Below are 200000 nucleotides of genomic sequence, written 5' to 3'. Positions count from 1 at the left end.
GTGTGTCCCCCCCGGGGGGGGCCCGCGCCTGGGGGCCGGGGCCGGGCGGGTGGGGGGGCCGGGGGGGGGGCCCGGGGGGGGCGGGCGGGGGGGGGGGTTGCGGGGGCGCCCCCGGCCCCCCCCCCCCCCCGCCGTCCGCCCCGGCACGTGGCCGGGCCTCGTGCCGCTACCGGGCCGAGGACCGGGTCCGGATCAGCAGCCACAGGAAGTACGGCGTGCCGATGACCGCCGTGAGCAGGCCCGCGCCGAGCTGGGCCGGGGCGATCACCGTCCGGCCCACCATGTCCGCCGTACCGACCAGCACCGCGCCCAGCAGTACCGCCACCGGCACCACCCGTACGTGCCGGCGGCCCACCAGCGCACGCGCCGCGTGCGGGGCGACCAGGCCGACGAAGGCGATGGTGCCGGTCACGGCGACGGCCGCCGCGCTCAGCAGGACGCCCAGCGCCAGGAAGCCGAGGCGCGCCCCGGGCACGCCCAGTCCCAGCAGCCGCGGGGTGTCCCCGTCGAGCGAGACGAGGTCGAGTTCGGTGCGCCGGGCGAGGGCCACGGCGACGCCCACCGCGAGGACGACGGCGAGCGGCAGCAGGTCGGGCAGCGTCCGCCCGTACGTCGAACCGGACAGCCAGGTCAGCGCCTTGGTGGCGTTGAACGGGTCGGTGAGGACGATGAGCAGGCTGATCAGGGCGGCGCTCGCGGTGGCGACGCCCATGCCGACCAGCACCAGGCGGTTCTGCCGGAAGCCGCCGCGCGCCGACAGCCCGAAGACGAGCGCGGAGGCGACGGCGGCGCCCGCGAAAGCGGCGGCGGCGAGGCCCGTCGGCCCGGCCTCGGGCGCGGTCGTCACCAGGACCACCGCGCCCAGCGCGGCGCCGCCGGAGACGCCCATGACGCCCGGTTCGGCCAGCGGGTTGCGGGTCACCGCCTGGACCAGCGTGCCGGCCAGGGCGAGGGCGGCGCCCGCGAGGAGGGCGGCGAGCACCCGTGGCACCCGGGTGTCGAGGACGAAGGAGACGACCCGGCCGGCTCGGCCCTGCGCCCAGTTCAGGACGTCGCCGAGCAGCAGCTTGGAGTCGCCGAGCAGTACGGATGCGACCGTCACGGCGATCAGCGCCGCCACCAGCGTCCCGGCCACCGTCAAAAAGACGGTCCGGCTGCGGATGTGCAGCCGGTCGGGCGGGGCGGCGGCGCCGGTGTCCCGGCCGCGGGTCGCCAGCACCACCAGGAAGACGGCGCCGACCAGGCTCGTGACCACGCCGGTCGGCACGGCCACCGCCACGTCGGCCGGCACCAGCGCCCGCAGCGCGACGTCCGAGCCGAGGACCAGGACCGCGCCGGTGAGCGCGGACCGCGTCACGTTCGCGCGCGTCCGGGAGAGGCCGCGGTAGCGGCGCGCCAGCAGGCGGACGACGGCCGGGGCACTCAGCCCGACGAAGCCGATCGGCCCGGCGAGGGTGACGGCCGTGGCGGACAGCAGCGCGGCCAGGACGACGGCGGTGACCCGGGTGGCGCGCACGGAGACGCCCAGTCCCCGCGCGGCGTCGTCGCCGAGCGCCAGGGCGTCGACCCGGCGGGCGACGAGCAGCAGCCCGGCCAGTCCGGCGACGGCGAGCGGCAGCATCCACAGCACCCCGCCGAAACCGTTCTGCGCGATGCTGCCCTGGTTCCAGGCGTACAGCCCCTCCGTCTGCTCGGGGAACAGCAGCAGCAGTCCCTCCGTGACGGAGCTGAGGCCGAGGGTCAGCGCGCTGCCGGCCAGTACCAGCCGTACGGTTCCGGCGCCGAGACCGGACAGTCCGAGGACGAGGGCCGCGGCCGCCAGGCCGCCGACGAAGGCGACGCCGGAGGAGGCGAGCAGCGGCAGGGAGACGCCGGTCGCGGCGACCAGCCCGAGGGAGAAGTAGGAACCGGCGTTGACCGCGAGGGTGTCCGGCGCGGCGAGCACATTGCGGCTGACGGCCTGGAGGGCGGCGCCCGCCATGCCGAGCACCGCGCCGACCAGGAGCCCGGCGGCCATCCGCGGCAGCCGGGAAGCGACGACGACGGAGGCGTCCGCCGCGTCGGCCTGTCCGGTGAGCGCCTTCCACACCTCCGCGGCGCCGACGCCGGAGGTGCCTTGTGCGATGTCGACGAGGGCGAGGGCGGCGATCAGCAGGACGAGCACAGCCGTCACCGCCGCCGCGCCGCCTTTCCGGGACGCCGCCGTGGCGGGGGCAGGGGGAGCGGTGGTGGTGACGGCCATGATGTCTACGCGCGCCTCGCCGTCACTTCTTCAGCGCGGCGACGACGGAGTCCACGTACGACTCCATCGACGCGGTGCCGCCGAACATCCACACACCGTCGGGCAGCCGGTGCACCTTGCCCGCCTTCACGAACGGGAGCGACTTCCAGACCGCGTTGTCGGCGAGCGCCCCGGTGAACGGGTTGCTGGTCTTGTCGTCGTCGCTGCCGATGTACGCGAACTGCACGTCACCGAGCTTGGTCAGCCCTTCGACGTCGGTGGTGCCGAGCCCGTAGGCCGGGTCGCCCTTCATGGTCCAGGGGTTCCTCAGCCCGAGCTTCTCGTTCACCGCGCCGACCAGCGAACCGCCGGTGTACGGCCGGATGGTGACCTGGCTGCCGTCCACGTAGCCGTCGGCGAAGGCGAACGCGGTGCCCTTGCGCCCGGCCTTCTCCAGTTCCTGCCGGCCCGCCGTGAGCTTCGCCTCGAAGCCCTTCTTCAGCTTGCCGGCCTGCTCCGTGGTGCCGGTGGCCCGGGCGATCAGGTCCAGGTCCCGCGTCATCTGCCCGATCGGGTCGGTGGCGTCGGCGGACTTCAGGTCCAGCACCGGGGCGATCTTCCGTAGCTGGGTGAGGGCGGCCTTGGGCAGGTCGCTGGTGGCGACGATGAGGTCGGGCGCGAGCGAGGCGACGGTGTCCATGCTCGGCTCGCCGCGGGTGCCGATGTCCTTCGGCTCGTTCTTCAGCGGCATGGCCTTGTCCCAGGACTTGTATCCCTTGACGTCGGCGATGCCGACCGGTGCGACACCGAGCGCCACCAGGTGCTCGACGACGTTCCACTCGGTCCCGACGACCTTCTTGGCGGGCCCGTCCAGCTCCACCTTCGTCCCGGAGGCGCCGGTGAGGGTGAGGTGTCCTGCGGTCTTCTTCGCCTGGTCGGCGGCGGGCTCGGTGGTGCCGCACGCCCCCAGGGTGAGCGCGGCGGCGGTGGCCGCCGCGACGGTGAGGAGGAGTCGTCTCATGAGGTGGCACCGAGCCTTTCACTGTGCGCGTCGTGCGCGTTGTGCTTCTTGTTCCGTGTCGTGTCGCCGTGCGGCGGCCGCCGGGTGTGGTGCCGGCCGATCGCGCGGGTGCGCAGCCGTCCGGTCGACGGGTCGGTGGAGACCTCGATCCGGATGCCGTAGGTGTCCGTCAGCCGCTGTGGGGTGAGGACGTCCTCGGGCGTTCCGTCGGCGGTCACCCGGCCGGACCGGAGCAGCACGATCCGGTCGGCCACGGCGGCCGCCTGGTCCAGGTCGTGCAGCACCACACCGACGGCGATCCCGTGGTCGTCCGCCAAGTCCCGGATCAGGTCCAGGAGTTCCACCTGGTACCGCAGGTCGAGGTAGGTCGTCGGCTCGTCCAGCAGGAGTACGCCGGTGTCCTGCGCGAGGCAGCCCGCGAGCCACACCCGTTGCAACTGGCCGCCGGAGAGGTGCTCGGCACCGCGCTCGGCCAGGTCGGCGACCCCGGTCAGACGGAGCGCCCGCTCCACCGCCGCGGGCCCGTCCGGGTCGGCCCGGCCCCAGCGCCCCCGGTACGGGTAGCGCCCGAACTCCACGACGTCCCGGACGGTCAGCCCGCTGGGTGTGGGCCGCCCTTGGGGCAGCAGCGCCACCCGCCGCGAGAACGCGCGGGGGGAGAGCGCGAATCCGTCCGTCTCCTCGCCGAGGGTCAGTGCCGCGTTCCGCGCCCGCTGCAACCGTGCCACGGTCCGCAGCAGCGTCGACTTGCCGCTGCCGTTGGGGCCGACCAGTACGGTCACCTGCCCCGGCGAGAGCCGCAGGGACGCGTCGTGCACGACGTCGACACCGTCGTACGCCACGGTGATGTCCGTGGCGGTCAGGGTGTGGCCGCGGGACTGCGCGGCCTGGGGGAGTTCTTCACCGGCCTTCACGCAGAGAAGGTTAGCCTAACCTAATTTTTGGCCGAATTCGGGTGGTTCGGGGGTGATGTCCGCCTGTTCTGGACGGCCGGGCGCGCATGACCGCGCGGCGGGGATGTACTAGAGTTATCTCGACATCGAGATATCTGCCGGGAGGCGTACCGCTGCCGCGCTAGTAAGGCTTGCCTAACTTAGCCTTACCTTAGCTGATCGGCAAGGATCTGTGACGGCAGGATTGCGGTGGTACGCGCGAATCATGCATTGAAGGAGACTGTCGTGTCGGCGAACAGCTTCGACGCCCGCAGCACGCTGCGCGTGGGCGACGAGTCGTACGAGATCTTCAGGCTGGACAAGGTCGAGGGCTCCGCCCGCCTTCCCTACAGCCTGAAGGTGCTGCTGGAGAACCTGCTCCGCACCGAGGACGGCGCGAACATCACCGCCGACCACATCCGTGCGCTGGGCGGCTGGGACTCCCAGGCGCAGCCCAGCCAGGAGATCCAGTTCACGCCGGCCCGCGTGATCATGCAGGACTTCACCGGTGTGCCGTGCGTCGTGGACCTCGCGACGATGCGTGAGGCCGTCAAGGAGCTCGGCGGCGATCCGGCCAAGATCAACCCGCTGGCCCCGGCCGAGCTGGTCATCGACCACTCGGTCATCGCCGACAAGTTCGGCACCGCCAACGCCTTCCAGCAGAACGTGGAGCTGGAGTACGGCCGCAACAAGGAGCGCTACCAGTTCCTGCGCTGGGGCCAGACCGCCTTCGACGAGTTCAAGGTCGTCCCACCCGGCACCGGCATCGTCCACCAGGTCAACATCGAGCACCTGGCCCGTACGGTCATGATCCGCAATGGTCAGGCCTACCCCGACACCCTCGTCGGCACCGACTCGCACACCACCATGGTCAACGGCCTGGGCGTGCTGGGCTGGGGCGTCGGCGGCATCGAGGCCGAGGCCGCGATGCTGGGCCAGCCGGTCTCCATGCTCATCCCGCGCGTCGTCGGCTTCAAGCTGACCGGTGAGCTCAAGCCCGGCACCACCGCCACCGACCTGGTGCTGACCATCACCGAGATGCTGCGCAAGCACGGCGTCGTCGGCAAGTTCGTCGAGTTCTACGGCGAGGGCGTCGCCGCCACCTCGCTGGCCAACCGCGCCACCATCGGCAACATGTCGCCGGAGTTCGGCTCCACCGCCGCGATCTTCCCGATCGACGACGAGACGCTGAACTACCTCAAGCTGACCGGCCGCTCCGAGCAGCAGGTCGCCCTGGTCGAGGCGTACGCCAAGGAGCAGGGTCTGTGGCTGGACCCGGCCGCCGAGCCGGACTTCTCCGAGAAGCTGGAGCTGGACCTGTCGACGGTCGTCCCGTCGATCGCCGGCCCGAAGCGCCCGCAGGACCGCATCATCCTGGCCGAGGCCGCCCAGCAGTTCGCGCAGGACGTGCGCAACTACGTCAGCGAGGCGGACCTGGACGAGGCGGGCAAGGAGTCCTTCCCGGCCTCCGACGCCCCGGCGGTCTCCAACGGCACGCCGACCAAGCCGACCCTGGTCACCGCCGCCGACGGCTCGACCTACGAGATCGACCACGGCGCCGTCACCGTCGCCGCGATCACCTCCTGCACCAACACCTCGAACCCCTACGTCATGGTCGCCGCCGCGCTGGTGGCCAAGAAGGCGGTCGAGAAGGGCCTGTCCCGCAAGCCCTGGGTCAAGACCACCCTCGCCCCCGGCTCGAAGGTCGTCACCGACTACTTCGACAAGGCGAACCTGACGCCCTACCTGGACAAGCTGGGCTTCAACCTGGTCGGCTACGGCTGCACCACCTGCATCGGCAACTCCGGTCCGCTGGACGAGGAGATCTCGAAGGCGATCAACGAGGCCGACCTCGCGGTCACCTCGGTGCTCTCCGGCAACCGCAACTTCGAGGGCCGGATCAACCCCGACGTCAAGATGAACTACCTGGCGTCCCCGCCGCTGGTCGTCGCGTACGCCATCGCCGGCTCCATGAAGGTGGACATCACCACCGAGGCGCTCGGCACCGACCAGGACGGCAACCCGGTCTACCTCAAGGACATCTGGCCCTCCGAGGCCGAGGTCAACGACGTCGTGGCCAACGCCATCGGCGAGGACATGTTCTCCAAGTCGTACGAGGACGTCTTCGCGGGCGACGCCCAGTGGCAGGCGCTGCCGATCCCCACCGGCAACACCTTCGAGTGGGACCCGCAGTCCACCTACGTCCGCAAGCCCCCGTACTTCGAGGGCATGACGATGGAGACCAGCCCGGTCTCCGACGTCCAGGGCGCCCGCGTCCTGGCCAAGCTGGGCGACTCGGTCACCACCGACCACATCTCCCCGGCCGGTGCGATCAAGGCCGACACCCCGGCCGGCCAGTACCTCACGGAGCACGGCGTCGAGCGCCGCGACTTCAACTCCTACGGCTCGCGCCGCGGTAACCACGAGGTCATGATCCGCGGCACGTTCGCCAACATCCGCCTGCGCAACCAGATCGCGCCGGGCACCGAGGGCGGCTTCACGCGTGACTTCACGCAGGAGGACGGCCCGGTCTCCTTCATCTACGACGCGTCGCAGAACTACCAGGCGGCCGGCATCCCGCTGGTCATCCTGGCCGGCAAGGAGTACGGCTCCGGCTCGTCCCGCGACTGGGCCGCCAAGGGCACCGCGCTGCTCGGCGTCAAGGCCGTCATCGCCGAGTCCTACGAGCGGATCCACCGCTCGAACCTCATCGGCATGGGCGTACTGCCGCTCCAGTTCCCGGAGGGCGCCTCGGCGCAGTCGCTGGGCCTGACCGGCGAGGAGACCTTCGACATCACCGGCGTCACCGCGCTGAACGACGGCGGCATCCCGGAGACCGTCAAGGTCAAGGCAGGCGATGTCGAGTTCGACGCCAAGGTGCGCATCGACACCCCCGGCGAGGCGGACTACTACCGCAACGGCGGCATCATGCAGTACGTGCTGCGCTCGCTGATCCGCAAGTAAGCAGCACGCCTGCCGCGTACGCGCGCGGGTGACGCGACCAGGGCCGCACCCTCGACCGGGGTGCGGCCCTCGTCGTATCTCTGCGGCGTCGCCCGGCTGCCTCCGAGCGCCGGAAACAGCGGTGCGGCGCGCCCCGGAGGGACGCGCCGCACCACCACCTCACCGGCGGGCGGCCGGGGCGACAGGAGTCTCCCGGCTGCCGGTGTCCTTACGGACTAGAACATCCAGCTGTAGATGTTGTAGCCAAAACCGAGCTGCTTGCGCGGCGCGAAGGGAGCCGACGCGTTGCCGGTGCCCTTGTACAGCCACAGCTTGCCGTCGTTGCCACGGGCGAGCAGGTCCGCCTGGCCGTCGATGTCCACGTCACCGGTGGACACCAGGGCGTTGTACGCGTTCCAGCCCGCACCGATCTTGACGCGGGGAGAGAAGGGCGCCTTGTAGTTGCCGGTGCCCTTGTAGAGCCACAGCACACCGGAGGAGTCCCGGGCCACGATGTCGGCCCTGCCGTCGCCGGTCAGGTCGCCCTTGCCGGAGATCTGGGTGTAGCCACCCCACCCGGCGCCGACCTTGACGCGCGGGTCGACCTTGCCGTTGTCGTAGCCGAGGTAGAGCCACAGCACGCCCGAGTTGTCGCGGGCGAGGATGTCGTACGCGGCGCCGCCGCCCAGGTTGCCCGGCGACAGGACCTTGTCGTAGATGTTCCAGCCGCTGCCGATCGTCCGGGCCTCGTCCTCGGTCTGGGCGTCGGAGTAGTACAGGTTGCCGGCGTAGTCCCAGGCCCAGAGGCCGTCACCCCGGCTGTCGCCGTTGTGGTCGACCGGGGCCGCGGCCTTGAGCAGGTCCCAGTCGGCTCCGGCGAACAGACGCTCGTCGAGACCGCCGGTGCCGTTCGGGTCGTAGTGGTACAGGAAACCGGAAGAGCGCTCGATGCCGAAGAGGCCGAAGACCGGCGCGTCCTGGGCCTGCACACGGGCCGAGGCACGGGCCTTCGGTGCCGTCTGCGTCACTGCGCCGATGTCGAGCTTCTTGACCGGGGCCGGGACCGGCGCCGGCGTGTCCGCCACCGCGGCTGAGGCACTGGTGCCGACCAGGGCGGCGGCGACCGCCGCGACAGCCAGACGCGTCAGGGCGCGTCCGCGCTTACGGCCGGGAAGTTTGGCCACGTAATTCTCCATTTGCCATGTGATGAGACGCGACGCACCCACATGAGGTGCGTCGCGGGATCCTCAGGATCTTTGCACAAGCCCTTCACATGTCAACTGGTTTGCGGCTGGTCTGATGAATTAGTCCGTTAAGTCCGTTTGTCTGGCCCGATGAGCTCAACTTCCGCAAGTCTGGCGCGGCTTGACGGAATCAGACGGTAATCGGTGTAGGTGCCGGGCGCTCCGACCGTGAATACTCGGGTTTGCCGGTCCGCGGTGAATGACTCGGCCGTCCGCCGGTCGACGGTCCGCCACTTCCCGTGCCGGTCCCGGCCCTCCAGCACCCAGGAGGCGGGCGCGTCCGCCCGCGCCGCCGAGGTGAGGGTGTACGAGGTCACCCGCGCCGCCGACGGGAGGGACACCGGGAGCGTCGTGAAGGACGTGGCGGTGTCCGACGTGTCGTCCAGGAGCGGGCTGCCGCCGGGCACGGTCAGGTCGCCGTCCGGTGCGGGCACCCGGTCGTCGCGGGTGACGGACGACGGCGCCGCGTTCTTGCCGGTGCCCCAGGAGGACGGGCGCGGGCCCATCGCGAATTCCAGGGTGCCGCCGCGGGCGAGCAGGGCGTGCGGCAGTGCGGTGGAGTGCCACGGCTTTCCGTTGACCCGCAGACCCTGTACGTACACATTGCGGTCGCTGTTGCGCGGTGCCTTGACGACCAGGTCGCGGCCGTTCTCCAGGTGGAGGGTGGCCTTGGTGAACAGCGGCGAGCCGACCGCGTATTCGGGCGACCCCATCACCAGCGGATAGAACCCGAGCGCGCTGAAGACGTACCAGGCGGACATCTCACCGTTGTCCTCGTCGCCCGGATATCCCTGGCCGATCTCGCTGCCGAGGTAGAGCCGGGAGAGGACGTCACGGACCTTTTCCTGCGCCTTCCACGGCTGTCCGGCGGCGTCGTAGGCGTACGCGATGTGATGCGACGGCTGGTTGCTGTGTCCGTACATGCCCATGCGGGTGTCCCGGGCCTCGGTCATCTCGTGGATGACGTTGTTGTACGAGCCGGCGAATTCCTTCGCCGCGGTCTCCGGGGTGGCGAAGTAGGCGTCCAGCTTCTCGGCCAGGCCCGCCCGGCCGCCGTACAGGTTGGCCAGGCCACGGGTGTCCTGGGGGGCGGCGAAGGCGAAGGTCCAGGCGTTGGTCTCGGTGTAGTCGTGGCCCCAGACGCGCGGGTCGAACCGGTCGGGCGGCAGCCGCCAGTTCCCGGCCGCGTCCTTGCCCTGGAAGAATCCGACCTCGCTGTCGAAGTGCTTGACGTAGTTGCGGGCGCGGTTGAGGAAGTAGGCGGATTCCTCCTTGTACCGCGGCTTCTTCGTCCTCTCGTACAGCGCCTGTCCCATACGGGCGATGCCGTAATCGTTGAGATATCCCTCCAGGGCCCAGGACATGCCTTCCTTGATGTCCGTGCTCGTGTAACCGCGGAAGGGCGAGGTGGTCATGCCCTTACGGCCGACACCGGGGCTGGGCGGGGCGACGGTGGCGTTCTTCACCGCCGCGTCGTAGGCGGCGACGGCGTCGAACCGCACGCCTTTCGCGTACGCGTCGGCGAATGCGACGTCCGAGCTGGTACCGGTCATCAGATCCGCGTAACCGGGCGAGGACCAGCGGGAGATCCAGCCGCCGTCCTTGTACTGCTGGACGAATCCGTCGACCATTTTCCCCGCCTGCTCCGGCGTGAGCAGGGAATAGGCGGGCCAGGTGGTGCGGTAGGTGTCCCAGAAGCCGTTGTTGACGTACACCTCACCGTCGACGATCTTCGCCCCGGTGTGTGTCGGGGTGTCCGGACCGGTCCGCGGCGAGAACGGGCTCGCGTACCGGGTGCGCGCGCCCACCTGCTCGTACCCGGAGTTGGGGTAGAGGTAGAGCCGGTAGAGGTTGGAGTAGAGGGTGACGAGGCGGTCCCGGCTCGCGCCCTCGACCTCGATGCGCCCGAGGATGCCGTCCCACTGGGCGCGGGCGCGGTCCCGGACCCGCTCGAAGGAGTCGCTCGCCGGAATCTCCCGCTCCAGGTTCGCGCGCGCCTGGTCGACGCCGATCAGGGAGGTGGCGATGCGCAGCGTGACCGTCCGGTCCGCGCCGGGCCGCAGCTTCAGGTAGCCGGTGACGTCCGGGCCTCCGCCGCCGCTCAGCTTGCCGCCCGCGGTGACCGGCGCGTCGAGCACGCCGTACACGAACAGCCGGGTGGCGCCGGTGGACAGGTTGCTCCGGACGTCCGAGAAGCCGGTGACGACGCCACGCGCGGCGTCGAGGGTGAGCCCGCCGTTGTTGTTGACGTTGTCGAAGATCAGGTTCGCGTCGTCGCCGGGGAAGGTGAAGCGCATCAGCGCGGCGTGATCGGTCGGGGCGATGTCCGCCTTGAGGCCGTTGTCGAAGGTGACGCCGTAATGGTGCGGCGTCGCGGTCTCGTTGCTGTGGTGGAAGGGCAGGGCGCGGGCGGTGCGTCCGGCGTCCGGCGTGCCCGCGGCGGTGGACGGCATGACCTGGAACGTCTGCCGGTCGCCCATCCAGGGGCTGGGTTCGTGGCTGGCGGCGAACGCCTGGAGGGTGGGGAGGTTGTCGGCGTTGTTCTTCCGCGCGTACTCGTACAGCCAGTCCGTGGAGCCGGCGTTGGTCACCGGCGTCCAGAAGTTGAAGCCGTGCGGCACGGCGGTGGCGGGGAAGGTGTTGCCGCGCGAGAAGCTGCCGCTGGAATTCGTGCCGCGGGTGGTCGCCACGTAGTCGGAGAGGTGGGCGGGCGGCTTCTGCCGGGCCTCGGGGCCGAGCGTGATGTCGTCCACCCAGCCGCGGAAGACCGGCGTGGTCTTCGGCGCGGCGGGCGCGTCGTACGCGACCAGGATGCGGTCGACGGTCTTGCCCGCCGCCACCTCGCCGATGCGTGACTGGCGGTGGTTCCACTGGTTGACGTAGAGCGTCCTGGCGTCGGCCTGGCCGCGCGGGGTCAGCGGGGCGCCGTTCTGGTCGGTGGCGCGCAGCTCGCTGAGGTAGGTGCCGTCGGTGAAGGCCAGGTCGAGCGCGACGTGGGTCGCGGGGTAGCCCAGGTCGGTGGCGGCCATCTCGGGGAAGACCTGGTACGAGAGGGAGGTCGCGCGGGTGACGGGCACGTCGACGTCGAAGACCTTGTTGTACGAGTGGCCGCGGCCGGCCGCGGTGTGCGTCCCCGCGTACCGCAGGGCCCGCAGCCCGCTGAAGCCCGCGTTCGCCCTGGCGGTGGGGGAGGCGGTGGGGCCCGAGTCGGGGTGGCTGCTCATCCCGGTGCCCGGGCCGCTTTCCGGGCCGACCCCGGAGGTCTTCGCGGTGCCGTCCGGACCGGTCTCGACGGTGTCCCGCCAGTCCGGCAGCGGATCACCGGCCTCGAAGGAGGAGCTGAACGCCCGGGGGGCCGGGGGCTTTTGGGGCGGGGCCGCGACGGCGGGGGAGTAGGCCGTCAGGGCGAGCAGGGCCGCGGCCGCGAGGGCGACGGGGCGGGCCGTGCCGGGCAGGGGTCTGTGCCGGTGTCTGAGCCGCACGCGCGTACCTCTCGACGGAGTTGGCATTCCAACGAAGGTGACATCGTTGTCAGCTACATAATGCAGAGATAAGTAAGGTGGGTGGGGCCTTTGTTGTCAAGGGTGGCCCTGCGCGCGGCGGCCGGAAGTCCGTGGCGGAAGCGGTGCATACCGGCGAGGTCTCAACTCGGGAAAGATGGCGGCCCGAACTTGCTTACGATCTTGCCGAGTTGACGTGAAGTGGACTATACCTGTCGGCGTCCGAGCGTCTGTGCGAACGACGTCCCGGACCCGGGAGGACCTGCGAGGCAGCACAAGAAATCGGCCCCGCACATCCCTAGCGCGCCCGGTGCACATCCCGTACAACTCAGCTTCATCTGACCCGCGGTGCCGGGGTGGCTCCGGTACACCGCCTGAGTCCTGAAGAAGGCGAGGACTTGCGCATGGGATCCACCTCGAATTTCAGCCGTCGCGACCTGATCAAGCGGGCCGCGGCGCTCGGAATCGTCACCGTACCGGCCATGAGCGCGCTGTCGGCGTGTGCCAGCAGTGGCGGTGGGGGCGGCGAGAAGGTCGAAAAGGGGGAGAAGTCCGCCAAGAATCCGCTGGCGGTCAATGACAGCGCCGCCCTCGACGTCGTCATCTTCGACGGCGGATTCGGCGACAAGTACGCCAAGGACGCCCAGGCCGAATACATCGTCGCCTTCCCGAAGACCAAGGGCAAGGTCAAGCTCACCTCCACCCAGAAGATCCAGTCCACGCTCCAGCCGCGTTTCAACGGAGGCAACCCGCCGGATCTCGTGGACAACTCCGGCGCCGAACAGATGGACTTCGGCACGCTGGTCTCCAAGAACCAGCTCGCCGACCTCACGCCGCTGCTCGACGCCCCGTCGGCGGACGACCCGGACAAGAAGGTGCGTGACACCCTGCGCCCCGGCGTGGTCGAGATGGGGCAGTTCGGCGGCAAGGAAACCTGGATCCTGTACTACGCGTACACGGTCTACGGTCTCTGGTATTCCAGGACCAACCTCCAGAAGGTGGCCGACGCCGAATACCCCGAGACGTGGGACGAGATGCTCGCCGTGTGCGAGAAGGCGAAGAAGAAGGGTGTGGCCGGCTGGGTCTACCCGGGCAAGTACCCCTACTACCTCCCCTTCAGCCTGTACCCCTTCATCGCCAAGATCGGCGGCACGGAGGTGCTGCGGAAGATCGACAACCTGGAGCCGAACGCCTGGAAGGACCCGGCGGTCAAGGCGGCCTTCGACGCGTACTACGAGCTGTACAAGAAGGGGTACGTCCTCAAGGGCTCGCCCGGCCTGGACCACCTTCAGGCGGGGAAGGCGTGGGCCGAGGGCAGCGCCCTCTTCATTCCCAACGGCTCATGGGTCGAGAACGAGTCGGCCAAGCAGATCGAGAAGAACCCGGATTTCCAGCTCGCGGTCGGCCCCCCGTCCAGCCTCTCCGGCTCGGACAAGATGCCGTTCGGCACGATCTGGGCCTCCGGCGGCGAACCGTTCATCGTGCCCAAGCAGGCCAAGAACGCCCCCGGCGGCATGGAGATGCTGCGCATCATGCTCAGCAAGAAGTCCTCGCAGAACTTCATCAAGCAGGTCTCCTCGCTCACCTCGCTCAACGGCGGCACGGAAGGCCTGACCCTGCCCCCGGGCCTGGACTCGGCGCAGCAGGTCCTGCGGAAGGCCGGCCGGAACATCGTCAACCCGCGGATCCAGGACTGGTACGTGGCCCTGCAGAAGGAGAAGATCGGCGTCGGCGCGCTGGGCGAGATGATGGCGGGCCGGATGACTCCCGACGAAGCGATCAACAAGATCCAGAAGTACGCGGACGAGACGCGCGACGACAGCAGCGTCAAGAAGTACAAGCGCTGACCGGTGCATCTCACGCGTCACCAGCGGTGGCCTTTACGGCAGTCGCGGGGAAAGAACGGGATCGGTAGTCATGCAGCACGGTAAATACCGCTTCATAGCCGGGTTCTTGGTCCTCCCCCTGGCGATATACGCGATCTTCGTGATATCGCCGTTCGTGCAGGCGATCTACTACTCCTTCACGGACTGGACCGGCCTCAGCTCGGACATGAAAATGGTCGGGTTCGACAACTACACGCGCCTCTTCAAGGACAGCGTCTTCTGGGCCTCGGTGGGAAACAGCGTGGCGCTGTTGCTGCTGCTGCCGGTGGTGACGATCTCGCTCGGGCTCTTCTTCGCCTTCATGCTCAACGTCGGTGGCCGCCGCAGGAAGAAGGCGGTCATCGGCGGCGTACGCGGATCCGGCACGTACAAGATTCTCTATTTCTTCCCGCAGGTGCTGTCGGTCCCGATCGTCGCCCTGCTCTTCCAGTTCGCCTACAACCCGGAGAGCGGCGCGCTGAACGCCTTCTTCCAGGCCGTCGGGCTGGACGACGTGCAGCCCAACTGGCTGGGCGACCCGCAGCTCGCGCTCTGGTGCATCATGGGCGCGATGATCTGGGCCAACGTCGGCTTCTACGTCGTACTCTTCTCGGCCGGCATGAGTTCCATACCGAAGGACTTCTACGAGGCCGCGCTGCTGGACGGCGCCAACCGGATCAACACGTTCTTCAGAATCACCCTGCCGCTGCTCTGGGACACGGTGCAGACCGGCTGGATCTACATGGGCATCCTGGCCCTGGACGTGTCGGCCTTCGCCTTCGTGCAGATCATGAGCGTCGGGCCCGGCGGCCCGGACTATTCCACCGAGGTGCTGCCGCTGTACGTCTACCAGAAGACCTTCCGCGACGGTCAGGCCGGTTACGCCACCTCGATCGGCGTCGCCCTGCTGATAGTGACCCTGATCTTCTCGGCCATCGTCATGCGGCTGGGCCGGCGTGAGCGACTGGAGTTCTGATGAGCGTGCAGACCAAGACCCCGGCCGCGACGGGCCGGAGCGGCGAAAGGGGCAACGGCGAGGGTGGCGGGGGCCGGGTCCTGAACGTCTTCTCGCACGGCGTCCTGGTCATCTGGGGCCTGCTGGTGACCATGCCGCTGCTGTGGGCGGTGGTCAGCTCCTTCAAGGACGACGGGGAGATCTTCGGCTCGCCCTGGGGGCTGCCGTCGGCGCTGCACTTCGACAACTGGTCGCGCGCCTGGGACAAGGCCAACATGGGCCAGTACTTCTTCAACTCGCTGATCGTGGTGGGCGGTTCGCTGATCGGGACCATGCTGCTGGGGGCGATGGCGGCGTACGTGCTGGCCCGGTTCGACTTCCCGGGCAACCGCTTCATCTACTTCCTTTTCGTGGGCGGGATGGGCTTCCCGGTCATCCTCGCGCTGGTCCCGCTGTTCTTCGTCATGAAGAACATGGCCCTGCTGGACACCTACCACGGCCTGATCCTGGTCTACGTCGCGTACTCCCTGCCGTTCACCGTCTTCTTCCTCAGCGGGTTCTTCAAGACACTGCCGTCATCGGTGGCGGAGGCCGCGCTGATCGACGGCGCGTCCCACACGCGGACGTTCTTCCAGGTCATGCTGCCGATGGCCAAGCCGGGCCTGATCAGCGTCGGCATCTTCAACTTCCTGGGGCAGTGGAACCAGTACCTGCTGCCGACGGTGCTGAACGTCGGCGACCCGGACAAGAAGGTGCTCACCCAGGGCCTGGTCGCGCTGGCGGTCAGCCAGGGGTACAAGGGCGACTGGTCCGGTCTGTTCGCCGGCCTGACCATCGCCATGCTGCCGGTGCTCGGCGCGTACATCATCTTCCAGCGGCAGGTGGTGGCGGGGCTGACGGCGGGCGCCCTGAAGTAGCTCCGTGAGCCGGTGCGCGAGCCGGTGCGAGCCGCGCACCGCCGCGCCGTGCACCCGTACGGCGCGGCGGCCCCCGCCCCGCCGTCCCGCGGGCCCGGGGGCCGTCGTGGTCTCCGGGGACGGCCGGATTCGGCCACAGGCCCGGCGCACCCGGTCGAGGACTTGACGGAACCGGACCCGGGCACGTCAGCTTAGATTCACATGTTGGAGACAAGCCGGGTCTCGTCGACGTGGCCCGGCCGGCGGCCGGTCGTCGTGCCGGGCGCTACAGGCGGGAGTGGATGAGTCGATGGAGACTCCGGGTTCGCAGTCCTCGCTGCACCGGGCCAATCTGGAGCGGGTCGTACGCGCGGTGCGCATGGCGGGTTCGCTCACCCAGGCGGAGATCGCCCGGAGCACGGGCCTGTCGGCGGCCACCGTCTCCAACATCGTTCGGGAACTGAAGGACGCCGGGACCGTCGACGTCACCCCGACCTCGGCCGGCGGCCGCCGGGCCCGCAGCGTCTCGCTCTCCGGCGACGCCGGGATCGTCGTGGGCGTCGACTTCGGCCACTCGCACCTGCGGGTCGCGGTCGGCAACCTCGCCCATCAGGTGCTCGCCGAGGAGACCGAGCCGATCGACGTGGACGCCTCCGCCGCGGAGGGCTTCGACCGGGCCGAGCGCCTGGTCAACCGGCTGGTCGAAGCGACCGGCGTCGGCCCGGGCAAGGTCATCGGCGTCGGCCTCGGCGTCCCGGGCCCCATCGACGTGGAGTCCGGCACGCTCGGCTCGACCGCCATCCTGCCGGGCTGGAGCGGTACGAACCCGGGCGAGGAGCTGTCCGGCCGGCTGGGCGTCGGCGTGTACGTCGACAACGACGCCAACCTCGGCGCGCTCGGCGAACTGGTCTGGGGCAGCGGGCGCGGCGCCGCCGACCTGGCGTACATCAAGGTCGCCAGCGGCGTCGGCGCGGGCCTGGTCATCAGCGGGCAGATCTACCGGGGGCCGGGCGGCACCGCGGGCGAGATCGGGCACATCACGCTGGACGAGTCCGGGCCGGTCTGCCGCTGCGGCAACCGCGGCTGCCTGGAGACCTTCACCGCCGCCCGGTACGTGCTCCCGCTGCTCCAGCCCAGTCACGGCCCCGACCTGACCATGGCGGAGGTGGTCCGGCTGGCCCGGGAGGGCGACCCGGGCTGCCGCCGGGTGATCGGGGACGTGGGGCGGCACATCGGCAGCGGGGTGGCCAATCTGTGCAATCTGCTCAACCCGAGCCGGGTGGTGCTCGGCGGCGACCTCGCGGAGGCCGGGGAGCTGGTGCTCGGGCCGATAAGGGAGTCGGTGTCGCGGTACGCGATTCCCAGCGCGGCGCGGCAGTTGGGGATCGTGCCGGGGACGCTCGGCGGCCGGGCCGAGGTGCTCGGCGCGCTGGCTCTGGTGCTGAGCGAGATGGGCGACTCGACGCTGCTGGACGGCACGCTGTCCGCCGAGGGGACCGCGCAGCCGGGCGGGCGGCCGGCCCCCGGTGTGCCCGGCGTCGCCGCCGGCCGGCCCGGCGACGGCACCGGTACCTCTGCCATTGCCTGACGTATACGGGGCACGCTGCCGTATACGGGGCACGCTGAGTTCACACAGCTAACGCATGGCACCGTTGTCATCTCGTTAAGTATTTACTCCTTGACGGTCTGCTAGCGGCCGAGTTGACTTCCAGCCACCTCGGCCGCAACGACGCGGCCTCGTCAGGGAGGTTTCACCGTGAACTCGCACCTGCGTCGTGCTGCCGTGGCCGCGGCCGCCGTCTCGATGGCCGTCGGACTCGCCGCCTGCGGCTCCGCCAAGGAGGCCGGCGGCGACTCGGACGCCAAGAAGGACAAGAAGGGGCCGCTGACCATCGGCCTCCTGCTGCCCGAGAACCAGACCGCGCGGTACGAGCGGTTCGACAAGCCGCTGATCGAGAAGAAGATCCGCGAGCTGGCGGGCAAGGACACCGAGATCCTCTACGACAACGCCAAGCAGGACCCCGCCGTCCAGCAGCAGCAGGTCGACACGATGATCACCAAGAAGGTCGACGCGCTGATCCTGGACGCCGTGGACGCCAAGTCCATCGCCGCCTCGGTCAAGAAGGCGAACGACAAGGGCATCCCCGTCGTCGCCTACGACCGGCTGGCCGAGGGCCCGATCAAGGCGTACACCTCCGTGGACAACGAGCGGGTCGGCCGGATCCAGGGCGAGTCGCTGCTGAAGGAGCTGGGTGACAAGGTCGACCAGGGCGAGATCGTCATGATGAACGGGTCGATCACCGACCCGAACGCCAAGATGTACAAGGACGGCGCGCACTCCGTGCTCGACGGGAAGGTCAAGATCGGCAAGGAGTACGACACCAAGGAGTGGAAGCCGGAGAACGCCAACGAGAACATGAAGGGCGCCATCTCCTCGCTCGGCAAGGACAGGATCATCGGCGTCTACTCCGCCAACGACGGCATGGCGGGCGGCATCATCACCGCCCTCAAGAGCGCCGGATTCACCAAGCTGCCGCCGGTCACCGGCCAGGACGCCGAACTCTCCGCGGTCCAGCGCATCCTCGGCGACGAGCAGTTCATGAGCGTCTACAAGCCGTACAAGCCGGAGGCCGACGCCGCCGCCTCGATGGCCGTCGCGCTCGCCCAGGGCAAGAAGCTGGACTCGATCGCCAAGACCACCGTCGACAGCGCCACCGAGAAGAAGGTGCCGGCCGTCATCGTGACGCCCTTCGCGCTCACCAAGGCTGATATCGCGAAGTATGTCGGCCAGGAGGGCTTCTTCACCAAGGCCGAGATCTGCACCGCCAAGTTCCGGTCCGCCTGCGCCCAGGCCGGCCTGAAGTAAGCCTGCCGTCCGCCCGGCCCCGCCGCCCGCAGGCCGGCGCGTGGGCCGGACGGCGCATCCCCGCCGGTCAGGCGGCGAAGGAGATGATTCACGTGTCCGCTACGCCCGTGCTGGCGTTGCGCGGGGTCTCCAAGCGGTTCGGTGCCGTACAGGCGCTCACCGATGTCGAACTGGAGATCCACCCCGGCGAGGTCGTCGCCCTGGTCGGCGACAACGGCGCCGGCAAGTCCACCCTCGTCAAGGCGATCGCCGGTGTCGGACCCGCCGACGACGGCGTCATCGAGTGGGAGGGCCGGCCGGTCACCGTCGACCGGCCGCACACCGCCCAGGAACTGGGCATCGCGACCGTCTACCAGGACCTCGCGCTCTGCGACAACCTCGACGTCGTCGGCAACCTCTTCCTCGGCCGCGAGATCGTGCGCGCCGGGGTGCTGGACGAGGTCGAGATGGAACGCCGCGCCCGCGAGCTGCTCGCCACCCTCGCCATCCGCATCCCGAGCGTCCGCATCCCCATCGCCTCGCTCTCGGGCGGCCAGCGGCAGACCGTCGCCATCGCCCGCTCGCTGCTCGGCGAGCCCAAGGTCGTCATCCTCGACGAGCCCACCGCGGCGCTGGGCGTGGAACAGACCGCCCAGGTCCTCGACCTCGTGGAACGGCTGCGCGAACGCGGTCTCGGCACCATCCTCATCAGCCACAACATGGCCGACGTCAAGGCCGTCGCCGACCGGGTCGCGGTGCTGCGGCTGGGCCGGAACAACGGCACGTTCGACGTCCGCAGCACCAGTCAGGAAGAGATCATCTCCGCCATCACCGGCGCCACGGACAATGCCGTGACCCGGCGCAAGGCCCGCACCGCGGAGGCCAAGAAGTGACCACCAACCTCTCCAGGGCCGGCGACGAGCCGGTCGACGCGGCGCCCGCGGCCGAGGGTGCCGTCACCGCCGTGGACCCGCGGCTGCTCGTACGCCAGCAGGGCTTCAAGGGCTACCTCGACGAGTTCCGGCGCAAGACGCGCAGCGGGGAGCTGGGTTCGCTGCCGGTCGTCGTCGGTCTCGTCGTCATCGGCATCGTCTTCCAGCTCCAGGACGCGGCCTTCCTCGGCGCCGAGAACCTCTCGAACCTGTTCGTGACGGCGGCCGGCACCGGGCTGATCGCGGTCGGCATCGTCTTCGTGCTGATCCTCGGCGAGATCGACCTGTCCGTCGGCTCGGTCAGCGGCCTGGCCGCCGCGGTCTTCGCCGTCCTCACCATCAACAACGGCATGCCCGAAGGGCTCGCCCTGCTCCTCGCCGTCCTCACCGGCACCGTGGCCGGCGCCCTGCACGGCTTCTTCTTCGCCCGCATCGGCGTGCCCGCCTTCGTCGTCACCCTCGCCGGGCTGCTCGGCTGGAACGGCCTGATGCTCCAGGTGCTCGGCTCCAACGGCACCATCAACCTGGACGACAGCGGCCTCGTCGCGAAGCTGACCAACTACTACTTCACCGACGTGGCCGCCGCGTACGGCCTGGCGACGGTCGCCGTCCTCGCCTTCCTCGGCCTCTCCCTCCTGGAGTCGCGCCGTCGCGAGGCCGCGGGCGTCCCGAGCAGGCCGCTGAGCGAGACCGTGCTGCGTACGGTGGTCCTCGCCGTCCCCGTCTACCTGGTGGCGTGGCTGCTGAACCAGTACAAGGGCCTGCCGCTCGCGGTCGTCATCTTCCTCGGCGTCGTGGTCGTCCTCGACTTCGTGCTGCGGCGCACCCGGTACGGGCGCCAGATCTTCGCCCTCGGCGGCAGCGTCGAGGCGGCCCGCCGCGCGGGCATCAACGTGGCGTTCATCCGGATCTCGGTCTTCTCGCTGGCCGGCACGATGGCCGCCGTCGGCGGTATGTTCCTGGCCTCCCAGATCAATGCCGCGAACCAGTCCTCGGGCGCGGGCAGCCTCCTGATGAACGCGATCGCCGCCGCCGTCATCGGCGGTACGAGCCTGTTCGGCGGCCGCGGCAAGACCTGGTCGGCCCTGCTGGGCGTCCTGGTCATCCAGTCCATCGCCTCCGGCATGGCGCTGCTGGGCATCGCCTCGGCCGTCCAGTTCATGATCACCGGGGCCGTCCTGCTGGCGGCCGTCGTCATCGACTCCGTCTCCCGCAAGACGCAGAAGACCGCCGGCCGGGCGTAGCGGACCGCCGGCCGGGCGCGTAACCGCGCCGCGGGACTCGGTGGGCCGGTAGCCGAACAACGCGAAAAAGGGCGCAAGGGTTGCCTCGAAGGAGGAAAAGGCGGCCCGTGCACCATGAAAGTCCCGAAATTGTCGCTGGCTTCATGCTTTTCGGTCACATCGGGAAAATCGGGGGCGGGTGCCCATAGAGTAGTCCTGCCGGGGCTCGGACCGCAGGTCCGAGCCCCGGCGGTGACATGACCGGATTCCCACGTCGCGACGGCGGGTGGAATCACCACCTGCCAGGGGGGAACGAAGTTGAATCGCGCGCGCCAGATGACCGCTGTGCTGGGGGCCGTAGCCGTGTCCCTCGCGGTGAGTTCGTGCGGTATGACGACGAGCGAGGAAAGCAAGACCGAGAAACGGGACTTCGCGTATTCGGGCAAGAAGCTCTCCATCAGGGCCGCCAATTCATCGGTGCGGCTGAAAGCCGGTGACAGTGACGGGACGGTCCGCGTGCAGCGGACGCTGAAGGGCAAGGCCGGGGACGCGGACAATTCCGAGTGGTCACTGGAGGGATCGACGCTGACCCTGCGGACGGACTGCCACGGCATCTCCCTGTCCTGCGAGGCGGCGTACACGGTGTCCGTGCCGAAGGGCGCGGCCGTCGAGGTCACCAGCACCGCCGGGCCGGTCAGCGCCACAGGGCTCGGGGAGCCGCTGGAGCTGCACGTCAAGGATGCCTCGGCGGAGGTGGAGAAGATCTCCGGGAAGCTGGGGATGACCGTCTCCGGCGGCAATGTCACGGCGACGGACCTCACGTCCGGGGAGTTCTCCGCGACGACGACCAACGGGCGGGTGAAGGCCACGTTCGCGGCGGCACCGCGGGCGGTCACCGCGTCGGCCGGCAACGGCAACGTGAACGTCACCCTCCCGAAGGGCGGCGAGACGTACCGGGTGACGGCGAAGGCGACCAACGGCCAGAGCCACTCGGCGGTGCCGGACACCAAGGGCAGTGACCGCAAACTGGAGCTGAAGAGCCAGAACGGCAGTGTCCGGGTGGACCGGGCGGAGTAGGTGCCGGTCCGGCCGCCGCCGGGCGCGGCCCGGACCGGTGCCGGACCGAGACGGACAGGACGAGGGCGGGCCCCGCCGGCAGACAGCCGGCGGGGCCCGCCCTCGTACGGCTTCCGGGTCAGCGGGGGCCGGGAGCGTCCTCGGCGGGCTGCGCGGCGTCGGGCGCGGCGAAGCTGCGCAGCGTCGGGTTGAGTGTGACGGTGACCGCCAGTACGGCGATACCGAGCGTGGACAGCAGGATCGCCCAGCGGGCGCCCGCGACCTCCATCAGCAGACCGCCGATCATGGGTCCGAGCGCCGCCGAGACGCCCGCGACCAGTCCGATGACGCCGCTCAGCCGGCCGCGCAGCCGGTCCGGGGTGGTCAGCAGTTGGTAGGTGCTGATCGCCGTGTTGGCGGTCGGCGCGAGGAAGGCGATGCCCGCCAGCACCAGGCCCATGACGATGCCGTTGCCGGTGACCAGGGTGACCGGGGCCAGGGCCGCCATCACCCAGAACGTCAGGGCCACCGACACCCGCGGCCCGCACCGTGCGTACAGGCGGGGCGCGACCAGCGCGCCGAGCAGGCCGCCCGCGCCGAACATGGCGGCCATCACGCCGATCTGCGCCGCGGGCACGCCGCCCTGCTGGGCCACCACGATGATGACCAGATACAGGACCTGGAACAGGAAGTTCACCGCGATCGCGCACAGCGCGGTCACCCGGATCAGCCGGTGGCCCCACACCCACTTCAGGCCCTCCAGCGTCTCCCGCCGGAAGTTCGCGGGCGGCGCCCCCTCCTCCCGGCGGGCCGGCTTCGGCAGCCGGACGAAGAGCAGCAGGCAGAACGACACGACATGGGTCAGCGCGTCCGCCACGAACGGCAGGACCCGCTTCACCCCGAACAGCGCGCCGCTGAGCGAGGTGCCGACGAGGTTGCCGATCGAGTTGCGGGCATGGTTCATCGAGACCGCGGTCGCCAACTGGTCCGGTGGCACCACGTGCGGCAGCGACGCCTCCTCCGCGGGGTCGAACAGGGCGCTGCACACGCCGAGCACGGCGGCGACCGCGGCCATGTGCCAGACCGCCACCGTGTCGGTCCAGATCATCCAGACGAGCCAGACCAGCGCCACCGTACGGACGGCTTCGCAGGCCAGCATCACCGCCTTGCGGTTCCACCGGTCCACCAGCGTGCCGGCCGGCAGCCCGGCGGCCAGTTGGGCTGCGGCGTTGACGCCCTGCACCAGGCCCGCGGTGCCGGGGGACCCGGTCACCGCCAGCACCAGCAGCGGGAAGGCCATGGTGGAGGCGTTGAAGCCGACCTCGGTCAGCGAGCGGCTGACCCACAGGATGTTGTAGTCGCGGTTGCGCCACAGGGGCTTGGACCTGCGGGGCGGCTCCTGCCGGTCCGGCAGGAGCTGCGGCGAGGGGGTCGTGGTCATCTAGCGGTCGCTCCGCTTCCGGGCCGTGACGGCCGCGCAGTGTCCGGCGACACCGCGCAGCGCGTCCTCGAAGGACTGGGCCAGCTTCTGCACCGTGCCCGGGTCGAAGACATTGGTGGAGAAGTGCCAGGTGAATTCCAGCCGCCCGTCGACGGCGCTGCCCACCACCTCCAGGAGGTGGGTGGCCTGCTCGGCCGGGCTCTGGTCCTGGCCGATCGCGCCGTGCTGGGTGTGGACGGGGCCGCGCGGCCCGCCCGCGGCGGCCGCCGCCGACGTGCTCTCGTACTGGCCGAGGTAGTTGAAGACGGTCTCGGCCTCCTTGAGCGCGCCGAGCGCGGCGCCCGGCGAGCCCTCGGGAGCGAGGTGGCGCAGCGCGCCGTACGCCAGGCCGTTGTCCCGGACCGCGCGCAGGTCGCGGCGGACCGACTTCATCAGCCGCGGCCAGTCGGGCCCGTCGCCGGGTGTGGCGTGGTCCGCCGGGACGGTGAGCGCCACCGGGTGGACGCTGGTGAACCAGCCGACCGTACGGGAGAGGTCGACCCCGTCGAACACCTCCTCCCGGCCGTGGCTCTCCACGTCGATGACGACGCGTTCCCGGCCCGTCCAGCCGGCCAGCGCCTGCGCGAGCGCGCCGAGCAGCACCTCGCCGATGCGGGTGCGGAACACGGTGGGGGCCGACCGCAGCAGCAGGGCGGTCTCCGCCTCGCCCACCGAGGTGGTGGCGGTCGCCGCGGTGTCGGCGGAGTTGGGTCCGGGGCCGTCGACGGGCAGCGGTTCGGCGGCGCGCAGCACCTCGCTCCAGTGCTCCGCCTCGTGGTCGAAGCCGCCGTCGGCGGTGTGCTCGTTCAGCCGCCGCGACCACTCCTGGAAGGACGTGGTGCGGGCGCCCAGCGCGATGGGCTCGCCACGGACCGCCTGCCGGTAGCCGCGCTCCAGGTCGTCCAGCAGGATGCGCCAGGAGACCGCGTCGACGACGAGGTGGTGCACGGTGAGGAACAGCCGGCCGCGGGTGCCCGGCGCGCCGGTGAACAGGACGCCCTTGATCAGGGGGCCGTGGGCCAGGTCGAAGCTCTCCTGCACCTCGACCGCGACGCGTTCGACGGCCTGCGGCTGATCGTCGGGGGCGACGCCGGACAGGTCCCGGCGGGCGAGGAGTTCGTGCTCCGGGACCGGCTCCGGGGGCGCGGTCTCCTGGTGCCAGCCCGCCGTGTCGCGGGTGTAGCGCATCCGCAGCGCGTCGTGGTGCTCGGGCAGCGCGGCGAGCGCGGCGGCCAGCGCCTGCTCGTCCACGTCCGCGACGAGTTCCAGCAGCGTCGACTGGTTGAAGTGGTGCGGGTGCACGCGGGTGTCGAAGAACCAGTGCTGGGAGGGGGTGAGCGGCACCGGGCCGACGACCGGCCCGGCGTCGCCCGCCGGTTGCGCGCCGTCCTCGTCCAGGACCACCACGGTGGCCAATTCGGCGACGGACTGGTGCAGGAAGAGGTCCTTGGCGCTCATGCGCAGGCCGGCCTCCCGGGCCCGGGAGACGGCCTGGATGCTCAGGATGGAGTCGCCGCCGATGTCGAAGAACCGGTCGGTGGCGCCCACCCGTTCCAGGCCGAGCACGTCGGCCCAGATCCCGGCGAGGACCCGCTCCACCTCGGTGGCGGGCTCCACGTAGCGCTGCTCGCCGGCCGCCTGGAAGTCCGGCGCGGGCAGCGCCGTGCGGTCCACCTTGCCGTTGGGGCTCAGCGGCAGCGCGTCGAGCACCGTGTACGCGGCCGGGACCATGTAGGCGGGCAGGGCGGCGGCGAGGTGGGAGCGCAGCTCCGTCGCGTCCAGCGGCGCGCCGCCGTCCGTACGGGGCACCGCGTACGCCACCAGTCGCTTGTGGCCGTTCTCCGAGGCGGTGGCGGTCACCGCCGCCTCCGCGACCCGCGGGTGGCTCAGCAGCGCGGCCTCGACCTCGGCGAGTTCGATGCGGAAGCCGCGGATCTTGACCAGGTTGTCGTCGCGGCGGACGAACTCCAGGGTGCCGTCCGGCCGCCGGCGTACCACGTCGCCGGTCCGGTAGAGCCGCTCGCCCGGGGCGCCGAACGGCGAGGCGACGAAGCGCTCCGCGGTCAGGTCGGGGCGGGCGAGGTAGCCCCGGCCCAGGCCGGTGCCGGCGATGTACAGCTCACCGGGGCAGCCGAGGGGCACCGGCCGCAGCAGGCGGTCCAGTACGTGCAGTTGCACGCCCGCCATCGGTCCGCCGATGGGCAGGCTCTCGGCGCCGCCGCGGTCGCTGCCCTGGAAGAGGGTGGCGACCAGGGTCGTCTCGCTGGGCCCGTAGATGTTGAAGAAGTCGCCGCGCGCGGACCAGGCTTCGGCCAGCTCGACCGGGCAGGTGTCGCCGGCGGCGCCCACCGCCCGCAGGTCGGGCAGGGTGGCCGGGTCGAGGGCGGACAGCAGCGCGGGCGGCGTCATCAGCACCGTCGCGCGTTGCCCGCGGATCTCGTCGGCCAGGTCGCCCGCCTCCTCCGACTGGGTCAGGCAGAGGGCGGCCCCGGACAGCAGGGTGACGAAGATGTCCGACACGCCGCCGTCGAAGCTGAACGACAGGTGTTGCAGCAGCCGGTCGCCGGGGCCCATCCGGAAGCGGTCGACGAAGTCGTCCACCAGGTGGCACAGCGACCGGTGGGCGATCATCACGCCCTTGGGCCGGCCGGTGGAGCCCGAGGTGTAGACGACGTACGCGAGGTTGTCCGGCCCGCCGGTGGCGGGCGGCGCGGTGACCGGGTGCCGGGAGATCTCCGGCAGGTCCCGGTCCAGGCAGACGATCTCGGCGCCGGTCGGCGGGAGCTGGCCGAGCAGCGCCTCCTGGGTCAGCAGGACGGGCGCGGCGGTCTGCTCGAACATCATCGTCAGCCGGTCGGCCGGGTAGTCCGGGTCCAGCGGTACGTAGGCGCCGCCGGCCTTGACCGCGGCCAGCGCGGCGACGGCGATCTCCGGGGCGCGGCGGGCGCAGACCCCCACCAGGACGTCGGGGCCGACACCCCGCTCGGTCAGGTGGTGCGCCAACTGGTTGGCCCGGGCGTCGAGCTGCGCGTACGTCAGCACCTCGGCGCCGTCGACCACGGCGGGTGCGTCGGGGGTGCGGCGCACCTGCTCGGCGAAGACCGCGTCGGCCCGGAGCAGGGATGGCTGCGGGCGTGCGGTGTCGTTCCACCGCGCGAGCCGGTCCCGCTCGTCCGCGGGCAGCGAGCCGATGGCCGCCAGCGGCCGGGCCGGTGCCTCCGCCAGGGCCGCCATCAGCGCCTGGAGGTGGTCGGCCATCCGCCGGGCGGTGCCGGCGTCGAACAGGTCGGTGTTGTACTGGAGGCCGCCGGCGAGCCCGCCGTCCACCTCCTCGAACTGGAGCGTCAGGTCGTAGGTGGCGCTGGTCGCGGGCAGCGCGAACTCCTCGATGCGCAGCCCCGACAGGGCCGGGGGCGCGGCCGGGGTGTTCTGGAGCACGACCATCGCCTGGAAGAGCGGCGAGCGGCTGGGGTCGCGTTCCGGGGCCAGTGCCTCCACGAGCCGTTCGAAGGGCACGTCCTGGTGGGCGAACCCGTCCACGACGGTCGTGCGCACCCGGCCGAGGAAGTCGGTGAAGCTCTCGCGTTCGTCGATGCGGGACCGCACCACCAGCGTGTTGACGAAGAAGCCGACCAGCGGCTCCAGTTCGACCCGGTCACGGCCCGAGGTCACGGTGCCCACCGCGATGTCGTCCTGGTCGCTGAAGCGGGCGAGAAGAACCTGGCAGGCGGCGACGAGCGCCATGAACAGGGTGGCGTCCTGGCCGGTCGCCAGTTCCTTGAAGCGCTCGGTGACCCGCTCGGGGATGCGGAAGTCGAGGATCGCGCCGTTCGTGGTGCGCACCGCGGGCCTGCGGCGGTCGGTGGGCAGTTCCAGCGGCGGTACGTCCGCCAGCTGATCCCGCCAGTAGGCGAGCTGCCGTTCGCTCTCCCCGGAGTCGTCCGAGGCGCGCTGCCAGGCCGCGAAGTCGGCGTACTGCACGGTGAGGTCGGGCAGGTCGGCGCGGTCGCCGCGCAACCGTGCCCGGTACATCGCCTCCAGGTCGCGGGTGATGACCGAGGCCGACCAGCCGTCGGTGACGATGTGGTGCAAACACAGGGCCAGTACGTGGTCGTCCTCGCCCAGGCGCACCAGGACGGCGCGCAGCAGCGGGCCGCGCCGCAGGTCGAAGGGGGTCGCCGTCTGCTCGCGCAGCAGGTGGTCGAGTGCGGCGTCCCGCTCGTCCGCGGGCAGCGGGGCGAGGTCGGTCAGCGGCAGCGGTACCGGCGCGGCCGGGCGGATGATCTGTACGCCCTTGCCGTCGACGGTGTCGAAGACGGTCCGCAGCGACTCGTGCCGCTCGACGAGGTCGGCCAAGGCCCGGCGCAGGGCCTCGGTGTCCAGCGGCCCGCGCAGCCGCAGGCCGGTCGGGGAGAGGTACTCGGTCCCGCCGGGCTCGTAGGCGTCCATGAACCACAGACGCTGCTGGGCGAAGGAGAGCGGCAGCGCGCCGGCGCGGTCCGCCACCGGTATCCGGTCGGCGGCGTCGGGCCCGGTGCCGCCGGAGACGGCGGCGGCCAGCCCGGCGACGGTGGGCGTGGTGAACATCGCCCGCGGCGACAGGCCGGTGCCGAAGGCCGCGCGCAGCCGGGAGGTGATCTGGATGCTGAGGATCGAGTCGCCGCCGAGTTCGAAGAAGTTGTCGTGCACGCCGACCCGCTCCAGGCCGAGTGTGCTCGCCCAGACGGCGGCGATCCGCTCCTCCGTGGCGTCGCGCGGTGCCACGTGCTCGGCGGACAGGTCCGCGTGGCCCTCGGGCGCCGGCAGCGCCTTGCGGTCCACCTTGCCGCTGGGGGTGTACGGCAGCGCCTCCAGGGTCGTGAACCGGGCCGGGACCATGTGGTCCGGCAGGTCGGCGAGGAGGGCTTCGCGCAGTGCGGCGCCGGTGACCTGGCCGGCTCCGGACGCGGGTACGACGTGGCCGACCAGCAGGGTGCGGCCGTGGTCGCGGTGCACGGTGACGGCGGCGTCGCGTACGGCGGGCAGGGCCGACAGGGCCGCCTCGACCTCGCCGAGCTCCACCCGGAACCCGCGGATCTTGACCTGGTCGTCGGCCCGGCCCAGGAACTCCAGGTTGCCGTCCGCGCGGAAGCGCACCCGGTCACCGGTGCGGTACAGCCGGGCGCCGGGGGTGAACGGGTCGGCGACGAAGCGCTGGGCGGTCAGCTCCGGCCTGCCCCAGTAGCCGCGGCTCACCCCGTCGCCGCCGACGAAGAGTTCACCGCCGACGCCCACGGGCACCGGGCGCAGGTCGTCGTCGAGGACGTACACCCGGGTGTTGGCCAGCGGGCGGCCGACGGGGACGAACGCGCCGGCGCCGAGCACGTCGGGGGCGGGGGTGAGCACCGTGGCGTCGATGGTCACCTCGGTCGAGCCGTAGGCGTTGACGACCAGGGTGTCCGGGTGGAGGTGGTCCAGCAGCCGCAGGCAGTCGTCGGAGCGCCAGCCTTCGGAGCCGACGGACAGCAGCTTCAGCCGCGGCAGCCGGGTGCCGCGCAGGGCGACCTCGGAGACCAGCGCGTTGGCCAGGGTCGGTACCAGTTCCAGGGCGTCGCCACCGGTGCGCTCGATGAGTTCGAGCAGCCGGGGCGGGTCGGTGACGACGTCGGCCGGGCAGATCGTCAGGGAGCCGCCGAAGGGCAGCGACCGCAGCATGTCGGCGAAGAACAGGTCGACGGACAGGCTGGTGACCGAGACGAAGTTCAGCCGCAGCTCGGAGAGCCGGTAGCGGTCCTCCCAGGCGTCCAGGATGTAGCAGAGCTGGCGGTGCTCGACCATGACGCCCTTGGGGCGGCCGGTGGAGCCCGAGGTGTAGATGACGTATGCCAGGTCGGCGGGGCCGGCCCCGGATTCCGGCGCGGCCGGCGGATAGCTGCCGACCGGTGGCAGGTCCGTGTCCAGGCACACGGTGCGGGGGCCGCCCGTGTGCTCGCCCGCGCGCCAGTCGGTGGCGCGTGCGGACTGGGTGAGCAGGACCGGGAGGCCGGAGTCCTCGGCCATGAGGGCGAGGCGGTCGGCCGGGTATTCGGGGTCCAGCGGTACGTAGGCACCGCCCGCCTTGAGGATGCCGAGGACGCCGGTGGCCATGTCGGTGCCGCGGTCGACGTTCAGGCCGACCAGGACGCCGGGCTTGACGCCCAGGGTGCGCAGGTGGTGGGCGAGGTGGTTGGCGCGCTCCTCCAGTTCGCGGAAGGTGAGGGTCACTTCCCGGTGGCGGACGGCCGGCGCGTCGGGTGTGCGCGCGGCCTGCTCGGAGAACAGTTCGTGCACAGGACGGTCGGCGGGGCGCTCGCGTACGGTGCCGGTGCCCGCGCGCAGCAGTTCCGCGCGTTGCTGTCCGGTCAGCCACGGCAGGCGGGACAGCGGCCGGTCCGGGTCGGCGGCCGTCTCGGTGAGGAGCACTTCCAGCTGTCCGGCCATCCGCGTGACGGTGGCGGCGTCGAAGAGCTGCGGGTCGTAGGCCAGCTCGAAGCGGAGCCGGTCGTCGCGGTGGGCGCTGAGGCTGAGCGGGAAGGTGTTGGTGTCCAGGGCGTCGACGCCGCGGATGCGCAGGCCGTGCACGGCCGCGCCACCGTCCTGGAGGGGGTAGTTCTCGAAGACGACGATGCTGTCGAAGAGGCTGGTGCCGGCCGGGACGTCGCTCCAGGTCTGGAGCCGGTTCAGGCCCGCGTACTCGTAGGGCCGGGCCTCCAGCTGCTCGGCCTGGAGCTTTTGCAGCCACTGTGCGAGGGGCTGGTGGGGCGTCATCCGGGCACGGACCGGCACGGTGTTGATGAACAGGCCGACCATGGACTCCACACCGGGCAGCTCGGCGGGGCGGCCGGAGACCGTCGCGCCGAACATGACGTCCCGCGATCCGCTGTGGCGGGCCAGCAGCAGCGCCCACGCGCCCTGGATCAAGGTGTTCAGGGTCAGCCGGTGGTCCCTGGCCACCTGGGCCAGCTCTTCGGTCAGGCCGGTGGACAGCGCGAAGTTCACCGGGGTGGAGGACTGGGCGCGGTGCGCCTCGGCCGGCTGCCGGTCGTAGGGCAGCGGGGTGGGCGCGTCGAAACCGGAGAGGGCGGCGCGCCAGTGCGCCTCGGCCGCGTCGGCGTCCTGTTCCGCCAGCCAGGCCACGTACTCGCCGAAGGGGCGGGAGGTTTCCGGCTGTACGGTCCGTCCCGAGGTCGCGGCCGCGTACTCCTCGCCGACGGCGGAGAAGACGGCGGCCGTGCTCCAGCCGTCCAGCAGCAGGTGGCTCGATGTCCACACCAGGCGGACGGTGTCGTCGGTGATACGGATGACGGTCAGCCGCATCAGCGGGGGCACGGCGAGGTCGAGCCCGAGCGCGCTGTCCGCCGCCAGCAGCTCGTGCAGAAGGACGTCCTGCTCGGCCTCCGGACGGTCCCGCCAGTCGTGGCTCCCGACCGGGACGCGCACCTCGCGGTGGACGACCTGTACGGGTTCGGCGAGCCCTTCCCAGACGATGGCGGTGCGCAGCGCGGGGGTGCGGTCCACCACCCGTTGCCAGGCGGCGGCCAGTGCGTCGGGGTCGTGCACGCCCTCCAGCAGCAGGGCGAGCTGGTTGAAGTACGACTGGGAGGCGGGGTCCATCAGCCGGTGGAAGAGCATTCCGTGCTGCATGGGGGTGAGCGGGTAGATGTCCTCGACGCCGCGGCCGTCGCCGACCAGCGTGTCGACCTCGTCCTGGGTCAGGCGCGCGAGCGGGAAGTCGGACGGGGTGCAGCCGCCGGAGGCGGGCTCCAGGCAGTGGTCGACGAGCTCTTCCAGGGCGGTGACCAGGGCGTCCGCCAGCTGCCGTACGGTCTGCTCGTCGTGCACGTCCGAGGAGTAGAACCAGGTGAGGCCGAGCGTGCCGTCCTCCACCACGCCGACCACGTCCAGCAGGTGGGGGCGCAGCTCGTCGGCGGCCGGCGCGTCGGCCAGGCCGTCCAGACGGGCGCGGACCAGACCGCCGTCCTCGGCGGCCGCGTCGAAGCGGCCGTGGTAGTTGAAGGACACCTGCGGCGCGGGGTCCTGGAGCAGGCAGCGGGCCGGAGCACCGTCCGCCGAGAGCCGGCGCAGCGCGTCGTAGCCGAGGCCGTTGCCGGGCACCGCGCGCAGCTGTTCCTTGACCGAGGTGATCGTCTCGCGCCAGCCGTCGCCGTCGCCGGTCCGTACGGCGACCGGGTACAGGGTGGTGAACCAGCCGACGGTACGGGACAGGTCGGTGCCCTCGATCAGCTCCTCGCGGCCGTGGCCTTCCATGGCGAGGACGATCCGCTCGCTGCCCGCCCAGCGGTTCAGGACCGTGCCGACGGCGCTCAGCAGCAGGTCGTTGACGCGCGTGCGGTAGACCGGGGGCACCCGGCGCAGCAGCGCGTCGGTGCGGTCGCGGTCCAGGGCGGCGCTGACGCTGCGTACCGACCCGGCGGTGTTGGCTCCGTCGTGGTCCACCGGGAGGCTGCCGTCGCCGTCCTGGAACACGTCGCGCCAGTGGGCGAGTTCGCCGTCGAGGTGCCCGGCGCGTACGTGGTCGTGCAGGAGGCCTGCCCAGGTTCCGAAGGGGGTGCCGGCCGGTTCGAGGTCGAGGGGCCGGCCGGCGCGGGCCTGTTCGTAGGCCCGTTCCAGGTCTTCCAGGAGGATGCGCCAGGACACGCCGTCCACCGCCATGTGGTGCGCGGACAGGAACAACTGCCGGCCCGCCGTGCCGCCCTCGTCGAAGAGGAGTGCGCCGAACACCGGGCCGTTCTCCAGGCTCAGTCCTGCGCGCAGCGCGTCGGCGGCCTCCTGCCGGGCGGCTTCCCGGCGCGCGCCGGGGACCTGCGACAGGTCGACGCTGCGGAAGACCTCGGTGGTCTCCGCCGCGGCGCAGTCCTGCGTCCAGCGGTCGCCGTCGCGGGTGAACCGGGCCCGCAGCATGGGGTGGTGGGCCACCAGCGCCTCGACGGCGGTACGCAGCGCGGCGGTGTCGGCGGCCGGGTCGAGGGCGACGTACAGGGACATGGTCAGGCGGTCCGGGCCGACGCGGTAGGTGTCGAAGAACCAGTCCTGGACGGGGGTCAGCGGCGCGGGTCCGGCCGGCGCGTGCGCGGGCGCGGCGGGTGCCGCTGCACCGTCGGCGGAGGCGATGTGCTGCGCCAGCCGGGCGACGGTCTGGTGCAGGAAGACGTCCTTCGAGGTGAGCCGCAGTCCGGCCCGGCGGGCCCGGGAGACGGTCTGGATGCTGAGGATGGAGTCGCCGCCGAGGTCGAAGAAGTTGTCGTGGACACCGACGCGTGCCACCCCCAGCAGGTCCGCCCACAGCTCGGCCAGGATCTCCTCGACGGCATCGCGCGGCGCGGCGTACTCGGAGGAGTCAGCGGTCGAGGGGGCGGGCAGCGCCTTGTGGTCGAGCTTTCCGTTGGGGGTCAGCGGCAGGGCGTCGAGGACGACGACGGCGGCCGGGACCATGTACTCGGGCAGCGAGACGGCGGTGTGCTCCCGGATGTCCTGCGGGGCCGGGGTGGTTCCGTCGGCGGGCACGACGTAGCCGATCAGCCGCGGGTGGCCGGCCGTGTCCTCGCGCACGGTGACGGCGGCCCGGACCACCTGCGGGTGCCGGTGCAGCGCGGACTCGATCTCGCCGAGTTCGATGCGGTAGCCGCGGATCTTGACCTGGTCGTCGGTGCGGCCGAGGAATTCGAGCTGTCCGTCCGGGCGGCGGCGGGCGAGGTCGCCGGTGCGGTACATGCGGGCGCCGGGCGGCCCGTAGGGGTCGGCGACGAAGCGTTCGGCGGTCAGGCCGGGGCGTCGTACGTAGCCGCGGGCCAGTCCGGCTCCGGCCACGTACAGCTCACCCGGTACGCCGGTGGGCACCGGCCGCAGGCTCGCGTCCAGGAGGTGGATCCGCGCGTTGGGGCGCGGGCGGCCGATCGGGACGGCGCCGGGGGCCAGGACGTCGCCCGGCTCGATGCGGTACTCCATGCAGCCGACGGTCGCCTCGGTCGGGCCGTACTCGTTGACGACGGTGGTGCCCGGGTGCAGCTCGCGCCACCGGTCCAGGTTCTCGCCCAGGAGCTGTTCGCCGCCGATGACCAGTTCACCGGTGGGCTGGAGGGGCCGCGGGGTGGTCGCCAGCAAGGTGAGGTGGGACGGGGTGGCCTTGAGCAGCGAGCAGGACTCCGAGGCCGGCGGCGGCTGTTCTTCGCTGTCCTCCAGGGTGCTGATGAGGACGCGGCCGCCGCTGATCAGTGGGGTGTAGAGGGCGGTGACGGTGAGGTCGAAGGTGACGGGGGAGTGGAGTACGGCGGTGCCGGATGCTCCGGGGTAGGCGGCGGCGGCCCAGGCGACGTAGTCGGCGAAGGAGCGGTGTTCGATGACGACGCCCTTGGGGCGGCCGGTGGAGCCGGAGGTGTAGATGACGTAGGCCGGGTGGGCCGGGTCGAGCGGGGTGGTGCGTTCGTCGTCGCGCACCGGCCCGCACGCCAGGTCCCCTCCCAGGCCCTGGACGCCCGCGCCGTCCAGGAGCGTGCGCGCCGTGCCGGCGGGCAGCGCGGCGTACGCGGCGGAGTCCGCGAGTACCAGGCTGGGCGCGGCGTCGTCGAGGACGTACGCGATGCGCTCCGCCGGGTGGGCCGGGTCGACCGGCACGTAGGCGCCGCCGGTCTTCAGGACACCGAGCAGCGTGACGACCAGGTCGGTCCCCGGGGAGGCGGCGACGGCCACCAGGTGCTCGGGGCCGATGTCGCGGGCGATCAGGGCCCGCGCCACCCGGTTGGAGCGCTCGTCCAGCTCCCGGTAGGTGAGCGTGTCCGAGCCGCTGACCAGGGCGGTCGCGCGCGGGGTGCGGGCGGCCTGGTCGTCCAGGAGCTGGACGACGGTGGCGGCGCCGACGGTGAAGTCCGCCCCGGCGGCGGCCCGCAGCAGCGCGGCGTGTTCCGCGTCGTCCAGCCACGGCAGGTCGCGCACCGGCCGCCGCGGCGCCTGCGCCACACCGGCCAGCAGGGTCCGCAGGTGTCCGGCCATCCGGTCGATGCCCGCGGCGTCCCAGAGGTCGGTGGCGTACTCGATCGAGCAGGTCAGGCCGCCGTCCGCCGTCCGGCCGCCCCGCGCGTCCTGGAACTCGACGGTCAGGTCGAAGTTGGCGGAGGTACGGGGGACCTGGTAGGCCGCGACCTGGAGTCCGGGCAGCTCGGGCAGCCGCTCCGTCCCGCTCTGGAGCACCACCAGCGTCTGGAACAGCGGCGTACGGCTGGGGTCGCGCTCCGGGCGCAGTGCCTCCACCAGACGGTCGAAGGGCACCTCGTCGTTGGCGAAGGCGTCCAGCACGGTGTCCTTGACCCCGGCCAGGAAGTCCGTGAACACGGCGTCGTCGTCCACGGTCGAGCGCAGCACCACCGTGTTCACGAAGAAGCCGGCCATGCGGGTGAGTTCGGGCCGGTTGCGGCCGGAGGTGACGGTGCCCACGGCGACGTCCCGCTGCCCCGCGTAGCGGGCGAACAGCACCTGGCAGGCGGCCACCAGCACGGTGTAGAGCGTGGTGTCCTGGGCGCGGGCCAGCTCCCGCAGGCCGGCGGCGACGTCCGCCGGGAGGCTGAAGTCGTGCACGGCTCCGGCGCCCGAGCGCACCGGGGGCCGGGGGTGGTCGCCGGGCAGGTCGAGCGGGGTGAGACCGGCGAGCTGTCCACGCCAGTAACCCAGGTGCTCCGCCAGCCACTCGGGGGTCATCCGGTTGCGCTGCCAGGAGGCGAAGTCCGCGTACTGAAGGGCCGGTTCGGGCAGCGTGGCGGTGCTGCCGGAGCGGCGGGCCGCGTAGAGCGTCCCCAGCTCTTCGAGGAGGACGCCGGTGGACCAGCCGTCGGTGACGATGTGGTGGGCGCACAGCAGCAGGACGTGCTCGTCCGGTGCCACCCGTACCAGGGCGGGCCGGAACAGCGGCCCGGTCCGCAGGTCGAAGGGCTGGTCGACCTGCGCGCGGGCGACGGCGTCCAGCAGGCCGGGGGCCGCGTCCGCGCCGGCCTGCTCCACCAGGTCGATCAGCGGGAGCGGCACGTCGTACGGCGCCCGTACCGTCTGCACGGGGTCGTCGTCCACCCGGTCGAAGGTGGTGCGCAGCGCCTCGTGGCGGGCCACCAGGTCGTTGAGCGCACCGGTCAGGGCGGCGATGTCGAGCGGGCCGGTCAGCCGCAGCCCGGCGGCGGAGTTGTACTCCGTGGAGCCCGGCTCCAGCTCGTCCAGCAGCCAGAGTCTGCGCTGGGCGGCGGAGAGGGGCAGCGGCGCGCCGTCCCGGGGGACGGCCGGTATCTCCGCCGCCTTGCGGGCGCCGCCCGCGAGACGGCGGCGCAGCTGTTCCTGAAGATGTGCGGGCAGGGCGGCTATGCGGTCGTTACGCGGGTCCGGGGCGTTCACTTGGTGTCTCTCCGTGGAAGTCGTAAGGCTCAGGTGCGGGCGGCGTCGGCGGGGCTCAGGGAGCCGGTGGCCCGTCGCCCTCGAAGTCCGCCAGGGCGGCCTGCTCCAGCTCGGCGAGGATGCGGTCCTCGACGACCAGGGCGAGCTGGGCCACGGTGGGCGCGGTCAGCACGTCGCGCGGGGACAGGTCGAGACCGAACGCGACCTTCATCCGCAGCACCGTCTGGATGCTGAGGATGGAGTCGCCGCCCAGGTCGAAGAAGTTGTCGTGGATGCCGACGCGTTCGACGCCCAGCAGGTCGGCCCAGAGGTCGGCGAGCGCCTCCTCGGTGGGCGTCCCCGGGGGGACGTGGTCCTCGGCGTCCTGCGCCGCCTGCGGCTCGGGGAGCGCCGCCCGGTCGAGCTTTCCGTTGGGGGTCAGCGGCAGGGCGTCGAGGACGACGACGGCGGCCGGGACCATGTAGCCGGGCAGCGAGACGGCGGTGTGCTCGCGCAGTTCCCGCGGGTCCGGCTGCCGGCCCTCGGCGGGCACCACGTAACCGGTCAGACGGCTGTGGCCGGACCCGCCGTCGCCGCCGGTGGCGATCACCGCCGCCTCGGCGACCAGCGGGTGGGACAGCAGCGCGGACTCGATCTCGCCGAGTTCGATGCGGTAGCCGCGGATCTTGACCTGGTCGTCGGTGCGGCCGAGGAACTCCAGGTGCCCGTCCGGCCGCCACCGGGCGAGGTCGCCGGTGCGGTACATCCGGGAGCCGGGCGGCCCGTAGGGGTCGGCGACGAAGCGTTCGGCGGTCAGGCCGGGGCGTCGTACGTAGCCGCGGGCCAGTCCGGCTCCGGCCACGTACAGCTCGCCCCGTACGCCGGCGGGCACCGGCCGCAGGCCCGCGTCCAGGACGTGCAGGAGGGTGTTGTCGCGGGCCCGGCCGACCGGCACCGGACCGGGCTCGGCCTGCTCGCCGGGCTCGATGCGGTACTCCATGCAGCCGACGGTCGCCTCGGTCGGACCGTACTCGTTGATCACGGTGACGTCCGGGTGCGTCCGGCGCCACTGTTCGAGCACTTCGCCGAGCAACTGCTCGCCTCCCACCACGAGTTGACCGGTGGTGAGCAGGTCGTCCGCGAGGGTGCCCAGCAGCGCCAGGTGCGAGGGCGTCACCTTCAGCAGGGAACAGTCGCGCGCCGCGCCGGGCAGGGCGGCCGTGTCCTCCAGGGTGCTGATGAGGACGCGGCCGCCGCTGATCAGTGGGGTGTAGAGGGCGGTGACGGTGAGGTCGAAGGTGACGGGGGAGTGGAGTACGGCGGTGCCGGATGCTCCGGGGTAGGCGTCGGCGGCCCAGGCGACGTAGTCGGCGAAGGAGCGGTGTTCGATGACGACGCCCTTGGGGCGGCCGGTGGAGCCGGAGGTGTAGATGACGTAGGCCGGGTGGGCCGGGTCGAGCGGGGTGGTGCGTTCGTCGTCGCGCACCGGCCCGCACGCCAGGTCCCCTCCCAGGCCCTGGACGCCCGCTCCGTCCAGGAGCAGCCGCCGGGCGGCCGGGACCACCGCCTGCGACGTGGAGTCGGCGAGCACCAGCGCGGGCGCCGCGTCGTCGAGGACGTGGGCGATGCGCTCCGCCGGGTGGGCCGGGTCGACCGGCACGTACGCGGCACCCGCCTTGAGCACGCCCAGCAGCCCGGTCACCAGATCCACCGAAGGCTCGGCGGCCACCGCCACCAGGTCCTCGGGGCCGATGCCGCGGGCGATCAGCGCGCGTGCCAGCCGGTTGGACCGCTCGTCCAGCTCCCGGTAGGTGACGCGCTGCGAGCCGTTGAGGAGGGCGACGCCTTCGGGGGTACGGGCCACCTGCTCGCCCAGCATCCGCAGCACCGTGCCGGTACCGGCGTCGCGCACCGGGCCGGTGCCGGCGTCCAACAGGGCCTGGCGCTCGTCGGGCGCCAGCCACGGCAGCTCGCGCAGCGTCCGCCCCGGGCCCGCCACCGCCCCGGCCAGGATCTCCCGCAGCCGGCCGGTCAGCGTCCGTACCGACTCCTCGTCGAACAGGGCCGGGTCGAAGGCGAAGCCGAACCGCAGCCGTTCACCGGGGTAGACCGTCACGGCGAGCGGGTAGTTGGTCGTCTCGACCTCGGCGTACAGGTCGCGCAGCCGCAGCCCGTGGGCGCTGCCCGCCTCCTCGTCGATCGGGTAGTTCTCGAAGATGACGATGCTCTCGAACAGGGCGCTGCCGCTCGGCACCTCGGCGGTGGCCTGCACGCGGGCCAGCGGCAGGTGGTCGTGGGCGCGGGACTCGGCCTGTGCGGCCTGGAGCCCGGCGAGCCAGGACACCAGCGGGGCGCCGTCGTCGATGCCTACGCGTACCGGCAGCGTGTTGATGAAGATCCCGTGGATGGCCTCGGACCCGGCCAGCTCGGCCGGGCGGCCGGAGACGGTGGCGCCGAACACGATGTCCCGCTCCCCGCTGTGGCGCGCCAGCAGCAGCGCCCAGGCGCCCTGTACCAGGGAGTTGAGCGTCAGCCGGTGCTCTCTGGCCAGCGCGTTCAGCCCGGCGGTCAGCTCCGGCGTCAGCTCCAGACCCACCCGGCCGGAGGAGCGGCTGTGGTGCGGGCCGGTGGGCTGCCGGTCGTAGGGCAGCGCGGTGGGAGCGGCGAAGCCCCGCAGCGCGTCGCGCCAGAACTCCTCGGCGGCCCGGGTGTCCTGGTCCGCGAGCCAGGCCACGTGGTCGCGGAACGGCGGACGGAACGGCAGCGCCGGTTCCGCCGCGCCGCCGTCGGCGTCCGCGCGCCGCAGCGCGCCGTAGCACGCGAACACGTCGGACAGCACCTGGAAAGCGCTCCAGCCGTCCAGCAGCAGGTGGTGGAAGGTCCACAGCACCTGCACCGCGTCGCCGGGCAGCGCGGCGAGGGTCACCCGCATCAGCGGGGCGCACGACAGGTCCAGACCCGCCGCCTGGTCCCGCTCGAACAGCTCGTCCAGCGCGGCGCGCCGCGCTGCGTCCTGCTCCGCGTTCCGTGTCAGGCCGCGCCAGTCGAGGTGGTCGACCGGCAGCGACACCGTACGGTGCACGGCCTGCAGCGGTTCGTCGAGCCCGTCGCGGAGCACGCTGGTGCGCAGGACCGGCGTACGGTCGACGACCTGCTGCCAGGCCTGGCCGAGCAGCCGCGGATCGGTCACGCCGTCCAGCACGAAGGAGACCTGCTCCACGTACAGCGGCCGGTCCGGCTCGGTCATGCTGTGGAAGAGCATCCCGCTCTGCATCGGCGTCAGCGGGTAGAGGTCCTCGACGGCGCGGCCGTCGCCGGCCACCCGGTCGAGGGTCGCCTGGTCGAGTCCGGCCAGCGGGAAGTCGGAAGGGGTGACGCCGCCGGCGGCCGGGTCGGCGCAGTGCCGCAGGATGTCCCGCAGGGCCTCGGCGGTCTGTTCCGCCAGCCCCTCGACGGTCTCCCTGTCGTGCACGTCGGCGGAGTAGTACCAGGTCATCGACAGTTGACCGGACTCCACGCGGCTGACCGCGTCCAGCAGGTGCGGCCGCCGCTCCCCGGGGTGCCCGGTGAGCTGGACCCCATCACCCCCGGGACGCAGCAGCGAGCCGGCCGCCGCGCCGGTGTCGAACCGGCCGAGGTAGTTGAAGCTGATCTGCGGCACGGCCCGGCCCGGCTGCCCCAGGGGCGCGTCCGGCCCGGCGAGGTGACGCAGCGCGCCGTATCCCAGGCCGCGGCCCGGTACGGCCCGCAGCTGCTCCTTGACGGATTTGAGCGTGGTGGCCCAGTCCGCGGCGGGATCGACGGTCAGCGCGACCGGGTAGATGCTGGTGAACCAGCCGACGGTACGCGTCAGGTCGATGTCGTCGAAGAGTTCCTCGCGGCCGTGGCCTTCCAGGTCGACGAGGGTGCGCGGACTGCCCGTCCATCGGGCGAGCACCCGGCCGTAAGCGCTGAGCAGGACGTCGTCGACGCGGGTGCGGTAGACCGCGGGGACCTGCTGGAGCAGGGCGCGGGTCTCCTCCGTGCTCAGCCGGACGGTCACGGTACGGGTGGAGGCGACGGTGTTGGGCCCCTCGCCGTCCACGGGCAGTGCCCCGGCGTCGACGGGGCCGCCGTCCGCCGCGGTGACCGCGTTCCAGTGGCCGGCCTCCGCCGCGAAGCCGCCGTCGGCGGTGTGCCGCGACAGCCGCAGCGCCCACTCGCGGAACGAGGAGGTGCCCGGCCCCAGGTCGACGGCCCGGCCGGCCGCGGCCTGCCGGTAACCGGTGTCGAGGTCTTCGGCGAGGACCCGCCAGGACACGCCGTCCACGGCCAAGTGGTGCGCGCTGAGCAGGAGTTGCGGAGGCCGTGCGGCGCCGCGCTCGACGAGGACCGCGGTGAACTTGCGGTCCTCCTCCAAACGGAACCTGGCCTCCGGCCCCTCGACCCAGGCACGTACCGCCGCGTCCTGCTCCGGCCCGTCCACACCGGACAGGTCGATGCTGCGCAGCACCGTGTCGTCCGCGTGCGCCGGTGCGGTGAACTGGTGCCACTGCCCGTCGACGCGGGTGAAGCGGCTGCGCAGCGCGTCGTGCTGCCGGGGCAGCGCGGCGACGGCGGCCGCCAGCGCGGCGCGGTCGGCTGCCGGGTCCAGATCGAGGACCACGTACTGGTCGAAGTGTTCCGGCCCCGCTCGGTGGTGGTCGAAGAACCAGTGCTGTACGGGGGTCAGCGGGACGTCACCGGTGGCCGCGGCCCGGGGCCGCGCCTCCTTCCCGGCGGCGCCGTGGGTGACCGCGGCGGCGGCCAGCGAGGCGACGGTCTGCCGCAGGAAGACGTCCTTGGAGTGCACGGTCAGGCCGGCGGCACGGGCCCGGGAGATGACCTGCATGCTGAGGATGGAGTCGCCGCCCAGCTCGAAGAAGTTGTCTTCGGCGCCGACCTTCTCCACACCCAGGACGTCCGCCCAGATTCCGGCGAGGGTCTCCTCGACGGGTCCGCGCGGTGCGACGTACTGCCGCGTGCCCGCCGAGGTGTTCCAGTCGGGCGCGGGCAGGGCGCGGCGGTCGAGCTTGCCGGCCGGGGTGAGGGGGAGACGGCCGACGGTGACGAAGGCGCTGGGGACCATGTGGGCCGGCAGGGACTGTCCGAGGAAGTCGCGCAGTACGGCGGCTTCCGGGGCGTCGGCGCCGGGGGCGGTGACGGTGTAGGCGACCAGCCGCTTGGGGCCGTTCTCCACCTGGACGGCGACGACGGCGGCGGCCGTGAGGGCGGGGTGGGCGAGCAGTGCGGTGCGGACTTCGCCGGGTTCGATGCGGAAGCCGCGGATCTTGACCTGGTCGTCGATGCGGCCGAGGTACTCCAGCGCTCCCGAGGGCAGGGCGCGGGCCAGGTCGCCGGTGCGGTAGAGGCGCTCGCCGGAGGCGAACGGCGCCGCGGCGAAGCGCTCGGCGGTCAGGTCGGGCCGCCCCAGGTACCCGGACGCGAGACCCGCGCCACCGATCCACAGTTCACCGGGGATGCCCGGCGCGACCGGCAGCATCCGCTCGTCCAGGATGTGCACGCTGGTGTGCGCGATCGGGCGTCCGATCGGCACCGAGGGGCGCCGGACGTCCTCCGCGGTGATGCGGTGGGTGGTGGCGAAGACCATGCTCTCGACCGGCCCGTAGCCGTTGACCAGGCGCAGCGCGGGGTATTCGGCCAGTACGCGGGCCACGTGCGCCGGCGAGGCGGCCTCGCCGCCGGTGATGACCTGTTCGACGGAGCCCAGGGCCGCCGGGTACTCGTCGACCATGACGTTGAACAGGCTGGCGGACAGCCACAGAGTGGTGACCTGGTGCTCGGCCACCAGCTCGGAGATCACCTCGGGGTCGGGCGTCGAGCCCGGGTGCAGGACGCAGGTGGCGCCGTGCAGCAGGGCGCCCCACAGCTCCAGCGCGAAGGCGTCCCAGGACATCGGGGCACTCTGCAGCCAGACGTGCCGCGGACCGAACTCGGCGAAGTCCTGGCCGCGTACGACGCGTACCGCCGCCCGGTGGGGTGAGACCACGCCCTTGGGACGGCCGGTGGAGCCGGAGGTGAACATCACGCAGGCCGCGTCCGACGGGCTCGTCACGCACGGCAGGTCGTGGGCGTCCAGCGTCTCCAGCTTCGGCCGGTCGCCGTCGAGCGACACCACCTCGGCCGGCCCGTCCGGCAGCCGTGCGGCCCGCGCGTCGTCACTGACCACGACGCGTGCCCCGGTCTCGGCCAGCAGGTCCGCCAGCCGCCCGTCGGGGAACGCCGGGTCCAGCAGCGCGTACGCCGCACCGGACTTGAGCACCGCCAGCAGCGCCACGATGAGGCCGGTACCGCGTTCCAGACACACCGCCACCACCGCGCCCGGCCCGGCGCCGCGCGCCGTCAGCAGCCGGGCCAGCCGGTTGGCCTGCTCGTTCAGCTCCCGGTACGAGACCCGCGCCCCGTCGTACACCAAGGCCGTCGCGTCCGGCACCGCCGCCGCCCGCTCCTGGAACACCTCGTGCAGGCACTGGCCCAGCGCGCCGTCCTCGGCGCGGTCACCGGCAGCCGCCGCGGTGCCGTGTTCCTCCGTGGCGACCGAGAGCGGCAGTTCACCCATCGGCCGGTGCGGTGCCCGCACCACGCCCTCGAAGAGGGTGCGCAGGTAGCCACCCATGGTCTCGACCGTGGCGGCGTCGAACAGGTCGGTGCTGTACTCGATGACACAGTCCAGCGCGTCGCCCTGCGGCCAGAACTCGATGAACAGGTCGAAGCGCGAGGAGTAGCGGGGCAGGTCGTAGCCGGTGATCCGCAGCCCGCCGGCGTCCGGCAGCTCCGGCTGCCCCTGCTGGAGCGCCACCACCACCTGGACCAGCGGGTTGCGGCTGAGGTCACGCTCGGGGGCCACCGCCTCGACCACCCGGTCGAACGGCACGTCCTCGGCGTCGAACGCCTCCAGCACCGTCGTGCGCACCTCGCCGAGGAAGCCCGCGAAGTCCCGGGCGGGGTCCACCTGGGAGCGCAGTACGAGGGTGTTCACGAAGAAGCCGACCAGCGGCTCCAGTTCGGGGCGGGAACGCCCCGACGACGCCGTGCCGACCGCCACGTCCCGCTCACCGCTGTAGCGCGACAGCAGGAGCTGCACGCCCGCGGCCAGCGTCATGAACAGTGTGGCGCCGTGCTCCCTGCCCAGCTCCCGCAGGGCCGTGACCAGCGGGGCGGGCAGCGCGAAGCGGTGTGCCGCGCCGCCCGTCGCGCGGACGGCGGCACGGCTGCGGTCGGCGGGCAGCCGCAGCGGGGTGAGGCCGTCGAGACGGCGCTTCCAGTAGGCGAGCTGGTCGTCGAACGCCGGGCCCGACAGGCGGTCGCGCTGCCACACCGAGAAGTCGGCGTACTGCGCGGGCAGGGCGGGCAGCACGGCGTCCACGGACTCCGCGCCGTCGTGCGCTGCCGCGTAGAGCGACGCCAGTTCCTCGGCGAGGATCCGCATGGACCAGCCGTCGGTGACGATGTGGTGCAGGGTGAGGACCAGCAGGTGCTCCCCGTCGGTCAGCCGGATCAGCAGGGCCCGCCACGGCGGGCCCTGGCGCAGGTCGAACGGGAGCCCGGCGTCCGCGCGCAGCAGCAGGTCCAGCTCCGCCCGCCGCCCGTCCGTTCCCGCTCCTTCGGCGCCCGGCGCCTCCGCACCGGTCAGCGACACGGTACGCAGCGGCGGTTCCAACGTGGTGTGCACGTACTGCACGCCACGCCCGTCGACGGCGTCGAAGGTGGTGCGCAGCGACTCGTGGCGGGTGGCCAGCGCCCCCAGGGCACGGCTCAGCGCCGCCGCGTCCAGCGGCCCGGCCAGCCGCAGTCCTAGGGAAGTGTTGTACTCGACCGCGCCGTGCTCGAACTCGTAGAGGAACCAGAGGCGTTGCTGGGCGTACGACAGCGGCAGCGCGCCCTCGCGATGTGTCGCCGGGATCGGCGCGTGCGCGGTGCCGTCGTTGGTGCGCCCGCCGTCGGCCGTGTCCAGCGTCCGGGCGAGGTCTGCCACGGTGGGCGCGCCGAACAGCACCCGGTGCGGCACCGGGACGCCGAGTTCGGCCCGGACGCGGGAGACGATCCGCATGCTCAGGATGGAGTCGCCGCCCAGCGCGAAGAAGTCGTCCTCGACGCCGACCCGCCGCACGCCCAGGACGTCGGCCCAGATGCGCGCGATCGTGCTCTCCAGGGGAGTGCGCGGAGCCACGTGGGCGGCGGTCTGCGCGTTCCAGTCGGGCGCGGGCAGGGCGCGGCGGTCGAGCTTGCCGGCCGGGGTGAGCGGCAGCCGGTCGAGGGTGACGAAGGCGCTGGGGACCAGGTGTTCCGGCAGCGCGCCGCCGAGGAACACGCGGAGTTCGGCGGGCCGCGGCGCCTCGGCACCGGGCGCGGCGACGAGGTGGGCCACCAACTGCCAGGCGCCCTGTTCGCGTCGTACGGCGGTGACGGCGGCCGAAGCGACGGCCGGGTGGGCGAGCAGCGCGGAGCGCACCTCGCCCGGCTCGACGCGGAAGCCGCGGATCTTGACCTGGTCGTCGGCGCGGCCGGCGAATTCCAGCGCACCCGAGGGGAGGACGCGGGCCAGGTCGCCGGTGCGGTAGAGGCGCTCGCCGGGGGCGCAGGGGGCGGCGACGAAGCGTTCGGCGGTCAGGTCGGGCCGCCCGAGGTAGCCCAGCGCGAGGCCGTCCCCGCCGATCCACACCTCGCCCGTCGTGCCGGCCGGCACCGGGCGCAGCCGCTCGTCCAGGACGTGCACGGTGGTGTGGGCGAGGGCCGTACCGATCGGTACCGTCGGCCCGTGCAGATCCTCCTCCGTGACCCGGTGGGAGGTGGCGAAGACCATGCTCTCCACCGGACCGTAGCCGTGGATCAGCGCCACGCCGGGGTGGGCCTTCAGCAGCCGGGCCATGTGCTGCGGCGAGGCCGCCTCGCCGCCGGTCATCACCTCGCGTACCGCGCCCAGGGCGTCCGGGTACTCGTCCACCATGAGGTTGAACAGGCTGGTCGACAGGAAGCAGGTGGTGACCCGGTGCTCGGCGATCAGCTCGGTGATCACCTCGGGGTCGGGCGCCGAGCCGGGGTGCAGGACGCAGGTGGCGCCGTGCAGCAGGGCGCCCCACAGCTCCAGCGCGAAGGCGTCCCAGGACATCGGGGCGGCCTGCAGCCAGACCCGGTCCGGCCCGAAGGCCACGAGGTCCTGCCCGAAGAAGACGCGTACGGCGGCCCGGTGCGGCGCGACGACGCCCTTGGGGCGGCCGGTGGAGCCGGAGGTGAACATCACGCAGGCCGCGTCCAGCGGACCCGCGGTACGCGGCAGGTCGTCCGCCGTCCGCGCCGCCACCGCGGCCCGGTCGCCGTCGAGCGACACCACCTCGGCCGCGCCGTGCGGCAGCCGCCCGGCCCGCGCGTCGTCGCTGACCACGAGCCGCGCACCCGTCTCACCGAGGAGGTCCGCCAGCCGCCGGTCCGGGAACGCCGGGTCCAGCAACGCGTACGCGGCGCCCGTCTTCAGCACCGCCAGCAGCGCCACCACCAGCTCGGGGCCGCGCTCCAGGCAGACCGCGACCACCGCGCCCGGCTCCGCGCCCCGCGTCACCAGCAGCCGGGCCAGCCGGTTGGCCCGCGCGTTCAGCTCCCGGTACGTGACCCGCACCCCGCCGAAGACCAACGCCGTCGCGTCCGGCACCAGCGCCGCCCGCTCCTGGAACAGCTCGTGCAGACAACGGTCGGTGGGGGAGGCGCCGGCGGGGTCCTGCGAGGACCCGGCTGCCACGGCGATCGGTCGCAGGGATGCCGTACCGCGTTCCATGTTCCCTCTTCCGGGTTCGGTGCGGGGGCATGCCGCCCAGGGGGCGCGGGCATGCCGCCGGTGAAAAAAATTGCACAAGTCGGATGCGGGCCAGGGCTTCGGTGCCCTGCCCGTCGGATGCCGCCGCGCCCGTGGCCGTACGGGCGCGGCGGCCGGCCGGTGACCGGCCGGTGTCAGACGCGCTGGGCGCGCCGGCCGGTGACCTGGATCTGGTCGATGCCGCCGGTGGCGGGGTTCCGCAGGAAGCGGCCGAGGTAGACCATGCCGCCCTCGGCGAACTCCCGGAGGGTGAACTCCAGCCCCTCGTGGACGGTGATCCGGGCGAACGGTTCGCCGTCCAGCCGCAGCGTCAGCTCGTCCCCGTTCCCGTCCGCGCCGCCCGGGCCGACCAGGTATTCGGTCTCCCCGTTGACGTACCGGCCCAGGCAGCCGGGCGGCGCCGGGATCTTCTCCCGCGGGTCGCGGAAGGCGGAGTACGAGTAGCTGGCCACGTCCAGACCGAGCTGTCGCAGGTCCGCCAGCAGGCTCTCCCACATGGCCATGCCGGTGTGGGCGTTGGTGGTCAGCGCGACGACGGTGCCGCCCGCCGGATCGACGCGCAGGTGGCAGGAGGTGCCGTCGGCGGTGCCGTCGTGGCCGGTCCAGTGGGTGCCGTCGTCGGCACGGTACAGCGACAGGCCCAGCCCCCAGCCGTCGGCGAGCCCGAACGGCTCGGCCCCGGGCACACCGGCGCGCATTCCGGCCAGGGCGTCGGCGTCCAGCAGCCCCGGCACGCCGTCCGCGTCGTCGGTGTGCAGCAGGCCGAAGGCCAGCAGGTCCAGGGCGCTGAGGGCGAGCGCCCCGGCCGGCGCCTCGATGGCGGGCAGGGTCTGGCGGACCGGCACCGCGCGGGCCGGCGCGGTACGGGCCGCGTGTCCGGAGACGTACGGCCGTGCCGAAGGGCCCGCGATGTAGGCAGGTTCGATGTCCAGCGGGTCCAGCAGGAAGCTCTCCAGCGCCTCGCGCCAGTCCATCCGTACGGCCTGTTCGGCGAGCATGCCGATGACGGTGTAGCCGACGTTGGAGTAGGAGAACGAGGAGCCGAACGTGTCGATGGGCGCCATCCGGGCGCAGTCGGCGAGATAGCCGCGGCGGGTGGCGCCGGCCAGGCTGTCGGAATCGCGGCCCGGCGGCAGCCCGCCACTGTGGCTGAGCAACTGGCGCAGTGTCGTGGCGGCGCCGAAGCGGGCGTCCGGCGCGCGCAGTTCGGTGAGCACCTCGGCCACCGGCGCGTCGAGGTCCAGGTCGCCCTCGTCGACCAGCAGCATGGCCAGCGCGGCGGTGAACGCCTTGGTGATGGAACCGACCGGGAACTTGGCGTCCCCGGTCACCGGCACCGTGCCCGCCGCGTCCTGTTCGCCGAACACGAAGGAACGGGTCTCGCCCTTGTGGTGCAGGGCGAACTGCCCGCCCGGAACACCGTGTTCGCGTGCGAGCGCGGGCAGGCGCCCGGACAGCTCTTCCACGTTCATGAAATCCCCCTACAGGCGTCGGCGGCACACCCTTACGGTGGCGCCGCCTCGGCCTGCTTTCCCTGTACTGGTCCCGCGGCCCACCGGCCGGGCCCGCCTGCCGGGCAGGACGGTCCGGCCCCGGAACGCGTACTGCGTCCGACGGGCCTGCGTGGACACCATCCCCCCGGGTGGGCCCGGCGCGCCACCTTCGTAAGCTGTCGCGAAATCAACCGGGTCACGGCACCGCCGGCGGAAAGTCGGCACCGGGCGGGGCGGGGGCGGGGATCACTCGTCGCGCAGGTACGCCAGGACCGCGAGCACCCGGCGGTTGCCGTCGTCGGGGGAGAGCCCCAGCTTGGCGAAGATGTTGCCGATGTGTTTGGCCACCGCCCCGTCGCTGATGTTCAGGGCGTCCCGCACCATCGCGTTGGAGTAGCCGTGGGCCATCAGCCCGAGCACCTCCTGCTCGCGGGCGGACAGCAGCTGGTACTGGTGGCGCTGGTCGCGCTCCATCAGTATGTGCTGGACAACCTGGGGGTCGATCACCATGGCTCCTGCGGCGACACGTTCGACTGCCTGGGCGAATTCGCTGAGTTCACCGATCCGGTCCTTGAGCAGGTAGCCCAGGCCGGCCCGGCTCTGGCGGTGCGGCGTTCTGCTGGGGGTGAAGAGCTCCTTGGCGTACGCGTTCGCGACGTACTGGGACAGCACCAGGACCGGCAGGTCCGGGTAGCTCTTGCGCAGCTCCGTCGTGGCACGCAGTCCGTCGTCCCCGTGCCCCGGCGGCATCCGTACGTCGGTGACGACGATGTCCGGGGAGCACTCCCGTACCGCTGTGATCAGGGAATCGGCGTCCCCGACCGCCCGGACCACCTGGTGGCCGAACTTGTGCAGCAGCTCGACGATCCCTTCACGGACGAGCGCCGAGTCCTCGGCTAGGACGATACGGAGTGACTGTGCTGGCACGGAATCTCCAGGCTGAGGGCGGTGGGACCGCCAGAGGGGCTGGACAGCACCAGTCTTCCATCGACCACCGCGACCCGGTCGGCCAAGCCCTCCAGCCCGCCGCCCTCGCGCAGTTCGGCACCCCCGACGCCGTTGTCGGTGACCGTGACGGACAGCCCGTCCCGGGTCAGCCGGCCGTACACCGTGGCGGACGTGGCACCGCTGTGCTTGACGACGTTGGTGAGTGCCTCGCTGATGAAGAAGTAGGCGGTCGCCTCGATCTGCGTGGGCAGCCGCCCGGCCAGCTCCACGTCCACGTCCACCGGCACCCGGCAGCGTACCGCGACCTCGGACACCGCCGCGGCGATGCCGTGGTCGGTGAGGACCTGCGGATGGATGCCGCGGACCAGGTCGCGCAGTTCGTCCAGCGCCTGCTTCGCCTCTCCCCGGGCCCGGGATATCAGCTCGCCGGCCCGGCCGGTCTTCGCGTCCGCGCCGCCGAACTCCATCTCGGCCAGCCCCAGTGTCATGACCAGCGCCACCAGACGCTGCTGCGCCCCGTCGTGCAGATCCCGCTCGATACGCCGCCGCTCGGCCTGGAAGGCGTCGGCCATCCGGGCCCGTGAACGGGTCAGTTCCACGACCCGGTCGGTCTGCCCGCTCTCCTTGGGCGCCAGCATCAGCCGCACGAACCAGCCCTGCGCGGCGGCCGCCGCCCCCAGGACATAAGCGGCGACCGGCAGGACGGCGATCCCGAGGCCGGTGAGCAGCAGCGCCTCCGGCTGCCCGGAGGTGACCGCCACCTCGACCGGGAAGACGATCAGTACGACCAGTGAGCCCGCCAGGGTCAGCAGGGCCAGGTCCACGACGGAGAGCAGCACCGCGAACACCATGGCGAAGCCGAACTCCCGCCAGGTCGCGCTCTCCTGCAACCGGGTGGTCAGCCACGGCCACAGTCCCGGCCGCGCGACGGCACGGTGCGGACTGGCCGGTCGTTCGGTGTGCGGCCCCTCCAGCAGCCGCAGCCTGCGCCGCTCCAGCGCGGCCAGCGGGATACCCAGGAGGACGGAGCCCGCCAGGATCACCAGTCCGATCCCCGCCACCGACAGCAGCAGCCCGCACACCACCACACCTCCCAGCACGATCAGCGAGAGAAGTCCGAGCAGACCGGAGGTGGCGAGGTAGCCGAGCGCACGCCACGGCGCGGCGGAGGTGAGGAAGCTGACCGGGTTCCGGGTCACGGCCCGCCAGATGGGAGAGGAGCTCATTCGGACCACAGTAAGGCTCCGCCGGGGACCGGTGGGCCCGCGGTCGCGGGCCCACCGGCGCGGGCCGGCGCCGGGACAGGACGGCGCCGGCGGGAGGCCGGCCCGGCAGGTTCCACGCGGGGGTCGTGGGCTGCCGGACCGGCTGGTCAAGAGGGGACGGGCGGCTCATCCCACGCCCGTCAGCACCGGTTCCTGCGTGCTGGGCGCCTCGTCCTCCTCGGCGGCACGGCCGGAGGAGCGGAGCTGGAGCAGGGTGGGTACGAGGGTGGCGAGCATGGCGACGAGCAGGCAGCCGGCCAGCACCGAGCCCATCTCCAGCCACGGCACCGGGAATTCGGCGCCTTCACCGGACTCGGACAGCGCCCGGCTCATCCCGATCATCGTCACCCCGTCCGCGAGGACGCCCAGCACCCCGCCGACGGCCACCACGGTCAGCGTCTCCCACACGACGGTGCGCAGCACCTGCCCGCGGGTCGCGCCGATCTTGCGCATCAGCGTGATGCCCTCGGCCCGCTCCCCGGCCGCCATGACCAGGGTGTTGGCGATGGCGATACCGGTGTAGAGCATCGCCATGCCCAGCAGCACCAGGACCAGGATGCGGCCCTCTTCCTGCGTGGCGGAGGCGCGCTCGGCCAGCCAGCTGTCCCGGTCCTGCGCGGTCGCGCCGTACCCGTCCGCGACCTTCTGGGCGGCGGCCGTCGCGGCGGCGTGGCCGGCACCCGGCTCCAGGGACAGGTAGACGGCGTTCGTCATCGTGTCGGGCGCGTGCCGGGCCAGCGTGTCCTGCGGGAACAGCACCGGGGGCAGCCCCGCCGACGAGCTGAGCACCGCGGCGACCTTCACCCGGACCTTGGTGGTGTCGGCGAGGTAGACGTCGACCTCTTCACCCGTCCGCCAGCCCAACTGCCCGGCCACCAGTTTCGTCACCGCCACGGTGTCGCCGCGCAGATCGCCCAGCGACCCCTTGACCGGGTCCAGCCGCAGAGCGCCGGACAGGTTCTTCGGGTCCACCGCGCCGATGCCGCTCGACATCACGTAACTGGAGCCGACGAGGAAACCGCTGGTCTCGGAGACCGGCGAGGCGGCCCGGACACCGGGGGCCGAGGACAGTTCGCGCACCGCGGCGGAGGGCAGACCCGCCCCGCCCCCGGAGGCGACCACCACGTCGGCCTTCAGGTGCTTGCGCGCGTCGGCGACGGTGGTCGCCGAACTCGCGTTGGTGACGCCGATGATGGATCCGGCGACGGCCACCGTGACGAGGATGGGGGCGGCGGCCGAGGCGGTCCTGCGCACCGCGGCGCGGGCGTTGTCGCCGGCCAGCGAGCCGGTGATGTGGGTGACCGCGGCCAGCGGGAAGGTCGCCAGCCGGACCAGCGGCGGCACGAGCAGCGGCGAGAAGGCCACCATCGTCACGACCAGGATCTCGGTCAGCACCAGCGAGATCACCACGGCACCGTCGCTGCCCGCCTGGGGCAGCATGACCAGCAGGAGCAGCGACATGCCCAGGAACACCGAGCCGGTGATCCAGCGGCCGGTCGTCATCACCCGGGTCTCCACCGCGGAGTCCCGCATGGTCTCGGCCGGGCGGACCTTCGCGGCCCGGCGGGAGGCGGCGAACACCCCGAGCAGCGCCACGCCGAGTCCCACGAAGAAGCTGATCAGCAGGATCAGCGGGGACGCGGGGACCTCGAAGTCCTTGGGCGCCATGCCGAAGGAGGACAGCACCGAGGCGAGCAACTGGCCGCCGGCGACCCCGATGCCGCAGCCCGCGGCCGAGGCGACGACGCCCAGCACCGCCGACTCCGCCATGATCATGCGGCGTACCTGGGGCGGAGCGGCGCCGATGGTGCGCAGCAGGGCCAGTTCCCGGCGCCGCTGGGCGATGGCGAAGGCGAAGGTGCCCGACACCACGAAGATCGACACGAAGCCGGCGATCACCGCCATGACGGCGAGCAGGGTGGCGACGTCACCGAGCGCCGCGGCGCGCGAGGCGGCGGTCAGGTCACCGCCCTTGGCGGCGCCGGTCCCGGCCTTGAGGGACTTGTCCGGGAGTACGGCCTTGATCCGGCCGGCCAGCTCGGTGGCCGACGTACCCGGCTCGGCGAGCACGGCCACCGCGTCGGCACGGTCCGGGGCCGCCGACAGCCGCTGCGCGGTGGCGTCGGAGAAGAAGACGGTGGCCTCACCGGGCACCCCGCCCTTGCCGGGCGGGGCCGCGACCCCGGCGACGGTCATCTCCCGCCGGCCCTGCGGGGTCACCACGGGGACCTTGTCGCCGACGGCAGCGCCGGCGCGCTTCGCCAGCGAGGCGGCGAGCACGACCTGGTCGTCGCCGGCGGGCGCGCGGCCCTCGGTGAGACGGAACGGGGTGAGCTGGGCACTGGACCAGCCGTGGCCGACCGGGCGGTCGGCTGTGTCCCCGGCGTCCCCGGCCACCACCTGGGCGGGCAGCGAGCGGTCGATGACGGCCTGCCGTACCCCGGGCACCCCGCGGACCGCTTCGGCGGTCCGCCGCGCGTGGTCCAGGCGGTGCGGGGAGGTGGCGGTCTGGCGCTGGTCGTACGCGCCGCCGCCGGAGCCGAAGTCGACCGTGAAGGACTGGCCGGCCCGGACCACGACGGCCGCGGCGTCGTAACGCCCGGGGCTGCTGGGCTTCGAGGAGCCCCGGGTGGCGTCGAGGACCTGACCGGTACTGGCGATCAGCGCGACACCGAGCGCCAGCGCGATGAAGGTGCCGGCGAACAGCGCCCATCTGGTGCGCAGGGTGGAAAGAGCGATGGACAGCATCCGTCAGCCACCCAGCCGTGCCATGTGCTCGCTCACCGCGGCCACCGTCGGAGCCATCAGTTCGCCGTGCACCGCACCGTCGGACAGGAAGAGCACCCGGTCCGCCCAGGAGGCGGCGACCGGATCGTGGGTGACCATGACCACCGTCTGCCCCGCGTGGTCCACCACGGACCGCAGCAGGCCCAGCACCTCACGGCTGGTGTTGGTGTCCAGGGCACCGGTCGGCTCGTCGGCGAACAGCACGTCGGGCTGGCTGATCAGGGCGCGGGCGATGGCCACCCGCTGCTGCTGGCCGCCGGACATCTCGGCCGGCCGGTGGCCGCCCCGGTCGCCGAGGCCCACCTGCTGGAGCGCGGTGTCCACCTGTGCGCGGGTCGGGCGCTGCCCGGCCAGCCGCATCGGCAGGGCCACGTTCTTACGGGCGTTCAGCGACGGCATGAGGTTGAAGGACTGGAAGACGAAACCGATCCGCTCCCGGCGCAGCCTGGTCAGCTCCGTCTCGGACAGCGCGCTGATGTCGGTGGTGCCGATGAACACCCGGCCCGAGGTGGGGCGGTCCAGGCCCGCCGCGCACTGGAGCAAGGTGCTCTTGCCCGAGCCCGAAGGACCCATCACCGCGGTGAACGACCCGCGGCCGAAGGCACAGTGCACACCGCGCAGGGCGGGAACCTTGCTGTTGCCGCGGCCGTACAGCCTGGCCACCGCGCTGAGTGTCACGGCCTGCTCGACGCCGACTCCGGTGACGGGCACTTCTCCTCCTCGGCCTTGGGGTCCGTGCACGGTCGTGTCCACGGCGTGCCGCCAGTCAACCGGTGCGGGGCCGGGGTGCGCACGGGCGCCACATCCCGTCTTCCGGGTGGAGAAAACTCCACCCGGCCGTACCGGGGACACGTTCCGCTCCCGGTTTCCGCGCCCGGCCGGGAACACGGCCGGACAGCCGCGCGGACAGCGCGGACGGACCCGGGCGAAGCAGTCGCGGATGCTCGGAAGGACCTGCTTCTTTTCGCGTCAGCTTACAGAGGTGGCGCCCCGGTCGGTGGCGCACGACAGTAAGCAACTGGAAGCAGCGGCCGGGTGGGTAACGGGACCGACCGGCCGGCCGCTGCGACAGCGCGGACGAATTCGCGAACCTTCACAGAGAACGGGGGACATGGCCAGCATGAGCGGCACAATCACCGGGGACACCACCGGGAACACCACCGACTACAAAAAGTCTGCGGAGCTGTTCAATTCGACCATCGCCACCTGGGCGGTGAGCGCGGCCTGGGACATCGGAATCTTCGAGGTACTGGACGGCGCCGACGCCTTCGACATTCCCGCGTACGCGGCGGAGAAGAAGCTGCACGAGCCCTCGCTGCGGGCGACGGTCCGCGCGCTCACGTACGCGGAGGTGGTGGAGGTCGACGGCGACCGCGTCACCCGCGGCGCGACCTTCGGGGAATTCTCCCGGTCGAAGGGCCTTTTCCAGTGGCTGACGAAGGGATACGGCTCGCTCTTCCAGCGCATGGGCGAGGTGACGTACACCGCGGGACGCAGTGGCGACTTCATCCGACGGAACTCCACCGCGGTGAGCATCGCCTGCCGCGACGTGAACGAGGTCTTCATGGACGAGGCGTTCTTCGGCGCCCTCGACGGTCTGGAGTTCTCGGTCGCCGCCGACCTCGGCTGCGGCAGTGGCGAGCGGCTGGTGCAGCTCGCCAAGCGTGACCCGTCGGTGCGCTGCGTCGGCATCGACATCGCCAAGGGCGCCATCGAGGTCGGCGAGAAGGCACTGGCCGAGAACGGCATGCAGCACCGGGTGAAGCTGATCCAGGGCGACGCCCGAAAGCTCAGCCAGTACCCGGAGTTCGCGGACGTCGAGCTGATGACGTCCTACCTCATGGGACACGACTTCTGGCCGCGAGAGGACTGTGTGGCGCTGCTGCGCAGCATCCGCACCGAACTCCCGAACCTCAAGTATTTCCTGCTGTGCGACACCCACCGGGACACCACGAATCCGGTGACCGAACTCCCCGTGTTCACCCTGGGATTCGAGACCGCACACGCGCTGATGGGTCAGTACATCCCCACCCACGCGGAATGGGAGTCGGTCTTCGAAGAGGCCGGCTGGAAGTGCACCAAGCAGCATGTGTACAGCACGCCTTCGAGCACCGTCATCTTCCAGCTGGAGCCGGTTTCCGCCTGACCGGGAAACGGCAGAGTGAAGAGGATGGAATGTAGTGCCGCACACCACTGAAACCGCCACGCCGCTGCACCGGCTGGCACTGAACGAAACGCCGTACCCGCCGCTGCCCGAGGTACGGAAGGCCCTGGCGGATTCCGTCGCCGAAATCAACCGCTATCCGCAGTTCTACGCGGACGACCTGATGGAGGTCATCGCCGCGTGGCGCGGGGTCTCCGTCGATTCCGTGATGGTCGGCAGCGGCTCGGTCGGCGTGGCCCTGCAGACCCTGCAGGCGTACATCCAGGAACCCGGTGACCAGGTCCTGTACGCCTGGCGGGCGTTCGACGCGTACCCGATCATCGCCGACATGGCGGGCGCGGAGCGCGTCGAGGTGCCGCTGACCCCCGACGGTGAGCAGGACCTGCCGCGGATGCGGGCGGCGGTGACCGACCGGACCCGCGTGGTGATCCTGTGCAACCCGCACAACCCGACCGGCACCGTGATCGGGCGCCAGGCCCTGGACGACTTCCTGACGTCGCTGCCGCAGGACGTGCTGGTGATCCTCGACGAGGCGTACACCGAGTTCGCCTGCGACGCCGACGACCTGCCGCAGGGACTGGACCTGCTGCGCGCGGGACACCACGTGCTGAGCCTGCGCACCTTCTCCAAGGCGTACGGCCTCGCCGGGCTGCGCATCGGCTACGGCCTCGCCGCACCCGAGGTCGTCAAGCGGGTACGGGCCATGTCCGTGCCGTACAGCATCAGCGAACTGGCCCACACGGCCGTCGCGGCCTCCATCGGAGCCGAGGCGGACCTGGACCGGCGGATCACCGAGATCAGCACCGAACGCGCCCGCGTACAGGCCGGGTTGCGCGCCCAGGGGTGGCGGGTCCTGGAGAGCCGGGCGAACTTCGTCTGGCTGGACGAGCCGGAGCGCGCCGCGTCGTTCCACGCGGCCTGCGCGGACCGGGGCGTACAGGTGCGCCTGTACCCCGACGAGGGCATCCGGCTGACGATCGGCACCGCCGAGTCCAACGACCTGGTGCTGGCCGCCGCCCGGCAGGCCGCCGCGGGCTGACCGCGCTCCGCCCCACCCGGCGCCGACCGGCGCCCCCTTTTCGCCCGCGCGGACGACGCTCCCGGCGGGCCGTTATCCGGAAGGAACCACCATGGCCAACCCGTTCGAGGACGCGGACGGCAGCTACCTGGTACTGGTCAACGACGAGGGACAGCACTCCCTGTGGCCGGACTTCATCGAGGTCCCCGCGGGCTGGGAGACCGTCCACGGCAAGGACAGCCGGGCGGCGTGCCTCGCCTACATCAACGCCCACTGGACCGACATGCGGCCCGCGAGCCTGGTGCGGCAGCCGGCGGCCTGAACCGCCGCGTTCGGGCCCTCCGCAGGACTGGAGAAGCAAAAAGTGCACAAGCTGGTGTTGACCGCCGAGGAGCGGGAGAACATCGACGCCCTCATCGACGGCATCGTCGCCACCGACGAGAACTGGGACCCGATGGCGGCCATGGACCACGCCGCCGAGGCGGCGCCGTCGCTGCCGCTGCGCCTGCGCGCGTTCCTGGCACAGGCGCGCGCCGAGGAGTCGGACGTCACCGTCGTGTCCGGTCTCCCGATCCATCCCGGCCTTCCCCCCACGCCGAGCGGGTGGGACCTCGCCGCGAAGTCCGGTGCGGGCCACCGTGAGGAAGTGGCCCTGCTGCTGTGCGGCACCGCGCTGGGCGATCCCTTCGGCTGGGAGAGTCAGCAGGACGGGCGCATCGTCCACGACGTCTGCCCGGCGCCCGGCATGGAGTCCTCGCTGACCAGCGCCAGCAGCGCCAAGACGCTGTCGCTGCACACCGAGGACGTCTTCCACCCGTGCCGCGCGGACTACGTCTCGCTGCTTTGCTTGCGCAATCCTGACGCGGTGGGGACCACGGTCACCCGGGTCAGTTCCCTGGATTTCCCGGAATCCCTGCGCAACACGTTGCGGGAGCCCAGATTCCGCTTTTACCCGGACGACTCCCACACCGGGACTTCACTCGCCGGAAACGCGGACGACGAGGTCGGCGGCACAGCCGCCGGAATGACCGGGCCGGTACTTTTCGGGCCCGAGCACGCGCCGTATCTGCGGTTCGACATCGACTTCATGTCGGGAGAGGACGCAGAGGCCGCCGAAGCCGTCATTGCCACTCAGGAAATCCTGAGCAATGCGGCGGGCCGGGTCGCTCTCGAACCCGGTGACGCAGTATTCATCGACAATTATCAGGTGGTACACGGACGGGAACCCTTTGCCGCCCGCTACGACGGAAAGGACCGCTGGCTGAAGCGCCTCAACATCAGCCGGGACATCCGCCGGCTGTACACGCACAGCGCGAGCCGCTCCCGGATCATTCCCGCCTGAGCGGCGCACACGAGGAAACCGCCGGCGGTACACCGTGCCGCCGGCGGTCGTGGTCGGCTGTCACCGGCAGAGCGCCGGCTCGGGCAGCAGGCCGCTCAGCCAGTCGTCGGCCGGGTCGTCCAGTCCGGTGACGCCCCGGTCGCGCAGCAGTGCCCGCCCCAGGGGAGTGAGTTCGTGCCGGGCGGTGTTGCGGTCGCGGTGGGTGGCGATCAGGCCGGCGCCGCGCAGCACCGCCGTGTGCTGGCTGGCGCCCGGGCCCGAGATGCCCAGCCAGCGGGCCAGTTCCCCCGTGGTGCGGCTGACGACCAGGGCCTCCAGCACGCTGGCCCGGGTGGCGCCGACCAGTGCCGCGAGGGCGTGCCCCTCCTCCTCGGGCTCCGACCAGAACGTCTCCGGGTCGGGTATCGGGCCGGTCGAGAGCAGCAACTGCCGCTGCCCCTGCGGCTCGGCCAGATCCAGCAGGTGCCCCTGCCGCGGCGGCAGGAAGAGGGACGGGACCAGCAGCAGCCCCCGCCCGTCGAGCTTGATGTCCTCGTCCCGTTCGTGCGGCAGCTCCAGCACCGGCGTCGACCAGCGGCCGCCGCCCTGCAGACTGGACAGCAGGTGCTCGACACCGCCGACGGCCAGCGTCCGTTCCAGCGAAGCCTGTTCGGCCTGGACGCGGCCGCGGATACGTGACCAGTACGGCGCCACCGCGACCCGCCAGAACTCGTGGACGGCGTCCGCCAGCCGCTCCACCGTCTCCCCGATGCGCACCAGCGCGATCCGGACCTCCTGAGCCTTCCCCTGGAGCAGCCGCAGCAGCGCGCCGGGGGACGGGAACAAGCGGGACAGCTTTTTGAGCAGCGGCAGATTCCTGCCCAGCTTCGGAAAGACTTTCAGCTGCCATTCGGTCAGTCCCGCCGCTCCGGGACCCGACAGCGACCGCAGTGCGAAAAACGTTTCTACATGCGGCGCGACGGTGGTGCTCACGCGCAGCCTTAACAGGTCGTTCAGTGTGCAGTGGATGCGCTGCGAGGAGACACCGGAAAAACGTCTGCTGGGATTCATAGGAATCGACTCTGCCTCCTGCACCTGCGCGCCGAGGTCGGTCGATCCGCCTGGCGACGCAAGTACCCAAGGGGCTGCCCTGGGGAGGTCACCGCGTGAATGCATTGACTTACGCATAGAAGTGTGTTCCGTCGCCCCGTCCGGAACCCCCCGTTACAGATGACTGTCCGCAGGCTAACTGATACGGATGGGGTAGCGCTACCTCTACCCCCGCGAATGCCCTGTCAAATTTGCAAAACGGAACTTTGCCGATATTTCCCGTGCCGACCCGCCCTCATGGGTGGCAACTGTGGCAACTGCGACACCCTGCGGCGTTCCGGGCGGGTGGCGCGAGGCGGTCGGCGCACACCCGGATGGCGCAGTGGCGGCCGTTCCGTAAGTGACGGTCGGAAGGGCGGGGCCCGGCGGTCGCCGCGCCCTTCGGTCTCCAGGGTGCGGCGAGGGTGACGGCGGGCTGTCCGGGCGGGCCCGAGAGCGGCGTCAGGCCGCCGGCCGCCCCCGTTCGCGGGGTCGCATACGCGCCTGAGGGCAGGTTTTCGGTCGAAGGTCACGACCGCCGGGGGAGCAGAGCCGCAAAACGGCCATCCGCGTGACATACATCGCACGGCCCGTTCTCCGCCGTCGCAAGCGGAACATTAGACTCGGCGGATCGGCAAGCTCGACCAGCCAGAGCCAGCTACAACCAGGCGAATCTGCACGAAGCAGCACGAATCGCTCGAACCAGCTCGACAGCAAGGAGGCACGGGTGGCGCTGCTGACCCGCATCAAGGGACCGCGCGATCTGGACCGACTCGGACCGGAGCAGCTGGAGAAGCTGGCGGGGGAGATCCGTACCTTCCTCGTCGACGCCGTCTCCAAGACCGGCGGGCACCTCGGCCCCAACCTCGGCGTGGTCGAGCTGACCATCGCCCTGCACCGGGTCTTCGAGTCCCCGAAGGACAAGGTGCTGTGGGACACCGGGCACCAGTCCTACGTCCACAAGCTGCTCACCGGCCGGCAGGACTTCTCGAAGCTGAAGATGAAGGGCGGCCTGTCCGGCTACCCCTCGCAGGCCGAGTCCGAGCACGACGTCATCGAGAACAGCCACGCCTCCACCGTGCTGGGCTGGGCCGACGGCCTGGCCAAGGCCAACGAGGTACTGCGCAAAAACGATCATGTCGTCGCGGTGATCGGGGACGGCGCGCTGACCGGCGGCATGGCCTGGGAGGCGCTGAACAACATCGCGACGGCCAAGGACCGCCCCCTGGTCATCGTCGTCAACGACAACGAGCGCTCCTACGCGCCGACCATCGGCGGCCTCGCCAACCACCTCGCCACCCTGCGCACCACCGACGGCTACGAGCGCTTCCTCGCCCGCGGCAAGGACCTGCTGGAGCGCACCCCGGTCGTCGGCCGGCCGCTGTACGAGACCCTGCACGGCGCCAAGAAGGGCCTGAAGGACTTCATCGCGCCGCAGGGCATGTTCGAGGACCTGGGACTGAAGTACGTCGGGCCGATCGACGGCCACGACATCGAGGCCCTGGAGTCGGCGCTGCAGCGCGCCAAGCGCTTCGGCGGCCCGGTCATCGTGCACTGCCTCACCGAGAAGGGCCGCGGCTACCAGCCCGCCCTCCAGGACGAGGCGGACCGCTTCCACGCCGTCGGCAAGATCCACCCCGACACGGGCCTGCCCATCGCCTCCTCCGGCGCCGACTGGACCTCCGTCTTCGGCGAGGAGATGGTCGAGCTCGGCCGCGAGCGCTCCGACATCGTCGCGATCACGGCCGCCATGCTGCAGCCGGTCGGCCTGGACAAGTTCGCCAAGGCGTTCCCGGACCGGGTCTACGACGTCGGCATCGCCGAGCAGCACGGCGCCGTCTCCGCCGCGGGCCTGGCCACCGGCGGCCTGCACCCGGTCTTCGCGGTCTACGCCACCTTCCTCAACCGCGCCTTCGACCAGGTCCTGATGGACGTGGCGCTGCACAAGTGCGGCGTCACCTTCGTCCTGGACCGGGCCGGTGTCACCGGCACCGACGGCGCGTCGCACAACGGCATGTGGGACATGTCGATCCTCCAGGTCGTGCCCGGCCTGCGGATCGCGGCCCCGCGCGACGCCGAGCAGGTCCGCGCCCAGCTGCGCGAGGCCGTCGACGTGGACGACGCCCCGACCGTCGTGCGCTACTCCAAGGGCGCGGTCGGCCCGGCCGTGCAGGCCGTGGGCCGGGTGGGCGGCATGGACGTGCTGCGCGAGCCCGGCGAGGGCGTCGAGCGGCCCGACGTGCTGCTGGTGTCGGTGGGCGCGCTGGCACCGATGTGCCTGGAGATCGCCGATCTGCTCGACAAGCAGGGCATCTCGACGACGGTGGTGGACCCGCGCTGGGTCAAGCCGGTCGACGCGGCGCTGCCGGGCCTCGCCGACGCGCACCGCGTCGTGGTCACGGTCGAGGACAACAGCCGTTCGGGCGGTGTCGGCTCCGCCGTCGCGCAGGCGCTGCGGGACGCGGGCGTGGACGTGCCGCTGCGGGACTTCGGTATCCCGGAGCGGTTCCTCGACCACGCCTCGCGCAAGGAGATCCTGGCCGAGATCGGGCTCACCGCGCCGGACATCGCCCGGCAGGTGACCGGCCTCGTCTCCAAGATCGACGGCCGTTACGAGGACACGGACCGGTCCGTGGACTCGGCGGAGTCGGTGGCCGCCGCGGACGGCGCCGGGCGGGCGGAGGCCGCCCGCGACTGACGGCGGCCGACGCCGACGGCAGAAGGAACCGGCCGGGCCGGTTCCTTCTGTGGGGGATGTGCGCGCGTCCCGTGGACATGCCGGCACGATCGTCTGACCGCTCGTACCGGCGGTTCACACCGGACGCATACATGCCGCCCAAGGCGGCACAAACCCGGCGCGCAACTCTGCACAAACATCGCTGAACGGTCATACGATGGGCTGGTGGGCCACCCGAACGGGTGCAACCACCGGCCCGTCGGCATATCCACCCGTCCGTACCATCGGGTGAATCCCCGCCGCGTGCAGGCCCGCCGCACCGTACTCGTCCCGACCATTGCGCAGACTCGGGCAGTTCACGAGTCGCGACGGTTGTCCAGGCGGAGGTTGGCCCATGAGCAGCACACAACGGGGCACGGGAAGCGGACCGGAGCACGGCGGCGGCACGGACCCCGTCCGGGGACGCCGCGGCGGCCTGTTCCGGACCAAGACGGTCGAGGAGTCGATCCGGGACACCGAGGAGCCGGAGCACGCGCTCAAGAAGTCCCTCTCCGCCCTCGACCTGACGGTCTTCGGCGTCGGTGTGGTCATCGGCACCGGCATCTTCGTCCTCACCGGAAAGATCGCCAAGGAGACGGCGGGACCGGCCGTCGCCCTCTCCTTCGTCGCCGCCGGCCTGGTCTGCGCCCTGGCCGCGCTCTGCTACGCGGAGTTCGCCTCGACCGTGCCGGTCGCCGGCTCCGCGTACACCTTCTCCTACGCCTCCCTCGGCGAGCTGCCCGCCTGGATCATCGGCTGGGACCTGGTGCTGGAGCTGGCGCTGGGCTGCGCGGTGGTCGCCGTCGGCTGGTCCGGCTACGTCCGCTCGCTGCTGGACACCGCCGGGATCCACCTGCCGCAGGGACTGTCCGGCACGCACGAGGGCGCCTTCGGGTTCGACCTGCTCGCGTGCGTCCTGGTCCTCGTCCTGACGGCGATCCTCGTCGTCGGGATGAAGCTGTCGTCCCGCGTGACCTCGGTGATCGTCGGTATCAAGGTCACCGTCGTCCTGCTCGTCATCATCGCGGGCGCCTTCTTCGTCACCGGCGCCAACTACGACCCGTTCATCCCGCCGAGCCGGGCCACCGAGGGCAGCGACGGCCTCGCGGCGCCGCTGTCGCAGCTCGTCTTCGGCTTCACTCCGGCCGACTTCGGCGTGATGGGCGTCTTCGCGGCCGCCGCGGTCGTCTTCTTCGCCTTCATCGGCTTCGACATCGTCGCCACCGCCGCCGAGGAGACCCGCCTGCCGCAGCGCGACGTACCGCGCGGCATCCTCGGCTCGCTCGCCATCTGCACGGTGCTGTACGTCGCCGTGTCGATCGTCGTCACCGGGATGCAGAAGTACAGCGAACTGTCCACGGACGCCCCGCTCGCCGACGCGTTCAAGGCCGTCGGGCACCCGTTCTGGGCCGGACTGATCAGCTTCGGCGCCGCCGTCGGCCTGACCTCGGTCTGCATGATCCTGCTGCTCGGCCAGAGCCGGGTCTTCTTCGCGATGAGCCGCGACGGCCTGCTGCCGAAGCTGTTCTCGCAGGTCCACCCGCGCTTCGGCACCCCGTACCGCTCGACCGTCGCGCTGGGCGTCGTGGTCGCCGTCGTCGCCGGTTTCACCTCGATCGACGAACTCGCCGAACTGGTCAACATCGGCACCCTGTTCGCCTTCGTCGTGGTCGCGCTCGGCGTCGTCATCCTGCGCCGCTCCCGCCCCGACCTGCCCCGTTCCTTCCGCACGCCGCTGGTGCCCTTCGTCCCGGCCCTGTCGGTCCTGGCCTCGCTGTGGCTGATGTTCAACCTGCCCGCGGAGACCTGGCTGCGGTTCGGGGTGTGGATGCTGCTCGGCTTCGTCGTGTACTTCGCGTACGGGCGCGGCCACAGCCGGATGAACCGCCGGACCGACGGACGTACGGGGCGGACTACCGGCGAGGGGAACGCGGCCGGCGGTCCGGCGGAGCCCGGGCAGGGGAGCTGAGCGAGCGCGGCCACCGGAGCGCTCATGGTGTCCAACTGGGCACGGGAGCAAGGGAAAACCTTTGCCGCGAGACGTGGCCCCGGCCTACGCTGCCCGGATGCCCGAAACCACCACGCCGCCCCGGCCCGCCGCCCCCGTACGCCGCTCCGCCCGCGTCCTGCTCCTCGGCACGGACGACAGTCTGCTGCTCTTCCGCGGCCACCTGGACCCCGCCCGCCCGGACGCCGGACACTGCTGGTTCACCCCCGGCGGCAGCGTGGACGACGGGGAGTCGCTGCGCGAGGCGGCGGCGCGGGAGCTGGCGGAGGAGACCGGCCTGCGGGTGGCGCCCGAGGTGCTGGGGCCGCTGGTCGCCCGTACCTCCGGATACGCCGAACTGCCCTGGGCGAGCGGCGTGTTCGAGGACGTCTTCTTCCTGCACCGCGTCGCTCCGTACCCGGTCGACACCAGCGGCTTCAAGGAACACGAGCACGCCTCCGTCACGGGCCACCGCTGGTGGCCCGTGGACGAACTGGCGACGACGGCCGAGACCGTCTTCCCGTACGGGCTGCCGCCGCTGCTCGCGGATCTGCGCGACGGCCGGACGCCGTCCGTACCCGTACAACTGCCCTGGCACCACTGAGAACAGCGGTACCAGGGCAGCCGGTGAAGCGGACGTTCCGCCTTACGCCGGTACGCTCGCCACGCCCGGGGCCAGGAACTTCTTGCCGTTGACGCGCTCCGAGACACCCGCGCGGTCCAGGTACGGCGTGATGCCGCCCAGGTGGAAGGGCCAGCCGGCGCCGGTGATCAGGCACAGGTCGATGTCCTGCGCCTCGGCGACGACACCCTCGTCCAGCATCAGGCCGATCTCCTGCGCCACGGCGTCCAGGACGCGGTCCCGCACCTGCTCCTCGGTCAGCACCGAGTCGCCCTGCTTGAGCAGCGCCTTGACCTCCGGGTCCAGCTCCGGCTTGCCGGAGTCGTACACGTAGAAGCCGCGCTTGCCGGCCTTGACCACGGCGGCCAGGTTCGGCGAGACGGTGAAGCGCTCCGGGAAGGCGCCGTGCAGCGTCTCGGAGACGTGCAGGCCGATCGCCGGGCCGACCAGCTCCAGCAGCACCAGCGGCGACATCGGCAGACCGAGCGGCTCGACGGCCTTCTCGGCGGTCTCGACGGGGGTGCCCTCGTCGATGACGTTCTGGATCTCGCCCATGAAGCGGGTCAGGATGCGGTTGACCACGAACGCCGGGGCGTCCTTGACCAGCACGGCCGTCTTCTTCAGCGACTTGGCGACGGAGAAGGCGGTGGCCAGCGACGCGTCGTCGGTCTGCTCGGCGCGCACGATCTCCAGCAGCGGCAGGATCGCGACCGGGTTGAAGAAGTGGAAGCCCACGACCCGCTCGGGGTGCTTGAGCTTGGACGCCATCTCGGTGACCGACAGTGAGGAGGTGTTGGTGGCGAGCACGGCGTGCTCCGGCACGACCGCCTCGACCTCGGCGAACACCTGCTGCTTGACGCCCATCTCCTCGAAGACGGCCTCGATGACGAAGTCCGCGTCGCCGAACGCGGTGGCCTTGTCGAGGTGGCCGCTGACCAGCCCCTTGAGGCGGTTGGCCTTGTCCTGGTTGACGCGGCCCTTCAGGAGCAGCTTGTCGATCTCGCCGTGGACGTACTCCACGCCCTTGTCGATCCGCGCCTGGTCGATGTCGGTGAGGACCACCGGCACCTCCAGGCGGCGCGCGAACAGCAGCGCCAGTTGCGAGGCCATCAGGCCCGCGCCGACCACGCCCACCTTGGTCACCGGGCGGGCGAGGGACTTGTCCGGGGCACCGGCCGGGCGCTTCGCGCGCTTCTGCACCAGGTTGAACGAGTAGATGCCGCTGCGCAGCTCGCCGCCCATGATCAGGTCGGCGAGGGCCTGGTCTTCCGCGTCGAAGCCCTGGCGCAGGTCGCCGTTCTTGGCCGCCGCGATGATGTCCAGCGCGCGGTACGCGGCCGGAGCGGCGCCGTGCACCTTGCTGTCCGCGATGCCCTTGCCGCGCTGTACGGCCTGGTCCCACGCCTCGCCGCGGTCGACGTCGGCCCGTACGACCTCGGTGTCGCCCTTGAGGACCGAGGCGGTCCACAGCAGTGACTGCTCCAGGAAGTCCGCGCCCTCGAAGATCGCGTCGGCGATGCCCAGGTCGTAGACCTGCTCACCCTTGAGCTGCTTGTTCTGGTTGAGCGAGTTCTCGATGATCACCGAGACCGCGCGGTCGGCGCCGATCAGGTTCGGCAGCAGGACGCAGCCGCCCCAGCCGGGCACCAGGCCGAGGAAGACCTCGGGCAGCGAGAAGGCGGGCAGCGCCTTGGAGACGGTGCGGTACGTGCAGTGCAGACCGACCTCGACGCCGCCGCCCATCGCGGCGCCGTTGTAGTACGCGAAGGTCGGCACGGCCAGGCCGGACAGCCGCTTGAAGACGTCGTGGCCGCCCTTGCCGATGGCCAGCGCGTCCTCGTGCCGCTTGAGCAGCTCGACGCCCTTGAGGTCGGCGCCGACGGCGAAGATGAACGGCTTGCCGGTGATGCCGACACCGACGATCTTGTTGTCCGCGGCCTCCGCCTCGACCTGGTCGAGCGCCGCGTTCAGGTTCGCCAGCGACTGCGGGCCGAAGGTGGTCGGCTTGGTGTGGTCCAGGCCGTTGTCCAGCGTGATCAGCGCGAAGGCGCCGGCGCCCGGCAGCTCCAGGTGCCGTACGTGCGCCTGGGTGACGACCTCGTCCGGGAACAGCTCGGCCGCGCCCTTCAGCAACTCGGTGGTGGTGGTCACTTGCCTGCTCCCTCGAAGTGCGGGTTCTCCCAGATGACCGTGCCGCCCATGCCGAAGCCGACGCACATGGTCGTGATGCCGTAGCGGACCTGCGGCTGCTCCTCGAACTGCCGCGCGAGCTGCGTCATCAGCCGCACGCCGGACGAGGCGAGGGGGTGACCGTAGGCGATCGCGCCGCCGTACTGGTTGACGCGCGGGTCGTCGTCCGCGATGCCGTAGTGGTCCAGCAGCGACAGGACCTGGACGGCGAACGCCTCGTTGATCTCGAAGAGACCGATGTCGTCGATGGTCAGGCCCGCCTTGGCGAGGGCCTTCTCGGTCGCCGGGACCGGGCCGATGCCCATGACCTCGGGCTCGACGCCCGCGAAGGCGTAGTCCACCAGGCGCATCTTGACCGGCAGGCCCAGCTCGCGGGCCACGTCCTCGGCGGCGATCAGCGAGGCGGTGGCGCCGTCGTTCAGACCGGCCGCGTTGCCCGCGGTGACCCGGCCGTGCGGGCGGAACGGCGTCTTGAGGCCCGCCAGGTTCTCCAGCGTGGTGCCGGGCCGCATCGGCTCGTCGGCGGTGACCAGGCCCCAGCCGGTCTCGCCGGCCTCCGCGTTGGTGCGGCGCACCGAGATCGGCACCAGGTCGGCCTGGATCTTGCCGTCGGCGTACGCCTTGGCGGCCTTCTCCTGGCTGCGCACGGCGTACTCGTCGGCGCGCTGCTTGGTGAGGTGCGGCAGGCGGTCGTGCAGGTTCTCCGCCGTCATGCCCATGAAGAGGGCCGACTGGTCGACCAGCTTCTCGCTGACGAAGCGCGGGTTGGGGTCGACGCCCTCGCCCATGGGGTGGCGGCCCATGTGCTCGACGCCGCCGGCCACGGCGATGTCGTACGCACCGAAGGAGACGCCGCCGGCGATGCTCGTCACGGCGGTCATGGCGCCGGCGCACATCCGGTCCACGGAGAAGCCGGGGACGGACTGCGGGAGGCCGGCCAGGATGCCGGCGGTACGGCCCAGGGTCAGGCCCTGGTCGCCGATCTGGGTGGTGGCGGCGAGGGCGACCTCGTCGATCCGGGCCGGGTCGAGGTCCGGGTTGCGGCGCAGCAGCTCCCGGATGCACTTGACGACCAGGTCGTCGGCGCGGGTCTCGTGGTAGATGCCCTTCGGGCCCGCCTTGCCGAACGGGGTGCGGACGCCGTCGACGAAGACGACGTCCCTAGCGGTACGAGGCACGTTGGCTCTCCTCCAGGTGCGGGATGGCACTGCTGCGGGCGCGCCCGGAGGCGCGTCACGTCCCTCATGCTACTTGCGGGTAACCGGGCTGCCCAGCCCCTCCGGGGTAAGCGGCGAAGGTCACAATGTCGACTTCGCCGACGGGGGCCGGGCGCGGGCGGGGCGCCCCCGGTGCGTGAGCGAACGGCGGCCGGGCACTCGGGGTGGTGAGGTGGGCCGGGTGCGCGGTGTCGGGGGGCAAGAGGAACATCACGGACCTATCGTGCCCCTATGGATGCGGATGGGAGCGGTGGTATGACCAAGCGTGTTCGAGGTGCCGGGGCTGTGTGCGCCGTCGCGGCGGCGGGGGCGCTGCTGGCCGGATGCGGGGACGACGGCGGGGGAGGCGGGAAGGAGAGCTCGCCCTCGGCATCGGCCACGGCCACGGCGCCGTCGCCGTCGGACGGGGAGTCTTCCGGGGCCTCGGGGCAGATGACCGAGGATCAGCGTTCCCGCAAGGCGCTCGTCCCCGAGGCCAAGGTCTCGTACGACAAGGCACTGAAGGCCGCGACGGAGGCCGTGGCGGATTCGAAGCCGGTGTCGGTGGAGTTGAAGCGGGGAGCCGGCGGCAAGCCCGAGTGGCACGCGAAGGTGGCGGCCTCGGACGGTACGGAGAGCACCGTACGGGTCGACGCGGTGACCGGTGAGGCGGACAAGCCGCAGACCAAGAACGAGGACGCCGACGACAAGAAGGAACTGGCGGACCGGCTCGACCGGGCCCGCGTCACGGCGCAGCAGGCGGCGGACACGGCGACCGGGAAGAAGAGCGGCACGGTCACGGCCGTGGAGCTGGACACCAACGACCAGAAGAAGGAGATCTGGTCGGTGGACGTGGTGACCAGGAACGACTGGAACAAGACCACGTACGACGTGGACGCGGCCAACCGGAAGGTCCTGCGCGAGCACGTCGACCGGGACTGAGCCGAGAGGATGCCGACCGGGACTGAGCCGGCGGGGCACGTCGACCGGGACTGAGCCGGCGGGGGCGGGCCGGGGTTCCCGGTCCGCCCCCGGAGGATCAGGCTCCGGTGGTGTGCAGGGCCTCGGTGAGGATCGGGGCGACCTGTTCGATCTGCCAGGGACGGGCGCCGTGGCCGGCCAGGACGGCGGCCACTGTCTCCTCGGCGGCATCGGCGGGCGGCTCCCAGCACAGGCGCCGCACCGTGTCGGGGGTGATCAGGTTCTCCTGCGGGAGGTTCAGCTCCTCGGCGAGCGCGGTCACCGCGGCGCGGGCGGCGGAGAGCCGGGCCGCGGCGGCCGGGTCCTTGTCGGCCCACGAGCGGGGCGGCGGGGGACCGTTCAGCGGCTGGCCGGGCTGCGGCAGCTCGCTGTCCGGCAGGGCGCGGGCGCGGTCCACGGCGGCCTGCCACTGTTCGAGCTGGCGGCGGCCCATCCGGTGTCCGAAGCCGTTGAGCGCGGCGAGCGCGTGCGCGTTGGGCGGCAGGTTCAGCGCCGCCTCGATGATCGCGGCGTCGCCGAGCACCTTGCCCGGTGAGACGTCGCGCCGCTGGGCGACCTGGTCCCGGGCGGTCCACAGTTCCCGTACGACGGCCATCTGCCGGCGGCGGCGCACCTTGTGCATGCCGGACGTACGGCGCCAGGGGTCCTTGCGGGGCGGTGCCGGGGGAGCGGCGGCGATGGCCGCGAACTCCTGGTGCGCCCACTCCAGCTTGCCCTGCCGGTCCAGCTCCTCCTCCAGGGCGTCGCGGAGGTCCACCAGCAGTTCGACGTCGAGTGCGGCGTAGCGCAGCCAGGGCTCCGGCAGCGGGCGGGTGGACCAGTCCACCGCGGAGTGGCCCTTCTCCAGGGCGTAGCCGAGGACGTTCTCCACCATCGCGCCGAGGCCGACCCGGGCGAAGCCCGCGAGGCGCCCGGCCAGCTCGGTGTCGAAGAGCCGGGCGGGGATCATGCCTATGTCGCGCAGACACGGCAGGTCCTGGGTGGCGGCGTGCAGGACCCACTCGGCGTCGGCGACGGCGTCGCCCAGCGCCGAGAGGTCGGGGCAGCCGACCGGGTCGATCAGTACGCTGCCCGCGCCTTCGCGGCGCAGTTGTACGAGGTAGGCGCGCTGGCCGTAGCGGTAGCCGGAGGCCCGCTCGGCGTCCACCGCCACCGGACCCGTGCCGGCCGCGAAGGCCGACACGACTTCGGCAAGTTCCTCGGCCGTCGCCGTCACGGCGGGGGTGCCCTCGCGCGGTTCCAGTAGAGGGACCGGCGCCGGGCGGGTGTCCGGAGGGGAGTCTCCGGTTGTTCGCAGTGTCGAGTCTTCTGCGGTCTTTTGGGCGTCGGTCACCAGGCAAGGGTATCTGTGTATGCACGGCGCCCGCCGAGGGAACGTTCCCTCGACGGGCGTGACGGCGGGTTCGGGGTCGGGAGTCAGTGGATGATGCCGGTGCGCAGGGCGACGGCGACCATGCCGGCCCGGTCGCCGGTGCCCAGCTTGCGGGCGATGCGGGCGAGGTGGCTCTTGACGGTCAGTGCCGACAGGCCCATCGAGACGCCGATGGCCTTGTTGGACTGGCCCTCCGCAACCAGTCGCAGCACCTCGACCTCACGGCCGGACAGTTCGCGGTAGCCGCCCGGGTGGCCGGGGGCGCCCGGGGGGCGGCGGTGCATCCGGGCGGCGTTGGCGCCGATGGGTGCGGCACCGGGGCGGCCCGGCAGGCCGAGGTTGGTGCGGGTGCCGGTGACGACGTATCCCTTGACGCCGCCGGCCAGGGCGTTGCGTACGGCGCCGATGTCGTCGGCGGCGGAGAGGGCGAGGCCGTTGGGCCACCCCGCGGCCCGGGTCTCGGACAGCAGGGTCAGGCCGGAGCCGTCGGGCAGGTGGACGTCGGCAACGCAGATGTCGCGCGGGCTGCCGACGCGGGGACGGGCCTCCGCGATGGACGACGCCTCGATCACGTCACGCACGCCGAGCGCCCACAGGTGGCGGGTGACGGTGGAGCGGACGCGAGGGTCGGCCACGACGACCATGGCCGTCGGCTTGTTCGGGCGGTAGGCGACCAGGCTCGAAGGTTGCTCGAGGAGAACTGACACCGGGCCTCCTGGGGGGAGTGGCGGGACGGATGCCGACATGTGGGGGCGAGTCGGAATGCTCCGTCTTTGAAGGGTCACTGACCTCTTCGGCACCAAACCGGGTCGACTTTAGAGTTTGATCTCAACTGAGTTGGTTCATTTCGGTCAAATCGGTCGCTTGATCGACTTTGGAGTGACCTGGCGGCGGAAGGTTGCCGTGAAGGCGTTCGAGCGTCGCGGAGCAGGCCGGGACCTGCCACCCGGTCGGGCCGGGCGGCACGGGGTGCGGACGGCCGCGCGCGCTCCCCGGCGCAACAACGCGCCGGGCGGTCCACGCTCCGCCGTATCCACGAGCGGAGGTATCCACGTCCCGCCGGAGTCACGAGCGGGGCGACATCCACGCGCCGGCGCAACGGCGCGCCGGGCGCGTCAGCGCGCCTGCGGCCCCCGGCGCTGCGGCAGCGGTACGACCCCGCCGCGCGGTGACGGCTCGGGAGCCACCGGCGGCAGCCCCGCCACCTGGCACAGCAGGTCGCACCACGCGCAGAGGTGGGCCGCGAGGTCCGGCACACCGCCCTGCCCCTCCTCCGGGGTCCACGAGGCACGCATCTCGATCTGGGTCGCCGGTGCCCGCTCCGCGAGCCCGCCGAAGTAGTGCGAACTGGCACGGGTGACCGTGCCGCTGGGCTCCCCGTACCGCACGCCACGGGCGTCCAGCGCCCCGGTCAGCCAGGACCAGGACACCTCCGGCAGCAGCGGGTCGGAGCCCATCTCCGGCTCCAGCTCGGCGCGCGCCAGCGTCACCACGCGGAAGGTGCCCTGCCAGGCGTCGTGCCCGGCCGGGTCGTGCAGCAGCACCAGTCTGCCGTCGGCGAGGTCGGTGTCCTCCCCCTCCGGGCCGGTGCCCGGCTCGACGACCGCTGCCTCCAGCGCGTACGCGTAGGGCGCGAGGCGCTTGGGCGCGGGCGTCGGCTCGATCTCGATCTCGGGACGCAGCCGTGCCGCGCGGAGCGCCTCGACCGCCTGACGGAAGGGGATGGGGACATTGTCCGCGCTGTCCGTGAGGTGTTCGTGAGCCGCAGCCATGCCCGGAAGGTTAGGCGGAAGGAGCCGCTCGGTGAGGGAGGACACCCGGTGCGCGCGTCGCCCATTCGGAGGCGCCCTCGCGCGCGTGCGAAGATTTGGTGCGTGAGCGCCAACGACCGCCCGACGGGCCAGCAGCAGACCGCTACGTACGACTCGGCCTTCCTCAGGGCCTGCCGGCGGGAGCCGGTGCCGCACACGCCGGTGTGGTTCATGCGCCAGGCCGGGCGGTCGCTGCCCGAGTACCGCAAGGTCCGCGAGGGCACCGCGATGCTGGAATCCTGCATGATGCCGGAGCTGGTCACCGAGATCACCCTCCAGCCGGTCCGCCGGCACGGCGTCGACGCGGCGATCTACTTCAGCGACATCGTCGTGCCCCTGAAGGCCATCGGCATCGACCTGGACATCAAGCCGGGCGTCGGCCCGGTCGTCGAGCGGCCGATCCGTACGCGTGCCGACCTGGAGCGGCTGCGCCCGCTGGAGCCCGAGGACGTCACGTACGTCGCGGAGGCGGTGCGGATGCTGGTGGGCGAGCTGGGTGCCACCCCCCTCATCGGATTCGCGGGCGCGCCCTTCACCCTCGCCAGCTACCTCGTCGAGGGCGGTCCGTCCCGCAACCACGAGCACACCAAGGCGATGATGTACGGCGACCCGCAGCTCTGGGCCGACCTGCTCGACCGCCTGGCGGGCATCACCTCCGCCTTCCTGAAGGTGCAGATCGAGGCGGGCGCGAGCGCCGTGCAGCTCTTCGACTCCTGGGTGGGCGCGCTGGCCCCCGCCGACTACCGCCGCTCCGTCATGCCCGCCTCCGCGAAGGTCTTCGAGGCGGTGTCCGGGTACGGCGTCCCGCGCATCCACTTCGGCGTCGGCACCGGTGAGCTGCTGGGCCTGATGGGCGAGGCGGGTGCGGACGTGGTGGGCGTCGACTGGCGGGTGCCGCTGGACGAGGCGGCCCGCCGGGTCGGCCCCGGCAAGGCGCTCCAGGGCAACATCGACCCGGCGGTGCTGTTCGCGCCGCGCGAGGCCGTGGCGGGCAAGGCCCGCGAGGTGCTGGACGCCGCCGCCGGCCTGGAGGGCCACATCTTCAACCTGGGCCACGGCGTGCTGCCGAACACCGACCCGGCCGCGCTGACCCGCCTCGTCGAGTACGTCCACGAGCAGACGGCGCGCTGACCTGACGGGCGGGCCGCCGGTGGGCGGCCCGCCGTACCGTCAGCCGCCCGCCTCGCGGACCGCGGCGGCCGCCTTGCGCGCGGCGACCAGGACCGGGTCCCACACGGGGGAGAACGGCGGCGCGTAGCCGAGGTCGAGCGCGGTCATCTCCTCGACCGTCAGCCGTGCCGTGAGCGCCACCGCCGCCACGTCCACGCGCTTGCCCGCGCCCTCCCGGCCGACGATCTGGACGCCGAGGAGGCGCCCGGTACGCCGTTCGGCCATCATCTTCACGCGCATCGGGCGGGCGTTCGGGTAGTAGCCGGCGCGGCTGGTCGAGTCGATGGTGACGGTCACGTACTGCAGGCCGACCGACTTGGCCTGCTCCTCCAGCAGCCCGGTGCGGGCGATCTCCAGGTCGCAGACCTTGGAGACGGCGGTACCGACGACGCCGGGGAAGGTCGCGTAGTCACCGGCCACGTTCGAGCCGATGATCTGGCCGTGCTTGTTGGCGTGGGTGCCCAGCGCGATGTGCCGGGTCCGGCCGAGGACCAGGTCCAGCACCTCCACGCAGTCCCCGCCGGCCCACAGGTTGTCGTGGCCGCGCACCCGCATCGACAGGTCGGTGAGCAGCCCGCCCGTGTCGCCGAGCGGCAGCCCGGCCTGCTCGGCCAGGGTGGTCTCGGGCCGTACGCCCAGGCCCAGCACGACCACGTCGGCCGGGAACTCGCCGTCGTCCTCGGTGGTCACCGCGCAGGCCCGCCCGGAGCCGTCGGTGCGGACGCCGGTGACGGCCGCGCCGCGCACCGTCTCGATGCCCAGCCCGCACATCGCCTCGTGGACCAGTTCGCCCATGTCGGGGTCGAGGGTGGACATCGGCTGGGCGCCGCGGTCCAGGACGGTGACGTCGTAGCCGCGGGTGACCAGCGCCTCGGCCATCTCGACGCCGATGTAGCCCGCGCCGACGACGACCGCCTTGGTGCCCTCGGTGGCCTGGAGGGTGTCCAGCAGCGCCTGCCCGTCGTCCAGGGTCTGCACACCGTGCACGCCGGGCGCGTCGATGCCCGGCAGGGGCGGGCGCAGCGGCCGCGCGCCGGTGGCGATCACCAGCTTGTCGTAGCCGGTCCAGGTCTCGGTGCCGCCCCCGTCCAGGTCGCGGGTGCGGACCCGGCCGCGGTCCAGGTCCAGTTCGGTGACCTCGGTCCGCATCCGCAGGTCGATGTCGCGTTCGCGGTGCTTCTCCGGCGTCCGGGCGATCAGGCCGTCCGGGCCGTCGACCGTCCCGCCGACCCAGTACGGGATGCCGCAGGCGGAGTACGAGGCGAAGTGGCCCCGTTCGAACGCGACGATCTCCAGTTCGCCGGGCTTCTTCAGCCGCCGGGCCTGGGACGCGGCGGACATGCCCGTCGCGTCGCCGCCGATGACCACCAGCCGTTCCGCCATCGCGGAGGCTCCCTTCGTCGTGTGCCGGTACCTGTCCGTACCGGTTGCCCGTGTCGGCCGTTCCTACGACCTGCGGTCCCTACGACCGGCGGTCCGTACGGCCGTGCGCCCGCCCGTCGTCCGGACGGCCGATCCGCCCGTACGGCGCAGATTACGGGTCAGAACGGGTAGCCGGCCGGGGCGGCGCGGACCGTGGTCCAGCGGGTCTCGGTGAAGGCGTCGAGGTTGGCCGTGCCGCCGAAGTGGGCGCCGGTGCCGGAGTCGGCGAAGCCGCCCATCGGCGCGACCGGCTCGTCGTTGACCGTCTGGTCGTTGATGTGCAGCAGGCCGGTCGGTATGCGGTCGGCCAGCTCCAGGGCGCGCGCGGTGTCGCGGGTGACGACGCCGAGCGCCAGCCCGTACCGCGTGTCGTTCGCCAGGGCCACGGCCTCGTCGGCGGTGTGGAACTTGTGTACGGGCGCGACCGGCCCGAAGACCTCCTCGGCGTAGGCGGGCGCGCGGTCGTCCACGTCGGCCAGGACGGTGGGCCGGTAGAACAGGTCGCGGTGGGTGCCGCCGGCCGCGAGCCGGGCGCCCGCCGCCGTGCTCGCCTCGACCAGGCCGTGCACCCGGTCCCGCTGTCCACCGTCGATGAGCGGCCCGAGCTGGACCTTTTCGCGATACGGGTCGCCGACGGCGAGCGCGTCGGCCGTGGCCGCCAGCCGCTCGACGTACGCGTCGTACAGGGAGGCGTGCACGAGGTGGCGGCCCGAGGACATGCAGATCTGGCCCTGGTGGAAGAAGGAGGCCCAGGCGGCGGCGGACATCGCGGCGTCCAGGTCCGCGTCCTCCAGGACCAGGAAGGCGCTGTTGCCGCCCAGCTCCAGGTGGGCCCGCTTGAGGTGCCGGGCGGCGAGCGCGCCGACGCTGCGGCCCGCCTGCGTGGAGCCGGTGAAGGAGATCACCCGGACGTGCCGGTCGCCGACCAGGGCCTGCCCGGCCTCGCTGCCGCCCGGCAGCACGTGCAGCAGCCCTTCGGGCAGTCCGGCCGCCGCGAAGACCGCCGCCACGGCGTGGCCGCCGCACACCGCGGTGCGCGGGTCGGGCTTGAGGACGACCGCGTTGCCGAGGGCCAGGGCCGGGGCGACGGAGCGCATCGCGAGCACGAGCGGGACGTTGAACGGCGCGATGACGCCGACGACACCGGCCGGCACCCGGGTCGTGTACGAGTGGCGGGGCGCGGCGGAGGGCAGCACCTGGCCCAGGGGGTGGTGGGCGAGCGCGGCGGCCTCGTAGCACTCCTCGGCGGCGGTCCGTATCTCGAACCCGGCCTTGCCGGGGACGCTGCCGGCCTCCCGGACGATCCATTCGGACAGTTCCGCGGCGTGCCGGGTGATCAGGTCCCCGGCCCGGCGCAGCACCGCGGCGCGCTCCGTGTACGGCGTACGGGCCCAGGCGCGCTGGGCGGCCGCGGCCTCGGCGGCGGCGCTCGCCACGTCGGCGGGGGCGGCGAGGGAGAAGGCGGCCAGGGCCTCGCCGGTCGCCGGTTCGACCGCGGTGGTCGTGCCGCCGTGCAGCGGGGGCAGGTGTTCCAGGTCGAGCAGGGGCATCGCGCGCGGCCTCCGGTCGGAACGGTTGAGGAATGAACCAGTTCGGTTCATCCTCCCGCATCGGTGATCAGCGGGGGCGGCGGGGCCGCGCCGTCCACGTCCGGGCCGCGCCGTCCATGTCCGGGCCGTCTCGTCCATACCCGGGCCGTGCCGCCCGGTCCCGCTGCCCGCGGCCGGCCCGATGTACGCGGTGCGAGTCCGGCCGGGCCCGGCCCGCGGCCGGCCCGAACCCCGCGTTCCCTGACTCGCGTCCCCTTACTCGCGTTCCAGTACGAGCGCCAGGCCCTGCCCCACGCCGATGCACAGCGCCGCCAGGCCCGTACCGGAGCCGCGCGCGGCGAGCTGGTGGGCGACCGCGCCGGCCAGCCGGGCACCGGACGCGCCCAGCGGGTGCCCGATGGCGAGGGCGCCGCCGCGCGGGTTGACCACGTCCGGGTCGAGTCCGGGCCACTGGGCGAGGCAGCCCAGTGCCTGGGCCGCGAACGCCTCGTTCAGCTCGAAGGCGGCCAGGTCGGTGATGTCGCGCCCCGCCTTGTCCAGGGCCCGCCGTACGGCCTCCACCGGGCCCAGCCCGAACAGCTCCGGCTCGATGCCGGTCACCGCGCTCGCGCCGATGCGGGCGAGCGGCTCCCGGCCGGTGGCCCGCAGCCCTTCCTCGTCGACGAGGAGGAGGGCCGCGGCGCCGTCGTTGAGCGGGGAGGCGTTGCCCGCCGTGACCGTGCCGCCCTCCTTGCGGAAGGCCGGGCGGAGCTTGGCCAGCGCTTCCACGGAAGTCGAGGTGCGGATCGATTCGTCCTGCGCCAGGTCCACGTCCGGCAGCGGTACGACTTCGGCGTCGTAGGCGCCCTCCTCCCAGGCGCGCGCTGCCTTGCGATGGCTGTCGAGCGCGAAGGCGTCCTGCTGCTCGCGTCCGATGCCGTACTTGTCGGCGATCAGCTCGGCGCCCTCGCCCAGCGAGACCGTCCACTCGGGCGCCATCCGCGGATTGACCATCCGCCAGCCCAGCGTCGAGGAGAACATCTCCTGGTGACCGGCGGGAAAGGCCCGTTCGGGCTTCTGGAAGACGTACGGCGCGCGGCTCATCGACTCCACGCCGCCCGCGAGCACGATGTGCGCGTCTCCCAGGGCGATGGAGCGGGCGGCCTGGATGACGGCCTCCAGGCCGGAGCCGCACAGGCGGTTGACCGTCACGCCGGGTACGGAGGTGGGGAGCCCGGACAGCAGCACGGCCATCCGCGCCACGTTGCGGTTGTCCTCGCCCGCCCCGTTGGCGTCGCCGAACACGACGTCGTCGATGCGGGCCGGGTCGAGGTCCGGGGTGCGCTCCACGAGGGCCTTGACGACGTGGGCGGCGAGGTCGTCGGGGCGGGTGCCCGCGAGGGCGCCGCCGTACTTGCCGACCGGGGTCCGTACGGCGTCGACGATGTAGACGTCCCGGGCGCCCCACGCGCCTCGTGTGTCCCGTGCACCCTGCTCGGTCATCCGGCCCTGTCCTCGCTGTCCGCCCGAAGCTGTCCGCCCGAAGATCGGCGCTGTCGTCCCGAGTCTTTGCCCGCCGCCCGCGGCTGTCAACGGTCCCCCGGTCCGTCACCCTCCCGTGCGGTCTCCGCGGAACTCTCCCGTGCGGTTCCCGTGGAGTCCTCACGCGCGGCAACCTTCGGCGACCGCGTACGCCGCGACAGCCGCCCCCGCACCACCCGTCCCCGCAGCACCCGCCACAGCACGTACACCAGTGCCCCCGCCGCGAGGAACGGCAGCGACGCGCCGACCGCCACCAGAAGCCGCCGCACCCCCGCCGTGAAGGCGTCCCAGCCGCCGCTGAGCGCGTCCCCGAAGGAGGTCCCCTCGTCGTCCGCCGCCGCGTCCGGTTCGTGCAGCACCAGCGACACCGTCGCCATGCCGGTCTGCTCCTGGAGCGACTTCAGGCGTGCCTGGAGGGATTCCAGTTCCGACTGGCGGCGGCTGAGTTCGGACTCCAGCGTGACGATGTCGCCGATCGAGGTGGCCGTGTCCATCAGCGCCCGCACCCGTGCCACGCTGGCCTGCTGCGTCTTGATGCGGCTGCCGGTGTCCACCACCTGATCGGTGACGTCCTTCGCCGAGACCTGGCGCTTCTTGAGGGTGCCCAGCCGGGAGAGCCGGTCCAGCAGCCCGTCGTACGCCTCGGGCGGTACCCGCAGCTCCACCCGGGAGCGTTCCCGCCCTTCGCCGTCCCGGTCGGTGGACTCGTCCCCGACGTAGCCGCCGACACCCCTGGCCGCCGTACGGGCCTTGGCCAACGCTTCCGGTACGTCCTCGGCCTCGACGGTCAGCGACGCCGTACGGATGATCTGCGCCGTCGCGACCGGCGCGGGCTTCCCGGTGCCGCTGCCCGTACCGGCCTTCCCGCCGGCCGACTCCGCGGCGCCCGGCGCCTTGGGCCCGACCATGCCCTGCTCGCCCCGCGCGGCCCCGGTGTCGCTCCGCTCCGCGCTCGCCTGCCCGGTCTTGTCCTGCTGCCCGGCCGCCCCGCATCCGGCGACCCCGAGGGACGCCACGAGCAGCGCTGCCGCGGCCGCCCGCCGTGTCCCGTACGACCTGACCGCTGTGCCCATGTCCCGTACCCCCGAAGTGGTGTGCCGCTGTTGCCACTTCGACGTGGCGGGGGAGCCGCGGGTTGCCGTCCGTGCGTCGCGATGCGGTCACGGTCCGGACGCCGGACGCACTCTGAGAGAGTGGGGGCATGAGCACAGCGCACACCAGTACGGGCCGCACGTCCGGAAGTCATGTCGTCGTCATCGGTGGGGGCATCTCGGGGCTGGCAGCGGCCCACCGACTGCTGGACGGCGGGGCCCGGGTGACCGTGCTGGAAGCGTCCGGCCGGCTCGGCGGCAAGCTGCGCGCCGGAGAGATCGCGGGGGTGCCGGTCGACCTCGGCGCCGAGTCGATGCTGGCCAGGCGTCCGGAGGCGGTGGACCTGGCACGCGCCGTGGGCCTCGGCGACCGCCTGCAGCCGCCCACGACCGCCACCGCCGCCCTGTGGACGCGCGGCGCGCTGCGGCCGATGCCCAAGGGGCACGTGATGGGCGTACCGGGCGACCTGGACCTGCTGGCGGCCTCCGGGGTGATCTCCCCCGAGGGCATGGCCCGGATCGCCGAGGACGAGGCGCTGGAGCGCACGGAGGTCGGCGCGGACGTGGCGGTCGGCGAGTACGTCGCCGCCCGGCTGGGCCGCGAGGTCGTCGACCGGCTCGTCGAACCGCTGCTCGGCGGTGTGTACGCGGGCGACGCGTACCGCATCTCGATGCGCGCCGCCGTCCCCCAGCTCTTCGAGGCCGCCCGCGCCGAGCGCTCGCTGATCGAGGGCGTACGGGGCATCCAGGCGCGGACGGCGGCGCGCGCCGCCGGATCCGACCAGGTGCCGGCACCGGTCTTCATGGGCATCGACGGCGGTGTGGGCACGCTGCCGGGCGCCGTCGCCGACGCGGTACGGGCCGCCGGCGGCGAGATCCGTACGCACGCCCCGGTACGGGAGCTGCGGCGCACCGCCGAGGGCTGGCGCGTCGTCCTGGACGGCGGCGCAGGACCGGCGGCGCTGGACGCGGACGCCGTGGTCCTGGCGGCACCGGCGCCCGCCGCCGCCCGGCTGCTGGCCGCCGAGGCACCGGCCGCCGCCACCGAGCTGTCCGCCGTCGAGTACGCCTCCATGGCCCTGGTGACCATGGCCTTCCGCCGCGCGGACGTCGAGGCGGCGCTGACCGGCAGCGGCTTCCTCGTGCCGCCGGTCGACGGCCGCACGATCAAGGCGTCCACCTTCGCCGGCAACAAGTGGGGCTGGATCGCCGACGGCGACCCGGACCTGTTCGTGCTGCGCACCTCCGTCGGGCGGTACGGCGACGAGGCCGACCTGGCGCGGGACGACGCCGACCTGGTGGAGCTGTCGCTGCGCGACCTGGGCGAGGCCGTCGGGCTGGCCGCCCGGCCCGTCGCGCAGCGGGTCACCCGCTGGGACGGCGGGCTGCCGCAGTACCCCGTCGGCCACCTGGAGCGCGTCGCCCGTGTCCGGGCCGAGACCGGCAAGCTGCCCGGACTGCGGGTGTGCGGCGCGCTCTACGACGGCGTCGGCATTCCGGCCTGCATCGCCTCCGCGCGCACGGCCGCGGACGACATCTTGGACACCCTGCCGCGAGCCGCCACGACGGGCGAGTGAGAATGGGACCCATGACTGACGCTTCCGCCCCCGCCAACCCCACCGGGGCCGCTCCCGAGAAGACCCCGAACGCCGGCAAGAAGGCGAAGGACCTGAACGAGGTCATCCGCTACACGCTCTGGTCGGTGTTCAAGCTGCGCGACGCGCTGCCCGAGGACCGCACCGGGTACGCCGACGAGGTCGAGACGCTGTTCGCGCAGCTCGCCGCCAAGGACGTCGTCGTGCGCGGCACGTACGACGTGTCCGGCCTGCGGGCCGACGCCGACGTGATGATCTGGTGGCACTCGGAGAGCTCCGACGCGCTCCAGGAGGCGTACAACCTCTTCCGCCGCACCAAGCTGGGGCGCGCGCTGGAGCCGGTCTGGTCGAACATGGCGCTGCACCGCCCGGCCGAGTTCAACAAGTCGCACATCCCGGCCTTCCTGGCCGACGAGGTCGCCCGCGACTATGTGAGCGTCTACCCGTTCGTGCGCTCCTACGACTGGTACCTCCTCCCCGACGAGGACCGCCGCCGGATGCTCGCCGACCACGGCAAGATGGCCCGCGGCTTCCCGGACGTGCGCGCCAACACCGTGCCGTCCTTCTCGCTCGGCGACTACGAGTGGATCCTCGCCTTCGAGGCCGACGAGCTGTACCGCATCGTCGACCTCATGCGTCACCTGCGCGGCTCCGAGGCGCGGATGCACGTCCGCGAGGAGGTGCCGTTCTACACCGGGCGCCGCAAGGCGGTCGCCGAGCTGGTCGCCGGGCTGGCCTGAGACGGCGCGACGGGCCGGGTGCGGCACCCGCACCCGGCCCGTCGCCTGTTGAGCGGCCCGTCGTGCCGCTTGGCCCGCCGCGCTACGTGCGCTTCTTGGCGGGCATGACCGGCTTGGGTTCCGCGCGCGGCCCGCAGAAGGTGTCCCGGGCCGGGGTCCGCCCGGTCAGCAGGTACCGCTCCACATGCCGGTTGGCGCAGGCGTTCGTCCCGAACGAGACACCGTGCGTCCCGGCGCCGCGCTCGGTCACCAGCGACGCGCCGGGCAGCCGGCGCCGCAGCTCGACCGCGCCGGAGTGCGGCGTCGCGCCGTCCCGCTCGGCGGCCAGCAGCAGCACCGGCGGCAGCGCGCCCGGCGCGGTCCGTACGTCGACCGGGCGGTGCGGCGCGCCCGCCTGCGGCAGGGCCACGTCGGTCACGTCCTCCGCGTACCGGGTGGGGTCCTGGACGGCGCCCCTCGGCGAGTGGCGGGGCCAGAAGGCGCACGGCAGGTTCATCCAGGCGTTGTCCCACGTCTCGAAGGGCGCGACGCGCGCGCTGGCGGTGTTGTCCCGGTCCCAGACCCGCAGGTCACGCGGCCACAGTCCGTCGTTGCACTCCACGGCCGTGTAGACAGCGTTGCCGTTCTCGTCCGCTTTTTCGCCGCCCGGCAGCGGCGTGGCCTGCTTGAGCAGCAGCTTGGGGTCGCCCTTGACGTACGCGGCGAGGGCCGCGGCGCGCACCGGCCAGTACGCGTCGTTGTAGCCCGTCTTGAGGAAGGCCGCCTGCAACTGCGCCGACCCCACCTTGCCGCCCAGGGGCCGGCGGTGCAGCCGCTCCCGCACGGTGTCGTACGCACGCAGCACCGCCTGCGGAGTCGTACCCAGGCGGTACACCTTGTGGTGCTTGGCCACCCAGCGGCCCCAGTCCTGCCAGCGGCGCTCGAAACCGATGTTCTGGTCGAGGTTGTTGCGGTACCAGACCTGCCGGGGGTCGGGGTTGACGACGCTGTCGAAGACCATCCGGCGGACGTGGCCGGGGAAGAGCGTCGCGTACACCGCCCCGAAGTAGGTGCCGTAGGAGGCGCCCATGTACGTGAGCTTCTTCTCGCCGAGCCCGGCGCGCAGCATGTCCAGGTCACGGGCGTTGTTGGCGGACGTGTAGTGGCGCAGCGCGGGCCCCGCGTGGCGTGCGCAGCCCTGCGCGTACGCCTTCGCCTCGGCGGCCTTCTTGCGCTTGAACGCCTCGGAGGGGTGCCGCGGGCTCTCGCTCGGGATCTTGGCGAACTTGGCCGGGTCCTGGCAGGACAGCGGCGCCGAGCGCCCGACACCGCGCGGCGCGTAGCCGACGAAGTCGTACGCCCGTGCCGTCCTGCGCCAGCGGTCCACCTTCGCGTACAGCGGGAAGTTCATGCTGGACGCGCCGGGGCCGCCCGGATTGAAGACGAGCGCGCCCTGGCGCTCCTTGGCGGAGCCGGTGGCGCGGGCCCGGCTCACGGTGAGGGTGATCTTCTTGTCCCTGGGGCGGGCGTAGTCCAGCGGGACGGTGAGCCGGCCGCACTCCACACCGGCCGGCAGGTGCTCCTCGGGGGCGCAGCGGCCGAAGGCGATGCGGGGCGGTGCGGGCGCCGGGGCCTCGGCGGTGGCGGACCGGGTGGTCCCGTCCGCGGGGACGGCGACGAGGGCGGACAGGACCAGCGACCCGAGGGTGCCGTACAGCGCTACTGCTTTCACAAGCCGTCCCTTCGTATGGAGGCGCCCGGTGGGCATACAAAAGGGATGGTTGGGGCGTGGGTTGGGCTTGTAAAGCACCGCGCTCCGGTGTCGGGAGCTATGCCCCCAACGAGTGGAGCGCGGTGCGGACGTCACGGCCGTTCGGCTCGTACAGCCATGCGTGGACCCGGTCCCGTGTTCCTCACTGGCAGCGGCGGCCGGAGTTGATGCACTGCACCGCGCGCGCCATCAGGTCGCGCGGCATGAAGTTGGCGAAGTCGGCGTGGTCGGTCACCGGCTTGCGAAGCTGTTCGGGGAAGCTGTCGAGGGCGAAGGCGCGTGGCCGGGGCTGCACGGCGTAGGTCAGCCGCATCTGGAGCTGCGGCACGGCCTTCGTGCCGGTGGGGCAGCGGCCCGAGGTCCGGTCGGGGAAGACGAGGTGCGTGCGGTGGTCGGCGCTGTCCTGGTTCGTCCCGTCCCAGCAGCTCGGGAAGTCCAGCAGCCGTACGGCCTGGCTGCCGCCGGGGCACAACGGGTACTTGTCGGTCAGGCGCCGGTTCTCGAAGCCGGTGCAGGTCCACTGCGCCCGGGCGTTGGCGGTGCCGTTGGTGAACGCCTTGGCGTCGCCCGTGATGGCGCGCAGGCCCTCCGGCATGGCGGTGACCTGGCCCGCGGGACTGCCCCGGAAGGTGAGCGAGACGGAGCGGGGGGTGAGCACCTGGCCCACGTTTCCGTCCGCCGGGTCCTGTCCGTTGCCGCTGCTCGGGCCGTCCCGGCCGCTCAGGCGGCGCAGTACGGGCCAGAAGTACGTCGACTTGTCGCCGCGGGCGCAGGTGGTGCCGGCCGCGCGCAGCGAGTCGTCGGTGGAGAAGGCGTCCGTGGAGCGGTTGCCGACGTAGTCGTGGAGGTGGTGGGCGCCGTTGGCGACACCGGGAGTGACGATGAAGTTGTCGGGGTTCCGGTGTCCGTTCTCGTTGCGGCCGCAGTTGCTGGTGAAGGTGCCGGTGGAGGCGTCGCGTCCGCCGCGCGGGGGCGGCGGGCCGGGCCGTACGGAGCGGATGTCGGCGAAGTCACCGGCTGCCGGGACGCTTTGACCGGTGCCGGAGGAACCGCCGGGGCTTGTCGTGGCGCTGGTTCCGGTGGGTCCCGCGGGCCCGTCGGGGGCGTCGGCGGGGGAGCTCGACGGCCCGGCGGAGGCGGTCGCGGAGGCGTTGTCAGTGGGCTGTGTCACGCTGGGTGACGTTGGGGTGGACGACGATTCGACGGGTGGGGACCCGGACGGGGGAGTGGTGTGGTGAGCCGAGGCATTGCCGGTCACGGAGACGAAGGTGCCGGCCGAACCGAGCAGGGCGAGCAGGGCGATCAGTACGAGGTGCTTGGTGCCGAGCCGCCGCCGGTGCCGCGGGGGCCGGGGGGCGGGCGGCGACGGCCGCGGTGGCGGCGAAGGGCGGGGCGGCCGCGGCGGCTCGGGGGTTCCGGAGTGCCGGTGGTCGGGCATGGGAGATCACTTCTTCCCGTTCTCTCAGGGGTGTTGACGCCGGTCGCCGGAGGGTCCGGCGGGAGCCGGGGCCCTGGTGGCACCGCCGGTGGCGGTGGCGGGTGGCGTCGCGGGCGGAGGCAGCGAATACGTCGGTGACGGTGTGACGGGCGTCGGCGACGAGGCGGGCACCGCGTCGAGGGAAGGCGGCGGGGCCGAGGGGCTCGGTGGCGGCGAAGCGGTGGCCGCGTCCTCGGCGATCGCGTCGAAGTCGACGAATCCGGTGCGCTCCAGCATGGAGATGTGGTCCAGGACCGTCCGGTTGGCGTCGTCGGCCAGCGCGCGGACGAGCGCGTTGCGGGTGGTCGCGCGGACCTGCGCGACGACGGTGAAGACCTTGCCGTGCGCCAGCCGCAGGATGTTCGCGAACTTGCGGTCGTACGCGGCCCCGCGCGCGCTGCTCAGCTCCCTCAGCCACTGCCGCTGCTGGGCGTTGGGCCGGTCGGGCAGCCCGAGACCGAGCTGCGCGGCCACCTCGCGTACGTGCCGGTCGAGCGAGGCGTGGCCGTCGACGAGATGGTCACCCGCCTCCCGTACGGCCGGCACGGTCCCGCGCTGCTGGGCCTGCTGGCCCGCGGGCAGCTCCCACAGGCCCGCCAGCCGTACGCGGTTGACGAAGTCCCGGTCCAGCGCCGACAGCGGGCCGAACGAGGTGGCGACGGTCTGGGTGTTGACGTCCCCGCCCGCGCCCGGCCGGTCGGCGAACGACCAGATCGGAAAGAGCAGCGCGGCGAGGGTCGCGGCGAGCGCGGCGACGACGAGACCGGTGCCGGTTACGGATCGCATGGTGCCTCCTGGTGCGGCACCGCACGCTAGTGCGCCCTGCGTCGAGCCCGTCCCCCGTTCGGGGAAGCCCCGTCAAGGCCCGCTGGCCGCTGGTACGTTGACCGGTTGCCCAGGGGTGCCAGGCGCATCAGGGGCTCCGGGGGTGCGGCGCGGCGCGGGTGCCGGCGGTGCCGGGCACCACCGGCACCGCACGGCTCAGCTACCGCAGCCGCCACCGCCACCGCAGGACGAGGAGGAACTGCTGCTGCAGCTCGACCCGGAGCTGCTGCCGCACGACGATCCCCCGCCGCCGCACGACGACCCGCCGCAGCCCGACCCCGACCCGCCGCCGCACGAAGAACCGCACCAGGACGTGTGCGAGTCGTCGTCGGGCACGTTCCACCCGCAGGCCGCGTTCGAGGAAGGGGTCGACGAGCTGCCGGAGGACCCGGAGTACGCCCCGGCGGAGGCACCCACCGCCGAGCGCTGCGCCTCGTCGAGCTGGTCGCGCAGCACGTCGTCCACCAGCAGCGCGGTGCCGCCGAGCGCCACGACCAGCGCCGCGGACTGGGTCGGCGCGCTCACCAGGTCCGCCTTGTGCACGGTACGGAACGTCCGTACTGCCGCGGCCCCGACCGGCGTGACCCGCCGCCCCAGCGCCTTCCGGCACACCAGGCCGGTCACGGTGCCGAGGATCGCCGCGGGCAGGACCTGGATGACGAAGGGCACCCCTTTCCCGCCGATGGCTCCTGTGAGGGTCAGGAGCAGGACGAGCACAAGGCCCACCGCACAGATCCCGGTCTGCCAGGCGGCGAGGAGACGCCAGGGGCGGCCGGCGCGCGGGTGCCGCAGCAGGCCGCGCTTCGCCAGCCGGTCGCCGATGGCCTGGACGGCCGGAGCCCGCATGACGTGGCGGCGCAGGGTGTCCAGCGAGCCGTCCGGGGTCCGCGCCAGCGAGTCCAGCACGGCCGTCTCGACCGGGTCGTACGCCACCGACTGCCGCACGGACACCACCCCGGGCCCGCCCACCGCGAGCCGGCCGTCCTGGTGCATCCCGGCTATCGCGGCGTCCGCCACCCGGGCCGGGCCGCCGGCGAGGAAGGCGATCTCCCAGAGTTCGTACGGGGACGCCCTGCGGTACTTGGGCCGGGGCGCCGCCCGGACGATACGGACGGTACGGACGACGAGCAGCAGCGCGGAGGCGGCCACCGCCAGGGTCACGAGAAGAGCGGGCATGTCCTTCACCTCCGGTGGAGAGCGCGGCGTACGGCGTGGGCGAGTCGGCGTGCCGGACCGGCGCCCGGCGGCTTGGGACCGGCGCGGTCCCGCCACCACTGCGTCAGCCGGTGGCGGGCGTCCGGGTCGGCGGGCCGGCCTTCGGCCAGCAGATGGACGGCGAAGTCCATGGCGTCCTGGCGGTAGCCGTGGCGCATGGGCCGGTGCCGTGCGTAGGCGAGGAAGCCGGGCCGGAAGTCCTCGCCGAGGATGTCCGGCAGCTCCGGCGCGATCTTGGCGACGACGGAGGCCCGCTTGGCGGCCAGGGCCCGGCTCTGGACGTGCAGCCGCCGCCGGTCGAAGCCCTCCGGCGCCGGGGTCCCGGCGACCAGCGCGGAGAGCAGCGCGGTCTGCGCGACGGCCAGGCGCTGCCGGGTGGCGGTGGCCGTGCCGGTGCCCGGCGCCGGGACGGTCCCAGGCACCCGGCGCGGCGTCGGTACCGGTTCCGGTGCGGGCAGAGTGGCCGGGGTCGGGGCTTCCTTCAGGACGGTGCGGATCGCGTCGAGTTCGGCGGCGAGTTCACCGGTCGCCGGGAAGTCCTCGTCCCGCTCCAGCAGGACGCCGGGCGGGGTGACACGGGCGCAGAGTTCGGCCAGTACGTCCAGGACGGGCCGGGTCACCGGGTGGGCGTGGGTGTCGTGCCAGACGCCGTCCCGCTCGATGCCGCCCGCCACGTGTACGTACGCGATGGCCTCGACCGGCAGTTCGTCCAGTGCCGTGGCCGGGTCCTCGTTCCGGTTCACATGATTGGTGTGGAGGTTGGCGACGTCGATGAGCAGCCGTACGCCGGTGCGCTCGACCAGTTCGGCGAGGAACTGCCCCTCGGTCATCTCCTCGCCGGGCCAGTTGACCAGCGCCGCGATGTTCTCCACGGCGAGCGGTACGGGCAGCGCGTCCTGCGCGATCCGGACGTTCTCGCAGAGCACGTCCAGCGCGTCGCGGGTGCGGGGCACCGGCAGCAGGTGCCCCGCCTCCATCGCGGCGGAGGCGGTCAGCGGGCCTCCGGCCCGTACGAACGCGATGTGCTCGGTGACCAGCGGCGCGCCCAGCGCCTCGGCGCGTTCGGCGAGCGCGGCCAGCCGGCCGGCGTCCGGGCGCTCGGCGCCGCCGAGCCCGAGGGAGACCCCGTGGGGCACCACGGTCGTGCCGCGTGCGCGCAGTGCCTGCAAGGCGGGTGGGAGATGACCTGGACAGATGTTCTCGGCGACGACTTCCACCCAGTCCACGCCGGGCAGCTCCGCGATCCCGTCGGCTATCTCGGGCCGCCAGCCGATGCCCGTACCGAGCCGGTCCATGGTGGTTCCCCCTCCCACTCGTGCACCCCCGTGGTGTCCGGTACTCATCGCCGCGCCGGGACCGGGCCAACCCCGGAGGGCGCGGGTTCAGAGCATGATTTGAGCTTGCGACGTGCCGTGACCGGCGGCGGCACCGGGAGCGATCCCGGAGTGGCCCCGGAGCGGTCCCGGCGGTGGCTTCGAAGACCCGGCGGCTCAGCGCGCGGTCTCGACACCGACCGCGGCGCCCAGTGCGAGCAGGACACCGCCGGTGGCCTGGTCCATGCGCCGGCGGACGCGGGGGCGCTGGAAGAAGGCGCGCGCCCGGTGCACCGCGAAAGCGATTCCGCCGAGCCAGACGAAGCCCAGTACGGCATGCACGGCGACCAGCAGCAGTGTCGTGGTCACGACCGGCGCGTCCGGCGGGATGAACTGCGGCAGCAGGGACATGTACACGACCCCTACCTTGGGGTTCAGGACATTCGTCAGCAGACCGGTACGGAACGCCTGGAGCGGCGACTGCCGGCCGGCCGGGCCGGGCTCGGGGAGGGCGGCGCCCGCCTCCGAACAGGCGGCGCCCACCTCCGGAACGGGAGCGCCCGCCTCGGTGCCGCGCGCCGCCTTCGAGGAGCGGCGGGCGCTGCGCAGCGCCTGGAAGCCCAGCCACATCAGATACAGCGCACCGGCCACGCGCAGCGCGTCGTACGCCGCCTGCGACGCCGACAGCATCGCGGTCAGTCCGGCCGCTCCGGCCAGTCCCCACACGAAGCAGCCCGCGGCTGTGCCGAGCGCGGAGCACAGTGCCGACCGCCGCCCCGAGCCGAGAGACGTCCGCAGCACGACGGCGAAGTCGGGGCCCGGCGAGACGGTCAGCAGGACGGCCACCGCGGTGAATCCAAGGAGAGAGGAGAACACAGGACGTAACCGTACGTCGTCCTCCGGCCAACGTTTCCCCGGCATCCCTTCGTACGCCTGCACACCGCTGCGTACCTCTTGCCCGGGGGCCGGGCGCCTGCTCCCATGGCCATCGGGGGGTGATGGGTATGAGTGACTTCCGTCCCGGGCCCGGAGCACACGAGGGAAAGCAGGAGACGCGGTACGCGAGCGACCCGGACCGGCTGTTCCTGCCGCCGGACGACGACCTCGCCCCGAACCGGCCGGGCGAGGCCCTGCGGGTCCGGCTCGCCGAGCAGCCGCGCGCCAGGGCGGCCCTGTGGTGCGCCCGCCTGCTCGGCCGGCGCCCGCCCCAGGACGCCTGGTACCGGCAGCTCCTCGGCGAACAGGCCGTCGGCACGGCCCTGGACCAACTGGCGGCGGGCGGCTGGTACGTGATCCACTCCATCCCGCTGCCGCCCGCCGCGGTCATCGGGCACCTGCTCATCGGGCCCGGCGGCGTGCTGTGCGTCGACACCCACCACGTCCGCGGGGCCCGGGTGCGGGTGGGGGAGGACACCGTGGGCACCGGCCGCGGACGCGAGCCGCAGCCGTACGTCCGCGAGAGCAGGCAGCACGCCCGGCGCGCCGCGTACGTGCTGACCCGCGGCTGCCGGTTCCGCGTCGAGGCGCGGCCGGTGCTGGCCTTCGCCGGCGCGGCGGACGTGGAGCTGGATCCGGCACTGCGGGACGTACGGGTGATACGCGACGAACGTGACGTACCCCTGCTCGGCCGGCTCGGCGGGGTACTCGCCCCCGACCGCGTGGAACGCGTCTACACGGTCGCCCGCAACCGCCGCACCTGGCTACGGGCCTGAAAGGAGCCCGGACCCGGCGCGCACGGCCCGGCGGACGGCGTCGCGGAGCCAGTGGTGGGCTCCGTCCGCGGCGTGGCGGGGATGCCAGGCCATGCCGATGGTCACCGGCGGCAGGGCCAGGGGGATGTCGAGGAGGTGCAGCCCGAGGGCGGTGGCTGCGTCGGTGAAGGGCGAAGGCGCGGCGCCGGGCGCCGCGGTGGGCACCAGGCAGACGATGTCGCTGCGCGCGGCGAGGGACATCGCGGCCACATGACCGGGCAGGACGGCGGTCACCCGGCGGTGCAGGTTCTGCTCGGCCAGGGCGGTGTCCAGAGGACCGGTGAACCGGCCGCGACGGCTGACCGAGACGTGTTCGGCGGCGGCGAGCCGGGCCGCGGTCAGCTCCCCTTCGGTGAGCGGGTGGCCGGGCCGGACGCCCGCCGCCATCCGGAGCGTGACCAGCTCTTCGACCTGCGTCTCGGGGGCGATGTGGTCGATGGCTCCGATCTCCAGGTCGATCCGGCCGTCGCGGAGGGCGGGTCCCGCCTCCAGCTCCTCGGCCCGGAACCGCAACGAGACCTCCGGCGCCTCCTGCCGGGCCAGCCGCAGCAGCCCGGGGGCCAGGGCCGCGCCCACCAGGTCGGCGGTCTGGAGGGTGAAGGTGGTGCGCAGGGCGGCGGGGTCGACGCCGGCGCCGGGGGTGAGCAGGGTGCCGAGGCGGCGTACCACCGCGGCGGCTTCGTCGCGCAGGGCCTGGGCACGCGGCGTGGGAACCATCGTCTGCCCGGCCCGGACCAGGAGGGGGTCCTGGAGGACGCGGCGCAGGCGGGCCAGGGTGCGGCTCATGGCGGCGGGTGAGGTGTGCAGACGGGCGGCGGCACGGGTGACGCTCTGCTCGGCGAGCAGAGCGTCCAAGGCGACGGCGAGGTTGGCGTCGATGACCGGGTCAGGGCTGTTCACCAGCGTGATTCCATTTCGGGCAATGATTCATTGCTGACATTCCCATTGTGGCAATGCCTGGCCGCCCACAGGATGAGGACGTACCGATCCGGTCGCCCCACGAGGTCGTCGAAGCCCGCCGTCAGGCGGCCCGCACGATCGTCACCCGTGGCGTGCACGACCGTCTTCACCTGCCCGTCCCGCTACTTCTGCCACTTCGGAGGAACCGTCATGTCCGCACAGGAAACCGCACCGGTGGTCACCGCCTTCATGCTCATCAAGACCACGCCCGAGTGGCTCGCCATGACCCCGCACGAGCGGGTGGACGCCCTGAACACCAAGGTCATGCCGGTGGTCAAGGCCAAGACGACCGGCGTCCGGTCGCGCTTCTACGACACGGAGTTCTACTCCACCCGCGTCACCGACGTCTGGGTCTGGGAGGCCGACGACCACACCGCGTACCAGCTCCTGATCGACGCGCTGCGGGAAACCCCCTTCTGGGACCGCTACTTCGAGGTCGTCGACCTCCTCGTCGGCACCGAGAACGGTTACGCCCGCACGTACGACGTCGACCCCGTCGCGACCGTCAGCACCTGAGGTTCCGGCCGCGTAACCCCGCGCTCAGCCCCGCGCCCGCAGTGCCGGATGGTCGGCGACGACCGTGCACGAACCGGGCACGACCTCGGTGAACCCCGCGTCCCGCACCACCGGCAGGCCGCCGGCCGTCAGTTCGGCCCACCGGTGGGGCGGGCACGGGCGTACCGACAGGGGGAAGCCGGCTGTGCGCCAGGCGGCGCGGTCGGCCTCGGGCAGGGCCCACCAGGCCAGTTGCGCGCCGTGTCCCGTCTGGGCCATCGACTTGCCCGCCGACATGTCCAGTTCCGGGTTGAGCCACAGCACCGGGGCGCCGGTGGCGGGGGCGGCGGGCTCCCGCGGGTCGTCGAGGTGGGTGCCGGAGACCTGGAGGCGGGCCAGGTCCTTGGGCCAGCCGTCCAGCGGGACCGGCGGGAAGACCCGGACCTCCGCGCTCTCGCCGTGCACCGTGATGCCCGGCAGCGCCTCGGCGCGCCGCCATTCGGCGCCGCGGGCGCGGCGTACGACCTTGCGGATCCGGGCGTCCTCCCAGGCGTGTACGGCCGCCGCCCATACGCCGTCGCCCGTGGCCCGCTCGTCCGACAGCAGGGTCAGCACGGCCCGTGCCGCGGTCTCCAGCGCGTCCGTACGGGCGGGCGGGTCGTCCCGCTCGATCCGGACGACGAGGGGGAGGACGTACTGCGGGGCGGCGTCGCGGCCGGTCGCCGCGGGGCGGGGCGCGTCGGCCGCGGCGTCGGTCGGATCGCCGGGCCCGGCGAGATCGGTGCTGGTCACACGGACCAGTGTGCCAGCCGCTCGGAACGTCACCGCGCGGGCCGGCGCCTTGGCGGAGCGGAACGTTCCGGGTGATCATCCTCCTCATGCACAGCGACCTCTTCGCCTCCGAGAACATGGTCACGCCGGCCTCCGCGCCCGGCATGACCCTGCAGAACGCCAAGTCGATCAAGTACGCCGTGGACGGCGAGTGCTTCGCGCGCCAGGGCTCGATGGTCGCCTACCGCGGCGACCTGCGGTTCGAGAAACAGGGGCAGGGCGTCGGCAAGTTCCTCAAGCGGGCCGTGACCGGCGAGGGCCTGGCCCTGATGGCCGTGCGCGGCCGTGGCGAGGTCTGGTTCGCGCACGAGGCCGCCAACTGCTTCATCGTCGACATCGCCCCCGGCGACGGCCTCACGGTCAACGGCCGCAACGTGCTGTGCTTCGACCCGTCCCTGTCCTACGAGATCTCCACGGTCAAGGGCGCGGGCATGACCGGCGGCGGCCTGTTCAACTCCGTCTTCACCGGCCAGGGCAAGCTGGCCGTGATCTGCGAGGGCAACCCCATCGTCATCCCCGTGTCGCCGCAGGCCCCGGTGTTCGTGGACACCGACGCGGTGGTCGGCTGGACGGCGTCGCTGACGACCTCGCTGCACCGTTCGCAGAGCCTCGGCTCGATGCTGCGCGGCGGTTCCGGCGAGGCGGTGCAACTCCGGCTGGACGGCGAGGGCTTCGTGATCGTACGGCCCAGCGAACTGCGCCCCGAGAAGGCGGCCGGGAACTGACAGTGAGGGCGATGGGCGGGCAGCGGGGACAGCGGGGACAGCGGGGGCTGGGACGAGGATGACGGCCGGGGGACCGATGAGGCTGGACGGGGTCGGGCGGCGTTACGGGGCGCGGGGCCCGTGGGTACTGCGGAACATCGACCTGGAACTGCCGCGGCGTTCGCTGGTACGGATCGAAGGCCCCAACGGCAGCGGCAAGTCGACGCTGCTGCGGATCGTGGCCGGGATCGACGCGCCCGGCAAGGGCCGCGTCACCGGGCGTCCGCGCAGCGCGTACGTACCCGAACGCTTCCCCGCCGCCCTCCCGTTCACGGCCGTCGGCTACCTCACCCACCTCGGGCGGGTCCACGGCCTGCGCGGCCCCGCCGCGGCCCGTCGCGCCACGGACTGGCTCGAACGTTTCGGCGCCGGCGGCCACGCCCGTACGCCGCTCGCCGAGCTGTCCAAGGGCACCAGCCAGAAGGTCGCGCTGACCCAGGCCCTGCTCGCCGACCCGGAACTGCTCGTCCTCGACGAAGCCTGGACGGGCCTGGACCCGGCGGCCCGCGACGTCCTCGACCGGGCGGTGGCCGAGCGCGTCGCGGCGGGCGGCACGGTCGTCTTCGTCGACCACGACCCGCGGCGCCTGGCGGGCGCGGCCGACGCGCGGTACCGCGTCACGGGCGACGGCCTGGACCGCCTCCCGGCCGGGGCGGGGACGGACGCGCGCTCGGCGGGGGACGACGGGGCGCTGCCGCCCGGGCCCCGGGTGATCATCGAGGCGGCGGCTCCCGGTGCGGCCGGACACCTCGCCGCTCGCGACCTCGCCGAGCTGCCGGGCGGGCCGTACGTCGCGCGGGGGCCGGACGGTACGACGGTCCGGCTGACCGTTGCCGCCGCCCACTCCGACGCGCTGCTGCGCGCCCTGCTCGCGGCGCACCCGCCCTGGCACATCCGCGCGGTCGCGCCGGCACCGGCGGGACCGTCGGCAACGACGCAGGACCCGCCGGCCCGGCCCGCAGCGGTCAGCCCGACTTCCGACGACGAAAACCGGTACCCGTGATTCCGCTCCTCCGCTACCAGTTCGCCCTGCTCCTGCGGTCGCACCGCTGGCTGCCGCCGGTCCTCCTCTACACCGCCCTGCTCGCCGTGGGCGTGCAGGGCGGCGGCCCGATCCTCGACTCGTACGGTGTCGCCGCGTTCGGTCTGCTGCCCCTCGCCGCCTGGCTGTGCCGGATCTGCGTCACGAGCGAGCCGCCGGCCGCCCGCGCCTGCACGGCGGCGGCAGCCGGACCCGGCACGGCGCACCTCGCCGCGGTCCTGACGGGAAGCCTGTCGGCGGCGGGCCTCGCTCTTGCCGGTACGGCGTACGTCTCCCTCGTCGCCGACCCGCACGCCTCCGACCACCGGACCGCCGTCCCCGTGCTCGCCGCCGCCTGCGCCGGGCTGCTCGCCGGGCTGGTCTGCGTACTGCTCGGCACCGCCGTCGGGGCGCTCTGCAACTGGCCGGTGCTGCGCAGCACCGGCTGGTCGATCGTGTCCGGACTGCTCGCCGCGCTCCTGCTGCTGGTCGGGAGCGCCTCGCCCGCGAACGCCGCCGTCTCCGGACTGGTCACCGGCTCCGCCCACGGAACGATCACCCTGCCCTGGCTGCCGCTGCTCGCCGGCCTGCTGAGCGCAGGCGCCGCCACGGCCCTGGCCTGCCGCCTCAGCTCCCGCCGTAGCTGACGAGCGCCCGGCCACGGCCGTACGCCCCCTCGCACGCCAGCTCGCACACCCATCCGCACGCCCACTCGCACGCCTGCCTGCACGCCCGCGCGTAGGATCGAACGTATGCCGGACACGGAAGAAGAGCAGACGAGCCGTACGGACGAAGAGGCGGACAGCGGCCCGCCCCTCGCCGACTGTGTGCACTGCGGTGAGCCCACCGAGTACCCCGCCGAACGGCCCGGTGCGCTGCTGTGTCCGCACTGCGAGTGGCTGGAGGCCCAGCGCTCGGCCTGTTCCGGTTAGTCCCCCCAGGGCCCGGTGACCGCGAACGTAGTGCCCGGCGTGTAGCAGTTGACGTACATCGTGCGGTGATCGGGGGAGAAGGTGACCCCCGCGAACTCGCCCCACTCGGGCTTCTGCGGCGTGCCGATGTTCTGCCGGCCGCGTGCCACCGGGTACACCGTGCCGCGCCGGGTCAGGCCGAAGACGTGCTGCGCCCCGTCGCCGTCCTCGCACACCACCAGCCCGCCGCCGGGCGCCAGGCAGATGTTGTCGGGGGACTCGCCGGGCAACTGCACGTCGGCGTCCGGGCCGAAGACGACCACCAGCGTGAGGCGGCGCGCGGCCGGGTCGTACCGCCACACCTGGCCGTGATGGTCGGCGGCCGAACCGTCCTTGCTCCGCGCGAAGCTGGAGACGAAGTAGACGCTGGAGCCGCCCCAGTAGCAGCCCTCCAGTTTCTGCGCGTGGGTGATGCCGCGCGGCCCGAAGTCCTGGAACCGTATGGGGGTCTGCCGTGCGAGCGGGTCGGGGACGTCCACCCACTCCACATGGCGGAAGCTGGTGCCGGTCTCCTGGACGGTGGAAAGATCCTTGACGCCCGGTACACGCAGGGCCTGGAGCCGTCCGCCGGCCCGCAGGGAGCCCCGGCCGCCCAGCGGCTCGGCGGGCCGGAACCGGTAGAAGAGGCCGAACGGCTTGTCGAAGGCGTCCTCGGTCTCGTAGACCGTGCCGGTTTCCGGATCGACGGCTATGGCCTCGTGCTGGAAGCGGCCCATGGCGGTCAGCGGTACGGCGCCGGTGCGGCGCGGATCGTACGGGTCGACCTCGAAGATGAAGCCGTGGTCCTTGGTGTACCCGTCCTCGCCCGCCCGCAGCTCGGTCTCCTCGCAGGTCAGCCAGGTGCGCCACGGGGTGGGCCCGCCCGCGCAGTTGGTGGAGGTGCCGGCGATGGCGACGCGCTCGGACCGGACACGGTGGTGCCGGTCCACCTCCAGCGCCGTACAGCCGCCCTCGCCCGCCGGGTCGTAGGTCAGTCCGTCGACGGTGGGCACGGGGACGCGGGACTTGCTGCGGTTCTCGTGGTTGCGTACGAGGTGGACGCGGCCGTGCCGGCCGGGGAAGGCCGCCATGCCGTCGTGGTTGCCCGGTATCCGGCCCTCGCCGGAGGACAGCGGGGCGCCCTCACGGGACAGCACCCGGTACCGGAACCCCTCGGGCAGGTCGAGCAGACCCGCCGGATCGGGTATCAGGGGGCCGTAGCCGTGCCGGCCCGCGCTCCGCGCGGTGGCGGTTCCGGCGAAGACCTCGGGGATGCTGCCGGCGAAGGCGATCGATACGCCCAGCGCGCCGGTTCTTGCCAGGACCTGACGACGTGTCGCGGACATGGGCAACTCCCTGCTGGCGGACAGGTGATGTGACCCGCATGTGTGTACCACGCACGTCGGCCGCCGGGAACCGGCCGCGCGCGGGCCCGGAAACCGCCGCACCGGCCGCGCGCGACCCGGAACCACCGCACCGGCCGGGAGCCGCGGCTGAGCCGCCGTCCCGCCCGCCGCGTCCGCCGGGCTCCGCGCTACCCCTCCACCAGCGGCTTGGCGTCGCGGGCCAGCGCCGTGAGCCGGGAGATGGCGCGGAAGTACTTCTTCCGGTAGCCGCCCTTGAGCATGTCCTCGCTGAACAGCGTGTCGAACGGCTTGCCCGCCGCGACGACCGGGACCTCCCGGTCGTACAGCCGGTCCGCGAGGACGACCAGGCGCAGCGCGGTGGACTGGTCCGGCACCGCCCGCACATCGGTCAGGCAGACGGCGGTGATGCCGTCGCACATGGCTCCGTACCGGCTGGGGTGCACCTTCGACAGGTGGTCCAGCAGGGAGGGGAAGCCGTCGAGCGAGGCGCCGGGGGTGCGGTGGGCGACGCGGGTGACGGTCGCGTCGTCGAACGGCGGCGGGGCTTCGGGCAGTCCGCGGTGGCGGTAGTCCTCGCCGTCGATGCGCAGCGGCCGGAAGTGGGCGCTCAGGCCCTGGATCTCGCGCAGGAAGTCGGCCGCGGCGAAGCGGCCTTCGCCCAGTTTGCCGGGGAGAGTGTTGGAGGTGGCGGCGAGCGCGACGCCCGCCTCGACCAGCCGGCTCAGCAGGCTGGAGACGAGCACCGTGTCACCGGGGTCGTCCAGTTCGAACTCGTCGATGCACAGCAGGCGGTGACCGCTGAGCGTCTGCACGGTCTGCTGGAAGCCGAGTGCGCCGACCAGGTTCGTCAGCTCCACGAAGGTGCCGAACGCCTTGAGCGCGGGCTCGGCGGGGGTCGCGTGCCAGAGGGAGGCCAGCAGGTGCGTCTTGCCGACGCCGTATCCGCCGTCCAGGTAGACGCCGCGCGGGCCCGAGGGGGCCGCGGCCTTCTTGGCGCTCCGGCCGAACCAGCGCCGCTTGCCGCCGCCGGCCGGGTCCGAACCGCCGCCGATGCCCGCGGCGAAGCCGCTCAGGACCTCCACGGCCGCGGCCTGGCTGGGCTGGTTCGGGTCCGGGATGTACGTCTCGAAGCGCGCGCTCTGGAACCGCGGCGGCGGGACCATCTCCGCCACCAGGCGGTCGGCCGGCACGTGCGGCGCGCGCGCGGTGAGCGCGGCCGGGGCCGCTCCGGCCCCGTCGGCCGGCGGTCCGGCTATGGGGGAGGACTGGGATGACGAGGGCTGGGAAGGCGACACAGCCGTCCAGCCTAGTCGCTGTGCGGGAGGACTCCGCCGGATGAGCGAGGCATGTCACACTGCCGCGTATGCGACGCCTGTTTCCCCTTCCCGCCCCGCCCGTGCCGCCCGGTGATTTCCCGGACACTTCGGATACTCCGCATACTCCGCACGGCGAGAATTCCACCGCGGTCGCGTCCGCTCTCGCGGTGGAACCGGGCGCCATTGCCGGAACCGCGACGGGGGCCGACGCCGGAGCCCTTTCCGGGGCGCAGGATTCCGGTACGGCGGGTCAGGCGCTTTCCGGTACGGCGCGCCCGTCCCATTCCGGTACAGCGGGTGCCGCTGATTCCCGTACGGCGGGCCCGGCCGATTTCCGTACGGCCGGTGACGCCGATTCCGGTGCCGCCGATTTCGCCGACCGCCGGTGGAGCCTGGACGAACTGGCCGACGCCTACGCGTACCCCCGTCTCGACGAGGGCGCCGGCTGGCTCCGCGCGAACATGGTCTCCTCGCTGGACGGCGCGGCCCACCACGAAGGCCGCTCGCAGCCGCTCTCCGGCGACGCGGACATGCGGATCTTCGGCGTGCTGCGCGGCCTCGCGGACGCGGTGGTCGTCGGCGCCGAGACCGTACGCAAGGAGGGCTACCGTCCGGCCCGCGCCCGCGAGGCGTTCGCGGCGCGCCGGGCCGCCGCCGGGCAGGCGCCCGCCCCCGCCATCGCGGTGGTCACCGCCAGCCTGGACCTGGACTTCGCGCAGCCGCTGTTCACCGAGCCGCTGGTGCCGACGGTCGTGGTGACCGGCGCCGGGGCCGACGAGGACCGGGTGCGGACCGCGCGCGAGGCCGGTGCCGAGGTCGTCTTCGCCGGTGAGGGGGCCGCCGTCGACCCGTCGCGGGTGGTCGGCGCGCTGGCCGGGCGGGGCCTGACCAGGCTGCTGACGGAGGGCGGGCCGCGGCTCCTGGGTCAGTTCGCCGGAAGCGGGGCACTCGACGAGTTGTGCCTCTCGCTGGCACCGCTGGTGGTCGCCGGCGACGCGTCACGCATCATGAACGCGCCGCTGACGACCGTTCCGGAGACATTCGTACTCGCGTCCGTGCTGGAGGAGGCCGGCTTCCTGTTCACCCGTTACCGTCGGTCCTGAACAAAAGGCGGAATTATTCGTTCCGCTTAGCTTCCGCTGGGCACACTAAAGGCCAACAGGCCCCGTGTGGCGACGGGGCAGGATGGTTTCTGTCGGTTCGCTCCAGGGCGGGCCGCGAGATGAGAAGAAGGGCGTCCGCCGTGTTCACGAGCGTATTGATGATCGAGAAGCCCCTGACGCCCGCCGACGTGGAGTTCGTCACCACGCTGCACGGCGACGACCAGGTCTCCTTCGTCGTCCTCATGCAGCCGCGCGGCAATCAGGACCGCCTGCTCAGGGCCATCGACGACGTCGCACTGGGCGAGTTCGAGGACGCCGTACGGGAAGGCGACGAGCCGGAGGGCGTCCAGGCGGAGCCGCCTGCCGAGCGCGCCCTGTCCTACACCCTCCACGCCCTGCGCGACGCGGGCGCCGAGGCGATCGGGCAGGTCGTCGAGGACCACCCGCTGGACCTGCTGCGGTCGGTCGTCGACGAGACCGGCGCCGACGAGGTGATCGTGCTGACCGCCCCGCACTTCGTCGAGGAGTTCTTCCACCGCGACTGGGCCTCCCGCGCCCGGCACAAGGTCGGCGTGCCCGTGCTGAAGCTCTTCTCGCACGCGGCCGACGACCCGGCCCAGGACGTGGCGCACAACCCGGCCAAGGGCCCGGCTAACGGCTCGACGGGGGATCCCGCCGGAAACTGAGCCGCCCGTCCAGCATCTCCGCGACCGCGTCCACCGCGTCCAGGTGGGCGCGGTCGTGCGTGACCAGGACGGTCGCGGTGGCGCGCTGGCGGGTGAGCGTGGTGAGCAGGTCGAGGACCGCGGCGCCGCGCTCGTGGTCCAGCGCGCTGGTCGGCTCGTCGACCAGCAGGACGGCCGGCTCGTTCATCAGCGCCCTGGCGATGTTGATCCGCTGCCGCTGGCCGCCCGAGAGCTGGTGCGGGCGGCGCGCCGCCTGGTCGGCCAGCCCGACCGCGTCGAGCAGTTCCAGGGCCCGCGGCCGGGCGGCGCGCGGCGCACGGCCGTCCAGGTGCGCCGTGACCTGCAACTGCTCGGCGGCCGTCAGGGAGGGCAGCAGGTTGGGCTGCTGGAAGACCATGCCGACGCGGGTACGGCGCAGCGTGGTCAGCTCGGCCCGGCTCATCCCGGTGGTGTCCGTACCGCCGATCACCACCCGGCCGGCCTCCGGGGTGATCAGCGTCGCGGCCACCGCCAGCAGGCTGGACTTGCCGGAGCCGGACGGCCCGACCACGGCGGTCACGGACCCCGGCGGCACGGTCAGGCGCACGTCGTCGAGGGCGGTGAGGCGGCCGGCGCCGTCCGGGTAGGTGAGGGTGACGCCGGTGAGGGCGAGGCCGGCGGACGGTGTGCTTCCGCTCGTGGGGCTCGTGCGGGGCCGGATGGTGGCGGGGTTCGTCTTCATGAGGTGAGGTCCGTCGCTGTCCGTTGCCGAGTAGGGAATCGGGTGGTGTGCGGGTCGTGGGAACGCTGTACGGCCCGGCCTTTCGCGGCCGCGGAATCCGTACGGGTTTTTACGCGGCCGGAATCGGAACCGGGAGCGGAAGAGGGCCCGAGACCGGGACCGGAACGGGAGTCGAGACTCGCGCCGGAATTCCCGGCACCGGTTTCCGCAGGATGAAGGCCGTACGCCCGGCGGCCCGGAAAGGCGCTCACGGAATGGTCCGCGAAGAGCGGACCGGGAAGGGAAGCGCCTTCACGGATACCGTTCGGGCAGCGAAACCCGCCGGTCTCACCGCGCGCTCCCCAGCGCCGTCAGCGGGTCGACGGCGGTGATGCGGCGGATGGACAGCGCGGCGCCGACGGCCCCCAGCGCGATCATGACCAGGGCCGGGACCAGGACCGTGGCCGGGTCCAGGACGAACGGCACGGTGCCGCCGACGGCCGCGCCGGCCGACGCCGCGAGCGCGGTGCCCACGCCCGTACCGGTCACCAGCAGCACCACCGCCTGGCCGAGCGCGTCCCGCAGCAGATAGCGGGTGGGTGCGCCGAGCGCCTTGAGCACGGCGACGTCGCCGCTGCGCTGGATCGTCCAGACCGTGAAGAACGCGCCGATGACCAGCGCCGATATGGCGAAGAGAAAGCCGCGCATCAGTTGGAGCGAGCCGTTCTCCGCGGTGTAGGAGCCGATGGCGTTCAGGGCCTCGCCGGTCGTGACGGTGCGGGTGCCGAGCTTCCGGTCGGCGGCGGACAGATCGGCGTCCGAGGAGGTGGTGAGGGCGACCACAGTGGCCGTCCGGGCCTCGGCAGCACCGGAAGCACCGCTTCCGGAGTCGTGTCCGGGACCGGCCGCCGCGGAGCCCGTGCCGCCCGACACGGCCGCCCAGTCGTCCAGCGACGTCCAGACCACCGGCGTGTGGCTGTACATCGCCTCGCCCGCCACCGCCGCGGCCGTCAGCGTCCGCCCGTTCAGCGTGAACCGGCCTCCGGCCCGTACGCCCAGTTCCTCGGCGGCCTTCGTGGACAGCACCGCCGAGCCGTCCGCGATCCGCCCGGCCGCGGGCGCCAGGTGCGAGCCGGGCCGGACCCCGAACGCGGACAGCGCCGCGGTCCGCTCTCCGGCGCCGTCGCCCGCGCCGTCACCCGCCGTGGCCTTGGCCGTACCGATCCCCAGCGGCTCCGCCGACCGGACGCCCGGCACCCGGGCCCAGGCGTCCCAGGTCCGCTCACCGACGTGCGAGTCGGTGAACGACACGTCGTCACCGCCGCCGGCCGGGGCGGTGAAGGCGAGGCGGCCGGCGGGCAGGGCGGTGATCGCCGAGGTGTTCTCCCGGCCCAGACCCGCCGTCAGGCCGGACAGCAGCCCCACCAGCACGGTGATCAGCACGACGACGGTGCCCATCAGGGCGAACCGGCCCTTGGCGAATCTCAGGTCTCTCCAGGCGACGAACACGGAGGCTGGGCCATCCTTCCGAGGGGCGCCGGGCCCGGTGCCCGGCGGCTGCCCCCACCGTCGCCGGGAACGGGGCCGCCGGACATCGCGCCCCGGAGTGGTTCGCCCGGATCGAAAGGCCGGGTCCGGCCTCCACCTTTTGATTGATGCCGGTACGCGCCGGGGCGCCTAGCCTGGAAGGGCTGTGACTCCCCACTCCCTGACCCCCGCCCTGCGGGTGCTGCGCGGCTGCCTGCACCTGATGGTGGCCGCCCTGCTGGCGCTCGCCGCCGTACGGGCCGTCGCCGACCACAGCCCGGACGCCCCGGCCGTCGTCGGCGCCGCCGTCCTGCTGCTCGCCGTGTACGCCGTCGGCCCCACGCTGCCGCCGGTCCGCACCTCCACGGCCGCCGCGGTGCTCTGGCTCGCCGCCGTCATGGCGGTGTGGGCCGTGCTGCTCGCCCTCACACCCCTCGGTGTCTGGCTCGCCTTCCCGCTCTTCTTCGTCCAGCTCCACCTGCTCCCGCTGCGCTGGTCGCTGCCCGCCGTCCTGATCACCACCCTCGTCGCGATCGGCGGGTTCGGCTGGCACACCCGGACGCTCACCGTCGGTACGGTCGTCGGCCCCGCGCTGGGCGCGGCGGTCGCCGTCGCCGTCGTCCTCGGCTACCAGGCCCTCTACCGGGAGAGCGAGCAGCGCCGCCGCCTCATCGAGGAGCTGACCGCCGCCCGCACCGACCTGGCGGCCGCCGAGCACGCCGCCGGAGTGCTCGCCGAGCGGGAGCGACTGGCCCGCGAGATCCACGACACCCTCGCGCAGGGGCTCTCCAGCATCCAGTTGCTGCTGCGGGCCGCGGAGCGGGCGATGGAGCGGCGCCCGTACGACGCCGCCGCGCTCGGCCACGTCCGGCAGGCCCGGCAGGCCGCCGTCGACAACCTCGCCGAGGCCCGCCGTTTCGTCCGGGCGCTCAGCCCGCCCGACCTGGAGGCCGGGACGCTGCCCGCCGCCCTGGAACGGCTGTGCGCCACCACCGCACGCTCCTCCGGCCTGGCCGTGCACTGCCAGGTCTCCGGGGCGCCCGTCGAACTGCCCACCCCGCACGAGGTCGCGCTGCTGCGCATCGCGCAGTCCGCACTGGCCAACGCCGTCCAGCACGCGCGCGCCGGCCGGGCCGAGCTGACCCTCTCCTACATGGACACCGAAGTCGCCCTCGACGTGGTGGACGACGGGGCGGGCTTCGCGCCCGACGCGGTGCCGTCCCCGGGCTCCGGCGCCGCCGAAGGCACCGGCTTCGGGCTGGCCGCGATGCGGGCCCGCGCCCGCGCGCTGAGCGGCACGCTGGCCGTGGAATCGGCGCCCGGCGAGGGCACGGCGGTCGCCGTCACCCTGCCGTACCCGGAACCGGCCGTCTCCCGGACCCCGGCCGCGGCCCCTGCCCCCACCCCCGGCACCCCTCCCGACCCCGAACAGGCCACCGCGTGACCCACCGCCCCGAGACCGGCCCCGGCACCGGCTACCGCCCCGGGACCGGCCCGGCCCCAGGCTCCGAGACCGCCCCCGGTACCGGCTCCGAGGCCGCCCCCGGCCCCCGCCCCGCCGCCATCGGCCTCCTCCTCGCCGACGACCACCCGGTCGTACGGGCCGGACTGCGCGCCGTCCTGGAGACCGAGCCGGACTTCGAGGTCGTCGCGGACGTCCCCACGGCCGAGGAGGCCGTCGAACGGGCCGCCCGGCCGGACGTCGACGTCGTCCTGATGGACCTCCAGTTCGGCGGGCGGATGCTCGGCTCGCAGGCCACCGCCGCCATCACCGCACGCGAGGACGGACCGCGCGTCCTCGTCCTGACCACGTACGACACCGACGCCGACATCCTCGCCGCCATCGAGGCCGGCGCCACCGGCTACCTCCTCAAGGACGCGCCGCCCGAGGAGCTGGCCGCTGCCGTCCGTACCGCGGCGGCCGGCAAGTCCGCCCTCGCGCCGACCGTCGCCCTGCGCCTGATGGACCGGATGCGTACCCCCGCCACGGCCCTCTCCCGGCGCGAGACCGAGGTGCTGAAGCTGGTGGCCGACGGCCTGTCCAACGCCCGGATCAGCAAGCAGCTCTTTCTCAGCCAGGCCACCGTCAAATCCCACCTGGTGCACATCTACGCCAAGCTGGGCGTCGACTCCCGTACGTCGGCGGTCGCCGCGGCCACCGCGCGCGGACTGATCCGCCGCTGACCGCTGACCGCCCGATCACCCGCCGGCCGGCGCCCCGGGGCCCGCCCGGCACGGGCTGTCGGTGCCGGGTGCGAGAATCGTGCGCGTACGGACGGAGAGCCCGTACGGACGCAGAGATCGACGAGCAGGAGACTGACGCATGGCACCGTCCCCGGGCATCCCCGACGCGATGGACCGACCGCACTTCATCGGCATCGGCGGCGCCGGGATGTCCGGCATTGCGAAGATCCTCGCGCAGCGCGGCGCCCGGGTCGCGGGCAGCGACGCCAAGGAGTCGGCGACCGTCCGCGCCCTGCGCGACGCCGGCGCCACGGTCCACCTCGGCCACGCCGCCGCCCACCTGGCCGAGGACGCCACCGGCGTCGTCGTCTCCTCCGCGATCCGCGACGACAACCCGGAGCTGGCCGCCGCCCGCGAGCGCGGCATCCCCGTCGTGCACCGCTCCGACGCGCTCGCCGCCCTGATGGACGGCCTGCGCCCGATCGCCGTGGCCGGCACCCACGGCAAGACGACCACCACCTCCATGCTGGCCGTCTCCCTCGGCTCGCTGGGCCTGTCCCCGTCGTACGCCATCGGCGGCGACCTGGACGCCCCCGGCTCCAACGCCGAGCACGGCAGCGGCGAGATCTTCGTGGCCGAGGCGGACGAGAGCGACCGCAGCTTCCACAAGTACGCGCCCGAGGTCGCCATCGTCCTCAACGTGGAGCTGGACCACCACGCCAACTACGCCTCGATGGACGAGATCTACGAGTCCTTCGAGACCTTCGCCGGCCGCATCCGCCCCGGCGGCACCCTGGTGATCTCCGCCGACCACCCCGGCGCCCGCGAGCTGACCTCCCGCCTCTCCGGCCGCCTGGACATCGAGATCGTCACCTACGGCGAGGCCGAGGACGCCGACGTACGGGTCCACAAGATCAACCAGCGGGGGCTGACCAGTGAGGTCACCGTCGTCCTCACCAACGGCAAGGTCCTCACCTTCACCGTCTCCGTGCCCGGCCGGCACTACGCCCTGAACGCCGTCGCGGCCCTCGCCGCCGGCACCGCGCTCGGCCTCCCGCCGCACAACCTGGCCTCCGCGCTCGGCACGTACACCGGCGTCAAGCGCCGCCTCCAGCTCCAGGGCGAGGCGGCCGGCGTGCAGGTCATCGACTCCTACGCGCACCACCCCACCGAGATGACCGCCGACCTGGAGGCCATCCGCGGCGCCGCCACCGGCTCCCGTGTCCTGGTCGTCTTCCAGCCGCACCTCTTCTCCCGCACCCAGGAGCTGGGCAAGGAGATGGGCGAGGCGCTCACCCTCGCCGACGCCTCCGTCGTGCTGGACATCTACCCGGCCCGCGAGGACCCGCTCCCGGGCGTCACCAGCGCCCTGATCATCGAAGCGGCCCAGGCCAAGGGCGCCCGGGTGACCGCCGAGTCCGACATGTCCGCGATTCCCGAGGTGGTGGCAGGAATGGCGGAGCCCGGCGACCTTGTTCTCACCATGGGCGCGGGCGACGTGACCGAACTCGGCCCGCAGATCCTCGCGCGCCTGCAGAGCCGATAGGAAGCAGAGGGACTCATGCCGTACGAGATCGACAAGCCGGACGAGCAGTGGCGCGCCGAGCTGACCCCGCAGGAGTACCAGGTCCTGCGCCAGGGCGGCACGGAGCCCGCGTTCGTCGGTGAGTACACCGACACGAAGACGGCGGGCGTCTACTCCTGCCGCGCCTGCGGTGCCGAACTGTTCCGTTCGGAGACCAAGTTCGAGAGCCACTGCGGCTGGCCGTCCTTCTACGACCCGAAGGACAGCGACGCCGTGGAACTCCTCCAGGACCGCTCGCACGGCATGGTCCGCACGGAGGTCCGCTGCGCCCGCTGCGGCTCCCACCTCGGCCATGTCTTCGAGGGCGAGGGGTATCCGACCCCGACCGACCAGCGCTACTGCATCAACTCCATCTCGGTGCGGCTGGCGCCGGACGGGAGCTGACCACGGGGCCGCCGGGCCCGGCGCGGAGCCGGCCCGGCGGCCGTACTGCTCGTAGCCGCCTCTTCGCCCCCGTCAGAACTGCGGCGCCCGCGCCACCGCGGGCAGGATCTGCACCTGCTGTCCCGGAGCCGCCTTGCGGCGGCGCCACTCGCGCGGGTATCCCAGGGACACCTCCACATGCGGGATGCCGTCCACCTCGATGGTGCGCGGAATGTGCAGATGGCCGTAGACGACGCTGGCGGCGCGGAAGCGGCGCGGCCAGTCGGCGGTGGCCTCGGTGCCGCACCACAGGGCGAACTCCGGGTGCCACAGCGGCTCGGTGGGCTTGCGGACGATCGGCCAGTGGTTGACCAGCACCGTGGGCAGGTCCTCGGGAATCTCGGCGAGCCGCGCCTCGGTGGCGGCCACGCGGGCCCGGCACCACGCCTCCCGCGTCGGGTACGGGTCCGGGTGCAGGAAGAACTCGTCCGTGCAGACCACCCCGGCCTCCTCGGCGACCGCCAGCGCCGCCTCCTTGGTGTGGGTGCCGGGCGGGCGGAAGGTGTAGTCGTACAGGGCGAAGAGCGGGGCGATCACCGCCGGGCCGCCCTCGCCCTCCCAGACCGGATAGGGGTCCTCGGGCGTCAGCACGCCCAACTCCCGGCAGATCTCCACCAGGTGCTCGTAGCGCCGGACCCCGCGCAGTTGCACGGGGTCGTTGGACGGGGTCCACAGCTCATGGTTGCCGGGCACCCAGATCACCTTGGCGAAACGGCTGCTGAGCACGGTCAGCGTCCAGCGGATGTCCGCGACGTACTCGCCGATGTCCCCGGCCACCAGCAGCCAGTCGGCGTCCGAGGCGGGCCGCAGCCGGTCGACGATCGCGCGGTTCTCCTCGTAGCGGATGTGCAGGTCGCTGATGGCCATCAGCCTGCCGGGCGCGGCCCCTTCCCGGTCGGCCTCGACGGCGCGGTCTCCTTCGGAGCATGAGATCTGCATGATCTGACGGTAGGACAGGAAGCCGGGGCGTGGGCATGCCGGGGGTGGGCTGTTGGACACATCCGGGCCCGGCGGAGGCCGTCGGGCCGCCCGCCCCGGCCGTCGGGACCTCATGTCCCGGTCGTCAAAACCTCCCGTCCCGGTCGCCGAAACCTCCCGTCCCGGTCGCCGAAACCTCCCGCCCCGGCCGTCAGGCCCGCCCCGCGCCGCCCTGCGGGAGGTCGCCGCCGCTCCGGATGCGGGTGGCCAGCCACAGGTCGAAACGGTCGTCGGGGTCGTCGAGACGGCGCCCGGTCAGGTCCATCGCCTTGTCGAGCCGGTTGCGTACGGTGTGCCGGTGCACGCCGAGGCGGCGGCTGGTCGCGTCCCATCCGCCACCGGTCTCCAGCCAGGCCGCGAGCGTCGTCAGCAGCTCCTCGCCGTGGTCGGTCAGGTCGAGCGGGCCGAGTACGGCGTCGGCGTAACCGTGCAGCGTACGGCGGTCGCCGAGGTCCAGGAGCAGCCGGCTGGCCGCGCTCTGCCGGGCCTCCTCGGGCACCCCGCTCGCCCGGCTGACGCCGAGCAGCCCGGCCGCCTGCCGCAGCGAGACCCGTACCGCGTCCGGCGGGGCGAGCGGGCCGATGCCCGCGGGGGAGCGCGGCGCGAACCGGCCGAGTACGTCGCGCACGTCCAGGCCCGCGCCCACCACGGCCTCGACGAGCCCGCTCTCCGCCACCTGGACCAGGCCGCCGGGCACGGCCAGCGCCAGGTCGGAGGCGATGTCGTGCGGGCCGCTGTCCGCCGGTCCGGCGGCCGGCGGCTCGACGACGACGCCGCGTACCCGGTCGTCGTGGAGCCCGGCGGCGGCCAGGATGTCGCGCGCCCGGCCCGCCGGCCCCTCCTCGTCGGACAGCAGCTCCGCGAGCAGGGCCGACCTGCGGCGCCGCTCCGGCTCGTCCATCAGGTGGCGGCGCTCCAGCTCCAGCGAGAGCAGCGAGACCAGGCCGGGGACCACGGCGCGGGCCGCCGCGTCGGGGCTGCCGGTGAGCAGCAGCAGACCGCGCAGCCGCCGGGCGCCGAGCGGCTGCACCTCCGTCTGACGGCCGTCGGCCGTGCTGGACGCGCTGCCGCGCAGACCGCGTGCGGCGACCCGTTCGACCAGGTCACGGGCGGCCACCGGGTCCGGGGGCCGCTGCCCGCCGCCCGTGGCGAGCAGCCGCCCGAGCGGATCGAGGACCGCCGCGCCGACGCCGGTGGCGGCGGTCCACTCCTCCAGCATCGGCTGCAGCCCGCTGTCCGTGGCCGCCGCGGTCAGCCGCCGCTGCGTCGCGAACGCCCGGTGCAGGACCGCTCGCTGCTCGTCGGCGCGCGCGTCGAACACAGCTTTGGTGACCGCGATGAACGGCACTTCGTCGGGGACCGTGAGCAGCGGCAGGCCCGTCTCGCGCGCCGCGTCGACCAGCGGCGCGGGGGCTTCCTGGTGCGGGAGCCCGGTGCCGAGGCCGAGCGCGAGGCAGGCGGCTCCGCCCTCGGTCACGTCGCGGACGTACGCCCGGCAGGCCGCCGGTTCCATCGGCAGCAGCAGGCCGATCGTCATCAGCAGCTCGCCGCCCTGCAGCCATTTGCCCGGGTGCAGCAGGTCGGAGACGGTCGCGGCCTCGACGGTACGGTCCAGCAGCGCGGCCGGGACGTCGTAGGTCACCGACAGGTTCAGCTCGGGGCGGGCGAGGAGGTCGGCGATACGCAGGGGCATGGACGCAGTGTCTATCAGGTGGAGCGGTGGTGGACAGCCGGGCCAGTGCAGCCGACCGGTTCATCGCTTCCCGGCACCCGCTGGCTTTTCGCTGCCGTTCGTTTGCGGCTGTCCCGTTTGCGGACCAGCCCCTCCCGGTACCCGCTGCCCTAGGACGGATCACCTCCCATTTGGCACGTTTTTGCCCGGTTGCGACCGGGGATGCGAAAAGAAGACCACAAAGGGAACACCCCTTCGTACGCAAGACGAGCGCAAAGGATGAACGGCCATGCAGGTGGCGTTTCTCGTAGCACCCGAAGGCATCGAGCAGGTCGAGCTGACCGAACCGTGGCAGGCGGTGATCGACGCGGGCGGCACCCCGAAGCTCGTCTCCACCGAGTCCGGCCGGGTCCAGGCGTTCCACCATCTGGACAAGGCGGACACCTTCCCCGTGGACCGGACCGTGGACCAGGCCCAGGTCGGCGACTTCGACGGACTGGTGCTGCCCGGCGGCGTCGCCAACCCGGACGCGCTGCGGATGAACGAGAAGGCCGTGGCGTTCGTCCGCGGCTTCTTCGACGCGGGCAAGCCGGTCGCGGCGATCTGCCACGCGCCGTGGACGCTGATCGAGGCGGACGTGGTGCGCGACCGTACGCTGACGTCCTGGCCGAGCCTGCGCACGGACGTCCGGAACGCCGGCGGCACTTGGGTGGACGAGCAGGTCAAGGTCTGCACCGGCGGCCCCAACAAGCTCATCACCAGCCGCAAGCCGGACGACCTCAAGGCGTTCTGCGACACCTTCGTAGCGGAGTTCCAGCGCTGATCCCCGCCCGGCGGGCAGCAGATCACTCCTCCCGCGCCAGCACCGCGGCCGACTCGGGCGGCAGTCTCAGGACGCCGTCCGGGCCGGCCGCCGACGCGTCCGCGTCCGGCCACGCCGCGAGCACCCGCTCCCGCGCGCTCCCGCCCGGCACCTCCGCCGTGCCGTCCCCGCCGAGGTGCACCACCACCCGCACCGGGCCGCGCCGCAGGGCCAGCCAGCGGGCCTCCTCGTCGTACGTGACCTCGGTGCGCGTCATGTCCGGATCGGTGAGCGACGGATGGGCGGCGCGCACCGCGAGCAGGGTGCGGTACCAGGCCAGCAGCGCGGCGTGCGGCGCGCGCTCCGGCTCCGACCAGTCCAGGCAGGAGCGGTCCCGTGTCGCCGGGTCCTGCGGGTCGGGGATGTCCGACTCCCGCCAGCCGTGCGCGGCGAACTCGCGGCGCCGCCCGTCGCGTACCGCCGCGGCCAGCTCCGGGTCCGTGTGGTCGGTGAAGAACTGCCACGGCGTACGGGCCGCCCACTCCTCGCCCATGAACAGCATCGGCGTGAACGGGGAGCACAGCACCAGCGCGGCCCCGCAGGCGACGAGCCCGGGGGAGAGGCCGGCGGCCTGCCGGTCCCCGAGTGCCCGGTTGCCGATCTGGTCGTGCGTCTGGGCGTAGGCCAGCAGGCGGTGGGCTTCGGTGGCGCGCCGGTCCAGCGGACTGCCGTGCCGGCGGCCACGGAAGCTGGAGTACGTACCGTCGTGGAAGAAGCCGCCGGTCAGCGTCTTGGCGAGGGCGGCGAGGGGCGCGCGGGCGAAGTCGGCGTAGTAGCCCTGCGACTCGCCGGTCAGCGCGGTGTGCAGACTGTGGTGGAAGTCGTCGTTCCACTGGGCGTGCAGGCCGTGACCGCCGTGCGCGCGCGGGGTGATGGTGCGCGGGTCGTTGAGGTCGGACTCGGCGATCAGGAAGAGCGGCCGCCGCAGGTGTGTGGAGAGCGCGTCGACGGCGGCGGACAGGTCGGCCAGGAAATGGCGGGCCCGGGTGTCCATCAGAGCGTGTACGGCATCGAGGCGCAGCCCGTCGATCCGGTAGTCCCGCAGCCAGGCGAGCGCACTCTCGATGAAGTACGCGCGGACCTCGTCCGACCCGGGCGCGTCGAGGTTGACCGCCGCGCCCCACGGCGTGTGATGGGTCTCCGTGAAGTACGGCCCGAAGGCGGGCAGATGGTTGCCGGACGGACCGAGATGGTTGTGCACGACGTCCAGGACGACGCCCAGGCCGTGCCCGTGCGCCGCGTCGACCAGCCGCTTGAGCCCGTCCGGGCCCCCGTACGGCTCGTGCACGGCCCAGGGGGCGACCCCCTCGTACCCCCACCCGTGTGTCCCGGGGAACGGACAGACCGGCATCAGCGCGAGGTGGGTGACACCCAGTCCGGCGAGGTGCGGCAGACGTTCGACGGCAGCGTCGAACGTGCCGGCCGCGGTGAACGTCCCCGGATGCAGCTCGTAGAGGACCGCGCCCGGCAGGGGACGGCCGGGCCAGGCGTGCCGCCAGACGAACCGGTCGTGCTCGACGACCGCGCTGGGCCCGTCCGGTCCGTCGGGCAGCCGGGCCGAGCGCGGGTCGGGCAGCAGCGGTCCGTCATCGAGGCGGAAGCCGTAACGGTCACCGTCACGGGCCGGTACGTCGGCCCGCCACCACCCCGCACGGCCGGGAACGCGCTCCATGGGCACGTGCTCGGCGGGAACCCGCCCCGTGCGGACGTACCCCGTCGCCGCGGCGTGTCCCGTCGTGAGGGCGAGATCCTCGTCCTCCGTCCCTTCGGCGCCCCGGCCGGGGGGCGTCACGAAATGCAGCGCGACCCGTCCGGCGTCCGGTGCCCACACCTCGAACAGCACGGCAGTCCTCCTTCGTCCGCCAGGCGGACGAAGAAGGCCCCGCCCGCTCTGCGAGCCGTGTCCGGCCCGCGGCCGGACACGGTCTCTCAGACGAAGAATGCACGCTCCTGCGTCATCGGGTAGCCCGCCTTGGCGAAAGCCGCCGCCATCGGGACGTTCGGCTGGTCCGTTTCGCCGATGATCCGAGCCGCGCCGTGCTCCGCGAGATGGCGGGTGCAGTCCACCAGCAGGTCGTAGCCGTACCCCCGGCCGCGGTGCTCCGGCACGACGCCGATGAACCCGACGACCGGCGACTGGGGATTACGGGCGGGCACGTGCAGCCCTACGGGCTCGCCGCCGCGCGCGGGTCCGGCCGTCCAGGCGACCCGCCACCAGTCACGCGGCGACGGGCACCAGCGGAAGAAGTCCAGCTCCTTCCGGGCGGCCCGCTCGACGCCGCCCTCGGCGATCGCCTGCCGGGCGTGGGCGTCCAGCGAACCGGTCTCCACGCGCCGCAGAATGTCCAGGAACACCCCGTCGTCGGGCTCGGGCCGGAACACCAGCCGCCCCGGCGGCTCCGGGAGCCCGCACGCGGGCGTCCAGGTGTAGCGGAACCGTTCGACCAGCGGTACGAGACCGGCCGCGGCCGCCACGTCCGTACGGGCACGGGCGGCGTCCCGTACCGCCGGCTGTTCCCGCCAGCGGGGCGGCAGTTGCAGGACGTACTCGGCGTGCAGGGGAGCGGTGCGCAGCAGCCGGACGGCGGCGTCCGACTCGCCCGGTGCGAAGTCCAGCCGGTCCAGGGCGACGGGCCGGGCGTCCTCCGGTCCGGCCCACCAGGCGGCCCTGGCCACCACCGCACCGTCGCGCAGCGCGACCCACGTCCACTCGGGGCGGTACTGGCCGCCCTGGGCAACCGTCGTGTAGCGGCGGCCGAACGGCAGAAGGCCCACGAGACCGGCGGTGGGATCGTCCAGCGTGTCGAACAGATACGCGTCGCTCTCGGTGAGCGCGCGGATGACCAATTCGGTCATGAGGTCCTCTCGGAAGACAGGCGATGCGCTCCCGACGGGCCGGGATCAGCCCGGAACGGCCCGGCGGGCGGAGCGGGAGCGCGGGAACGGGTACTGCGGCACGGCGCTCGCCTCCTCTCCTCGTCCGGGGCCGGCGCAGAGCGTAGCCTCGACCACCGGCGCGGCGCCACGGTTTTCCGGCAGGCACGCCCGGCCTCCCGCCGGGCTCCGCCCCGGTCCGTCCGGCTGGACACCGGCGCGCGGGCACCGGACAATCTCCGGCATGACATCGCTGGAGTTCCCGGCCCGACCGGCACGCCCGTCGGAAGCCGACCGGGAACGCGCCTTGGAACTGCTGCGCGAAGGCGCGGCGCAAGGCAGGCTGTCCCAGGACACCTTCCTGCGGCGGCTGGAGCTGGTGCTCACCGCCCGGCAGCACGCCGAACTCGCCGCGGCCACCGCCGACCTGGCCTCCCGGGGCCGGGTCGAGGGCGTCGTGCTGCGCGCGGTGGGCAAGGTGTCGTCGTTCAACATCATGGTCCGCAGGGCGTGGCGCCGCGAGCGGCTGCCGAAACTGCTGCTGCCCGCGCCGGGCCCGTTCCCCCTCCGCATAGGGCGCGCCCCCGGCTCGGGGCTGCGCCTGAACCACGACACCGTCTCACGCGCCCACGCCGAACTGCGCAGCGCGGACGGCGGCTGGTTCCTGCGCGACCTCGGCTCCACCAACGGCACCTGCGTCAACGGCCGCCGGGTGGTGGGAGAGGTACTGGTCCGCCCCGGCGACCACGTGGCGTTCGGCCGCGTGGACTACGTCCTCACGGAGGGGTAGCCGGCCGGGCCGCCACACCCCGGATCACGACGGTGCCCAGGGTGATCTCCGCGGCGTCGCGGCGCAGCGACGCCGCGGAGACCCGTCGGCAGTGCCCTAGGCGTACGACGCCCCCTGCGGCACCGGCCGGTCGCCCGCCGGTCCCGCCGGCTGGGACCACCAAGTGCCTTCGCCGCGGGTGAGACCCGGCAGCCGCCGCTCGGCGTCGGGGAGCCGGCGGGCCGGGAGGGTGCCGGTGAGGAGCCAGCGGCCGCCGGTGGCCGAGGCGTCGTCGAACTGCGCGCCCAGGGCCGCGAGATGCGCGGTGACCGGGGCGACGGTGTCGAGCGGCACCTCCGCCTCGAAGGAGTGGCACGGTTCGTACACCCGCGTACCGGCCCGGCGCAGCGCTCGCGCCAGGACGACCGGCGTGACCCCGCGGAAGTCCCCGGCCGTGCTCACCGGCCCCACGAAACCGGAACGGGTCAGCACGACCCGGCAGTCCGTGACCGCACAGCCCTGCGGCCCGCCGCGCAGCGACGCGTACACCGTGTCCTCCACCGCCTGATGGAAACCGTGCGGCAGCGCGCCCAGTTCGGTCTCGTACGCGAAGAGCGGGCCGGAGCCGCGGGGGCCGGGCTCGACACGCAGGCCGACCGTCGCCCACCAGCCCACGTGGTCACGTCCGGTGATCTCCTCGTACGCCTCGCCGGTGCCCAGCAGCCGTTCCACGCACACCACCCGGCTCGGTGCGAAGTCCGCCGCGATGCCGTGGTCCTGGAGGAGCGTGGCCGCGATGATCTCCTTCTGCACCTCCCCGTAGAGGAGGACCGAGGTGGCACCGGAGCCGGCCGGACGGGCGTGGATGAGCGGGTCCTGCTCCGCCAGCCCCAGCAACGCGGCGCGCAGCCGGGCGGCTTCCGCCGGGCGCCGGGCGCGCACCACGGTCTCCAGGGTCGGCCGGGAGAACAGCGCCTCGCCACCCGCCCGGCGCGCGCCGGGCGCTGCGTCGCCCAACCGGTCGCCGACCCGGACGCCGGGCAGGCCGCGCAGCACCGCGATGTTCCCGGCCGTCAGCGGCGCCCGGTCACCCGGCGGGCGGCCCACGACCTCCAGCGCGGTGATCCGTCCCTCGACGCGGGCGGCCGTGCCGTCCGGTTCCCGGCGGTGCAGGGTGACCGGCCCGCGCGGCCGCACCTCACCGTCGTAGAGCCGCAGGTAGGCGCTCTTCCCGCCGCCCGGCTCGCGCCGGACGGCGAAGACCGTGCCGCGCGGCGGGGCATCGGCGGTGCCGGGCACCGGCGGAATCAGCCGGGTCATGCCGTCGACGAGCGCGCCGATCCCCTGCCCGCCGATCGCCGACCCGAAATACAGCGGGTGCACCGAGCCGTCCGCGGTACGGGCGGCCAGCGCGGCCAGCAGCTCGTCGGAAGTGGGCGGCGGGCCGTCCACGGCGCGGGCGAGGATGTCGTCGTCGGCGTCGGCGAGGAGTTCGGTCAGCCGGGCCCGTGCGGCGGGCCCGTGCGCGCGCAGCGGCGTCGTCCGCGCGTCCGGGGTGCCCGCGTCGCGTACGGCGGCCATCGGGACGACGTGCGGTGCCAGGGTACGGCGAATGTCCGCCACGAGCGCGTCGGTCCGCGCCCCCGCCCGGTCGATCTTGTTGACGAACAACAGGGTGGGCAGCCGCAGCCGCCGCAACGTCTTCATCAGGACACGCGTACGCGCCTGTACGCCCTCCACGGCGGACAGGAGCAGCACGGCGCCGTCCAGTACCCCCAGGGCGCGCTCGACCTCGGCGACGAAGTCGGAGTGCCCGGGGGTGTCGATCAGATTGACCTGGACGTCACCCGCGGTGAAGGAGGCGACCGCGGAGCGGATCGTGATGCCGCGTTCACGCTCGATGGCGCCGGTGTCGGTCCGGGTGTCCCCGGCGTCCACACTGCCGAGCCGCCCGATGGCGCCGGTCGCGTACAGAAGCCGCTCGGTCAGGCTGGTCTTACCCGCGTCGACGTGGGCCAGAATGCCGATGTTCAGGGTGTGCATGGGTGGTCGAGACCTCGAGAACTGTCGTCCGGTAAGGGCGCTGAGTAGTTCCGAGGTTTCGGCGCATTCCGTTGCTCCTGCCTGAGATCCGGGGTGCGTACGGGACGTCCGTGCGCGGGCGTACGGGGCGGATCGTACGCGGTGGTGCGGGTCGTACGCGCCGATGGTGGACGTGCGGCCGGGGTGGCGCAACTCCTTTTCCGGGAGGCGGTGGGCAGGCGGGAGCCGGGCCGTGGCCGCCGGACGGCCCGCCCTGCCGGAGCGGCGCCGCTCAATGCTGATGCAGCCCCCGCCCCGCCAGCGTCAGGAACGTCTCGCCGACCGCTTCCGACAGGGTGGGATGTGCGTGGATGTGCTGGGCGACGTCGGACGGTTCGGCGTCCCAGGCCACCAGCAGTTGGCTCTCGGCGATCATTTCCGAGACGTGCGGACCGACCAGGTGGACACCGAGTACGGCCCCGGTGCCGGTGCCCTCCGCCGCCGCGACCACCTTCACCACGCCGCCCTGCCCGTGCACCATGCCCTTCGCGACCGCCGTCAGCGGCAGGGTGTTGACCCGGACGGCCAGCCCGCGTGCCCGTGCCTCGGCCTCGGTCAGGCCGACGGAGGCGGTCTGCGGGGAGGAGTACGTCACGCGCGGCACGGTCGCGTGGTCCACCGGCCGGGACGGTACGCCGGCCAGTGTCTCGGCGACCAGCAGTCCTTCGGCGAAGGAGGCGTGCGCCAGGCCGGGGGACGGGGGCGGCAGCAGATCGCCCACGACGTGGACGCCGGGTACGGCGGTCTCCAGCCGGGACCAGTCGGCGGGCGGCACGAAGCCGCGCCCGTCGGTGGCCAGGCCGGCCGCCGCCAGGTCCAGGCCGTCGGTCACCGGCACCCGGCCGACCGCGACCAGCAGCCGCTCGGCCCCGACGGTCTCCTCGCCCTCGGGCGTACGGACGGTGGCCCGCACCCCGTCGTCCGTCACGTCGGCCCCGGTCAGCACCGAGTCCGTACGGACCGTGATGCCGCGCCTCTTCAGGCCGCGCGCCAGATGGCGGCTCACCTCCTCGTCCTCCTGGGGCAGCAGCCGGCCCGCGGCCTCCACGAGTGTCACCCGGGCGCCCATCGACCGGTGGAAGGACGCGTACTCGACACCGATCGCGCCGCCGCCCAATACCAGGACGGAGCCCGGCAGCCCCGGCGCGAACAGGGCGTCGTCGCTGGTGACGACCGTACGGCCGTCGGGTACGAGGCCGGGCAGCCCGCGTGGGCGGGAGCCGGTGGCCAGGACGACGCCGCGCCGGGCGGTGAACTCCCCGCCGTCCGGGGCCTCGACGAAGGCGGAGCGCGGGCCGGTCAGGCGCGCGCTGCCGCGCACCACACGCACCCCGGCGCGCTTCAAGTGCCCTTCGACGCCCTGGTGGTTACGCGCCACGATGCCGTCGCGGGTGGCGGTCAGCGCGTCCCAGTCCACGGCGTCGAGCGTGGCCTTCACGCCCCAGCGCTCACGCGCCTCCGCGATGCCGTCCACCAGTTCCGCCGCGTGCAGCATCGCCTTGCTGGGGATGCAGCCGCGGTGCAGGCAGGTGCCGCCGACGAGGTCCCGCTCGGCGAGGACCACCCGTAGCCCGAGGGCGGCGGCCCGCAGAGCCGTGCTGTAGCCGCCGGTACCGCCACCGATGACGATCACGTCGGTCTCGCCGCCACTGTCGCTGCTGCCGCCGCCCTGCTGCGTGTCTCTCATGTGGTCAGCCTCCGCCCGCCTCCCGTCATGAGTCCAAGGCAATGTTTCCATGGGGACGATGAGAAACGTTCATGGCAGGTTGCGGAACAGGATGCAGAAGGAGCAGTCGGCGTGAGTCTGCGGCAGATGGAATATCTGGTCACGGTTGTCGGGGAAGGGTCCTTCACCCGGGCGGCCGAGCTGCTGCACGTCACCCAGTCCGCGCTGTCCCACCAGATCAAGGCCCTGGAACGGGAGGTCGGCGGCCCGCTGCTGGAACGGATGCCGCGCGGCGTCCGGCTGACGCCCATGGGCCGCGCCTACTTCCCGCACGCCGAACTCGCCGTACGCAGCGCCGAACAGGCCCGCCGGGCCGCACTCGCGACGGCCGGGGCGGAGAGCGGCGAGCTGCACATCGCGACGGTGCACGCGCACGCCGTGGGCGTGCTCCCGGAGGTCTGCGCGCGCTGGGGGCGCGAGTACGGCGGCGTGCGCCTTATCCTGCACGAATACGCCACCACCGAGGATCTGTTCGCACACATGGAGCGCGGCGTCGCCGATCTGGCGGTCGGGCCGCGGCCCGAGAAGTGGCCGGGCCCCGTCACGGTCGTGGGCGCGGAGGAGATGGTGATGGTCCTGCCGCCCGGTGACCCGCTCGCCGGGCGCGCCGCCGTCCGGATCGAGGAAGTGGCCGACCGGCCGTGGGTGCGCTGCGCGCTGGAGCCGGTCCTGGCGGGCCGGCGGTGGCTGGACGTGGAATGCGAACGGGCCGGTTTCACGCCCCGTACGGCCGTCCGTACGCAGCACACGTCCACCGCGGTACGGATGGCCACGGCCGGCGTGGGCGTCCTGATCACCGCCGCCCACGAGCTGACCGGCCTGGCCTGCACCGCCGTCCCCACCGACCCGCCGTGGCGCCGCGAGATCACCGCCTTCTCCCGAGTCCCGCCCACCGGCGCGGCCGCGCGGTTCGTCACGCTCCTCCGCGAGACCCGGGTGCCGGGCGGTGGGCGGTGAGGCCCCCGGGGGCGTGCTGGTCGGCAGTACGGCTCGGCGGTAGGGCGGCGGAAGGGCAGGGGCAGGGCTCGGCGGTACGGATCGGCAGTACGGCGCCTGGTCGGTCAGTGCAGCCGCGCCCCGCATCCACGCACCGAAGAGCCGGTACAGGTCGGTGAGCGGCCCGCGAGCCCGGACGGTCCGGCTGCCGACCGAGGTCACCCCCGGTATGGCGAGCAAGGCGACCGCCACCGAGGCGGACTGCCACGGCGACGGTGGCGACCCGGTCGTCCCACTCCCGCATCTCCGCGCAGGCCCCGTCGTCACCGGTGAGCGCCACGACGGGCACACCGAGCGCGGCGGCGGTGGCCTGCGCCGGGCCGGTCTCGCCCACGGGGCGGCCGTCCAGCCGGATGTCCTCGATCCCATGGCCCATGAAGCTGTGACTCAGCACGCCGGGCGCGCCCGCGCGTGGTGGCCGACCAGGATCATGGCGTCGTGCCCGGGGGGAGCCCTTCGAGCATTCCCATCGGTTTCGGCCTGCCCCGGATCAGACGGGCCGCCGGATGCAGGGCCTCGGGGAGCAGGTTGCGCATCGGCCCGTGCGCGTCGTTGACGATCACGTCCGCCGCGCCGGCCGCGACGGCGCCGCGGACGGCGGCGTTGACGTCCTCCGCCATCATCAGCCGCCCGGGTTCGTAGTCCCGCCCGCCGGGCTGGACGCCGTCCGCGTCGACCAGTCCGGTGACGCCTTCCATGTCGGCGCTGAGGTGGACGCGCATGAGGTGTACTCCTCGGAATCGGCGGGCCGTTGGGCAGAGGACTGCCGTCACCGACGCCTGCCGCCGAGTCCGCGGTTCCGCTCCGGAGCAGCCGCCGCTCCGGCCCGTCCGTACACGCAGGCCCCTCAGCCCTCCGCGACCAACAGCGCCACCGGATACCGTCCCAGCAGCTCGCGCAGGCACACCACGGGCCTGTGCAGCTCCCGGCCGGTGAGCAGTTCGCGCCAGCCCGCCCCTGTGCCCGCGCCCGTGCCCGCAGACTTGCTCGGCAGCGTCAGTTCCGTGTCGCGCCAGCCGCCGTCCTCGGCCAGCCGGAGGGAGAGCCGGGTGGCCACCGTCACCACCCGCCCGGCCCGGGCGAAGGCCAGGCAGTGGCCGGCTGCGGTGCCGTCGGCGTGCAGGGGGGTGTAGGTGCCCTCGGTGCCGAACCACTCGGGGTGGCTCCGCCGCAGGCGCAGGGCCGTCGCGGTCAGCAGCAGCTTTTCGGCGGACAGGTCCTGCGGTTCCGCGCCGTCGTCGAGTTCGGTGAGCAGGTCGGCGCGGAGCCGGGGCGGGCGGCGGTTGTCGGGGTCTACCAGGGCGTTGTACTCGGTCTCGGTGCCCTGGTACAGGTCGGGTACGCCGGGCATGGTCAGGTGCAGCAGGGCCGCGCCGAGCACGTTGGCACGGATGTACGGCGCGAGTCCGGTGGCCAGTTCGGTCAGCGAGGACGCCGCCGGTCCGCACGGGCCGGCGCGCAGGAAGTCGCCGACCGCCTCCTCGTACCCGGTGTCCTGGTCCGTCCAGGACGTGTGCAGCCCCGCTTCGCGTACCGCCTTCAGCACCGACGGGATCAGCCGTTCGGCGGACGGCCTGCCGAGGCCGAAGGCGGTCTGCCAGGCCACCCACGCCAGGTGCTGGTCCGGCGGCTGCGGCCCCTCGCTCCCGGCGGACACCCGGCGCAGCAGTTCCCGCCACCGGTCCGGGCATTCGGTCAGGACGGCGATCCGCGCCCGCACGTCGGCGCTGCGCTTGGTGTCGTGGGTGGAGAGCACCGTCGAGGTCAGCGGCCAGTCCCGCTGGACGCGGGCGCAGTACGCGTGGAAGGTGTCCACGCCCACCGTCGGCGCCCCCGGGTCGGCGCCGACCTCGCAGGCCGACAGCAGCGGCACGTAGCGGTAGAAGGCGGTGTCCTCCACGGACTTGGCGCGCAGCGCGGAGGAGGTCTGGGCGAAGCGTGCGGCGAAATCCGCGCAGTCCGGGCCGTTGCCGAGCAGACCCAGCGCCAGGTCGCGCACCAGGTCCACGGCCAGCGCCTCCTCCGGCGCGCGGAAGACCGTACGCGCCCGCGCGGCGGCCTCGGCCAGCATCGCCGCGTCCTGCTCGCCACGCTGCGCGTCGCGCACTCCGGCGCCGTCGGTGGCGTACGGGCGGTAGACGGGCAGCCGGACCAGCAGTTCGCGGACGGCGGTGCGCAGCGCCCAGGGCGCGTGGTCGCCCTGGTGGGACGCCCGGTCGCTGATCCGGCCCGCGGTGCGCACCAGCCGTTCGACCTCGGCGGCGAGGTCGTGGGTGACCACTTCGTAGGCGGCGCGGCGGACGGTTTCCTCCCAGTCGCCGCCCGCGTCCGCGAGCGGGGCGACGAAGTCGCGGTAGACGCTGAACAGGCGCCCGGAGCCGAGCGGGCAGACGAACAGGCCGTCCAGGTGGCGCAGCGCGTCGTAGCCGGTGGTGCCCGCGCACCGCCAGCCGCGCGGCAGCTTCTCCCGACCGGTCAGGATCTTCTCGGCCACCGTCCAGCGGCCGCCGGTGGCGGCCTGCAGCCGGGCGAGGTAGTCGCCGGGGGCGGCCAGGCCGTCCGGGTGATCGATGCGCAGCCCGTCGACGACACCGTCGCGCATCAGCCGCAGGAGCGTGGTGTGGGTCGCCTCGAAGACCTCCTCGTCCTCGACCCGTACGCCGATCAGCTCCGAGATGGTGAAGAACCGCCGGTAGTTGATCTCGCTGCGGGCCAGCCGCCACCAGGCGAGGCGGTACCACTGGGCGTCCAGCAGGCGGGGCAGCGGAAGCTGCTCGGTGCCGGGCCTGATGGGGAAGGCGTGGTCGTGGTAGCGCAGCACGTCGCCGTCGACCCGGATGTTCCCCAGTTCGTCGCCCAGCCGCCCGCCCAGCACCGGCAGCAGCACCCGTCCGCCGTGCCCGCCGTCCCAGTCGATGTCGAACCAGCGGGCGTACGGGGACGAGGGGCCGTCCCGCAGCACCGCCCACAGCGGTGCGTTGAGCGACTCCGGCGCCGGGACGGCCATGTGGTTGGGCACGGTGTCCACCACCAGCCGCAGTCCGTGCGCCGCGGCCGTCGCGGCCAGCGCGCGCAGGCCCTCCTCGCCGCCCAGCTCGGCCCGTACCTCCGAGTGGTCCACCACGTCGTAGCCGTGTGTGGACCCGGGCACCGCCTCCAGCACGGGGGAGAGGTGGAGGTGTGAGACGCCCAGCGCGGCGAGGTACGGCACGGCCTTCTCGGCCGTGGCGAAGGGCAGGTCCGGCTGGAGCTGGAGCCGGTAGGTGGCGGTGGGGGGCGCAGTGGCGGTGGGTGGCGCACTGGAATCGGCCGTCATGGGAACACCCGTACCCGCCGGACGGCCTGTTGTTTCACCGGCCCGGCCGCGAGGGGCGCACCGGACGGGAGCCGTTCGTGCCCGCCCCGGCCCGCCCCGGGGCGGGGTGCCGCCGTACGGAGGCATGGCCGGGACCTGCGCGAACTGACCGTCGCGGAGCAGGGGCACGCGTACTACGCCGTACGGCGACCGGACCCGGCCGTACGGAACCGGCAGGATCCACCGCAATGGCGGAGCCGGGTGTACGGCCGGTGGCGTAGACGTACTGGACGCGGGAGCCGCGCGACGTACCCGCGCGACCGCTCCGGCGGGGCCGGGCACCGCCGTGCGCAGGCGGTTCCCGGCCCTGTACGGCCTCCGGCGCCGGGACGTCCTAGGCGGGCCGCTGGAGCACCATCATGCTGCGGCCGGGCAGCGTGAGGTGATCGCCGGCCTGGGCCTTGATGCCGCCGCCGTCGGCCACGACCTCCGGATGGGCGGTGTCCACGACCGCCTGCCACTGGCGGCCGTGGTCGACGGGCACGGTGAACTCCCGGTCGTCGCCGTGCGCGTTGAACATCAGCAGGAAGGAGTCGTCGGTGATCCGCTCGCCGCGCGGCCCCGGCTCGGTGATCGCGCTGCCGTTGAGGAAGACCGTCAGCGACTTGGCGTGTGCCGCCTGCCAGTCGCGCTGCCGCATCTCCTCACCCTCCGCGGTGAACCAGGCGATGTCGGACAGCTCGTCATGGGTGCCCTCCATGGGCCGGCCGTGGAAGAAGCGCCGTCGGCGGAAGACCGGGTGGTCGCGCCGCAGCCACACCATCTGCCGGACGAAGGCCAGCATCTCCCGGTCCTCCTCGCGGACGTCGGTCTGCCCCCGGGCGTCCGCGCCGGGGCCATCGGCGGCCTCCGCGCCGCGGTCGGCGGTGGCACCCGATCCGTCCAGGGCGCCCGGCGAGTCCGCGCCCGGTCCGGCCGTCGCGCCCGATGCGCCGTCGGACGCCGCAGTCCCGCCCGTACCCGGCCAGCGCACCCACGCCAGCTCGTTGTCCTGGCAGTACGCGTTGTTGTTGCCGTCCTGGGTGCGCCCGAACTCGTCGCCGTGGCTGAGCATCGGCACGCCCTGCGAGAGGAGCAGCGTGGCGATGAAGTTGCGCATCTGGCGGGCCCGCAGCTCCTGGACCCCGGGGTCGTCGGTCGGCCCCTCGGCCCCGCAGTTCCAGGACCGGTTGAAGCTCTCGCCGTCCTGGTTGTCCTCGCCGTTGGCCTCGTTGTGCTTGTTGTCGTAGCTGACCAGGTCGCGCAGGGTGAAGCCGTCGTGGCAGGTGACGAAGTTGACGGAGGCCAGCGGGCGCCGCCCGTCGCCCTGGTAGAGGTCGGAGGAGCCGGTCAGCCGGGAGCCGAACTCGGCTAGGGTACGCGGCTCGCCGCGCCACAGGTCCCGTACGGTGTCGCGGAACTTGCCGTTCCACTCGGTCCACAGCGGCGGGAAGTTCCCCACCTGGTAACCGCCCTCGCCCACGTCCCACGGTTCGGCGATCAGCTTGACCTGGCTGACCACCGGGTCCTGCTGCACCAGGTCGAAGAACGAGGACAGCCGGTCCACCTCGTGGAACTGCCGGGCCAGCGTCGCCGCCAGGTCGAAGCGGAACCCGTCCACCCGCATCTCCGTCACCCAGTAGCGCAGCGAGTCCATGATGAGCTGGAGGACGTGCGGGCTGCGCATCAGCAGCGAGTTGCCGGTACCGGTGGTGTCCATGTAGTAGCGGGGGTCGTCGGCCAGCCGGTAGTACGAGGCGTTGTCCAGGCCGCGGAAGGACAGCGTCGGACCCAGGTGGTTGCCCTCCGCCGTGTGGTTGTAGACGACGTCGAGGATGACCTCGATACCGGCCTCGTGCAGCGCCCGTACCGCCGACTTGAACTCCAGCACCTGCTGCCCGCGGTCGCCCCAGGACGCGTACGCGTTGTGCGGGGCGAAGAAGCCGATGGTGTTGTAGCCCCAGTAGTTCGCCAGCCCGGCGTCCACCAGGCGGTGGTCGTGCACGAACTGGTGGACCGGCATCAGCTCCAGGGCCGTGACCCCCAGCTCGGTCAGGTGCTCGATGACCGCGGGGTGCGCCAGCGCCGCGTAGCTGCCGCGCAGGTCGTCCGGCAGGTCGGGGTGGAGCATGGTCAGGCCCTTGACGTGCGCCTCGTAGAGCACCGTCTCGTGGTAGTCGGTGCGGGGCGGGCGGTCGTCGCCCCAGTCGAAGTACGGGTTGACCACGACCGACGTCATGGTGTGCGGCGCCGAGTCGAGGTCGTTGCGGCTGTCCGGCTTGCCGAAGTGGTAGCCGTACACCGCCTCGTCCCAGTCGATGCTGCCGCTGACCGCCCTCGCGTACGGGTCCAGCAGCAGTTTGGCGGAGTTGTGCCGGTCGCCGCGCTCCGGCTTGTACGGGCCGTGCACCCGGAAGCCGTACCGCTGCCCCGGCATGATCCCGGGGAGGTAGGCGTGCCGTACGAACGCGTCGGTCTCCCGCAGTTCGACGGCGGTCTCCGAGCCGTCGTCGTGCAGCAGTGACAGCTCGATGCGTTCCGCCGTCTCGGAGTACACCGCGAAGTTGGTGCCCGCACCGTCGTACGTGGCACCCAGGGGATACATCTGTCCCGGCCAGACCTGCATACGTCGACTCTTCCACTTCCTCGATGGGCGCCGCGAAGCCTTGGGGCCTCACGGCGGTCATGCGTCGCCGTGTTCGTTTGCTGCGTACGGTGCTGCGATCGTCTCGTGTTCCAACCTGCCCAATACGGCTGGTTTTTCGCGCGATCTGCGCCGAAAGATGGGCAACCCGCAGCGAAGTCGGATCGTCGTACAGGACGACCGATATGTCTGAGCACCATGAGGCAGCAGGGGGGAACAGTGCGCAACATGATGCACCGCCACCTGGGCAAGCTGGTGGCGGGCGCGGCCGCGGCGCTGGCGGGTACCGCCGTACTGGCCGCGGTGACCTTGCCAGGGGACGCGGGGACCACCGGCGGGGGGAGCCGGGCCGCCGCGGCCGAAGGACCGGAGGCCGGAACCGGCCAGACGTCGCAGGTACGGCCGGGAGCGGTGGAACGCGCGCCCGAGGAGGGCAGCGCGGGCGTCGGCCGGGACCCGCTCACGGACGACGAGGTGGCGCGGGCCCAGGCCCTCGCCACGCCCCGTACGTTCCGCAGCGCTACCGAGGACGTCAAGGGCAGAGCGGGCCCGGAGCGGCTGACCACCGGCCTGGCCGAGCTGGGCCCGGACGAGACCGGCCTCGCCGCCCCGCCACGCCGGGCGAACGTGTCGTTCTACGACTACCGGTCCGACGCGTACGTGACCAAGACCGTCAACCTCACGACCGGGAAGGTGGAGAAGAGCGACAGCCGGCACGGGGTGCAGCCGCCGCCCAACCGGGCCGAGAGCGAGACCGCGGCCGGGCTGCTGATCGCCGCCCCCGAGGGGGCCGGGCTGCGGGAGGACTACGAACACGCCACCGGCAAGGAGCTGACCGGTCCCGGCCAGCTCACCGTGCGGGGCTTCGTCTACCGGGGCGAGGCGGAAGGACCGGCTCCGGCCAAGCTGCGCGCCTGCGGGGAGCACCGCTGCGTCCGGCTCTTCACCAAGGTGCGCGACGGCCAGTGGATCGACACCCGGCGCTATGTGGTCGACCTGAGCGCCCGTACGGTCGGCCGGCTCGGCTGAGCCGCCCGCGCGTGCCCCGGTACGGCGTCCCGGCCCGCCGCGGGCCGGCCGCCGCCCGGCGGGAACCGCGCAGCACCCCGCACCCGCGTACTCCGAAGCTCGTGTCCCACTGCCGTACAGGAGCGTTTCCATGCACGAAAGACCCTTCCGCCGCGCCCGCGTCGGCCACGGCCGCGCCCGTGTCCCTGCCCGTACCCCCGTCCGTACCCACCGTGCCCGGCTCCGGCGCGCCGCACTGCTCGCCGCGCCGCTGCTGCTCGGTACGGCCGCCCTGACGAGCGGACCGGCCGCCGCCCGGGCTGTGTCCTCGGCGTCCCCGCCGTCTCCGCCCGCGGCCACCGCCGCAGGGTGCAGTACCCCGTACAGCATCACGCAGACCCTCGAAGCCGGCACCACTTGGCGCATGTGCTGGCACTACGACGCGAACGCCGGGCTGGTTCTGGACAACGTCTCGTACCAGCCCAGGAACGAGCCCCGCCCGATCCAGGTGCTGACCAGCGCGAAACTGGCGCAGATCCACGTCCCCTACGACGACGGCGGCAACGAGTACGACGACCTCACCGGCCAGAGCTTCGCCCAGGGACTCCAGACACTGGACCCGGGCGAGTGTCCCGGCGGCACCATCAAATCGGTCAAGGTGCCGGACGCCTGGGACCCGGACCACCCGGACGTCAACGGACTGTGCGTCACCACCCGGGCCCGCGGTCACGCCTACCGCCTGGGCCGCTACCCCGGCGAGACCACCAGGATCCAGCAGCTCCAGGGCAAGGACCTGCTCGTCTACACGGTCAACAAGACCGGGTGGTACGAATACATCGTCGAGTGGCGCTTCTCCGCGGACGGCACGATCAACATGCAGGTCGGAGCGACCGGCACGCTCTCGCCCGCCGACTACGACGCGGGCGACGGCCGCGGCTGGCCGATCGGCAAGGGCGCCAAGGACTACGCCACCAGCCACAGCCACAACGTCTTCTGGCGGCTGAACTTCGGGCTGGACGGCTCGTCGGCCAACCGGGTCGAGCAGTTCGACTCGACGACCACCGCGCAGAGCGGCGGGCTGACCCCCAAGACGAAGACGGTCCGCACGCCGGTGGCCAAGGAGCTGGCGGGGGACGCCGGGCCGACCCGCTGGTGGCGGGTGGTCAGCAACATCGGCAAGAACAAGGACGGTCATCCGCGGTCGTACGAGATCGTCCCCGGTCGTTCCAGCAAGTACACCGGACGCGCCTTCACCCGGCACGACGTGTTCTTCACCGAGTACAACACGTGTGAGCAGTTCGCCAGCAACAACCTGGCGAACTGCGGAGCCGGCGCGGGCACCAGCGTGGACCGGTGGGTCAACGGACAGCCGCTGCGCCACCCCATCGCGTGGGTCAACATCGGGTACCACCACATCGCCCGGGACGAGGACCAGGAACCCATGCCGGTGCACTGGCAGGGCTTCCAGCTCGCCCCCCGGGACGTCACCGCTATGAATCCGCTCACTCCGCCCGAGCTTTCCGGACACAACGGTCACGTCGAATAAGGGGAGTTGGCCGGGGACTCGATCCATCCTGCTGCACCGCCTCCCGGACCCGCAGTAGTCTGCCTTGATCGTTGGCACGGGGGTTCGGAAGGCGGTGCGCAGGTGAGCTCGGGCGGGCTGGAGTTGCCCCCTGGTGACGACGGCCATGACGGCCAGGACAGTCACGAGGGACACGAGGGCGGCTCCGTCGACGCCCCGCCCGGGGCGGTGTCCCTGGCCCGGCCGATGGAGATCGGCGCGGAGCTGGACTGGGGCGCCGAAGCCTGGAGCGAGGTGCGCACCCGCGCCCGGCGGGCCGGGCGCGCCTACATCTGGCTGAACCTCGTCGAACAGCGGTTGCGGGCCGTCGTGGCGGCCGTGCTGCTGCCCGTCTACGAACCCGTGCACGGCGACGAATGGGTCATCGCCGCGGCCGGTCCCACCGGCCAGGAGTGGGTCCAGCGGGCGGTCGCGGTCCGCGAGGTCAGCCGCCGCAAGGGATATCTGCTCGACCCCGCCGACGACAACATCCTCAGCTTCCTGACCCTGCCGCAGCTTCGCGAGCTGATGGTCCAGCACTGGCCCTGCTTCGAGCCGTACTTCGACGACCGGCGGGTGGTGGAGCTGGCCCTCGACGAGCTGGAGGTGGCCCGCAACATCGTCTCCCGCAACCGCGCCCTGACCGGTACCGTCCTCGCCCAGGCGGAGAGGGCCTCCGCCCGGCTGCTGGAGATACTGGGCTCCGGCATCGGCACCCGCACCGCCGGGCGGCTGCCCATCGACGCCGTGGAGGACCTCGTCGGCGACCGGTACGCGGACGTCGTCGGCGTCCACACCGACCGGGTGCGTCTCCAGCGGCAGCTGCCTGCCGAGGACCTCTTCGGCGGTGCCCGGCGCCTGGACGCCATCGGCATCGGCCTCAACCTCCTCGTACAGAACTACTCCGGGCGCCGCATGGTCCGCCTCGCGGAGTCCGGCTGCCGGGTCCGGCTCCTCTTCCTCAACCCCGCCAGCAGCGCGGTCCGCCGCCGCGAGCGGGAACTGGGACTGAAGAAGGGCGAGATGAGCCGCTCCATCGAGATGAACATCCTGCACATGCGGCGGGTACGGTCCCGGCTGCACGACCCCGGCGCCTTCGAGATCCAGGTCTTCGACGAGACGCCCCGCTTCACCGCCTATCTGGTGGACGGGGACGGTCCGGACGGGGTGGCCGTCGTCCAGCCGTACCTCCGGCGGAGCCGGGGCATGGAGTCACCGGTCCTCGTCCTGCGCGGCGGCGGCCGCGAGGTACTGCGCCAGGATCCGGACCGGGACGACGACCGCGGCCTCTTCGAGACGTACCGGGAGGAGTTCGAGAACGTGTGGGCGGACTCGCGGCCGGTGTCGTGAGGGGACGGCCCGCCGGGGCGCCCGGCCGCCGGGAAGCGGGCGGGAGCCGGGGCGTTGTCAGTGTCGCGTGGGAGAGTAGGGGAACACGGGGGAAGCAACACCGAAGGAGGCCGTCATGGGCTGGCATCAAGGGCTGCTCGTCAGTTTCGACTTGGAGACCACCGGCACGGACGTCGAGCGGGACCGCATCGTCACCGCCGCGCTGATAAGGCTGGACGCGGACGGCCGGGAGGCGCTGCGGAACACCTGGCTGCTCGACCCCGGCGTGCCGGTGCCCGAGGAGGCGGCGGCCATACACGGGATGACGACCGCTCATGTGCGGGCGCACGGCCAGGCGGCGGCGGAGGGCGTCGAGCAGATCGCCACCGCGCTCGCCGCGGCGCTGGAGGCGGGCCTCCCGCTCGTGGTGATGAACGCGCGCTACGACCTCTCGCTGCTGGACCGCGAGTGCCGACGCTACGGCCTGCCGACCCCGGCCGAGCGGCTCGGCCGGCCGCCCGCCCCGGTCATCGACCCGTTGGTGCTGGACAAGCACGTGGACCGCTACCGCAAGGGCAAGCGGACCCTCCAGGCCCTCTGCCGGCACTACGGCGTCCCGTTGGAGGCGGCGCACGAAGCGGGCGCGGACGCGGTGGCCGCGGCCGGTGTGGCGCGCCGGATCGGCGAGCGGCATCCCGCGGTGGCCGGGACGGCGCTCGCCGCGCTGCACGCCCTCCAGGAGGAGGCGGCTGCCGAGCAGGCCGCGTCGTTCCAGAAGTATCTGCGCCGCTCCGGTGACCCGGGGGCGATAGTCGAGGCGGCCTGGCCGCTCATTCCGTACCAGCGGGCACGGGAGCGCCCCGAGGAACTGGAGCTGGATCTGCCCGGGCAGGGGCGGGAGCAGGGACAAGGGCAGGCTTCGGCCGCGCGCGGTAGCGCGTAGAGGGGGAGAGGAAGAGACAGGGGGGCAGGAGAAGGGCGGCAGGGGAGGGCCGCTTCAGAAGGGGTACCAGCGGACGGTGGTGTCGCCCTCGCGCAGGGACGCGATGCGGCGGCGGAACTCCTTGAGGGCGGCGGGGGTGCCGGGAGCGTGCTGGGAGACCCAGGCACAGCTTGCCGTCTCCCGTGAGCCGCGCAGCACCGCGCAGCCCTCCCAGTCCCGGACGTCCCAGCCGTAGATCCGCACGAAGGTGTCGTACGCCGCGGCGGGCAGGCCGTAGCGGTCGCGGCTGAGCGCCATCACGACCAGATCGTGTTCCCGCAGATCGGAGGAGAAGGTTTCGAGATCCACGAGCACCGGGCCGTCGGGGCCCACATGAACGTTGCGGGTCAGCGCGTCACCGTGGACCGGACCGCGCGGCAGATGCGGTTCCAGCGCGGTGGCGGCAGCGGCGAACGCGTCGCGGCGGCCCCGCAGGTACTCGGCGTCCCGCGCCGAGACCGCGTCGCCGGCCAGCCGCAGCCAGCGCTCCACACCGCCGAGCAGTTCCCGTCGGGGGAGGGCGAACGGCGGTTCCGGCAGCGCGTGCACCAGCCGCAGCAGGGCGGCCAGGTCGGCCGGTTCGGCGGGGCGTACGGGGTCGGGCAGCCGCTCCCAGAAGGTGACCGGGTGCCCGTTCACCAGACGGGCCGTCGGCTCGGCCGCGCGCACGGCCGGTACGCCCTGGTCAGCCAGCCACACGGCGACGCGCAGCTCCCGTTCGGCGCGCTCCAGCAGTTCGGCGCTGCGCCCGACCCGTACGACCGGACCGTTGCCGCCCGTGGCGAACACCGCGTTCTCGCCGAGCGAGAGCAGCCGGGCGTCGGCGGCGACGTCGGGCCGGCCGGCCGCGGCCAGGACGTCCCGGGCGTGCGCCTCCGTGAACGGAGTGGTGCTCGGTGCGGTCATCGGGGCGCCTCCTGCGGTGCGTGATCGGTATCAGTCTCGCAGGTCCCCGGGCGAAGGAGCCGGGAGGACCGGATCGGGGAGAGGGGAAGGGGAGGGGCGGGGAGGGCGGGGGGAAGAGGAGGGGCGGAAGGAAGCAGGAGAGGCGGGAGGGGAGGTGGGGGAGAAGGGGGACGGGGAGACGGAGTTCTGGTGGGGTGCTTGACTGCGTCGGGTGGCGTCACGACGATGACGGCGGCCGTCCGGCCCGTTCCGTCCGGGGACGCGCGGCCTGTTCCTGGTGGTCACAGCCGTCCTGGGTGTGCGGATGCGGGGAGTCGCGTTGGGTCGAGACGGTCCCGTACAGGGGCAGGGGCGTACGAGAGGGACGGGTGCGGGGCCGGTGCTGCGGACCGGGGGCCGGTCCGTGCCGGGGCGCGGGCACGGGACCTGGTTCCTGATACTGCCCGCGCTGATCCCGATCCTGGTGCTGAGTGTGGGCCCGCTGCTGTACGGCATCGGGCTGGCGTTCACCGACGCGCAGTCGGGGCGTACCCAGGCCACCCGGTGGGTCGGCCTGCTCAACTTCTCCGACCTGCTCCAGGACACCCTGTTCTGGGACTCGTTCCGGGTCGGGCTGGTGTGGGCGCTGGGCGTCACGGTCCCGCAGTTCTTCCTCGCCCTCGGGCTGGCGCTGCTGCTCGGCCAGGAGCTGCGGCTGCGCTGGCTGGCCCGCGCGCTGGCGATCATCCCGTGGGCGATGCCCGAGGTCGTGGTGGGCATCATGTGGCGGCTGGTCTACCACCCGGACGCGGGCGTGCTGAACGAGACGCTGCGCAGCTTCGGACTGGGCCCGGACGAGGGCCGGGACTGGCTGAGCGGCACGGCCACCGCCCTGCTCGCCGTGATCGTCGTGGGCGTCTGGGCGGGGATGCCGCAGACCACGGTCACCCTTCTCGCCGGACTCCAGAACGTCCCCCGTGAACTGCACGAGGCCGCCGCGGTGGACGGTGCCGGAGCCTGGCGCCGGTTCCGTACGGTCACCTGGCCCGCGATCAAGCCGGTCGCGCTGGCCGTCTCGGCGCTCAACTTCATCTGGAACTTCAACTCCTTCGCGCTGGTCTTCGTGCTGACCGACGGCGGCCCGGGCGGCCGCACCCGGCTGCCGATGCTGTTCGCGTACGAGGAGGCGTTCCGGTACGGGCAGTTCGGTTACGCCGCCGCGATGGGGCTGGCGATGGTCGCGCTGATCGCGGTCCTGCTGGCCGTCTACCTCTCCCGGCGGCTGAGGGGGGAGGGTGAGGAGGAACAGTGACAGCGCTCCGGAAGTCCTCACCGGCCGGGCGTCCCCCGGCCACCTGGCGCACCCCGGCCACCCGGCGCCGACCGGCCACTCGGCGTACCCCGGCCACCCCGCGCCGCCCGGCCACCCGGCGCAGCCTCGGCCGGGCCGGTCAGTACCTCGCCCTCCTCTGCTACCTCGCCTTCCTCGCCTTCCCCTTCCTGTGGCTGGTCTCCACCGCCTTCAAGCCGCCCCGCGAGCTGGGCAGCATCCACCCCACCTGGATCCCCCGGGTGCCGACGCTGGACAACTTCCGTACCGCCTTCGACGAGCAGCCGCTGCTCCAGGCGGCCGGCAACAGCCTGCTCGCGGCCGCGGTCTCGGCGCTGGTGGCAATCGTCCTGGCGACGCCCATGGCGTACGTCCTCGCGCGCCGCCGCACCCGCTTCGCGCGGGCGGCGACCGGCTGGGTCGTGGTCAGCCAGGCGTTCCCGCTGGTCCTGGTGATCATCCCGCTCTTCCTCGTCCTGAAGAACCTCCATCTGGTCGACTCCCGGGCCGGACTCGTTCTTGTGTACGTGGTGTGGTCGCTGCCGTTCGCGCTGTGGATGCTGACCGGCTACGTCCGGGCCGTACCGCCGGAGCTGGAGGAGGCCGCGGCGGTGGACGGCGCGGGCCGGCTGCGCATCCTGGTCTCGGTCACCGGACCGCTGTTGACGCCCGGCATCGTCGCCACCGGCCTGTTCGCCTTCATCACCGCGTGGAACGAGTTCTTCTTCGCGCTCGTCCTGCTCAAATCGCCGGAGAAGCAGACGATGCCGGTCGTCCTGACCCACTTCCTCGGGGCCGAGGGCGTCGCCGACCTCGGCCCGCTCGCCGCGGCGGCCCTGCTCGCCACGCTGCCCGGCCTGGTGCTCTTCGCCGTCATCCAGCGCCGGCTCACCGGCGGCATGCTGGCCGGGGCGGTGAAGCACTGATGGCCGCTCCCGGCAGCCCGCGCCGCCGTACCGTGCTCGCCGCCGCGGCCGTGCCCGCCGCTGCCCTGCTGCCCGGCTGCTCGGGCGGCGGAGGCCGTGGCGGCGACCGGGGCGTACTCCGCTTCCAGTCGCTGGCCTGGCAGAAGGAGTCCGTCGACGCCAACAGGCAACTGGTCGCGGAGTGGAACCGCCGGCATCCGGACATCCCCGTCCAGTACGTCCAGGGGGCCTGGCCCACCGTCCACGACCAGTTGCTCACCTCCTTCGAGGGCGGCGAGGCACCGGACATCATCCACGACGCCTCCGACGACCTCGCCGACTTCGCCTACGGCGGCCACCTCGCCGACCTGACCGGCCTGCTGCCCCGGCGCCTGCGGGACGACATCCCGCCGCGGAGCTGGGAGTCGGGCACCTTCGGCGGCCGGGTGTACGGCATCCCCTTCCTTCAGGAGCCCCGCGTCCTGATCGCCGACCAGGTGCGGCTGCGGCGTTCCGGCGTACGGGTGCCGACCACGCGCGAGCCGTGGACGTGGGAGGAGTTCGGGGAGGTGGCGAAGAAGCTGACGGGTGGCGGCGGGTACGGCGTCGCCTGGCCGCTGAAGGAGCCGGTGTCCGTCACGCTCAACCTGGCCCTGTCCACCGGCGGCCGGATCTTCCGGCGCCGCCCGGACGGCAGGGCCGAGGTACGGTTCGACGCCGCCGACCAGGTGGTGCCGCGCGCCATCCACGACCAGGTCAACGTCGCCCGCAGCGCGGCCCGTACGACGCTGGGCATGGGCGGCGCCGACACGCTCCCCGGCTTCTTCGCCGGCCGGTACGCGATCCTGCCGCTCGGCTTCTCCTACCGGCAGCAGATCGTGCAGCAGGCCCCGAAGGAGTTCGCGTGGACGGTGCTGCCCGCGCCCGGTGGTGCCGGCGGCGGGGACCAGGGCGTCAGCCCGCAGACCCTGTCGATCGCGGCGGACTGTCCCCGTAAGGAGGAGGCGATGGCCTTTGTCGACTTCCTGCTGAGACCGCCCAACATGGTGCGGCTCGCCCTCGGCGACTGGATGCTGCCGACCGGCCGGGAGGCGCTGCGGGCCCCCGAACTCCACACGGACCGCCATGGATGGTCGACGGGCACCGCGCTGGCCGGTACCTTGCGCGCCGCCCCCGCGCAGTCCGTGCGGGGCTATCCGGAGTGGAAGGACAAGATCGCGACACCGGCCTTCCAGGAGTACTACAGCGGCGCCGTCGACCTGGACGAACTGCGCGAGCGTCTGGTCCGCGACGGCAATCTGGTGCTGGCGCGGTATCAGCGCTGAACAGGCCCGACGGGCGTTCTGTGACGGAATATCGGCGCATTCCCAATAAGGGCGACGAAAAGCCGGGGTGGCGCACGGCCGCCCTGTCGCCCGCTGTGCCGGGGGAATTGCGGTGCGTGCAAGGCGGGTTCGGCCGGGGCGTGGTCGCGAGTGAGCGACGCCACGCCTCGGAAGTGTTATGCCGGGGATTGAAGCCGCGCCGACCGGGGATTGTTGAGCTGTGAAGAAGCGGAGAGGGGGCGGGGGTGACTGCCCGTCTGTTCCCTGTAGTGGCGGGTTTTCCCGCATTCGGGGTGCCACACTCCGTACTGCCGGTAACTTCGATGCTCGCATCGCATCTGACCTGCGTCATATTGCCGCTGTGTAAACGAAGTTGACGTACTGTCGGGTGGTCGTGGTGCACCTTTGCCCCCTTCTGTGGTCGTTTGCAATTACGCAGGCTTGTTGCCTATCTCACAACGCCCGGGCGGCCTTGAATTGACCTCGTCAATCCGACAGGGTTTCGAGCCAGCCCGGCGGAGATCTTCTTGTCCGTCCGGGCTGTTGCGCAACGCTTTCCCCCCACACTTCCCGAACGAGGAGAACCCTCGAATGGCTCACGCTCACAAGCGTTCCAGCAAGAAGCGGCTCGTCACCGCGATAACCGCCGTGGTCGCCGCGACCGGTATCGCCACGGTCACCGCGGTCACCGCGGGCGCTTCGCCCGCCGAGGGCAAGATCTACGGCGCCGAGGCCAAGGGCGCCGTCAGCGGCAGCTACATCGTCATGCTGAAGAACCCTGAGAACACGGTGCGCAGTGCCGGGGTGCAGGCTGAACAGAACAAGGATCTGGCCGGCAAGTACGGCGGCGAGGTCAAGCGGACCTACTCCGCCGCGCTGAACGGTTTCTCCGCCACCGGCCTCAGCGCCGAGGAGGCCCGTCGCCTGGCCGCCGACCCGGCCGTCGACAAGGTCGTGCAGAACAAGAAGTTCCACATCGACGGCGCCCAGGACAACCCGCCGTCGTGGGGCCTGGACCGCATCGACCAGGCCGACACCCAGGGCGACAAGAAGTACACCTACCCCGACAGCGCGGGTGAGGGCGTCACCGCGTACGTCATCGACACCGGTGTCCGCACCACGCACCAGGACTTCGAGGGCCGGGCCTCCTCCGGCTTCGACGCGATCGACGGCGACAACGACGCCACCGACGGCAACGGCCACGGCACCCACGTCGCGGGCACCATCGCCGGCAAGGCGCACGGCGTCGCCAAGAAGGCCAAGATCGTGGCCGTCCGGGTGCTGGACGACCAGGGCTCCGGCTCCACCGAGCAGGTTGTCGCGGGCATCGACTGGGTGACCAAGAACCACAAGGGCCCCTCGGTGGCGAACATGTCGCTGGGCGGCGGCGCCGACGAGGCGCTGGACGCGGCGGTCCAGAAGGCGGTCGCCTCCGGCGTCACCTTCGCCGTGGCGGCGGGCAACGAGTCCACCGACGCGGGCCAGGGCTCCCCGGCGCGGGTCAAGGAGGCCATCACGGTCGCCTCCAGCACCAACACCGACGAGCAGTCCGACTTCTCCAACTTCGGCAGCGCGGTGGACCTCTACGCGCCCGGTTCGGACATCACCTCGGCCTGGAACGACAGCGACCAGGGCACCAAGACCATCTCCGGTACGTCCATGGCCACCCCGCACGTCGCGGGCGCCGCCGCGGTCTACCTGAGCGGCCACCAGGACGCCAAGCCGGACGCGGTCGCCACCGCGCTGACCGACGGCGCCACGCCCGACAAGATCAAGAACCCGAGCGAGGGGACGCCCAACAAGCTGCTGAAGGTCGGCGAGAAGTAGCCTCACCGCCCGTTCGGCTCCGGACGCCGGCCGTCGCGCTCGCCCCCACGGGGCACGACGGCCGGCGTCGCGCTGTCCCCGGCCGGGAACGTCTCACCCGCAGTACCGCCGCGCCGTCGACTCCCGCTGCGGCGCCTCCAGCAGCCGCAGCCGGCTCTCCACCTCCCGCGGCAGCGGGCGCCGTTCCCGCAGCACCCACGGCAGACCGCCGGCGGCCTCGGCGAACGCCCGTACGGAGACCGCGTCCCGGGGCACCGTCGAGGCGAGCACGCCCGTCCGGCGCACGGCGGCCGGCAGCGGCCTGCGCAGCCAGGTGAACCACAGGGTGTTGCGGATGCCCTGGCGCCGGCGCAGGGTCGCGTCGCGGTGCGGCGACGCCCGGTGGTGGACGGTGAGCCGGTCGGCATACACCAGCCACCAGCCGTCGGCCGCCAGGTCCGCGGCGAGCAGCTCCTCCTCGCCGCCCAGGACCAGCCGGGGCGAGAAGCCGCCCGCCGCCCGGAAGGCGTCGGCGCGCAGCACCGTGGCCGCCGCGAGGAACGAGCCGAGCGCCGGGCCCGGCAGCCAGGAAGGGGCGGGCAGCGGGGAGTGCCGCAGCTCCTGGACGATCGGGTCCTCGACGGGTTCGCCCGGACCGGTGCCGGGCGCGGCGCCCGCCTCCGGCGCGTCCGGGTGCGGATGGACCATGATGCGCGCGGTCACCGCGCCCAGCCGCCCGTACGCGTCCAGCAGGTCGGCGGCCCCGGCCAGGGCGCCGGGCTCCCACCACGAGTCGTCGTCGCAGAACGCGAGGTACGGCGTGGCCGCCACCCGCGCGGCCAGATTGCGGCCCACCGCCCCGGTGTTGTGCTTCAGCGGGATGAGCCGCGGCGCGAGGGGATGGCGGCGGACGGCGGACGCGGTGCCGTCCGTGGAACCGTTGTCCACCACGACGACGGGCGGCTTCTCCGGCAGTTCGGCGAGCCGGTCGAGGGTGTGCAGCAGATCGTCGCTGCGGTTGCGGGTGATGACGATGACGGTGGTGCGCGGATCGGTCACGGGAGGTTTCCTCGGGTCGGTGCGGTCACGCCCGGCACCGGCGTTCCGGTGCGTGGCGCGGGGAGTTCGTCCGGTGGACCGGTGCACGGCGAGTACACCGGCGGGCCGGCGTGCCGGGGGCTGCGCGGCGCCGGACGCGGTCGGCGTCCTCGGGGCTGGCGGTGCGGCCCGGGCCCTCGGCTGCGGTGAAGCGGTCCGGGTCCTCGGCCATGGCGACACAGTTGCCGTCCTTGGCCGTGGCGGTGCGGCTCGGAGCCTGGGCTATGGCGGGGCGGTCGGCGTCCGTGGCGATGGCGGTGTGGCTGCCGTTCGGTCCTGGCGGTGCGGCTCGGGTCCTCGGTAGTGGCGGTGTGGCTGCCGTCCGTGGCCATGGCGGTGCGGCTGCCCTCCTCGGCCACGGCGGGACGGCCGAAGTCCTCGGCTGCGGTGAAGTAGTCCGGGTCCTCGGCCATGGCGACACAGTTGCCGACCTTCACTATGGCGACGCGGCCCAGGGCCTCGGCCATGGCGGGACGCCCCAGGATCTCGGCCATGGTGACGCCCCCGCCGTCCTCGCTCATGGCGACGCGCCCCCGCCCCGGCCCCCACCCCCGCTCACGGCCCCGCGCCCGCGGTCGGGCAGACGAAGTTCCCTGGTCACGGCGTCAGCTCCAGCGTCCGCACCCGGCGTTCCACCAGCCCCGGCAGCAGCCGTCGGCGTGCCAGTGCGGCCGGGAGGCGGCGTACCGCCTCGCTCAGGGCCAGGCGTGCCTCCGGGTCCGTACGGCCGTCCAGTGCCAGGCGCAGCGTGTGTGCGAGGGCGTGCCGGAGCGGGCGGCGCAGCCAGGCGGTGAGCAGGGCGTTTCGGCGTACGCGGGCGGTGCGGCCGTGGCGGGGGGCGCCGCCCGCGCCGTCGGGTTCGTGCCGGGCGACGAGGGCGGGGCAGTAGGCGACGCCCCAGCCGCGCGCTTCGAGGTCCATGGCCAGCAGGGTTTCCTCGGCGCCGAAGTGGAGTACGGGGTGGTAGCCGCCGGCTTCCAGGAAGGCGTCCCGGCGGGCGACGGCGGCGCAGCCCAGGAAGCCGAGGACGGACGGTCCCGGCAGGTCGGGTTCGCGGCCGAGCGGGGAGGCGGCGAGGACCGCGTTGAGCGGGTCGGCGGCGTCCGTACCGACGAGGGTGCTGGCGGCGGCCAGTCCCAGCCGGGGGTGCGCCGCGAACACCTCGGCGGCGCGGGCCAGGGCGCCGGGTTCCCACCAGGAGTCGTCGTCGCTGAACGCGACGAGCGGTGTGTCGAGGGCGGCGGCACCGTACGTACGGCCGACCGCGCCGAGGTTGCGGCCGGGGGTGAGGACCCGCACGGCGGGGAAGCGCGCGCGGACGGCGTCGGCGGTGCCGTCCGACGAGTCGTTGTCCACGACCACGACGGGAGGTGCTTCGGGCAGCCGCGTCACCCGTTCCAGCGTGCCGAGCAGGCGCTCGCGGCGGTTCCTGGTGATCATGACGATGCCCACGCGCGGGGCCTCGGGGGCACGTCGGCCGTCCGGCACGGTGCGGGTGGCCGGCAGTCCTGCCGCCGGGGCGGTCACGACCGGTACCCCGGGCCCGGCGCGGCGGCGCGGGCCGCCCGCCGGGCCAGCGCGGTCGTCGACCTGCCGTCCAGGTAGGGCAGGACGAGCGCCTGGCCGCCCCACTCCCGCAGGGTGGCCGCCTCCGGGAGTGCGTCCACGGAGTAGTCGCCGCCCTTGACCCACACGTCGGGCCGCAGCCGCCGCAGCAGTTCGACGGGGGAGTCCTCCTCGAACACCGCGACGGCGTCGACGCTGCCCAGCCCGGCCAGCACGCGGGTGCGGTCCGCCGCCCGGGTGAGCGGCCGCCCCGGGCCCTTGAGGCGGGTGACGGACGCGTCGGAGTTGACGCAGACGATGAGGCAGTCACCGATCCGCCGGGCGCTCTCCAGCAGACCGACGTGCCCGGCGTGCAGCAGGTCGAAGCAGCCGCCGGTGGCGACCACCGTCCCGCCCCTGGCCTGCACGGACCGGGCCAGCTCGAACGGGTCGGCGGGCCGCTCCGGGGCCGGCCGGTCCGGCGGCGGAGCGGTGCGCCACAGGGCGCGGTTGCCCGCGCCGCCCGCCGCGACGAAGGCGGCGGCCTCGGCGACGGCCCGTTGTACGGCCTCCTCGGGCAGCGCGCCGTCGGCCAGCGCGGCGGCCGCCGTGGCGGCGAAGCAGTCGCCCGCCCCGCAGGGGTCGCCGTCGGCCCGGTACGGCGCGGGCACCAGCATCGGCGAGTCGCTGCCCGCCCTGGCCAGCAGCGCGCCGCGTACGCCGAGCGTCACCGCGACGGCCGCGGCCCGCCATTCGGCGGCCAGTTGGGCGCCCCGTACGGCGCAGGCGCGCAGCGACCGGTCCTCGCCGGAGGTCAGGGCACGGGCCTCGGACGCGTTGGGCGTGACCAGCCGCGCGCCCGGTACGGGCGTGCCGCCCTTGGGGTGCGGGTCCCACAGCAGCGGGACCCGGTGCGCCACCTCGGCGAGCAGTCCGTGGACCGCCGCCGCGGTACCGCGCCCGTAGTCGGCGACCAGGACGGCGCGGGCCCCGGCGAGCGTCTCGCGCACCGCGGGGCCGGGCTCGCCCGGACGTCCGCCGCCGCGGTCGAACCGCACCAGGGGGCGGCCGGAGGCCATCACCCGCGTCTTCTCGGGGAGCCCGCCGTCGAGGGGGAGCTCCACCAGGCGTACGGTCCCGCGCAGGGCGCGCCGTACCGCCTCGCTCGCCGGGTCCGGGCCCAGCGCGGTCACCAGGACCACGTCGCGCCCGGACCGCGCGGCGAGCGCGGCGGCGAGGCCGGCGCCGCCCGGCCGGCTGCGGTCGTCGGTGACGTCCACGACGGGTGCGGGCGCGTCCGGCGCCAGGCGCGAGGCGTCACCGTCGATGTCCCGGTCGAGGAGGACGTCGCCCACGACCACCAGAGGCCGACGGTTCCTCATGACCGCCTCCCGGGCGCGTCGCCACGGCGGGCGTTCACAGCGCGCCGTCCCGGTCCGCCACCGCGGCTTCCAGCGGGACGACCGCCGTGCCCTGCGCGGGCCGGGGCGCGCCACCGACGGCGTCGAAGTGCTCGCACAGGATGTGCACCGCGATCAGGTGCGCCTCCTGGACGGTCGCGCTGCTCGGGGAGTCCACGCACACCGCTTCGTCGGCGGCGTCGGCCAGCGGGTTGGGCCGGGGGCCGGTCAGTGCCCAGACCCGTAGCTCGGCGTCCCGCGCGGTCTCGGCGGCGGCCAGCAGGTTGTCGCTGCGGCCGGAGGTGGACAGCAGCAGGAGGACGTCGCCGGGGCGGCCGTGCGCGGCGACCTGCCGGGCGAAGACCTGGTCGAAGCCGTAGTCGTTGCCGATGGCGGTGACGCTGGAGGTCTCGGCGTGCAGCGCGATGGCGGAGTAGGCGGGCCGGTCCTGCTGGTAGCGGCCGACGAGTTCGGCCGTCAGGTGCTGGGCCTGGGCGGCGCTGCCGCCGTTGCCGGCGGCGAGCAGCCGGCCGCCGACGGGCAGTACGGCGCCGAGGTGGGTGCCCCACTCGGCCAGCCGGCGCAGGCTGTTCCGGCGCAAGGTGCGCACCGCGTCCTGGAGCGACTGGCAGTGGCGGTGTGCGGCGTCAAGGGGTTGGCTCATGGTCGTCGGGCTCCCGGGGCGCCGGTGGCGCTGGGGCCCGCACCTCCTTCGTACGTCTGCGGCGGGGACAGGGCGTCGGACGGCGACGAGGGACAGCCCGGGGGACGGACGCGGTGCCGGGCCGGTCGAACGGCGGGGCGCGCGGCCGGTGGTCACACCACCTCGGTGACGGCGGCGGGCCGCGGGCTCAGGACACCGAGGTAGACGGCTTCGGTGCCGGCCGCGACCTGTTCCCAGCCGTACCGGGCCAGTACCCGGCGGCGGCCGGCGGCGCCGCAGGCGGCCCGTACCGCGCCGTCCAGGAGCAGTTCGCCGACGGCGCGGGCCAGCGCGGCCGGATCGCGGGGCGGTACCAGCCGCCCGCAGTCCGGGTCGGACACGGTGTCCAGCTGGCCGCCGACGGCGGTGGCCACGACCGGTGTGCCGCAGGCCATGGCCTCCAGCGGCACGATGCCGAACGGCTCGTAGTCCGCCGGGCACAGCACCACGTCGGCGGCGCGCAGCAGTTGCGGTACGTCCTCGCACCGCACGCCGCCGGTGAAGCTCACCCGGTCCGCGACCCCGGCGGCGCGGGCCAGTCCGCGCAGCCGCCGTACCTCGGGGTCCTGGTCCACCCGGTCCGCGGGCGGCCCCCCGGCGATGACGAGCCGGGCCTCGGGCAGCCGGGCCAGCGCGGCGATGGACACCTCGGCGCCCTTGCGCGGGACGAGCCGGCCGAGCTGGAGGAGCAGCGGGCGCCGCGTGCCGTGGTCGGCGGCCGGCCCGTCGGGGGTGAAGCGCGCCGTGTCGACCCCGCACGGCACCACGTCGATCTTGCTCTCCGTGATGCCCATCCGGCCCAGTTCGGTGACCTCGTCCCGGCAGGTGGCGATCACCCGGTGGCAGCCCTCGCCGATCGCGGTCTCGTCGGTGACGCGGGAGCGCGGGCTGGTGTCGGAGCCCTGCTGATGGCGCCGCTTGACGGTGCCCAGGGCGTGGTACGTGTGGGCCAGCGGCAGTCCCAGTTCACGGGTCGCCCGCAGCGCGGCCAGGCCGGACATCCAGAAGTGCGAGTGGACCACGTCCGGCGCCCGTACCCGCCACTGTCCGGCGAGATGGTCGCCGAACGCCGGCATGTACGGCAGCAGCGCGTCCTTGGGCACGTGCCGCGGCGGCCCGGCGGGGACGTGCCGGACCCGTACGCCGGGCCGCAGCACGACCTCGTCCGGCGGTTCGGGGGAGTCGCGCCGGGTGTACACGGTCACCCGGTGCCCCCGGTCGGCCAGCGCGCCGGCCAGGCGCGCGACATGGACGTTCTGGCCGCCCGCGTCGACGCCGCCGAGGACCGCCAGCGGACTGGCGTGCTCGGACACGAGCGCGACGGACAGGCGCGGGACGGTGCCGGGCGAAGTCATGCGGACACCTCCGTGAGGACGCGTTCCCAGTCGTGCAGGAAGCGCTTCAGCCCGTACCGCTCCAGCGCCGCCTGGCGGGCCCGCGCGCCGTCCTCGGCCGCCGCGTCGGGGTCCTCCAGGTACGTCCGGGCGGCCCGGGCCAGGGTCTCGGGCCGGTTGGAGAGCGTGCCGGTGCCGGGCAGCACCGCCTCGGCGGCCTCGGTGGTGGCGAGGGCCACCACCGGCATCCCCAGGTGCATGGCCTCCAGGAGCGACAGGCCGAGCGAGGTCCAGCGCACCGGGTGCAGGTAGAAGCGGCGCTGCGCCATCGCCTCGTGCAGTTCGGCCTGCGGGAGGTCGGCCGTGCGGCAGCGGTCCGGGGGCAGGCCGAGGTGTGCGGCGAGCCCTTCGGTGCGCATGCCGAAGACGTCCAGCGGGGCGGCTTCGGCCAGTGCGGGCAACAGGTCGGTGCCGACCGTACGGCCGCGGCGGACCGGCTCGTTGGTGACGACGGCGGCCCGCGCGAGCCGGCCGGTGTACTGGTGGCCGGGGTCGACGATGCCGTGCTCGATGACTTCCGTACGGGTGCCGCCGCTGTCCCAGAACAGCCGGTTGAAGTGGGTGACGTGCACCAGGACCAGGTCGTCGCGGTCGGCGCACGGGTGGCGGGTGTGCGGCACGTCGCCGTCCGGCGCGTTGTGCTCCAGGTAGACGGCGGGCACGTCACGGCCGGGGCGGCGCCCGCTCAGCCAGCGCTCCGCCAGCCCGGCCTCGTGCGGCCGTTGCAGGACGACCAGGTCGACGGGGGCGTGCCGCAGCTCGGCCGGGGTCTTCTCGACCACCGAGTCGGGCCAGGGGAAGGTACGGGCCCGGCCCAGCCCGTCGGGACCGCGGTCCGGGGTGACCGGCACCAGGTAGGTGTGCGGTCCCTGGACGAACGCGGTCGTCCAGGACCCGTGGACATGCCAGAGCAGGATGTTCATACAGTCGCACCTCGTTCGGTGTCGGTCGCGGACCGGGCGGGCCCGGCCGCGGGCGATGCCGGCGGCCGGCCGGGGCCGGTCAGCCGGGACACGGCCGCGAGCAGCGCGGTGTCGCTGACCGTGTCGAGACAGGGGTGGCCGGGCACCGGGCACCGCCGGGCGCGGCTGCCCGCGCACGGCGCCTCCTGGTCGCCGAGCAGGACGTGCGGCACCCTGTACGGCGCCCACAGCAGCGCGGGGACCACCGGCGCGAACAGGCAGACGACCGGCGTCCCCACGGCCGCGGCCAGGTGCGCGGGACCGGTGTTGCCGACGACCACCGCCCGCGCGCGGGCCAGTACCCCGGCGAGCTGGTGGGCGTCGGTGCGCCCGCCGAGGTCCAGCGCGTGGCCGCCCGCGACGGCGGCGGTCAGGTCCCGTTCGCCGGGGCCGCCGGTGACGATCACCCGGTGCCCCGCCGCGCTCAGCGCGCCCGCCGCCCGCGTCGCCCGCGCCGCGCTCCAGGCGCGGGCCGGCACGGCGGCTCCCGGGTGCAGCACCACGTACGGGTCGCCGCCGGTCAGCGGCGTGGTGTCGGGCGGCGGGAGGACGCCCAGGGCGCCGTCGTCGTCCGGCGGCAGGGCGAACCCGGCGTCCCGCGCCAGGTCCAGCGCGGCCTCGGCCTCGTGCCGCTCCGGCTTGCGGTGGTGCCGCAGGTCCAGGAGGGCACCGGGATAGTCCACGCTGTCCGCCGCGATCCAGCCGATCCCGGCCAGCTTGAGCAGCAGCGCCGCGGGCAACGGGCTCTGGTGGTACGACACGAGCACCAGAGCCCGGTCGAACCGGCCCGCCGCGAGGGTGTCCACCAGCGCCTCCGTGGCCTGCCGGTCCACCGGCCCGGGCCGCAGCCCCACCCACGGCGCGTCGTGCACGATCACCTCGTCCACGCCGGGCAGCAGCCGCGCCGCACGCTCGCCCGTCGGGCCGCACAGCAGCGCCGTGTACGAGGAGCCCGCCGCCACGGCGCGTACCGCCGGACCGGCCAGCAGCACATCGCCCGCGCTGTCCAGCCGCACGACGAGGGTGCGCGGGGCCGTGCTCATACGGCGCCCTCCCCGTCACCCGGGCCGCACAGCAACAGGCGTACGGCACCCGGCAGATCACCGGCGTACTCCGGCGCCGCCGCGACCTCCTCCGAGCGCGTCACCGGCGTCGGCACGAGCACCCCGCGCGCGCCGGCGGCCCGCGCCGCGTCCACATCGGCGCCGATGTCGCCGACCACGGCGGCCCGCGCGGGGGAGACACCGAGGGACGCGCAGGCCGCGAGGATCAGTCCGGGCGCGGGCTTGCGGCAGCCGCAGCCGTCACCGGGCCCGTGCGGGCACACCGCCCAGACGCCGAACGGCCCGAGCCGGTCCTCGACTTCCTCCCGTACGGCCGCGACCTGCGCGCTGCTCAGCAGGCCGCGTGCGACGCCGGACTGGTTGCTCACCACGCCCACCGCCAGACCACGCGCCCGTACGGCGTCCAGCGCCGCGCGCGCTCCGGGCATCGGCTCGACCAGCGCCGGGTCACCGTTGTACGGCACGTCGGCCACCAGCGTCCCGTCCCGGTCGAAGAGCACAGCCTCCAACGGGCCCGCGGCGCCTGGCCGCTGCCGCCCCGCGAGCACCGGTACCGGCACCCGCGCCGGAGCACTCCGCCCCGGCGCGTACAGCCACAGACGCCCGGGCTCCTCGCGGCCCGCCACCGGGGCAGCGACTGCCGTGGCCCCCTGCTCACTGTCCGCGCCCACGGGTTACACCCGCTCCGGAACCGGCTGCGGCTCGGCCAGCGGCGCGACGGGCGCCGGCCGGACACCCAGCGGCGCCACCCGGCGGTGCCGCACCAGCCCGCGCAGCCAGTGCCCGGCGGCCGCCGACGGGATGAGCGCGCTGGTCACCGCCATCGTGACCACCTCGTCCCGGGTACGGGGCCCCGGTGCGATCCGCGCCCACGCGAACTCCGCCGTCCCGCCCAGCCACACCCCGGCCAGCGCCAGCGCCGCCCGGCGCCGCCCGGCCGCGGCACAGGCCAGCGAGGCCCCGGCCGCCGCCGTCACCGCCAGGTGCCACGGCAGCCGGCCGCGCGGCGCGTCCGCGTGGTGCCACCAGTCCCGGCCGTGCTTACGGGTCATCAGGACGTCGTCGGCGTTGCCCGCCTGGAGCCGCACGGAGACCCAGCGGTCGGCGGGCCGCACCGGATGCGTGGTGCGGCGGGTGCCGGCCGCCAGCGTCCAGCCGGCCGCCAGGACCCGCAGCGCCAGGTCGGCGTCCTCCCGGAAGGCGCGCCGGAACCGCTCGTCGAAGCCGTCGACGGACTCCAGCGCGTCCCGCCGGTACGCCATGTCCGCGGTGATCCACTTGGCGGTGGCCAGTCCGGCGGTGTTGCGCTCCCAGTCCGTGGACCGGCGCTCCGGCGGCACCGGTACGGCGATCCGCGCGGTGATCCCGGCCGTCCGCGGTGACGCGGCGGCGAGATCGGCGGCCAGGTCCGTGCCCCAGGTGGGGCCGGGCACCACGTCGTCGTCGAGGAAGACCACCCACGGTGTCGCGTCCGCCGCCCGCCAGCCGGTGTTGCGGGCTGCCGCGGGCCCCCGCGCGCAGCCCGGCACGACCTTCGTACGGTCGCGGAGCGCCTCGGGGATCTCGGCCGGCAGCGGGGTGCAGTCGTCCAGCGGCCGGTCGTCCACCAGCACCACCTGGAGCGGCGGCGGGCCCTCGGCTTCGGCCAGCGCCCGCAGGCACGCCGTCAGGCTGGGCCGCCCGAGGGTGGGGATCACCACCGTGTGGTCGGCGGCGGTCGGCGAGGTCATCGGACCGCCCCCTCACCGCTGCCCGCGACCGGTGCCTCCACGGGCCGCGCCAGCCGGTCGTACGCGGCGGGCGCCAGCTCCTCCTCGATCCCGGCCGGGAAGGACAGCACCCCGGCACGGTGCGCCGACCGGTTCCCGGCGGCGAAGAACGCGTCCCGCCGTACCGCGAACGGGCCGATGGCCAGCAGGTCGACGGGGGTGGAACCGAAGCACTCCAGCGCGTCCCGCGGGTCGTCGACCATCGGGCGGCCCGCGGTGTTCAGACTCGTGTTGACGACGACGGGCAGCCCCGTACGCCGCTCGAACTCGGCCAGCATCCGGGCCACCAGCGGCTCGTCGGCCGGGTCCACCGTCTGGATGCGGGCGGTGCCGTCCACGTGCACCACGGCCGGGATGCGCTCCCGCCACTCCTTGGCCACGTCGTGCACGAACAGCATGTACGGGCTGGGCAGCTGGCCGTCGAAGATCCGGCCCGCCCGGTCGGCGAGCACCATCGGCGCGACCGGCCGGAACTGCTCACGGCCCTTGACGTCGTTGAGCCGTTCCAGGTTCGCGGAGTGCCCGGGGTGCGCCATCAGGGAGCGGTGGCCGAGCGCCCGCGGACCGTACTCCGAACGCCCCTGGAACCAGGCCACGATGGCGTTCTCCGCCAGCGCCTCGGCGACGGTCGCGGCGATGTCCGCCGGCCGCTCGAAGGGCACGGCGGCGGTCCGCAGCCACGCTTCCAGCTCCGTGTCGGACCAGCCGCGGCCGAGGTCGGCGCCGGGCATCGGCGCGGGCTCCTCGCCGCCCTGGGCACTCAGCAGCAGCGCGCCGCCGAGCGCGGTCCCGGCGTCACCGGCCGCGGGCTGCACCCACACCCGGGCGAACGGCCCCTCGCGCGCGATCCGGGCGTTGGCCACGCAGTTCAGCGCCACCCCGCCGGCCAGCGTCAGCACGCTGTCGTGCGTACGGCCGTGCAGCCAGCGGGCCAGGTCCAGCAGGGTCTCCTCCAGGACGAGCTGGGCGCTGGCCGCGAGGTCGGCGTGCGCCTGGCTCCACGGCTCGTCCGGGTGGCGCGGCACGCACAGGTCGCTCCACGGCACGTGCGCGGCGTGGAAGCCGCCGTCGCCGGTGGGGTACACGTAGCGGCGCAGTTCGGGCAGCATCCGCGGGGTGCCGTACGAGGCGAGCGCCATCACCTTGAACTCGTCGCAGGAGCGCAGGAATCCGAGGTGCGCGGTCAGCTCCTCGTAGACCAGGCCGAGCGAGTGCGGCAGCTCCTGCCCGTACAGCGGCTCCAGCTTGCCCTGGACGCGCTGCGCGGCCAGGTGCGAGGTCGCCTCGCCGCGGCCGTCGAGCACGAGCACCGAGGAGCTGTCGGCGTCCGGCGCGCCGAACGCGGCGGACGCGGCGTGTGCCATGTGGTGCGGTACGTAGCGCACCCGCTGCGGGTCGAGCCCCGGCAGCGCGGTCTTGAGGAACCCAGGGGCCTCGCGCGCGTACGTCAGGCGCAGGTGGTCCCAGGGGTCGTCCAGGCCCATCTGGTCGGCGGGCCGGGCGAGCCGGGGGTCGAAGGAGTACGCCACCGCGTCCAGGTCCTCCGGGCGCAGGCCGGCCGTGGCCAGGCACCAGGCGGCGGCCTGGTCGGGCGTCTCCCAGGCGGAGAAGGGCACCGGCCGCTTGCCGTGCTTACGTCGGGAGAAGCGTTCCTCTTCGGCGGCGGCCACGGTCTGCCCGTCGACGACGAGAGCGGCGGCGGGGTCGTGGAAGAGCGCGTTGATGCCGAGAATGCGCATGGGGTTTCGCTGGCCTTTCGTCGGGATGGACGGCGCCCGGCCCGCCGCCCGGTCTCGGCCGGGACGGCCGCACGCCGCGGGCTCCGGCCCCGGGACGGCCGGAACCGGAGGCGGTGTCAGGCCCCTTGCCGCTTGCGGAACCACGCGACGGTGCGCGCCAGGCCGTCCCGGTGCGCCACTTCGGGCTCCCACTGGAGCTTGCCGCGGGCCATCGTGATGTCGGGGCAGCGGACCGCGGGGTCGTCGGTGGGCCGCTCGATGTACCGGACCGGGGAGCGGGAGCCGGCCAGTTCGGTGATCAGCCGGGCGAGTTCGAGCATGGTGATCTCGACCGGGTTACCCAGGTTGACCGGTCCGCGCAGGTCGGAGGCGGCCGCCGCGAGGATGCCCCGGACGGTGTCGTCCACATGGCACAGCGAGCGGGTCTGCAGCCCGTCCCCGGTGACGGTGAGCGGCTCCCCGGCCAGCGCCTGCCGGATGAACGTCGGCACGGCGCGGCCGTCGTGGCCCCGCATCCGCGGCCCGTAGGTGTTGAACAGCCGCACGATGCCGGTGTCGGTGCCGTGGGTGTTCGCCTCGGCCGTGGTCAGCGCTTCCCCGAAACGTTTCGCCTCGTCGTACACGCTGCGCGGGCCGACCGGGTTGACGTTGCCCCAGTAGGTCTCGCTCTGCGGATGCTGCTGCGGGTCGCCGTAGACCTCGGAGGTCGACGCGAGGACGAACCGCGCCCCGTGCGCCCGCGCCACGGCGAGCGCGTTGCGCGTCCCGAGGCTGCCGGTGTCCAGCGTGTGCAGGGGCAGCCGCAGGTAGTCGGCGGGGGAGGCCGGGGAGGCGAAGTGCAGGACGAGGTCCACTTCGCGGTTGATCCGGAACGGCTCGGTGACGTCGGCCTCCACGAACGTGAACCCGGATATCCCCCGTAGCTGGGCGATGTTCTCCGCTGTTCCGGTGCTCAGGTCGTCGACGCAGGTGACGGAGGCGCCCTGGGCCAGCAGTGCGGTGCACAGGTGCGAACCGACGAAACCCGCGCCGCCGGTCACCACGGCGTGTTTCCAGTTCCGGGAAAGAGCGGCGTTCATGGGACTCCCTCAGCTAGGGGTTTGCCCCGAATCGGGTGCCTCGCCTGCTTCAGGAAAAACGTCACGCTAGGCGACACTGCGACCCTCTACGACATGTCTTATGGTGAAAAGTCGCTCTCCCGGCAGCTCCCGCTACCCGGCCGGCCGCCTCCGGGCCGCAGGCCCCCCGGCGACCGGCGACACCACGTACGGAGCAGCGCACTTCCCCGGCGAGCCCCGGGGACGACGGCCGCCCCACAGTCACCCGTACGGCTGGGCCAGGCACCGCAGCAGCCCGTCGAGCAGCCCGCCGCCGTCCGGCCGGACCGTGTACCGCGCCGCCCGGGCCCGGCCCCGCTCCGACAGGCACCAGGCCAGCAGCCGGTCCAACTCGGCCGCGCCGGCCTGCTCGCAGCGCAGCACCGCGGGCCAGTCCAGCGCCGCCGCCTGGGCACTCACCTTCGCGCCGCCCTCGACGGGGTCCACGGCGAGCGCCGGCGTGCCCGCCCGCAGTGCCAGGACCATGCCGTGCAGCCGGGTGGTCACCACCACGTCCAGCCGGGCCAGTACGGCGTGCAGTTCGTCCGGCGTCGCGGGCAGCCGCCAGTCACGCGCGTCCAGGCGGGTGTCCATCGGCAGGCGCGCCGCCTCGACGGTGACCAGCCAGTCCGTCAGCACGGCGCCGACCTCGCGGTGCCGGCGGCGGGCGCCGTACTCGTGCTGCCCGCCGGTCAGGACGACGCCGACGAGCGGAAGACCGGACGCCGCCGGAGCCCGCAGGCTCAGATCCCGCGCCCCGGCCGGCTGCCCGGCGGCGTCGCGGGGCAGGACGTCGTCGAAGCGGGTCACCGCCGGATCGTCCGGGTCGGGTACGGACACGCCGACGGCCACCCGGCGGCACCCCGCGAACCGGTCGTGCAGCGCGAGCAGCGGACTCGGCCCGCCGTCCGGCGGGGGACGGGAGTGCACCGGGCCGCAGGCGAAGACGAGATCGGTGTACCGGGCGGGATCGGCGCCGTCCAGATGCAGCGCGCCCGGCCGGAACGCCGGCGACCAGGCCGTGTCGTACGCGACCCCGGCACCGTCCAGCGCGGCCTGCACGGCCTCGGCCGCGAGCATGTCGCCGGCCGTCACCTCGCCGTGCAGAAAGCTGAACCAGCCGGTGAGCAGGACCCGCGGCAGGCGGCCTCCGGTCACAGCGCCGCCCGCACGGAAGCCCCGGCGGCGCTCCGCGCTCCCGGCACCCTCACAGCACCGGCGCCGCGACCGGCCGCTCCGGAACCCGGACGGGCTCGGGCAGCCGCGCCACGGCCCTCAGCACCTCCGCCGCGGTGATCCGGAGCAGCCGCCCGTCCGGCTGATCGCCGTGCGCGTCGCCGGGGCGCGCCCGGTCCAGGTGGCCCGGGTGCCACAGCACCTGGTGCCGGGGCGTCCGGGGCGGGCCCCACAGCCGCGGCGCCACCGGGCCGAAGAGCACCACGGACGGCGTGCCGAGGGCGCTGGCCAGGTGCGCGAGCCCGGTGTCGCCCACGATCACCGCACGGGCCCCGGCGACCAGCGCCGCCAGCTCCCCGAACGGCACGTCCGCCGCGCCCCCCAGCACGGCCGACGGCGGCAGCCCCGCCTGCGCGGCGACCTGCCGGGCGAGCGGGCCCTCGCCGGCACCCGCGGTGACGATCACCCGGCGCCCCGCCCGGTGCAGGGCGTGCGCCACCGCGGCGAACCGTTCCGGCGGCCAGCGGCGCGCCCCGGCGTCCGCCCCCGGGTGCACCACGACAGCGCCGGGCGCGGGGGAGGGCTCCGAGGGCGCCCCGATGCGCAGATCCTCCGGGTCCGCCGGAATCCCGTACCAGGTCAGCAGACGGCACCAGCGGCTGCGCTCGTGCTCGTCCTCGCGCCAGACCGGGCCCGCGATCCGCGGGGTGGCCGGATGCGCGTACGCGAGCAGCCGCGCCGGGCGCAGCGCCTGTAGCGGCAAGTGGCTGGCGGGCCCGTTGCCGTGCAGGTCGACGGCGACGGCAGGCGGCGGGCCGGTCCAGTCGATCACCTGCGGCACGCCGCGGGCGGGCGCCGACGCGGGCAGGAGCCGGTCGACCACGCCCGTGGCCGCGGCGGCCTCGCCGAGACGGCGGGGGGCCGCCAGCACCAGCTCGTGCAGCGGATGGGCGGTGCGCAGGGCCCGCAGGGCGGGCACCGCCGTCAGCAGGTCCCCGAGACCGAGCGCCCTGAGCACCAGGATGCGAGGCCGCTCGGACGAACGGAACGGATCACGCGGACGGGGGCGGGCCGGGGCCATACGGGTGCCTCCTCGGCATTCCAACGTGCCCATCGACGCCGGACCCCCGGCGCGGGGCGGTACGGGACAGCGCGGGCCCGCCTCCACGGCAAGCCCCGCTGCACTCCAATGTGCGGGTGGCGGGTGCGGGCCGCGACCGGGGGAGGCTTTCGTTGGCATGGGTTCACCCGGCTCTTGCGTACACCCGCGACGCCGCCGGGTTCACGGAGGTTCGGGGACGCGGGCTTCGGTGCGGCTACGCCCGGGTAGGCCCCCGGTGGGGGGATGTGAGCGTTCACCCCGTATGGCGGGCGGTTCGGCCCCGGGTCCGGCCCAGGTTCGGTTCGGGCGTGAGCTTCGGCCCCGGCCCGGCCCTGATCCGGCGCGGCGGCCCCTGCCCCGGCTTCGCCGACCTCCCCGGCTACGGTCTCCCCGGCCCCGGCCCCGGCCCCGGCCCCGGCCCCGGCCCCGGCCCCGGCCCTCGGCCCCCGGGCTACGGTCTCGCCGGCCCCCGGCCCCGTTCTCGCCAACCCGTAGGCCCCCGACCGCCCGGCCCGGATCTCCCCGAACCACCCCTGTGAGCAACCCCACCCACCCCCTTAACCCCTTGCGGCACACGGGATCGAGGGGCCTCGCGCGCGTCCACGGCGCGACCGCCTCCCGGCCGGGTGTTCCCCCGGTCGGGAAGCGTCTGTGAAGATGGCACATTGCTGCGCCTGAGAGGGTCCGTCGCCACGGACCGGGAGAGGCCGGCATTCCGACCGAATCGGTGCCCACGCCGCACGCAGACGTGCCCCGTGCCCGCCGAGCCGCGCTCCGAGCCTGCTGGGCTCTTCACGAAGTTTCTGCCGCTGTGTCTTCTTCCGTCCGTTCCGCTGCCCGTGTCCCGGCGCAGGCGGATTCTCACGCAACGATTCCCGCACCGGAAACCCCCGAAACAGTCGAAACCGAAAAAAATGTGCGTCGCCGCGCCGGTGGCTACCGGTACCTCCTGGGCCGCAAGGCCAAGGGCGACGGCGGCGACCACGCGCCGTGGCGCTCCCTGCGCTACCGCAGCATGCGCTGGTGGTCGGTGGCGAACCTGGTGTCCAACGCCGGCACCTGGATGCAGCTCACCGTGCAGAACCTGCTGGTGCTGCAGCTCACCGGCTCCGCCGCGGCCACCGGTCTGTCGCTGTCCGTGCAGGCTGGGCCCGGACTGGTCATGGGCCTGTTCGGCGGTGCCGCCGTGGACCGCTGGCCGCGCAAGCTCACCGCCGGGCTGAGCCAGGCCGTACTGGGCCTGGTCGCCTTCACGACCGCGGCCCTGGTCGCGACCGGCCAGCTCAACTACGGGCTGCTGATGGCGCTGGCCGCCGTCACCGGCCTGATCGCCACGATCGACGGACCCGCCACCGCCCTGCTCGGCAACGACCTCGTGCGCCGGGAGGACGTGCCGTCCGCCATCGCGGTCGGCTCGCTGGTGCACAGTGTCGGGCGCCTCGGCGGTACGGCCCTGGCGGGTGTCGCCGTCGGCTTCCTGGGCACCGGTGCCGCCTACGCGGCCAACGGGGTGTCCTTCCTGTTCGTCGCGGCCGTCATCCCCTTCCTGCGACCGGTCGGCGAGGCCTTGCGGGCGCCCGCGAAGTCCTCGCGGGCCACCGAGAAGGCCGTGGAGGCCGTGGGCGCGCCGGAGGAGGAGATCGGCGACCGGGCCAGGGACGGGCTGGCGTTCTTCATGCGCCGTCCGCGCCTGGTCGCGCTGGCCGCCATCACCGGGCTGAGCGCGATCTTCGGCCGTAACTACCAGCTGACCCTGGCGGTCCTGGTCACCGGCCCGCTGGCGGCGGGCGCCGGAGCGTTCGGCACCGTCTCCTCGGTGCTGGCGGCGGGCGGCATCGTCGGCGCGATCCTCGCGGCCCGGCTCCGCAACCCCTCCGTCAAGCTGGTCGGCGCGCTGGCCGCCGCCGGTGCGCTGCTCCAGGTCTTCGCCGGACTGTCGCCGTCGCTGATCGTCCTGCTCGTCCTGGTGCTGCCCATGTCGGTGGTCGAGTCGGTCTCCGACACGGCCGGTACGACGGTGCTCCAGACGGACCCGCCCGCGAACATGCGGGGCCGGGTGCTGGGCGTGTGGCGCAGTGCGAGCACGGTGTGGGGCCTGGTGGCGCCGCCGCTGCTCGGCCTCCTGATGGAGGCGGTCGGAGCCCGGGGCGCCCTGGTGGCCGGCGGCCTGATCATCGCCGTGGCGATCGGCGCGGGCGCCCTGCTGCGCTCCCGCCGGCAGATCGCCTGGCTGGCGCCGGCGCCCGTCCCCGCCGTGGCGGCGGACTACCGGTCCGTGGCCTGAGGTGTGCCGGGCCTGCGAGGCAACCCTCCGGCCTGAGCGGCATGCCGCCACGGCCTGAGAAGCGTGCCGGGGCCGGCGGGACGACGCGTCCCGTCGGCCCCGGCGGCTTTCACCGGTCCGGTGGGGCGTCGCGCGCCCGCCCCCGGCTCGTCCGTACCCGGCTCACCGGCCCTTGAAGACGGCCTTCTCCACCTCGGCGGGGTTCTCGTAGCTCTTGCCGGGGATGTCGGAGATCTTGTCCATCATCTGGCGGCCCGCGTGGTTGCCCTCGGCGCAGGAGACCAGGTCGTCCTTGCTCGCCGGGTAGTGCGCGCCCTTGAGTGCCTTCTGGAGTTCGATCGGGTTGGTGTCGCTCATGGGTCCTCCGCTTGACGGGGGTGGGGTGGGCCGTCCGGCGGGCTGCCGGGCGGCCGCCCCTCCAGTACCCGGGCAATAGCGGATTAATCGGACAGGTGTCCTGGGGTCGGAAACCCCGCCTCCTCACCGCGTAACGCCGCCCACCAGCACTCTTGTCGCCGGCCGGCCGACTCCCCGGGGTTTGCCGCGATCGCGGCGGGTACTCGCGTGCCTCGCCGGACAGCGAGCGGCGAGGAGGATCACCCGGTGAGCCAGAAGAACATCTTTGTGATCGGCCTGGAGGCGGCCAACCTGCCCGCACTGCACGACGTTCCCGACGCGGACCGGTACCGCTTCCATCCGCTGCTCACCGTCAAGGAACTCCAGGTCGGCGAGGTCTCCGTACCCGACCTCCTGGACAAGGCCCAGCAACTGCTGGACTCCTTCGACGGCAGCATCGACGCCATCGTCGGTTACTGGGACTTCCCGGTCAGCACCCTCGTACCGATCCTGAGCGAGCGCTACGGCACCCGCAGCACCGGCCTGGAGTCGGTCGTCAAGTGCGAGCACAAGTACTGGAGCCGGCTGGAGCAGGAGAAGGCCGTCGACACCCATCCGCGCTTCGGCCGCGTCGACCTGCACGCGGACCCGCCGCGCCCGCCCGAGGGCGTCGGCTTCCCCATGTGGCTCAAGCCCGCCCTCGCGTACTCCTCGGAGCTGGCCTACGGCGTCCAGGACGAGACGGAGTTCCGGGCGGCCGTCGAGAAGATCCGCAAGGGCATCGGCCGCGTCGGCCAGCCCTTCGAGTACATCCTCGACCGCCTCGACCTCCCCCCGGAGATGGCGGGCGTCGGCGGGCAGGTCTGCCTGGCGGAGGAGGCGCTGTCCGGCATCCAGGTCGCGGTCGAGGGCTACGTGCACGACGGCGAGGTCACGGTCTACGGCGTCCTGGACTCCATCGACTACCCCGGCAGTTCGTCCTTCCTGCGCCACCAGTACCCCTCGACGCTCCCCGAGACCGTGCTGCGCCGGCTGCGCGAGGCCTCCGCCCGCGTGATGCGGCAGATCGGGATGCAGGAGGCCACGTTCAGCATCGAGTACTTCTACGACCCGCACACCGACGACATCAACGTGCTGGAGGTCAACCCCCGGCACTCCCAGTCGCACGCCGAACTCTTCCAGTACGTCGACGGCGCCCCCAACCACCACGCCATGCTCCGCCTCGCCCTCGGCGAGGACCCGTCGATGCCGCACCGCGAGGGCCGCTACCGGACGGCCGCCAAGTGGTACTACCGCTGGTTCGCCGACGGCGTCGCCCGCGCGGTGCCCTCCCAGGAGGAGATCGAGCGCATCGAGCGCGAGATCCCGGGCACGCGGATCCACGTGATTCCCGAGCCGGGCCAGCACCTGTCGGACATGGAGCAGCAGGACAGCTACAGCTTCGAACTGGCCCATGTCTTCACCGGGGGCGACAGTGAAGAGGAGCTGCGCGAGAAGTACGACCACTGCGTGGCGGCCCTGCACCTGGCCTGCGAGAAGGCCGGACCCGCCGGCCGGGACAGCTGAACCGGCGCGACCGGTCCGCCGGCCGCGCCGACCGCACGACAGCAAGGAGAAGGTCGCCCCATGCGCTTCGTGAGCAATCTGCCCTGCGCGACGACGGAGGAGGACCACGTCACCATCCCCGTCTCCGACGGCACCCGCCTGTCGGCGCGCATCTGGCGCCCCACGGCGTCCGACGAGGAACCGGTGCCGGCGGTGCTGGAGTACATCCCGTACCGCAAAGGCGACCTGACCGCCGTACGCGACTCGATCCACCACCCCTACATCGCCGGCCACGGCTACGCCTGCGTCCGTGTCGACCTGCGCGGCACCGGCGAGTCGGAGGGCGTCCTCAAGGACGAGTACCTGGAGCAGGAGCAGGCCGACGCCGAGGACATCCTCGCCTGGCTGGCCGACCAGCCCTGGTGCGACGGGAACACCGGCATGATGGGCCTCTCCTGGGGCGCCTTCGCCGCCCTCCAGGTCGCCGCCCGGCAGCCCGAGAGCCTGCGCGCCATCGTCATCGCGTCCTTCACCGACGACCGGTACGCCGACGACATGCACTACATGGGCGGCCAACTGCTCTCCGACAACCTCGCCGAGGCGGGCACCATGTTCGCCTACGCCACCTGTCCGCCCGACCCGGCCGTGGTCGGCGGCCGCTGGCGCGGGATGTGGCGCGAACGGCTGGAGCACACCGAGCCGTGGGCCCTGAACTGGCTGCGCCACCAGCGCCGCGACGACTACTGGCGGCACGCCTCGGTCTGCGAGGACTACAGCTCCGTACGCTGCCCGGTCCTCGCCTCCAGCGGCTGGGCCGACGGCTACTCCAACGCCGTGACCCGGCTGCTGGGCAACCTCGACGTCCCGCGCAAGGGCCTGATCGGCCCCTGGTCGCACAAGTTCCCCCATCTGGGGGAACCCGGGCCCGCGATCGGCTACCTCCAGGAAGTCGTGCGCTGGTGGGACCACTGGCTCAAGGGCGCCGACAACGGCGTCATGGACGGGCCGATGCTCAGCGCCTGGATGCAGGACAGCGTGCCGCCGTCCACGTCCTACGAGACCCGGCCGGGCCGCTGGGTCGGCGAGCCGGACTGGCCCTCCCCGCACGTCCGCTCCGTCGCCCGCCCGCTCTTCCGGCACCGCATCGGCGCCGACGGCGAGGAGTGCGGCGACCGCGACTGCAGGGTGCTGACCGTGCAGTCGCCGCTGTCCGTAGGCCAGTTCGCCGGCAAGTGGGCCTCCTACAACGCCCCGCCGGACCTCCCGTACGACCAGCGCGAGGAGGACGGCGGCTCGCTGGTCTTCGACAGCGACCGGCTCACCGACCGTGTCGAGATCCTCGGCTCGCCCACCGTCGAACTCGACCTGTCGGTCAGCGAACCGGTCGCCATGGTCGCCGCCCGCCTCACCGACGTGGCCCCCGACGGCCGGGCCACCCGGGTGACCTACGGCGTGCTCAACCTCGCCCACCACGAGACGGTCGGCGAGCCGGAACCCCTGGAGCCCGGCCGGCGCTACCGGGCCACCATCCAGCTCAACGGCGTCGCCCAGGCGTTCCCGCCCGGCCACCGCATCCGGCTGTCGCTGTCCACCTCGTACTGGCCGTTGGCCTGGCCGCCGCCCCGGCCCGCCATGCTCAGCGTCCACGAGGGCAGCAGCACCCTGACCCTGCCGGTACGGCCCACCACCGAACCGGACCGGCTGCCCCCGCGCCCGTTCGGCGAGCCGGAGGGCGCCCGGCCGCTCACCGTCACCCAGCTCACCCCGCCGGAGGAGCGCTGGGACGTCAAGCGTGACCTGGTCGGGTACACGTCCGAGCTGGAGATCGTCAAGGACCGTGGTCTGGCACGGCTGGAGGACACCGGCATGGAGGTCGGGCGGCGCGCCTACGAGCGGTACACCACCGTCGCCGACGACTTCACCTCCGCCACCGGCGAGACCCTGTGGACCATGCGCTTCCGGCGCGGCGACTGGGACGTCCGGGTGGTCACCCACCAGAAACTGCGGTGCTCCGAGAAGGAGTTCCACATCGACGCCACCCTGGACGGCTACGAGAACGACCACCGCGTCTTCTCCCGCACCTGGAACGAGACACTGCCGCGCGACTGCCTGTGAGGACACGAACGGCCGGGGGACGCGACCGCCCGTGAGGACACGCACGCCCGTGGGACGCGACCACCGGTGAGAGGAGCTACGGTCGGCCCGTGCGCCTGCTGCTGATGTCCGACACCCACCTGCCCAAGCGCGCCAAGGCCCTGCCGCCGGAGCTGCTGGAGCAGGTGGCGAGAGCCGACGTGGTCGTGCACGCCGGTGACTGGGTGGACACCGCCACCCTGGACCTGCTGGAGGAACGCTCCCGCAGGCTCGTCGGCGTGTACGGCAACAACGACGGCCCGGACCTGCGCGCCCGCCTGCCGGAGGTGGCGTACGCCGAACTCGGCGGGCTGCGCTGGGGCGTGGTCCACGAGACCGGCCAGAAGCAGGGCCGCGAACGCCGCTGCGCCGAGCGGTACCCGGACCTCGACGTCCTCGTCTTCGGCCACAGCCACATCCCCTGGGACACCACCACCGAGGACGGCCGCCTGCGCCTGCTCAATCCGGGCTCACCGACCGATCGCCGACGGCAGCCGTACTGCACGTACATGACGGCGCGGGTGGCATCGGGCCGGCTCACCGACGTACAACTGCACCGGCTGCCGCCGCGCGTCTGAAGGCGGCCCGGTCAGGCGATCAGCGCCGGTACTTCCCTGCGCAGGGCCTCGTCGTACCGCCGGGCCAGCAGACGGGCCAGTTCCGGCGCCGGGCCCAGGACGTCGGCGAGGATGTCGGCGCCCGCCTCCTCGGCGCCGTGCGCGATGCGGTCCGGGAGGCGGCCGGGGGCGATCACATACGGGGCCACCGCCACCCGTTCGGCGCCCTCGGCCCGCAGGGCCCGTACGGCGTCGGCCGTGCGGGGGAGGGAGGCGGAGGCGAACGCAGGCCGCACGGCGTACCAACCGGTGGTACGCCGCCACTCCCGCGCGATGTCAGCGATCACTGCGATCGCCTCCGGGTCGGAGGAGCCCGCCGAGGCCAGCACGACCCCGGTCGAGCGCCGGTCGCCGGGCCGCAGCCCGGCCTCGGACAGCCGCCGGTCCAGCGCGGCGGTCAGCAGCGGGGACGGGCCGAGGACCTCGGCCCGGTGGACGGCCAGGCGCGGCAGCCGCGTGGCGGCCTCACGCAGGACCGCCGGGATGTCCGTCTTGGCGTGGAAGGCCCGGGTGAGCAGCAGCGGCAGGGCCACCACGTCCCGTACGCCGTCCGCCGCCAGCCGCTCCAGCGCCCGGGGCACACCCGGCGCGTTGAAGTCGAGGAAAGCGACCTCGGTACGCAGGCCGGGGCGCAGCGCCCGTACTCGCGCGCAGAGCGCGGTGACGGCCGCCGCGTGCCGCGGGTCGCGGCTGCCGTGGGCGATGACGAGGAGGGCGGGGCGGGCGGGGCGGGCCGGGCCGGTGTCCATGGGTCAGCTCTTCACCAGCAGGCCGCGGCTGCGCAGCACCCGGCGTTCGAGCGGCGCGAAGATCAGCAGCTCGATGCCGATGCCGACGACGAGGATGAGCAGGATCGCGGACAGTACCCAGGACATGTCCTGGAGCTCGCGGCCCTGTTCCAGGAGCTGGCCGAGGCCGGTTCCCAGGTCGGCGGCGTTGACGATGAGTTCGGCGGCCATCAGGGAGCGCCAGGAGAACGCCCAGCCCTGCTTGAGCCCGGCGAGGTAGCCGGGGAGCGCGGCGGGCAGCAGGATGTGCCGTACGCCGGTCAGTCCGCGTGCGCCGATCGTGCGGCCCGCGCGGAGGTAGAGCGGCGAGATCTGGTCGACGCCGGCGACCAGGCCGTTGGCGATGGAGGGGACCGCGCCGAGCAGCACCACCGCGTAGATGGTGGCGTCGCTCAGCCCGAACCAGATGATGGCGGCGGGCACCCAGGCCACCGACGGCAGTGACTGGAGTCCGCTGAGGATCGGGCCGATCGCGGCCCGTACCGGCTTGACGCGGGCGACCAGCAGGCCGAGCGGCGTACCGATCACCACCGACGCCAGGAAGCCGAGCGCGCCGCGCGACACGCTCGTCCACACGTAGTCGAGCAGGGTGCCTTCGAGCCACTTGTCCTGGAGGGACCGGGCCACGTCGACCGGGCTGGGCAGCAGGTAGTGGTCCTTGAGCTCGAAGTGGTAGGCGAGCTGCCACAGGCCGAGCACGAGGGCGATCGCGACGACCGGCGGCACGGCCTTGGCGGCCAGCGTCCGCAGCCAGGGCTGGCGGTCGGAGACCTTGGTGTCCAGGGCGTCCAGGCCCGCTTCCAGGCCGGCGAGGTCGCCGCCGGAGCGGTCCGGCTGCGCGCCGTCCGGCTGCGCGGCGGTGGGCGCCTCCTCGGCCGGGGCGGGGGCCGGTGCCGCGTCGGCCTCGGGTCCGTCGGCGGTGCCGGCGGCCTCGGCGGCCGGTCCGGTCTCAGTGCTGGCCATGGCGGCGGATCTCCCCACGGAGCTGTTCGGTGATCTCTACGGAAAGGTCGGCGACCGCCGCGTCCTCGATGCGCCGCGGATGCGGGATGTCCACGGTCCATTCGCGGGCGATCCGGCCGGGCCGGGAGGACAGCAGTACCACCCGCTCGGCGAGCCGCACCGCCTCCCGGACGTTGTGGGTGACGAACAGGACGGACAGGCCGCCGTGGCCGGTGGCGCCGTCGTTGGCGTCCCGCCAGATGCGGGTCAGCTCGTCGTGCAGCACGTCGCGCGTGATGGCGTCCAGTGCGGCGAACGGCTCGTCCATCAGAAGGAGTTGACTGTCCTGGGCGAGTGCGCGGGCCATCGCGACGCGCTGCCGCATCCCGCCGGACAGCTCGTGCACCCGCTTGCCGTACGCGCCCTTGAGCCGTACGAGTTCCAGCAGCCGCTCGGCCTCGCCCCGGCGCTCCGCGCGCGGCACCCCGCGCAGCCGCAGCGCCAGTTCGATGTTGCGGCCCGCGGTCAGCCACGGGAACAGCGCGTGCTCCTGGAACATCAGGGCCGGCCGGCCGCCGGGCGTCTCGATGCGGCCCGCCGAGGGCCCGTCGAGCCCGGCGACCAGGTTGAGCAGCGTCGACTTGCCGCAGCCCGACGCCCCCAGCAGGCAGACGAACTCGCCCGGCGCGACGTCGATGCTGATGTCGTCCAGCACGTGCTGCTGCGCGCCGGGGCGGCCGAACGACTTCGAGACATGGTCGATGCGAGCGGCGTACGAAGGGGCCGCGCCGCCCGCGTCCGCCGGGGCGGACGGCCGGCTGCCGGGCTTGCTGAGCGTGGTGGTCGTCATCGGTGTCACCTCCTGGGATGCGTGCGCGGGCTATTCGCTGCCGAGACCGGCGTCGTCGACCGCCGGCTTGCCCTCGGCCTTGAGCACCTTGTTGAGCAGCGTGAGGTCGTAGATGCCCTTGAGGGCGGGCTTCTTCAGCAGGCCGGCCCGGACCGCGTGGTCCGCCTCCAGTTGGAGGGTGGCGGCCAGCGGGTCGTCGGTGACGTCGGTGTTGCGGAACGCCGGGTCGATCACGGACGGCGGCAGCGCCTTGCCGGCCGCGTCGGCCAGCTTGTCGTTGAGCGCCTGCTTGGCCTCGGCCGGATGGGTCCTGATGTACGTGTTGGTCTTGACCGAGCCGCGCAGTACCGCCTCGACGGCCTTCGGGTGCTCCTTGAGGAACTTCTGCGAGACGATCACGTTCGTGATGACGAACTTGCCGTCCTTCCACAGCTTCTTCTCGTCGAGCAGCACCTTGCCGCCCTCGGCGACCAGCTTGGAGGCGGTCGGCTCGGGCACCCACGCGGCGTCGATGCTGCCCTGCCGGAAGGCGACCGGGGTGACCTTGTTCTCGGTGCGCTGGACGGTCACATCGCCCTTGCCGGTGGTCGCGTCGACCCGGTAGCCCTTCTCGGCCAGGTAGTTGAGCAGCGCCACGTCCTGGGTGTTGCCCAACTGCGGGGTGGCGATCGTCTTGCCCTGGAGATCGTCCAGGCTCTTGATCTTCTTGGGGTCGACGACGAGCGAGACGCCGCCGGACGCCGACCCCGAGATGATCTTCAGGCTCTTGCCCTGGGAGGTGGTCCACCCGTTGATGGCGGGGGACGGGCCGATCCAGCCGATGTCGATGGCACCGGAGTTCAGCGCCTCGATCTCCGCCGGGCCCGCGTTGAACACCGACGGCGCGAACTTCGTACCGCCCAGCTCCTTCTGGAAGAAGCCCTTCCGGTCGCCGACCAGCGCGGTGGCGTGCGTGGTGTTGGCGAAGTAGCCGACCTTGACCCGGTCCAGACCGTCGGTCTTCGGGCCCTTCGCCGCGACCGCGCCCTGCTCGTCCTGCTTGGCGCGGGAGCCGTACCCGCACGCGCCCAGAGCGCCGGTCAGCAGGGGGACGACGGCGAGGGCGGCCAGCAGGCGGTGGCGTACGGCAGACACGGGAGGGGGTCCTCTCGGAGGGCCGGGCGGTGAGCGCCTACGGCGGGCCCGGCAGAGCGGTGGATCTTCGGAAGGGGGGCGTGGGGGACACGTGGCGGTACGTCATCGGCGCACACATCGCCCGACGCCGCCCTGGCCGCTGCCCAGCGCGCCGCTGCCGATCCGGCCGCCTTCCTTCGCGAACGTCGAGAAGGCGTCCGCGAAGGTCGCGACGGTGTCCGGGGTCAGGGGAGCGCTCATGTCAGAAGTCCCATTCCGCGTCGTCGTCCGCGACCGCCGCCGCGGCCTCGGCCGCCTCGGCGAACGCGGACCCGGCCATCCCCGCGGTCAGCGTGGTGCCGTCCGCCGGATCGATGAGCAGGAACGATCCGGTACGCCGGGAGTCGGCGTACGGGTCCAGCGCCAGGGGCTCGGCGGTGCGCAGCACGACCCGGCCGATGTCGTTGGCGGCCAGCTCGCCGGGCGCCGGGTGCTGGGAGAGGTCGTCGAGCGTCAGCCGGGACGGGATGTCCTTGACGATCGCCTTGACCGTACGGGTGGTGTGCTTGAGCAGCACCCGCTGGCCGGTCTTCAGCGGCCGGTCGGCGACATGGCAGACGGTCGCCTCGACGTCCTGGGTGACGGCGGGCGGCGCGGCGGCCGGGGCGATCAGGTCGCCACGCGAGATGTCCAGGTCGTCGGCGAGCCGTACGGTCACCGACTGCGGCGCCCAGGCCACGTCGACCGCCTCGCCCAGCACGTCCAGCGCCTCGACGGTGCTGGTACGGCCCGACGGCAGCACCGTCACCGCGTCGCCGACACGGAGCACACCCGAGGCGATCTGCCCCGCGTAGCCGCGGTAGTCGGGCAGTTCGGGGGTCTGCGGGCGGATGACGTACTGCACCGGGAAACGCGCCGGGTCCTCGGACGGGTCGGCGACGACCGGCACGGTCTCCAGGTGCTCCAGCACGGTCGGCCCGCCGTACCAGTCCATGTTCGTGGACGGGGTCACGACGTTGTCGCCGGCCAGCGCCGAGATGGGGATCGCGGTGATCTCCGGTACGCCCAGGGACGCGGCGTACGTGGTGAACTCCGCGGCGATCGCCGCGAAGACCGGCTCGGCGTAGTCCACCAGGTCCATCTTGTTGACGGCGAGGACGACGTGCGGGACGCGCAGCAGCGCGGCGACGGCGGCGTGCCGACGGGTCTGCTCGACCACGCCGTTGCGGGCGTCGACCAGCACCACGGCCAGCTCGGCGGTGGAGGCGCCGGTGACCATGTTGCGGGTGTACTGCACATGGCCCGGGGTGTCGGCGAGGATGAAGCGGCGCCGGGGCGTGGCGAAGTAGCGGTAGGCGACATCGATGGTGATGCCCTGCTCCCGCTCGGCCCGCAGCCCGTCGGTCAGCAGCGCCAGGTCCGGCGCTTCCTGACCGCGGCCCAGCGAGGCCCGCTCGACCGCTTCGAGCTGGTCGGCCAGCACCGACTTCGAATCGTGCAGCAGCCGCCCCACCAGCGTGGACTTGCCGTCGTCCACCGAACCGGCGGTGGCGAAGCGCAGCAGCGAGGTGGCGGCCGTACCGGCCACGTCGACCGGATCGACCATCGTGTTCGTGCTCATGATCAGAAGTACCCCTCGCGCTTGCGGTCCTCCATGGCGGCCTCGGACAGCTTGTCGTCGGCCCGGGTGGCGCCCCGCTCGGTGAGCCGGGAGGCGGCGATCTCCGCGATGACGGCCTCGATGGTGTCCGCGTCGGAGTCGACGGCGCCGGTGCAGGACATGTCACCGACGGTGCGGTAGCGCACCCGCCGCGTCTCGACCCGCTCGCCGTCCTTGGCGCCGCCCCACTCGCCGGGCGCCAGCCACATGCCGCCGCGGGCGAAGACCTCGCGCTCGTGGGCGTAGTAGATGGCGGGCAGCTCGATCTTCTCGCGGGCGATGTACTGCCACACGTCCAGCTCCGTCCAGTTGGACAGCGGGAAGACGCGGACGTGCTCGCCGGGGGAGTGGCGGCCGTTGTAGAGCTGCCACAGCTCGGGGCGCTGGCGGCGCGGGTCCCAGCCGCCGAACTCGTCGCGCAGCGAGAAGACCCGCTCCTTGGCGCGCGCCTTCTCCTCGTCCCGGCGTCCGCCGCCGAACACCGCGTCAAAGCGGTGCGACTCGATGGCGTGCAGCAGCGGCACGGTCTGGAGCGGGTTGCGGGTGCCGTCCGGGCGCTCGCGCAGCTCGCCGCGGTCGATGAAGTCCTGCACGGAGGCGACGTGCAGCCGCAGTCCGTGCCGGGCCACCGTGCGGTCGCGGTAGTCGAGCACCTCGGGGAAGTTGTGACCGGTGTCCACGTGGAGCAGCGCGAAGGGCACCGGCGCGGGCGCGAACGCCTTCAGCGCCAGGTGCAGCATGAGGATCGAGTCCTTGCCACCGGAGAAGAGGATCACCGGCCGCTCGAACTCGCCCGCCACCTCGCGGAAGATGTGCACCGCCTCGGACTCCAGCGCGTCCAGATGGCTCAGCGCGTACGGGTTGTCGGCGTCCCCGGCCTTCCCGGTCCCGCCGGGGCTCCCGGCGCCCGTGCTCACGGCAGCGGCGGTCGTCATGCCAGTCCCCTCTCGGTGAGCAGCGCGTGCAGCGCCGCCGCGGACTCCTGGACGGTCTGGGTGTGCGACGCGATGCGCAGATCGGGCGACTCGGGCTGCTCGTACGGGTCGTCGACGCCGGTCAGCCCGGATATCTCGCCCGCCGCCTGCTTCGCGTACAGGCCCTTCACGTCCCGCTCGGAGCACACCTCGACCGGCGTGGCCACGTGCACCTCCAGGTACGGCGTCCCCTCGCGCTGGTGCCGCTTGCGCACCGCCTCCCGCGAGTCCGCGTACGGCGCGATCACCGGCACCAGCGCCTTGACGCCGTTGCTCGCCAGGAGTTCGGCGACGAAGCCGATGCGCTGCACGTTGGTGTCCCGGTCCGCCCGGCTGAACCCGAGCCCCGCCGAGAGGAACTCGCGGATCTCGTCCCCGTCCAGCACCTCGACGCGGTGGCCCTCGCTCCGCAGCCGCTCCGCCAGCGCGTACGCGATCGTGGTCTTGCCGGCGCTGGGCAGTCCGGTCAGCCACACCGTGGCGCCCGTCATCTTTCGCTCCCGAAGGTCCTGGATGTCCTCGTGGTCCGGCGTCTGCTGGCCGGACTCCCCGGGGCCGCTCATCAGTGCAGCCCGCATTCGGTCTTGTTGCTGCCGGCCCAGCGGCCGGCCCGCGCGTCCTCGCCCGCCGACACCCGGCGGGTGCAGGGCGCGCAGCCCACCGAGGCGTAGCCGTCCAGCAGCAGCGGGTTGGTGAGCACCCCGTGCTCGGCGACGTACGTGTCCACGTCCTGCTGCGTCCAGCGCGCGATCGGCGAGACCTTCACCTTGCGGCGCCGCGCGTCCCAGCCCACGACCGGGGTACCGGCCCGGGTCGGCGACTCGTCGCGGCGCAGCCCGGTCGCCCAGGCGTCGTACCCGGCCAGGCCCGCTTCGAGGGGCGCGACCTTGCGCAGCGCGCAGCACCGGTCCGGGTCGCGGTCGTGCAGCTTCGGCCCGTACTCGGCGTCCTGCTCGGCCACCGTCCGCCGCGGCGTGAGGGTGATGACGTTGACGTCCATCACCTCGGCCACCGCGTCCCGGGTGCCGATGGTCTCCGGGAAGTGGTAGCCGGTGTCGAGGAAGACCACGTCGACACCGGGGAAGGCGCGCGCGGCCAGGTGCGCGACGACCGCGTCCTCCATGGAGGAGGTGACGCAGAAGCGCTCGCCGAAGGCCCCGGCGGCCCAGGTGAGGATCTCCAGCGGGGAGGCGTCCTCCAGGTCGCGGCCCGCCCGCTCGGCGAGCGCCGCCAGCTCGGCTTCCGTCCGTTCCTGAGTTGCCGTCATGTGCTGCTGCCCCCTTGAGGGTTGTCGTGCTGCCGGGCCGGGGCGGTGACGCCCTTGGCCAGCAGTCCGAGGAACGAGAGCCGGAACGCGCGGGCGCACGCCCCGCATTCCCACGCGCCGTGTCCCTCCCCGGAAGGGCGCAGGTCCTCGTCCCCGCAGTACGGGCAGTAGAACGGCGCGGCCCGCCCGCTCACTTCAGCGCACCCTCTTCCGCGCGGGCGGCCCAGGTGGCGAACCGCTCGCCCTCCTCGCGCTGCTCCTGGAACCGGGTCAGCACCCGCTCGACGTAGTCGGGCAGCTCGTCGGCGGTGACCTTCAGGCCGCGGACCTTGCGGCCGAAGCCCGCCTGGAGTCCGAGCGCGCCGCCCAGGTGCACCTGGTAGCCCTCCACCTGGTTGCCGTCGGCGTCCAGCACCAACTGGCCCTTGAGGCCGATGTCCGCGGTCTGGATGCGGGCGCAGGCGTTCGGGCAGCCGTTGATGTTGATGCTGACCGGCTCCTCGAAGTCCGGCATCCGGCGCTCCAGTTCGTCGATGAGCGAGGCGCCGCGCGCCTTGGTCTCGACGATCGCCAGCTTGCAGAACTCGATGCCGGTGCAGGCCATCGTGCCGCGCCGGAAGGGCGAGGGCCGGACCTGGAAGTCCAGCGCCTCCAGCCCGGCGACCAGCGGCTCGACCTGGTCCTCGGTCACATCAAGGATGATCATCTTCTGTTCGACGGTGGTGTTCAGCCGGTCCGAGCCGTGCGCCGCCGCCAGTTCGGCGATCTTGACGAGGGTGGCGCCGTCCACCCGGCCCACGCGCGGCGCGAAGCCCACGTAGAACCGGCCGTCCTTCTGGCGGTGCACGCCCACGTGGTCGCGCCAGCGGCTGCTGGGCTCGGCGGGCGCCGGGCCGTCGGTCAGCTTCCGCTTCAGGTACTCGTTCTCCAGTACCTCGCGGAACTTCTCCGGTCCCCAGTCCGCCATCAGGAACTTCAGCCGGGCGCGGTTGCGCAGCCGCCGGTAGCCGTAGTCCCGGAAGATCCCCACGACACCGGCCCACGCCTCGGGCACGTCCTCCAGCGGCACCCATGCGCCCAGCCGTTCGCCGAGCCGCGGGTTGGTGGACAGGCCGCCGCCCACCCACAGGTCGAAGCCGGGGCCGTGCTCGGGGTGCTCGACGCCCACGAACGCGACGTCGTTGATCTCGTGCACCACGTCCTGCACCGGCGAGCCGGAGATCGCCGTCTTGAACTTCCGCGGCAGGTTCGAGAATTCCTTGCTGCCGATGAAGCGCCGCTCGATCTCCGCGATCGCGGGCGAGCCGTCGATGATCTCGTCGGCCGCGATGCCGGCGACCGGCGAGCCGATGATGACACGGGGGCAGTCGCCGCACGCCTCGGTCGTCGACAGGCCGACGGACTCCAGCTTCTCCCAGATCGCCGGGACGTCCTCGATGCGGATCCAGTGCAACTGGATGTTCTGCCGGTCGGTGATGTCCGCGGTGCCGCGCGCGTACTCCTGGGAGACCTCGCCGATGGCCCGTAGCTGCGCGACGCTCAGCCGGCCGCCGTCGACCCGGACCCGCAGCATGAAGTGCGTGTCGTCCAGCTCCTCCGGCTCCAGTACCGCGGTCTTGCCGCCGTCGATCCCGGGCTTGCGCTGGGTGTAGAGGCCCCACCAGCGCATCCGGCCGCGCAGATCGCTGGGGTCGATCGAGTCGAAACCGCGCTTGGCGTAGATCGTCTCAATGCGTGTCCGCACATTGAGACCGTCGTCGTCCTTCTTGAACTGCTCGTTGCCGTTCAGCGGAGTGAAGTGACCTACGGCCCACTGGCCCTCACCGCGATGGCGTCCGGCCTTGCGGCGGGTCGTGGCGGAACCGGTTCGTTCGGGGGTGGCGGCCATGGCGGTATGTCCTTCTGGGCGGCTCGGTGAGGGGGGACGGCAGCGGCAACCCCACCGTGACCTGTGAAGACGCGCCTCGGCGCAAGGGGCTGGGTACAGAAATGCCCGGGGCAGGTCGGATCAGGGTGCCCGCGCGTCCGCGACGGTGGGGACGGCGAAAAGGCGACGTTGCTGAGACTGTCAGCCCGCCGGACAGATGGCGCTGGACAGGCGGCCGAGGTCGACGTGCCGCCGACTCACCAAGGCAATTCCAGCTGTAGACATGACGGAAGCGTGTCATGGCGCTCTTTAGCCAGTCCACCGTCTTCCAGAATATGGACAAGAGTGTCCCGGATGGTGAGAAGGTATGGCCTCGGTCACGCCACGGCAGGGCGGGCTCCGCGGGTCCCGCCCTACCGTTTTACGGCATATCGCCAGGAATTGCCGCCCGGGGTCAGGCGCCCGGCCACGGACCCGGAATGGGCACCTCCGCTTCTTCGGTCTCCTCGGTCGCGTACACCCGGAAGCCGCGGCGCCGGTAGTTGTCCAGTGCGTACGGCCCGTCCTTGCTGCACGTGTGCACCCACACCCGCCGGGTCCGCTCACGCTCCGGCCATCGCTCGTCCAGGTCCCAGGCCCGCGCCGTCCCGTACGCCAGCAGATGCCCACCGATCCGTCGCCCCCGGAACGCCGGCAGCAGCCCGAAGTAGCTGATCTCGACGGCCCCTTCGGCCTGCGCGTCCAGCTCCACGAATCCGGCCGGCGTGTCCCGCTCGTACGCCACCCACGTCTCCACGCCGGGCCGCCCGAGGAACTCCTCCCACTGCCCGTACGACCAGCCCAGCCGGTCGGTCCAGGTGATGTCCCCGCCGACCGACGTGTAAAGGAACCGGCTGAACTCCGGCGAGGCCACCTCCGCCCGGGCGATCCGGACCCGCTGCTCCGCCGGGGGAGCGACGGCGGGGGCCAGGTCGTCGGGAGAGGTCTGTTCGAGGTGCCAGGTGGTCACGGTGAGAGTCATGGGGGCAGCACATCACGGCGCCGCGACCGCACAGCAGCCGCGGGGGCGTCCCGGTGAGCGGCCGGGCCGCGCGGGAACCGCCCGCGCGGCCCGGCCGGGATCACAGCACCGCGTCCGCGATGCGCTCCACCTGGTCCGGGTCGGTGGCCCAGCAGTAGAGCATCACCTCGTCGGCGCCGATGGCGCGGAAGGCGGCCACCGCGTCGCGGATGCCGCGTTCCGTGGTGAGCAGTCCGTTCACGACGTGGTCGGTGTACGCGAACGGCCCGTAGTACGCGCGTGCCTCGCGCCGGGCCTCGTCCAGGACGGGCTCCGGGTCGAGTGCCACGTTCACCTGTGCCACCAGCCGCGGGCGGCCGGACCGGCCCGCCGTGTCCCACGCCTTCTCCACGTCGCGGAACAGCCCGTCCATCATCGACGGCGGCAGCGCCGCACCGAGAAAGCCGTCGCCCCAGCGGGCCACCCGCCGGACCACGGCCGGTACGAAGCCGCCGAAGAGCACTTCCGGGCCGCCGGTACGGGCCGGCGCGGGGCCGACCGGGCCGGCGCCCGCGCCGTACGGCTCACCGGCCCAGACGGAACGCAGCCGGGCCGTCTGGCCGTCCAGCCGGCGGCCGCGGGTGCGCTGGTCGACGCCCGCCGCCGCGTAGTCGTCCGCGCGTCCGCCCAGCCCGATGCCGAGCGTGAACCGGGCGCCGGAGAGCACGTCGAGGGTGGCGGCCTGCTTGGCGAGCAGCGCGGTGCGGTGCAGCGGCGCGAGCAGCACCTCGGTCTGCAACCGTACGCGGGAGGTGGCGCCGGCCAGGGCGGCCAGGGTGATCAGGGGTTCCGGATTGCCGTACGCCAGCCGGTCGAGCAGCGCGACGCTGCGGAACGGGACGGCGTCGGCGCGCCGGGCCCAGGTCAGCAGGGATGCGGGGGCGCCGATGGGCAGGCCGAGGCCGATGGGCATGTCAGATCCTCCAGGAGGGCGGGGTCGAGCACGAAAGGTCGTGTCGCCCGCTCGCCCGGCCGCACGCGCACCGTGGCGTGGGCTGCTCCCGTTCTGCGACGTCCTCCTGGGGGGCTGATGTTCGAAGCGGTGCCAGATTACCCAAGGGGCGGGTGGACCGCACCGCTTTTACGAGGCGTACGGGAGGTACGGGGAGCCCGGGACGTACGGGGCGGGGCCCCGCGCCCCCTCACGCGCGTCGTGCCGCCATCACCGCCGGTGCCGTCGAGTGCGGCAGCAGGTCCCCCGGGCTCGGTGGCAGCCGCAGTTCCACGTCCACCCCGTCGGCGAACCGGTACGGGCGGTGCGCCAGGACACTCGCGAGATGGCGGCGCAACCGGGACAGCTCGGCCCGTACCGTCACCGTCCGGGCACGGTCCCCGAAGAGGTCCTGCGCCAGGTCGGCCGCGCTGCGCCCCTCCGGCCGGTGCGCCAGCACGAACAGCACCTCCGCGTGGCGCGGACTCAGCTCGTGCGTCCAGCTACCCGCCGGGCCGGTGACCGTGACGGCCGGCCGGGTACGGCTGCCGAGGTCCAGCAGCACCCGGCTGGTCCGCGGCTCCTCGCCCTGCGGCGCGCCGACGCGGATCAGCCAGCCGCCGGGCAGCGGCTCCAGCGTGCACATCCCGTAGCGCGGCAGCCACAGCGGCCCGGCCTCCGGGGACTTGGGCAGGGCGACCCGGTCCGGCGGCGCCAGCCCGATGACCGCCGCGGTCCAGCCGTCCTTGTCGACGGCCAGCGCCTGCCCGCCGAGCCGGGCCAGTACGGGCGCGGCGCTCGCCCGCAGCCGGTCCAGCGCGCCGTGGTGCCGTTCGCGCAGCTCGCCCTCCGCGAGCCGGGCCACCGCGGAGACCAGCGACAGGGTGCTGGGATGGAAGGTGTGCGCCGGGCCGCTCACGTCCACGATGCCCAGCAGCCGCCCGTCGCGCGGATCGTGCAGCGGCGCCGCGGCGCACGTCCACTGGTGGTGGGTACGGACGAAGTGCTCGGCGGAGTGCACCAGGACGGGGCGGCGGGCCACCAGCGCGGTCCCGATGGCGTTGGTGCCGACGATCTCCTCGGTCCAGTCCGCGCCCTTGTCGAAGCCGTGCCGGTCGGCCATCCGCCGGACCGGCGCGCAGCCCTCCCGCCACAGCACCCGGCCCTCGGCGTCCGTGACGACCATGATCTGCTGGGCGGCGTCGGCGGCCGGCAGCAGACCGCTGTTGAACAGCGGCAGCAGCGAGGCGAGCCGGGAGCTGTGCCGCCGGTGCTCCAGCTCCTCGACGGTCAGCGGCCGTTCGCGCCGGTCCCGGTCCGGGTCGACGCCGCGGTCCAGCGCCCGGCGCCAGGACTCGCAGATCACGGCACGGGGCGCGGCGGCCGTCCGGCCGTCGCAGAGCGCGGCCTCACGGAGCGAGGCGAGCCGCCGCGTCGTCTCGCGTACCTCCTGGGCCGACCAGATGCCCATGTCGCTCGGTCTGTCGCTCACGCTCTTCTCTCCGTCGTGCACTGTCCGTGGGTTGCCGCCCCATGGTGCCGTCACCGGGCCGCTCCGAACGCGGGATTGCGTCAATTGGTTGCAACCGGCTGCAACTGTTGTGGCCTATGACGGCGGCGAGGAAGGTGACCGGCAGGACGAGAGGGGGCGACGTCATGGTGAGCGGAACCCCTCGTGCCGTCGGGGCCGCCGTTCCCGGAGCCCGTGCCGCCGGGAGCCGCCGCGCTCCGGCCGCCCGGTACGGGCCGCAGCGGCGACGGGCGGCGACAGACCTCGCGGGCCGGTCCTGAGGACCGGTCCGAGACCGGGGAGCGGCGCCGGGTCGGCGCGGCACCGCTCCCCGACCACACGGTGGCGGGCCCCGGACCCCGACCCCCCTCCTGAGGGAACCGGGCCCGCCACCGCGTACTTCACCGCTTGTCGCGGCGCGCCGGTTCCTGGTACGTCACCGCTCCGCCACCGGCCGTGCCCGCTCCACGATCGCGCGCAGGGCGAGGGTGTGCGGCAGGGTGCCGAAGGAGGTGCCGTGGTCGGTGCCCAGGCGCGCGGCGCAGAACGCGTCGGCGACCTCGGGCGGCGCGTACCGTACGAGCAGGGAGCCCTGGAGGACCAGCGCCAGCCGCTCCGCCAGCCGCCGGGCGCGGGCCTCGATGCCCTCCAGGTCGGCCAGTTCGGTCAGCAGTCCCTTGATCGCGCCGTCCAGCCGGTGGTCGGCGCCCCGGGCCGTACCGATCTCCGTCAGGAAGGCGTGCAGCGCCGCCGGTTCGCGGCGCAGCGCCCGCAGCACGTCCAGCGCCTGGATGTTGCCCGACCCCTCCCACACGGAGTTCAGCGGCGACTCGCGCAGCAGCCGCGGCATTCCGGACTCCTCCACGTAACCGTTGCCGCCCAGGCACTCCAGCGCCTCGGCGGCCACCGGTGTGCAGCGCTTGGTCACCCAGAACTTGGCCGCGGGCACCGCCAGCCGCAGGAAGTGCCGCTCCTGGTCGGTGTCCGCGTCGTACGCCGCGGCCAGCCGCAGCGCCAGCGCCGTCGCCGCCTCCGACTCCAGCGCCAGGTCCGCGAGGACGTTGCGCATCAGCGGCTGCTCGGCGAGGGGCTTGCCGAACGCCTCCCGGTACGTGGTGTGGTGCAGCGCCTGCGCCACCGCCTGCCGCATCACCGCCGCCGAGCCCGTCACACAGTCCAGCCGGGTCGCCGCGACCATCTCGATGATCGTCGCGACGCCGCGCCCCTCCTCGCCGACCCGCCGCGCCCAGGTCGTGCCGTCGAACTCGACCTCGGCCGACGCGTTCGCGCGGTTGCCGAGCTTGTCCTTGAGCCGCTGGATGCGGAAGGAGTTGCGGCTGCCGTCCGGCAGCACCCGCGGCAGCAGGAAACAGGAGAGCCCGCCCCCGTCCCCGTCCGCCCGCCGCGACGCGTCCCCCGGCGTCCGCGCCAGCACCAGGAACGCGTCCGACATCGGCGCCGAACAGAACCACTTGTGCCCCGTCAGGACGTACTCCCCGTCGGACGACAGGGGCTCCGCGACCGTCGTGGTCGCCTGCACGTCACTGCCCCCCTGCTTCTCCGTCATCGCCATCCCGGCCAGCGCGCCCGGCTTGTCCGCCACCGGCCGCAGCCCCGGCTCGTACACCCGCGAGGTCAGCAGCGGCTCCCACTCCGCCGCCAGCGCCGGGTCGGCCCGCAGCGCGGGCACCGCCGCGTGCGTCATCGACAGCGGACAGCCGTGCCCCGCCTCGGCCTGCGTCCACACCAGGAACCCCGCGGTACGCCGGACGTGCCCGGCCGGCCGTGACCAGGCGTCGGTGAGCCCGGAGGAGACGGCGTGTCCCAGCAGCCGGTGCCACGCCGGGTGGAATTCCACCTCGTCCACCCGGTGGCCGTAACGGTCGTGGGTACGCAGGACGGGTGGATTGCCGTCGGCCAGCGCACCCCAGCGCTGCGCGTGGGCGGAGCCCGCCGCCCGGCCCAGCTCGCCCAGTTCCTGCCGCGCCTCCTCCCGGAGAGCGGGCGGGACGTGCCGCGCGACGCCCTCGGTGAGCGCCGCGTCCGCCGCGAAGACGTCGTACCCGACCAGCGGCGGAGGCTGGTTCGTGACCGTATGAGTGGTGGGTGCCATGGCAGATACGGTAAGGAGGTGCAGCCAGTGAACGAAGCAGCGCAGCGGCCGGCCGGCCGTCTGCACCGGGCCCGGGTCCTGTACCGGAACGTCTCCAAACGCCGCCTCGCCTGGCTGCTGCTGAAGGACACCGTCAACTCCTGCATGGAGTACCGCGTCACCGGGCTCGCCGCCGAGGCCGCGTTCTTCTGCCTGCTGTCGCTGCCGCCGCTGCTCCTCGGCTTCATCGGCCTGCTCGGCTACATGGAGCCCTGGATCGGCCGGGAGACCATCGACCACATCCGCCAGAACATCCTCAGCGCGTCCGACACCCTGCTGTCCAGCAAGGGCGTCAACGAGATCGCCCGGCCGCTGCTCGACGACATCTTCACCGGCCGCCGCCCGGACGTGATCTCCCTCGGCTTCGCCATCGCCCTGTGGTCCGGCTCCCGCGCGCTCAACGTCTTCGTCGACACCATCACGATCATGTACGGGCTGGACGGGCGGCGCGGCATCGTCCGGACCCGGCTGCTGGCCTTCGTGCTCTACCTGGCCGCACTGGTCGTCGGCGCGGTCGCGCTGCCGCTGATGGTGGTCGGCCCGGACACCGTCGTCAGTTGGCTGCCGGCGAGCGGGACCGCCATCCGCATCCTGTACTGGCCGGTCGTCCTCATCCTCTCCGTCGCCTTCCTCACCACCCTCTACCACGTGTCCGTCCCCGTACGCTCACCCTGGCGCGAGGACATCCCCGGCGCGGTGGTAGCCCTCGCCATGTGGGTCCTGGGCAGCCTGCTGCTGCGCGTCTACCTCACCCAGACCGTAGAGGGCCCCACCATCTACGGCTCCCTCGCCGCACCCGTCGCCGTCCTCCTCTGGATCGGCGTCTCCGCCTTCGCGGTCCTGGTCGGCGCGGCCATGAACGCCGCCTTCGACCGCGTATGGCCCTCGGTCGCCACCGCCGCCGGCCGCGCCGAGAAGGAACGCCGGGCCCGCGAGGTGGCGGCGGCCCAGCGCTCCGCCCTGGCCGCCGTCGGCCTCGGCGCCACGGCCGACTCCGCGGATGCCGCCCTCACCGGCGACCCGCAGCCGGACGACGGCGACGAGGACGACGGCGACGACGGCGACGAGGACGACGACCCGGGCGCGTCACCCCCGGCCGAATACCCCGAACGCTGGGCCCACTTCCTGCCCCCGGCCGACATCCGGGCACGACTGCACACGCGTACGAAGCGTCACCGGCGGCACTGAGGGACGAGCGCCGGGCCTGTAGGGCCGCACGCCGAAGGCCTGCCAGGCCGCACGACAACCAGCACCGGTAGAACGCAGGGATTGGCCGCGCCGCGCCGGCGTATGGGGGTGTCCGGGGCGGCCGGAACGTACGAGGCGGCCGGTGTCGACGGACGCCGGGGCCATAAGGCGGACACGGACCCACTCCGGTCCTCAGACACGAACCAGCCGCCCCTCGATCAGAGCCCGCAGCCGCTCGGCGTCGGCGGGGTGGGCGGCGCCGCGCTTGGGCAGGATCGTCATATCCGTGATGTTCCGGTCCCCGCTCAGCAGCACGAACGCCCGCGGCGTCTCGGCGTAACGGTTCACCGCCCGCCAGGAGAGAGCACTGGTCCGCTGCCGGTTCGTGACCGTGACACCGCTCTCGTCCACCACCGCCCGGAACTCGCCCATCGCCTCGGCCTGCCGATGGAACTGCCGGGCCAGCATCCAGGGCGACACGAACATCATCAGCAGCAACGCCACCGGCACCACCACGAGCGGCACGTCCACGGTCCCCTCGGCCACCCAGGTCCACACCATGACCCCGAGCAGCAGCACAGCCCCCACGATCACCAGCAACCTGTAGCGCCGCGCAGCAACCGAGACCCGCGCCCGGGCACGCAACCCCTCACGAAAGTCCTCGACGGTCATGCGGTACGCGAACTCGATCCGCGTCCCGGCCCCGGTTTCGGTGTGTGGTTCAGCGGACATGTGCCCCCCTTGTGCATGGAAAATCAGGACGAAAGCTTATCGTCCGGATACGGGCGCATCATTTGCCGGGTGGTCGAGCGATGCGTGGACAGCGCGGGACGCTCAATGGTGGCCTGGGTTCGGCGTACCCCGCGCAGCCTTCGACGGGAGCAGGAGCCGTTTCCAGCGGCAGCGGCAGGATGATCGGGGCGGTGGAGTGCGGCGTCGGATCGGTCATGCTTTCCAGGGGTGAGAGGTCATCTCATTGGCGTCTGCCTGGGGGGAATCCGCGACAAGACGAGCCATCTCGTGCAGGCGGTGCCAGTATTCGGGGTGGTCCGCTTCACTGAGTACAGGTATGACCTGGTCCAGGCGGGCGATGGAGCGAAGCAGACCGCTCCGAGCTCGCGCGTCGAGCTCGCCGCCGTTCTTGATCCAGGTGAAAACCCAGCCTGCGGTGTCCGAGTCCAGCATCACCAGATCGAAGCCGGCCCGGTCCGCGCCAGCCAGTCCGGGAGGAAAAGGCAATGTCATGAACTCTTGGTACAGGCGTGATATGGCCTCAAGCGCAGTCTCTTTGCTCACGCTTGCCATCATGGCTGAGCTTTCACAACGCATGGAGTCGTCTTGAGTCCGCGGTAGCAGGTGAGGGTGCAGGCGAGGCTGGTGAAAGCGAGGGGGGCTCGGCCTTGCGTTCGTAGCGGCGGTGGAGTCGACGGCACCCGGCGAGCCAGGCCATGGCCCGTTCGATGGTCCATCGGTGTCGTCCGAGCCGCTGTGAGGTCTCGACGCCCTTGCGGGCGATGCGGTGCCGAATGCCTCGCTGCGCCGGCCATTGCCGCAGGTAGCGATAGTCATAGCCCTTGTCGGCGTGGAGCCTGCCGGGCTTGCGTCGGCGGCGGCCGAGGCGGGAGCGGATCGGGGGTATGCCCTTCATCAGCGGGACCAGGGCCTGGCTGTCGTGCACGTTCGCGCCGGAGATTCCGACGGACAGGGGGCGGACCGGTCCGCTCGGTCGCTGCGGGCCCTGAGTCCGTCGAGGACCAGGCGGTGGAGCTCGGCCCACACCCTGACCTTCGTCCATTCGGTGAACAGGCGGTGGGCCGTCGCCCCGGACGGCCCGAACGTCGCCGCAGGCACCACCCGCTGGAACAACCCCCACCATTCGCCGGGAACCAACCGTTCCACAATCTGCACCACAGCGAACAGCCGACCCAGCCAAATGAGATGACCTCTGAGCACCCTCAAGGGTCAACCTGTGCCTGGCGGCGACAGTTGGGCCGTCGAGGCGCTGCGTTCGCGAGAAGACCCGAATGTCCGGGGGAGGGGACTTGAACAATGCCCTGCGCTCGGCTACGGCAAGCACCGGGCACGACCGGGAACTGGTGCGCAGCTATCCGTACCGGTCCGCCTGTCCTTCCGACGTATGGGGCGAGCTGATCCGGGGCGGGGGCCCGGAACTTCTCTTCGCGGGAACACGAATTACTTCTTGTGGTCGCAGGTGCCGGCGTTCTCCGAAACGCTGCGGCAGAAGGCCGGCGAGGGATGCCGGGTGCGGTTCCTGGTCGGTGATCCGGAGGAGGATGTCACCCGGGACCGGGAGCGCTCGGAAAAGGTGACCATGACGGTCTCGACACGGATCCGTACCACGCTGGAGCAACTGGGCCGTATGGGTCCGGTGGACGGGCTGGAAATCCCGTTCAGCGCTGCCGCGGACGCCGTCTGTCACGTGAGCCTCTCGGTGTTCCGTTTCGATGACGACGGGTTCGTGACGCCGCATCCGGCCCGGCTGGTCGGGCACGACGCGCCGTTGTTGCACCTGCGCAGGCAAGGGGACGGCGGGATGTTCGACCGGTTCGCCGATCACGCCGAGGAATTGTGGGGGCAGGGGATCCGCGTGTCCGCTCAGGCGCTGGGGAGGGGCCTGGGTCGTGTGTGCTGAATTCGGGTGAAGAGGCGCGCGGGGCGGTGGTGAGGAAGGGGTGGGCGGTGAGCGGGTGCCGCATGGTGTTTTCCAGGGCGCGGAGAATGCGCCGCCTATTCCTTGGGAGACCTTGTGTATCCGATGCTGACCTCTTCGGCCGCGCTCGGGGCGGTGGTGTTCGTCGTGGGGGCGGTTGTGCTGGCTGTGGCGCGGGATGTGGCGAACGTGCGGCGGAGGCGGGCGCGACGGGTGGGGCGTGGTGATCATGGATCGGCCGCCGCGGGGCAGGAGGTGGAAGAGGAGCCGTAACCGTCCCGCGGAAGTGAAGGAGCAGCGCCGGTGGCCGCACCCACGCAAGTTGACGGGGCATCACCAGGGCCCCGGGGCCGTACGTGCCCGATGCGGCGGACGATGTTCGTCCTGGCCGTGATCGGGGTCCTTCTGTGCGGCGGCTTCCTCGCCGTCCGCGAAGTGGTCCGGTGGGCGACGGAGCACCCGGGGCCGGCCACTGTGGTGAGCGTCGTCGCCCTCCCGTTCGTCGTGGCCCTCGTCGTCGTGGCGATCCGGGGCATGCCGCGCCTGCGCGAACTGCGGCGGGCCGCGCGGGCGGGGAAGGCGGAGGCCGAAGCGGAGGTGGCCCTGGCGGCCGCGGCGGAGGAAGCCGCCCCGGCTGTCGTAGCTCCTGTGGCCGATCCCGAGCCCGATCCCGTGGCCGCCCGGTGGGGCAGTGTCGAGGACTTCCTCGCCATGGACGCGTACGCCTTCGAGCAGGCGATAGCCCATCTCTGCGAACGCGACGGCTGCCGGAACGTCGAGGTGGTCGGCGGCGCGGGGGACTTGGGCGCGGACGTCCTGGCCACCACAGCCGACGGCCGGCGGATCATCATCCAGTGCAAGCGCTACTGTCCGGACAACAAGGTCGGCTCCCAGGACGTGCAGCGCTTCGGCGGCACCTGCTACACGGTGCACGAGGCCGAGGTCGCCGCCGTCGTCACCACCAGCACCTTCACCGAACCGGCCGTCGACTACGCCGACACCTGCGGCATCCGCTGCTTCGACGGCGACCGGTTGGTGGCATGGTCGAACGGCGCCGGGCCGACGCCCTGGGGGTGACGGCGCGCGCCCGTTGTTCGCCGCGTCGTGGGCGATCGCGAGGACAACGGCGCTCCGGAGCGAGCAGCGGGCCGGGCCGGGCTGGCCGCAACGGGGGCGGGCTGGGCCGGGCCGTAGCAGGGGCGCCTCACGACGGCGCTGCGTAACAGTGGATGGTCACCGTCTGATCCGGACCCCACGCCTGCTCGACGGTGGCCATCAGCTCCCAGCCCAACCGCTCGTACAGGGCGGCCGCCGCCACATCGGATGCGACGACGTCGAGTACCGGATGCAGACCACGATGCCGCGCGTGCCGCACCGCTTGGCCGATCAACAGTGCGCCGATCCGATGCCCCCTCGCCCGCGGGGCGACGAACAGCCTGCTGACCACAGCCGTCGCAGCCCGCGTCGTCCCGTTCCGCTCGCTCCACAACGCCGGAGCCAGGTCGCCTTTGCCACCTCGCGACACACTGACATGCCCGACGATGCGTCCCTCAAGTCCGGCCACCCAGGAGTCGAGCTGGGGCCCGCGTGACAGCCACTCGCCGGGCTTGTCAGGCCAGTTCACCGGGTAGCCGTCACGCCGATGGACTTCCGCGAGCACCCGCACGCACCCCTCGACATCGGCATCAGTTCTTCGCCGGACGCGGGGGCTCGGTCTCTCCTCAGGCGTCCCGGAGCTGTCGGTGTTGTTCACTTCGCAACAGAAACACACACCCACAGTTCCCCCATAGCCACTTTCCCCACATGCCTTGACCCGGAGGTGCTTGTTTCCATGGGGAACACTGGCCTTCCAGTGCCCGCCGTCCGTTGGCCTCAAGTGAAGCTCCGGAGCCCTCGGCGGGACCGGCGCCGGTGCTCCGGGCTTCTCAGGCGAGCGGAATCCTCAGGTACCGCCCCGCCGTATGCAGATCCGCCTCGATGCGCGCCGCGGCCGCTCGTAGTGGGGGCAGGAGGGTGTCGCGGTCCTCGGTGGGGGAGCGGTGGCCCGCGTGGGTGGAGACGTTGACCGCGGCGACGACCCGGGAGTGGCGGTCGCGTACGGGGACGGCGATCGAGCGGAGGCCCTCCTCCAATTCCTGGTCCACCAGGGCGTAACCGTCCTCGCGTGTCTGCTCCAGTACGACGGCGAGGCGCTCGGGCGAGGTGACGGTGTGCCGGGTGAGGGGGGTGAGGTCGGCGCGGGCGAGGTGGGCGGCGCGTTCCGCCGGGGTGAGGTCCGCGAGCAGGACCCGGCCCATGGAGGTCGGGTACGCGGGGAAGCGGGTGCCCACCGTGATGTTGACGCTCATGATCCGTACGGTGGGGACCCGGGCCACGTACCGGATGTCCGTGCCGGACAGCACCGACATCGACGCGGAGTCGTGCACCTGCTCCACCAGCGCGGCCAGGTGGGGCCGGGCGATGTCCGGGAGGGACAGTCCGGAGAGCGGGGCGAAGCCCAGTTCCAGGATCTTCGGTGCGGGGCGGAAGAGGCGGCCGTCCGAGGTGAGATAGCCGAGGTGTTCGAGGGTGAGCAGGGCGCGGCGCGCGGTGGCGCGGGCCAGGCCGGTGGCCTCCGCCACGGCGGTCAGGGGGAGTGCGGCCCGGCCGGTGCCGAACGCGGTGAGGGTGAGCAGGCCGCGGGCCAGGGACTCGACGAACTCGGGGCCCAGTTCCCGCTTGGAGGCGCGCGTCCAGGAGGCGTGCCGGGTGGGGGACGGTTCGGCGGCCGAGACAGCGGCGGGGGCGGTCAGGGAGTGTTCCATCTCCGCCACCGTCTTGCGGAGTTGGGGGAGGACGGCGGCGGGTAGGTCTTCGGCGGTCAGCCGGCTGGTGTGGCTGACGACGCTCACCGCGCACACCGGGCGGCCCAGGGGGTCGCGTACGGGCATGGCGACGGCGACCAGGCCTGGTTCGATCAACTGGTCGTCCAGTGACCAGCCGGTGGCCCGGGCCGCTTCGACCCGGGCGGCGAACTCCGTCACGGGGTCCGGCTGTTCCGTACCGGTGTTCTCGCGCCGGCGCGGCGGTACGGCCGGGAAACCGGCGTCCGTGGGGTCCGCCGCGCGCCGCTGCCGCCAGCGCAGCCAGGCGTCCTCGTCCCAGTCGGCGGCGAACAGCGCGCCGACCGCGCCCCGTTCGGCGGGCAGCAGGTCGCCGATGCGGAAGGCGAGCGACATCGCCCGCCGCCGCGTCGCCTGGTGCACGAAGCGCACTCCGTCGCCGTCCGGTACGGCGAGCGAGACCGACTCGTCGAGCGTGTCGGCGAGCCGGTCGGCGGCCGGGGCGAGCCGGTCGGGCAGCTCGGAGGCGGCCAGGTAGGCGTTGCCGAGTTCCAGCAGACCGGGGGCGAGCACCGCGTCCCGGCCCTCGACGCGTACGTGGCCCAGGCGGGCGAGGGTGCTCAGAACGCGGTCGACGGTGGAGCGCGCCAGTCCGGTCGCGCGGACCAGGTCGCCGACGGCCTGCCGTCCGCCGTCCGCGGAGAGCGCCCGCAGCACGGACAGGCTGCGCATCAGCGGGCCCACCGCCCCCTGGGGCGGCCGTGGCGGGTCGGTGGCGGGGTGCGTCATGGGCTCTCCACGGTGCGGACATCTCGTCGGAACCGTACCCGCCGACCCGTTGACACGGCCGGGAGAGGGACCCAGACTCGGGGCACGCTCATTATGAACCAAAGTTCACCTGGCGAACAAGGCGGGCGGGGCGGGCGGGTGGAAGACCTTGCCGCCCCGGCACCCAGGACGACGCGAGGGCGAGGACATGGCCGACATCCGTTCCCTGCGCGAGGCCGTGCGGGACCTGGTCCACGACGGGGACACCGTCGCGCTGGAGGGCTTCACCCACCTGATCCCGTTCGCCGCGGCGCACGAGATCATCCGGCAGGGCGTCACCGGCCTGACCCTGGCCCGCATGACCCCGGACGTGGTCTACGACCAGTTGATCGGCGCGGGCGCCGCCCGCAGGCTGGTCTTCTCCTGGGGCGGCAACCCAGGCGTCGGCTCGCTGCACCGCTTCCGCGACGCGGTCGAGAACGGCTGGCCGCACCCGCTGGAGCTGGACGAGCACAGCCACGCGGGGATGGCCAACCGCTATGTCGCCGGTGCCTCGAAGCTGCCGTTCGCGGTGCTGCGCGGCTACCGCGGCAGCGGCATGCCCGGCCGTACGGACACCATCTCCACCGTCACCTGCCCGTTCACCGGCGAGGAACTGGCCGCCGTGGCCGCCCTCAACCCGGACGTCACGGTCGTCCACGCCCAGCAGGCCGACCGGCAGGGCAATGTGCAGCTCTGGGGGCTGACCGGGGTGCAGAAGGAAGCGGTGCTGGCCGCCGGGCGGGTGCTGGTCACCGTCGAGGAGATCGTCGAGGGCGCCCTGGAGCCCAGGCCCGGCTCGGTGGTCCTGCCCGGCTGGGTGATCGACGCCGTCGCGCTCGTGCCCGGCGGCGCCCACCCCTCGTACGCGGCCGGGTACTCGGTCCGGGACAACGACTTCTACCAGCGGTGGGACGCCGTCTCCCGCGACCGGGAAACGTTCCTGCGGTGGATCGACGAGAACGTGCGGAGCGGACGGGACGTGCCGAACGTGCGGGACGTGCCGAACGTGCGAAGGAGTTCCCGATGAGCGGTACGGCCGACGCCGCGCACTGCGGCCGCGACGAACTGATGGAGGTCAACGCGGCCCGCGCGCTGGCCGGCGCGCGGAGCTGCTTCGTCGGCATCGGGCTGCCCAGCACGGCCGCCAACCTGGCGCGCCGCACCGTCAACCCGGACCTGGTCCTGGTGTACGAGTCGGGCACCATCGGCTCCCGGCCGACCCGGCTGCCCCTGTCGATCGGCGACGGCGAACTGGCCGACACCGCCGACGCGGTGGTGTCCGTGCCGGAGATGTTCAACTACTGGCTGCAGGGCGGCCGGATCGACGTGGGCTTCCTCGGGGCCGCCCAGCTCGACCGGTTCGCCAACATCAACACCACCGTCGTGGACCGCGGCCCGGGCCGGTCCGAAGGGCGGCTGCCCGGCGCGGGCGGCGCCCCCGAGATCGCCGCGAACTGCGGCGCGGTGCTCATCGTGCTGCGGCACACCCGCCGCAACCTGGTGCCCGCACTCGACTTCGTCACCACCGTCGGGCACGGCGCCGGGCCGGGCGACCGCGCCGCCCTCGGCATGCGCGGCTCCGGGCCCACCGCCGTCGTCACCGACCTCGGCGTCCTGCGCCCGGACCCGGACACCGCCGAACTCGTGCTGAGCGCGCTGCACCCCGGCGTGCCGCCGGAGCAGGCACGGGAGGCGACCGGCTGGGACCTGCGCGTCGCACCGGACCTGACGACCACCCAGGCGCCCACCGATGCCGAACTGGCCGCCCTGCGCGCCCTCAAAGCAGTCGGCGGGAGGGCATCATGAGCGCGAGGCGGCACGTGCCAGGGCGGTCGGGGCGGACGGGCTCCGCACGCCGCCGGACGCCGGGCGCCGCCCACCGCTGGACGCCTCCGCAGCCGTCTCAGGCTCTGTCCCTGGAGAACTCCCGATGACTCCTCCCGGCGCATCTGCCACCCCGGCACCCCCGGCCCACCCGGTCGCCACCGCCCCGGCCGACCCGGCGGCAGTACCGGCGACACCGCCCCCCGGCCCCGAACCCGACCCCGAACCGCAGTCCGCCATCGACCGGGAGATCGCCGCCCTGCACACGGCCGCCGCCCACGCCCGCACGGCGGGCGGCCCCGTACCGGCGCACCCCGGCCGCGACTTCGCCCCGTACCGCAGCACCCGCCTGCGCCACCCGGTCCAGCCCCAGGCCGCGTTCGACACGCTGCGCGACCCGGAGGCCGTCGAACTGGCCGGGCCCGCCTTCGGCGGCACCGACGTCACGGCCCTGGACGCCGACCTCACCCGGCAGCACGCCGGCGAGCCGCTCGGCGAGCGGATCACCGTGACCGGCCGGGTACGGGACCGCGCCGGACGCCCGGTGCGCGGCCAGCTCGTCGAGATCTGGCAGGCCAACGCCGCCGGCCGGTACGCCCACCAGCGCGACCAGCACCCGGCCCCGCTCGACCCGAACTTCACCGGCGTCGGCCGCTGTCTGACGGACGACGAGGGCCGGTACGCGTTCACCACCGTCCGGCCCGGCGCCTACCCGTGGCGCAACCACCACAACGCCTGGCGCCCGGCCCACATCCACTTCTCGCTCTTCGGCACCGCCTTCACCCAGCGGCTGGTGACCCAGATGTACTTCCCCGGCGACCCGCTGTTCCCGTACGACCCGATCCTCGCCGCGTGCACCGACCCGCAGGCCCGCGCACGGCTGGTCTGCGCGTACGACCCGGAACTCGCCCGCGCGGAGTGGTCCCTCGGCTACCGCTGGGACATCGTGCTGGACGGACCGGCCGCCACCTGGACCGAGGAGGACCGCTGATGTCCGCGACCCCGCACGAGGCCGCGTCGCACGGGCCCACGCCCCGCCGCGAAGGCGTACCGCAGCAGCCCGGTGCCGTCCAGGAACCGCCGGAGAATCCAGAAGCGCCCGAACCGCTCGCCCCCACCCCCTCCCAGACCATCGGCCCCTTCTACGGCTTCGCGCTGCCGTTCCCCGGCGGCGGCGACATGGCGCCCGCAGGCCACCCGGACACCGTCACCGTGTACGGCCGGGTCGTGGACGGCGCGAGGGAGCCGGTGCCGGACGCGCTGCTGGAGTTCTGGCAGGCCGGTCCGGACGGGGGCCTGCGCGGCGCGCCCGGTTCGCTGCGCCGCGACCCGGCGACCGGCGCGGTCGTCGGCCGCGACGGCGTGGACTTCACCGGCTTCGGCCGGGTGCCCACCGACGCGGACGGCCGCTACGTCCTGCGCACCCTGCCCGCCACGGCCCCGGCGGGCCGCCCGGACGCGGCGCCGTACATCGCGGTGTGCGTCTTCGCCCGCGGCCTGCTGCACCACCTGTTCACCCGGATCTACTTCCCGGAGGACAGGGCGGCGCACGCGGCCGACCCGCTGCTGTCCCGGCTCCCCGCGCGCCGGGCGCGCACGCTGGTCGCGCGGGCCGACGGCGAGCGCCGGTACCGCTTCGACATCCGCCTCCAGGCGGCCGACGCCGGGGACGGTGCCGCGGACGGCGGCGAGGAGTGCGAGGAGACGGTCTTCCTTGAGTTCCGCTGATCACGGTCTGCTGGCGCCGGGCCGGGTGGACTCCGCCGTCGAGGCCGCCACCGGCGACGCCGCGTACGTACGGGCCCTGCTGGACGCGGAGGCGGCCCTGACCCGGGCGCAGGCGGCAGTCGGCCTGGCGCCGCCCGCGGCGGCCGGAGCCGTCACCGCCGCGGCGGGCGACGCCGGCCGTCACGACCCCCGCGACCTCGCGGTACGGGCCCGTTCCGGCGGCAACCCGGTCATCCCGCTTATCGCCGCGCTCACCACCGCCGTGGCCGCGCGCGACGCCCGTGCCGCCGCGTACGTCCACCGCGGCGCCACCAGCCAGGACATCCTCGACACCGCGACGATGCTGGTCTGTTCGCGCGCGCTGGAAGCCGTCCTCGGCGACCTGGACGAGACCGCCGTGGCCCTGGGCCGGCTGGCGGCCGAGCACCGTGACACCCCGATGGCGGGCCGTACGCTCACCCAGCACGCTGTACCGGTCACCTTCGGCCTCAAAGCGGCGGGCTGGCGCACGCTGGTCCTGGACGCCCGGGTTCGGCTCGCCGCCGTACGGACCGCGCTGCCCGCGCAGTTGGGCGGCGCGGCGGGCACCCTCGCGGCGTTCCACGCGTTCGCGGAGGCCGACGGCTCGCACCCGGATTCCGGCCCCGGCACGGACCCCGGTCCCGGCATGGACCCCGGCCCCGGCACGGACCTCGGACTGCGGCTGCTTGCCGCGTACGCGGCCGAGACCGGCCTCGCCGAGCCCGTTCTGCCCTGGCACACGCTGCGCACCCCCGTGGCCGACCTCGCGGGCGCGCTGGCCCACACCGCGGGCGCCCTCGGCAAGGTCGCCGCCGATGTGCTGGTCCTGTCCCGTACGGAGACCGCGGAGCTGGCCGAAGACGGCGGCGGCGGCTCGTCGGCCATGCCGCACAAGTCAAACCCGGTACGGGCCACGCTGATCGCCGCCGCTGCCCGGCAGGTCCCGGCCCTGGCCGGGGTGCTGTACGGGTCGCTGGCAGCCGAGGACGAACGGCCGGCCGGGGCCTGGCACGCGGAGTGGCAGCCCCTGCGCGACGCCCTGCGCCTGGTGGGCGGCGCCGCCCGGGACGCGGCCGGACTGACCGCGGGCCTACGGGTGCGCACCGGGCGGATGCGCGCGCACCTCGCCGCGGCCGGCGGACTGGTCGTCGCCGAGCGTCTGGCGGCCGCCCTCGGCGCCCACCTCGGGCGGGACACCGCAAAACGGCTGCTCACCGAGGTGTCGCGCCGGGCGGCGGACGAGGGCACCGGCCTGGCCGAGACGCTGGACCGCGCCCTGCGCGAGGACCACCCCGACGCCGCGGCGGCCTTCCCCGCCGCGCGGCTGCGGGAACTCGCCGACCCGGCCGCGTACACGGGCTCGGCGGGCGCGCTCGTGGACCGCGCCCTGCGCCGCTCCGGCACCCACCGCGCCGCACCGACCGCTCAGGAGAACGCATGACGTCCCCCGTTCCCCCGTACCACCGCGAGGACGGGCCCGCCGACGCGCCTCCGCTCGTCCTGGGGCCGTCCCTCGGCACCTCGCTCCAGGTGTGGGAGCCCCAGATGGCGGCGCTGGCACGCCGGTTCCGCGTGGTGCGCTGGGACCTGCCGGGCCACGGCGGGACACCGTCCGACGTGCTCACGGGCGCAGGCACAGGCCGTACGGACGGGCCCTGCACGGTCGCCGACCTCGGCGGCCTCGTCCTCGCACTCGCCGACTCCCTCGGCATCGACCGGTTCGCGTACGCGGGCATCTCCCTGGGCGGCGCGGTCGGCGCCTGGCTCGCCGTGCACCACCCCGAGCGGATCGCGTCCCTCGCCCTGCTGTGCTCCTCCGCCCGCTTCGGCGAGCCCGCGGCGTGGCACGAACGGGCCGCCCTCGTCCGGGCACAGGGCCTCGCACCGGTCGCCGCCACGGCCGCCGGCCGTTGGTTCACCCCCGGCTTCGCCCGGTCACCGGCGGCGGACGGACTGCTGGCCGGGCTGCGGGCCGTGGCGCCCGAAGGGTACGCGGCCTGCTGCGACGCGCTCGCCACGTACGACCTGCGCGGCGCACTGGACCGGATCGGCGCGCCCACCCTCGTCGTCGCGGGCCGCGACGATCCCGCGACGCCACCCGCCCACGCCCGCGAACTCGCGGACGGCATCCCCGCCGCGAGCCTGACCGAGGTCGCCGGGGCCGCCCACCTGGCCAACGCCGAACAGCCCGTACCCGTCCTCGCCGCCCTCCTCGGCCACCTCACGGCCACCCCGTCGCCGGCACACCCCACCGACGACCGCGCCCGGCACGCCGCGGGCACCGCCGTCCGCCGCGCCGTCCTGGGCGACGACCACGTCGACCGCGCCGCCGCCCGCACCATCGCCTTCACCGCCGTCTTCCAAAACTTCCTCACCCGCTACGCCTGGGGCGAGATCCGGACCCGCCCCGGACTGCCCCGGCCCACCCGCAGTTGCGTCACGATCACCGCCCTGGTGGCACGCGGCCACCACGACGAACTGGCCCTGCACCTGCGTGCGGCCCTGCGCAACGGCCTGACTCCCGAGGACATCCGCGAAGTACTGCTCCAGTCGGCCGTCTACTGCGACGTGCCGGCGGCGAACTCCGCGTTCGCGCCGGCCGACCGCGTCCTCGCCGAGCACCGCGAAGAGAGCTGATCCCGATGCGTCGCACGACCACGGTCGGCATCGTCGGCGGCGGCCCGGCGGGACTGCTCCTGGCACGGCTGCTGCACCGCTCCGGCATCGACAGCGTCGTCCTGGAGAGCCGCGACCGCGCCTACGTCGAACACCGTCAGCGCGCCGGAATCCTGGAACAGGGCACCGTCGACACGCTGCGCGCCTGCGGCGCGGCGGAGCGCCTGGACCGGTGCGGACTCGTCCACCACGGCATCCGGCTGCGCTACGACGGCCGCTCGCACCGTGTCGATCTCCCGGCCCTGACCGGCGGCCGCAGCGTGGTCGTCTACGCGCAGACCGAGGTGGTCAAGGACCTCATCGGCCTCCAGCTCGCCGACGGCGGACCGCTGGTCTTCGGGGCACGCGCGCTCGCCGTGACCGGCGCGGACACCGCACGGCCCGCGATCCACTATGCGCACCAGGGCCGCGAACACACTCTGACCTGCGACTACGTGGTGGGCTGCGACGGCTTCCACGGCGTCACCCGGGACGCGGTGCCGACCGGAGCACGCCGGACGTACGAGCGCGCGTACCCGTACTCCTGGCTCGGCGTCCTCGCCGACGTGCCGCCGTCCTGCGACGAGCTGGTCTACGCCCACTCCGAGCGCGGCTTCGCCCTGTTCAGCATGCGCTCACCCACCGTCAGCCGCCTCTACCTCCAGGTGCCCAACGGCACCGACCCGGCCGAGTGGCCCGACGGGCGGATCTGGGACGAACTCGACGCCCGCTCCGCCACCGACGGCCCCTGGGAACTGGCGCGCGGCCCGATCACCGCCAAGTCCGTCCTGCCGATGCGCAGCGTGGTCGTCGAACCCCTGCGGTACGGGCGGGTGCTGCTCGCCGGGGACGCGGCGCACATCGTCCCGCCGACCGGCGCGAAGGGGCTCAACCTCGCCGTCTCCGACGTCACCGGACTGGCCCGTGCCTTCGCCCACCTGAAGGACACCGGTTCCACCGAGCTGCTGGACGGCTGGTCCGACGCCTGCCTGCGCCGCGTCTGGAGGGCCGAGCACTTCTCGTACTTCATGACGACGACGCTGCACACGGCCCCCGGCCAGAGCGCGTTCGACACCCGCCTCCAGCTTTCCCAGCTCGACCGCATCGCCTCTTCGCCGCACGCGGCCGCCGAGCTGGCCGAGAACTACACGGGCCTCCCGCAGGTGCCCGGGCCCCGGTCAGCCGCCCGGCGGGCGGTGCCGGGCGGGCGGCAGCCCGTCGAGCGGTGACATCACGTCCACCCGGCGTCCTCGCCGGACTCCGCTCTACCCGGCGTCCTCGCCGGACTCCGCCGCCACGTCCTCGGCCACCTGCTTGAGCGTGTGCCCGCTCAGCGCCGAGCGCGCCCGGCGGGGATCGGGCGTGCCCTGCCCGTCCGCGTGGGCGTCGTCGGCCTTCACCAGCAGCCAGGATTCCCGCTCGTCGCTGCCGGGGCCGCCGCGGAACCGGGTGAGGGCATAACCGCCGTGCAGTTTCTTCCCCTCCATCCAGAACGTCGCATGGCCTTTTTCCAGCGATTCGGCGAAAGGGACCGCACGGCCTTTCTTGTCGTGCGACATCGGGCGATAACGGCCCTGGTCCCACACGATGACCGTACCGCCACCGTATTCGCCCTTCGGGATGACGCCCTCGAAATCCCGGTAGTCCAGCGGATGGTCCTCGGTCGGCATCGCCAGCCGTTTGTCCTTCGGGTCCGAGGACGGCCCTTTCGGTACGGACCACGACTTGAGCACCCCGTCGACCTCCAGCCGGAAATCGAAGTGCATGGTGCTCGCGTCATGGATCTGCACCACGAAGCGCGGCTTCTCGGCAGAAGCGGCAGAAGCGGCAGAATCCGGAGAGTCCGCCGCATCGCCGCCCCGTGGTTCCGACGTCCGGTCGAAATGCCGTTTGGACTGATAGGTCCGCAGCGGTTCCTTGCCCATGGCCGCTCCGCCGGCTCAGCGGCCCAGGGCCTTGGCCAACTGGTCCTTGTTCATGTTCGACCGGCCCTCCACACCGCGCTGCTTGGCCTCGTTGTAGAGCTGGTCGCGCGTCGGGCCCTTGGAGCCGGTGCGGTTGCCGGAGCGCTGGCCGCCGCGCTCGGGCGCCGACTTGCGGTCCTTGGTCGAGGACTTGCTGGCGGTCTTGGACTCGCCGGAGCGGGCGCGTTCCTTGTTGACGGTACGGGCCGCGATCTCCTTGGCCCGGCCCTTGGACGTGCCGCGCTTCTCGGCGCCTTCCTTGATGTGCTCGTACTGGCGCTCACGCTTGGAGTTCGATCCTGCGGGCATGACATTCCTCCTCGACCTGCCGTGTTCCGTTGCTGGCACTACGGATACCCGTCAAACCCGGCCCGTAACGATTTCTCAGACGCCCGACTTGCGGGCCCGTACGCACCGGATGAATTCCTCCGCGTACGGCAGGGCGACGCAGGTGCCCACCCCGGCCGCGATACCGGCCAGGTACTTCCCGGGCAGCGGACGCTCCTTGGGCAGCAGTTTCCAGGCGTCCGGCCGCTTTCCGCCGCGTGCGAGGTCCCGTACGGACTCCCAGTGCAGGCAGGACGTGATGACCACGGCGGCCAGCGGCAGCACCTCCAGGAAACTGTGGATGTGCTGCTCCACCGGGCGTACCTCGCGGTCCTCGGTGGCCACCGTCACGTCCCAGATGGCGGTCGCGCTGTGCAGGGCGGCGGCCCCGCCCATCATCGACAGCACCAGCGGGTTGATCCGCGCGACCAGTCCGGCCAGCACCGGCACCCCGGCCTCCGCCATCATCACCGCGTGGATCGCCGACTCCTTGACGCCGGTGGTCCGCTCGATGTCCGTACGCCGGTGCATCACCCAGTCGGCGACGGCCGGTACGAACCACATGGGCAGTACCCCGTACATCAGGACGCGCTGGGTCGCGTTCTCCACGTCGTCCGCGCCGGGGGCGGGGCGCAGGGCCCGCCCCCGCCGCCAGTGCCGCCAGTCCTTGAGCGCCGTCAACCTGGCCACGGTGCCTCCTTGCCGTTCGACTCGTGCAACTCGGTGGGTGTGGGGGCCGGGCCCGGCGTCCGCCGCCGGGCCCGGCCCGCCGGTCAGTCCTGGCCCTCCCCGCGGCCCTTGCCGCCCGGCAGGAACTCCTGGATCTTCGCCTTGACGCCCTGCTTGAGCACCCCGGCCGTCTCCGGGTCGCCCTTGAGGATCGCGCTCGCCGCCGCCTCGATCTGGTCCAGCGTGGCGTGCGGCGGGATCGGCGGCACGTTGGGGTCGGTACGGAAGTCGATGACGAACGGCCGGTCCGCGGCGAGCGCCTGCCGCCACGCGCTCTCCACCTCCTCGGGCCGCTCGACCCGGACGCCCCCGAGGCCGATGGAGCGCGCGAAGTCGGCGTACGGCACGTCCGGGATGCGCTGCGACTCCTCGAACTGCGGCGCCCCGGACATGGCCCGCATCTCCCATGTCACCTGGTTGAGGTCCTCGTTGTTGAGGACCGCGACGATCATGCGCGGATCGCTCCACTCCCGCCAGTACTTGGACGCGGTGATCAGCTCGGCCATGCCGTTCATCTGCATCGCCCCGTCACCGACGATCGCCAGCGCGGGCCGCTCCGGGTGGGCGAACTTGGCACCGATGACGTACGGCACGCCCGGCCCCATGGTGGCCAGCGTCCCGGACAGCGAACCGCGCATCGAGCCGCGCAGCCGCAGGTGCCGCGCGTACCAGTTGGCCGCCGAGCCGGAGTCCGCGGCCAGGATCACGTCGTCGGGCAGCAGCGCGTCGAGCGCGTGCACCACGTACTCCGGGTTGACCGGGTCGGCCTGCACGGCGGCGCGCCGCTCCATGACCTGCCACCAGCGTTCGACGTTCGACTCGATCTGCTCCCGCCACTTGCGCGCCTTCTTGTGCTTGAGCAGCGGCAGCAGCCGTTCCAGGGTCGCGGACGCGTCACCGACGAGGTTGACCTCGAAGGGGTAGCGCAGGCCGACCATGAACGGGTCGATGTCGATCTGCACGGCGCGGGCCTGCCCGTACTCGGGCAGGAACTGCGAGTACGGGAAGCTGGAGCCGATCACCAGCAGCGTGTCGCACTCCTGCATCAGCTCGTAACTGGGCCGGGTGCCCAGCAGCCCGATGGCGCCGGTCACGTACGGCAGCTCGTCGGACAGCGCGTCCTTGCCGAGCAGGGCCTTGGCCACCCCCGCGCCCAGCCGCTCGGCGATCTCCTCGACGCGCTCGCGGGCGCCCCGGGCCCCCTGCCCGACCAGGATGGCCACCTTCTCGCCCGCGTTCAGCACCTCGGCGGCGCGCCGCAGCTCCTCGTCGGCCGGCACCGGCGCGTACTGCGACACGCCCAGGCTGGACGGCACCATCTTGAACTCGTGCGTCGGCGCGCTGTACTCCAGCTCCTGCACGTCACCGGGGATGATGACCGCGGTGACGGTGCGCTTGGCGTACGCGGTCCGCATCGCCCGGTCGATGACGTTCGGGAGCTGCTCGGGGACGGTCACCATCTCGCAGAATTCCGACGCGACGTCCTTGTACAGGGCCATCAGGTCGACTTCCTGCTGGTAGGAGCCGCCCATCGCGCTGCGCGCGGTCTGGCCCACGAGGGCGACCACGGGGACGTGGTCCAGCTTCGCGTCGTAGAGCCCGTTCAGCAGGTGGATCGCGCCGGGCCCGGAGGTCGCCGCGCACACGCCCACCTTGCCGGAGAACTTGGCGTACCCGACGGCCTCGAACGCGGCCATCTCCTCGTGCCGGGCCTGCACGAACTTCGGCTGGTTGTCCGCCCGCCCCCAGGCCGCGAGGAGGCCGTTGATGCCGTCCCCCGCGTAGGAGAAGACATGGTCGACGTCCCATTCGCGCAGGCGCTGGAGGATGTGGTCGGAAACTTTGGTGGTCATGCGGTTCTTTCCTCTCACAAATCGCGACGGCGGGTGCCGGCCCGGTTTTCCGTGTGCCCGCCCCGGCTCCACGGATGCACGGCTGACCGGACCGTTCTCAAACGGACGTACCCGCCTCAAACGGTTGCACGGTTCCCGGCCCGGGGATCAGCGGCGCAGCCTGCGCACCAGCAAACGGGTGACGGCCGCCAGCGCGCCGCCGGCGGCCACGGCCGCGGCGGCGGTCAGCAGGCGGCCGGTGCCGGCCGCGGGAGGGACCGGACGGTCGGCGGTCCGCTCGGGACGGTCGGCGGGCAGCCGCCGGTCGAGCGCCAGGGCCAGCGCCTCGGCCAGGTGCACGGGCTGCCGCCCGGTGCCGCCCTGCTCGATCTGCGTACGGCAGCTGAAGCCGTCGGCCAGCACGAGCGCGCCGGGCGGCGTGTCCCGTACGGCAGGCAGCACGCCCTGCTCCGCGATGGCGGTGGAGAGCCCGTGGTGCCCGCGCTCGAAGCCGAAGTTCCCGGCGAGCCCGCAGCACCCGGCGTCCAGTACGTCGGCATCCACCCCGGCCCGGCGCATCAGCTCCCGGTCGGCGTCGAACGCCAGCACCGCGTGCTGGTGGCAGTGCGTCTGCACGGTCGCCGACCGGCCCAGTGACGGTGGCCGCCAGCCCTCGGGGGCGTGATGGACCAACTGCTCGGAGAAGGTGCGGAACTGCCGCGCCAGGCGCCGTACGTCCTCGTCGTCCGGCAGCAGCTCGGGCGCGTCGACGCGGAAGACGGCGGTGCAGGACGGCTCCAGTCCGATGACAGGGGTGCCGGCCTCGATCCACGGCCGCAGCACGTCCAGGGTCCGCCGCAGCACCCGCCCGGCGGTGTCAAGCTGACCGGTGGAGATCCACGTCAGTCCGCAGCACACCGCACGCTCCGGCACGGCGACCCGGAACCCGGCGTCCTCCAGCACCCGCACCGCCGCCTTCGCGACGCCCGGATGGAAGTACGTACTGAACGTGTCGGGCCACAGCACGACCGTCCGCGGGTCCGCCGGGTCGGGCTCGGGGGTGCCGCGCGCCCGCCACCACTGCACGAACGACTCCGCCGCGAAGACCGGCGCGTCCCGCTCGGCGGCCACCCCGGCCAGGCGCTTGCCTAGCCGGGCCAGTCCCGGCGCGTTCAGCGCGGCGTTGACCAGCCCGGGAGCGAGCCGGGAGAGCCGGGCCCACAGCGGCAGCCAGCCCATCGAGTAGTGCGCGGCGGGCCGCAGCCGCCCCGCGTAGTGATGGGACAGGAACTCCGCCTTGTACGTCGCCATGTCGACACCGACCGGGCAGTCCGACTTGCAGCCCTTGCACGCCAGGCAGAGGTCCAGCGCGTCCCGTACCTCCGTGGAGCGCCAGCCGTCGGTGACCGGGGAGTCCGCGTGCCCGCCCAGCATCTCGAACAGCAGCCGGGCCCGGCCGCGCGTGGAGTGCTCCTCCTCGCCCGTCGCCCGGTACGAGGGGCACATCACGCCGCCCTCGTGCGTACGGCAGTTGCCGACGCCGACGCAGCGCAGCACGGCCTGGGTGAAGCTGCGGTCGTCGTCGGGGTACGCGAAGCGGGTGTCCGGGCTCCGTGGCCGCCAGACGGCGCCCAGGCGCAGGTGTTCGTCGACGCCGGCCGGGTGCACGACCTTGCCGGGGTTCATCCGTCCTTCCGGGTCGAACAGCCCCTTGACCTCGGCGAAGGCCGTCACCAGCCGCTCGCCGAACATCCGCGGCAGCAGCTCCCCGCGGGCCTGTCCGTCCCCGTGCTCGCCGGACAGCGACCCGCCGTACGAGGCGACCAGGTCGGCGGCGCGGAAGAGGAACGCGCGGAAGTCCGCGACGCCCTCGGCGCTCCTGAGGTCGAACGGGACGCGGGTGTGCACACACCCCTGCCCGAAGTGCCCGTACAGCGCCGCGTGGTCGTAGCCGAACTCGTGGAACAGGTCGCCCAGGTCCCGCAGGTAGTCCCCGAGCCGGTCCGGCGGCACCGCGGAGCCCTCCCAGCCCTCCCAGGTCTCCCGGTCGTCCGGCGGCCGGGCGGTCACGCCGAGCCCTGCCTCCCGCGCCTTGAGCATCTTCCGCTCGCGCCCCGGATCGTCGGAGAAGGCCACCGACGCGTCGTCCGTGGACCTGCCGATCCCGTCGAGCAGTGCCTGGCACTGGGAGTCCACCTCCTCCCGGCTGTCACCGCTGAACTGCAACAGCAGCCAGCTCTCGCCCTCAGGGAAGTTCTCCAGCGAGTCCAGATAGGCGCCTTCCTCCCGCATCAACTGCGCCATCCGGCCGTCTATGGCCTCAAGCTGTGTCGGGTCACCGTGCTGGAGGAGGTGCGGTACGTCGTCGGCGGCCGTGCAGATGTCCGGGTAGCCGAGGACCAGCATCGCCTCGTAAGGCAGTACGGGCACGAGCTCCAGCTCCGCGCGCAGGACGGTGACCAGCGTGCCTTCGCTGCCCACCAGCGCGCGGGCCAAGTTGAAGCCGTGCTCCGGCAGCAGCGCGTCCAGGTTGTAGCCGGAGACCCGCCGGGGGATGTCCGGGAAGTCGCGGCGGACGTCGGCCATGTAGCGCGTGGCGATGCTCCGCAGCCCCTCGTAGAGCTGTCCCTTGCGACCGCCCCCGGCGACCGCCTCCTCGTACGCGTCCTCGGACGTCGGGCCGACCCAGCAGCGCAGCCCGTCGTACGTCAGGACCTCCAGCCGCCGTACGTTGTCCGCCGTCTTGCCGTACGCCTGCGCGGACGCGCCGCAGGAGTTGTTGCCGATCATGCCGCCCAGCGCACAGTGGCTGTGCGTCGACGGCTTGGGCCCGAACTTGAGCCCGTGCGGCGCCAACTGCCGGTTCAGCTCGTCCAGCACGATGCCGGGCTCCACCACACACGTACGGGCGTCCGGGTCCACGGACAGCAGCGCGGCGCAGTACTTGGTCCAGTCGATGATCACCGCGGTGTTGGTGCACTGGCCGCCCAGGCTCGTCCCGCCGCCCCGCGACAGCACCGGCGCGCCGAACTCCGCGCACACCGCGACGGCTTCCGCGCCCGCGTCGGTCGTCCGCGGCACGACCACGCCGATCGGCACCTGACGGTAGTTCGACCCGTCGGTGGCGTACGCGCCCCGGCTGCCCGCGTCGAACCGCACCTCGCCGTCCACGCGGGCGCGCAGCGCCTCCTCCAGCGCCGCCGTGCGCGCCTCCGGCCACGGTGCGGGGTGGTGCCCGTCGCGGACCGGCCCCGCCGTCATCGCCTTCCCGGCGCCGCGAGCAGGCTGCTGTCCAGCCGTTCGACCAGGTGCGCCGGACCCTCGTACACCTCGTGCGCGCCCGCCTCCCGCAGGTCACGCTCCGGATAGCCGCCGCTGAGCACCGCCAGACACGGCACCCCGGCACGGTGGCTGGCCCGTACGTCCCAGACGGTGTCCCCGATGAAGACCGCGGAGTCCGCGGCGACACCGCTCTGTTCCAGCGCGCTCCGCACCAGATCGGGAGCCGGCTTGCTCGCCGACACGTCGTCGGAGCTGGTGACCGCGGCGATGGCGTCCTCCGCGTCCAGCGCGCGGCGCATCGCCTCCAGCTCGGGCCCGTGCGCCGAACTGGCCAGCACCACCGTCCAGCCGCGCTTCGCGCAGGCCCGCAGCAGCTCCGCGGCGCCGTCGAGCGGGGCCAGCCGCTCCCAGTACTGGGCGAAGAGCGTGCCGTGCGCCGTCCGGATCGTCTCGTCCTCGTCGCTGTCCCGGTCCTCGCCGAGCAACTGGCCGATCAGATGGTCGGACCCCATGCCGATGGTCCGGTGGATCTCCGCCATGGGCACCCGGTGCCCGGACTGCCGGAACGCCTCCCACCAGGTGACGGCGTGCAGATAGGTGCTGTCGACGAGCGTTCCGTCGACGTCGAAGAGTGCGGCTCCGCGTGGGCTCACCCGTGTCCGTCCTTCCGCGTGGGCCGGTCACGTACAGATCCGGCCGTGTCGCCTTGTCTCCGGGGCCCGGACCCGGGGGCGCCGGGCCGGACCGCCGGTCAGCGGGCGGGCGGCGCCGCCCGCCCGTACTGGTTCAGGCGCCCGGCGGCCCGGTCGTTGAGGGCACTGAACACCTTGCGCAGCCGCGAGGCGGGGGCCCGCCCGTCGTTCTCCACCGCGATGCCCTCGGTCACGCCGGGTTCGCCCACCGCGTCCCGCGGCAGGACCCTGGCCAGGACCGACGACAGGCGGGTGGTGGTGACGGGTGCCAGGCCGTGGGCCTTGGCGGCCAGATGGGCGGCCGGGGTCAGGACGACACGGGGGCGGCGGCGCTGTACGCCGGAGACGATGCGCTCGGCGGCGCGCGCGGCGTTCATCGACAGTACGGGCGTGCCTGCCAGCGCCGAGAACCATGCGTACTCCCGAGGGGCGTCGCCCCCGAACTGCGCGTGCAGATGGGACCCGGTCCGCATCAGCCCCGGGTGCACCGCCGTCACCGACACCCCGTACCCGCTCTCCTCCGCGTGCAGCCCCTCGGCCAGCGCGGCGACCGCGAACTTGGCGCAGGAGTACGGCAGCAGATGCGGTACGGCCAGCAGACCGCCGACCGAACCGATCAGCGCCAGCCGCCCGCCGGCCGGACTGCGCCGCAAGTGGGGGAGGGCCGCCAGGGAGGTGTTGAGCGCCCCGTCGAAGATGGTCCGCATGGCGTCGTGGAACGCCTCGTGGCCCACGGACGCGGACGGCCCCACCTGGATGACCCCGGCGTTGCCGATGACGATGTCCAGCCCGCCCTCCCGCGCCGCCACGTCCTCGACGACGGCCTCGACCGCCGCCCGGTCGCGGACGTCGCACACCGCCGTACCGACCGGCGGCCCGCCGGGGCGGGACAGCGACCGGGCGGCCTCCGCCAGCTCCTTCGCGTCGCGCGCCAGGACCGTCACCCGGCAGCCGCGCGCCACGAGCTGACGCGCCATCAGCAGGCCCAGGCCGCGGGACCCGCCCGTCACCAGGGCCGTCAGCCCCGCGATCGGCGGTGCGGCAGCGAAATGCGGCATGACCGGTCCTTTCCCGTCGCCCCGTGGGTCCCCGGGCGCGCCAGGTGCCGCCCCGTCACGGGGTGAACAGCACCTTGATCGCGCCGTCGGTCTTCTTCTGGAACATCTCGTACGCCTCGGGCGCCCGGTCCAGCGGCAGCCGGTGCGTGGCGAAGTCGTCCACGCCCAGCGGGTCCTCGTCGGTCAGCAGCGGGAGGATGTCGTCCGCCCAGCGCCGCACATTGGCCTGCCCCATCCGGAACGTGAGCTGCTTGTCGAACATCACCAGCATCGGCATCGGGTCGCTCATCCCGCCGTACACCCCGCTGATGGAGACCGTGCCGCCGCGCCGCACCATCGAGATCGCCAGGTGCAGGGCGCCCAGCCGGTCCACCCCCGCCTTGCTCATCAGCTTCTCGGCCCAGCGCGACGGCATCAGCCCGGCCGCCTGCTGCGCGAGCTTTCCGGCGGGGCTGCCGTGCGCCTCGGTGCCCACCGCGTCGACGACGGCGTCCGGGCCGCGGCCGTCGGTGATGTCCTTGACGGCGTCCAGCAGCCCGTCCTCGTCGTCGAAGGCGTCCAGGTCGAAGACGGTCGCCCCGTCGCGGCGCGCCCGCGCCAGCCGCTCGGGCACATGGTCGATGCCGATCACCTGCTCGGCCCCGAGGTGCCGGGCGATCCGGCAGGACATCGCGCCGATCGGCCCCAGGCCCAGGACGGCGACGCTGCTGCCCTTGGTGACACCGGCGTACCGCACCGCCTGCCAGGCGGTCGGCAGCACGTCCGACAGGTAGACGAAGCGGTCGTCGGCGGGGCCGTGCGGCACCTTGATCGGCCCGTACTGGGCCTGCGGCACCCGCAGGAACTCGGCCTGCGCGCCCGGCACCGAGCCGTAGAGCTTGGTGTATCCGAACAGTGCGGCGCCCGAGCCGTGCTCGCGCACCTGCGTGGTCTCGCACTGCGTCTGGAGGCCGTCGCCGCACATCCGGCAGGAACCGCAGGCGATCTGGAAGGGGATCACCACCCGGTCGCCGGGACTCAGGTCGGTCACCTCGGAGCCGACCTCCTCCACGATGCCCATCGGCTCGTGCCCCAGGATGTCGCCCGGTGTCATGAACGGCGTGAGGACCTCGTACAGATGCAGGTCCGATCCGCACAGGCCGCTGGACGTGACCTTGACGACCGCGTCGGTCGGCTGCTTGATCTGCGGGTCGGGGACGTTCTCCACGCGGACGTCACGCTTGCCGTGCCAGACGTTCGCTCGCATCGCGGATCTCCTAGTTCTGGCGGCCGGTCCACCGGTCGGCCCGCCGGACAGCCCGGTCCGCCGGTCGGGATCACCGCTCTTCAGCCACCCAAAAGCCGCTTATAAGTCTAAAGCGGTGTTCTTTGTCGTGGCAGCTCCAGTACCCCGATCGCCCGAGACGAATCGTTTGCGTACGACAGCGGTACGCCGACGGCACGACCCCGGCGTACCCCGGGCGGGTTTTCCCGGCCGCGAAAGGGTTACCCGGCGCAGCACCCCCGGGGGCGAGCCACCAGCCACCCACCCCGGCCCTCCGCAGGGCCGTCGAGACCGCACGGAGCCCCGATGACCGACTACGGATACTTCCTCTCCTGCGAGGAGCACAGCCCGGCGGAACTGGTCGAACAGGCGCGCATGGCGGAGCAGGCCGGCTTCACCAAGCTGTGGATCTCCGACCACTTCCACCCGTGGAACGACGCCCAGGGCCAGAGCCCCTTCGTCTGGTCGGTGATCGGAGCGCTGTCCCAGGTCACCTCACTGCCCGTGGAAACCGCGGTGACCTGCCCCATCATGCGGCTGCACCCCGTGGTGACGGCGCAGGCGGCGGCCACCAGCGGCGTGCTCCTCGACGGCCGCTTCCGGCTCGGCGTGGGCAGCGGTGAAGCCCTCAACGAGCACATCCTCGGCGATCACTGGCCGCAGGCGTCGGTGCGGCTGGAGATGCTGGAGGAGGCTGTCCAGGTGATGCGGCAGCTCTTCGAGGGCGGCGAGGTCAGCCACCACGGCAAGCACTACACCGTGGAGAACGCCCGGCTCTACACCGTCCCCGCGGAACCGGTGCCCATCGACGTCTCCGCGTTCGGCCCCAACGCCACCGAACTGGCCGCCCGCGTCGGCGACGGCTTCGTCACCATGACGCCGGACGCGGACGCCGTCGAACGCTTCCGCCGGGGCGGCGGCGGCAACAAGCCTGTCCTCGGCGGCGTCAAGGTCTGCTGGAACCAGGACCGCGACGAGGCCGTACGCACCGCCCACCACCTCTGGGCCAACGAACAGCTCCCCGGCGAGCTCCCGCAGATCCTCCCCACGCCCCGCCACTTCGAGCAGGCGTCCCAACTGGTCACCCCCGAACGCGTCGCGGAGGCGGTCACCTGCGGCGACGACGTGGACGCGCATGTGTCCGCGCTGCACGCGTACGCCGAGGCCGGGTTCGACTCCGTCTACGTCAACCAGATCGGCCCGGAGCAGCGGGGGTTCTTCGACTTCTACCGTACGAAGGTGCTGCCGCAGTTGACGGACTGAGCACCGGGACCGGTACGGCGGCCGCCCGCACGCACCGGCGACGGCGGCCCGCCGCCCCCGCCTGCCCGTCACTCGCCTTCCTCTCACCCGTCCGTGCGCCGGGCGGCCCGGTGCCGTTCCACCGCGGCCTGCAACTGCGTCCGCACCGGCTCCGGAGCGACCGCCCCGGTGGCACTCGCGACCACCTCGCCGGCGACCTCGTGCACCTTGGTGTTCGTGTGCTGGGACGTCCGGCGCAGGATGTCCCACGCCTGCTCGGCGGTGCAGGACTCGGTGGCCATCAGGATGCCGCGGGCCTGGTCGATCACCGGCCGGCTGTCGAGTGCCTGCCGCAACTGCGCGTTCTCCGCCCGCAACTGCTCCACCACCGTCTCCTCGCCGCTGCGCGCCGCGCCGTCCGGGCCGCCGGACGCCTGCTCCTTCTTCGCGCGCCGCGCCCCCGGGGTGGTGGCCAGCCGCAGGGCCGCCAGGGAGCGCCGTCTCACTGCGGTTCCTGGACCGTCGGCACCCCGGCCGGGGCCGTACGGCCGGGGTACGCGCACGACTGCGGCGTGCCGGGCCACTTGCGGGCCAGTTCCATCACCCGCTGAGGCTGACGGCGCAGGTTGAGCGCACGCACCGGTATGCGCCGCCGCTGCCCGTAGGCTTCCAGGCGCCGCAGGAAGTGCAGTCCGGCCGCATCCATGAACGTGACTCCGGTCATCTCCAGAACCACACTCCCCAGGCCGGACGGCAACGCTTCCACGGCCTCGTCCAGAACCGGCACGGTGCCGTAGTCGATCTCGCCCCGTACGGTCAGCACGGCACAGGAACCGAACAGCCGGGTACGGACCCCCAGGGCATCCGGACCGGCCAGGGAAGACCGGTCTGTCTGTAGGGACATGACCCCATCGTGGCAGGAGTCAAACCGGTCTGTCCACGCCCGCACCGGAGCCACCCCGACACCCCGGAGCCCACCACCGGCCCCCGGCCGGCACCGCACGCCGGGGGTGGCCCCGGAGCCCGCGGAACGGGGCCTGAGCGCCGCCCGGATACCGCCCGGAGGGGCAGGGCGGTCCGACGGCCGTCCTTCGCCGACCGTCAGGCCAGCAGTCGCGCGAACTCGGCCATTTCGGTTTCCGGGTCGACGACGGGCTGGATCAGCAGCTCGTCGACCCCCGACTTCCCCAGCGTGCCGATCCGTTCGACGACCTCGTCCCTGGTGCCGACCAGGCCGAATCGGTCCATCAGGGAGGGCACGACGAGTTCGCGGTCCTCGGGGAACAGCCGGCCCAGATAGTTGCGGTAGAGCGTCTGGTGACGCTTGGGGTCGGTGGGGGTGGTGCCGCGGAGTTGGAGCAGGCGGTCGACGGCGGCGGCCTCTTCCGGAGGGAGGGCCGCGCGGAAGGCGGAGTTCTCCGCGGCGAGGATCAGTGCGCTCAGTGCGATGTGTCCCGTCGAGTCCTTGACCCGGTCGCCGTAACGGTCCTCGCCGTCGGCGAGGACATGGAGGGAGGTCATCAGGTACGAGCGGGTCTGCCCGGCGCTGCCCGCGTCCCGCGCCGCAGTCCGACGGGCCCGGCCGAGGGCTGACCAGACCGCGGGGTCGTGCATCGCGTAGGAGATCACTCCCGCGCCGAGCCGGCCGGCGACCGCGGCGGCCTTCGGGCCGAACGCGGCCACGACGAACTCCACGGGAGCGTCGGTGTTGACGTACGGTCCGATGTGCAGGAACCGCACCCTGCTGGACCTGTTTCCCTCGCGGTGGTCCGTCTCGCGGCCCGCGGTGAGATCCTGGAGAGCGGCCGTGAACGACTCCAGCTCCGCCAGCTTCGTGGGCCGCATGCCGAGCGTGCGGCGCGCCGTGTTGCCGGTGCCGACCCCGCAGACGATGCGGCCGGGGGCCAGGGCGTTGAGGCTGCTGACGGCCGCCGCCGCGGCGGGCGCGGAACGCAGCGCCGGTGAGGTGACGCCGATGCCGAGCCTGATCCGGTGGGTGGACTTGGCGCAGAGGGCGAGGCTCACGAACGGATCGCCGTGGAGCATCGGCGTGTCGTACACCCAGAAACTGTCGAAGCCGAGTTCCTCCGCGCGGGCGGCCAGGTGTTCCACACCCGGCCCTGCTGTCGTGACGATGCCGGTCCGCATGGCGACTCTCCTCGCCGTCCAGTGAGGTGGCTGAACCATTCCCGTTGCAGTTCGCTGTCGCCCAGCTTCGTACACATCGGGTGCCTGTGGAGCGGAGGCGGTGAAAAAACCGTTGGCGTCGTAGCGCGCGCACCTCTACGGTGAGGGTGTTCGACGCGGCCGTGACCGGCCGCCATGTCCGGCCGAGTGAAGAAGGGGAGGTGTGACCGATGGCTGTCTCTGTGACGGGCGCTGCCCGCAACCAGAAGTTCATCCATTCCACCTCCGTGGTCCCCGGCTGACCCTTTCTCACTTTCCGCCGCGCGCCGTGCGCGGGGAGCCGGGGCCACCCTTGTGAAGGGTTTCCCTTGCAATCGTCTTCCGTTTCCTCCTCCGCTTCGCCGCGCCCGCTGACCGATTACGGCTGGGACGACGGCTTCGCGGAGAGCTTCGCTCCCTTCGCCGGGCAGGGGTACGCGCCCGGCCGTGTCGTCCGCGTCGACCGCGGGCGGGTGGACGCCGTGGTGCCCGACGGGGACGGCGTCCGGACCGTACTGGCGGACACCGCGCTGGTGGCGACCGGCGACCCCATGCGCGTGCCGTGCACCGGTGACTGGGCGGTGATCGACCTCGGCGAGGTCGGCGCGGGCCGGGACGGTGCGGTGCGGGCGCTGCTGCCGCGGCGTACCGCGTTCGTACGGTCCACCTCCTCCAAGCGGTCCGAAGGACAGGTACTGGCGGCGAACGTGGACCACGCCGTGGTCGCGGTCTCGCTCGCCGTCGAGCTGGACCTCGGGCGCATCGAACGCTTCGTCTCCCTGGCCTGGGAGAGCGGGGCACAGCCGCTGGTCGTCCTGACCAAGGCCGACCTGGTCGGCGACCCGGCAGGACTGGCGCACCTGGTCGCGGACACGGAGACCGCCGCGCCCGGCGTGCAGGTGCTGGCGGTCAGTTCGGCCGCCGGCGAAGGGCTGGACGCCCTGGCCGCGGTGGTCGCGGGCGGTACGTCCGTCCTGCTCGGGCAGTCCGGCGCGGGCAAGTCCACGCTCGCCAACGCGCTGCTGGGCGAGGACGTCCAGGACGTACGGGCCGCCCGCGACCGGGACGGCAAGGGCCGGCACACCACGACCACCCGGGACCTGCTGGTGCTGCCCGGCGGTGGAGTGCTCATCGACACCCCGGGGCTGCGCGGCGTCGGCATGTGGGACGCCGACGCGGGTCTCGCGCGCGCTTTCTCGGACGTCGAGGAACTGGCCGCGCGCTGCCGCTTCCACGACTGCGCGCACGCTACGGAACCAGGCTGCGCGGTGCTGTCGGCCGTCGACAGCGGCGCACTGCCGGAGCGGCGGCTGGAGAGCTACCGCAAGCTGCTGCGGGAGAACGAGCGCATCGTGGCCAAGACGGACGCCCGACTGCGCGCGGAAATCCGCCGGGACTGGAAGCAGAAGCAGGCCCTGGGTCGCCACCTGGGGGAGAGGAAGCGGGGTGGCGCCCGGAGGTGAGGTGACCCCACGGAATCGGTGAGCTCGTCACCCAGCGGCGCCCCGCCATCGACAAGCCTATGGCGGGGCGCTGCAACACCTGGGTCGGAAGTGAGATGCCGACCCACCCGAGATCATCGACGTCCCGCATCGGCGTAGGTGTCCCGGTCCCGACCGGAAGGGACGGATCGAGGCTGTCTATGCCACCGGTCCCGCCCATGACAAGGAAGGTATGGATCGGTGGACGGCACCGTCATCATCATCGTTCTCGCCATCGCCGGCGTGGCATCCGTGCTGCTCTTCGCTGTGAAGGGTCTTCTGGACCAAGTCCCCGACGTGATCGTGTCGGCCGCCAGGGCCCGCGACGCCTGGGCCGGCTTCCGGCGGGCGCCTTCGCCTCCGGGGGGTGCCTCTATGTCTTCCGTCAAGGCGCCCGGGTTCAGTTTGGGGTGGTTTGACTGGCGGAGGTCAGGCGGCGAGCTGGACGTCTGTGGG

The 200000-nt window shown here is 73.1% G+C and carries 149 protein-coding genes and 2 pseudogenes; 60 read left to right on the top strand and 91 right to left on the bottom strand.

Annotated elements, in window-relative coordinates; all coding sequences use genetic code 11:
* Positions 1-166 precede the first annotated feature (166 nt).
* From ACZ4QV_RS23680 to ACZ4QV_RS23670, 3 genes are read right to left on the bottom strand one after another with little or no spacing between them, the layout of a single operon-like run.
* Complete coding sequence (locus ACZ4QV_RS23680; RefSeq protein WP_361151337.1) at positions 167-2242, bottom strand: iron ABC transporter permease; 2076 nt, start codon at positions 2240-2242, stop codon at positions 167-169.
* A 22-nt stretch (positions 2243-2264) separates the two neighbouring features.
* Positions 2265-3242 carry an iron-siderophore ABC transporter substrate-binding protein gene (locus ACZ4QV_RS23675; protein WP_361592401.1) on the bottom strand — a complete coding sequence of 326 codons (978 nt, stop codon included), beginning with the start codon at positions 3240-3242 and terminating at the stop codon, positions 2265-2267.
* Positions 3239-4156 (bottom strand): ABC transporter ATP-binding protein, encoded by a 918-nt coding sequence (locus tag ACZ4QV_RS23670; protein WP_361151341.1) that lies wholly within the window; start codon positions 4154-4156, stop codon positions 3239-3241. The genes ACZ4QV_RS23675 and ACZ4QV_RS23670 overlap by 4 nt, the downstream gene beginning before the upstream one ends.
* 264 nt (positions 4157-4420) lie before the next feature.
* Between ACZ4QV_RS23670 and acnA the strand changes: the two genes are divergently transcribed.
* A complete protein-coding gene (gene acnA / locus ACZ4QV_RS23665; RefSeq protein WP_361592403.1) occupies positions 4421-7138 on the top strand; it encodes an aconitate hydratase AcnA in 2718 nt (905 codons plus the stop codon).
* A gap of 215 nt (positions 7139-7353) precedes the next feature.
* Here acnA and ACZ4QV_RS23660 read toward each other — a convergent pair whose 3' ends face one another.
* Positions 7354-8301, bottom strand: coding sequence for an FG-GAP repeat domain-containing protein (locus ACZ4QV_RS23660; protein WP_361151345.1), 948 nt, complete (start codon positions 8299-8301; stop codon positions 7354-7356).
* Positions 8302-8429: 128 nt separating this feature from the next.
* Positions 8430-11843, bottom strand: coding sequence for a GH92 family glycosyl hydrolase (locus tag ACZ4QV_RS23655; protein ID WP_361640380.1), 3414 nt, complete (start codon positions 11841-11843; stop codon positions 8430-8432).
* Between the two features lie 422 nt (positions 11844-12265).
* Here ACZ4QV_RS23655 and ngcE point away from each other — a divergent pair, with 422 nt between their 5' ends.
* From ngcE to ACZ4QV_RS23615, 8 genes are all read left to right on the top strand, one after another.
* On the top strand, positions 12266-13708 hold the full coding sequence (gene ngcE, locus ACZ4QV_RS23650) for an N-acetylglucosamine/diacetylchitobiose ABC transporter substrate-binding protein (protein ID WP_361151349.1): 1443 nt from the start codon (positions 12266-12268) through the stop codon (positions 13706-13708).
* A gap of 70 nt (positions 13709-13778) precedes the next feature.
* Complete coding sequence (locus ACZ4QV_RS23645; protein ID WP_467763377.1) at positions 13779-14702, top strand: carbohydrate ABC transporter permease; 924 nt, start codon at positions 13779-13781, stop codon at positions 14700-14702.
* Complete coding sequence (locus ACZ4QV_RS23640) at positions 14702-15598, top strand: carbohydrate ABC transporter permease (protein ID WP_361151354.1); 897 nt, start codon at positions 14702-14704, stop codon at positions 15596-15598. The genes ACZ4QV_RS23645 and ACZ4QV_RS23640 overlap by 1 nt, the downstream gene beginning before the upstream one ends.
* A 289-nt stretch (positions 15599-15887) precedes the next feature.
* Positions 15888-17165: an ROK family transcriptional regulator gene (locus tag ACZ4QV_RS23635; RefSeq protein ID WP_361151355.1), complete on the top strand. Its 1278-nt coding sequence runs from the start codon at positions 15888-15890 to the stop codon at positions 17163-17165.
* 168 nt (positions 17166-17333) lie between these two features.
* A complete protein-coding gene (locus ACZ4QV_RS23630) occupies positions 17334-18443 on the top strand; it encodes a substrate-binding domain-containing protein (RefSeq protein WP_361151357.1) in 1110 nt (369 codons plus the stop codon).
* Positions 18444-18526: 83 nt separating this feature from the next.
* Positions 18527-19315 carry an ATP-binding cassette domain-containing protein gene (locus ACZ4QV_RS23625; RefSeq protein ID WP_030020765.1) on the top strand — a complete coding sequence of 263 codons (789 nt, stop codon included), beginning with the start codon at positions 18527-18529 and terminating at the stop codon, positions 19313-19315.
* Positions 19312-20598 carry a sugar ABC transporter permease gene (locus ACZ4QV_RS23620; protein WP_467763376.1) on the top strand — a complete coding sequence of 429 codons (1287 nt, stop codon included), beginning with the start codon at positions 19312-19314 and terminating at the stop codon, positions 20596-20598. Before ACZ4QV_RS23625 ends, ACZ4QV_RS23620 begins: the two co-directional genes overlap by 4 nt.
* Before the next feature lie 369 nt (positions 20599-20967).
* Positions 20968-21654 carry a DUF4097 family beta strand repeat-containing protein gene (locus tag ACZ4QV_RS23615; protein ID WP_361583192.1) on the top strand — a complete coding sequence of 229 codons (687 nt, stop codon included), beginning with the start codon at positions 20968-20970 and terminating at the stop codon, positions 21652-21654.
* A gap of 118 nt (positions 21655-21772) precedes the next feature.
* Here the strand turns inward: ACZ4QV_RS23615 and ACZ4QV_RS23610 are convergent, their stop codons facing one another.
* The 8 genes from ACZ4QV_RS23610 to ACZ4QV_RS23575 form a co-directional block, all read right to left on the bottom strand.
* A complete protein-coding gene (locus ACZ4QV_RS23610) occupies positions 21773-23074 on the bottom strand; it encodes an MFS transporter (RefSeq protein WP_361151365.1) in 1302 nt (433 codons plus the stop codon).
* The gene (locus tag ACZ4QV_RS23605; protein ID WP_467763375.1) at positions 23075-35521 is read right to left on the bottom strand and encodes an amino acid adenylation domain-containing protein; all 12447 of its coding nucleotides are present in this window, start codon (positions 35519-35521) and stop codon (positions 23075-23077) included.
* Between the two features lie 55 nt (positions 35522-35576).
* The gene (locus tag ACZ4QV_RS23600; RefSeq protein WP_361583197.1) at positions 35577-45308 is read right to left on the bottom strand and encodes an amino acid adenylation domain-containing protein; all 9732 of its coding nucleotides are present in this window, start codon (positions 45306-45308) and stop codon (positions 35577-35579) included.
* 173 nt (positions 45309-45481) lie between these two features.
* Complete coding sequence (locus ACZ4QV_RS23595; protein ID WP_361151373.1) at positions 45482-46819, bottom strand: serine hydrolase domain-containing protein; 1338 nt, start codon at positions 46817-46819, stop codon at positions 45482-45484.
* Between the two features lie 267 nt (positions 46820-47086).
* Positions 47087-47767, bottom strand: coding sequence for a response regulator transcription factor (locus ACZ4QV_RS23590; protein WP_361151376.1), 681 nt, complete (start codon positions 47765-47767; stop codon positions 47087-47089).
* Positions 47737-49014 carry a sensor histidine kinase gene (locus ACZ4QV_RS23585; protein WP_361151379.1) on the bottom strand — a complete coding sequence of 426 codons (1278 nt, stop codon included), beginning with the start codon at positions 49012-49014 and terminating at the stop codon, positions 47737-47739. Before ACZ4QV_RS23585 ends, ACZ4QV_RS23590 begins: the two co-directional genes overlap by 31 nt.
* Positions 49015-49179: 165 nt before the next feature.
* Positions 49180-51801, bottom strand: coding sequence for an ABC transporter permease (locus ACZ4QV_RS23580; protein WP_467763374.1), 2622 nt, complete (start codon positions 51799-51801; stop codon positions 49180-49182).
* Positions 51802-51804: 3 nt separating this feature from the next.
* Complete coding sequence (locus tag ACZ4QV_RS23575; RefSeq protein ID WP_361151382.1) at positions 51805-52551, bottom strand: ABC transporter ATP-binding protein; 747 nt, start codon at positions 52549-52551, stop codon at positions 51805-51807.
* A gap of 409 nt (positions 52552-52960) precedes the next feature.
* On the opposite strand from ACZ4QV_RS23575, the gene ACZ4QV_RS23570 reads away from it, so the two are divergent.
* The 4 genes from ACZ4QV_RS23570 (at position 52961) to ACZ4QV_RS23555 (ending at position 56364) form a co-directional block, all read left to right on the top strand.
* Positions 52961-53986 (top strand): class I SAM-dependent methyltransferase, encoded by a 1026-nt coding sequence (locus tag ACZ4QV_RS23570; RefSeq protein WP_467763373.1) that lies wholly within the window; start codon positions 52961-52963, stop codon positions 53984-53986.
* Positions 53987-54020: 34 nt separating this feature from the next.
* On the top strand, positions 54021-55043 hold the full coding sequence (locus ACZ4QV_RS23565) for a histidinol-phosphate transaminase (protein WP_361151387.1): 1023 nt from the start codon (positions 54021-54023) through the stop codon (positions 55041-55043).
* A gap of 91 nt (positions 55044-55134) precedes the next feature.
* Positions 55135-55344 (top strand): MbtH family protein, encoded by a 210-nt coding sequence (locus ACZ4QV_RS23560; RefSeq protein WP_030999949.1) that lies wholly within the window; start codon positions 55135-55137, stop codon positions 55342-55344.
* Positions 55345-55398: 54 nt separating this feature from the next.
* Positions 55399-56364, top strand: a complete 966-nt coding sequence (locus tag ACZ4QV_RS23555) for a TauD/TfdA family dioxygenase (protein WP_467763402.1) — start codon at positions 55399-55401, stop codon at positions 56362-56364.
* A 60-nt stretch (positions 56365-56424) separates the two neighbouring features.
* Here the strand turns inward: ACZ4QV_RS23555 and ACZ4QV_RS23550 are convergent, their stop codons facing one another.
* Complete coding sequence (locus tag ACZ4QV_RS23550; protein ID WP_361151392.1) at positions 56425-57414, bottom strand: ArsR/SmtB family transcription factor; 990 nt, start codon at positions 57412-57414, stop codon at positions 56425-56427.
* Positions 57415-58159: 745 nt separating this feature from the next.
* On the opposite strand from ACZ4QV_RS23550, the gene dxs reads away from it, so the two are divergent.
* From dxs to ACZ4QV_RS23535, 3 genes are all read left to right on the top strand, one after another.
* Positions 58160-60130: a 1-deoxy-D-xylulose-5-phosphate synthase gene (gene dxs / locus ACZ4QV_RS23545; protein ID WP_361151395.1), complete on the top strand. Its 1971-nt coding sequence runs from the start codon at positions 58160-58162 to the stop codon at positions 60128-60130.
* A 373-nt stretch (positions 60131-60503) separates the two neighbouring features.
* The gene (locus ACZ4QV_RS23540; RefSeq protein WP_361151397.1) at positions 60504-62117 is read left to right on the top strand and encodes an amino acid permease; all 1614 of its coding nucleotides are present in this window, start codon (positions 60504-60506) and stop codon (positions 62115-62117) included.
* Positions 62118-62214: 97 nt separating this feature from the next.
* Positions 62215-62739 (top strand): NUDIX hydrolase, encoded by a 525-nt coding sequence (locus ACZ4QV_RS23535; RefSeq protein WP_361151400.1) that lies wholly within the window; start codon positions 62215-62217, stop codon positions 62737-62739.
* A gap of 42 nt (positions 62740-62781) precedes the next feature.
* On the opposite strand, the gene ACZ4QV_RS23530 is transcribed toward ACZ4QV_RS23535, so the two are convergent.
* Both ACZ4QV_RS23530 and ACZ4QV_RS23525 read right to left on the bottom strand, forming a co-directional pair.
* Positions 62782-64908, bottom strand: a complete 2127-nt coding sequence (locus ACZ4QV_RS23530; RefSeq protein WP_361151402.1) for a 3-hydroxyacyl-CoA dehydrogenase NAD-binding domain-containing protein — start codon at positions 64906-64908, stop codon at positions 62782-62784.
* Positions 64905-66125 carry a thiolase family protein gene (locus ACZ4QV_RS23525; RefSeq protein ID WP_125044407.1) on the bottom strand — a complete coding sequence of 407 codons (1221 nt, stop codon included), beginning with the start codon at positions 66123-66125 and terminating at the stop codon, positions 64905-64907. The genes ACZ4QV_RS23530 and ACZ4QV_RS23525 overlap by 4 nt, the downstream gene beginning before the upstream one ends.
* A 294-nt stretch (positions 66126-66419) precedes the next feature.
* Between ACZ4QV_RS23525 and ACZ4QV_RS23520 the strand changes: the two genes are divergently transcribed.
* On the top strand, positions 66420-67085 hold the full coding sequence (locus ACZ4QV_RS23520; protein WP_361151404.1) for a PepSY domain-containing protein: 666 nt from the start codon (positions 66420-66422) through the stop codon (positions 67083-67085).
* Between the two features lie 97 nt (positions 67086-67182).
* Here ACZ4QV_RS23520 and ACZ4QV_RS23515 read toward each other — a convergent pair whose 3' ends face one another.
* The 3 genes from ACZ4QV_RS23515 to ACZ4QV_RS23505 form a co-directional block, all read right to left on the bottom strand.
* Positions 67183-68457 (bottom strand): ribonuclease D, encoded by a 1275-nt coding sequence (locus ACZ4QV_RS23515; protein WP_361151406.1) that lies wholly within the window; start codon positions 68455-68457, stop codon positions 67183-67185.
* A gap of 83 nt (positions 68458-68540) precedes the next feature.
* The gene (locus tag ACZ4QV_RS23510; protein ID WP_003985651.1) at positions 68541-69203 is read right to left on the bottom strand and encodes a response regulator transcription factor; all 663 of its coding nucleotides are present in this window, start codon (positions 69201-69203) and stop codon (positions 68541-68543) included.
* 408 nt (positions 69204-69611) lie between these two features.
* Complete coding sequence (locus tag ACZ4QV_RS23505) at positions 69612-70268, bottom strand: DUF3000 domain-containing protein (protein WP_361151410.1); 657 nt, start codon at positions 70266-70268, stop codon at positions 69612-69614.
* A 102-nt stretch (positions 70269-70370) separates the two neighbouring features.
* Between ACZ4QV_RS23505 and hemE the strand changes: the two genes are divergently transcribed.
* Positions 70371-71438, top strand: a complete 1068-nt coding sequence (gene hemE / locus ACZ4QV_RS23500; RefSeq protein ID WP_361151412.1) for a uroporphyrinogen decarboxylase — start codon at positions 70371-70373, stop codon at positions 71436-71438.
* Positions 71439-71477: 39 nt separating this feature from the next.
* On the opposite strand, the gene ACZ4QV_RS23495 is transcribed toward hemE, so the two are convergent.
* The 4 genes from ACZ4QV_RS23495 to ACZ4QV_RS23480 form a co-directional block, all read right to left on the bottom strand.
* Positions 71478-72860, bottom strand: coding sequence for an FAD-dependent oxidoreductase (locus ACZ4QV_RS23495; RefSeq protein ID WP_361636506.1), 1383 nt, complete (start codon positions 72858-72860; stop codon positions 71478-71480).
* A gap of 158 nt (positions 72861-73018) precedes the next feature.
* Positions 73019-74449 carry an aldehyde dehydrogenase family protein gene (locus tag ACZ4QV_RS23490; RefSeq protein ID WP_467763372.1) on the bottom strand — a complete coding sequence of 477 codons (1431 nt, stop codon included), beginning with the start codon at positions 74447-74449 and terminating at the stop codon, positions 73019-73021.
* A gap of 255 nt (positions 74450-74704) precedes the next feature.
* Entirely contained in the window at positions 74705-75931 is a 1227-nt protein-coding gene (locus ACZ4QV_RS23485; protein WP_361880416.1) for a thiolase family protein, read from the bottom strand.
* An 86-nt stretch (positions 75932-76017) separates the two neighbouring features.
* Positions 76018-77043: a DUF4349 domain-containing protein gene (locus tag ACZ4QV_RS23480; protein ID WP_467763371.1), complete on the bottom strand. Its 1026-nt coding sequence runs from the start codon at positions 77041-77043 to the stop codon at positions 76018-76020.
* Between the two features lie 128 nt (positions 77044-77171).
* On the opposite strand from ACZ4QV_RS23480, the gene hemG reads away from it, so the two are divergent.
* Positions 77172-78638 carry a protoporphyrinogen oxidase gene (gene hemG, locus ACZ4QV_RS23475; protein ID WP_361618403.1) on the top strand — a complete coding sequence of 489 codons (1467 nt, stop codon included), beginning with the start codon at positions 77172-77174 and terminating at the stop codon, positions 78636-78638.
* A 2-nt stretch (positions 78639-78640) separates the two neighbouring features.
* Positions 78641-79396 (top strand): hydrogen peroxide-dependent heme synthase, encoded by a 756-nt coding sequence (hemQ, locus tag ACZ4QV_RS23470; RefSeq protein ID WP_467763370.1) that lies wholly within the window; start codon positions 78641-78643, stop codon positions 79394-79396.
* 82 nt (positions 79397-79478) lie between these two features.
* Here hemQ and ACZ4QV_RS23465 read toward each other — a convergent pair whose 3' ends face one another.
* The 6 genes from ACZ4QV_RS23465 to ACZ4QV_RS23440 form a co-directional block, all read right to left on the bottom strand.
* Positions 79479-81107 (bottom strand): alpha/beta hydrolase, encoded by a 1629-nt coding sequence (locus ACZ4QV_RS23465; protein ID WP_361151431.1) that lies wholly within the window; start codon positions 81105-81107, stop codon positions 79479-79481.
* A gap of 181 nt (positions 81108-81288) precedes the next feature.
* On the bottom strand, positions 81289-82584 hold the full coding sequence (locus ACZ4QV_RS23460; RefSeq protein ID WP_361583236.1) for a DUF1996 domain-containing protein: 1296 nt from the start codon (positions 82582-82584) through the stop codon (positions 81289-81291).
* Positions 82585-82608: 24 nt separating this feature from the next.
* Entirely contained in the window at positions 82609-83409 is an 801-nt protein-coding gene (locus tag ACZ4QV_RS23455; RefSeq protein ID WP_361151435.1) for a DUF4142 domain-containing protein, read from the bottom strand.
* A 195-nt stretch (positions 83410-83604) separates the two neighbouring features.
* Entirely contained in the window at positions 83605-84624 is a 1020-nt protein-coding gene (locus ACZ4QV_RS23450; RefSeq protein ID WP_361583239.1) for a TIGR04222 domain-containing membrane protein, read from the bottom strand.
* A 5-nt stretch (positions 84625-84629) separates the two neighbouring features.
* Positions 84630-85958 (bottom strand): DUF692 domain-containing protein, encoded by a 1329-nt coding sequence (locus tag ACZ4QV_RS23445; protein WP_361151938.1) that lies wholly within the window; start codon positions 85956-85958, stop codon positions 84630-84632.
* A gap of 195 nt (positions 85959-86153) precedes the next feature.
* On the bottom strand, positions 86154-86852 hold the full coding sequence (locus ACZ4QV_RS23440) for a LysE family translocator (RefSeq protein ID WP_361151440.1): 699 nt from the start codon (positions 86850-86852) through the stop codon (positions 86154-86156).
* Positions 86853-86980: 128 nt separating this feature from the next.
* Here ACZ4QV_RS23440 and ACZ4QV_RS23435 point away from each other — a divergent pair, with 128 nt between their 5' ends.
* A complete protein-coding gene (locus tag ACZ4QV_RS23435) occupies positions 86981-87688 on the top strand; it encodes a nuclease-related domain-containing protein (RefSeq protein WP_361583243.1) in 708 nt (235 codons plus the stop codon).
* Here the strand turns inward: ACZ4QV_RS23435 and ACZ4QV_RS23430 are convergent.
* The gene (locus ACZ4QV_RS23430; RefSeq protein ID WP_361583246.1) at positions 87677-88627 is read right to left on the bottom strand and encodes a LysR family transcriptional regulator; all 951 of its coding nucleotides are present in this window, start codon (positions 88625-88627) and stop codon (positions 87677-87679) included. The two genes, ACZ4QV_RS23435 and ACZ4QV_RS23430, sit on opposite strands and share 12 nt — an antisense overlap.
* 210 nt (positions 88628-88837) lie before the next feature.
* Here ACZ4QV_RS23430 and ACZ4QV_RS23425 point away from each other — a divergent pair, with 210 nt between their 5' ends.
* Positions 88838-89203 carry a darcynin family protein gene (locus ACZ4QV_RS23425; protein ID WP_361151447.1) on the top strand — a complete coding sequence of 122 codons (366 nt, stop codon included), beginning with the start codon at positions 88838-88840 and terminating at the stop codon, positions 89201-89203.
* 24 nt (positions 89204-89227) lie between these two features.
* On the opposite strand, the gene ACZ4QV_RS23420 is transcribed toward ACZ4QV_RS23425, so the two are convergent.
* A complete protein-coding gene (locus ACZ4QV_RS23420) occupies positions 89228-89974 on the bottom strand; it encodes a peptidyl-tRNA hydrolase (protein WP_361583249.1) in 747 nt (248 codons plus the stop codon).
* Positions 89975-90060: 86 nt separating this feature from the next.
* Between ACZ4QV_RS23420 and ACZ4QV_RS23415 the strand changes: the two genes are divergently transcribed.
* From ACZ4QV_RS23415 to ACZ4QV_RS23400, 4 genes are all read left to right on the top strand, one after another.
* On the top strand, positions 90061-90738 hold the full coding sequence (locus ACZ4QV_RS23415) for an AIM24 family protein (protein WP_361151453.1): 678 nt from the start codon (positions 90061-90063) through the stop codon (positions 90736-90738).
* 76 nt (positions 90739-90814) lie between these two features.
* Positions 90815-91780 (top strand): ATP-binding cassette domain-containing protein, encoded by a 966-nt coding sequence (locus ACZ4QV_RS23410; RefSeq protein WP_361583252.1) that lies wholly within the window; start codon positions 90815-90817, stop codon positions 91778-91780.
* A complete protein-coding gene (locus tag ACZ4QV_RS23405) occupies positions 91777-92445 on the top strand; it encodes an ABC transporter (RefSeq protein ID WP_361583255.1) in 669 nt (222 codons plus the stop codon). Before ACZ4QV_RS23410 ends, ACZ4QV_RS23405 begins: the two co-directional genes overlap by 4 nt.
* A 105-nt stretch (positions 92446-92550) precedes the next feature.
* Positions 92551-92730, top strand: coding sequence for a hypothetical protein (locus ACZ4QV_RS23400; protein ID WP_361151461.1), 180 nt, complete (start codon positions 92551-92553; stop codon positions 92728-92730).
* On the opposite strand, the gene ACZ4QV_RS23395 is transcribed toward ACZ4QV_RS23400, so the two are convergent.
* Positions 92727-94094 (bottom strand): alkaline phosphatase PhoX, encoded by a 1368-nt coding sequence (locus tag ACZ4QV_RS23395; protein WP_361583258.1) that lies wholly within the window; start codon positions 94092-94094, stop codon positions 92727-92729. The genes ACZ4QV_RS23400 and ACZ4QV_RS23395 overlap by 4 nt on opposite strands.
* Before the next feature lie 188 nt (positions 94095-94282).
* Positions 94283-95371, bottom strand: coding sequence for a cell division protein ZapE (zapE, locus tag ACZ4QV_RS23390; RefSeq protein WP_361151940.1), 1089 nt, complete (start codon positions 95369-95371; stop codon positions 94283-94285).
* A 227-nt stretch (positions 95372-95598) separates the two neighbouring features.
* On the opposite strand from zapE, the gene ACZ4QV_RS23385 reads away from it, so the two are divergent.
* A complete protein-coding gene (locus ACZ4QV_RS23385) occupies positions 95599-96534 on the top strand; it encodes a pyrimidine reductase family protein (RefSeq protein WP_361151466.1) in 936 nt (311 codons plus the stop codon).
* Between the two features lie 158 nt (positions 96535-96692).
* Entirely contained in the window at positions 96693-97220 is a 528-nt protein-coding gene (locus ACZ4QV_RS23380; RefSeq protein WP_361151469.1) for an indole-3-glycerol phosphate synthase, read from the top strand.
* Here the strand turns inward: ACZ4QV_RS23380 and ACZ4QV_RS23375 are convergent.
* Positions 97186-97941 carry an ABC transporter ATP-binding protein gene (locus ACZ4QV_RS23375; protein ID WP_361583262.1) on the bottom strand — a complete coding sequence of 252 codons (756 nt, stop codon included), beginning with the start codon at positions 97939-97941 and terminating at the stop codon, positions 97186-97188. The two genes, ACZ4QV_RS23380 and ACZ4QV_RS23375, sit on opposite strands and share 35 nt — an antisense overlap.
* Positions 97942-98268: 327 nt before the next feature.
* Entirely contained in the window at positions 98269-99429 is a 1161-nt protein-coding gene (locus tag ACZ4QV_RS23370; protein ID WP_361583266.1) for an ABC transporter permease, read from the bottom strand.
* A gap of 241 nt (positions 99430-99670) precedes the next feature.
* On the opposite strand from ACZ4QV_RS23370, the gene ACZ4QV_RS23365 reads away from it, so the two are divergent.
* From ACZ4QV_RS23365 to msrB, 4 genes are all read left to right on the top strand, one after another.
* Positions 99671-100891 carry a sensor histidine kinase gene (locus ACZ4QV_RS23365; RefSeq protein WP_361583637.1) on the top strand — a complete coding sequence of 407 codons (1221 nt, stop codon included), beginning with the start codon at positions 99671-99673 and terminating at the stop codon, positions 100889-100891.
* A 119-nt stretch (positions 100892-101010) separates the two neighbouring features.
* Positions 101011-101631 (top strand): response regulator transcription factor, encoded by a 621-nt coding sequence (locus ACZ4QV_RS23360; RefSeq protein ID WP_361151946.1) that lies wholly within the window; start codon positions 101011-101013, stop codon positions 101629-101631.
* Positions 101632-101770: 139 nt separating this feature from the next.
* A complete protein-coding gene (gene murC / locus ACZ4QV_RS23355; protein WP_361151475.1) occupies positions 101771-103177 on the top strand; it encodes a UDP-N-acetylmuramate--L-alanine ligase in 1407 nt (468 codons plus the stop codon).
* Positions 103178-103192: 15 nt separating this feature from the next.
* A complete protein-coding gene (gene msrB, locus ACZ4QV_RS23350; protein WP_030024422.1) occupies positions 103193-103600 on the top strand; it encodes a peptide-methionine (R)-S-oxide reductase MsrB in 408 nt (135 codons plus the stop codon).
* 72 nt (positions 103601-103672) lie between these two features.
* Here msrB and ACZ4QV_RS23345 read toward each other — a convergent pair whose 3' ends face one another.
* Positions 103673-104578 carry a metallophosphoesterase family protein gene (locus tag ACZ4QV_RS23345; RefSeq protein ID WP_467763369.1) on the bottom strand — a complete coding sequence of 302 codons (906 nt, stop codon included), beginning with the start codon at positions 104576-104578 and terminating at the stop codon, positions 103673-103675.
* 190 nt (positions 104579-104768) lie between these two features.
* Positions 104769-106310, bottom strand: coding sequence for a PucR family transcriptional regulator (locus tag ACZ4QV_RS23340; RefSeq protein ID WP_467763368.1), 1542 nt, complete (start codon positions 106308-106310; stop codon positions 104769-104771).
* 268 nt (positions 106311-106578) lie between these two features.
* Here ACZ4QV_RS23340 and ACZ4QV_RS23335 point away from each other — a divergent pair, with 268 nt between their 5' ends.
* Positions 106579-107112 (top strand): type 1 glutamine amidotransferase domain-containing protein, encoded by a 534-nt coding sequence (locus ACZ4QV_RS23335; RefSeq protein ID WP_361151484.1) that lies wholly within the window; start codon positions 106579-106581, stop codon positions 107110-107112.
* A 22-nt stretch (positions 107113-107134) separates the two neighbouring features.
* Here the strand turns inward: ACZ4QV_RS23335 and treZ are convergent, their stop codons facing one another.
* Together treZ and ACZ4QV_RS23325 are read right to left on the bottom strand one after the other, a co-directional pair.
* Positions 107135-108994, bottom strand: a complete 1860-nt coding sequence (treZ, locus tag ACZ4QV_RS23330; RefSeq protein WP_361151486.1) for a malto-oligosyltrehalose trehalohydrolase — start codon at positions 108992-108994, stop codon at positions 107135-107137.
* Between the two features lie 86 nt (positions 108995-109080).
* Positions 109081-110007 (bottom strand): GNAT family N-acetyltransferase, encoded by a 927-nt coding sequence (locus tag ACZ4QV_RS23325; RefSeq protein WP_361583274.1) that lies wholly within the window; start codon positions 110005-110007, stop codon positions 109081-109083.
* A gap of 262 nt (positions 110008-110269) precedes the next feature.
* On the opposite strand from ACZ4QV_RS23325, the gene ACZ4QV_RS23320 reads away from it, so the two are divergent.
* Positions 110270-110815, top strand: a complete 546-nt coding sequence (locus tag ACZ4QV_RS23320) for a DUF1707 and FHA domain-containing protein (RefSeq protein ID WP_361151490.1) — start codon at positions 110270-110272, stop codon at positions 110813-110815.
* Positions 110816-110911: 96 nt separating this feature from the next.
* Here the strand turns inward: ACZ4QV_RS23320 and otr(A) are convergent, their stop codons facing one another.
* Both otr(A) and lpdA read right to left on the bottom strand, forming a co-directional pair.
* Positions 110912-112837 carry a tetracycline resistance ribosomal protection protein Otr(A) gene (gene otr(A) / locus ACZ4QV_RS23315; protein ID WP_467763367.1) on the bottom strand — a complete coding sequence of 642 codons (1926 nt, stop codon included), beginning with the start codon at positions 112835-112837 and terminating at the stop codon, positions 110912-110914.
* A 271-nt stretch (positions 112838-113108) separates the two neighbouring features.
* Entirely contained in the window at positions 113109-114563 is a 1455-nt protein-coding gene (gene lpdA / locus ACZ4QV_RS23310) for a dihydrolipoyl dehydrogenase (RefSeq protein WP_361583280.1), read from the bottom strand.
* A gap of 111 nt (positions 114564-114674) precedes the next feature.
* On the opposite strand from lpdA, the gene ACZ4QV_RS23305 reads away from it, so the two are divergent.
* Positions 114675-115559, top strand: coding sequence for a LysR family transcriptional regulator (locus ACZ4QV_RS23305; RefSeq protein ID WP_361151496.1), 885 nt, complete (start codon positions 114675-114677; stop codon positions 115557-115559).
* 84 nt (positions 115560-115643) lie between these two features.
* Here ACZ4QV_RS23305 and ACZ4QV_RS23300 read toward each other — a convergent pair.
* The 3 genes and pseudogenes from ACZ4QV_RS23300 to glgX all read right to left on the bottom strand — a co-directional run.
* Positions 115644-116320: pseudogene (locus ACZ4QV_RS23300) on the bottom strand (M55 family metallopeptidase); the annotation flags it as partial.
* A 125-nt stretch (positions 116321-116445) separates the two neighbouring features.
* Complete coding sequence (treY, locus tag ACZ4QV_RS23295; RefSeq protein WP_361151501.1) at positions 116446-118914, bottom strand: malto-oligosyltrehalose synthase; 2469 nt, start codon at positions 118912-118914, stop codon at positions 116446-116448.
* A gap of 373 nt (positions 118915-119287) precedes the next feature.
* Positions 119288-121558 (bottom strand): glycogen debranching protein GlgX, encoded by a 2271-nt coding sequence (gene glgX, locus ACZ4QV_RS23290; protein ID WP_361636465.1) that lies wholly within the window; start codon positions 121556-121558, stop codon positions 119288-119290.
* Positions 121559-121804: 246 nt separating this feature from the next.
* On the opposite strand from glgX, the gene ACZ4QV_RS23285 reads away from it, so the two are divergent.
* From ACZ4QV_RS23285 to ACZ4QV_RS23270, 4 genes are all read left to right on the top strand, one after another.
* Complete coding sequence (locus tag ACZ4QV_RS23285; protein WP_361583289.1) at positions 121805-122605, top strand: Tat pathway signal sequence domain protein; 801 nt, start codon at positions 121805-121807, stop codon at positions 122603-122605.
* Positions 122606-122735: 130 nt separating this feature from the next.
* Positions 122736-124130 (top strand): copper amine oxidase, encoded by a 1395-nt coding sequence (locus ACZ4QV_RS23280; protein ID WP_361151510.1) that lies wholly within the window; start codon positions 122736-122738, stop codon positions 124128-124130.
* A 102-nt stretch (positions 124131-124232) separates the two neighbouring features.
* Positions 124233-125498 (top strand): SAV2148 family HEPN domain-containing protein, encoded by a 1266-nt coding sequence (locus tag ACZ4QV_RS23275; protein WP_467763366.1) that lies wholly within the window; start codon positions 124233-124235, stop codon positions 125496-125498.
* A 115-nt stretch (positions 125499-125613) separates the two neighbouring features.
* Complete coding sequence (locus ACZ4QV_RS23270) at positions 125614-126420, top strand: exonuclease domain-containing protein (RefSeq protein ID WP_361583292.1); 807 nt, start codon at positions 125614-125616, stop codon at positions 126418-126420.
* A gap of 54 nt (positions 126421-126474) precedes the next feature.
* Here the strand turns inward: ACZ4QV_RS23270 and ACZ4QV_RS23265 are convergent, their stop codons facing one another.
* Positions 126475-127365 (bottom strand): aminoglycoside phosphotransferase family protein, encoded by an 891-nt coding sequence (locus ACZ4QV_RS23265; RefSeq protein WP_467763365.1) that lies wholly within the window; start codon positions 127363-127365, stop codon positions 126475-126477.
* Between the two features lie 304 nt (positions 127366-127669).
* Between ACZ4QV_RS23265 and ACZ4QV_RS23260 the strand changes: the two genes are divergently transcribed.
* The 4 genes from ACZ4QV_RS23260 (at position 127670) to ACZ4QV_RS23245 (ending at position 132731) form a co-directional block, all read left to right on the top strand.
* The gene (locus ACZ4QV_RS23260) at positions 127670-128656 is read left to right on the top strand and encodes a carbohydrate ABC transporter permease (RefSeq protein WP_467763401.1); all 987 of its coding nucleotides are present in this window, start codon (positions 127670-127672) and stop codon (positions 128654-128656) included.
* On the top strand, positions 128653-129600 hold the full coding sequence (locus tag ACZ4QV_RS23255; RefSeq protein ID WP_361151523.1) for a carbohydrate ABC transporter permease: 948 nt from the start codon (positions 128653-128655) through the stop codon (positions 129598-129600). Before ACZ4QV_RS23260 ends, ACZ4QV_RS23255 begins: the two co-directional genes overlap by 4 nt.
* The gene (locus tag ACZ4QV_RS23250; protein ID WP_467763364.1) at positions 129600-130904 is read left to right on the top strand and encodes an ABC transporter substrate-binding protein; all 1305 of its coding nucleotides are present in this window, start codon (positions 129600-129602) and stop codon (positions 130902-130904) included. The genes ACZ4QV_RS23255 and ACZ4QV_RS23250 overlap by 1 nt, the downstream gene beginning before the upstream one ends.
* Positions 130905-131495: 591 nt before the next feature.
* The gene (locus ACZ4QV_RS23245) at positions 131496-132731 is read left to right on the top strand and encodes a S8 family peptidase (protein WP_361151528.1); all 1236 of its coding nucleotides are present in this window, start codon (positions 131496-131498) and stop codon (positions 132729-132731) included.
* Positions 132732-132824: 93 nt separating this feature from the next.
* On the opposite strand, the gene ACZ4QV_RS23240 is transcribed toward ACZ4QV_RS23245, so the two are convergent.
* The 13 genes from ACZ4QV_RS23240 to ACZ4QV_RS23180 all read right to left on the bottom strand — a co-directional run bounded on the left by ACZ4QV_RS23240 (position 132825) and on the right by ACZ4QV_RS23180 (position 147738).
* Entirely contained in the window at positions 132825-133769 is a 945-nt protein-coding gene (locus ACZ4QV_RS23240; RefSeq protein WP_361151530.1) for a glycosyltransferase family 2 protein, read from the bottom strand.
* Between the two features lie 636 nt (positions 133770-134405).
* Positions 134406-135335, bottom strand: a complete 930-nt coding sequence (locus tag ACZ4QV_RS23235) for a glycosyltransferase family 2 protein (protein WP_467763363.1) — start codon at positions 135333-135335, stop codon at positions 134406-134408.
* On the bottom strand, positions 135332-136735 hold the full coding sequence (gene rfaE2 / locus ACZ4QV_RS23230) for a D-glycero-beta-D-manno-heptose 1-phosphate adenylyltransferase (protein WP_361583303.1): 1404 nt from the start codon (positions 136733-136735) through the stop codon (positions 135332-135334). The genes ACZ4QV_RS23235 and rfaE2 overlap by 4 nt, the downstream gene beginning before the upstream one ends.
* 34 nt (positions 136736-136769) lie before the next feature.
* A complete protein-coding gene (locus ACZ4QV_RS23225) occupies positions 136770-137417 on the bottom strand; it encodes a D-sedoheptulose-7-phosphate isomerase (RefSeq protein ID WP_361151541.1) in 648 nt (215 codons plus the stop codon).
* A 152-nt stretch (positions 137418-137569) separates the two neighbouring features.
* Entirely contained in the window at positions 137570-138811 is a 1242-nt protein-coding gene (locus tag ACZ4QV_RS23220) for a glycosyltransferase (RefSeq protein WP_361617446.1), read from the bottom strand.
* A complete protein-coding gene (locus ACZ4QV_RS23215) occupies positions 138808-139773 on the bottom strand; it encodes a glycosyltransferase (RefSeq protein ID WP_467763362.1) in 966 nt (321 codons plus the stop codon). Before ACZ4QV_RS23215 ends, ACZ4QV_RS23220 begins: the two co-directional genes overlap by 4 nt.
* On the bottom strand, positions 139770-140855 hold the full coding sequence (locus ACZ4QV_RS23210) for a glycosyltransferase family 9 protein (protein ID WP_361583308.1): 1086 nt from the start codon (positions 140853-140855) through the stop codon (positions 139770-139772). Before ACZ4QV_RS23210 ends, ACZ4QV_RS23215 begins: the two co-directional genes overlap by 4 nt.
* Positions 140852-141547, bottom strand: a complete 696-nt coding sequence (locus ACZ4QV_RS23205; RefSeq protein ID WP_467763361.1) for a D-glycero-alpha-D-manno-heptose-1,7-bisphosphate 7-phosphatase — start codon at positions 141545-141547, stop codon at positions 140852-140854. Before ACZ4QV_RS23205 ends, ACZ4QV_RS23210 begins: the two co-directional genes overlap by 4 nt.
* A gap of 3 nt (positions 141548-141550) precedes the next feature.
* Positions 141551-142606: a glycosyltransferase family 2 protein gene (locus tag ACZ4QV_RS23200; protein ID WP_467763360.1), complete on the bottom strand. Its 1056-nt coding sequence runs from the start codon at positions 142604-142606 to the stop codon at positions 141551-141553.
* Positions 142603-144384: a carbamoyltransferase family protein gene (locus tag ACZ4QV_RS23195; RefSeq protein WP_361151553.1), complete on the bottom strand. Its 1782-nt coding sequence runs from the start codon at positions 144382-144384 to the stop codon at positions 142603-142605. The genes ACZ4QV_RS23200 and ACZ4QV_RS23195 overlap by 4 nt, the downstream gene beginning before the upstream one ends.
* Before the next feature lie 116 nt (positions 144385-144500).
* Positions 144501-145463 carry a UDP-glucuronic acid decarboxylase family protein gene (locus ACZ4QV_RS23190; protein WP_361151555.1) on the bottom strand — a complete coding sequence of 321 codons (963 nt, stop codon included), beginning with the start codon at positions 145461-145463 and terminating at the stop codon, positions 144501-144503.
* Between the two features lie 240 nt (positions 145464-145703).
* Positions 145704-146561, bottom strand: a complete 858-nt coding sequence (locus ACZ4QV_RS23185; protein ID WP_467763400.1) for a polysaccharide pyruvyl transferase family protein — start codon at positions 146559-146561, stop codon at positions 145704-145706.
* A gap of 127 nt (positions 146562-146688) precedes the next feature.
* Positions 146689-147738, bottom strand: coding sequence for a glycosyltransferase family 9 protein (locus tag ACZ4QV_RS23180; RefSeq protein ID WP_361151558.1), 1050 nt, complete (start codon positions 147736-147738; stop codon positions 146689-146691).
* 1036 nt (positions 147739-148774) lie between these two features.
* Between ACZ4QV_RS23180 and ACZ4QV_RS23175 the strand changes: the two genes are divergently transcribed.
* Entirely contained in the window at positions 148775-150043 is a 1269-nt protein-coding gene (locus ACZ4QV_RS23175; protein ID WP_361151962.1) for an MFS transporter, read from the top strand.
* Positions 150044-150205: 162 nt separating this feature from the next.
* On the opposite strand, the gene ACZ4QV_RS23170 is transcribed toward ACZ4QV_RS23175, so the two are convergent.
* On the bottom strand, positions 150206-150400 hold the full coding sequence (locus ACZ4QV_RS23170) for a DUF2795 domain-containing protein (RefSeq protein ID WP_361151561.1): 195 nt from the start codon (positions 150398-150400) through the stop codon (positions 150206-150208).
* A 246-nt stretch (positions 150401-150646) separates the two neighbouring features.
* Between ACZ4QV_RS23170 and ACZ4QV_RS23165 the strand changes: the two genes are divergently transcribed.
* The 3 genes from ACZ4QV_RS23165 to ACZ4QV_RS23155 all read left to right on the top strand — a co-directional run bounded on the left by ACZ4QV_RS23165 (position 150647) and on the right by ACZ4QV_RS23155 (position 154635).
* A complete protein-coding gene (locus tag ACZ4QV_RS23165) occupies positions 150647-151945 on the top strand; it encodes an ATP-grasp domain-containing protein (RefSeq protein WP_361151564.1) in 1299 nt (432 codons plus the stop codon).
* 60 nt (positions 151946-152005) lie between these two features.
* On the top strand, positions 152006-154039 hold the full coding sequence (locus ACZ4QV_RS23160) for a CocE/NonD family hydrolase (RefSeq protein WP_361151566.1): 2034 nt from the start codon (positions 152006-152008) through the stop codon (positions 154037-154039).
* Between the two features lie 89 nt (positions 154040-154128).
* Positions 154129-154635: a metallophosphoesterase family protein gene (locus ACZ4QV_RS23155; protein WP_361583316.1), complete on the top strand. Its 507-nt coding sequence runs from the start codon at positions 154129-154131 to the stop codon at positions 154633-154635.
* A gap of 11 nt (positions 154636-154646) precedes the next feature.
* Here the strand turns inward: ACZ4QV_RS23155 and ACZ4QV_RS23150 are convergent, their stop codons facing one another.
* From ACZ4QV_RS23150 to ACZ4QV_RS23075, 16 genes are all read right to left on the bottom strand, one after another.
* Positions 154647-155423: a sirohydrochlorin chelatase gene (locus ACZ4QV_RS23150; RefSeq protein ID WP_361583319.1), complete on the bottom strand. Its 777-nt coding sequence runs from the start codon at positions 155421-155423 to the stop codon at positions 154647-154649.
* Between the two features lie 3 nt (positions 155424-155426).
* Positions 155427-156425, bottom strand: coding sequence for an ABC transporter permease (locus tag ACZ4QV_RS23145; protein ID WP_361583322.1), 999 nt, complete (start codon positions 156423-156425; stop codon positions 155427-155429).
* Positions 156412-157254 (bottom strand): ABC transporter ATP-binding protein, encoded by an 843-nt coding sequence (locus ACZ4QV_RS23140; protein WP_361151576.1) that lies wholly within the window; start codon positions 157252-157254, stop codon positions 156412-156414. Before ACZ4QV_RS23140 ends, ACZ4QV_RS23145 begins: the two co-directional genes overlap by 14 nt.
* 30 nt (positions 157255-157284) lie before the next feature.
* The gene (locus ACZ4QV_RS23135; protein WP_361583325.1) at positions 157285-158388 is read right to left on the bottom strand and encodes an ABC transporter substrate-binding protein; all 1104 of its coding nucleotides are present in this window, start codon (positions 158386-158388) and stop codon (positions 157285-157287) included.
* Between the two features lie 102 nt (positions 158389-158490).
* Positions 158491-158628, bottom strand: a complete 138-nt coding sequence (locus tag ACZ4QV_RS23130; protein WP_361151581.1) for a hypothetical protein — start codon at positions 158626-158628, stop codon at positions 158491-158493.
* Between the two features lies 1 nt (position 158629).
* Complete coding sequence (locus ACZ4QV_RS23125) at positions 158630-159988, bottom strand: sulfate adenylyltransferase subunit 1 (protein WP_361151582.1); 1359 nt, start codon at positions 159986-159988, stop codon at positions 158630-158632.
* A 2-nt stretch (positions 159989-159990) separates the two neighbouring features.
* The gene (gene cysD, locus ACZ4QV_RS23120; RefSeq protein WP_361583328.1) at positions 159991-160962 is read right to left on the bottom strand and encodes a sulfate adenylyltransferase subunit CysD; all 972 of its coding nucleotides are present in this window, start codon (positions 160960-160962) and stop codon (positions 159991-159993) included.
* A complete protein-coding gene (gene cysC, locus ACZ4QV_RS23115; protein WP_361583652.1) occupies positions 160959-161492 on the bottom strand; it encodes an adenylyl-sulfate kinase in 534 nt (177 codons plus the stop codon). Before cysC ends, cysD begins: the two co-directional genes overlap by 4 nt.
* 71 nt (positions 161493-161563) lie before the next feature.
* On the bottom strand, positions 161564-162268 hold the full coding sequence (locus ACZ4QV_RS23110; RefSeq protein WP_361151587.1) for a phosphoadenylyl-sulfate reductase: 705 nt from the start codon (positions 162266-162268) through the stop codon (positions 161564-161566).
* Positions 162265-162462: a hypothetical protein gene (locus ACZ4QV_RS23105; RefSeq protein ID WP_361151589.1), complete on the bottom strand. Its 198-nt coding sequence runs from the start codon at positions 162460-162462 to the stop codon at positions 162265-162267. Before ACZ4QV_RS23105 ends, ACZ4QV_RS23110 begins: the two co-directional genes overlap by 4 nt.
* Positions 162459-164156: a nitrite/sulfite reductase gene (locus tag ACZ4QV_RS23100; protein ID WP_361583332.1), complete on the bottom strand. Its 1698-nt coding sequence runs from the start codon at positions 164154-164156 to the stop codon at positions 162459-162461. The genes ACZ4QV_RS23105 and ACZ4QV_RS23100 overlap by 4 nt, the downstream gene beginning before the upstream one ends.
* Before the next feature lie 180 nt (positions 164157-164336).
* Entirely contained in the window at positions 164337-164420 is an 84-nt protein-coding gene (locus ACZ4QV_RS23095; RefSeq protein WP_331785330.1) for a putative leader peptide, read from the bottom strand.
* 169 nt (positions 164421-164589) lie between these two features.
* Positions 164590-165156 carry a GNAT family N-acetyltransferase gene (locus ACZ4QV_RS23090; protein WP_361151594.1) on the bottom strand — a complete coding sequence of 189 codons (567 nt, stop codon included), beginning with the start codon at positions 165154-165156 and terminating at the stop codon, positions 164590-164592.
* Between the two features lie 100 nt (positions 165157-165256).
* Positions 165257-166108, bottom strand: a complete 852-nt coding sequence (locus ACZ4QV_RS23085) for an LLM class flavin-dependent oxidoreductase (protein ID WP_361151597.1) — start codon at positions 166106-166108, stop codon at positions 165257-165259.
* A gap of 229 nt (positions 166109-166337) precedes the next feature.
* Positions 166338-167618 carry a GAF domain-containing protein gene (locus ACZ4QV_RS23080; RefSeq protein WP_361583336.1) on the bottom strand — a complete coding sequence of 427 codons (1281 nt, stop codon included), beginning with the start codon at positions 167616-167618 and terminating at the stop codon, positions 166338-166340.
* A gap of 454 nt (positions 167619-168072) precedes the next feature.
* Positions 168073-169749, bottom strand: a complete 1677-nt coding sequence (locus ACZ4QV_RS23075; protein ID WP_361638897.1) for an acyl-CoA dehydrogenase family protein — start codon at positions 169747-169749, stop codon at positions 168073-168075.
* Between the two features lie 18 nt (positions 169750-169767).
* On the opposite strand from ACZ4QV_RS23075, the gene ACZ4QV_RS23070 reads away from it, so the two are divergent.
* Entirely contained in the window at positions 169768-170976 is a 1209-nt protein-coding gene (locus ACZ4QV_RS23070) for a YihY/virulence factor BrkB family protein (protein ID WP_467763359.1), read from the top strand.
* 192 nt (positions 170977-171168) lie between these two features.
* Here the strand turns inward: ACZ4QV_RS23070 and ACZ4QV_RS23065 are convergent, their stop codons facing one another.
* The 3 genes and pseudogenes from ACZ4QV_RS23065 to ACZ4QV_RS23055 form a co-directional block, all read right to left on the bottom strand.
* Positions 171169-171708 carry a YcxB family protein gene (locus ACZ4QV_RS23065; protein WP_361583345.1) on the bottom strand — a complete coding sequence of 180 codons (540 nt, stop codon included), beginning with the start codon at positions 171706-171708 and terminating at the stop codon, positions 171169-171171.
* A gap of 213 nt (positions 171709-171921) precedes the next feature.
* A complete protein-coding gene (locus ACZ4QV_RS23060; protein ID WP_467763358.1) occupies positions 171922-172272 on the bottom strand; it encodes a hypothetical protein in 351 nt (116 codons plus the stop codon).
* Between the two features lie 8 nt (positions 172273-172280).
* Positions 172281-172887 (bottom strand): annotated as a pseudogene (locus ACZ4QV_RS23055) (transposase).
* Between the two features lie 289 nt (positions 172888-173176).
* On the opposite strand from ACZ4QV_RS23055, the gene ACZ4QV_RS23050 reads away from it, so the two are divergent.
* Complete coding sequence (locus ACZ4QV_RS23050) at positions 173177-173629, top strand: hypothetical protein (protein ID WP_467763357.1); 453 nt, start codon at positions 173177-173179, stop codon at positions 173627-173629.
* A gap of 381 nt (positions 173630-174010) precedes the next feature.
* Positions 174011-174724, top strand: a complete 714-nt coding sequence (locus ACZ4QV_RS23045; RefSeq protein ID WP_467763356.1) for a restriction endonuclease — start codon at positions 174011-174013, stop codon at positions 174722-174724.
* Between the two features lie 127 nt (positions 174725-174851).
* Here the strand turns inward: ACZ4QV_RS23045 and ACZ4QV_RS23040 are convergent, their stop codons facing one another.
* Positions 174852-175313 (bottom strand): GNAT family N-acetyltransferase, encoded by a 462-nt coding sequence (locus tag ACZ4QV_RS23040; RefSeq protein WP_467763399.1) that lies wholly within the window; start codon positions 175311-175313, stop codon positions 174852-174854.
* 259 nt (positions 175314-175572) lie between these two features.
* Positions 175573-177258: an IclR family transcriptional regulator domain-containing protein gene (locus ACZ4QV_RS23035; RefSeq protein WP_467763355.1), complete on the bottom strand. Its 1686-nt coding sequence runs from the start codon at positions 177256-177258 to the stop codon at positions 175573-175575.
* Between the two features lie 187 nt (positions 177259-177445).
* Here ACZ4QV_RS23035 and ACZ4QV_RS23030 point away from each other — a divergent pair, with 187 nt between their 5' ends.
* The 7 genes from ACZ4QV_RS23030 to ACZ4QV_RS23000 all read left to right on the top strand — a co-directional run bounded on the left by ACZ4QV_RS23030 (position 177446) and on the right by ACZ4QV_RS23000 (position 184736).
* On the top strand, positions 177446-178306 hold the full coding sequence (locus ACZ4QV_RS23030; RefSeq protein WP_361151631.1) for a CoA transferase subunit A: 861 nt from the start codon (positions 177446-177448) through the stop codon (positions 178304-178306).
* Complete coding sequence (locus ACZ4QV_RS23025; RefSeq protein ID WP_361638891.1) at positions 178303-179085, top strand: CoA-transferase subunit beta; 783 nt, start codon at positions 178303-178305, stop codon at positions 179083-179085. The genes ACZ4QV_RS23030 and ACZ4QV_RS23025 overlap by 4 nt, the downstream gene beginning before the upstream one ends.
* 124 nt (positions 179086-179209) lie before the next feature.
* On the top strand, positions 179210-180094 hold the full coding sequence (pcaH, locus tag ACZ4QV_RS23020; protein ID WP_361638889.1) for a protocatechuate 3,4-dioxygenase subunit beta: 885 nt from the start codon (positions 179210-179212) through the stop codon (positions 180092-180094).
* The gene (pcaG, locus tag ACZ4QV_RS23015; protein ID WP_361638887.1) at positions 180094-180831 is read left to right on the top strand and encodes a protocatechuate 3,4-dioxygenase subunit alpha; all 738 of its coding nucleotides are present in this window, start codon (positions 180094-180096) and stop codon (positions 180829-180831) included. The genes pcaH and pcaG overlap by 1 nt, the downstream gene beginning before the upstream one ends.
* Positions 180818-182293: a 3-carboxy-cis,cis-muconate cycloisomerase gene (gene pcaB / locus ACZ4QV_RS23010; RefSeq protein WP_361638885.1), complete on the top strand. Its 1476-nt coding sequence runs from the start codon at positions 180818-180820 to the stop codon at positions 182291-182293. Before pcaG ends, pcaB begins: the two co-directional genes overlap by 14 nt.
* On the top strand, positions 182290-183489 hold the full coding sequence (gene pcaDC, locus ACZ4QV_RS23005; RefSeq protein ID WP_361583370.1) for a bifunctional 3-oxoadipate enol-lactonase/4-carboxymuconolactone decarboxylase PcaDC: 1200 nt from the start codon (positions 182290-182292) through the stop codon (positions 183487-183489). The genes pcaB and pcaDC overlap by 4 nt, the downstream gene beginning before the upstream one ends.
* Before the next feature lie 5 nt (positions 183490-183494).
* Entirely contained in the window at positions 183495-184736 is a 1242-nt protein-coding gene (locus ACZ4QV_RS23000; RefSeq protein WP_361583373.1) for a 4-hydroxybenzoate 3-monooxygenase, read from the top strand.
* Between the two features lie 36 nt (positions 184737-184772).
* On the opposite strand, the gene ACZ4QV_RS22995 is transcribed toward ACZ4QV_RS23000, so the two are convergent.
* The 8 genes from ACZ4QV_RS22995 to ACZ4QV_RS22960 all read right to left on the bottom strand — a co-directional run bounded on the left by ACZ4QV_RS22995 (position 184773) and on the right by ACZ4QV_RS22960 (position 194637).
* Positions 184773-185432, bottom strand: coding sequence for a DNA polymerase ligase N-terminal domain-containing protein (locus tag ACZ4QV_RS22995; RefSeq protein ID WP_361151652.1), 660 nt, complete (start codon positions 185430-185432; stop codon positions 184773-184775).
* A 15-nt stretch (positions 185433-185447) separates the two neighbouring features.
* The gene (locus ACZ4QV_RS22990; protein WP_361151655.1) at positions 185448-185780 is read right to left on the bottom strand and encodes a plasmid stabilization protein; all 333 of its coding nucleotides are present in this window, start codon (positions 185778-185780) and stop codon (positions 185448-185450) included.
* A 75-nt stretch (positions 185781-185855) separates the two neighbouring features.
* Positions 185856-186488, bottom strand: a complete 633-nt coding sequence (locus ACZ4QV_RS22985; protein ID WP_361151658.1) for a diguanylate cyclase — start codon at positions 186486-186488, stop codon at positions 185856-185858.
* 83 nt (positions 186489-186571) lie between these two features.
* Positions 186572-188380, bottom strand: a complete 1809-nt coding sequence (locus tag ACZ4QV_RS22980; protein ID WP_361151661.1) for a thiamine pyrophosphate-requiring protein — start codon at positions 188378-188380, stop codon at positions 186572-186574.
* 147 nt (positions 188381-188527) lie between these two features.
* The gene (locus tag ACZ4QV_RS22975) at positions 188528-191620 is read right to left on the bottom strand and encodes an FAD-binding and (Fe-S)-binding domain-containing protein (protein ID WP_467763354.1); all 3093 of its coding nucleotides are present in this window, start codon (positions 191618-191620) and stop codon (positions 188528-188530) included.
* Positions 191617-192294, bottom strand: a complete 678-nt coding sequence (locus tag ACZ4QV_RS22970) for an HAD family hydrolase (protein ID WP_361151666.1) — start codon at positions 192292-192294, stop codon at positions 191617-191619. Before ACZ4QV_RS22970 ends, ACZ4QV_RS22975 begins: the two co-directional genes overlap by 4 nt.
* Positions 192295-192392: 98 nt before the next feature.
* Positions 192393-193391 (bottom strand): SDR family NAD(P)-dependent oxidoreductase, encoded by a 999-nt coding sequence (locus ACZ4QV_RS22965; RefSeq protein WP_361583385.1) that lies wholly within the window; start codon positions 193389-193391, stop codon positions 192393-192395.
* Between the two features lie 55 nt (positions 193392-193446).
* Complete coding sequence (locus ACZ4QV_RS22960) at positions 193447-194637, bottom strand: zinc-dependent alcohol dehydrogenase (RefSeq protein ID WP_361151671.1); 1191 nt, start codon at positions 194635-194637, stop codon at positions 193447-193449.
* Positions 194638-194961: 324 nt separating this feature from the next.
* Here ACZ4QV_RS22960 and ACZ4QV_RS22955 point away from each other — a divergent pair, with 324 nt between their 5' ends.
* A complete protein-coding gene (locus ACZ4QV_RS22955) occupies positions 194962-195918 on the top strand; it encodes an LLM class F420-dependent oxidoreductase (protein ID WP_361151673.1) in 957 nt (318 codons plus the stop codon).
* 83 nt (positions 195919-196001) lie between these two features.
* Here the strand turns inward: ACZ4QV_RS22955 and ACZ4QV_RS22950 are convergent, their stop codons facing one another.
* The 3 genes from ACZ4QV_RS22950 to ACZ4QV_RS22940 form a co-directional block, all read right to left on the bottom strand.
* On the bottom strand, positions 196002-196403 hold the full coding sequence (locus ACZ4QV_RS22950) for an ANTAR domain-containing response regulator (RefSeq protein ID WP_361151675.1): 402 nt from the start codon (positions 196401-196403) through the stop codon (positions 196002-196004).
* On the bottom strand, positions 196400-196801 hold the full coding sequence (locus ACZ4QV_RS22945; RefSeq protein WP_361151678.1) for an STAS domain-containing protein: 402 nt from the start codon (positions 196799-196801) through the stop codon (positions 196400-196402). The genes ACZ4QV_RS22950 and ACZ4QV_RS22945 overlap by 4 nt, the downstream gene beginning before the upstream one ends.
* 197 nt (positions 196802-196998) lie before the next feature.
* Positions 196999-198045 carry an LLM class flavin-dependent oxidoreductase gene (locus ACZ4QV_RS22940; protein ID WP_361151681.1) on the bottom strand — a complete coding sequence of 349 codons (1047 nt, stop codon included), beginning with the start codon at positions 198043-198045 and terminating at the stop codon, positions 196999-197001.
* Between the two features lie 347 nt (positions 198046-198392).
* Between ACZ4QV_RS22940 and rsgA the strand changes: the two genes are divergently transcribed.
* Together rsgA and ACZ4QV_RS22930 are read left to right on the top strand one after the other, a co-directional pair.
* Positions 198393-199526, top strand: a complete 1134-nt coding sequence (rsgA, locus tag ACZ4QV_RS22935; protein WP_361583391.1) for a ribosome small subunit-dependent GTPase A — start codon at positions 198393-198395, stop codon at positions 199524-199526.
* A gap of 219 nt (positions 199527-199745) precedes the next feature.
* On the top strand, positions 199746-200000 hold a 255-nt coding region (locus ACZ4QV_RS22930; protein ID WP_361638869.1), incomplete at its 3' end, for a hypothetical protein.

The sequence above is a fragment of the Streptomyces sp. NPDC026394 genome, from assembly GCF_055567735.1.
Note: the sequence above shows the minus strand (reverse complement) of the source record. Positions and strands in the feature narration are given on the sequence as shown.

Coding starts and splice junctions, on each gene's coding strand:
- ACZ4QV_RS23280 (WP_361151510.1), top strand. CDS start 122,736: ATGCACGAAAGACCCTTCCGCCGCGCCCGCGTCGGCCACGGCCGCGCC.
- ACZ4QV_RS23495 (WP_361636506.1), bottom strand. CDS start 72,860: ATGGCGGAACGGCTGGTGGTCATCGGCGGCGACGCGACGGGCATGTCC.
- ACZ4QV_RS23455 (WP_361151435.1), bottom strand. CDS start 83,409: ATGCGATCCGTAACCGGCACCGGTCTCGTCGTCGCCGCGCTCGCCGCG.
- ACZ4QV_RS23285 (WP_361583289.1), top strand. CDS start 121,805: ATGATGCACCGCCACCTGGGCAAGCTGGTGGCGGGCGCGGCCGCGGCG.
- ACZ4QV_RS23580 (WP_467763374.1), bottom strand. CDS start 51,801: ATGCTGTCCATCGCTCTTTCCACCCTGCGCACCAGATGGGCGCTGTTC.
- ACZ4QV_RS23585 (WP_361151379.1), bottom strand. CDS start 49,014: ATGAGCTCCTCTCCCATCTGGCGGGCCGTGACCCGGAACCCGGTCAGC.
- ACZ4QV_RS23195 (WP_361151553.1), bottom strand. CDS start 144,384: ATGCGCATTCTCGGCATCAACGCGCTCTTCCACGACCCCGCCGCCGCT.
- glgX (WP_361636465.1), bottom strand. CDS start 121,558: ATGCAGGTCTGGCCGGGACAGATGTATCCCCTGGGTGCCACGTACGAC.
- ACZ4QV_RS23325 (WP_361583274.1), bottom strand. CDS start 110,007: ATGACCGAATTGGTCATCCGCGCGCTCACCGAGAGCGACGCGTATCTG.
- ACZ4QV_RS23110 (WP_361151587.1), bottom strand. CDS start 162,268: ATGACGGCAACTCAGGAACGGACGGAAGCCGAGCTGGCGGCGCTCGCC.
- ACZ4QV_RS23480 (WP_467763371.1), bottom strand. CDS start 77,043: ATGGGCACAGCGGTCAGGTCGTACGGGACACGGCGGGCGGCCGCGGCA.
- treY (WP_361151501.1), bottom strand. CDS start 118,914: ATGACGGCCGATTCCAGTGCGCCACCCACCGCCACTGCGCCCCCCACC.
- ACZ4QV_RS22940 (WP_361151681.1), bottom strand. CDS start 198,045: ATGCGGACCGGCATCGTCACGACAGCAGGGCCGGGTGTGGAACACCTG.
- ACZ4QV_RS23000 (WP_361583373.1), top strand. CDS start 183,495: ATGCGTCGCACGACCACGGTCGGCATCGTCGGCGGCGGCCCGGCGGGA.
- ACZ4QV_RS23570 (WP_467763373.1), top strand. CDS start 52,961: ATGAGCGGCACAATCACCGGGGACACCACCGGGAACACCACCGACTAC.
- ACZ4QV_RS23320 (WP_361151490.1), top strand. CDS start 110,270: ATGACATCGCTGGAGTTCCCGGCCCGACCGGCACGCCCGTCGGAAGCC.
- ACZ4QV_RS23130 (WP_361151581.1), bottom strand. CDS start 158,628: ATGAGCGCTCCCCTGACCCCGGACACCGTCGCGACCTTCGCGGACGCC.
- ACZ4QV_RS23250 (WP_467763364.1), top strand. CDS start 129,600: ATGGCCGCTCCCGGCAGCCCGCGCCGCCGTACCGTGCTCGCCGCCGCG.
- ACZ4QV_RS23030 (WP_361151631.1), top strand. CDS start 177,446: ATGGCCGACATCCGTTCCCTGCGCGAGGCCGTGCGGGACCTGGTCCAC.
- ACZ4QV_RS23090 (WP_361151594.1), bottom strand. CDS start 165,156: ATGACTCTCACCGTGACCACCTGGCACCTCGAACAGACCTCTCCCGAC.
- ACZ4QV_RS22955 (WP_361151673.1), top strand. CDS start 194,962: ATGACCGACTACGGATACTTCCTCTCCTGCGAGGAGCACAGCCCGGCG.
- ACZ4QV_RS23215 (WP_467763362.1), bottom strand. CDS start 139,773: ATGAACATCCTGCTCTGGCATGTCCACGGGTCCTGGACGACCGCGTTC.
- ACZ4QV_RS23125 (WP_361151582.1), bottom strand. CDS start 159,988: ATGAGCACGAACACGATGGTCGATCCGGTCGACGTGGCCGGTACGGCC.
- ACZ4QV_RS22960 (WP_361151671.1), bottom strand. CDS start 194,637: ATGCGAGCGAACGTCTGGCACGGCAAGCGTGACGTCCGCGTGGAGAAC.
- ACZ4QV_RS23140 (WP_361151576.1), bottom strand. CDS start 157,254: ATGACGACCACCACGCTCAGCAAGCCCGGCAGCCGGCCGTCCGCCCCG.
- ACZ4QV_RS23335 (WP_361151484.1), top strand. CDS start 106,579: ATGCAGGTGGCGTTTCTCGTAGCACCCGAAGGCATCGAGCAGGTCGAG.
- cysC (WP_361583652.1), bottom strand. CDS start 161,492: ATGACGGGCGCCACGGTGTGGCTGACCGGACTGCCCAGCGCCGGCAAG.
- ACZ4QV_RS23600 (WP_361583197.1), bottom strand. CDS start 45,308: ATGGAACGCGGTACGGCATCCCTGCGACCGATCGCCGTGGCAGCCGGG.
- pcaG (WP_361638887.1), top strand. CDS start 180,094: ATGTCCGCGACCCCGCACGAGGCCGCGTCGCACGGGCCCACGCCCCGC.
- ACZ4QV_RS23445 (WP_361151938.1), bottom strand. CDS start 85,958: ATGGACCGGCTCGGTACGGGCATCGGCTGGCGGCCCGAGATAGCCGAC.
- ACZ4QV_RS23170 (WP_361151561.1), bottom strand. CDS start 150,400: ATGAGCGACACCAACCCGATCGAACTCCAGAAGGCACTCAAGGGCGCG.
- ACZ4QV_RS23265 (WP_467763365.1), bottom strand. CDS start 127,365: ATGACCGCACCGAGCACCACTCCGTTCACGGAGGCGCACGCCCGGGAC.
- ACZ4QV_RS23245 (WP_361151528.1), top strand. CDS start 131,496: ATGGCTCACGCTCACAAGCGTTCCAGCAAGAAGCGGCTCGTCACCGCG.
- ACZ4QV_RS23645 (WP_467763377.1), top strand. CDS start 13,779: ATGCAGCACGGTAAATACCGCTTCATAGCCGGGTTCTTGGTCCTCCCC.
- ACZ4QV_RS23025 (WP_361638891.1), top strand. CDS start 178,303: ATGAGCGGTACGGCCGACGCCGCGCACTGCGGCCGCGACGAACTGATG.
- ACZ4QV_RS23220 (WP_361617446.1), bottom strand. CDS start 138,811: ATGACTTCGCCCGGCACCGTCCCGCGCCTGTCCGTCGCGCTCGTGTCC.
- ACZ4QV_RS23425 (WP_361151447.1), top strand. CDS start 88,838: ATGTCCGCACAGGAAACCGCACCGGTGGTCACCGCCTTCATGCTCATC.
- lpdA (WP_361583280.1), bottom strand. CDS start 114,563: ATGAGAGACACGCAGCAGGGCGGCGGCAGCAGCGACAGTGGCGGCGAG.
- ACZ4QV_RS23595 (WP_361151373.1), bottom strand. CDS start 46,819: ATGAACGTGGAAGAGCTGTCCGGGCGCCTGCCCGCGCTCGCACGCGAA.
- ACZ4QV_RS22945 (WP_361151678.1), bottom strand. CDS start 196,801: ATGTCCCTACAGACAGACCGGTCTTCCCTGGCCGGTCCGGATGCCCTG.
- ACZ4QV_RS23180 (WP_361151558.1), bottom strand. CDS start 147,738: ATGGCCCCGGCCCGCCCCCGTCCGCGTGATCCGTTCCGTTCGTCCGAG.
- ACZ4QV_RS23085 (WP_361151597.1), bottom strand. CDS start 166,108: ATGCCCATCGGCCTCGGCCTGCCCATCGGCGCCCCCGCATCCCTGCTG.
- ACZ4QV_RS23610 (WP_361151365.1), bottom strand. CDS start 23,074: ATGACCACGACCCCCTCGCCGCAGCTCCTGCCGGACCGGCAGGAGCCG.
- ACZ4QV_RS23415 (WP_361151453.1), top strand. CDS start 90,061: ATGCACAGCGACCTCTTCGCCTCCGAGAACATGGTCACGCCGGCCTCC.
- ACZ4QV_RS23460 (WP_361583236.1), bottom strand. CDS start 82,584: ATGCCCGACCACCGGCACTCCGGAACCCCCGAGCCGCCGCGGCCGCCC.
- murC (WP_361151475.1), top strand. CDS start 101,771: ATGGCACCGTCCCCGGGCATCCCCGACGCGATGGACCGACCGCACTTC.
- ACZ4QV_RS22965 (WP_361583385.1), bottom strand. CDS start 193,391: ATGCCGCATTTCGCTGCCGCACCGCCGATCGCGGGGCTGACGGCCCTG.
- ACZ4QV_RS23225 (WP_361151541.1), bottom strand. CDS start 137,417: ATGAGCCAACCCCTTGACGCCGCACACCGCCACTGCCAGTCGCTCCAG.
- ACZ4QV_RS23035 (WP_467763355.1), bottom strand. CDS start 177,258: ATGACGCACCCCGCCACCGACCCGCCACGGCCGCCCCAGGGGGCGGTG.
- ACZ4QV_RS23145 (WP_361583322.1), bottom strand. CDS start 156,425: ATGGCCAGCACTGAGACCGGACCGGCCGCCGAGGCCGCCGGCACCGCC.
- ACZ4QV_RS23190 (WP_361151555.1), bottom strand. CDS start 145,463: ATGAACGCCGCTCTTTCCCGGAACTGGAAACACGCCGTGGTGACCGGC.
- ACZ4QV_RS23520 (WP_361151404.1), top strand. CDS start 66,420: ATGACCAAGCGTGTTCGAGGTGCCGGGGCTGTGTGCGCCGTCGCGGCG.
- ACZ4QV_RS23200 (WP_467763360.1), bottom strand. CDS start 142,606: ATGACCTCGCCGACCGCCGCCGACCACACGGTGGTGATCCCCACCCTC.
- ngcE (WP_361151349.1), top strand. CDS start 12,266: ATGGGATCCACCTCGAATTTCAGCCGTCGCGACCTGATCAAGCGGGCC.
- cysD (WP_361583328.1), bottom strand. CDS start 160,962: ATGACGACCGCCGCTGCCGTGAGCACGGGCGCCGGGAGCCCCGGCGGG.
- ACZ4QV_RS23365 (WP_361583637.1), top strand. CDS start 99,671: ATGGTGGCCGCCCTGCTGGCGCTCGCCGCCGTACGGGCCGTCGCCGAC.
- ACZ4QV_RS23615 (WP_361583192.1), top strand. CDS start 20,968: ATGACGACGAGCGAGGAAAGCAAGACCGAGAAACGGGACTTCGCGTAT.
- ACZ4QV_RS23160 (WP_361151566.1), top strand. CDS start 152,006: ATGCGCTTCGTGAGCAATCTGCCCTGCGCGACGACGGAGGAGGACCAC.
- ACZ4QV_RS23045 (WP_467763356.1), top strand. CDS start 174,011: ATGCGGCGGACGATGTTCGTCCTGGCCGTGATCGGGGTCCTTCTGTGC.
- ACZ4QV_RS23345 (WP_467763369.1), bottom strand. CDS start 104,578: ATGCAGATCTCATGCTCCGAAGGAGACCGCGCCGTCGAGGCCGACCGG.
- msrB (WP_030024422.1), top strand. CDS start 103,193: ATGCCGTACGAGATCGACAAGCCGGACGAGCAGTGGCGCGCCGAGCTG.
- ACZ4QV_RS22990 (WP_361151655.1), bottom strand. CDS start 185,780: ATGCCCGCAGGATCGAACTCCAAGCGTGAGCGCCAGTACGAGCACATC.
- ACZ4QV_RS23395 (WP_361583258.1), bottom strand. CDS start 94,094: ATGTCCGCGACACGTCGTCAGGTCCTGGCAAGAACCGGCGCGCTGGGC.
- ACZ4QV_RS23625 (WP_030020765.1), top strand. CDS start 18,527: ATGATTCACGTGTCCGCTACGCCCGTGCTGGCGTTGCGCGGGGTCTCC.
- ACZ4QV_RS23410 (WP_361583252.1), top strand. CDS start 90,815: ATGAGGCTGGACGGGGTCGGGCGGCGTTACGGGGCGCGGGGCCCGTGG.
- ACZ4QV_RS23100 (WP_361583332.1), bottom strand. CDS start 164,156: ATGGCCGCCACCCCCGAACGAACCGGTTCCGCCACGACCCGCCGCAAG.
- ACZ4QV_RS23185 (WP_467763400.1), bottom strand. CDS start 146,561: ATGCTCGCGGCCGAGGCCGTGCAGGCCGCGCTGGACGGTGCCGGGGTC.
- ACZ4QV_RS23175 (WP_361151962.1), top strand. CDS start 148,775: ATGCGCTGGTGGTCGGTGGCGAACCTGGTGTCCAACGCCGGCACCTGG.
- ACZ4QV_RS23550 (WP_361151392.1), bottom strand. CDS start 57,414: ATGAATCCCAGCAGACGTTTTTCCGGTGTCTCCTCGCAGCGCATCCAC.
- ACZ4QV_RS23095 (WP_331785330.1), bottom strand. CDS start 164,420: ATGTCTACAGCTGGAATTGCCTTGGTGAGTCGGCGGCACGTCGACCTC.
- ACZ4QV_RS23435 (WP_361583243.1), top strand. CDS start 86,981: ATGAGTGACTTCCGTCCCGGGCCCGGAGCACACGAGGGAAAGCAGGAG.
- ACZ4QV_RS23400 (WP_361151461.1), top strand. CDS start 92,551: ATGCCGGACACGGAAGAAGAGCAGACGAGCCGTACGGACGAAGAGGCG.
- ACZ4QV_RS23340 (WP_467763368.1), bottom strand. CDS start 106,310: ATGCCCCTGCGTATCGCCGACCTCCTCGCCCGCCCCGAGCTGAACCTG.
- ACZ4QV_RS23485 (WP_361880416.1), bottom strand. CDS start 75,931: ATGACCGAGCAGGGTGCACGGGACACACGAGGCGCGTGGGGCGCCCGG.
- ACZ4QV_RS23535 (WP_361151400.1), top strand. CDS start 62,215: ATGCCCGAAACCACCACGCCGCCCCGGCCCGCCGCCCCCGTACGCCGC.
- ACZ4QV_RS22995 (WP_361151652.1), bottom strand. CDS start 185,432: ATGGGCAAGGAACCGCTGCGGACCTATCAGTCCAAACGGCATTTCGAC.
- ACZ4QV_RS23075 (WP_361638897.1), bottom strand. CDS start 169,749: ATGGCACCCACCACTCATACGGTCACGAACCAGCCTCCGCCGCTGGTC.
- ACZ4QV_RS23675 (WP_361592401.1), bottom strand. CDS start 3,242: ATGAGACGACTCCTCCTCACCGTCGCGGCGGCCACCGCCGCCGCGCTC.
- ACZ4QV_RS23640 (WP_361151354.1), top strand. CDS start 14,702: ATGAGCGTGCAGACCAAGACCCCGGCCGCGACGGGCCGGAGCGGCGAA.
- ACZ4QV_RS23680 (WP_361151337.1), bottom strand. CDS start 2,242: ATGGCCGTCACCACCACCGCTCCCCCTGCCCCCGCCACGGCGGCGTCC.
- ACZ4QV_RS23450 (WP_361583239.1), bottom strand. CDS start 84,624: ATGCCCGCTCTTCTCGTGACCCTGGCGGTGGCCGCCTCCGCGCTGCTG.
- hemG (WP_361618403.1), top strand. CDS start 77,172: ATGAGCACAGCGCACACCAGTACGGGCCGCACGTCCGGAAGTCATGTC.
- ACZ4QV_RS23260 (WP_467763401.1), top strand. CDS start 127,670: ATGCGGGGAGTCGCGTTGGGTCGAGACGGTCCCGTACAGGGGCAGGGG.
- pcaH (WP_361638889.1), top strand. CDS start 179,210: ATGACTCCTCCCGGCGCATCTGCCACCCCGGCACCCCCGGCCCACCCG.
- ACZ4QV_RS23380 (WP_361151469.1), top strand. CDS start 96,693: ATGATCGAGAAGCCCCTGACGCCCGCCGACGTGGAGTTCGTCACCACG.
- ACZ4QV_RS22980 (WP_361151661.1), bottom strand. CDS start 188,380: ATGACCACCAAAGTTTCCGACCACATCCTCCAGCGCCTGCGCGAATGG.
- ACZ4QV_RS23150 (WP_361583319.1), bottom strand. CDS start 155,423: ATGGACACCGGCCCGGCCCGCCCCGCCCGCCCCGCCCTCCTCGTCATC.
- ACZ4QV_RS23490 (WP_467763372.1), bottom strand. CDS start 74,449: ATGCCCCTGCTCGACCTGGAACACCTGCCCCCGCTGCACGGCGGCACG.
- hemQ (WP_467763370.1), top strand. CDS start 78,641: ATGGGACCCATGACTGACGCTTCCGCCCCCGCCAACCCCACCGGGGCC.
- ACZ4QV_RS23270 (WP_361583292.1), top strand. CDS start 125,614: ATGGGCTGGCATCAAGGGCTGCTCGTCAGTTTCGACTTGGAGACCACC.
- pcaDC (WP_361583370.1), top strand. CDS start 182,290: ATGACGTCCCCCGTTCCCCCGTACCACCGCGAGGACGGGCCCGCCGAC.
- ACZ4QV_RS23540 (WP_361151397.1), top strand. CDS start 60,504: ATGAGCAGCACACAACGGGGCACGGGAAGCGGACCGGAGCACGGCGGC.
- ACZ4QV_RS22975 (WP_467763354.1), bottom strand. CDS start 191,620: ATGACGGCGGGGCCGGTCCGCGACGGGCACCACCCCGCACCGTGGCCG.
- ACZ4QV_RS23560 (WP_030999949.1), top strand. CDS start 55,135: ATGGCCAACCCGTTCGAGGACGCGGACGGCAGCTACCTGGTACTGGTC.
- ACZ4QV_RS23210 (WP_361583308.1), bottom strand. CDS start 140,855: ATGAGCACGGCCCCGCGCACCCTCGTCGTGCGGCTGGACAGCGCGGGC.
- ACZ4QV_RS23505 (WP_361151410.1), bottom strand. CDS start 70,268: ATGGCTGCGGCTCACGAACACCTCACGGACAGCGCGGACAATGTCCCC.
- ACZ4QV_RS23065 (WP_361583345.1), bottom strand. CDS start 171,708: ATGTCCGCTGAACCACACACCGAAACCGGGGCCGGGACGCGGATCGAG.
- ACZ4QV_RS23635 (WP_361151355.1), top strand. CDS start 15,888: ATGGAGACTCCGGGTTCGCAGTCCTCGCTGCACCGGGCCAATCTGGAG.
- rfaE2 (WP_361583303.1), bottom strand. CDS start 136,735: ATGAGGAACCGTCGGCCTCTGGTGGTCGTGGGCGACGTCCTCCTCGAC.
- ACZ4QV_RS23375 (WP_361583262.1), bottom strand. CDS start 97,941: ATGAAGACGAACCCCGCCACCATCCGGCCCCGCACGAGCCCCACGAGC.